This is a genomic window from Flavobacterium suaedae (assembly GCF_014642915.1).
GTDB lineage: Bacteria > Bacteroidota > Bacteroidia > Flavobacteriales > Flavobacteriaceae > Flavobacterium > Flavobacterium suaedae.
The window spans coordinates 1-211,446 of sequence record NZ_BMJE01000007.1; the positions used below are offsets into that span (position 1 = coordinate 1).

Sequence of the window (211,446 nt, forward strand, 5' to 3'; positions counted from 1 at the left end):
TACGTTCATGTTGTACATGTACTGGGTGTAGTGTGGGTCTTGCTGGGCAGTCATGTCCGTGAACCCTAACAACGCCAGTAAACTGGCTAAGTATAGTTTTTTCATGCGGTGTGGTTATTTCTTTTTAATAATTTAAAGGCATACTCCTGCGTATTTATGCAAGAGTATGCCTTTTACTATTTTATATTATTGTTCTCTGTTGATGTAAACCCATCCTGTTTTACTTTCTCCGTTTGCTCTCTTAATAGAGTAGAAGTAAGTACCTGTAGGTAGTTCATCACCCTCACTGCTTTGACCGTGCCACTGATCTGTATAAGCTCCGTAACTGAATACTTCTTTACCGTAACGGTTAAAGATGCTTATTTGTGTTACACCTAGCGATGTAAGATCAAAGGTATCGTTCATATCATCATTGTTTGGTGATATACCTCTAGGAATGGAACAACTTGTGTCTATAACATTTACTACAGTACTGCCTATACAACCATCTTCTGTAGTTACTGTTACAGTATAGTCACCTGCTTCCGGTATAACAACTTCCTGAGTGGTTTCAGAGAATCCGTTAGGACCTGTCCAAGTGTAGCTTGCTGTATCAGGGTTAAATGAACCGTCAATATCCATAACATTTACCATGTATATTCCGTCTTCACAACCTTCTTCAAACATTATTGCCACAGCATCAGTATCCTGAGTTAATGCTATACTTTCTGTAGCAGAACAGTTGTTAACTGTTACTGTCACTTCATAAGTACCAAACTCTGTACCCTGGATGCTTGAACCTGTTTCTGCTGAAGCTACTCCGTTAACTGTCCATGCATAGGTTGCATCTGCAGTATTAAAGTTATTAGCGTTTACAGCAATAGTAACATTGCTTGCCACACATGCGGTGTATGGACCGCCAAGGTTAAAGTCCGGATTTGGTGTAATAGTTACAACAAAGCTACTTTCATCTGTACATGCTGAAATTGGATCAGTATCTGCAAGTATATAAATAGTTTGAGTTGTAGTTATTAAATCGCCTGCTGCAAGCATATCTCCTGTTCCGTCAGGACCTGTATAGTAATTATTATCAGGGTCAAGAGCAGGAAGTTCATAGCTGTCACATTCTGTTACATCGGGTAATACCTGAGCTACAGGGCTGTCAATTATTGTTACCTCAAAACTTTCTTCACTGAAACATACAAATGAAGCATCAGTTGAAGCTATATTCTCGCCATACACATAAATTGTTTGTGTAGTAGTTATTTCATCACCTGCATTTAACATAGTACCTGCTCCGTTAGGACCATCTACATCAGTGTAGTATGATAATCCTGCAGATAATGCCGGTAAAGTATAACTATCACATTCTGTTACATCACTCTGCGGAGCAATGTTCGGAGTTCTTACAAGTGTTATTGTAAACTCATTATCTACAGTACAGTTTGGTGTAGTTCCCGATTCAGCATATACATATAGCGTATATGTTGTTTCATTAACACCGTCAGGAATTGTAAATGTATCACCTGCTGCATATGCAGTTCCTGTACCTCCCGGTTCACTAAAGTAGTTACCATTAGTTAAAGCAGGTAGTACATATGGGTTAGCATCATCACTACAAACTAATACATCATCCGGAGCATCAGCATCTGGGGCTTCGTTTATAAACAAGTCAAAAGACTCCGTTACGTAACAAGTGTTATTATTACCTCTTGTTATTCTTATATAAATTGTTTGCTCTGTATCTGTAGTGTAGGTTTCAGGTAAATTATCATCATCGCCTATGTCTGCTGCATCCTGAGAGTCGTAGAACATAAAGTTATATTCACTAAGATCAGGGAACATGCCTACAAGGCTCTCTGTTAAGTCAAACGTTCCTTCATTAGTTCCTTCATCAATACAAGCATTTAAATCTTGTGGCTCTTCAGGAGTTATAGGCTCATTAACATTTATTGTAATATTATTTTCTTTTACAATTTCTTCACCTGTACAAGCTGTATATGTTGCACGTGCAGTTAATGATGTTTGTTCTGTAGCACAAAGCGTAATATCTGAATCACTTGAGTAGAACTCACCATCTTTAAGCCATTCGAATACAACACTTAAGTTATCTCCACTTGGTACAAATCTCCAAGCTTCGTTAGTAGCAGTCCAAGCACCCGTGTTTCTGTCCGCAGGTGTTATACCTTCAGTACCATCAGCGTTTTGTATACCAATTACACCAACACCACCTTGCCAAGTTGTACAAGGAGTTCTTGTTTCTACATAAACTTCAATAATGTTAGATATCTCATATATTACTATCTGGCTTGTTTGTGTTCCCACACCAAGACCACAAGAGAATTGAGGTACATCATAATAGTTAACTACAAGCGCTCTACATGGGTAACTACCTAGTACTTGATAGTTAATATTTACATCACTACCATCAACGTTAGGGTTAACATCTTGGTAAACACCATATATAGCGTTTAGTATAGGGAATGCAGGGTCTGGTACAGACTCGTCGTATGACCATGGGCAGAATCCACCGTTTGTCATATTGTTACCAAGTTGTACAACACCGTTTGAACCTACCTTAGCTTGGTTAAATGTTCCGCCATAGAAGCAGAAATCAAAAGGAAGATCTACAACAGGTGACCAAATATCATCAGTTTCTATATTTAATTCTGTTCCTCCAAGGAAAGGATAAGGAGGGTTGTATGCTATAGATTCAACCTCATAAGAGTCAGTTTCTTTTAACTCATAGTAGTTTGCACTGAAATCAAAACAGTTATCGTCACCAGGACAGATATTTATTTCAGAATCAGGAGCTACAACGTCAAGGTCAGCACCTTCAAATACATCAATTGCAGCACAACCAGGAGGGCTGAATATACTAAATTCGTAAGGACCACTCCAGAAGCTCTCATCACCTTCGCCACATATTGCTCTTACATAGTACTCATAGAATAAGTCAGGGTTAAGACCTGTAACAATGTATGAAGGCTCATCTTCTACAGATATTACAGTTGTTGGGTTTTCTCCGGGGTAACCGTTATCAGCAACCTGAATTACAACTTCCCACTCTGTTTCTGTTCCTCCAGGAGTCCAGGTTAATTCAACACCATCAATACCATAGTTTTCAGAAAGTAAATCTGTTGGCTGCGGACATGTAATAGGGTCACAGTTAGGAATTCCTTCATATAGTAATGAGTTTTGTGCACCTGAACCCGTAGGGTGGTTAAATATTTCTTCATTCTGAGCGTTTTCAATAGATACACCTACTTCACCCGCAGAGAAACCTCCTGAGTTCCAGTAAAGTTCTAATGGTACACCAGGACAAATGTTTACAAACTGAGATACAGGGTTTGTATCATCGGCTGCTGTAGGACCAGTCAATTCAGCAATTGCAATACCACCTTGGTATACTGTCATGGTATTACCATTCCATCCGTCACCCCAAGAGTCAACCATTATAAACTCGTAAACACATTGGTCATCAAGAGGACAGAAAGTAGTATTAAAGCTATAAGGACCAGACCATAAACTCATATCGTCAGTATCACATACAGATCTTACATAGTATTCATAAGACAGACCTGCACCTAAACCATCGTATGTGAAAGGATTAGTATCAGCAGCAGTACCAACAGTAGTGTCATCAGGAGCAGGGTCACCTGCATTTACAACATATACTTCCCATGCTGTAGCAGAACCTGTTTCAGTCCATTCAAGTACAACTGAATCATTACTTACATCACTTACAGCAAGATCTATAGGCTGTGGACAAGTAATTAATGATAGTGCAACGTTATCAATAGCACCTGCAGGCGCAGTACCTACACTACCATCATTTCTCCATTCGAAAATAAGTCTTAATGTTTGACCTGCGAAAGATGAAACATCTACTATTTCGTTAACTGTTTGCCAGTCTGAATTGTTATTGTAGTTACCACCAACTTGTACTCTGTCAGCAGCAGCAGTAATAAGCGTACCAGGAGTTGGGGAATAGGTTACAGGAACCATCCATACTCTTACGTAGTCACAACAGTTTTCTGCTTGGGCTTTCCAGTCAAAAGAAAGGTTAGCTTCTACACCTGTTGCAGGTATAGCAAGGTCTCTGTATGCATGCACTACAGAGCTTACATTATTAGTATAAGTGTTATTTGCACCACCATCGTTAGAGATGTATAAAGATGTATCCGGGCTGCTGCTTGTAGCAGTACCAAAGTACCATTGGTTTGTTTGGTCACCGTTACTAAGCGTCCAGCTTATTGTATCTTCAAAATCATCTTCAAAATCTAATTCAGCAGGAACCTGAGGTGTAGTAAACTGTACAGGACCTACCCAGAAGCTAGTGTCACCAGGACCACAGTTACTTCTTACCCAGAACCAGTATGCAGTTGATGGCGGTAATGAACCAATTGTTACCGTTTCGTCAGCTACGTTATCTGTTGGTACTGTAGTATCATCAGGAGTGTCAGGGCTTGTTGTAAAATAATAATCGAAAGTTGGCGATACAGATGTAGGACCAGTCCATTCGAAAGTAGCTTCTTCATCCTGAAGGTCAGTAATTGCTAAATCAGTAGGAGCAGGACAAGTTATAACTGAAAGGTCTACATTATCTACAGCTGCAGGAGGGTTAGTTCCTGTAAATGCGTTGTTTGTCCACTCAAATATAAGACGAACTATTTGCCCTGAGAAATCAGCTGCTTCAATAACTTCATTTTCAGTTTGCCAATCAGATTGTAAGTTATGGTTACCACCTATTTGTATTCTGTCGGCGGCGGCAGTAATTTGTGTGCCTTCAGCAGGAGAATACGTTACAGGAACCATCCATACTCTTAAAAAGTCACAACAACCTTGTGCATTTGCTTTCCAGTCGTACGATAGTAATAACTGATCTACAGCTGCAGGCATTTGTATATCTCTATATGCGTGTACTATAGATGCAGAGTTGTTAGTGTAAGCATTACTCACACCACCATCGTTAGTAATATATAATGCAGTATCAGGGCTGCTACTTGTTGCTGTACCCACAAACCATTGGTTTGTAGCATCACCATTAACAAGAGTCCAGTTTACGGCACCTTCAAAATCATCCTCATAATCTAACACAGCAGGAACCTGAGGTGTAGTAAATTGTACAGGACCTACCCAGAAACTAGTGTCACCAGGACCACAGTTACTTCTTACCCAAAACCAGTATGGTGTAGATGGAGGAAGAGAACCGATTGTTACAGTTTCGTCAGCTACGTTACCTGTTGGTGTTGTAGCATCATCCGGTGCAGTAGCATCAGTAGCAAAGTAGTAATCGAAAGTTGGTGATACAGATGTAGGACCAGTCCATTCGAAAGTAGCTTCGTCTTCCTGAAGATCAGTAATATCTAAATCAGAAGGAGATGGACAAGTAACTACAGAAAGCCCTATGTTATCAACAGCAGCACCGGGTGGAGTACCTACACTACCATCGTTTCTCCATTCAAAAACAAGTCTTAAAACTTCTCCTGCGTATGCAGAACCGTCAAATATCTCTGTAACAGTTTCCCAGTCAGAGTTGTCGTTATAGTTACCGCCAATTTGTATTCTGTTTGTTCCTGCTCCTATAAGCGTACCTTCAGTTGGTGTGAAAGAACCCGGAACAATCCATACTCTTAAATAGTCACAACAGTTTTCACCGTCTGCAAGCCAGTCAAAATTAAGAGCAAGCTGGTCTACAGCTGCCGGCATTTGTATATCTCTGTATGCGTGTACTACAGAAGTAGAGTTGTTTGTATAGTTTGTAGTAGCACCACCATCGTTAGAGATGTATAGTGCAGTAGTAGGGCTGTTACTTATTGCAGTACCAATTACCCACTGGTTTGTAGCGTCACCGTTACCAAGAGACCAGTTTGCAGTACCTTCAAAGTCCTGAGAGTAGTCCATTGTAGCAGGAACTTGTGTAGTTGAGAAAAGGAAAGGACCCGCCCATACACTAAAGTTACCATCGTTACAATCAGCTCTTACATAAAATTCGTAAGCAGTAGCTTCGTCTAAACCTGTAGCAGGATAATTAGAGTTTGAAGCAACTGTTGTACCTGCACCTGCAGGTAAACCTCCTCCTGCTTCCTGAACTACTATTTCCCATGATGTAGCACCACTTGGGTTACCCCATGATAGCTCAGCAGAATCATTATCAACTCCAGAAGCAGAAAGGTTATCTGGAGCTTCACAGAATACTTGTTGTATTGTTAGTGTATATGGTGCTGTTTGTGGAGAGGCCCACGTAGAAATTACTATGTAGTAGGTTTGTCCTGCTGTAACAGCAAAGTTCTCTATAGAGACAGGGTTTCCTGCGAAACCACCTACACCACCTGCTACACACGCCACGCCTATATCGGCACAGTCCTCATAAACAAACATTCCTGAATAACTACCGTTCTCAGTCATATCAATGTTTATAGTTCCGTCAGCAGCAGCAGTATATTCATATACTACATCGTCTCCGTTAAGGTAGCCAGATGTACTACCACAGCCTGAAGCACCAGGGCTTCCACTGTAATCATCTCCGTAACCATCAGTATTATCTGTAGTGGTATATGGTAAAGATGTAATTTCTATAGCAGCATCACAAGTAGCTCCTAATGCAACTGTGCTAAAATAAAAAGGTCCAGCCCATTCGCTGGTACCACCATCATCGCATATTGTACGAACGTAATACTTGTAGTCAGTACTTTCAGTAAGTCCTGTAGCTTCATACGGTAAAGTACCGCTGTAAACTTCTCCGGAACCTGAAGGTATATCAAGAGCTTCAACTACTTCAATTTCCCACTCACTAGCCCCGTTAGGATCAGTCCAGGTAAGGTTAGCTGTGTCAAGACCAATACTATCAGTATCAAGATCTGTTGGCTCTAAACATTGCTGAAGTACAGACACGTTATCTATTAACCAACGGTCTCCGTTGTCTCCTACTAAAACAAAAGCAAGATACACATCTTGTCCTTCGTATGCCGCAGGAATATCTAAAGCAACTTCAACATAATCATCCTGAACAGGATTAATTTCAAACTCAGTCCATTCCTCTACTTGATCATAACCTGCAAGGTCAGTAGGGTCTCCCGTAGTAACCATTATTCGGTATAATGATCCCTGATCTCCCGGTTGTGTCAATCTTGAGAAGAAGTGAAGTTGTGGGTTTGTTGGTACAGTAAACTGAGGGGTGATTAACCAGTCCTCAGGAATGCCTGAAGCAACATTTTCTTTGTTTACATACGCTGCATAATCGCCCTCGTATGGGGGTTGTAGTGGGTTGCCAAGTTGGCTTTGTGTCCACAATGCAGCCGGTCCTATGCCATTATCATCAATGGTCCACCCGGCAGGCGGCCACGTACCCTCAAAGTCTTCTTCGGCAAGCTGCGCGAAGGAGCAAAGAGGTATTAATGACATGAAAAACAATAAGGTAATTTTTTTCATAGAATATAGGTTTAGCTAATTTTAATCTCCAAATTTAAAAAAATATAACTTATCCATAACATTTTATTGAAATTTAACACTAAAAGTTCGAAATACTTTTTTATAAAACAATCCTGTAAACAGTCTTGTTTTTCTTAAATTTGTTATATACTTACGAAATTATGCTAGAGAAAGAAATAATAAATTTTGAAAAAACAGTTCTTGCAGGTATTATTACCCTTGAACAAGATGAAGATAAGCTGGAGGAATACTTAGATGAACTTGAATTTTTAACGTACACAGCAGGAGGAGAAGTTGTTAAACGATTTTCGCAACGTATGGAACGCCCTAATCCTAAAACTTTTTTAGGTACGGGTAAAATAGAGGAGATACATACTTACATTAAAGAAAATGATGTAAAAACCATAATATTTGATGATGAGTTAAGCCCTGCACAGCAAAAAAACCTGAACAAGATATTAGAGTGTAAAGTTCTTGACAGAACCAACTTGATACTGGATATTTTTGCACAAAGGGCGGAAACTTCCTATGCGCGTACACAGGTAGAGCTGGCGCAGTGTCAGTATTTATTACCGCGACTAAGCGGCATGTGGACTCACCTTGAGCGACAGCGAGGGGGTATTGGTATGCGTGGTCCCGGTGAAACGGAAATTGAAACGGACAGACGTATAGTGCGCGACCGTATAGCGTTGCTTAAAAGTAAAATTAAGACTATTGATAAGCAAATGTCTGTACAACGAAGTAACAGGGGTGCGTTAGTACGCGTTGCACTGGTGGGGTATACCAATGTGGGTAAGTCTACCCTTATGAATGTAATTAGTAAAAGTGAGGTTTTTGTAGAGAATAAACTTTTTGCTACGCTTGATACTACTGTACGCAAAGTGGTTATTAAAAATTTACCGTTTTTATTATCTGATACTGTAGGATTCATCAGGAAGTTGCCAACGCAGCTGGTAGAATCGTTTAAAAGTACGCTTGATGAAGTTAGAGAGGCTGATTTATTATTACATGTTGTAGATATATCGCATCCTGATTTTGAAGACCATATAGAATCGGTAAACGATATATTGCAAGATATTGAAAGTATAGGCAAGCCTACTATTATGGTATTTAATAAAATAGATGCTTATAAGCCTTTAACTATTGATGAAGATGATTTAGTTACTGAAAAAACATCTCGTCATAATACGTTAGAGGAATGGAAAACTACCTGGATGGCGAATGTAGGTGAAGATAATGCTTTGTTTATTTCGGCTATTAACAAGGAAAACATGGAAGAGTTTAGGGAAAAAGTTTATGAAGCGGTTAGAGAAATACACGTAACACGTTTCCCGTATAATAACTTCCTGTACACGGATTATAAAGAAGGAGATTTAGATGAAGAAGAATAAAATAGTAGTGCTACTATTTTTTTAAGCTTTAGTACTATAATAAAAACAAAAAAGCGGAGCAATTGCTCCGCTTTTTTTTATATGGTTTGCTAACTATAATTATTAGTTACCACTCATTACAAAGTTATCTATTTGGAACGCTCCGCTAAGTTCAGGTTCTACATCAGTTCCTGTGTACTTAAACGCGATGTGTATCTGCCCTGTATAACCTGATAGGTCTATAACACCAGAGTTTACAAATTCATACCATGCAGTGCTGCTTGTTGGTAATTCAACCTGACTTGTAATGTCAACTTTAGTAGCGTTAACAATATCAGTACCGTCAAACGCAGTTACAACAAACACTTCAAGTTTGTTTAAGTCTCCATCATTTTCAAGGTGGTGTTGCGCTGTTTCAAAAGTCATAGTAACGTTAGTGTTAGCGTCAAGATCAAAAGCAGGAGTAACTAACCATGCTACGTTATCTACACCAGAGTTATATGCACTAAACTCTACATAACCATTTCCTTGGTATACTTTTTCACTCCATCTCCAGTTACCTTCTTCAGCAATGTTGTACCATCCTTCAAAGTCAAAAGTAGTGTTATGCTCAGCAGCCTGGAAATCTTCAGTAAAGAAAGGAGTTCCCGGGTCTACAGGCTCACCACCTATACGCTCTTCCGTAAGGTTAATATCACTTTCGTAACGTGATACAAACTGGTAAGTACTGCTAAATTTAGTTAACACACCTGTTATGCTACCACTGTTAGAAGGAACTTCAGTTCCTGCATAATCAGCAAAAGAACTTGTTCTGAAAGGTATTAAGTTTGTCTCTTCTTCTGATTGTGTGATGTATGTAAGTGTTTGACCACCACCATCAACGTTATCAGCGTTGTAGAATGTTTGGTTTAAAGACTCGTCAGAGAATTGTACACCTTCAAAACGGATTAATTTACCTATGTAACTATCATTAATTGCACTAAGGTCAGTAACAACATTTACAAGGTTTTCTTCCGGTATAATAGTACAAGATCTCATTATGTGGTCTTGATATTCTGTAGTAGGAATTTGCCCAATGTTACCGTTGTAAAGTGCACCTATTTGTAGAGTGTTGCTTCTTATTTGAGTATAAAGACCGTTTAGGTTAATAAATACTCTTCTACCAACATTATAGTCAGTAAATAAGTCAGCTTGGTTTACCTGTACAGAGAAACCTATATCTCCTGCAGCAAGTTCACCCTCGCCATTAGTAACAATGTTGTTTAAGTATAAAGTTTTGTAGAAGTTACCTCCTTTATCGCTTGATACTACTACTGCCTCTATAATATCTTCACCTTCGTATAAAGTAGCTGCAGGTGTAGCAGCGTCATATATTTCTTGTACAGTTTTAGTAGCAGCAATATTTGGCTCATCGCACTCCAGTTGAGGAACTGAATAATCATCATCATTAACACAGCTGGTTAGCGTACCCGCTGCCATCGCTAAGAATAAAATCGATTTTACAAAATTTGTTTTCATATTAATTTTTATTTATTTTAAAAGTTTACGTAAAGGTTAACGAAGAAGTTTCTCCCGTAACCGTGGAAGTATTTAGTACCGAATGAACGTGTAGGTCCTGCTAAATCCTGAGTTAACTGTCTGTAGTTAGCATTACGAGCCTGTTCAAAACCTCCTGTCTTGTAAGTTACATCAAATACATTATTTACCACAGCAAATAAACCTATTATTTTATCTCCTACTTTCCAAGATTTACCACCTTTAAGTGTGAATAACGTTACAGGATCTAATTTTTCCTGCTTTAATAATGCTCTTGCACCTTCTTCAGTAGCTTCCGGGAATGGGTAACCGTCAGGGTCATCATTGTTAATAAAGAAGTTCTGTGTTCTTAATAACGGAGAGATATCTACGTAAGCATCTGCAAGATAGTTTATGTTAGCACCTATCCACCAGTAATGAGGGTCTCTGTACTCAAGTCCGAATGAATATGCTTGTTGTGGCATACCTGCTTGCTTGTAATCTTTAAGTGTAGCCTCTCCAAAATCAACAGTAGAACGGATGTTGTCTACATTAAGTTTTACATTCGGGTTACTGTCAAAAGTATACTGTCCGTAAGCAGCAGCAGCAGTAGCTGTAATAGTAGAGGTAACTTTATATTCAATACCAAGTTCTCCACCCATATTCAGTTTATCAAGACCTGTTACAGTTTCTGATACGAATGCGTTACCGTTTTCAGATATTTGAGTTCCTTCGGCAGTTAATACTCCAAGACCTTCAGTAAAATAGAATCCTATATCAGTTGCATCAGATATTTTAGAGTAATAAGCTGTTACACGAGCTTTAAGTTTAGGCGCTCTTATAATGTAGCTAATATCACCACCATATATGCTTTCACTTTCTAAGCCTTCGGTAAACTTGTTGTTTAACCTTGCATTAGGGAACGAGTTTCTTAATGTTGGAGCTTTGGTCATGTATAGTGCATTAACATCTATCATATGGCGACCTGTAATTTTGTAAGTAGCACCACCTTTAAAGCCAAAGTTATTAAATTCTTTTTTATCGCCCTTACCAAATGAATTATCAGAGTAGTTACCATTACGGTATAAACCTTCTCTTTGGTATTCTGAACGTGAGTAGTTTACTGCTGCGTAAAAGTCTACTTTATTGTAGCTGAACCTTGATTGTACGAAACCATCAAGAACATCGGCAAATAAATTATAGTTGTATCCAAATTCATCTCCTACACCTACAACTCTGTTAGGGTTATTAAGGTCAGACTGTCTTGCATCTCCAATAAGGAAAGGATCTATATCAAGATAACCGGAACCACCTAGTAAGTCAAGTAAGTTTTGGAAATTATGGGATTTAAGCTTTCTGTATGTTACACCTGCATTAAGTATAACATGGTCAGACAGGCGAGAGTTTAAAATAGAGTTTGCAGTAAACAGTTTATCATCAGTTCTGTCTTCATAAAGTACAGCAAGGCTTTCTCCGTTTTCTATGTTGTCCTCATAAAGGTCATCCCAGTCTATTTGCGGGCTGGCAAGGAACTGCGCTCTTGCTGCTGCTGCATAGTTCAGGTTATCTTCAGAGTCTCCTACATATACATCATTATCATGCATAGTAGTATAGAAGCTAGGTAACTTTCTGTAATAAGTAGGATCAGGGTTTCTTGTATAGTTAAAGTCTAACCTACTGTTACCTATTTTACCAAACTGGTATGATATGTTAGTAGTTAAAGAGTTATTTTCGTTAATAGTCCAATAGTGACTTAACATTAAAATCGGCTCCTCTACATCTTTATCGCGAGAGTTTCTCTTTTTACCATTCTGGTAACCCCAGTATGAGTTATAATCCCAACCTACAAGGTCTATAACCTCTTGTGTGTTAGGAGATGTTTTACCACGCTTGTTTTCAGCATAAATAGACGTGAAGTTAAGGCTGTGGTGGTCGTTTATTTTCTTTTCAACACTTGCAAAGAAAGAGTTAGCATCATAGTCAGTTCCTTCAAAGTGACCTTCTTCCGCCCATCTTCTTGAAGCTGATATTACGTAAGCCCAACCGTTACTGTCCATACCGGAGGCATGCGTACCCATTAATCTCCAGTTATAATTAGTATTAGTTGAAGAAAATGAAATTCTTGTACCCGGTCTGTATAAAGACGCTCTTGTGTTTATTTCCTGAGTACCTAATAAACCTCCGAAAGTATAATCAGAAGCATCAGAACCTATTGTAAATTCCTGATTTCGGGTAGCATCGTTAAGACCACCCCAGTTACTCCATTGTGGTCTTCCGTCATAAAGCTTATCCATAGGTACACCATTTACCATGGTTTTACCATAAGCATTGTCAAGACCTCTTACCCTAAATCTTGCCTGCCCAAAGTTATAAGCGGCAGCCTGCATAAATACATCTCTCGATGCCTGTAGTAAACCTGCAGTACTTTCAGAGTTACCATTGTCATCACCTAAATCATTTTCAGTAATAGTAATAAGGCTAAGTTGCTGTTCTGTAGTTATATCCTGCTCCAGGGTAATAACTCCTAAATCAACATTTTGTCCTTTTTCTACTTCAAGAGAAAAAGACTGTGAAACATAACCTGTGCTGTTAACATCTAACGATTGTTTTCCATCAGCAACATTTTCAAAAACAAATACCCCTTCTGCATTTGTCAAAGCTGTTTGGTTTGTGCCCTGCAACGTTGCTACAACGTTTTGCATTGGCTGCTGCGATTTTGAATCGACTACTTTACCTGTTATCGATGCTGATTGCTGCGCCCATACAGCTACTACCTGCATCATACATAAAAGGCTGAATACTAGTTTTTTCATAAATAAATTTAGAATTTTTCTTACACTTGTTAAGTTAAATATTTCTTAACGGCTGCAAATGTACAGCATTTAAAATAATTAACTACTTTTGGCGTCCATTTTGTTATAAAACTTGATGTTAAATTAATATTGTTAAATAATGATGATGAGAAGAATTCTTTTGGTTGTTGTAATGTTTACTGTACTAGCAGGTTATGCTCAGGAAAAGCAGTACAAGATACATACCGTAGCATTTTATAATTTAGAAAATCTTTTTGACGCTAAAAACGACCCAAAGATTAAAGATGAGGAGTATTTGCCGACAGGTAAACAAAAGTGGACTGATGAAAAGTACCACCAAAAATTGAAAAACCTATCAAGAGTAATTGCTGATATAGGTACAAAAGCAAACCCTAACTCACCTACACTTTTAGGAGTATCGGAAGTTGAAAACAGAGGCGTGCTGGAAGACCTTGTAAAAGAACCAAGCATTGCCGATAAAGATTATGGTATTATTCACTTCGATTCTCCTGACAGAAGGGGTATAGATGTAGGGTTACTGTATCAAAAAAAGTACTTTATACCTACAAGCTACAAAAACATACCGCTTATTATATATGAGAGCGACAGGGAAAAAGAAAAGAAAGAAGAAGAAACTAACGGTGACCAGACCGAAGCGGATGATTCTGGAAGAATTTATACACGTGACCAACTGTTAGTAACAGGATTGCTTGATGGCGAAGAGATAAACGTTATAGTAAACCACTGGCCCTCGCGTTACGGAGGTGAAAAAAGAAGTAGCCCGTTACGTGAAGCAGCAGCAGCACTAAACAAAAAGATAATAGATTCGCTTTACAAAATTAACCCTAACGCTAAAATTATTACAATGGGCGACCTTAACGACGGTCCTTATAATAAAAGTGTAAAAAAAGTACTGGGAGCAAAAGCGAAAAAAGAAGATGTAAAGAAAGAAGGGCTTTATAACCCTATGGAAGAAATGTCAGACAGAGGTATAGGTACACTGGCATATCGTGATGCCTGGGACTTATTTGACCAAATGATTGTTTCTGAGCCATTAATACGTAAAGACGATTACAAAACCTTTACTTTTTGGAAAGCAGGAGTATTTAATAAAGACTACTTAACCCAAAAATCAGGACGTTACAGGGGTTACCCAAAACGTAACTGGAACGGTGTACCGGGGTATAGTGACCACTTCCCTGTTTACCTATACCTTATTAAAGAAATGTAAGGTAAAAAAAGAGTAAAAAACACTAATAATATAAAGGCTGACCTTATGGGTTAGCCTTTATTATTTAGTACCTTTAGTACAAATTTTAAAGCACAAATTTCATGGCTATAATAAAACCTTTTAACCTTAATAAATGGATAGAAGATAACCGTCATTTATTAAAACCACCGGTGGGAAATAAAAACATCTATCCACTGTCAGACGACTATATAGTAATGGTAGTAGCAGGACCTAATGCCCGTAAAGACTACCACTATAATGAAACCGAAGAACTGTTTTACCAACTGGAAGGCAGTATAAAAGTAGTAGTACAGGATGAAGGTGAACGAAAGGAAATGGAATTACATGCAGGCGATATGTACCTTAATCCCGGTAAAGTACCACATTCACCATCAAGAAGTGAAGGCTCAATAGGGCTGGTAGTAGAACGCAAACGTGCCGGCAAGGGCTATAACGATGGCTTACTTTGGTTTTGCGAAAAATGTAACCACAAATTACACGAAGTATATTTTGAACTGCACGATATAGAAAAAGACTTTTTACCTCACTTTGAGCGTTTTTATACTTCGGAGGAATTAAGAACCTGCGATAAATGTGGTACTATTATGGAAACCGACCCGAAGTTTGTGAAGTAATACAAGAATAATATTTTTTGCTTTTTGCGGGTATTACTGCGAAATAATCATTTCCTAACATACTATAGCGCATTAAATTATCAAAAAAGCAAAAAAGGACTATATTTGTAAAATATAACATTAAACAGTATAAAAGTTAAAATATGGCAACACTAACTGACCAATTTGGTATTCAGGAAGCCCTAACGCAACTAGGCATACAAGAAGTAAACAAAGGATCATCTACCGGAAGCGAATTTTTTGCAAACGGAGAGATTATAGAATCATATTCACCGGTTGACGGTTCATTAATAGCTAAAGTACAGGCTTCAACTAAAGAAGATTACGAAAAAGCTATGGAAAAAGCAGGCGAAGCCTTTAAAACATGGAGACTTATGCCGGCACCAAAAAGAGGTGAAATAGTACGCCAAATGGGTGATGAGCTACGTAAGTATAAAGAACCACTGGGGCAACTTGTTTCTTTCGAAATGGGTAAAAGCCTTCAGGAAGGTTTAGGTGAAGTTCAGGAAATGATTGACATTTGTGACTTTGCTGTAGGACTTTCACGTCAGCTTTACGGACTTACAATGCACAGCGAAAGACCACAACACCGTATGTACGAGCAGTACCATCCGGTAGGAATTGTGGGTATTATATCAGCATTTAACTTCCCTGTAGCAGTATGGAGCTGGAATGCTATGATTGCATGGGTATGTGGTGATGTTTGTATTTGGAAACCAAGTGAAAAAGCACCACTTTGCGGTATAGCTTGCCAAAACATTATAAAAACTGTTTTAGAAAGAAACAACGTACCGGAAGGTGTTAGCTGTTTAATAAACGGTAGAGAAAACGGAGAATTATTGAATAACGATAAGCGTATACCATTAGTATCGTTTACAGGTTCTACAAAAGTAGGTCGCCACGTATCTAAAACCGTTGCAGAGCGTTTTGGTAACACTATCCTTGAACTTGGTGGTAACAACGCTATCATTGTATCAGAACACGCTGATATCAACATGGTATTAGTAGGTGCGGTATTTGGTGCAGTAGGTACAGCAGGACAGCGTTGTACTTCTACAAGAAGACTAATTATACACGACAGTATTTACGATAAAACGGTTGAAGTACTTAAAAGTGCATACAGCCAGTTAAAAATTGGTAACCCGTTAGACAGTAACAACCACGTAGGGCCACTTATTGATAAAGACTCTGTAAACAACTACCTTAACGCTATAGAAAGAGCGAAAGCAGAAGGCGGTAAAGTACTTGTTGAAGGTGGTGTACTGGAAGGCGAAGGTTACGAAAGCGGATGCTACGTTAAGCCTTGTATTATAGAAGCTGATAACAGTTTTGAAATTGTACAGCACGAAACATTTGCACCGGTATTGTATGTAATGAAGTACAGCAACCTTGAGGATGCTATTGCAATGCAAAATGATGTACCGCAAGGACTATCATCATCTATCTTCACACAGAATATGAGAGAGATGGAATTATTCCTTTCTCATGCAGGTTCTGATTGTGGTATTGCCAATGTAAACATCGGTACATCGGGTGCTGAAATTGGTGGTGCATTTGGTGGTGAGAAAGAAACAGGCGGAGGTCGCGAAAGTGGATCGGATGCTTGGAAAGCGTACATGAGAAGACAAACGAACACCATTAACTATGGTACAGAGCTACCATTAGCACAAGGTATTAGTTTTGATATATAAGACGCATTATCTTTTTAATTTATAAAGTGTTTAAAAAAAGCAGCCTGTTAAGGCTGCTTTTTTGCTTATATATGTTTTTTATTGCTGAAGTTACTTCACCCAAAGGCTATCGGTAAAATAGTGTTTGCAGTCCATAAAGTTATGCACTACACTAAAGCCTGCTTCTTCGGCTACATTATTTATTTCGTTTAAGCTGTATTTTTTAGAAAGCTCTGTCCAAATCAGTTCATCTTTCTCAAAGTGGAAGGTAGTATTAAGCACCGTACTATGGAAGTGTTGTTTTTTAAGGCTCACTAAGTAGCTGTTTACCTCTCCGTTTTCGGGGTTGTAGTTGCTGTAAAAATCAAACTGGTCTAACGCAATATCAGCATCCAGCTCATTATTTATTCTTTTCAGCAAGTTTATATTAAACGCTTTGGTGATACCATGAGGGTCATCATAAGCAGTTTGTATAACACGCGGATTTTTCCTTAAATCCATACCCATAAGCAGCATATCGCCCTTATTCATACCCTTGTGGAACTTTTTAAGCAGGTCTAAAGCCTCTTCAGGTTTATAGTTACCAATGTTACCCCCTAAAAACAGAAATAGCTTAGGTGTATCACTTTTAGCAAGTTCATCCAGTATTTCAAAATAATCACCTGTTTTGGGTGTCATTTTTATATTGGGTAGTGTAGCGGTTATATTTTCCTGTAAAGCATCAAGTGCTTCCTGAGAAATATCAATAGGCACATAGGTAAAATCTGCCTGATTTCTTAAAAAAGTAGTTAGCAGTTGCTTGGTTTTCACACCATCGCCACTACCAAACTCTACAATATCAAACCTTTCTTCAAAGCATAATTTTTTCAGTATGTCCTGAGATTGTTGCGATAGTATTTCAAATTCACACCCTGTTGGGTAGTATTCCGGCATTTTCATTATTTGCATAAAAATGCGACTGCCGTTATCATCATAAAAATATTTAGAGGATAAATGTTTTTTCTCTCCCGAAAGCCCTTCCACTACATCGTGTGCAAAGGCGGTATTAGGTGCAGTTGTAGTACTCATAATTTTTTAGTTTTATTTTACAAGACGGATGCCGTTAAACTGCCACCGCTCATCAGGATGGAAAAAATTACGGTACGTGGCGCGCCCGTGTTTTGGGCTTGTTGCACACGACTTTCCGCGTAATACCATCTGGTTAATCATAAATTTTCCGTTGTATTCTCCCACTGCACCCTCAGGTTTTGTAAACCCTGGGTAGGGTAGGTAGGCACTGTTTGTCCACTCCCAGCGTTGCCCCCAGTTTAATTTTTGTGCAACAGCTTCCCACTCAAACTCGGTGGGCAGGCGCATGCCTTTCCATTCTGCAAATGCGGCAGCTTCATAAAAATTAATATGGGTTAGTATGGCATCAGGGTTAATTTCCTGCAAACCGGAGAGTGTAAAATGCATCCACTTTCCGTTTATTCTGTGCCAGTATAGCGGAGCTTTAACTTGGTTTTCGGTTACCCACACCCAGCCTTCGTCAAGCCAGTAGTTAAAATCTTCGTAACCGTTACTTTCCATAAACTCCATGTACTCGGCATTAGTAACTAAGGTATTGGCTATTTCGTAATTGTGCAGGTACACTTTGTGCCTGCCATGTTCATTGTCGTAAGAAAAACCTTCGTCGTTAAAACCAATTTCATATACCCCTTCATTTATTGGAGTAAAACCTGCTTCGGTTTTGTTTTCCTGGTTTTCCCATTCAATGTCTTCGTTATATACAGGGAAGGTAGGGTTACAGCCCAGTATATATTTTATATCGGTAAGTAATAGTTCCTGATGTTGTTGTTCGTGGTTAATGCCCAGTTCTGCCAGCTCATGTATTTCATCATCTTTTAGCTGTAGTGCCAGTTCCATGTGCATGTCTACATAACGGCGGTATTCGTATACCTGTTGCACGGTAGGGCGGGTAATAGCACCTCTTTCTGCCCTAAAAGTTCTGTCGCCTACATTGTTGTAATAGCTGTTAAACAGAAAGCAGAAATCTTCGTCAAAAACTTTATAGTCAGGTAAATGCTTGGTTAAAATAAACTGCTCAAAAAACCATGTAGTGTGTGCTAAGTGCCACTTGGGTGGGCTTACAAATGCTACAGGTTGCGGAACGTAATCTTCGGTTTGTAGCAGGCTGCATAGTTCTTCGGAGTATTGTCTGGTAGTATGATAGTGTTCTAAGAGGTTCATTTTTAAAAACTTGTTCCCCTAAATTACAAATAATATAAAGTGACTCTTTTTTTGACTCTTTTTTTAACCAAATTATAACAGTTACAGCTATGCATAAATGTTGCTGAAAATAACTAATTATTAGCAATGTTAAGGTATTGTTACGCTATTGGTTTGATATGTAAATAATTAGACTTATTACAAATTAACGCTTGTTTTTGGTTTATTAAGAATTTACTTTACATTTGCAGCGCAATTATAGCAATAACAAGAAAAATTAAGTAAAAATGCGTTTTATAAAATCTACATATCAGCTACACGATGCAGGAGAAAATATCCTTGCATTGGCGCCGGGTTTTATAGCGCAGTTTAGTTTTAAATAGATAATTTATAACTTAAAATATATAAGCCCGGAACCTAAAAGCTCCGGGCTTTTTTTATGCCATGATTTTAAACAGAGCACAACATACAGTAGTTAACAACATAGGGTGCAACTTACCATTTGGTGAGATGGACATGCTATGCCCTGAACCGGATATTTCCTCTTGAAAGGAAGGAAATGACTTTGCAAACGCAAGCCCGGTTCTGTTACAGAGCCGGGCTTTTTTTATGCTGTACAGTAAATAAAAACAAGTAACAGATTAATAAATATTGAATGAAGAAAATGAACTTAGGCTTCACCTAGAACTTAGAATAAACCTTAGAATGTAAAAGAGGAAAAGAAAGGGAAAGTGCTGCCGCAAAACAAGCACAATTATGGAAACACTAGCACAAACACTGGCTTTACCAACAGCCAAGCAAACAAAATTTGCCGATATGGTAGAAAGGGCTTCTACAAAAGCCCCCGGATTAACAGGTTACAAGGGTACATACGAAAGTGTTATAGAAGCACAGTTTACCCGAATAAGTGCAAGCAATTATACTAAAAGGGAAACCTTAAAGCGGTTGTTACTTCACTTATATAACCAAACTTGTTACACCATAATAAAAACACCTGATTATTTAGATGTATTGGCTAACATGAGTGCTTTTGGAGGCAAAATGGTTAGGGATATAGAAAGCTGGGAGAAAAAAGGCTTTGTTGCCGAAGACCAGTTAACATCGCTAATACAGCATTGCTTTGCAAAGTACCCTGTACCACAGTTTCTTGAACCTGCCTTTGCAGGCGATAAATTACTGTATATGGTTTGGTACGTACAGCTTGGTGCCGGTAAAAGTGTTATGGAGCTTAGTAGTTTTCCTGTAGTGTTTACCAAAAAAATGGCACACTACTTTAGGCTTACCCCTCCCGAATATAAAGTGGAACAAGCCATAAGGAGGGCTCAGGCATTGGGTTATGGTGCAACTATAGAAAATGCCGAAGCCATAGCGTGGTCAGTACTTTCAGCAGGTTTTGAAGATGAAGCGTTTTGGGATAAGGTTATAAAGTTCGTAGCTAAGGTTAAACAGTCAGTACCGCTTGATGAGCTTCAGATAGTATTGTACTTCTTAAAGCAATTAAAGGAAAATCAGCCTGATTTAACCATGAAAGGCAGAACCTGGGATGCTTTATTAAGGCAGGCACAGGAATGGAATATTGAAATGAACCGACGGAGTCATTTTGAAAATTATTTGGAATGGAAACCGGCTGATATAGGCAATTTCACTATAAAAATAAACAATGTAACCTATGCTATAGTACAGCTTGTAAACTCCGAAGAGCTATATGTAGAAGGTTATGAAATGAGCCACTGTGTAGCTGACTATGACCAAGACTGTGCAACCGGAGAGATTGCAATATTCTCTTTAAGGAAATATGCTGAAAAAAAAGCAATGGAAAGAATAGCCACAATTGAGGTTGACATTATAGCTAAAGAAGTTACACAGGCTAAGGGTAAGTATAATGAATATACAACCGATGAAGCTGACAAGTTGATAAAAGAGTGGGCAGACAGAGAAGGTTTGACTATAGAATACAGTCCTGAATATTATAATGAAGCCCCTCTGCCTCAGCAGGCGCAACATCAGGGAATAGCACAAGCAAACCCTCGCCCGGTTGATTTAGATAATTACAGATATGTGCCTCCAAGATACAGGCAGGATACTAAAATTACAGAAAATGAGCTTATGTTAATACTAAGACTCTCATTACTTATACTGTTTGCTTTGGTACGAGCATGTCACTAAAACTAGGATAACAGGGCAGTCATACTGCCCTGTTTATCTAATTGAAAACAAACAAAATGGCAAAATTAAAATTACGAGGCAAAGACCTCATAGCAATAGGATTTCCGCAAAACAAAGCAATAAGCATAGCTATGGAAAGCATGCAAAAACACTACAAGCGGGAAACTAAAGAAAGGGTACTGGTACTTTTAAAAGAAGTACTTAAAGACCCTGAACAATTTTTAAACGATGGGATATTCGGTAAAATAGCCGAAGCCTTATTGAGCGATACAAAAACAGAAAAGCAGAAGCTGAAAACCAATCGTGCGCCGTATACCATTTTTGGTGAAAACGATATTAAAGACGAAGCCAAAAACCAGTTATACACAGCCCTAAAGCTGCCTATTGCAAAAGCAGGCGCGCTTATGCCGGACGGGCATTCGGGTTACGGTTTACCCATAGGTGGGGTACTGGCTACCGAAAATGCTGTAATTCCGTATGGGGTTGGGGTAGATATTGGTTGCCGAATGTGTTTAAGCGTGTATGATATACCGCCATCGTACCTATTGGGTAGTAAGGACAAGTATGTAAACATACTGCAAAAACACACCAAATTTGGTATGAAAGAGGTACACAGTAACCCTGCCGACCACGAAGTTTTAGAACGGGAAGAATTTAAAACCATTCCGTTTGTAAAAAAACTAAAGGACAAAGCCTATGCACAATTAGGTAGTTCGGGTGGGGGTAACCACTTTGTAGAATTTGGTATTGTAGATGTCCCAGCTAACGATGCAGTATTTAACATACCTCCCGGTAAGTATATAGGCGTGCTATCGCACAGTGGTTCTCGCGGATTGGGTGCGAATATTGCCAAACAATATACCTATTTGGCAATGAAGCAAACCCCGTTACCCAAAGAGGCAAAGCACTTAGCATGGTTAGACCTCAACACACACGATGGGCAGGAATATTGGTTAGCCATGAATCTTGCGGGCGATTATGCTTCGGCATGCCACCACGATATTCATAAAAGGATAGCAAAGGCATTAGGTGCAAAACCGCTTACAGTAGTAGAGAACCACCACAACTTTGCATGGAAGGAAATAGTAGATGGCAAGGAGTTAATAGTACACCGCAAAGGAGCAACCCCCGCGCAGGAAAATGTGTTGGGTATTATTCCCGGCAGTATGACGGCTCCCGGATTTATTGTAAAAGGCAAGGGCAGTGAGTTATCGTTGAGTTCTGCGTCGCATGGTGCAGGCAGGCTGTTTTCACGCTCAAAGGCTAAGCAGTCGTTTACACGAAACGAGCTTAATAAAATGTTGACAGATAACGGTGTTACGCTTTTAGGTGCAGGTATAGATGAGGCACCTATGGCATATAAAGACATTAATAAAGTTATGGCACAACAAACAGAGCTTGTAGATGTAGTGGGGACTTTTACCCCGAAAATAGTAAGAATGGACAGAGCATAAACTCTGCAAAACGTAAAAACAAATATTATGGGAATTGATACCTATGAAGTAATGTACATTCAGGCGAGGGATAATTACCCATACGATATACATGAATGTATAGAGAAACTACAATATGTTATTGCTGCCGATGATGAGCATGCGGGAGCCCATTGCCTGTTAGGGCAAATATATGATGAGCAGTTGGAAGACTATAAGCAGGCAGAGTACCATTACAGAATGACACTTTACCTCAACAGGGAGTATACCCCTGTTTACTACCAGTATATTTGGCTGTTAATACGCCATAACCGTTTGGAAGAAGCACTAAAAATAATAGATATAGGGCTTACGGTACAAGGTATAGAGGAAGCAACCATGATGTACTTTAAAGGTGTTTTATACGAAAAGTATGAAATGTATAACACTGCTATAGAGTATTTTAATGAAGCTAAAAAGAAATGCTTTAATAATGGTTTTATGAATGAAATGGATGACCATATAAAAAGGGTTAAGGATAAAAAAGCCCTGATTAAAAAGTTATCTAAAAAAGGAGATTCAAAATCGAAACGTAAAAAAAGTAAAAACAAGAAAAAGAAAGCTTCATAAATAAAAACCACCTCTTAACGGGGTGGTTTTGTTTTTTATCTTAAAGCATTTAATTATAATGCATTTGATTTACTTTCAGTAATGTTATCGTGCCTTTTTCATGTTTAAAGGTATAAAGGTATCGCGCGCCAAAACTTGGAGCTTCCGAATATTTAAGCGAGCGTTTTTTAGTGGTATAAAAAACTTGTGCGAAAAAGAGATTGTCACTTTCTTCTGTAAAGAAAATTTTTACATTCCCCCGTCTTCTTTTATTAAGCCTTAATAATTCTTTGTCTGTTCTTGTTACAAATTCTTCATTATAATTAATTTGCTTAATATATTTCTCCATGTTATGCACTATAGCAAAATCAGCAAAAGGGAGTATTTCTTCGGACACTACATAGTTTTCATCGCTAATATTATAGTCAATTTTATATGATTGATATTCAGTAGACTTTATGATTAAGTTAAGTGCTTCGGAATATTTCTCAACATTAGTATTTGTGTTTAAAGTTAAACAAGTAATAAAAGAGATAATTAAATTCAGGTTTATCATAAATGCTTTATTTACTGTTTACTACTTAATTCCTTCCGCTTTCATTTGGGTACAGTAGATGTACAGGGTCGCTTTGCCAATATTCTTTAGTGTCAGCATCTATTACCGTAAGCGGACCTTTAAAAGCAGCTCCCGTGTCTACATTCCAAATATTAGCTTTATTTATAGGTGTGGTTTCACCAATGCGTGTTACGGGGGTGTGTCCTATGTATATTTCGTTATAAACAGTAAAGCGTTTTGGGTAGTGCGGGTGGTCGGTATCTATATTTTCATCCAGCGCAAGGGCAGTTTCCCAAAGCGTTCTGTCCCAATACAACATTCGGGTATAATGTTCTCTGCTCACTCCGTGGTGACTTGTAAATCCGGCGTGTAAAAACAGTCGGTTACTCTCATCTAAATAATGGTTTTGCAGGTTCTCTAAAAACTGTGTGTGTAATTGTAACTTTCCTTTAGGTATGCTGCTGTATACTTCAGAGGTTAATTTGCCACCGTGGTTTAACCATTCTTGGTTAGGAATACCTTTTTTAAACCATTCCAGTAAAAGTTCATCATGGTTACCCAGTATAAATATACAATTATAGCTGTCTTTAATTTTAATAAGGAAATCAATCACCTCCGGCGATTCACTCCAGCCATCAACATAATCTCCCAGAAATATAATTTTATCGTTGGTTGTAACAGCAGCACGGTCAAAAACCTGCTCCAGTGCTTTATGTGCACCATGTATATCGCCTATTACCAGTGTTCTGCTCATGTTATTTTTTTGGTTAGATAATTAAAAGAAATGAAAAATATGCATTTTTTATGTAAGTTAGTAGTCTGTACAAAAAACTCTTATTAAAAAAAGGTTAAAAATATATCCTCAAACTAAAAAAGTAAATTATGAAAAAGAAATTACTACTGGCATTAGTATGTTTAATCTCACTGGGTAGCCATGCCCAAGAGTATGTTGAAGGCTTTGAAGGCGAGTTCCCTCCTGAAGGCTGGATTGTAACAGATAACGGAATAGGAATGGAGAAAACATGGGAAAAAACAGAATTAGGCGACCCTATTTTACCCCCTTATGAAGGAAATTATGCTGCATATATAGATAAAGAAGATGTAGCAACCGGCACACCGGAAGACTGGTTGATTACCCCTCAGTTTACAGTGACCCAAGATTATTTGTTGAGGTTCTATTCCAGATTAACCCAACCGGGGGATCAAGGGAGTATTTATCGTATTATGCTTACAACAGGAGACGCTACTGATTTAGGAGCGTATGTCCAAATTCAGGAATGGACAGAACTGGAAATTAACCCTGTTCAGGATGATTATATTGAAAAAGTAGTAGCGATACCTAATAATTACGTTGGGTTTGATGTACACCTTGCCTTTATAATGGTAGGTGATAATGGGGACAGGTGGCTTATAGATAATGTATCCTTGGCTACCGGATGTGAGACTCCTACAAATTTAGCTATGGAAGCTTCTGACCCTACAACTTTGGATATAAGCTGGGATAGTGACCCTTCTATAACTGAATTTGAAGTTGCTGTACAGTCTGTAAATGAGCCTTTTACAGGAGCAGGCGCTTATACTGTTCAAGGGAATTATTTTGTTATTGACGGTGTAGATGAAAATGAACAGTATTTGGTATGTGTAAGGAGTTTGTGTCCTGATGGGGGTACTAGCGAGTGGGCTTGTGTAGGCGGTGAGCAAAATACTTTAACAGGGGTGGTTACTTATGATGCTGATAACGATACTAATTGTGATGCTGAAAACATAATGCCTTTTTTACCTATAGAAGTAACTATAAACAATACAGCAGTATATACAACGTATACTAATTTTAGCGGAGCGTATACTATTTATAACGTAAGCAATGGTGATGAGGTAATATTGCAACCAGTATTACCAAGTGCTTTTCCTGAAGTAGACGCAACAAACGTAACTATAAGCCTTGAAACTGGTGAGACAGTTGAAGTAGCAGATATCTGTTTGCCACAACCTGATAATGCTGTTAATGACATAGAAGTTGTGTTGCTACCGGTAAACAATGCCCGCCCCGGGTTTACTGCAAACTATTTATTAATAGTAAAGAACAAGACTGCTAACCAAGCTGAAAACGTAACCGTTACTCTCGATTTTACAGAAGAAAGAGTTGAAGTAAATACATTAGATGCACCATATACTACAACTGATAGTAATACTATATTAATAACAGTAGGAACTATTGCTCCTTTTACTAGTGGTACTGTAAATGCTGTTTTTGATGTATTTGAGCCTCCTGTAAATGAGGGGGGAGATCAGTTGTTTTACACTGCTTATGCAGCAATGGACGCTGAGGATAATGATGTGACAAATAATTATCACTATTTAAATCAAATACTGGTTAACTCTTACGACCCAAATAGTGTTGTTGTTGCTGAGGGAGATATGATACCGTATGATGCTAACCCTCCGGAATTGCCTTATATACACTACACTATAAATTTCCAAAACTTAGGTACAGCAGAAGCTGTAAATATAAGAGTAGAAAATGATTTAGACGGAAACTTTGACTGGTCTACGTTTGAAATGCTTACAGCAAGCCATGAATATAGTTTAACTCGTACAGATGGACATTTAGAATTTCAGTTTGATAATATTAACTTGCCCGATAGCACTACAGACGAACCGGGGAGTCACGGTTATGTAATGTATAGAATTAAACCAAAAGAAGATATTAATGAGGGTGATATTGTGAATAATACAGCAGATATTTATTTTGATTTCAATCCTGCTATTGTTACCAATACAGCTACATCAGAGTTTTATTCTGTTTTATTAAGTACTAACATGTATCAATATAAAGCTATACAACTTTACCCTAACCCTGTAAGCGACATACTTTATATAGATACTAAGCAGGAAATAATAGCTATAAATGTTTACGACATTAACGGCAGGTTATGTGTTATAGGTAAAGAAAGTACCGTAAACGTACAGGACTTAAAGCAAGGATTATACTTCGCAGAAGTTATAACCGATAGCGGAAAACAATTCTATAAAATAGTAAAGGAATAACAAGAATAGTGTAGTATAAAAAAGGCTGCATTTGCAGCCTTTTTGCTTTTATTCATATTTCATTTTGCGCAATACACGCATCGATTCTTTAAAAGAGATGTAGGCACTCTTGTCAGGGTATGCCCTTAGCAAAGGCTTGGCTTCGGCAAGTCTTTTTTTGGCATCATCAAACCCATTGAGGTAACATAACATAAGTGTGTGTGGCAGGTTGCTTAAATCGCGTTCTTCCCTTGCCGATAATGGTACATTATGCTCCAGTTTTTTTATAAGTGCAAGATTGGCGTTATAAATGTGGTGCATCATTTTAGGGTTATACTGCGGCGGTTCAAACAACAGTGTAGACTCCATTTTATAATATCCGTTATCATGAAAACGAATGGTTACTTTTTCTAAGGGATAGTAACTTGTTCTGTCGTTTAACCCTAACGATACATATTCAGTAATCGAAAAAGTATCATCATCATATTCAATACTAACCTCATCTAGGGCAGAATAAAATAGCTTAATCTGTTCATTAATTAATTCTATATCTACACGAGAGTAATATGTTTTGCCTTTTACCGTTTTTTTATTTCCTGCCCAGCACACCACAAATAATTCTTTGAATACTTTATACCCTGATGCCATATCTCTGTGGCGATTGTTCAGGAAATCGATAACCCCTTCCAGCGTATAGCCAATACTATTTCGGGAGTTGTTTTCAATATCAATAACCGTAGCCGTGTTTTGGTAGTTCATTTGCTCGTCGCGGTCTACCGGAACAGAATTACTGCCACGACGCATAAAAACAGCACCATACGGAATATTATGAACAGGTTTTTTAAAGAATGATATTTTGTTATTCGGCTTAATGGTTACCAGTCCCACTACCTTATGTTTTGGCAGTTGCGGGAAGGGTATGTTTTCGTACTGAATTTTTGGCGGATTCTCTAAATAGGCATTTACCAAATTCTGGATTCGGCTGTCATCATAAAAATCAGTACCTCGTATTTCGTTGTCTTTATCTTCAACCCCTACAACAATATAAGAGTTGTTGGAGGGGTTGGAGTTAGACAGCGCACAAATGTGCTTGGCAAACTTGCCTTTACCTTCTTTATTATGCAGGTTTAACTGACGCTTTTTGTCATAAAAACTGCTCTCATCATTGTGAGCCAGTAAGTTTTTTATGAGCAAGCGTTTGTTAATCATAATTTACAGATTCGGATTTTTCGAGTTGCGGGTTATGGGTTGCGGGTTACGAGTTTCGGGTTGTTGTAAATTTACTGCCTTTTATGTCAGATTTATTAAGATAGGATATTAAAGCACCAAGTTTTTTACTCTCCAGTTCTGTTTTCTCAATTAAAGATTTAAATTGTTCCTGAGTTATATGTTTTCTGTCAAAAGCTCTGTACAACTGAGACCTAACCTCGCCACAAGAAGCTTTTGCAATACTTAAAAACTGTATAAATTCTCTGTTACCGTTACGCTCAACTCCTTCTGCAATATTATCCATTATAGAACCCGAAGAACGATTTATTTAGTTTCTTAAAGCAAAATCGTTTCCCAAAGGTGTTTGCTCAATCAATTGCCATACATCTAAAGCAATTTCTCTGGCAAGTTGCCAAGCCTGTATTTCCTCAAATCTCTGAAAACTTGCCATGTGCTTTTATTTTTAACTTACAACGCGAAACTCACAACCTGTAACTCGTAACTCTAAACCCGCAACCCGCAACTACATTTCTTTATTCAAAATAGTAGCACTTGCCTGTGCAGTAGGTAATACTGTTAAATCCGCTATGTTTACATGATAAGGGCGTGTTACTACAAAAGTGATAATATCGGCAATATCATCTGCTTGTAGTGGTTCGTAACCTTTATAAACATTAGCAGCTCTTTCGCTATCACCTTTAAAACGTACTTCACTGAATTCTGTTGCTACCAATCCCGGATTTATTGCCCCTACACGTATACCATATTGGTTTAAGTCCATACGCATACCCTGGTTAATAGCATCCACCGCATGTTTGCTGGCACAATACACATTTCCGTTAGGGTACACCTCTTTACCGGCAATAGAACCTATGTTGATAATATGCCCGTGTTTGCGCTCAATCATGCCCGGTATAACCTCACGAGATATGTAAAGTAATCCTTTCACGTTAATTTCTATCATGGCATCCCAGTCATCAGTGCTACCGCTTTCTATAGGGTCTAAACCATGTGCGTTTCCGGCGTTGTTAACCAGTATATCTATATTCATTAAATCTTCGGGAATTGATTCTATAGATGCTTTTACGGCAGCTTTATCGCGCACATCAAAATTAAGGGTATGTACACGGGTTAGCGGAGCAAACTCATCTTGTAACTGTACCAAGCGGTCATCTCTGCGTCCGCATAATATTAGTCTGAAATGGTTTTTAGCAAAATATTTTGCAGTAGCCCTGCCTATACCACTGGTTGCTCCTGTTATTAATGCTGTTTTCATTTTTTAATTCATTTAAAATTTAAAACTTTCTAACTTTTGACTTTACGATTTTCGACCTTATGACTTTAGGCTTTACAATTATTAAGGCACCTTATTCCCCATGCTCTCTGTCCATATAGCAAACCAGTCTTCCAGTTCCAGTTCTGTTCCTACTGCTTTCATTTGGCTTTTTAACCTGTCCGGGTTGCTCGAACCGGTTACAGGAATAATACCTGAAGGGTGGCGCAATATCCATGCTAACAGAATAACATCGGCAGTTACTTCATATTTCACTACCATTTCCATTAATATGTTTTTCAGACGTTGGGTTTGCTTGGTGTCCTGCTTAAACACGCAGCCTATAGGGCTCCATGCCAAAGGCTTTACATTGTTTAAAGTCATATAGTCCAAAGTACCGTCAAGCATAGGCTCGTAGCAGGTAGCGGAAAATTCTATCTGGTTGCAAAACACTTCGGTACGGGAACGGATAAGTTCTGTTTGGCTGTTGGTAAAGTTAGATACCCCAAAGGTTTTTATTTTACCTTCACTTTTCAGCTTTTCGGCAGCTTCGGCAATTTCATCAGGCTGCATTAACGGACTCGGACGGTGCAGCAACAATACATCCAAATGGTCGGTCTGCAAATTTTTTAGTGAACCCTCAGCAGATGCGATAATATACTCCTTAGAATAATCGTAGTGTTTTATTTTATTAGTACGCTTTTCGCTAAGGTGTTGAATACCGCATTTTGATATCAGCTGTATATGGTCGCGGTGAATGCCACTCTCTTTAAAAGCTTTCCCGAAAGCCTCTTCGGTACTGTAATCGCCATAAATATCGGCATGGTCAAAAGTAGTAATACCATATACCAAACAGGAGTTAATAAGCGAAGCCATTTCGGCAGTGTTGAGGTTTTTACCAAGGTTTCCCCAGTTCATTACTCCTGAAATAATAGGCGATAAGTTAATTTCCATTCGTTTGTGTTAGTTATGTTATTTGTGTTTTTAACAAGAATTTTAGATTTATTTTTACTGACATGGCATAGCAATTGCGGAATGAAATTTTGGCTTTTTTTACCGATATCCATAACGTTCTTTATAAAGCTTTTACCGAAAAATTTCGGCTATAAAAAATATGCTGTAGTTGCAAAAATAACAGGGTATACTTATGTAGTATATGTTATTATTGTTGCGATGCTAAAAATAGCAAAAAATAAGTAATATAAAGGCTTTGTGTGCGTTAGGTTTACGTAATAATTAACAAGTCGTTAACAAGAGTACTATATGAAATTTCAATTTGCACCGTTAATTTAACATTATTAATTTCACGCTACCAAAACACGAAAATTATGGAAGAAAATACTGCTGCTGTAGACATCAGGGCGATTAATGAAAAAATAGAAAGGGAAAGTGCTTTTATAGATCTCCTTATGATGGAGATGAACAAAGTAATAGTAGGGCAAAAATATATGGTAGAGCGCCTGCTTATAGGTTTACTCGGTCAGGGGCACATACTTTTAGAAGGAGTGCCGGGGCTGGCAAAAACCTTAGCTATTAATACACTTTCGCAGGCGGTACACGGTAGCTTTAGCCGTATACAGTTTACGCCCGACCTGCTTCCTGCCGATGTAGTGGGAACTATGATTTACAACATTAAGCAGAATGAATTTTCGATAAAAAAAGGACCTATATTCGCCAACTTTGTACTGGCAGATGAGATAAACCGTGCGCCTGCAAAGGTGCAAAGTGCACTACTGGAAGCCATGCAGGAAAAGCAGGTAACCATAGGCGAAGAAACTTTTAAGCTGGAAAGACCATTCCTTGTAATGGCAACCCAAAACCCTGTAGAGCAAGAAGGTACTTACCCATTACCGGAAGCACAGGTTGACCGTTTTATGCTGAAAGCAGTTATAGACTACCCAAAAATTGAAGACGAACGCATTGTAATGCGTAACAACCTGAAAGGTGCTTTTGAAAAAGTGAATCAGGTAGTGTCGCTAGACCAAATACTAAGAGCGCAACAAGCCGTTCGTGAAGTATATATGGACGAGAAAATTGAGAAATATATACTGGACCTTATTTTCGCTACCCGTTATCCTGAACAGTACAAACTGGAAAGCCTGAAACCGTTAATTAGTTTCGGTTCATCACCAAGGGGTTCTATAAACTTGGCTACGGCTGCAAAATGTTATGCATTTATAAAGCGTAGAGGTTATGTAGTTCCGGAAGATGTACGAGCGGTAGTGTATGATGTATTACGCCACAGAATAGGAGTAACCTATGAAGCCGAGGCAGAAAACATCACATCCATGGACATCATCAACAAAATAGTAAATCAGGTTGAAGTGCCTTAATGGTCATAAAGTCAAATGTCGTAAAGTCGAAAGCAAACCCGTTACCGACTTTAGGACTTTATAAATTTTAGGACTTTAAGACTTAAACTATGGATACAAAAGAGATACTTAAAAAAGTACGTAAAATAGAAATCAAAACCCGAAGGTTAAGCGACCACATTTTTTCGGGGGAGTACCACACGTCGTTTAAAGGGCGGGGTATGACCTTTAGTGAGGTACGCCAGTATCAGTTTGGTGATGATATACGGGCGATAGACTGGAATGTTACCGCACGCTACAACGAACCCTATATAAAGGTTTTTGAAGAAGAACGCGAGCTTACCATGATGCTGATGGTAGATGTGAGCGGTTCGGAGAGTTTTGGTACACAAAATGCCTTTAAAAAAGACATTATTACCGAAGTGGCAGCTACTATGGCATTTTCGGCAACACAAAATAATGACAAAATAGGGTTAATACTTTTTTCTGACCAGATAGAACTTTTTATACCACCAAAAAAAGGGAAGTCCCACGTGTTGCGTATTATTCGTGAGCTTATCGAGTTTAAACCGAAAAGCAATAAAACGGATGTATCGCAGGCATTAAAATTCCTTTCGGGCGTACAAAAAAAGAAAGCAATAATATTCCTTATTTCTGATTTTATAACCGAAGGTTACGAGCATACCCTTAAAATAGCAGCCAAACGCCACGATATTACAGGCGTTAGGGTGTACGACCACAGGGAAGAGCAAATGCCTAATATTGGTATGGTAAACATGACCGATGCCGAAACCGGGCAAACTATGCTGGTAAACACAGGCTCAAAAAGCATACGCAGGGAATACGAAAAATATTACAGGGATAAGGTAAATTACTTTACCCAGACCTTTAGCCGCTGCGGTGCGGGGGCGGTAAGCACACGCACAAATGAGTCGTATGTAACCAAGCTGCTAAGCTATTTTAAAGCAAGAGGCTAAACAAAACAAACAGGAGGTTAATATGCGTTAATAACCATGAAACGAATGAATATTAAAAAACTAGTTACTTTTTTACTGCTTATACTTTCCGCTGCTGTTTTTGCACAACAACCGCAGTTGGAAACCAGTATGGATTCTACCAGTATAAAAATAGGCTCACAGGCAAACCTCATCCTTAAAACTACTGATGTTGATACTGCCGCTACAGTAAATTTCCCCGAAGGGAAAAACTTCGGGCAACTGGAAGTACTGGAGTCTTACCCTGTAGATACTGTAGTAAAAGGAGCTAAATATGACCTGATAAAAAAATACGGACTTACACAATTTGATTCCGGTAGGTATGTACTGCCAAGGCTATCGGTTTTTATTAATGATAAACAATTCCGCACCGATTCTTTAGCGTTAGTGGTTAACCCTGTGCAGGTTGATACCCTTAAGCAAAAAATGTACGACATTAAAGATGTTTCCACAGCCGAAAGTAAAAGCCTGTTATGGCTTTGGATATTGATAGGTGTTGTAGTAGCTGCAGGTATTGCATTTGGTGTATGGTTCTTGATTAAAAAGAACAGAGAAGCCAAAAACAAACCTAAAGAGGAAGAAGTACATTATGAAAGCCCTATAGAAAAGGCGACTACGCATTTAAAATCTTTAGAAGGTAAAGCATTACTGCAAAGAGGAGAAGTTAAAGATTACTATAGCGAACTTACTGATATTGCCCGAACCTATATTGAAGAAGCGATACACATACCGGCAATGGAAAGCACAACGGCAGAGCTCATAGAAGCAATGAAGCAAGCTGTACGTCGTAAAAATATGGGGTTAAATCAGGAGACATTTGAAGAGCTTGAACGCGTATTGCGTAATGCCGATTTGGTGAAGTTTGCCAAAATGCGACCTTTAGAATATGAAATTGCCGAAGACCGTAACCGTATAGAAAAAACTATAGTGGTTATAGACCAAAGCATACCCGAAGAAAAAGAGGAGGACAACGAGCATACCCTTGCATGGCTGGAAGCGCAACGCAAGAAAGAAAAACAAAAACGTAAAAACCGTAATATAATAATAGCAGTTGCTACGGTAGTGGTGGTACTGGGTGTAACTTTCTATTTTGTGGGTAGGAACGTAATGCGCAATTATATAACAGGAATACCTACTCAGGAATTATTAGAGGGCGACTGGGTAAAAAGCTCTTACGGTAATCCGCCTGTAACTATAGAAACACCAAAAGTGTTGAAAAGGAGAGATGCATCTGAAATGATACCTGATGATGTTGCCGCCATGATAAAAGAGATGCAAATTTTTATATACGGGGCTATGTATGATAATTTGTATGTAATGGTATCTACAGCCAATTACAATCAAAAAGTTGATATTGACCTTGATTTAGCTCTTGATGGCGGAATTAAAACAATGGAATCACGAGGAGCTACCAATATAATTGTTAAAAAGGAGGTGTTTGCTACCGAAAGCGGTTTGCAAGGTGTTAGAGGTTATGGTAATTTATCTATGCCTAATCCGGTTACCAAAAGCCCTGTAAGGATGTATTATGAAGCATATATGTTTAAGCATGCAAACGGTTTGCAGCAAATATTTATTATGTACCGTGAAGGCGATGAATATGCTCCTAAAATACTGGATAGGATTAAAGAATCGATTGAAATTACAAAGCTGAATAATTAAGAAATGGGAGACGTTACCTTTTTACATCCAAAGTTTTTCTGGTTGTTTCTGTTACTGCCTGTTGCCATAGGTTGGTATATATGGAAACGCAGGCAGCAAACAGCAACGCTCACCATAAGTACGCTTAATGGGTTTAAAACCTCATCATCAGTACTGGCAAAGCTAAAGCCGTTACTTTTTGTATTGCGCTTGCTGGCATTAAGTGCGCTAATAGTAGCTTTGGCACGACCACGAACGGTAGATGTAAGCAGTAAAACCAAAACTACCCGAGGTATTGATATTGTTATGGCAGTAGACGTTTCGGGGAGTATGTTGGCAAAGGACTTAAAACCAAACCGACTGGAAGCGCTTAAAGAAGTAGCCACCCGATTTGTAGACAATCGCCCGAACGACAGGATAGGTGTTGTGGTGTATGCTGCGGAAAGTTATACCAAAACTCCTGTTACCAGCGATAAAGAACTAACAAAACGCTCTATAGAGTCAATTGAATATGACCCAAGCGTGTTGCAGGACGGTACCGGTATAGGTGTAGGTTTGGCAACAGCCATTAACCGCCTTAAAGAAAGCAAAGCAAAAAGTAAGGTTATTATTCTCCTTACTGATGGTGTAAATAACGCAGGGTTTATAGACCCTCGCATGGCTGCCGATATTGCTAAGGAATATGGAATAAAAGTATATACCATAGGCTTAGGTACTAATGGTAACGCACAGTTCCCCTATGCTAAAACAGGAAACGGGCGTATTTTATACCGCATGATGCCTGTAGAGATAGAGGAGGACTTAATGAAAGAAATAGCAAAAAAAACAGATGGTAAGTACTTTAGAGCTACAAGTAACAGTAAGTTAGAGTCTATTTACGATGAAATAAACCAGCTTGAAACTACCGAGATAAACGAATTGAAGTTTTATAACTACGACGAAAAATACCGTCCGTGGGTATTGGCAGCATTAGGTTTGTTATTGTTGGAGGTACTATTACGTAAAACCATTTACAGAAGTTTCATTTAATTATGTACGAGTTAGACGAATCAAAATATTTATACCTGTTGGGCATATTGCCCGTACTGGTGCTTATATACCTCATTAACCTGTGGTGGCAACGTAAAAAGCAGCGCGAATTTGGTAATGCCGATTTGGTTAAAAAATTGGCACCTACACGTTCGGTATTTAAGCCTGTATTAAAACTGGTAGTGCTTTTACTGGCACTATCGTGTATAGTAATAGCACTGGTAAATCCTAAAATAGGCACTAAAACCGAAACAGTAAAGCGTGAGGGGATTGATATTGTTTTCGCTATAGACGTATCTAAAAGTATGTTGGCGGAAGATGTTGCTCCAAACCGATTGGAGAAAGCAAAACAAATAGTATCGCAAACTATAAACCAACTGGGTAACGACAGGATTGGTATAGTAGGGTATGCCGGCAGTGCTTACCCCGTGCTGCCTATAACATCGGATTATAGCGTGGCAAAAATGTTTCTGCAAAACATGAATACCGATATGGTATCTTCGCAGGGTACAGCTATAAGCGATGCATTAGAACTTGCCGCTACTTTTTTTGATGACCCGCAAACCAGTAAGCTGGTAATATTAATATCAGATGGAGAAGATCATGGTGAGGGGAGTGCCGAGGCAGCTAAAGCAGCCGAAGAAAAAGGAATAAAAATAATTACCGTTGGGGTAGGTACTAAAAAAGGAGGACCTATACCAATAAAACAAAATGGTATTACACAAAGCTTTAAGCGCGATAACCAAGGCGAAGTAGTAGTTACCAAAATGTACCCTGAACAGTTAAAAGAAATTGCTGAGATTACAAAAGGGGGCTATGTGTACGGTAACACCAGCCGAGAGGTCACAGAGTATGTAAAGAATGCTTTGGAAAACATAGAAAAAACAGAATTTGAATCGAAAGAAGTATCGCTGTACGAGTCGCAATTTCAGTGGTTTTTAGGCGGAGCATTTTTATTACTGTTTATAGAACTGTTTATGCTGGAACGCCGTACAGAGTGGATACGAAAATTAAACCTGTTTAACGAAAAAGAAGAACAATAATGAAAGTGAGCGTACTATATACTTGCCTGTTGTTATTGGCTACGGCAACAGCTTTTTCGCAGGAAAAAGATACAGAAACAGAAAAAAAAGACAAATATTTGCCAAGGGGTAACGAAGCCTTTGCAGAGGAACAATATGCCGAAGCCGAAGCCGACTACAGGATATCGCAGTCTAACAATCCTGCTAAGGCAAAGGCTGCTTATAATTTGGGTAATGCTATTTACAGGCAGGGGCAATCGGCAGAGTCTATATTTCCGTATCTGAAAGCTATTGAAAACGCACAGGATAAAAGCGACAAGCACAAGGCATACCATAATTTGGGTAATGCATTAATGAAGATGAAAGACTATCAAAACGCTGTAGAGGCTTATCGTAATGCATTGCGAAATAATCCGTATGATGAAGAAACCCGTTATAACTTTGCATTGGCAAAAGATATGCTGAAAAACAATCCGCCACCGCCTCAGCCTGAAAATCAGGATGACAAGAATAAGGAGAATAAAGACGACAAGAGCCAAAGCCCTAAAGACCAAGGCGACAATAAAAACCAAGGTGACCAGCAAGACAAAAATGATAAGGGTGACGATAAGGAAGATAAGAAAGACGGTCAGGGAGATAAAGATAACAACCAAAATAAAGGCGATAATAAAGACAAGCAGCAAAAAGGCGGAGAGGGTAATGAAGACGAACAGGAAGCCCCAAGCCCCGGCAAGCAGCGTATGGAAAACTTGCTTGATGCCATGAATAACGAAGAGAAAAAAGTTCAGGATAAAATAAATGCCAAAAAGGTAAAAGTACAACCTAAAAGGCAGGAGAAAGACTGGTAGCAAACCGGTAGTTATAATGCGTAACAGTTATACCGTTTGCTATACTAATTATTTTAAAGCGCAGGTAAAAGCGATTAAGTAATTACAAAAAAATGAAGAAATACCTTTTATTATTAGTATTACTTTCCATTCAGGGTTTGTTTGCTCAGGTAGAGTTTACAGCAAAACCCAGTAAAACCACTTTGGGTATAAACGAACGCCTTAGGGTAGAGTTTATAATGACCGAAGACGGCGATAACTTCAACCCGCCTTCCTTTGAAGGTTTTGAGGCAGCAGGACCCAGCCAGATGATAAGCAACTCGTGGGTAAATGGAAAACGTACCTTTAGTAAAACGTATACCTATGTGCTAACACCTACCAAGCGCGGTACATTTACCATTGGGCAGGCAACTATAGAAATAGGAGGAGAAACCTATAAAACCCTGCCGTTTAAGGTAACGGTTACCGCAGCAGTTAAAGGTGCCGATGGTTCAACCGACGGCAGTGGACAAAGCGCAGGCGAAGGCATACATGTAGTTGCCGAAATAAGCAATGCTAACCCATATGTAAATGAGCCTATAAGTGTAGTGTATAAATTGTATGTTAGCCATAACTCCAGTGTGGGGAGTACACGACAGCTTGATGTTCCGCAATTTAATGATTTCTGGAGTCAGAATATAGATTCAGGTAATAAGGGCGTACAAAACGGAACGTATAATGGCGAAAGTTATCGTTATGTTGTTATACAGGAAGTATTACTCTATCCACAAAAAGCAGGAAGGCTGGAAATAGAGCCGCTTTCTATGGAGATGGATGTGGAAGTGCCTACTAACCGCAGGGATTTCTTTGGCAGACCGCTAATGCGTACAAAAAGCATTGTAAAAGCATCGGGCAGAAAATATATAAACGTTAAGCCATTACCGGAAAATGGTCGTCCGGCAGATTTTAGCGGTGCGGTGGGAGATTTTGATTTTAAAGTAACGCCATCTAAAACCACACTAAACAACGGGGAGTCGTTACAGCTTACTGTTGAGGTATTGGGTAAAGGAAATTTAAAGCTGTTTACACTGCCTAAGCCTGTAGTGCCATCAGCACTGGAAATGTACGACCCTGAGCATAAAGAAAAAGTATCTGTACCGCTTTCGGGTATGCGAGGCAGTATTTCCGATATATATACTATCATTCCGCAAAACAAAGGGAAATACCCTATAAAACCGCTTTCGTTCTCGTATTTTGATTTATCGGAGAAGAAATATAAAACCTTTACATCTGATGAAATAATGATAGATGTACAGGGTGGTCCAGTAGCGCAAAGTGATGCTACCGAAATGCAGCAGGGAGCGCAAAAGCAGGCTGTACAAACTACAGAACAGTTTAGGTTTATAGACCTGGATACTACATTAAAACCAATGAATAGTGAGGACTTTTTCGGTTCAGGACGTTTTTACCTGTTCCTGTTCCTGCCATTCTTGCTAATACCTGTAATTGTTTTACTGAAGAAAAAGAAACAAGCACGTGATAACGATGTTGCCGGAAACCGAATAAGGAAAAGCAGTAAACTGGCTAAAAAATACCTTTCGGAAGCGAAAAAGCAACTGGGTAATAAAGAGCTGTTTTATGTAGCATTGGAAAAAGCCCTGCATAACTTTTTGAAAGCAAAACTGAATATTGAAACTTCGGAAATGACAAAGCCGAACATTCAGGAACTACTGTTATCAAAAGGAGCAAAACAGGAAACTGTTAGTGAGTTTATACAGATAATGAACAACTGCGAGTTTGCCCGTTATGCACCGTCATCGGGTACGGCAATGCAACAGGATTACAACCATGCCGTAAGTGTAATAACAGCATTAGAAAAACAAATTTAGAGAAAGCATAGTACTAATAACCATGAAAAAGTTACTGTATATAGTTACTGTTGTATTGCTAAGCCAAGTTACCTGGGGGCAGCAGGCTTTTAAGGAAGCTAACAAGCTGTACCAAGAAGGTAAATATGCTCAGGCTGCCAAAGGTTACGAGGATATACTTAAAGGAGGCGAGGAGTCGGCAGAGTTGTATTTCAACCTGGGTAATGCCTATTACAAAATGGATGAGGTAGCCCCTGCCATATATAATTACGAAAAATCGTTACTGCTAAAACCAAATGATAAAGACACTAAAATAAACCTTGGCTACGCCCAAAAAATGACTATAGACCATATTGAAGCTGTACCACAGGTAGGCTTTAGTAAAATACTGTACAATTTTACAGGAGCATACCATTACAATACGTGGGCATGGGCAGCAATAGCGGGTGCTGTTTTGGTTTTATTGTTTTTTGTAGGGTACTATTTTGCAGGCACTACATTGCTGAAAAGAGTATTTTTCGGCGGAATGGTAGTGGCATTGCTGGGTATTGTAGTATGCGTGCTTTCGGCAATGTTTGTAAAGTCAGAAGGGGAGAAACTACGCCCTGCCATTGTGTTTAGCGAAGTAGTTTCCGTAAAAAGTGAACCGAACGACAATGCTCCTGATGCTTTTATTTTGCATGAGGGTACAAAGGTATTTGTACAGGAAACACTGGGCAATTACAAAAAAATAGAACTGGAAGACGATAGCGAAGGCTGGATTGAGAGAGATGCTATTAAGGAGCTTAAGTAGTCTTAAAGTCTATAAAGTCGAAAGTCATAAAGTTTTAAAGTTGGATGTTGGGTGGTCTGATGTCCTAAGTTGCTAGACCTATACACTTCGTCATTACGAGGAGTCACGACGAAGCAAAATCTTTTTATAGTCGCTTTTCAATTACTAATGCCTATTGGCTAACTCCTAAATTACTTGACTTTAAGATTGCCACGCTCCATTGCACTACACTCGCAATGATATTATGTTAGTTATTTAGAGTATAAGGATAGGTTTTGTCATTACGAGGAGGCACGACGAAGTAATCTTTTTATAGTCGCTTTTCAATTACTAGTACCTATTGGCTAATTCCTAAATTACTTGACTTGAAGATTGCCACGCTCCGTTGCACTGCGCTCGCAATGGCGGACGGAAACTTAAATACTCCTGTTTAACCCTTCAATAAAGTTATTGTTCTCTTCTTCGGGTAAAGTATCCTGTTCTTCCTCGTTGTTTTCAGAAGGATCTTCATCAGGACTGTACTCATCCAAGTTAATATCCGTACCTTCTTTAAGATCACTAAACCACTCTGTAAGTGTTGGGTAAATAGTACTTGAAACTTTTAACATCGGGTAAAAAAAGATAGATTCGTCCAGCGATTTTTTATCGGCAATACTGTAGTTAAAGTTTACTCTTATAAATATATGCAGCAGTATACTAATAATTACTGCCCACTTTAAAAGCCCGAAAACACCGCCCAACAGTTTATTCAGCCAACCCATCATGGCATACTTAGCCAGTTTGGTAAAAAACTTACCTAAAAAAATAACCAGTAAAACCGCTGCTGCAAAAGTGATAATAAAAGCCGTGATTTTTATGGTAGTTTCGTTCCAGTGCAGGTTACGGCTTAGCGTACCACCCACATAGCCCGAAAATTTTATGGCAGCATATAAACCCAGCAGTAGCGACAGCAGTGTCGCCAGTTCGGTAAAAAGCCCTTTTAACACTCCACGAATAAACCCGTAGAGTAAAAACCCGCCAATAATAATGTCCATAACAGCCATAAAGGCAAAGTTAACCCTCCCGTGCAATTATCCAAAAAAATAAAAGCGATGGGGTTTTAAATTTCAACTCATTATCTTTGCGCGATAAATATTAAACATGTCCAGAGACGAACAATTAAAAGAACGGTGGGAGCAGGTGGTAACTATATTGTCGGATAAGTTTGCCGATGGCGATACGCTTGACCTTGATGCTATTATATACCTTATAGGCGTACAGGAATTAGGAAAATTTAAACGCCGATTTAAAAAAGACGATAAAGTAAACTTAATGCATATAGCCATTTGCAGGCTGTTAGAGCCGTACGGCTATTATGAATTTGATTATTTTGATGCAGACGGCTGGCCACATTATAAAGTAAAGGAACAATTACCATCGCTTAAAGCGGGAGAGCAGTCTATATTAATGAAAGGTGCTATAGTAGATTATTTTATAGAAAAAGGTGTTATAGAGTAAACAAAAAGTTACAAAATTATAGCAAATAAATAGGTGGCATACCATTTTTAAAATACCTAAATTTGCACTTCATTACCATTAATTGACAATGATAGAAGATATTAAAGCGCATATTGCGGAGGCAGCAGCTTTTACAACCGAGAGTAAAGACGAACTGGAAGCGTTCAGGATTAAATATTTAGGTAAAAAAGGTATATTAAATGGCTTTTTTGCTGAGTTTAAGAGTGTACCGAAAGAGCAGAAAAAAGATTTTGGGCAGGTAGTAAACCAGCTTAAAAAAACTGCTGAAGAAAAAGTAACGTCTATACAGGAAGCATTAGAAAGTAAAGAGGAATCTAAAGGAGTGTATGGTGACCTTACACGCCCTGGAGAACCGTTTACTTTAGGTTCGCGTCACCCTATATCGCTTGTTAAAAATCAGATAATTGATATATTTTCAAATATTGGTTTTAACGTATCCGAAGGTCCGGAAATTGAGGACGACTGGCATAACTTTACTGCGCTAAACTTACCGGAATACCATCCGGCGCGCGATATGCAGGATACCTTCTTTATTCAAACCAATCCTGATGTGTTATTGCGTACGCATACCTCATCAGTACAGGTGCGTTATATGGAGGAAAACAAACCGCCTATCCGTACGATATCTCCGGGTAGAGTGTTCCGTAACGAGGCTATATCGGCACGTTCGCACTGTATTTTTCACCAAATTGAAGGTTTGTATGTAGATACTGATGTTTCTTTTGCAGATTTAAAACAAACGCTTTTATATTTCACGAAAGAAATGTTCGGTAAAAGTAAAATACGTTTACGCCCGAGTTACTTCCCGTTTACAGAACCAAGTGCAGAGCTTGATATTTACTGGGGACTTAAAACGGAAACCGATTACCGTATTACCAAAGGTACAGGCTGGCTGGAAATAGGTGGTTGTGGTATGGTAGACCCTAACGTACTTAAAAACTGCGGTATAGATGAAACTAAATATACCGGATTTGCTTTTGGTATGGGGGTAGAGCGTATTGCTATGCTGTTACACCAAATTGGCGACATCCGTATGTTCTATGAAAACGATGTTCGTTTCTTAGAACAGTTTAAATCGTCTATTTAATTTATAAAGACATATAAAACAAAAGCCCTGCAATGCAGGGCTTTCTTTATTCTTGCAATTTTTCTTTCTGTAAAAAATATCGTTTATCAGGCTTATCGGTAATACTGCTTTCACCTTCATTTTTTTCTACTCTTTTCAGCATACCCTCCATTACTTTAAAGCGTAATGCAGTGCCATTGGTATCCAGCACAATAGTATCACGCTGTTTATTCCAAACAATATTGCCCTTATATCGTTTAGTTCTTGTCGGTTTATTTTTTACTGGAGCAATAGTCTGACTCAGAGTATAAGTACTGTCTGCTGCCAGGTAAATAGCTGTCCTAATTCCTTCACACCCTTCGCCACAGGGCAGGTTACCTGTATATTTCCCTGTCCAATCAGCAAACTTGGTGCTTTTTTTTATTTCTTCTGCGGTAGGAGCAAGTATATTTTGTGGCGACTGAGGCTCTAAGTCGGTAGTATCAGTTACATCCGTATTAACTTGTTCCGTAGTTATTTCGGTTTCTTCATTATCTGCGTTATTTTTGCATCCGTAACTAAATGCAATAATGGCTAATAGGGTTATTATTTTATGTGGTAACTTCATTTTTATTATTGGGTTGGTTTTATTCTTATTAAAAAACAGTATATAAAAATATGAAAAAAGATATTCATATCCCTCCTGTTGAGGGAGTATATGTAGCAGCCATGAAGGAGTGGAATGATGATTTTATGCAAAATACCTGGTATGCCTACCTTATTAACGATAGTAAAGATGTTTTGGAAACAGCAATAATAGTTTCCAGTGCAAAGGGCGAAATAAACGGAGAGGAAAAGAAAACCTCTATGCTTCGCCATGCTTTTGTAAAGGTAGAACCTGATACTGCCGTACGCATAGAAATGATAGAGGATAGTGTGCTACAGCTTAATAACAGCTTTATGGTAACCTATTTTATAGGCAACACCCTGTACGATAAAAATTATGTATTCCGTGCGAATACTATTAATGACGATAATACAAAGCTATTGCCTGTAATTCATAAAGAAGGTATTTTGCTTAAGTAAGCATTACCACTTGTCATTACAAGGATGCATGACGAAGTAATCTCTATTTAACGATACTTACTTCTGTTTAGTTAGATTGCTTCGTCGTACCTTCTCGCAATGACTTTGTAATATATATTACACAAACTTCCTTATGCCCAGCATACTCCCTAAATGTACCCCTTCGTGGTAGTTGTTAAACTCCATACCTTCTTCTACAGAGTGTAGCGTATAACCAAACTCGGTAGTATATTCTTTAAAATGTTCAAACATACCGTTGTTATAATCTTCCTCAGTTTTATCAATGGTAGTAAATAAAAGCTTTTTAAGTTCTGTTACCTCTTCCGCTGTAACATCGCGCATTGGTCGCGTACCTTTCATATAGCTTTTTACAAGTTCGTCGCTTACCAGCATTTCTTCAGGCTTACCCGAAAGTGCATATACCAGGCGTTGTTGGCTTACCACTACATGGGCAATATTCCAGTATAAATTATTATTAAAGCCTTCCGGTATTTTATTAAGCTGTTCTAAAGAGTAATTATTTAAGTAATTAAGCAGTATTTCTCTGCTTTTTCGGGTAATGCTAAATGTACGTTTCATTGGTAAGTAATTTTATGTAAAAATAAGGTTTTTTGTACAGAGTACGGGTAACGTCCGCCATATAAAAACCTTATCTTTATGCCGATTTTAGGGAAAAACACACAAGAAACACAACACAAAAACATGAAAATTATTTTTTACTTGAAGACTTGCGATACCTGCAAAAGGATATTACGCGAGCTAAAAAACATTGAGGGCTATACCTTACAGGATATTAAAAAAGACCCTGTTACCGAAGAGCAACTTGAAGAAATGAAACGTTTAGCGGGGAGTTACGAGGCGTTATTCAGCCGTAGGGCAACACTATACAAACAACGCGGGCTAAAGGATGTAGCACTTACTGAGGACGACTTTAAAAGCCTTATTTTAGAGCATTACACTTTTTTAAGCCGCCCTGTTATTATAGATGGCGAAACCATTTTTGTAGGCAACAGTAAAGCTACGGTACACGCAGCAATAAAGTATTTAAGCAGTAAGTAACAGGTATATATAAAGTTAAATGCTGTAAATGGTAAAAATTTTTAACTTTGTGCCTTTAAATTTTTTCCATGATACAATCTATGACGGGCTTTGGTAAAGCCTCTATACAATTACCCAATAAAAAAGTTACGGTAGAGATAAAATCGCTTAACAGCAAAGGTTTAGACTTAAACGTACGTATGCCTTCTGCTTTTCGCGAAATGGAATTAAAACTACGTAATCAGATAGCCCAAAAGCTGGAAAGAGGTAAGGTAGACTTTTCTATATATGTAGAGGTTACAGGAGAAGAAACCTCATCTAAAGTAAATGTGCCTATAGTAAAAACTTACATTAGCCAGTTACGTGAGGTGGTAGACGGCGATGAAACCGAACTGCTTAAAATGGCAGTGCGTATGCCGGATGCTCTTAAAACCGAACGCGAGGAAATAGATGAAGAAGACTGGGCACAAATGCAAAAGGTAATAAACGAAGCACTTGAAAATATTGCAGAGTTCAGAGTATCGGAAGGTAAAGCACTGGAAAAAGAGTTTACAACGCGTATAGAAAACATACGCACACTACTTGCCGAAACAGTAGCGTATGAAGAAGAACGTATAGAAAACGTAAAGAAAAGGCTTAGTACCGCTATAGAAGAGCTACAGGTAAATATAGATGAAAATCGCTTTGAGCAGGAGCTTATTTACTATTTGGAAAAAATGGATGTTACCGAAGAAAAAGTACGCTTGGAAAACCACCTGAGCTACTTTACAGAAACGTTAGCAGGTAACCAGGCAAACGGACGTAAGCTGGGTTTTATTACTCAGGAAATGGGGCGCGAAATAAACACTATGGGCTCTAAAGCCAACCATGCCCAAATGCAAAAACTGGTAGTACAAATGAAGGATGAGCTCGAAAAAATAAAAGAGCAGGTACTAAACGTTTTATAAAAACAACAAGCATAACAATATACAGCTAAACCACCCGTTACCCAAGTTTTTAACTATTGGGGCGGGGAACAACAACACAATAATAACAGAATGAAAAAAGGAAAGCTAATAGTATTCTCAGCCCCGTCAGGTTCAGGTAAAACTACCATAGTAAGGCACTTACTGGGTAAGGAAGAACTGGATTTAGAGTTTTCTATCTCGGCAGCAACACGAGAGCCAAGAGGAGAGGAAAAACACGGGAAGGACTACTATTTTATGTCGACAGAAGAATTTAAAAAACATATAAAGGCAGAAGACTTTGTAGAGTGGGAAGAAGTATACCGTGATAACTTTTACGGAACCCTGAAAAGCGAAGTAGAGCGTATTTGGGCAAAAGGCAAAAATGTAATTTTTGATATTGATGTAGCAGGCGGGCTTCGTATAAAAAAGAAGTTCCCCGAAGAAACCCTTGCCGTTTTTGTAAAACCACCAAGTATTGATGAACTTAAAATACGCCTTAAAAAACGCAGTACCGAGAGTGATGATAAAATAAACATGCGTATCGCAAAAGCATCGGTAGAGCTTGCTACTGCACCGCAGTTTGATACCGTTATAAAAAATTATGACCTTGATACGGCTAAAGAAGAAGCCTATAACTTGGTAAAAGATTTTATAAAAAAATAGGCAAACCAAAAAAAGGATATAGTAATTAGTTATGAAAATAGGGCTTTACTTTGGGACATTTAATCCTGTACACATTGGTCACCTTATCATTGCAAACCACATTGCAGAGCATACCGATTTAGATCAGGTTTGGATGGTGGTAACACCACACAACCCGCACAAAAAGAAAAGTTCCCTGCTGGATGACCGCCACCGCCTTGAAATGGTACATTTAGCAACAGAAGAATATGATAATATCCGCCCTTCGGATATTGAGTTTAGCCTGCCGCAGCCTAATTACACTGTAAACACACTGGTACACCTGTATGAAAAGTACCCCATGCACGATTTTGCCCTTATAATGGGCGAGGATAACCTTTGTTCGCTGCACAAATGGAAAAACTACGAAGTACTTTTACAAAACCATGATATTTACGTTTACCCGCGCATAAGCGACAGGAAACCGTCGGAAGAGTTAGCATCGCACCCTAAAGTGCATTATGTTGGCGCACCTGTAATAGAAATATCATCTACTTTTATCAGAGATAATGTTAAAGAAGGTAAAAATATAAAGCCATTACTGCCTTTAAAAGTTTGGGAATATATAGACCACAACCTTTTTTATAAAAAGTAAGAAAATACTATCTTTCGGAAAGAATGTAAAAAGCACTGTTTTAAATTTATAACAGTGTGGTTTGCAGTATTTCTTAACATTATGTTACAACCTGCACAGGTGTATAATTTATACCTTTGCGCAAACTTTACTTTTATGCTTAATTTTGAATATTATAACCCCGTAAACCTTGTTTTTGGTAGGGGGCAAATTGCTAAAATTTCTAAACTAATTCCCGAAGGAGCTAAAGTATTAATGGCTTACGGAGGAGGAAGTATTTTTAAAAATGGTATTTACGAACAGGTAAGTACAGCACTGGAAGGACATGAAGTAACCGAGTTTAAGGGTATAGAACCTAACCCGCGTTACGAAACCCTGATGAAAGCTGTAGAAATTGTACGCGAAAAGAATATCGATTTTATACTGGCTGTTGGTGGCGGTTCCGTTATCGATGGTGTAAAATTTATTTCGGCTGCGGTTAAATTTGAAGGCGATACCAAAGAAATACTTCATAAAAGGCTTCGAATAGAAGAAAACACAGTGCCTTTTGGTACAGTACTAACCTTACCCGCAACTGGTAGCGAAATGAACTCAGGTTCTGTAGTAACTATCGAGGAAACACAGGAAAAGCTGCCTTTTGGCGGCCCTGCTTTATTCCCACAGTTTTCAATATGCGACCCTACGGTAGTGGCAAGCCTTCCTACGCGTCAAGTGCAAAATGGTGTTATAGATGCTTTTACTCACGTAATGGAGCAATACCTAACCTATCCGCATGATGCAATACTGCAAGACAGAATTGCCGAGGGTATACTGCAAACCCTTGTGGAAATAGGACCTAAAGTAGCTAAAGACCCATCAAATTACGAAATGGCAGCCAACCTTATGTGGAGCTGTACAATGGCGCTTAACGGGCTTATACAAAAAGGTGTCCCTACTGACTGGGCTACCCACATGATAGGGCACGAACTTACAGCTCTGTACGAAATAGACCACGCACGTACACTGGCTATTGTAGGACCAAACCTATACCGTGTAATGTTTGATAGTAAAAAAGATAAACTGGCGCAATACGGGCAACGTGTTTGGAATATAAATGCCGATACTATTGAACAAGGAGCACTTGAGGCTATAGAAAAAACGGTTCAGTTTTTCCACACTATGGGTATGGATACTAAGTTGTCTAACTATACGCCTGAGTATGAAAAAACAGCCGATTTTATCGTAAAACGTTTTGAAGAAAGAGGCTGGAAAGCACTTGGCGAAAAACAAAACATAACTCCGGAGAAAGTAAGAGATATTGTAGAACTTAGCTATTAATAATACAGGAAGGATTATTTAATAAAAAGAAAAAAGCATGCCCGGCTGTAACGCCGGGTATGCTCTTTAAAACACCAAAAACAAAAAATTTAACTAACCTTGTAATCATTCTGCACCAGGCAAAATTCTATATGATAACGCCGGTGATATAATGTAAATTGCCGTAGTAGTCTTAATTATATGTTAATCTTTTTAAGTGTGCATCTTTTATAGTAACTTATGGCTGTTAATGAAAACGATTGCTTTTGGCACATCCTGTAAATTTTGAGTATTTTTGGCATTCAAAACGACAAACAAAAAGATGAATGAACATCCTAAGTTCGCTGTAATAGGTGGCGGAAGCTGGGCAACTGCTATTGCAAAAATGCTTTGCGACAATGTAGACGAAATTGCCTGGTACATGCGCAACACCTATGCTATAGAACATATAAAGCTCCAAAAGCACAACCCCAACTATTTAAGTTCGGTAGAATTTGATACCAAACAGTTAAAGCTAACCAACGATATTAACGAAGCGGTGGCTTATGCTGATTATATAATATTTGTTATTCCTTCAGCATTTTTAGCTACAGAGTTAAAAGACCTTACTGAAAGCCTTGAAGGAAAAGTAATATTTTCCGCCATAAAAGGTATAGTTCCCGAAACAAGTCTTATTGTAGGCGAGCACTTCCACCAGAAGTTTAATATTCCTTACGAAAACTTTGGAGTAATTACAGGACCTTGCCATGCGGAGGAAGTAGCACTGGAGCGTCTGTCTTACCTTACCATTGCCTGTGGCGATGATAAGAAGGCTAAAATAATGGGTAAACACCTAAACAGCCACTATATAAATACAAAAATATCTGATGATATTGTAGGTACGGAATATGCCGCAATGCTTAAAAATATTTATGCTATTGCTGCCGGTATAGCACATGGCTTAGGCTATGGTGATAACTTCCAGGCACTGCTTATGAGTAATGCCATACGCGAAATGAAGAAGTTTATCCGTAAAGTGCATAAAATGAAGCGTAATATTAATAACTCGGCATACTTGGGCGACCTTTTGGTAACAGGCTATTCTACTTTTTCGCGTAACCGTATGTTTGGTAACATGATTGGCAAGGGGTACACAGTGAAATCAGCCATGATGGAAATGAGTATGGTTGCCGAAGGCTATTATGCCACTAAAAGTGCTTATACCATTAACCAGGAACATAAAGCCAAAACTCCGATTATAGATGCGGTTTACAGTATACTATATGACGGTAAGGATGCTAAAAATGTATTTAAAAAGCTAACGGAAAAACTTGATTAATACACACATTACATAGAATAGAAATGGATCACTTGATTAACCACCCCGGTTTAATAGCCGGATTTTCGATTGTTGTTATTATAATGTTGTTGCTGGACCTTGGGGTGTTTAATAAAAACAGTCATATAGTTTCCAATAAAGAAGCTTTAATATGGTCTATAGTATGGATATCACTTTCTATGATATTCAGTGGTGTAATCTATTATATGGTAGGCTGGGAGCAGTTTACCCAGTTCCAGAGTGCCTACTGGATAGAAAAAGCCCTTTCAGTAGACAACCTTTTTGTATTTATACTGGTTTTCAAGTTTTTTAAAGTACCCAAAAAACTCCATCATAAAGTACTGTTTTGGGGTATTATAGGTGCGCTTGTTTTCCGGGCTATATTTATATTTACAGGGGTAGAGCTTATAAAAGCTACATACCTGCCGGATATGGAACTTTTCGGTGTAACAGTGAGTATAAATGTAGTACTTACCATATTCGGGCTGTTCCTGTTTATTGCAGGTATAAAATCATGGTCGGCACACGAAGAAAGCGAAGAAGACAAAGATTTTTCCAACAGTCCCGGTGCAAAGCTGATTTATAAGCTGTTTAAAGTAACCAAAGACTTTGAAGGCGATAAGTTTTTCATCATCAGAGAAGGGAAGCGTATAGCTACACCATTACTGGTAGTAGTGGCTGTTATTGAGTTTACCGACCTTATTTTTGCGGTAGATTCTATCCCTGCCATATTTGCCATAGCTCCTGACGATCCTTTTATACTGTATACATCGAATATATTTGCTATTCTGGGGTTAAGGGCTTTATACTTTTTGCTGGCTAACTTTATGTATATGTTCAGCAAATTGCACTATGGGCTGGCTATCATTTTAATTTTTATAGGCACTAAAATGCTTATAGGGCCGTTTTTCCATATCCCTTCTCCTATATCGTTAATGATAGTGGGCGGAATACTCGTTATTTCAGTAATAATTTCGTTTATGTTCCCTGCCGAACATGATGAGCCTAAAGAGGAACTGGAAGAGGAGAAATAGTTTCGTGTTTTGAGTTACGAGCTAGTATTGCCTTTTGCCTAATTAACTATAATTTTTACTCTACTTTTTTGTAGACAGCTAAGTTGTATTTAAACTCATGCTCATTATGAGGTAGATGAGATATAATAATTAATGTATCATTAGTTATTTTATGTATCTCCCAACCGGTTTCCGAATATTCTACTACAAGACCTTGTTCTTTAGCTTTTTTAAGTAATTCAGGAGACATCTTATCTGGGGGAGGGCTGTATTGCGTTTCGTTGTAAATAAAAACTAACACTTTTTCTTTTTCATTATACTTCCATTTACCTTCATCAACACTTTCATCAAGGTTAAAAATTCTGGCGCTCTTAGATTTTTTGAATTCTAATGATGGACGATTTGGTTTTATTCTAGTCTGAACAGAGTTCCCAAGTGTTATTGTTTGTGTATTTATCTCTTCTCCTTCGGGAGTAGTTAGTTTTTCAAATTTCCAGTAACCAATAATGTTTTCTTCAATGAAAGCTTTACCAGCATTGGTTTTAACCTTATCTATGGTTGCTGTATTTGGTTTTGCTGTTTGAGAATAAGTGTTTACTGCTATCAGTATCAGAATAATAAAAGTGTATATTCTTCTCATTTCTTTTTTAGGATTACTTCATTAATGCTTTTGCCTAACTACTAATTTTAAAGATTGCCGCGCTCCGTTGCACTGCGCTCGCAATGACAGTGTGTCAACGATTATAAATATAAGGGTTTCGTCATTTCGAGGAGGTACGACGAAACAATCTTTTTAAGGGCTACAGGGTTCGTGTTGCGGGTTTTTGCCCTCATGCTTAAGTATGTAAACAGTATTCGGTCGCAGTATTGTGGCTGCCTATTGGGACTTTACTACTTTATAAACTTTCAACTTTAAGACTATTCCACTATTATTTCATCAATAAAAATAAATGCTTCACCGCCTTTACCCTGATGCCATTCCGGTAATGTACCATAGTTATAGGCTTTTACTTTTATATAGCGTGCGGTAACCTCATCACTTTCATTTTCCTTGGTGCTTTTTACAGCGGTTTCCAGTGTTTGTATTTGTGAGGTATAGTTTTTAGGGTTAACAGTATTTTCAACCGTGCCAATCAGCGTAAAGTTTTTATTATCGGTAGATGCATAAAACTCCACTTTGGTAGGCATTAAAATCCATGAACGGGTATCTTGTAAAAAGCGAGCACCAATATTTGTAATAGGTTTTTCTTCTTGTAAATCAACCACCGCTTCAAAATCCTGATTTTGGTAACCCTGCCAGTCGCCTTTACGCCAGTTTTCAGTGCCGTATATCCCATCCAGTAATCCTTCAGGACCACCTGCCGTATATTGCGAATTGTACTTTGATTTTATCTCAATAGTATAGTCATTCGGCTTTTTTATAAAGTTAGCTGTAATTACATGGCTCATTATTCTGTCCTTTTCGGCATAAGCACGTATTTCACAGGTTTCGGCAATTTTAAAAGGAGCTGTATACTCCTGAAACATTCGGCTTTCATTTTCGTTAGATGGGGTATTGATAATATAATACATCTTGTCCGCTCCGAAAGGCGCATTCATAGCTACAGTCATACTATCTTTAAACGATTTTCCTCCTGCTTCAATAACAGGTACAACAACTATGTCTTTATATAAGTTTTGTATAGTGTCGCTTACCGTTTTACTGTCTTTTATATAGTTTGTATTTATGGCTGCAAGTGTGCTCTTACTTGTTTTAGGAGTGATAACCTGATTACTACCATTTTCAAGGTGGATAACAGCCTTATCAAAATAGGGTGTCGTGGTACTCCAACCTTGTTTACCCGGTGTGACGGAGTATATACCCATACTGCTCAGTACATACCACGCACTCATTTGCCCGCAATCCTCATTACCAATTAACCCGTCAGGGCTATTTTTATAAAAATTATTGAGAATGTAGTGTACTTTCTCTTTTGTTTTTTCGGGCTTGTCTACATAGTTATATAAGTAAGCCATGTGGTGACTTGGTTCATTACCATGCGCATATTGCCCTATCAACCCCGTAACATCTGCCTGATCGCGTCCTGTGGTTTGGCTTGCGGCATTAAACATCTCGTCCAGTTTGGCTTCAAAGGCTTCCTCACCGTCGTAGGCTTCAATCATTCCCGGAATATCCTGCGGTACAAAAAAGCTATACTGCCAGCTATTGCCTTCGGTAAAGTTGTTGTTTACCTCACGCGGGTCAAAAGGCTTGTCCCATCCGCCATTCTTTTTAGGACGCATATGTTTGGTTTCAGGGTCAAATATGTTTTTCCAGTATTGCGAACGACTCATAAACAATTTGTAATCATTGATTTCGCCCAGTAGTAATGCCATTTGTGCAATACACCAATCGTCATAAGCATATTCCAGTGTTTTCGATACACTTTCGTGCTCATCATCTATACTGATGAATCCCTGAAACTTATAAGCCTCTAGCCCAAAGTGATTAAGCATAGCACTATGTCGGGCAGCTTCAAAGGCTTTTTGGTAGTCGAAACCTTGTATATCTTTTGCCATAGCATCAGCAATTACCGAAACGGAGTGATAGCCTATCATACAGTCGGTTTCATTACTGGCAAGTTCCCAAACAGGCAGTCGTCCGCCCTGTTCATACTGTTTAATGAATGTATTGATGTAATCCGCCGTACGTTTTTTATCGATAAGCGTATACAACGGGTGAGCTGCTCTAAAGGTATCCCAAAGGGAGAATACAGTGTAGTAATCAAAGCCTTCGGCAGTGTGTATTTCGTTATCTCTGCCACGGTATTTACCATCTACATCCATAGCAATATTAGGCTGCATCATGGTGTGGTATAGTGCAGTGTAGAAAATCGCCAGTTTATCCTTATCAGATGAAGTTACTTCTATTTTAGAAAGCTCTTTATTCCAAAGTTTTTCGGCAGCTCGTTTTGTTCTTTTAAAATTCCATCGGCGTAGTTCAGCCTCCATATTTTTGGCTGCACCTTCATAGCCTGTAGGGGACAGGGCTACTTTTATTTTTAGCTTTTCATTCTTTTTAACCTCGGTACTAAAACTGATGGCGAGTAGTGAGCCTGCAAAAAAAGGATCGGTAGTTTTAGCGGGTGCAAAAGCGTTATTGTTAACCCCAGTAACCGTCATGGGCTTGCTGAATTCTATACTGGCATAAACGTACTGGTTGCGTGCCCATGCTTCGCTACGTCGCAGTACTTCTATAGTTTTGCTGTCTATAATGCGAACTTCGCCCATAAGCAAGTCGTCGCGGTGATTAAGGTCGAGAATAATATTTGCCTGTCCTGCTTTGCTAAACGTATATTGATGCATACCCACACGTGGTGTAGTGGTAAGCTCTACTTTAATATTATCATCATCGAGTTGTACAGCGTAATACCCAGCCGAAGCGGTCTCATTATCATGTGAAAAGGTTGATGAGTAGGCTTCTTTATCCAGATTGGGTTCACCCATAGTAGGCATCAGCATAATATCGCCGTAGTCCGATACGCCTGTTCCGTTGAGGTGCGTATGCGAAAAACCGTAAATAACATTGTCCGAATAATGGTAACCACTACACCCGTCCCAACTACCGTCTATACGGGTATCGGGGCTTAGTTGTACCATACCGTAAGGTACGGTAGCACCGGGGAAGGTATGCCCGTGCCCGCCTGTACCAATAAACGGGTTTACATGCTTAGCATATTTTTGTGCAGAAAGGGTAAACGTACTTAATATAACGAGCAGAAATAGTAGCTTTTTCATTGTGTTGCTGTAATTTCAGCTAAGATAATAAAAAGCATTACAGTATATATCAGGCTTTCCGGTTATGGTAGCAGATGGTAAGAATAGCTTTTATTTAATTATAAACTGGTCGTATATATTTTTATGCTTTTTGTTTAGTAACCTTAAAAGGCTTGAAAAGTTTTCGGAAACTCGTATGTCGTTATCAACACCGTGTCTGGTAGATTTTATTTTATTATTACCACAACCAATACTTAATACTAGTTGACCACTATCTGTAAATCGAGGTCTTTTTACTAATAGGCTTTTAGGCTGCAGATCATCACTAACCAGTTTTTTTATTGCAGAAAGTGTTGCCTCTTCTGCTTTAATTTTGCTGTTTTTTTGATTTGTATAAAGGTAAATAGTATCATTATTATCAAATACTACCATTTTTGCAATGCAGTTATAATTGAAATAACCTACTTCATAACTTTTCTCAATTTTATTCTCAAGTTGATTTGAACCTTGCTTACAGCCCGAAAAGAGAAATAAAATGAATAGTATTGATAATGCTGTGTGTACTTTAAATTTCATTGGTTAAAAGGTTTTAACTAACATTTTTTATTCTTTAAATTTCAGAATGCTATTTTTTATTTCAATTGGTAAATCTTCTGTTTTCATCCCTTTGTATGTAATTTCTAACATATCAGCCCCATAATATAAATAAAAAGCTATACTGGACTTGTTGTCTTCTGTATATTGTGTACTATATGCATTATCAAAGTTCATTTGTTTTTTAAAGGCTTTAATAAAGTTGTCAATTTCATTTGGACTCAATTTAAGGTTACTCTTGTCACCTGAAGTATGATTATCATATTTTAAAACAGAAATATCTTTTTGATTACTTTCAATTGAAAAATATTTTATTTCATCATGATCAACAATTCTAATAATATAGTCAAACTCAGTTTCCTCATAATAAGCTTCCATAGAAACCTTATCTTTTTTATGGCATCCACTTAAAAGAATTATAATAGCCAAAGAGAAAATATATAAATATGCTTTTTGTTTCACTTTCATTGTGTTGCTGTAATTTCAGCTAATATAATAAAAATAAAGCCCTGCGTTTTGCAGGGCTTGTATGTGTTACATTAACTTATAAATCATTAAGGCTATAACTACTATTGTGCCGAGGTGGATTAGTAAATTTTCTTTTGGGTATTTTCTTTTAAAACTTTCCTTATCGTTAAAATAGAGAAGTGCTAAATAAGACACCAGCAGTGGTATTACTAACAGCAGGAAAAGGTTAAACAACCCAAATGTATTTATACGTTTCACAACGGCTATGCTATTATCCATGTGAGGAAATAATAATGTAAAAGCTATAACAACAATAAGTAATGCTTTTATAACTTGTAGTATAGTTTTCATAGTTATAAGTTTATAAAGCTTGTTTAACAAGCATTTTTACACCTGTTTAAGGCTCTTACGCAAGTTCTTTGAGCATTGTTATACACCACTGTAGCATATACAGCCGCAGCCGCAGCAATAATAGGATTGAAGAATGACGATACACCGCTTGCACCTATCCCTGCCGCATAATTACTTCTTGCAGATCTGTCGCAGGCAACAGCATCATTAATACATTCAAAAACGCAGTTGTCATAAGGTGTTACAGGAGGGGTATCTATAGGATTAAAAGGACTACCTATTACCCCTATAAGTTGTTCCCTAAAGTCAGGGTTATCAACTGTTTCTTTAAAAAAGTTTTCATTTTCACTAAAAACGGCAAGGTAACTTGTTTCTAATTCGTCAAGTTGTTTTTCTGCATCAGGATAATCAATAAAAGTTGTTGTAGAGATATTTTCTCTTAACCATTTTTTTAATCCTTCCTGATCTTCTAAAGTGTATAAGTCATATTCTTCCGCATGTAGATTATCTACAAAGACCTTCATTTTCAAATCAAAATCCTTATAGCTTTGAGATTCCAGCATTTCATGGTAATAAATTTCTAAATTAGATTGCGGGTTTCCCTTTAACACAATACTTGTTTCTGTCTGACTTTCGCTTGTTTTAGCGTCATCATCGCTACAGGCTACTAATAATAGCGAAGCAATAAAAAAAATGCTTACGTTTCTAAATACATTTTTCATAATAAAAGTAAATTTTTTAGTGAATAAATTTCAACCTGTTTTTTGTGCACAATTAAACAAGTGGTTCTGTAAAAGCCGGCTTATTCGGGAGCAATATTATATAATAATTTAGCAGGTTGTAATTACTTTAAAGACTATTTTAGTTGCTTAGTGACTATTTTAATTTGTGTGTTAAATGACAACTATTTAACATAAATATTAACGCTTTCTATTTACTTTTGAGGTTATCTAACTTAAATTACAATGGAAAAGAAAATTCTCGACATATTATGGAGAGCAAGGGTGAATCAAAAAATATCGCAGGAAAATATTGCAGAGTATTTAAAACTTACTCAAAGTTCCTATGCTAAAATTGAAAGGGGTGAAACGACCTTAACACTAAGTAACTTTTTAAAAATATGTTCCTATCTTAAATTAAAACCTCAGGAAGTTTTTAATATAGCTGAAACAGAGGGTAAGTAACACAGGCAGAAATAAAAAAGTGGAGTATGATTCTATAAAAATCATGCTCCGCTTTTTATGTATTATAGCTATAACTTTACTTATTTTACTTTTAAGTACTCTTCAATATCTTTATAAGAAAGTTTTAGTTTTTTAGGACCATCAGCGTACGATGAAATTTCGTAAGTATTGTAAAATAAGAGTAAACCGTCTTCTTCAAAAAAGATGTTGTTTGGCAATGCAAATTTTTCATCTTCAAACATCAACCCATCATCATTAATAGGTGCCATTTCTGATATTTTAAATTCCTGTCGGAATCTTTTCTCTGCATAATCGGTAAAACCATTTACATCGTTAAAAAGGTCTCTGTATTCAAGAGGCTTCCCGTTATTAGGGTCAAACAGTAAAGAGTAGTCGCCTTGGTTACCATGAGCACCACCAGTATATACATAGCTGCTCAAGGTTATGTTTAAAACCTTATCACTACGGTATGAAACATCACCTTTAACAGTCCCTTCCCATCCCATAGTTTCTTCAGGAAATTCTTTTTTCAGCTCTTCGTACGACTGCATGAACGATTTCATCAACTCACTATAAGTAGTAGCATTATATGGTTTTTCTCCAAAATAAATAAGTTCTTTTACTTTACTAAAAACAGAGTCGTTAATAACTCTTGCTACTTTTTTATTTCCGCCGGCTTCCGGCACTTCAATTTTTACAACAGGGCAATCTTCCTTACATGGTATAGTACTGGTTTCCTGGTAGTACTTTTTCTCAAAAGTAAGTGGGGCAACCTCTTCAGTTTTAGTTATTACAGGCTCTTCATTTTCTTTTTTATCTTTTCCGCAAGCCACAACTAAAAGGGCAGCAAAAACCAATGGTAAAAATCTTTTCATCATAAAATGTTATTGTTTTGTAAAAGGGCGATATCCTTATGCAAGGATAAACAAAATCCAGTACATTTGTTTTTAAAATAAATACAAACGAATTCAAAATTACATGAAATTTAACACAAAAACTATACATGGCGGACAAAAGCCGGACCCGAGTACAGGAGCAGTAATGCCCCCCGTTTATCAAACCTCAACATTTGCACAAAGCAGCCCCGGTATACACCAGGGATATGAGTACAGCCGTGCGGCAAACCCAACGCGTACCGCGCTGGAAGATGCACTGGCAAGTATAGAAAACGGAGCAAAAGGTTTAGCATTTTCATCTGGTTTGGCAGCTATAGACAGCGTTATGAAGCTGTTAAAGCCAAACGATGAGGTTATTGCTATGGATGACCTGTATGGTGGTACATACCGTATGTTTAGTAAAATATATTCGGAGTACGGTATTAAGTTCCATTTTGTAGATATGAACGATTTGGAGAAAGTAGAATCGTTATTTAACGAAAATACTAAGCTGGTTTGGGTAGAAACACCAACAAACCCGTTAATGAAACTGGCTGATATTGCCAGAATAGCCGAGCTTACCAAGGAGAAAAATGTACTTTTTGCAGTAGATAACACTTTTGCTACACCATACCTGCAAAACCCGCTTGATTTGGGTGCTGATATTGTAATGCACTCGGCTACCAAATATTTAGGAGGGCACAGTGATGTGGTTGCGGGAGCATTAGTAGCTAAAACCGAAGAGCTTGGCGAAAAACTACACTTTGCACAGTTTGCAACAGGCGGAACGCTGGGACCAAACGATTCGTATTTAGTACTGCGTGGTATAAAAACATTACACCTGCGCATGCAACGTCACAGCGAAAATGGGCAAAAAGTAGCTGAATATCTTGAAAATCACCCGAAAGTAGAGAGAGTATATTATCCTGGGTTAGAAAGCCACCCATACCACGAAATTGCTAAAAAGCAAATGCATGATGGTTATGGCGGTATGGTAACATTTACATTTAAATCCGGTAAGAAAGAAGACTCTATTAAATTTTTAGAAAAGGTAAAAGTATTTACCCTTGCCGAATCACTTGGAGGAGTAGAATCACTTGCCAACCACCCTGCTATAATGACGCATGCCTCTGTACCGGAAGAAACCCGAAAAGTTTTAGGGATTACAGATGATATGGTGCGCCTGAGTGTAGGGGTAGAAGATGCTGAAGATTTAATTAAAGATTTAGAAAAGGCATTAAGCTAATTAATATAAATTAATCGTGTTTTTGTAGGCGTAAAAGTGCTGAAAAATAAAGGATTATCAATATAATCGAATTAAAATAAAGTATCAATAAAAATATATGGCTGAAATTAAGAAATGCTATATATTTGCTTTGTAATCAACGAAAACGTTTTCTTAAACACAAAATTCTTTAAAATATGAGCGTAAGTGTACAGTCTTTTATGGACGCAGTTGCCCAAAAAAACCAGAATGAACCTGAGTTTTTACAGGCAGTGCATGAAGTTGCAGAAACTATAATACCGTTTATAGAAGAGAACCCAAGATATCAGAACAAAATGCTTTTAGAGCGTATGGCTGAGCCGGAAAGGGTTATAATGTTCCGTGTTACCTGGCTGGATGACCAGGGTAATATACAAGTGAACAGAGGATACAGAATACAAATGAACTCGGCTATAGGCCCATATAAAGGTGGTTTACGTTTCCATCCATCAGTAAACCTTAGTATTTTAAAGTTCCTTGCTTTCGAGCAAACGTTTAAAAACAGCCTTACTACGCTGCCAATGGGTGGTGGTAAAGGAGGTTCGGACTTTGACCCTAAAGGAAAATCAGATAACGAAATAATGCGTTTTTGCCAAAGTTTTATGACAGAGCTTAGCAAACACATAGGCGCTGATACGGATGTTCCTGCCGGAGATATAGGTGTAGGAGGTCGCGAAGTAGGCTACATGTTCGGTCAGTATAAAAGGTTACGTAACGAGTTTACAGGAGTACTTACCGGTAAAGGTTTAAGCTTTGGTGGGTCGTTAATACGTCCTGAAGCTACCGGTTACGGTTGTGTATATTTTGTAAAAAATATGCTTGAAAAACAAGAAAAGAGTCTTGTAGGTAAAAAAGTAGTTATATCAGGTTCCGGTAACGTAGCACAGTATGCAGCAGAAAAAGCAATGCAACTGGGTGGTAAAGTACTTACTATGAGTGACTCTTCAGGTTATATTTATGATGAAGAAGGGCTTAATGATGAAAAGTTAGCTTACATCATGGAAATTAAAAATGAGCGCAGAGGAAGAATTAAAGAGTATTTAGATAAGTACCCTAATGCTAAATATACTGATGGTGGGGAGCCATGGGAAGTAGCTTGTGATATAGCTTTACCATGTGCTACACAAAATGAAATAAGTGAAGAAGAAGCTAAAACACTTGTGGCTAATGGCTGTATATGTGTAGGAGAAGGAGCAAACATGCCTTGTACTCCTGAAGCGGTTGCTGTTTTCCACGAAGCAAAAATACTTTTTGCTCCGGGTAAAGCATCAAATGCAGGTGGTGTAGCTACATCAGGACTGGAAATGTCGCAAAACTCACTGCGTCTTAGCTGGACAAGAGAAGAAGTTGATGAAAAACTTAAAGCTATTATGGCTGATATTCACCATGCATGTGTAGAACACGGTACTGATGCAGATGGTTACGTAGATTATGTGAAAGGTGCTAATATAGCAGGCTTTGTAAAGGTAGCTGAAGCTATGCTTGCACAAGGTGCTGTATAGTATTTTTACAGTACAACATAGTATATAAAAAAAAGCTCACGTTTTGGCGTGGGCTTTTTTTATATCACTTTATACAAAAACGACTATATATTCGTTTTAGCTTATATTTGTTCTTCAAATTAAACTACTTAATGAAACGTTTTTTTCTCCTATATTTTTTTCTTTTAGGTTACATACTTTTTGCCCAAAACAATCAGGGATGGGTGGGGCATTTCTCGTACAATAATATACAGGATATAACGCAGTCATCAAACAGAGTGTATGCTGCTGCCGAAAGTGCTATCTTTTCTAAAAGTACTATTACTTTTGAACTTAAAACCACTACTTCGGTAGATGGGCTTAAACCTGAAACCATAACCGCTATATATTATAGTGAAGTTTACGACCGTACCATTGTGGGGAGTAGTAATGGTTTACTCATAGTGGTAAACGGAGATGACAGTATAGTAAATAAAGTAGATATTATTGAGGAGACTACTGTACCGCCCGGCACTAAAAAAATAAACCATATTTATGAGCATGATGGCAAAGCGTATATTTCCTGTGATTTTGGTATTGCAGTTTTAAACTTGCAAACCCTTGAGTTTGGAGATACCTATTATTTAGGGCCTAATGGTACTGAAATAGCGGTAAACCAAACTACGGTATTAAACGGTTATATATATGCAGCTACAGAGAATAATGGTATAAGTAGAGGATTTTTAAACAACCCTAATCTTAATGATTTTAATCAGTGGACAGAGGTTTATGGCGGTAACTGGAGCGGAATAGTTTCTTTTTCTAATACGTTATTTGCAGCAGATAATTTAGGAACAGTATACAGGCTGGACAATGGTACTGCTATACCTTTTAATACTACAGGAGGAGTCATAACTGATTTAAGAGTAGCAAATAACCATCTGGTAGTAACTAATCCCTTCCGCATTTTGGTATATAACGATTCATTAGTTCAAATACTACAGTTGTTTGAAAATGCTTTTGAAGGAGGGGTTATATTTACAGCGGCAACAGTAGTTTCGGGTCAGTTATTTATAGGAACTAAGGCGCATGGAGTTATAGAAACCTACTTAAATAACAGTATGGTAAAAAATAATATTACCCCAAATGGTCCGCTACGAACTAATATTTTTTCAATAGAAAAGACATCAAACTCACTTTGGGCAGTTTTTGGCTCATACAATTTTTATTTTACTCCTGATGAGCAAGTTAAAGGTATAAGTAAATTAACTCAGGAAGGATGGATTAATATACCTAAAGATGACGTTTTGGGTGCAGCATCAATAGGAGATATTGCCGTAAACCCAAATAATGAAAGCGAGGTGTTCGCATCATCTTACCATAGAGGCTTATTGCGCATAGAAGATGATACTCCTGTACAGCTCTACAACGAAACGAACAGCCCTTTAGAAAGTCAACAATTAGTTGCAAATTATTATAATATAAGGGTTAATAGTTTAGCTTATGATGATTCGGGTGCACTATGGATGACAAATGATATGACAGAAAAACCATTAAAAGTTTTTCGTAATGGGAACTGGTCATCATATGATTTTACAGATGTACTAAATAATGCTATATCGAATAAATACCAAAAAATGATCATCGACAGGAATGGTACAAAATGGATACCTTCCATTAACGAAGGGCTAATAGCTTTTAATGAAACGCTGGGGGATAAGTTTATAGTAATAGGAGCTGATGATATAGGAAACTTGCCATCGGAATATGTTCGTTCTGTAGCTATTGATAACAGCAACAGGCTTTGGATAGGAACTTCGAGAGGGTTAAGAGTAATGCCGGGAATAGACCGTTTTTTAACTGAGAATATACTTACTACAAATGCAATAATTATTGAAGAGGACGGACTTGCACAAGAGCTTTTATATGATCAGGATGTAACGGATATTGAAGTAGACGGTTCTAATAATAAGTGGTTAGGAACTTCGGGTGCGGGTGCGTTTTTAGTATCGCCTGACGGACAAAGAACCCTTTTCCATTTTACCAAACAAAACTCACCGTTACCAAGTAATACTATAAACGATATTGCCATTGATAATGCAACGGGAGATGTATATTTTGCTACTGATAAGGGTATGGTTACTTATAAAGGAACGTCTACCGAGGCAGCAGGCGATTTAAGTAATGTATATGTGTTTCCTAATCCTGTGCGACCTGACTTTAATGGCGATGTTAACATAAGCGGACTTATTGATAATGCTAATATTAAAATAACCGATATATCAGGAAATCTGGTTTACGAAACTACCTCCGAAGGCGGTACAGTACTTTGGGACACCCGTGCTTTTGGTAGTTACAAAGTGGCATCAGGGGTGTATATGATATTTATAGCTTCTGAAGACGGTACTGAAACCAAAGTAAAAAAGGTAATGATTATTAGGTAATTATTTATACAAAAGCAATTAACAGAAAGGAGTTTGTGGCGTGCGGGTTAAAACAAAAGCAATTGTAATCAGTTCATTACGGTATCAGGAAAAAGGGCTTATTGTAAAATGCTTTACACAGTCCGATGGGTTAAAATCATACTTTGTGCGCGATGCTTTTTCGTCTAAAAAAAGTGCCCAAAAAACAGTTTATTTTCGTCCGCTTACTATTTTAGAAATAGAGGCGACCCATAAAAATAAAGGTACGCTGGAATATTTTAAGGAGATAAGGTTGGCACACCCTTACCAAACACTTGCTACTGATATTATTAAAACAACCATAGCTATTTTCCTGTCGGAAGTTTTACATTATTGTATAAAAGAGGAAGAGCAAAACGAAAACCTGTATGCGTATTTAGAAACTTCTTTATTGTGGCTGGATACGCACGATGAGGTAGCAAATTTCCATTTAATATTACTACTTGAAATTACAAAGTTTTTAGGCTTTTATCCTGATACGGGAAACCAACAGCACTCTTATTTTGAAATGACGGAAGGGATATTTATGCCATATCCTTCAGCAAGCTGTCTTTCGGAAGACGAAACCATGTTGTTACGCCGACTGATGACTTTGCGCCAGGGGGATGGAGCGAAGTCTTTTCATGTTTCCGAAAGGCAGGCACTACTAAAGGTTTTAATTGATTATTATTCTTTTCACCTTGATGGTTTTGTAAAACCAAAATCAATAGAGGTTTTAAAAGAGGTATTTAGTTAGCCACTAGTATACCGCCCAAAATACCTACACCAAGCCACACATACCATTTTTTATAAACAGGTGTGGGTACTTCTACCTCCGCAGCTTTAAGCTCAGTTACTTTTATATAAGGGTTGGTACTGGTAACATCGGTAGTAATAGTCTGTTTCCCTAAAAACCATTTACGCTTTACTCCTGTAATAACGGTTACTTCGTTAGGTATGGTTAAACTATCTAAAGTAAAACCATCGTTCATAGATTTATAGCGAAAAGAATACCACTTATTTTTAATCTTGCCTGTGCGTTCAAAATCAGGATAAGGCAGTGTGTCAGTATAGGTTACTTTTATGGTATCTATTACAATACGGTCTTTATATTTAACCACATTTTTTACTGATGCAAATTCTTTTATCAGTTCCTGTAGCTCTTTATCTTTGTCAGTTAATAATACACCCAGTGTTTCTTTATCAGCTAGTAGTGTTTTTATAGTAGCTGTTTGGGAGCCAAGCCTGTTTTTATAATAGCTTATACTATCGTTTAAAGCTTGGTAATTTGTTTTTATTCTGGTTTCGCTATTACAGCGTGGCTGCAGGAGTATTACCAGCAGCACGCTGCATAATAGGTAAGGTATGTATTTCTTATAAGTTAACCCATGTGTATGTTTTTCCATCTACTACTTCTATAAAAGTATCGCCTGAATCGTATTTTCCTTTCAATGCTCTCCAGTTATGGTCAAAAGTCTTTTCAAGATGTGGGTAGTCTTTAAATGAGTTCCAGTCGCCTCCCCATGTCCAGCCAATAGATTTAAAGTAGTCTACTACTTCCATCCAGTCGGCTTTTCTGTCATTATCAAAATCAGCATGTATGTTCCAGCTGGCTGTTTCAAATGTACGGTTGTTATCTCTGTCTAATAAAAGAACAATGTCAAAAGCTAAACCGTAATTGTGAATTGACTGACCTCCTTTTGCATTGGTTACTTTATTTCCGGGAGTTGTTCTTCCCTGTGCATATAAAGCATCTTGCTCTGCAAAGGTTCTAAGGGTATACGCAAAGCGTAGTCGTACCCCTTTACCAAGTAGTTTATTGTTAACGTGCATGTATGCATCGCGTACTTCTTGTCTTACGGCTGGGTGAATTAGTTTAATGCGCTTAAGTGTAATGCTGTCTGCTGCCATTGTATGTAGTTTTTAGTTGAAAACTTGTAATTTTTTAGTTGTATTATATGTTGTTTAGTAATGAAAAAATGGATGTAATATTTTGTATATCAAAAGTATAAAACATGAAAGCATTGCAACGGTATGCAATTTATTAATTTTTTGCCTTTATTTTTTTCGAATACCTGTTTTTTTACACCCACTTTTGTAGCTATTGCTTTTTGTTGTCTTTTATTTTATCTAAATCAAGATCTTGATTAAAAGTTTTAATTTTCTGAATCCAGCCTATTGGAGGAAATACACCATTGGTTAGTGCGCTCATATTCATAAATGCCGAGCCGGCAGGGTAGAGTATAACCATTAATCGGGTGAGCGATTTTAAATAATCATATATAAAAGTTGTTTCTTTTACGGTATGCTGTATTATTTCGAACAATATAGCGGCTCCTGCACAAAAGGTTAGTTTGGTTATAAGCCCTATAAGGTTTTTTTTAATAGTAAAGTCTTTTAATTTAAAAGCGTGATAAGCGCTGCCTATAACGTGGTCTATAGCTATGCAGGTAAGTACTCCGGCAATAAAATCTCCATTTGATATAGTCCATTGGGAAATTGTTGTAAAAAACCATGTAACAAAGCTAAAAGGCAGGCTTAATGCTATAACTGATTTTATTTTAAGCACCAAGCTGCTACTGTGAAGTAGCAGCAGGTGTTTAATGGTAAACGTCAGTAAATAGTTCATTTTTTGCCGAGTAGGGAAATATAAGTTTTATGCTATTTGAGGTAGGTTTATTTTTTCTAAATAGTTGTTGTATAAAGTTCTAAATATTTGTGTTTCAGCATATGATAGTGATTTTCCTGCAAAAAAGCAGCATATCCCTGCATCTCCATAGCTATCCAATCTTCTTAACAGTTTTTGGGTGTCGTTCCATCCATAATATATATTACTTTCTACTTGCCTTTGCTGTAAGTTGTCTCTGTTGATGTATGAGCAGTCAAATTCTCCATATCTAATCATACTTTTTAAACCAACACCAGAAAAGTCTACACTGGTATCAGGATAATATCCTGTATTTATTCTGTGCGATAAGTTGTCAGCATTTCCTATCCAGTTGTTTGAATTTATTGTAAGTCCAGTCAAGTTTGTTCTTCCCGGTATTGTATATTCTTTATGAACAACAAGGCTTATAGAAGCATCGTTTAGTTGATACTTATTAGTATTTATATGGCTGGGGTTAAATTGTGTATCTATATATCCATCATTTCCATCGCCTTCCCATCCTATAGAAGTATAACTACACCCTCCATAAACTGTAGCAAGTTCTGATTCAGGTTTTTTCCAGTTTATTTTACTAAACTCATACATGTCATATTTAAAACCTGTAGGCATATCTCCTGATTCAATTTTAGCTCCCCATATATACCAAATATCATTACCTAATGGTTCTGGATCAGTTCGTCCGTTATATAGCCAAATATGGTCTCCTTCTGAAGCAGTAAAAGTAAAACTTAACCTATACCAGCCATCTCCAATATACTCTACAGTCCATTCATTACCGCTTGATGTAAAGATTTCTCCTGTTGTATAATCAAGTCTTACTATTGGAAGAGCTTGCCCTAATGTGTGATTTCTTAACCTGAACCTTCTTTGTGAGGTTCCTGTTCCTGCTTTTGTATATATTGAAAATACATTATTGTTTGAAGGAGCTTTGTTATTTATTTTAACTATGTTAGCAGGCTCTTCTCCTACTGCATTTGTGTCATCAAATTTACAAGCACTATATGTTCCGTCAGGAGCAGTTGTCTCAATAGTGTTGGGAGTTTTTGTTGCATTTCCTGAAGGCCAGCTATTACTTGCAAAATTAGAGCTGTCAGGTATATAGTTGTTTTCATTATTATATGAATACTGAAAAAAATCATCCAATTTATTCCAAATCCCATTTTTAATCTGTTCTCTTATTAATACATTTATTCCTGCTATAGTATTATCAGAAGGTAAGGCAAATCCTTCTGATTTTGCTCGATCTAAAATTTTCTGAGTTTCTTTTAATAAAGGGTATTTATTACTATACCCTTTATTTTGATGACTTATTTGATACTTGCTCGATATGTGATTGTTCATAGTTATATTGCTTTATGAATTCTACTTACACTCCAACTAATATCATATATATTACAGCTTCCATTACATCTTGCATATAATGTGCCTCCGTTCACATCCCAATCACTCGAAAGAATAGCAGCTATAGAAAGATTTATATGTCTTACTTCGCCCATACCTTTTGGAAATGTAAACATGTGTTTGTTTTCCTGTCCTGAACCATCATTAAACCATAGCTCTATATAACTTGCAGAGGCATCTGTAGGAATTGATTTTAGGTTAATGTCAATTGAAAGATTATCATTTTCGCCACCTAGTATTTTGCTGTAGTCATAACTCAATCCCGATGCTACACTATCTATAAGTTCAGTAAATGTAGCGACGTCAGTAGGGAGTTGATTTTCATTTACTAAGTTACTATTATTAGGAACTATTGTGTCAGTATCTGCTGTAATAGAAAAAGGAGTTCCTGAAGTATATTGAGAATCAGAATATTTACCCCAGCCGGTTTCGCTAACCCCTTCTTTTAAATATAATGTTCCTGAATTCTCTGAAGTTAAAGCCTCATATTCAGCAAGAGTACCAACCCATACTTTATTTATAGTTTGAGGTGAGGTTTCATCTAATTCAATAAATGGAATATCGTCTATATATTTTTTTTGTACGTAGTCTAATGCAGTAATGTTTGCAGTAAAGTCTTGATTACCTGATAACCCTTTTGAATTTGGTATACTACTTGATATTGTTACTGAGCTATTATAAAGCCCTTCTCCATTAGCTATTCCTACAGACGTTGAGTTTCCAAAAGAATTAATTGCAGAAAAATTAATATCATTAGGAGTAAATTCTAATTTTACTTCAGTTCCTGAATTATTATCTTTATTAGATAGTACAAAGTTATCTTCATCTAAAAACTCTATAGATTTTATTAAGTTATTATAATAACCATCTTCATATTTCGCAATTATTTTTTTAGTACCATTCAAAGTATTTTCAAACTCTATGTCTCCAGTAATAGGTTTTCCTGCTTCTGTACCGCTAAGTAATAAAACATTACTTGCAGTTCCGTCATTAACAGTTATACCCTTTACTTCAATGTTGTTTGTAGTAATATTACCATTATCAGTTATTTGTTGTAAGGTAGTATCAGGGATTAAATTACTATTAGTACTACTCACAAGGTCACTTTCAGCTAAATCACCATTATAGATTGATGGAGTACCAACAAATTGCACAAAATAAAGTACTTCGTTTTGAGTATAACTAAAGTAATAAGAAATTACATTTCCTTCCTCATCAAGCTGACCTGATAAAGTAAAATCACGTTGAGTGCTATTAGCTGCGTTTAAATAATCACCATCAGTTAATTCTCCTAAATCAATAATTGAAGTGCCTGGTGTATTTTCAACATCTTCGCTGGTATATGTTTCGTAGTTTATAAATCTTAATTGGTCATAGTCTACACTTGTATAAGTACCCTTACCACTTAAGAAGAAATAGGAATACAGTCGAGGTGTATCATTAACAGTAATAACTGCATATACTATAACAGGGGTTTCAGTGGCGGTAATAGTAAATGGATTTTCACTCATTTTTTGAGCTACTGAATACCTGTAGTTAGTAGAGTCTGCTGTGGTATCAACCCCTGCAATTTCTGTATGTCCTACAGAGATAACTCTCGCTCTATTATTATGGTCAAAAACGCCTCCTTCACCAAGAGTAGTTCTATCATAACAAATACTCATTATTGCTGATTGAAGTTCCTCGATACTGTTGTAGCTTGTGCCGTTTACTGTGAATTGTGAATACTCTGTAAAAGGGATTAAAACGTCTTTGTTATCATATACGTTATAAATTATAAGCTTATTCCCTGCTATTCGGGTAATATAATTCCTAAAATACTCAACTCCGTTTAGTATAAACCTTTTGTCGGTGAAACTATTTACTGTAATCATTTTTATTATATAATTTTACTAAATCTCATACTGCGGTTTGTGTTTTTGCCACAGTATTTTTTGTATTCGCTATTTCCAGTTCTTATAAGCCAAAGCGCTACGTTTTCCCATATTTTAAAAGCAGATTCTCTGTTTAGCTGGTATATTGTTTTTTTGGTAGTACCCTCTACCGGTCTACTGGTATCGTTATTTATTTTTTCGACTACTGAAAAAGGAGTATCAGTAACCAATGAAAACATCATGTATCGGGCATAGGTAAAATAGGCTATAGCCATTTTTAGCCCATAGTTGGTATAAGTAGTACCTTCATACTCGTAAGAGCTTCCATCCAGTAAATCCGGGTAACTTTCGGGAGATGCTATAACAGCATTGAATAGTTTTTCACCCAAAAGCGGCTGAATATCCAGTAACTGCGCATCCAAAATCATTTCATTGAGTTTACTGTCGTTTGGGGTTTTTGATATTTGCCTGTATTTAGCAATATCATTCCTCGTAATTAATGCCTGCATCGTCTGTAAGTTTTATAGGTTCTACTTTTATACCTGATAAGTCCTGAGACCATTCCAGCAACTGATTAATAACCGAAGTAAGCATGTTACGCTCTTTGGTAGTGTTCTCCCAATACGTGCGTTTCATTTCGCGAATTGCCTCGCCTGAATTACCAAATAAAGATGCTTCATTGGTTTTGATAAGCCCCGCCGGTAAGTTGTTGAAAGCGACTAAAATATTTTCCCGAACACTGCTTTCAGTATACTCGAAAAGCTCATCGTCAATTTTGCTTTCAATCTGTTTGATTAATATGGCGTCATCCAGTTTTTCGCCTGCAAAATCCATTTCAAGGCAAAGTACACCACCAGTATTCTCTGCACCTAAGCTGTCTTTAATGGCTTGTTGAAACCTGTCGCGCTCGCTTTCAGCATCTATTAATGCTTTGCTTCCGGGTTCTAAACCTTCTTCAACCAATGGGCGTGTTACAACTAAGGTGTTACCAAAAAAGCCTTTGCGTAGCAGACGGTTTTTGTAAACGGCTGCTTGTGCCTCGCTGTCGCAATCATCAGCAACACTGTCAATACGCGATAGGGGATAGCGCAGCTTGGTATCCATATTTACAAACAGTACCTGCCCTTTGTAATGTTCCCAACCTCCTGCTTTATTTACCTGTGCATCAATTACTTTTTTACGAGGATTAAAAACATCAATAAGCTGGATGTCGGAACGTTTTGGGTTGAGCCATTCTTTACTTACGGCTATTTTGCCTGCATAGTCGTTACTATCTGCTTTACCTATTCTGCACCATTCATAAGGAATTACGCTGAAGTCGGATATTTGATAAAGTGCATTCCAGTTAACGTGGATAAATACCCCGCGCTGTTTTACAAGGTCATCGGCTATATCATCAGCAAAATCAATTAATGTTAAGTCTTTCTCTTTGTTTACAATAAGGCTGTCATTTTCCTCTCCGTACCCTTTACCGATGAGATATTGCAGCATTATACTGGCTGCCGATTTTGCTGTTACGCTGTTATTAATAAGCCTGTCCATACGTTCGGGGTAGGCATTATCAGTATCATTAGCATAAACGTCGGCGCTTTTATTCCAGGGGGTTAGTCTTTTCCAAACATCTATTAAAAGTGTTCTCATTGTTGTTCTGCATTAGGCAAACCTTCTTCTTGTGCTTGTTGTGCTTTAGGTTCTGCCTGCTGCTGTGCTGCCTCATCAACAGTTGTTTTTTTCTTTGCCTGTGATCTTTTTTTTCGTTGAGGTTTCTCCTCTTTTGGTTCTTGTATGGTTGGTTCAGGCAATTGTGAGAAAAAGCGTTCGCCGTTAGGACGGGCTAAGAGTTCTTTGGCATATTCTTCGGTAATATTACTGTTGTTGACTAAAACTGATGAACCGAACCGTAAAGGGATATTCTCGTACTTTGGTTTTAGTTTGTATTGTGTTTCGCTTGCCATTTCGTTAAAGTATTTTTTGTACTTGTTTACACAAGTAGTTAAACATATAGGACAACCGGGGTTGACTTTTTCATTAAAAATTGAGGTATACTCCTGCCAGAATAACTGGAGATACCGGACACCATCGCTACGCTTTCCGGTAACGATGGTGTTGATATCCATTTTTGTGAAATCAAGCATTGTTATTAGGCTTCAACAAATGCAGCATCAAATACTGTTTTGGTAGTAGCGTAATCTGTTTCAAGAAGTGTTTTAGGCATTGTAGGCTCTTCAAAACCATCTACCGATGCAAGCTCAAAAACAATCATGTTGTCGTTTTCTTTAGAGCTGTTTGTCATGGTACTGATTTCTAAACCGGATTTAAGTCCTAAAATTTCAAAAGCATCTGCATTTCCTGCACCTTTCCAAAGTTGTTCTACCACTATTACGTATTTAGCACCTTGAGAAAGGCTATCTGCCTGCGTTTTATTATCCAAACTTGGGTTAAAAATTACGCCGCTAAATGTATGTTTAAATTTATCAGGAGCGTTTTCTTTCTTTACAAGTTCCCAAGCTTTACCATTAGCTTGTTTAACACCGGTTAATTTGTAACCTGTTTTCCCTGATTTCAGTTGAAGGTTAGTTACTAATAAACGGTTACTTGCATCATAAGTAGTAGCTGTTGTATCAATATCATCCTTGTTGATTAATACAATGTTTTGTTCTATACCACCTATTGGTGCGTTAGCACAATCAAAAGTTATATCGGCTGTTAAAAGCCCTGTGCAATCTACTGCCATTGTTGTTTTGTTTTAAAAAGTTGAAGTATTGTGTTTAGATAAAAGTTGAAAACCCGAAAGTTGAAAAAGAGATCAGCCAAAAGCCATTAGGCAATAGTTTTTTATTTAGTCGAAAGTCATGCGTCGAAAGTCAAAAAGTTGATGTTTTTAGTTTGTGAGGCAATTGCCTACTGTGACTGAGTACTGCGACTTTTTACTATGGAATATTGCCTATTGCCTAATTACTATTGCCTCAAAATTAATAAGCTGCTACCGTCATATACGGTTCAAGGTGTTTAGCATCAATAGTATAGGATGCGTCCATGATGTTGGTTTTTAGCGTTCTGTCATAGAAAGCATCCAGCTTTACAAGGTCTTCCTCGCTAAGTGTACCAATTGGGATATTTGATTTTGTAGTGAATACCGCCCTATGTGGTAAGTTCCAGGTAGTACCGTTGTCCTGATAGGTTTTTATATACCTGTCCCAGTCATAACGTACTTTTACCTCAATACCGTCAAAGTACAGTTTTGGTCTGCCTTCTTCTACTACTTCAAGGAAACCGGAACCTAGGTTTTTGTTTCTTAAGGTAGCACGGTAGTTATCAGCAAGAGTACGTGTAGTTAATATAAAGCTGTCTTCGCTGTCTACCAGTCTTTCATCAGCAGCGGTAACCATTTTTTCAAAGATGTCTATAGCGGCATCTTCTGCTAATGCTTGTGCGGAGTATGATGCTCCTTCGTTTGCAGTTATAGCAACATAGTTACCTTCACCTGAAGGAACTTCCGCCATAATTTGTTTAAACAAGCCGTCGAAAGAGTTAAAGTACCCTAAATCAGTATTGTTTGTAAACACTCCTGAATTATCTACAGTAGCGGCAGCGGTATCATTAAACCATACTTTACGGTGGATGTTTTCTAACAATGCCGATTCTACAGCAGAGATGATAACGCCAAACTCCTGAGAGCCTACTACATCGTAAAAATCAGGGTTAATGCGTTTTGATTTTTTAAACAGTTTTAATAAACCGTTCATATCTGCCTGGCAGTGCGATAACCTGAAATCCTCTAACGCAGGAGTCCAGTATTTTTCAGTAAGTACAAAACCTTCGGCTTCGTTTGGTGTACATCCACTGGTTTTTTTACCTAAAAGCCCCAGTCTTTCGGCAAATGCAATTTGAGTTTCAACATCAATACCCGTTTCAATTTCGTGGTATTCAGCAAGGTCACTGTCGTTAAAAACCCTTTCAAATATTACCGCGCTTACCGTTTCGGCTTCACGTGGGTTTAGTGTTAGTCCGTCAGCTTTAATTAGTGCCATTACTTACTGCTTTTATTTTGCAAATATTGTTTCATACCGGCTAGCCTGTCGCGTTCGCTTGGTTTGCGTTTTGCTACTTTTTTGCCGTCCAGGCTGTAGCTGCTGCCTACTTGTCTTTTTAGTGCCATTACTTCGCCTTTTATGGTGCTAAGCTGGCGTTTCAGCATTTTGTTTTCGGCACGTAAGGCTGCGGTAGCTTCTGTGCCTGCATCTTCGGCTTCTATAATTTCGGTTAACTCTCCTGCTTCAAATACATAAGCAGTACCGTCAGGCATCAGGTATTCACCTTCTGCGGGAACGCCGTCTACTGTTGCTATCGCGCCAAGTTCAATAATAGCGTCGTTGGCAAGTTCAGTAAAGTCAAGCTCCACACCGGTGGCATCTTGTACTACTTTGTTCAGGATTGTGTTGTGCTTGAATTTGGCAAGCACTCGCTCAAACAGACCTTCCATCCAGTGTCTGTCTTTTTCGCTAAATGTTCCTCTCATAGTTAAATTTGGATTAATAAATGCTTTTGCTACGGCTTTTACCTGCCGTGAAGTTGTAAAGCCCAATGCGTTAAGCTGGCTGGGCGTGAGCCATGTTTCGTTTTTTAGCAGTGGCAGTATTGCCTGTTCCTGCACGTTTAGCTCTTTTTTGTAGAAGCTCACCAGCTTTTTTTCTATGGCACGGAGCTGGTCTGCAAATTCTTCCAGTTCATCGGCGGTACCCATAGAGCCTCCCCAGGGCAGGTGAATCATAAAAGAGGTATTCTCTTTTAGTATTCTTTTTTTACCTGCCATAAATATTACGGTGGCTATACTGGCTACGGTTCCGCTGCCTATGGTGGTAATGGGTTTGCCTAATGAACGCAGGTAGTGGTAAATATCGAACCCTACATCTACCAGTCCGCCTTCGGAGTTTATATGCACGTTGTATGCGGTGGCGTGGGGTTGTTTTTTTACCTGACTGACTACATCGACCAGCGATACGCCTGTTACCCCGCTAAATGTGCCTATTTGCCCGGAGATATATATGTTTCCTGTCATTCGGTAGGGAATGAGTGAAATATTTGGGGGGAAGTATTTTAGTTAATAGGGAATAGGCAATAGCAGTTAACCATTAGTTTGCCTTGTTAACTATTTGCGTGTTGCCTTATGGCTTTTGGCTAAACAAACAGCGCTGTTGTTTTTTGTTGATACAAAGATACGGCGGTAAATAAGGTTTTTGCTGAAATGGGGTTTTCAGTGGATGTTATAGGAATAAATATTAGTTGTTCCCAACCTTTTCTCATCTAAGGTTATCCATAATAGTATAACCTTAAATTATAATTAGATGAAAATTTATTTACAATTATTAATTGTTTTTATAGGAGTGTCGCTTTATGCGCAACAACAAACTACACTAAACCAGCCCTATATTGAAACGATTGTCGAAGCTGACAGCCTAGTAGTTCCTGATAGAATACATATATCTGTTTTATTGAATGAGGCAGATTTTCGGGGTAGAAAATCAGTTGAGGAACAGGAACAGTTACTCAAACAAGCTCTTATTAAAGTAGGGGTTGATGTTGAAAAAGATGTAACCCTCTTAGATTTTGGCAGCAACTATAAAGGATACTTTCTGAAAGGAAAAGATGTTATAAAGAATAAATTATTTAATGTTTTAGTGCGAGATGCGTGTACGGCAGGAAAAGTATTGGTTAGACTGGAGGAGGTAGGTATATCTAATGTTATGATAACAAAAACGGAATATTCGGGAGCAAAAAATTTAGTACTTCAGTTAAAAGGTCTTGCTGTTAAAAGAGCAAAGCAACAAGCAGAAGCCTTAGCAGTACCCCTTAATCAAAAAGTAGGGAAAGCACTTCTTATAAAGTGTATGGATAGACCTAATTACACTTCTTCCTATAATGCTCCGGGAACTGTTGTGTTGAGGGGCGTAGGTACTATTAACAATGACACTACTTTAAATTCTTTTGATGTTGATTTTGACAAAATTAAATTCGTGTCAACTGTACAAGTTGTTTTTGTGTTGGAGTAACTACTAACTCCCCTCCATAAAAGCAATAATATTAAACATAGTGCGCTCGGTAATTTTGTATTGCTCGGCTACACAGCCGGCAGCATGGGTTTTGCGGGGTTTTTTAAAGTGTTTTTTCTGGTATTCCATTTCTTTCAGGTAGGCTTCATAATACACCTTCCAGTCCAGTATATGTACAGGTATAAGGCTCTTGCCCATTAGCTTCATAAAGTTATCGCCAAGGCTTACAATAGTTTCATAACGGTTCATTTACCATTTTTTTTCGGGGCAAATATCATTTGAGCGTATTTTGGCACTAAGCGGGCAACCGCATTTATTGCAATAGTAGCCTTCTACTTCTTTCAGTTCATCTTTTACAAACGTTAATAGCATGCCTTTTTTAGCATGGGGGCAGGCAGCGCATATTGTTGCACGTTGTTTTGCAACGGCTTCGGTTACTTCGTTTTTATCGAGGTAATTTTTCCAACCGTATAGTATATTTCTCACATCCATAACTATTTATTAAAGTTTAAAAAGGGTTAATAGTTTTATTTTGGGGCACCCAAACAATAATTGAATAAAAAATTATTTCCTTATGAAGACAGTTGCCACCATTACCATGCTATTTGTAATGTTAACTGCATTTGCGCAGTTTCCCAGAAAAGACCCTGTGCTGCTAAAAGGACATCAGTTAGAGGTAAAAGTATTATCAGAAAACGTATTGAAATATGACTCGGGGTATGAGCATTTTTTTTTCAGACCTGAATTGCACAAAAACATATATGGATAACGGTGACAGGCGTACTAAGCCTGATGCTTTAGGCGGGAAGGTGTTTACTGTTGTTGATGTTACCTCTGAAGAGCCATACCCCGGCAGTGGGACGCATTATACTTTAAAACTTGAAGGTAATGGTGAAACTATCTACTATTCTTATAAAAAAGGGAATGCTGTATATGTAAACCCAATTAACTTTACGTTGCCTGATGACTATTACTGTAGTTACATAACTGAAAATAAAGACAGTAGCGGTAATAAACGTTTTATTGGTGAAAAACGATTTCTGTATAGAGTATATAAGGTTTATTTAACGGACAGTTATGGTTACGGTATAGAGCTTATGACAGCAAAAGACAGTAAAGAAACAGGTAAAGGTGTAACCATACTACTGGATAATGGTGAAAAAATTGTAAAGCCTGATGCAGCGATAAAGATGGATGACTCGCGAAGTACATCCAGATTTAATGCTATTTTTACGCTTACTGATGAAGATGTACATTTACTTGCCAACAATAAAGTTTTAAGTTATACACTTTACAAACATGAGCAAGCGGTATATAACCCAGAGGTTTTACAAGGAATGTTTAAGTGCCTTTTAACTAAAGAGTAATATAGTTTTCTCTAGAAGTTAGCACCTTCTCTTACCTGTACATAGCTGTCGCCTTCGGTAACAATGTCTTCTACCGCTACCCTTGGTGCAGGCAGGTTTTGATTGGCTTCGGCTATTTTAGCGGCAAGCTCGTCAGTATTCATTCCCGGTGTGGCTATAGCGCGTGATACAATACCACCGCTTTCAAAATAATTAGCAGATGAAGCTGAGCCACCTCCGGCAGGGAAAGCATTATTAAATGCCATAAAGTGTTGTGCTGCGTTACGATTCATTACCCCGATAAGTTCGCCCTGTTCCGCTTCAAATCGGGTACCGTCTTCTCCTGTAAAGGTGGTTCCGCCCTGGCTGTGTCTTTTACCGCCTATATCGAATAAAGCACCTTTTTCGGCTTTTGGGGCTTTTGCAGCTTTTGTCCCGGCTATTTTTTTTACATTTTTAGTCCCGGCTACAACTGCAGCAGCAGCAGCGGTGGCTCCTAATGCAGGGCCTACTATAGGAATAGTGGCCATAGATCCATAAGCAGAAACAGCACTTTTAAATGTATCTATAGTGGCTTGTGCTATTGCCATAGCTTTACCGGCCTCACTTTCTTTACCTAATATGGTTGCCATATTAGTATAAGTACTTTTCGCTAACTCCAGTTTATTGTTAAAAGCTGCTTTTTTAATCTCAGAGTTTGCTTTTTCATGCCTTTGTGTTTCAGCTTCGTATAGTTGATTATATTCCTGCTCTGTAATTAAACCTTCGTCTTTTTGTTGTTTTAATTTTTCAACTTCTTGTATATGACGATCATCTTCAATAATTTGTTGCTTTTCATATTCTGTATTAGCCTTTGCAAGTTTTTCCTGTAGCTCTTGCTCATGTTTTGCAGCTTCTTGTACTTTCTTTTGTTCCTCAAGGGCTTTATTGTTTTCTTCTGTTTGTGCTTTGTATTCATCTTCAATAGCTTTTTTCTGTTCCAGATATTCAATATCAGCTTCGCTTAAGGCTACGTTTCGGGCTTTTTTATCTTCAATAATCTGGTCACTGGTGTTTTTTTCTATAGCCAGAGTTTCCAGTTGTTTATTTTTAATACCTTCAAGCCTTTTATTTTCTTCGGCAATAATTTCATTAGTTAACTCTGTTTCTGCCGTAATTTTACTTTTATGGTTTTCTATATAGTTGGCTAGCTCTCTGTTTGCATTTTCTATGGCAACATCTGCCTGCTCTTTAGCATTATTCATTGTTATTTCGCCAACTTCCAGTTCAAGAGCCAGTTTATCATTTGTTGTTTTTTCCGAGGCTTCATATTCAGCCTTGGCAACAGCAATTTTTCTGTTTTTAACTTCTTCCAGATAGTTAAGTTCTTCTTCGGCAGACATTTCTTTTTGGCTTTGCACCTGCATAAACTTTTGCAACTCTAAGTCCAGTTGTTTGGCATATTCTGCCTGTCGTTCTTTTTGTTTATCCCGCCATTCCTGTGCTTTTGCTGCTGCATCAGCTTCTTTTTGTTCTCTTTCTTGTCTTGCTTCGTCACGTATACGGGCTTCTTCATCAACTGTTTGCCGGGTAAGGGCTATTTCTTCGCTGCTTAATCGCATACGTTCCAGTTGTGCTGCTTTTAGTGCATCAATTTCTTCTTGGGTAAAGCCTTTTACTTTTCGTAGTTTTTCCGCATAGGCAACCCCGCCTTCCTGCAATTGCTTTAATTCTTCATCTGAAAGGTACTTGCCTTGTGCTGCTTGCCTTACCGCAATATTATACGTTTCATCAGCATTTTTTTTACGCTGATTTAAATTGTCCTGTTCTACTTTACTTCTTTTTTTAAGGACTTTTATTCGCTCTTCCTCAGTAAGTGTTTGGTCGTTTATTTTTTTATTGAGTTCATCTATTTGCTGTTTGGCTTTTTCGTTAGCTATTTCCTGAATGGAACTTTGTGCGGCAAGGTCTTCCTGAGCGTTTTTCAGGTTTTGGGTTTCTTCGGCATTTTTCTTTACCTGCTCTGTAAATTCTTTTACATCTTCGGCAGCATCGCCAAAGCCTAAAAAGCTAAGCCCATCACTAATCCAGCCTATAGCAGCTTCGGCAGCTTTACCAGCCAGCTCAAAACCTGCTGCTATACCATCTATAAGGAACTCGCCTAAAGGTTCTAGTAGTTGCATTAACCCATCGGTTATAGCAGAGAAGGTGTCGAATATTTTGGTGATTTTTTGGGCGGATGCCGTGCTCCTGTCCATAGCGTTTTTTACAAGCCCTATAACTAAGGCTATAGCTGCAATTACAGCGCCTATAGGTGTAGCGATAAAGCTAAGCGAGGCATTGGTCATGCCCATTATCCCGCTGGACATGCCTTCGAAAGCACCTTTTACCATTGGTCCTGTACCACCGGCTTCTTCGGCACGGGTTATAAAACCACCCAGTCCGCCATTGAAAATATTTATCTGGTCGAACGATTCTTTAAATAACTCTTTTGATTCTTTGAAGTTGCTTTTTAGCTTCTCTGTAGCAGAACTACTACTCTCCGAAGCCTTTTTGTTTTTCTCTATTACTCCTGTAAGTGTACTTAATGATTTTGCGGTGTCTTTTGCCCCATCTTTTACATCTTCCAGCTCATCAGTAACGTCTTCCAGTTCGTCCTCCAGCTTGTCTATTCCTTTTGCGGCTGTTTTAGCACTTTTTTCCAGTTTTTCTAAGTCTTTACCAGTGCTTTTTGCCTGCTTGGCGGTTTTGTCAAGTTGTTTATTTAGTTTTTTAGTGCTTTTTTCAGCATCTTCCTGACTTTTCGCCAGGTTTTTGTTTTTTGCTTCCAGTTGTGCTATTGCTTGCTGCTGCGCAGCATATACTTGCGTGAGTGCTGTGAGTTGGGTTTCTAAACTTTTAAAGCCTTCGGAAGCAGAAAGCCCTGCTTTTTTTAAGCTGCTTAGTGCAGCTTTTATTTTGTCTATTTCTGTTTTTGATGTTGCTGCTGCTTTAATTAACCCCTGCATGTCTAAGTCAAGCGAAGCAAGCGTTATTTTCTCATTTGCCATTTTATACTACTGTTAGTGTTAAAATATTACTGGTCAAATCTTTTTGGTTTGCTGTTGCTTTAAGTACAGCCGAAATGGTATAACTACCCGGAGTTATATAGGTTAGCTTGTGCTGATAGTTAGAAAGACTTTGTTTTGTACTACAGCCTTCGGCTACTAAATTGTAGGTGTAATTTTGCTCGTTATACTGCCCTGATAGCCATACGGTAACACTGGTGTTTGCAGTAACTGTTTTTTTAGTTTTGCCGAATCCGAAACTGAGTTTTGGAGGGTTGTTTTTTATTGCTGCTATCATAACGTAAAGACATTTGAGGTAATCTCTGAAATATTGTTCTTGATTCTTATATAATTTGCACCGTTAAAGTCAGAAAGGTTTACGGGAGTAGTTCCGTTATGAGACATGGTGGCATTATCACTATCATACCAAGTGTACCCGTTAAAGGAAACCTCTATTCGGTATGCTGTAGTTACAGGACTTGGGGTATAGTTGGAGTTGTATGTTATTTGGTAAAGGTTATTACTTGTGTTTTGTACATCGGTTATTGTTATTTTCCTGAAGTTATAACTGTTGGATGTTACCCCGTTGCTTATATCTATCATTCTTAAATAGCCACCATCATAAGCATTTAGATTTTCCAGCACTAAAGGGCCACTATAGTCGGAGGTTTGTGATACTATTCCGAAGTCAGTTTCTGACCAGTTTACGCCGTCTGTTGATATCTGGAAGTTTATCACATCAGGATATTGTGGTGCATAGCTTAAATCATAGTCTATTAAGTAATCATTGTCTTGTTGTGTGGCGTTGGTAATGGTTATGTCTTTTATTTTGTAAGGCTCAGAGTATACGGAGGAAACGTTATCTTTTATTCGTATATAAGCAGAACTTTGTCCGCTAAGGTTAATGGTAACAGGACCATTATAGTTTAGTGTGGCACTATCATCTGCCTCTTCCCAGTTTATGGTGTTTGATGATGATTCGAATTTTAAAGAGCTGCCATATTGTGGGGTATAGCTTAACTCATACTCTACTTCGTAATTGTTGTTTTCCAATATGTTTACATTGGTAATTTTTATTTCCTTATAATCAGAAATTAAGTTAGGAGCTTCGCCATATATTACTTTTATGAGCTCTACTTTAGTAGATTTACCCGGCACATAGTTGGTAATTTTATTTACTATAAAGTAGCTGCCCAGTTGTTCTATATAATATAGCTTTATGAAATCAAAATTAGCTATATCCGTTTCGGTTAACCACAGTTTGGCATTTACTATAACTGAATGGCTTAAAATTCTGCTTAACGGGCTGTAATAATCTTGTATAATTTCTCCGAAGCTAAGCCTGTAAAAGCTTTCTTTATATATGCTGCTTACGGTTGTACTTTCAGTAAGTTTATCCGAATAAATACTAAAGGGCGCATTAAAGCCTAAATCTCCGTAACTTGCAGTATTGGCGCGTAAAAAATAAAAGCGTTTATCCAGCGATTTATAGCTAACCTGGTCATCGTCATCAATTTCTTTTTCCCATAAATTGTACCTGTGAGAAAACTCATTTAAGTACACCACATTGTTTTGCTGCGGGCTGTATATTTTAGATTTTATTACGTCGCGCTTAGGGGTAATGTTTACATTATCAATACCTATATAGCTGTCATTATAATCACTTTCCTTATCGTTATACTGGTACCTGAAGAAGTTTTGTTGTGCATACTGCCCGTATATATAGTTTTCGTTTTCGATGCTTATGTATTTATCACTCCAGTCTGCAGTGGGGGCGTTTTGCAGCTGCTCTTCCAGTGTTATAAAGTTATATACACCTGTGTAGCTGTTTTTTACCATGGTAAGCGCAAAGCGGTGTACAATTTCTTTAATAAAATCTTTTATGCTGAATTCACTTAACCCGTTACTAAAATCTATATTAGTATCATTTAGCTTTGTAATGCTTACAGTAACAGCAGAGTTATTATCAATATGGAAATTACTTGTAGGGTTTACACGCTGTATTAGCAGTGCCAGAGTATCATTAGCATTTAAGTTTACCAAAAAGGGCGGAATTGTAAAATCACTATTGGGTGCAATATTGTTTTGAATAGTACTGTAGTTGTAAACAGGCACATTTCCTGCCGGTGTTCCCTGTACATTTTTAGCATAAAATATTTTAAAAGGATAGGGCGTTACAGATGTGCCGGTATAACTATATGCATTTATATTTCCGCTAATATCTATACGGTATAAGCCTGTTTCTTCAATTTGTAAGTGAAACTGCTCTTCATCGGCAAATTCAAGTTCATTTGTTACGGCGCTGTTACATTTTATATAATGGTTTGCACCATTCCTTGCAAAGCTGTTATCATCACATTCATATAGTACAGGCGAGTTGTCCTCTATACTTACACCTTTAGGGAAAGTCATCCACAGGTTTTTAAAATATTCGGTTTCAAAAACGCTGCCTGTAAAGGTTAGCCCAAACTGTTCCTGTATTTTATCCCATAAATACGAAACGCTTACTGAAGGAACCAAGTAATCTATATTCACTTCACCTAAATAGGTTTTACCCGTTTTACCGCCATAATCGGCTAAAATATAACGGTAAGGAGCATCAGTTCCTACCCAGCTTTGGGTAACTGTAGCTACATTTTTGGTATGATTTAGCTCACTAAGGTCTATATCAGAAAATTTTTTGTTCTCAATTATTTTTTGCAGGTCTATAATACCATCATATATAACTACATCAAAATTATCGCCTGCATCAGTAATTTTAGCCCAGCCTTTATACACAAAGCATTCGCCTGATTCGCTGTACAGGAAGCATTCATTTTTTTGATAGGGTGTAGTAGTATTACTGCCGGGCAGGGATAAAAACCCCATTATTTTTATGTTGTTAGCGGTTTTAGGCAACTTAAACCTGTTGGTGTAATTAGACTGCCTGTTACTAATGCTGTTAAGGTCGTTTATCTGTTTGGTTTGGGCAATGTGTTGCTTAGAGTCTAAGTCTGTCAACTGCCCGTTAATGTACAGTAATAAAGACATTTATAGGTTAAAATTTAGACAAATATTGGATTAGTCTTGAAGTTTGTAAAGTCATAAAGTTTGAAAGTCACAAACCTGTAGAGTTTAAAGAAATAGTAATGCTTTAAGACTTTGTACATTTGACTTTGTACTTTAAGACTTTATAGCTTTCGGCTTAAAGGGTTTGTGTATAACGTTCCGGTAACTCCAACTCAAAAGAAAAGTTAGTTAATTTATTACGCGGATTTTTAATTGTTGCACTACTGGTTTTAAGCGAAACTTCTATCCAGTTGTTATACCCGTTTTGGGCAAAAGGCTGACCTGTAAACAAGTATACCTTAGGGCTGTCCAGAATGCCTTCTATAACCGATCTTTCATCTTCAGTAAGCAGTTCTGCAACAACCTTAATACTGTCCTGGCTCTCTTTACCGGTGCTTACACTTCTTGAGAAGGTTTTATTTATATTTTCGAAGTCATTATCTATAGTACCCAAATGTTTCGTTTTTCGGGTTATACTGTAGGTGTCTTCAAATAACCAGTAGTTAAAGCCCCCCATTACATTAAACCATTTTAAGTAAACGCCACAAGTATAGGGTACTTTTTCTAATGTCAGCATTTTTTCATTTCCTGAAAAAGTTGGAGAACCGGGAAGCATTCCTGATGTTCTTTGTGTAAAAGTAAGTTGGTTAACTCCATTCGCCAAAGGGAGTAAATCCTCCAATGTTATATTAGTACGCCCATCAGAAACTACCAGTCTTGTACAATAACTGGAGCTATACCCAGAGGTATCGAACTCTTGAGACAATAAATTAGTGTTATTAGTTACCAACACCCCATTTGTATTATTAAAATAAGGAATATCAAAAGGGTAACCCTCCCAATATTTCATATAATAGTTATTGGCTGTACCTGGCTTAAACGGAGATAATATTAAAAAATCAGTTAAAGAAAACTCCTTAAAATCCCCTGGTTGCTGTACCCCGGCCAGCCATGATAGTACATAACTGTCAGTATCTGTAGTACCGTCAGAAAATTTAATACTAAAAGCAATATTACGTTGTGTAAACCTGCCATTACTGGCAAAGTAAGTAAAACTTGATGGCGAACCTGAATCTATATCAGGCTGCATGGTATCTTCAAAGTTTTTGGTGTTAACAAGTGTACTTATATAAGGCTTAAAATTAAAATAAAACCTACTCTGAGGGTTAGGGTAGATAGTGGCATATACTGACCCAAAGGAATCGGTAATGGTACACGACTCTACCTCTGCCTCAATATTCAGGTTGCTGTAAAAGCGCACAATATCGTTATTATATGCCATACGCAATGCATGTGCATTTATAGATGGAGAAAAAACAATCATGCTGCAATTTGTTTTAAGAAATTAATAATATCATTGCAAAACTCGTTAACCAGTGGGGTGCTCACACGGTCTATAACCTGCTGAATGCGTTGAGGAGTTACCACTTCGGCTACTATATCGCTGCCCGTTTTTTCGGGTTGCCACCCTTCACGAGCTATCTTTCGGGCAATTAAAAAAGCAAGGCTGGTAATACTGATTTCGTTTTCTAATTGCGTAGCAATGCCTTTGGCTTCAATCCAGGTTATAATCGCTTCACTTGGCGGTTGCTTACCCGGTGGGCGACCTTCTAAGTAGCCTGCCCCCAAAAGGCTTGCGCTTGTTTCGGTAGCAGTAACCTCCAGTGTTGTAGCCCAGTTGCCCGAAACGCTTAATCCCGACTCTTGGTATCGGGTAATTACATCAGCTTTTATAGCTTCAAACTCGGCAGCGAGTAGCGCTCTTATATTAGTTGTAGCCATACGGAATTACAATTTTGTAGGAGCATAACAGCCCGTCCATATTAGCATCCAGCGCATCGGTAACATCAACATTATCCCACTGGGTAATGGCAAGCCCCATGCAGGCAAGGCTGTTGCCCATTTGGTTGAAAACCCCCAGCAACGGCTCTATATTGGTTACATATTTACTGGTTGCCTGTGTGCCACGCTCTTGGAAATACTGTTGGTCGAAATCGCTGTGTTTTACAAGGAAGAATTTTCCCTCGTACTCGGTTGAGTTAATTTGCGTACCACTGTCGTTATACACGCTTTTACGCTTGGTATATTCGTGCAGTAAGTAGGTTGTGCCTGCCTCGGTAGTGCCATCCAGCAGGTTTAGGGCAGCTTGTTTGCCATAGTGGTATTCCAGGCCTTTATCAGTAGCAAGGTCTTCCAGTATGCGTACAATGTCTTTCATTAAAGGTTGTTTTGTGGAAATCTTTTTTCAGTCGCAGTTATCGGTCACAGTTTTCAGTTTTATATAGTAGGTTTTACTGCTCACTGCGACTGTAAACTGTGAACTTAAAACTGTAAACTACTTACTCTGCTGCGAAGCCAGTTTTCGGTATTCTGCTTCTACCTCGTTTTGCAGTTTAGTTTGTACTAACAGGTTAAAAATTTCATTATAAGGCTTTCTGCCTAAGTCAAACGGATATTGCCCTAACAGTTTACCCAACTGCATAAGCGGTAGCGTATCGTTATACGGATTTAACTTTTCCGCGCCTGCCATTTTCCATAAATGCCCATCGGTACTAACAGATGATAACAGTTTGTTCTCCGTTTCAATGACCTGCTTTAGTTCTTCGATTATAAACTTTCGGGCAGCGAAATATTCCGTTACGGTGCCACGCCAAAAAGCCTTTTCGGTTACCTCAAAACAAATGGAAAACAGCCTGTAAATATCCTGCCAGTCCTTTATTTTACTTAACAGCCTGATGCAATACTTTACATTGGCATAGGGCATATTACCGATGTTTGCCTGCTTTTTAGCGAAGCTGTTTTTAGGTTGTAGATGCTCCAGTACGGCATCATAAACGATGCTTTGGGCTATGGGTAACTGTATATATTTTTTTAGTGTGATGTTTCTCATATTACTGTTTTTTAGTTTCGGGTTTTTAGTTTCGGGTTTTGAGTTTCGAGTTGAGAACTGTGACTGCCCATTGCGACTGAGAACTGTTACTGCGACTGAAAACTTAGAGATTAAGGGGCTGCCACCCGAACCCGAGCGCGATAATCCTTACGCAGGGCAAACCAGTAGCGCATCATAATACTGTCCCATTCATCAGGGCTGCGACCGATTAGTTCCTTAACCCGTTCTTTGGGTACAATGCTTTGCTTGCCGTCTTTATCAATATCCCGAAGTTTTACCTGTTCCATTTCCTCCATAGTTGCCTGTAGCACCTCGTCGTTATCGCACAGTTCACCAGCCAGTCGGGCGGAAATCATTTCTGCCATTTTAATACTGCATTGGCTTTTAAGGTTTTCGAAATTGGGTTTTATATATACCCCGTTCTCTTTCATTTCCAAGGGTGAACTGTTATTTACGAAGCCCTTACATTTCAGGAAGTCGACCACACCGCCACCCACGCCATCCTCATCGGCTATGGTGTTGCTGAGGGCTATGTTGTACTTTTCCTGTAGCTTGCGGGCGTGGGTTACCACTTCGTCCAGTCCGCTGCGGGCTATGGCGCTACGGTGAACGCACAGCCAGCCATGCCATACCCTGAAAATAGTTTTGTCCTTACCCTTACGGGCAACATCAATAGTGAGGTATTTTAAGCCTTCGGGCTGTATGTGTGCGGGGCTGAAATAATCCGCAATAGCGTCGTGGTCTATCAGCGCAGCAGGGTCATCGTCATACTCCCAATTGCCGAAATACAGCCTTTCCCTGCTGTTTTTATCCAGCCGCAACAAACTTTTCAGGTAGCTGGGGTGCAGGTGAGGGTTATCAGTAGGGAGGCTTTGCACAAACCTGCGGTAGTGTGGCAAGTTATTTTCCCGATAGGGTTTGTAAAACTCTTTATACGTCCAGTTTTTAGATGGGTTGCAACTGCCCAGTATTTTAGGGATGAGCCCGTGCTGGCTTAACTTATAGCGGATTCGGCTTTTAACGATTTGCCAGGCGTAGTAATTTACCTGATTGCATTCGTCTATAAACGCACCTGTTATTTCAAGCGAACCCAAACTGTCAAAATTCGGGTCGGAAGGGTAGTGGAATAAGTCTTTAAGCAGGATTTCGCTGCCATTGTTCCACTTTATAGTATTTTCCTGTGCTTTATACTGAAATTGCTTGTGTAACTGTAGTTTACCCGAAAGCTCGAAAAAGGTGTTAAGGGTGGTTTCCTTTAAGTTTTTGAGTTTACTTCGCCCCAACAACCAGCGTGTGCCGGGATATTTTTGGCACATTTCCATTAACCAAAGGCAACCGAGGGCACTTTTACCACCGCCCGCAGCCCCTCCGTAAAGGACTTCTTCGGTAACGGTATCTTTCAGGTAATAAATAGCGTGTTCCTGCTTTAGCAGCAGCTTCATGGTGTTTCGGGGTTGTGGCCATTGCCCAAATCTAGTATTATGTCCTGTTGCGGTTCGGCGGAGTCATCGCCTTTGTCGTTCCACTGGTTGGGGTTGCGGTTTTTAAGCCAAAATTGCTGACTCCTGAAATCGGCTGGGATGTGTTTTTCTACTGCTACAACTTCTACGCGTTCTTTTTCTACCCGTTTGCCGTTATCGTCGTAATACACCTCTTTGCATTTTATGGGTTGCTTGGTGGTCACAATTCGGTCGATACTGGCTTGGTACAGCGACAGGGCGACTTCCATATCGGCGGCTTTTTTGCCTTTGGTTATTTGCCTGCTAAATGCTTCGTGGTTTTTCTTCCAGCGGGTGAGTACCTCCGGCGTTACATCGAAAAACTTAGCGAGTTCGCTATCGGTTGCGCCAAGCAAACAGAGTTTGTATGCCTGTTGGGTGTATTCTTTTTTAAAACGGGGTTTGCGTAGTTTGGTTGCAGAAGCAACGGTTTGTGCTTCTTTCATTTAGTTGAATTTGGGAAATATTTGGTTATTTGTTGAATTCCTCTAATTTTTGTGCAATAACCTCTACAGTAGGTTTGTTTTGAACTTTTGCAAATAAATGAATATAATGGTCGCCTTGATTGACGTCTTTAATTATTATTTTTTCATTGATATACTTCTCCTGATTTTGCTTTTCGAACATTTTGGTAAAAAGCATACTTCTAAATTGTTGATTGCTAATATGCTCTTTTCCTTTGCGCTTTTGTATAACTCCTTTATCGCAATAACAGTACAATATTACTTCTTTGTCATCTGCAAAACGATTTATTTCAGATGCTATTTGAAGCAGGGTTCTTATATTATTAATTTCGACAACTTCGTTAACAAGTTCAATGGTAATGTTTATTACAGGAACAGTTATATCTTCCGGTAGTATATTGGGCTGAAATGACTCTAACTTTATAAGATATTGATGACCTTCTTTGGTGCTAAGCGGAATAATCTTATCAACCATTTATTTATTTTTTCTCAGGGAAAAATAAATGTGCCTGCTTGCGTAACTCTTCTTTTGTAGCCTCTTTGTCGGCTTGCAGCTTACGAGCAATTTTTAATAAACCCTCAGAAGGTTTTTTTATATGTAGTGTATTGGTTTTCATTACAGTGCAAATATAAAGTATTTTTTATAAATGAAATGTTATTTAACAATGCAGCTAGTGCTTTTTATTTAGTTGAGGTTAGGAAATATCAATTATAAGAGTGAATGCTTATCTGTCAAATTTTTCTCAATATCAAATATCAAATGAAAAACATAATCATAATATGATAACGCATTTTCTTTAGAAAACATAAAAACTTCTAGTGCTTGATTTTCAGAACTTTTTCTTAATAAAGTTCGTATATCATTTGGTTTATGAGGTGATTCGAAATCTTTTAAAATTAATCTTCTTGAACTGTGAGAGAATCCATTTCTGTATTTTTCTTTAAAGTTAAGCAGTTGTTTTTTCTGTTCTTTCGAAATTAATGACCTAGCACAACAAGCATTTATTGTTTTTTCTAATGCCCAAGAAGTATATTTATCATCTAATTTTTCAAGATTCTCACCCCAAGGAGCTTCAATAGGTAAAATTTTTTGTTCATCTTTCATTAAAGCTATTTTGAGTAAATTTTCTAACAGATAATTGGTTAAAGTAATGGTAGCCATATTGGCTCCTACTAATAAACACCGATTAATTTCAAACGTAAGAAGAATTAATTCTTCTAAGATAATAGGTTTCTTTTTGTAGTAAGGAGCAATACTTTCATAATTTTTATTAAGATGATTTTTTAAACCATCAGCTAATCTTTGTTTTTCCATATTATGAAAGCATTATATAAAGAGGAACTACTTCCCTCTCCCCTTAAAAATATCGTTGAGTACGATTATCATTAACCCCAATACGTTAAGGGTGGTGGTGCCTAACAGCGTTACCATAACCGTATCCGAAAGTTCCAGCAGTGGCATTCCTGTTGCTATGAGGATTAAAATAACGCATGCGAGCCAAATGTTTATTAGTATGGTTGCCCACTTTACCAGATTTTTGCGGTGGCGGGAATCATCCTGATAGCGTTGCAGTTCAGCTTCCTGTTGCTTTTCTTCCAAGGTTTTTTCCTGAAATTCGGCTTTGGTTAAGTCGTCTTCGTCAAAGGGTTTTTCCGTACTGTTTTTTTGGGAAATTTTCTGAAACTTTTCAAGACCTTGTTGTATAGCGTCGTTATTATTGCTCATCTGTCAAAAACATTTCGTGAATATTACTGCTATACTCTAGGAAGCGTTGTCCAGCACTTCTTCGTTCATTTTAGCTTCGTAATGCTTTTGTATAAGGTCTTTAGGTATTTTAAGGTTGTGCCCTTTCGGGTAAGTATCTTCCCAAGGGGAACCTTTAGTGTGTGTAATGGCGCTTAGCTCTATACCTGAATAGTCGCCGTACTTATCCCAAATCATATCCAGGAATTTAGCGTCTATATCGGTAATCATATCAGCGTTTGCCCTAGTGTAACTTATAGGTTCTATAACTTTATTGCCGCCATATTTTTTTAGCGTGTGGTATAGCGTAGGCATAACAGGACCTAAATCCCAAGCCTCCGGTTCTTCGCTTACTAATGCGTCGCCTTTGCTTATAGCCAGGTACCACCCGTATGCAATGTAAGTTAGTTTTATTAACTTCATTGGGGTTAGCTTTTCATCTTCCTGATGCTTTTTAATAAAGTAGTTTGCTATGGTTACCGGATTATACATAGGGCTTTGCATTTAACTAGCTGTTTTTTAGTTGGTACCACAAAAATACCAAATTTTTAATTAAAAATACTATTTATAAATTTACAATAATTATACCATGTATATGGTTTTATGTTTTTGATTATCAGTTGTTGTGTTTCAATATTTCAAAGAGCTTTTTGTGGTGTTTTACCACTAACTTTTAGTGCTTTTGCCCTGCCATATTCGCTTTAGGTTTTGGGAGTAGTTAAACTCCTCGTTACTGCTAAAGTCGGCATGGTGGCGATGGCTTTCTTCTTCTGCGATTTCGCAGCGTTCTTCAAAATAACTGCGGAAGAACGAGAGTACTTTGGCTATGGTTAGGCTTTCGTAAAACTCGCCGTATTGCCCTGATATTATTTTTTTGAACAAATAGGTAAGGTCGCTCATTTTAAGGCTGTAGTACGTATTGTTAATTTCCTGTGCGCACAGTTCAATCTGGTCTTCCGTCATGGGTTTGTTCAGGTTTAGTATATCGTTCAGGTATACCAGCCACCCCATAGTTAGCGCATGTGCAAAGGCATAGTTTTTATCCCGCTGAATGGTGCCCAGTGTGGGGGCGGGGGCATTCATTGCCTGTGTAACGGTAGCCAGTTTGTTGGCATGCTTCATGCAGTTAACCGGACTGTAAACCTTCAGCAATTTTTCGCCTGAAATTGTCGCTATACTGTGCTCTGCTTTTTGAATTTGGGTGTTTTTTCCCGTCATTGTTTTTCAGTTCAAAAAATCCTTTCCAGCCATTGCTCATACTCTGGCGGATGATGTTTGCGGCTGTGGCCTGGTCGCCTTCGGCTAAATTGTTTAGCTGGGTAAGTGCTGCCTGTTCGCTTTGTTCGGAACGGTAGCTGAAACTGTGTTTAGTATGGCGATAGTCTTTCCAAGCCTGCCACAAAGCAGAAAACTCAGGGTTAGGGTAGGGCAGCGTTATTTGTGCTGCCGTGCTTTGGTTGGTAGTAGCTGTATTTTCATTTTTAGTTATATTTCTATTTTTAATTTCATCTGCATTTACATTTTCTAAATGCTTAAGCAATGCTGCAAGCATTGTTTTAGGGCAGGTATATTGTGTTATCCAGTTTTGGTAAAGTTCCTGATTGTTAATGGATAGGCTGCTTATGGTGGCTTTTAGTTTTTTAAGCTCCCGGACGGTTAATTTTTTGGCTGCGGCTTTAAAAAACTGCCCCACCTTTCCGTTTACCGATTGTTTCTGGCTAAAGCTGGCACGCTCTTCCATTACCTGTTGTAACTTTTGGTTGTACCAACCCTTGTCGCTTAGCTTAAACTTAGCTTTAAGGGTGGTGGTAAGGGTATCCATGCTTATGCCGGAACAGTACATGAGTACCCTTTTTAAGTCATTTGGTATATACCCGCCGTTTTGGTGCTGGTAAATCATGAGGTCTACGTAACACGCGCGTTCTTCGGGGAGCATGGTACGGGTTGCCTCATAAAAATCTTTGGCATAAAACAGGAATGCGGGGTCTTTCATAAAATGGTTATACCCTTACAAGGTTGTCTATAATTACGTTGTTATACGTGCCTTTAGAGCCTGATATGTGGAACTCCAGTTCTGCTACATCTCCCGGTAGTAAATCGCCCAGTAGGTCTATTTTAGTGCCTAGTGCGCTTGGGTATATTACCCTGCCGGTTTCTTGTTCAAAATGTAATTGTTGTACTGCTGTGCCCAGTTTGGTTGTTTTTACTTCTCCTACTGCGGTTACGATTCCTTTAATTTTAAATTGCATGTTAATAATTTTAGGTTGAAATATTGATGGGTTTACAATAGTATTGGAGGGATATTATTGTATAAGGGTTGGTTTGTGTTTAGTTGTACTTAGCTGGTTGTTAGTCAGTTTTTAACTTAGCATTCTGGAAGCACAGCCTGTTGGCTATTTGGTTAAAGTCCAAACTGCCCACGCTTTTTTGCGTTAGTTTGTTATACACTACAGCAGGAGCAAGATTTGCCAACGCATGAAAAAAATCAGAAGCGTTGCTGTTATCCTGTAGCTCTTTTAAATCGATGCCGTTTTCGGTTTCTTCTTCAAAAAGGTTTTGCAGTTGGCCCAGTATTTTCTCGGTATATTCTTGTTGCTTGTTTTCAGCGTTATCTACTGCGTTTTTTACTTCTCTGTTTTCTGTTTTAGTTTCCATTTTAATGTGTTTTTTTAGTTGGCGTATTGGTTTTTTAATTCAAGGGACTGGGCTACAAGATTGTTATACTGTATGCCGCTGTTTTTAGATATTTTACCTTCCAGCGTAACGGTTACTTCAATTTCGTCGTTTTCTTTAAGGTTATCAAGCTCAGCCATACGTTTGCCTCTAAATTCAACAAATGCTTTTTGCCTGTATCCCGGTAAAATGGTTACTACTTTTTTTTCGTGTCCTGCAGTGTTGCGGTACTCAATGCTTTCAATGTTTCCTGTAATTTTCATGATAAGGAAGGTTTAAAGATTTAATAAATTGAATAATTGAAGTATTGATGTGGCGCTTTGTTTAATAGTGCCTAACTGTGCTGCAATTGTGCAGTAATTGATAACTGTTCGTTATTAGCGTAAAGTTTTAAAGCTTCGAGTGTTTCCAGCTTTTGCTGCAACAGGTTGTTGAGCAGGTCGTGTAGTGTAGCGAGGTCCTTTTGTTGTTGTGCCTCCTGATGAAATATAGTGTAAAAGGGTAATTGCTTTACCTCCTTTATCTCTTTTTTGCAAGCATTTATACGCTCATTTATTTCGTGTAATTTTTCATATGCTTTGTTCATTTATTTAGTTGATATGGAAAACTTATTCAGTTATATAAAATCGTTTATCATTATTAAAGTGTAATATTGCACTAACTTCATAGCTGTTACTGTAATGCTTCAGTTTTTTAGGTGTTTTATTAAACTTTAAAGCATTATCTGTACTATCCTCATAAAGATTACTATATAATCTTTGTAATATTTTTTTTATAATTTTCTTATTTTCTTCAGCCCATGTGGTATTTTCAACACATCTTTGGGTGTCTAAATCATTAATAAAACGAGTATATGTGAATTTTATTTCCTCTAACTCTGTAATTTTCTGTTTTATTTGTTGTTTATTACACATTTATTAGTACCTTTGTTCTGAATACGAAGCAAAATTAAGTGTAATATTCAACATTTCAAAATTAAAATGCGTTAAATTTTCAACACTGGTTGTTTTTTGGCGTTCTACAGTTAATTAAATATAACGTTATGAATGGTTTAGCTATAAAGCAAGGTCGCGAAAAGTTAGGGCTGACTCAGAAGCAGCTTGCAGATTTGATAGGTGCGAGTAGGGAAACAATAATAAACTACGAGAAAGGAAGACCTATACCTAAGTCTAAAAGTGAAATATTACATAAAGTGTTAGAATCAAAAAACATTTTTAACCAAAGAGTATCTCATGAGGTGGTAAAACCTTATCCTGATGCTTTTGAAAATAAAAATGGTAACCAGTTTATAGAATTACCAAATGGTGAGTATTATATGCTGATGCCTTTGGCTGAATTTAAAGTTCAGGCAGGTTTTTTAGGTAATTACCAAGATGCGGATTATTTAATGGATATGAGTCAGCATGGTATACTTGTAGATAAACCTTTGCAAGGACGTTATGTTGCCTTTCGTGTAAATGGCGATAGTATGGACGACGGTACCAGCCAGGCAATAACCCGTAACAGTATTGTAAGTACACGCGAGTTGCAGCGACACCATTGGGTAGATAAATTACGTTACAGGGATTTTCCGTATTGGGTAATATATACTACAGAAAGTAAAATGCCTTTAATAAAAGAAATAATAGAGCATAATACTGAAGAAGGGTATATACTGTGTCATTCTTTAAATGACAGCCCGGAATTTACTGATTTTAAACTGCACCTTAATGATGTGCAGGCACTTTTTTATGTTATAGATGTAAACCGCCCGGTAAGTAAAAAAATTAGTTATTAAAAAGCAATCGCTTAACTATTGTCCTATGGAGTTTTACTATTTCAATTGGCATAAAATATGCTGTTTAAAACTGTTTAGGAATATATTTCGTATATGTTTTGGTTTTATAATTGTAGAATTATAACCATGGCTTTTATATAAAATTATATGGAGCCCTCAAGTATATAAGAATTTAAAAGGTGTTATGCTTTAAGTAAAATATGTGAAATAAAGTATATTCTTACATTTAAAACGTTGTGTGAATAACTTTACTAATTTTACGTTAAATTTTATAAAATTAGTTCTTTCATATTTCATTTATTTTGCTTCCTACTAATACTAAAAATATACTATAGAGTTATTTTATGATGATGGGGTACGATAAGTTTGAACAAGATCTCGAAAAAGCATGCGGAAGAGTACAGCAGGAGTTTTTGAAGCGTTTTAAAGATGGTGTTTACCTTTCTGCCGGGGGGTCAAACCTGGAAACATTCATCAACGATTTGCAAAAAGAGTATGAAGCACTTGCCGCAAATTTTATTAAAACAAATCAATTGGAAAGTGATTCCGCTGCCCGAAAAAGGGTGTTAACGGTTGCTAAACAATACGCCAAAAAGTGTACTGAAGAGTTTAGTAAAATAAAATAACCTTAACTTTTATTTTACACTACTTTTCCTATAATTGTAGCTCACAATTATAAACCCAAAACATCCTAAAACTAAAATGAAAAAAATTACTCTGATTTTTGCAATGTTATTTGCAACAATTGTTAGTGCACAAAATTTTGAAGAAAAGCTTTGTGAAGGAAAAGTAACCTACTTTAAAAAAGCAAACGGAGAAATACGTTATATTGCTTTTATTGATAATATTGCTTTTATAGTAGGAACCACTGTAGGTAGTGATAAAATGAATTATTACGCATCGTTAAAATATACCGGAGGTGATACACCGATGGTAAAAAAGAAGGGTGCTAAAATTATTATGGAAAACGGAGAGGTTATTAATAAGCCGGATGTAGAAATAAAAATTGAAGTTAATAAAAAAGCACAGTATGAATATAAAGCTTTTGTACCGCTAACGGAAGATGAAATAAAAATGTTGCTGGATAATAAAACATCTAAAATTCAACTTTATGTAATGGAGAGTAATGTTGTTAACCCGGAAGAAGTGCAAAGTATTTTTAGCTGTATATATAACCACGCTACAAAATAGCACATATTATATAAATATAAAAAGCCACCTAACAGGTGGCTTTTATTTTATGCATTAAACACTTTATAAAACGTTTAAATAAATTTTACAAGGTTGATTTTTGTAGTATATTTGCTATAATCTTTATTTAGAATACATTTAAATAATACTCAAAAACACTTTACATGCCCGTTTCAATTGTTTGGTTTAAAACAGATTTGAGGCTGCACGATAACGAAGCGCTTATAAAAGCAATACAACATAGCAGCAGTGTAATACCGGTATACTGCATAAACCCAAATGAGTTTACAGAAACAAAATTCGGGTTTAAAAAAACAGGAAAATACAGAGCAAAATTTCTGTTAGAATCGTTAAAAGACCTCGATACCCAACTAAGGGAATATCGCTCCGGCTTGGTAGTAGTACAAGGAAAACCCGAAGAAGAACTACCCCGTGTGGCACGCCTGTATAATGCCAAAAATGTATACGCAAAAAAAGAAGTAACTACCGACGAGAAGAAGGAAGAAGAAAGAGTAGTTGCTGCACTATGGAAGCAAGGCTGCCTGGTAGAAACCTTTAGTACCAGCACCCTATACCATGCCGAAGACTTACCATTCCCGCTAAGAGGAATACCAGATGTATTTACCACCTTTCGCAAAAAAATAGAAAAAGAAGCAGGCATACGCCCTGTATTTAATAAGCCCGAAACCATACCATCGCCCATAATTCCTGATATGGAATTACCTACCCTTGAAGCACTGGGGCTGGAAAACCCTGAACCCGACAGCAGAGCGGTAATGGATTTTAAAGGCGGAGAAACCGAAGGCTTAAAAAGACTGAAAGAATATATTTTTGAAACCCGAGCCATAGAAAACTACAAAGAAACCCGTAATGGAATGGTGGGTAAAAATTACTCCTCAAAATTTTCCGCATGGCTGGCAATGGGCTGCCTTTCGCCAAGAGAAGTATACCACGAAATAAAAAAATATGAAGCCGAATACGGTGCAAACAAAAGCACCTACTGGATGATATTTGAACTACTTTGGCGCGATTACTTCCGTTTTATGATGAAAAAGCACCGCGAAAAGCTATTTTTAAAACAAGGCATAAAAAAACAAGCACCCGAAGACCAAACCCATAACGCCGAAGCACTCCAAAAATGGGTAAATGGCAAAACCGGTCAGAATTTTATAGACGCCAACATGCGCGAACTAAAATTAACCGGATTTATGAGTAACCGGGGCAGGCAAAACGTAGCCAGCTACCTGTGCCACGACCTGCATGTAGACTGGCGTTACGGAGCTGCCTATTTTGAAGAAACGCTTATAGATTATGATGCTTCCAGCAACTGGGGCAACTGGGCGTATGTAGCAGGGGTAGGGAACGACCCGCGCGAAAACAGGCACTTTAACCCACAGAAGCAAGCTGATGATTATGACCCGAAAAATGAATACAGAGATTTATGGTTGAAGGAGGAAGTAAAACAGTAACAGAAAACAGAGTAATCCCTGAAAAGGAACACGAAACATTTACCGAAAGGGAACTTGACAGAATAATTGAAATGGCGTGGGAAGACCGCACTCCGTTTGATGCTATTACCTATCAGTTCGGGCTTACCGAAGATAAAGTAAAAGCCTTAATGAAGCGCGAACTAAAGCCGCGCAGCTACAGGCTTTGGCGCAAACGCGTGGAGAACTGCAAAACCAAACACGCTAAAAAACGTAACGAAAACATCGGGCGTTTTAAATGCAGCAGGCAACGCGCTATTTCCAACAATAAAATATCTAAAAGGGCTTAGTTTTATAGTCATAAAGTTTTTAAAGTCATAAAGTTTATAAAGTTACGGGTTACGAGTTGCGTGTTACCAAAAACTGTGACTGCGACTGAAAACTATAGGGTTACCCACAACCCGAAACTTGCAACCCACAACCAGTACCCGTTTAATAACTAATTTTTAAGAATCGTTCAGTGGTTTAACCTTATTATAAGTAGTAAATTTATAGTAACCAAATACTTATATAATTATGGCTACTTATATATTTGCAGGAGCATCGTCGGCTATGGCGGTGCAGGCTGCCAAAATACTACAGGAACAAGGGCACAGCGTAATAGGACTATCTACAAAAGAGGATAACGGTAACTATACCGAATGGCATACTATAGAGAGCTACACCTCGGGCAACTTCCCTGAAATTGAAACTACTATAGACGGCTTGGTGTACTTTCCCGGGACTATAAACCTAAAGCCGTTTAACAGAATAAAAGAAGAAGATTTTACAAAAGACTATCAGGTAAATGCACTGGGTGCAGCAAGCTTTGCGCAAGCCTACCTAAATAACCTAAAACAAGCCGAAAACCCTGCTATAGTGTTTATAAGTACGGTTGCGGTAACAACAGGAATGCCTTTTCATGCATCAATAGCTATGGCGAAAGCTGCGGTAGAGGGGTTAACCCGTTCGCTTGCTGCGGAGCTTGCGCCTAAAGTAAGAGTGAATTGTGTAGCACCATCGCTTACTGATACGCCATTGGCAGGGCGTTTACTGGGCTCAGATGATAAAGCTGAAGCAGCCAAAACCCGAAACCCTATGAAGAAAATTGGTACACCTGATGACTTAGCGCAGTCCATAACATTTTTACTGAGTGATAAGGCAAGCTGGGTAACAGGTCAGGTACTGGCGGTAGATGGCGGAATGAATGTATTAAAGCCGCTGTAATACGACTGAAAACAGTATACTTTAACCTAATTGGTATATTGGTAATCTGAGGGTTTTACAGGTTTATCGCTGTCCTGAAAACTGATAGGTTTTATTAGGTGTTACACATAAATCCAGTTGAATATCCGTAGGGTCGTTAGGGATAGTTTTTGGTTCGGCATCAAAAAAGCTAAGCCCTATTTTAATAACATCTTTTCGGCATTTGGCTAAAAATCGGTCGTAAAAACCCTTACCATACCCCGTTCGGTTGCCGTAAATATCAAAAGCCAGCATGGGTACAAAAACCACATCCAGCTTTTCGGTAGGTACTTCCAGTCCGTCAATAGGTTCGGGAATACCGTATTGGTTTTTCATAATGCGCGTGTTATCCGTAAGCAGGTAATGCGTCATGCTGTACGTCTCAAAATCTGACCTTGCTATCACCGTTTCCTTATCCTTACCCGCTAATATTTGTAGAATAAAATCGGTATGCACTTCTTTTTGTTCTTCTATACTTAAAAATAAATGGTAGTAGGTTTTATCCCAAATAGGCAGCTTAAGCAGGTTATTGGCAATAATAAGGCTTTTCTCCTCTACCTCCTCAATACTCATGTCTTGGCGTAGTTTACGGTACTTAGTGCGCAATTCTTTTTTAGTCATGCTGCAAAGGTAGTGTTTAGTTTATAGTTTAGGTAGTTTTCAGTCTCAGTCTCAGTTTTCAGTTGTACTGCATGTTGAAACTGAAAACTGTTTACTTTAACTATTTACAGTGACTGTTAACTGCGACTAAATTTTATTCCGCCAACTTTTGCGAGATATGGAAAATAGCATCGCCCTGGTACACTATAGAAGCATCGTTACTGTTAATAATATACCCCGCGTTAGGTGCTTTAACCAAGTGTTCAAACTTACCGAAAGGGTCGGTTATTGTGGCGATAGGCTCGCCTTTTTCTACCAGTTTGCCTACGGGAGTATGATTCTGAAACAGCCCTGAGTAATTCGCCCTAACCCAACCCGAGCGTTCTATATAAACGCTTGGTTTATCGGCAGGTTTTACTTCTTTTTTCGGGTTAAGCATATCTAAATGTTCTAAAAAGCGTTTTGTGCCGCGTACCCCTTCCTGAGTGATGTCTTTATCAATATCCATTGATTTTCCACCTTCAAATAAAAGTATTTTAACGCCAAGTTTACCACAAGCATTACGGAAAGACCCTGCAATGTTTTTAGAGTACAGCGTAAACGGTGCGTTAAACACATCCGAAAGTTCTTTAAGTTCGGGATTGTTGGGTACTATGCGGATTTGTGCTGCATTAAATCGGCTTGCACCCCCAGCGTGGAAGTCAATACAATAGTCAACACTTGGCATTACCTCTTTAATTAAGTGCCATGCAAAACGCGAAGCAAGCGAACCCCTTGCACTACCAGGGAACATCCTGTTGAGGTCACGCCCATCGGGGAACTCTCGGCTTTTATTTACAAACCCGAAAATGTTTATAACGGGTATACAAATGATAGTACCGCGCTTCGGTTTATTTATTTTACGCACTATAATTTGGCGTACAATCTCGGTTCCGTTTATTTCATCGCCGTGCAAACCGGCTGTGAGTAATACTACAGGACCATCGTATTTAGAGCGTTCTATAATAATTGGCACTTTAAGCCTTGTCATGGTGTGCAGGCGTGCAATTTCCATATTTAGGGTTATGCTCTCGCCGGGATAAATGGTTTCGCCCAGTACGGTTACCTTTTTGTACGACATAAATTTACAGTTGCGTTAACTGTGTAAAGATAGGGTATTTCGTGTTTTTTAGTTCTCAGTCGCAGTATATAGTTTACAGTTTAGTGTTGCGGGTTTTAAGTTTTGTGTTACGGGTTAAAAGTTACGTGTTTCAGTAAACTGTGACTGCAACTGGAAACTTTATATAGTTTCGTGTTACGAGTTACGCGTCATTGCGAGCGCAGTGCAACGGAGCGTGGCAATCTTTTGCAGTTTTATGTATATTTACAGGAATATTGTAATACTATGGAAGATATTCTTAAAGCAAGGCAATTAAAGGAAGAGTTAGATGCATTACGTCCGATTGATAAGATTCAGGAAGATAGAATAATGCAAAAATTCCGACTGGATTGGAATTACCATTCTAATAACCTTGAAGGAAATTCGCTTACCTATGGCGAAACCAAAGCATTGCTTTTGCATGGTGTTACAGCACAGGGTAAACCATTAAAAGACCATTTTGAAGTTACAGGGCATAACGAAGCTATTAACTGGGTGCTGGACATGGTTAAGGGAGACAGACCGCTTACAGAAAATTTTATAAGGGAATTACATACTTTATTGCTTAAAGAGCCTTATGAGGTAGATGCCATTACCCCTGATGGAAAACCCACGAAGAAAAAAATAAATGTGGGGAGCTATAAAAGCAGCCCAAACCATGTGGAAACTAAAACAGGTGAAATATTTTATTTTGCTACGCCGGAGGACACTCCTGCAAAAATGAGTGACCTTATGCAGTGGTATAACGATAAAATTGCTCAGGATGAGGTAACTTCTATACTTTTAGCAGCAGAATTTCATTACAGGTTTATATTAATACACCCTTTTGATGACGGTAACGGGCGTACAGCACGTATACTGATGAACTTTATTTTAATGAAGTTTGGTTACCCACCAGTAATTGTAAAAACGGAAGATAAAGAAAACTACTATAGAGTTTTACGACTTGCAGACACGGGTAATTTACAGGCTTTTGTTGATTATATAGCACAAAACCTTGTGCATTCTTTGGAAATAATGATTGCTGGAGCTAAAGGCGAAAGCATTGAAGAGCCTGATGATATTGATAAGCAGATAGCATTATTAGAGAAACGATTGGCAGGTTATGGAGATCAAATTGAAAAGGAGAAATCACTTGAAACAATAAACGATATTTATCAAAATACTATTCTAAAATTAGCAGAGAGGCTTCAACTTAAATTACAGCCTTTTGAAAAGCACTATTTAGAGAAAAATATTTTTTTCATTATAGATGATGTTTCTTACTCCTATTATTTAAATCAATGCCCTCTCTTTTTTACAGAGCAAAAAAGAGAAATAAGATTACATGTTAGTTATCGTTCAATAAATAAACAAAAGTTACACGGTTTTAGTTTTTTTTCTGATATTGTTTTTGATTTTAAGCAATATAATTACTCTGTTCACTTACATGATAACCGAGAGTTTTATACCAAATTTTATGAAAACTTAAATGATAGTGAGATTGATGAGATAATTAAATTTGTGATTAATCAACATAATAAATCTTTAGAAGAAACTCTAAGTAGAAAAAACTAAAAAAGATTGCCACGTCGTACCTCCTCGCAATGACGTAACCCTTAACCCTATAAAGTTTGCAGTCGCAGTCACAGTTTGTAGAAACCCGCAACCCTTAACCTGTAACCTTTAACCCGCAACCAATACCTTTTGCCTAACAACTAACAAAAACTTTATAAACTTTCAACTTTAGGACTTTACAAACTTTAGGACTTTAATACTAACTTTGCACTATGCAAACGCCGTTGGAACTTCAGGTACAAACCCTGCCGGACAGCCCGGGGGTATATCAGTATTTCGATAAAGATGATAAACTGCTCTATGTAGGGAAAGCCAAGAACCTTAAAAAGAGGGTGGCATCGTATTTTAATAAGGTGAATGACTCAGGGCGCATACGGGTAATGGTACGTAAAATAGCCCGTATAAAACACATTGTCGTGCCTACCGAAAGCGAAGCCCTGCTACTGGAAAACAATCTGATTAAAAACCTGCAACCCCGCTACAACGTACTGCTTAAGGACGACAAAAGTTACCCTTGGATTTGCATTAAAAGAGAACCTTTTTCGCGTGTGTTTGCTACCCGAAATGTAATAAAAGACGGTTCGGAGTATTTTGGTCCTTATACCTCGTTTAAAACCGTAAATACCCTGCTCGACCTTATAAAAGAGCTATACCCGCTACGTACCTGTAATTACGACCTTAGCCCCGGTAATATCCGTTCAGGGAAGTATAAGGTATGTTTGGAGTATCATATTGGCAATTGCAAAGGACCTTGCGAGGGGCACGAACCTTTATCCGAATACCAACGCCATGTAGATGCTATTCGTGAGATATTAAAAGGGAACTTTAAAGACAGTTTAAAAGACTTCCGTACCCACATGCAGCAACTGGCTGCCGATATGAAATTTGAGGAAGCTCAGCAGATAAAAGAAAAAATTGAGGTGCTGGAAAATTATCAGTCGCGCAGTACGGTGTTTAACCCTCGCATTAATAACCTAGATGTGTTTAGTGTTATTAGCGACGAGAGTATGGCGTATGTCAACTTTATACAAGTGTCGCATGGTGCCATTGTGCGCTCGCACACTATGGAAATTAAAAAGAAACTGGACGAGCCCGATGATGAACTGTTGCAAATTGCTGCGGTGGAACTCAGGGAGCGTTTCAATTTACAGGCAAAGCAAATACTGGCGAATCACCCGATTGACTTAGGCGAAAAAATACAAGTTACCGTGCCCAAGCTGGGCGATAAAAAACAAATACTTGACCTGAGTGTGCGCAATGCCCGTTTTTACAGGATGGATCAGCTAAAACAAATAAAAATAGTTGACCCCGAAAGGCACACTAAGCGCATTATGGCGCAAATGAAAAAAGACTTGCGCCTGCCCGAAGAACCCCGCCATATAGAGTGTTTTGATAACAGTAATATTCAGGGTACAAACCCTGTTGCGGCATGTGTAGTGTTTAAAGATGGTAAGCCGAGTAAGAAAGATTACCGCCACTTCAATATAAAAACAGTAGAAGGTCCTAACGATTTTGCCAGTATGGAAGAGGTAGTTTTCCGCCGTTATCGCAGGCTATTGCAGGAAGGCGAGCCATTGCCGCAACTTATTATTATTGACGGTGGTAAGGGGCAATTATCTTCTGCGTTAAAAAGTCTTGAGGTTTTGGGGTTGCGTGGTAAAATTACTATTTTAGGCATTGCAAAAAGGCTGGAAGAAATATTCTATCCGGGGGACTCTGTTCCGCTGTATTTAGATAAGAAATCCGAGACGCTGAAGGTCATCCAACACCTGCGTAACGAGGCACACCGTTTTGGTATTACACACCATCGCGATAAGCGCAGCAAAAGTGCTTTAAAAACATCGGTAGAAGAAATACCCGGTATTGGCGAAAAAACAATGGTGTCGTTATTAAAACAGTTTAAATCGGTTAAACGATTAAAAGAAGCCACCGAAGAAGATATTGCCAAAGTAATAGGCCCTGCCAAAGCAAAAAAAATTACAGACTACTATAAAAAACAGTCCAACTGATGAAAACTAAAATCCTCCTGTTATTATGCTTACTATTTTTTGCTACAATAACGGCTCAGGCGCAGGAGGAGGATGAGGACAGACCTAAAATAGGTTTGGTACTTAGTGGCGGTGGCGCCAAAGGGTTAGCCCATATAGGCGTACTTAAAGTACTGGAAGAAGCAGGTATAGAAGTAGACTATATAGGCGGTACCAGTATGGGTGCTATAGTGGGCGGTTTGTATGCCGCAGGACATTCGGCACAGGAGTTAGACTCTATTTTTAACTCGCTGGATGCCGATGCCTTAATACAGGATTTTACTCCAAGAGGTTCCAAGAGTTTTTTCGAAAAACGTAACGATGAGCTATATGCGCTTACACTCCCGTTTAAGGGGTTTAAGCTGGGTATCCCTACGGCTATATCCAAAGGGTTGTATAACTATACTACCGTAAACCGCCTTACGGATAATGTGCGTCATATAAGGGATTTCAGTTGCCTGCCTATACCTTTTGTGTGTATTGCTACTGATGTGGAGACAGGGGAGGAAATAGTGCTTAATCATGGGGTGCTTGCCGATGCTATACTTGCCAGTGGGGCATTCCCGTCATTATACTACCCTGTAGAAATTGAGGGCAGGTTGCTTATAGATGGCGGTGTAACCAACAATTACCCTGTAGAAGAGGTAAGAAAAATGGGTGCCGACATTATTATTGGGGTAGATGTACAAGATGGACTTAAAGACCGTGACCATATAAAAGGAGCTACGGGCATACTGGTACAGATTAATAACTACCAGATGATTAAAAAAATGGAAGCCAAGCGTAAGGCAACCGATATTTATATAAAACCTGATATTTCAGGATATACGGTTATTTCATTTGATGAAGGAAGGGAAATAATAGATGAAGGAGAGAAGTCCGCACGAATGATTTTAGAACAACTTAAAACACTGGGCACAGGAGAGCCTTTAAACAAAAAAGCTATTCAGGTTGCTGATTCTATTACGGTTGAAGCTATAAATATTGATGGTATTAATAATTATACAAGGGCTTATGTAATAGGTAAGCTAAATTTTAAGCCGGGTACTAAAATATCGTACACTAAGTTTAACAAGGGGATAAGCAACCTTAATGCTACCCAAAACTTTACTACCATAAGTTATAATTTTACCGAAGGCGATTATGAAGATGAGGGTGATGTTTTAAACCTCAATTTAAAGGAAAACCCTATAAACCGCTACCTGAAATTCGGTATGCATTACGATGGGCTTTACAAAAGCGGGGTGCTGGTAAACGTTACCCAAAAAAACCTGCTTTGGCGAAATGATGTAGCCTCGGCAGATGTTATACTGGGCGATAACTTCCGTTATATATTTAACTATTATATGGATAACGGTTTTTATATCAGCTATGGGCTTCGTTCCTCCTTATATGGTTTTAATCGTAATATAAATGCCGATTTTATAGATGAAAGCTTGGCAATTAATGCGGTAAATGTTGATTTTACAGATATAACGCATCAAGCATATGTGCAAACCATATTTGCTCAAAAGTTTATGCTGGGTGGCGGTGCCGAGTTTAAACGCCTTAAAATAAAATCGGAAACTGTAGGTACTGCCAATGTTTTTGATGACAGTGATTACTTGTCTGCTTACGGTTATATTAAGTTCGATTCATATGATAATCGCTATTACCCTAACGAAGGTTGGTACTTTGCAGGGGAAGCAAAATGGTATTTGTACTCAAGTGATTATACCGGTATGTTTGACCGCTTTAGTATTTTAAAAGCACAAACGGGTAAGGCTGTAAGCTTAGGCTATAACTTAACGGTAGAGCTTGAGGCAGAAACAGGACTTTCTATAGGAGAGGAAACGGTAGGTTTCTTTGATTTTATACTGGGGGGTTACGGCTACCAACCTGTAGATAATATACGTCCGTTTTTCGGTTACGATTTTTTAAGCGTATCGGGGAACAGTTACCTGAAAGGTGCTGCTACTTTAGACTGGGAGTTTTACAAAAAAAACCACATTAATTTTGCTGCAAATTATGCCAATTTAGGTAATAATTTGTTTGAAGAGGGGGAAATACTATCGATACCGCAATTTAGCGGATATGCTGTTGGGTATGGCATGGAAACCATTATTGGTCCTATTGAGATTAAGCATACATGGTCTCCTGAAACAGACAAGCACTATACCTGGTTTAGCGTTGGCTACAGGTTCTAGTGCTTGCGGATATAAATGGTTTTGATTGGTGTTCTTATGTTGCTTTATTTTCTTCTTTTACTTTAATTCTAAAGAAGAAAGTAAATGTATATCATTACCGATTATTTAGCGACGTGTATAACGCAGTAATTAATCGTTATGCTGTCTTTCCTTTTCCTCATCATTTTCAGAATAAGAATCCGGCTCCGGTTTTGGCTTTGTGTTTAAAACCTTATAAAAAAAGTATATCATGGCGCCTGTTACAATACCCTGTGCCAGTACCATTGTTATTATAGCTTCTGTTTTCATGAGTGTATCCTCCCTTCTTTTCTTCGTTTGTTATAAGCAGCATATACTACTCCGCATATAAATAAAAATAGTCCTACCAACAGTAAACGCCCTAAGGTTTTATACATTACTTTGTTTGTAAACTTACCTTCGGCAATTTTATCATTAGGCTTTATAACATCGCCTACGGCTACAGTGGTTTTTTGTCCTTCTTCAAAATTATATACTATATAGTCGGTAAAACTCTCTGTTTCTACTTTATCACTTTGTTTGTTAAACTTCTGGCGTTCGTTAGTAAAGGACAGTTTTATAGAGCTGTCATCTACCGCTTCAACTACGCCGCTTTTTTTACCTTCACTATCAAAGTTTTCGGCATAATAAGCATCAGCAAACCATTCTTTATTATTAGTATCTTTATTAGTAACCTTATTAAACATATCCGGTATGCTGGCAAAAAGTACCCATCCCAGTAATAGCGGTGTAACGGTTACTATCATATATTTAAATATAATCGGCACTTTAATGTCGGCACCCATATTAATTTCAGCCCATCCCTTTTTAATACCAAATATCCAGGCAAAGAGTACGGTTTCTAAAAATGCGAATACTACAAGGCTTACAGTTCCTGCCCAGTAATCATATTCATCAAAAACACCCTGATTGTAAAAGAAAACTGTTGGCAATCCTACAATAAGTGCAATAAGCCCAAAAGACCATGCGCCTTTTTTACCGCTCCAGTTAAACTCATCGCGCATAAAGCCCATCCACGGTGTACCCATGGCCAGTGATGAGGTTATACCGGCAAAGAACAGCAGCCCGAACCAGAATACTCCTGCCAGTGTTGCGAGTACTCCGCCCCATTGCTGGAACAGGTACGGCATGGTTTGGAACGCCATACCAAAGCTGGCATTTTGTAAAATCCAGTCTAAACCAAGGTAACCGGCAGCAATTGGTATTACGATAAGGCTGCCCAGTACTACCTCCACAAACTCGTTCATAAAGCCTGCCGAAACAGCATTAAGCGCAATATCGTCTTTCGATTTCAGGTAGGCAGCGTAACAGTGTACGGTACCCATACCTACGGATATGGTAAAGAATATTTGCCCTGCGGCGGCGAGCCATACTTTCGGGTTGGTGAGGGAGTCATACTGTGGCGTCCAGAGGAAGTTAAGCCCGTCCCAGGCGTTAGCGTTCGGGAACATTTCCGAGGCTCCGTCTGTACCCAGTGTTAAACCTCTTACGGCAAGTATGCCACCAAACAATAATAATAGTGGTACGCCTATTTTTGCTACCTTTTCTATACCGCCAAGCCCTTTAGATAGTATGTAGGTGTTTAGTAATAAACACACTACGTAAAATATTACCGACTCATAAGGTATACCTGTAGTGTTTTTACCTATTGTGGTATATCGGTTAAAGAAATCGGTTATTTGTGTCTGGTCAAGTTCGTTAAATGTACCTACTATAGAGTGGTACACGTAGCTCATTGTCCACGATTCTATATAACAGTAGTACGATGCTACGGCAATATTGGTAAAGATACCAAATACGCCTATGTACTTCCATATACGGCCTTTTGCCATGGTATCCAGTATATAAGGTGTACTGTGATTACCATACCTACCGCCATAACGCCCTGTAGACCATTCTATGAAAAGTAATGGAATACCCATTACCAAAAAGCAAACAAGATAAGGAATTATAAAAGCTCCTCCGCCATTTTGTACTGCCTGTACCGGAAACCTTAAAAAGTTACCTAAACCTACTGCATTACCGGCCATAGCGAGAATTAGACCTACCCTGGAACCCCAGGACTCTCCTTTTGCTGACATAAAAATTTGTGTTTTTGTGTGTTATGGTCACCAAAGATAGAAAAACATCTATAATTTCAAACAAAACGGAGGGTATATCAACTTAAAAATAAAAAAGCGTAAAGTGTTTTAACGAAATAGATGAGGATTTGGTAATTGAGCCGGTTGAGGGTTAAGGGTTTTTAGAGTACAGTAAAGGTTTTGTGTTGCGGGTTGCATGGCAATCTTTATTTAGTTTGCAGTTCTCAGTCTCAGTTTTCAGTTTAGTGTTGCGCGTTGTGGGTTATGCGTCATTGCAAGCGGAGTACAATGGAGTGTGGCAATCTTTTTAGTTTATTTAGATTGCCACGTCGTACCTCCTCGCAATGACATCCCGCAACTAGCCACACAAAACCTGTAACTTGTAACCCGCAACCCGCAACTTTACGACTTTATAACTAACAATATTACCAAATATTAAATTTTCCATATAAAATATGGGCTAAAATTTAATTTTTCCGATATTTGTTACATGAATATGCAATGGCAAGGCTTATTAAGCTATTTAAAATTCCTGATTAAGCGCAACCCCGAGTGAGGCGGGTTAACATTTTGTCTGCAATAAAATGTTTAACTATTAAAATTCAATTATGCCTATATATCACAAACTTGGAAAATTTCCGCAAAAACGTCATACACAGTTTGAAAAACCGGACGGCGGTATATATTATGAGCAACTTTTCGGTACAGAGGGCTTTAACGGGCACTCGTCGTTACTGTATCAGGTGCACAGGCCAACACAGATAAAAGAGATTGTAAAATCGTACTCTGTAGAGCCTGAAATTGCTGAAGGAAAAAATATAAAATCATTATTGTTAAAAGGTTTTGAAGTACAGCCTACAGATGATTTTCTGGAAAGCCGTACCGACCTTTTGGTTAATAACGATTGTATTATAGGGGTAGCAGCCCCGAAAAAATCATTTCGTGAGTATTTTTACAAAAATGCTGATGCTGATGAAATGATTTTTATTCACAGAGGTACAGGAACACTACGTACCTTTATGGGTAACATTCCGTTTGAATATGGTGACTACCTTATTATACCACGTGGTATGATATATCAAATAGATTTTGATACGGAGGATAACCGCCTTTTCTACACCGAATCTATTGCGCCAATATACACACCAAAGCGTTACAAAAACGCCAGCGGTCAGTTGCTGGAACATTCGCCATTCTGCGAGCGTGATTTTAAACTTCCGCAAGAGCTGGAAACGTACGACGAAAAAGGTGATTTCCTTATAAAAGTTAAAAAAGAGGGAATGATGCACGAGATTATATATGCCACGCACCCGTTTGATGTAATAGGGTGGGACGGTTATAATTTCCCGTATGCATTTAGTATTCATAACTTTGAGCCTATAACCGGTAGGGTACACTTACCGCCACCAATACACCAAACGTTTGAAACAACTTCGTTTGTAGTGTGTTCATTTTGCCCAAGGTTATACGATTATCACCCGAAATCAATACCGGCACCATACAACCACAGTAATATAGACAGTGATGAGGTGTTGTATTATGTAGATGGCGACTTTATGAGCCGTAACAATATAGAGCAAGGACATATTACCCTGCACCCTAAAGGAATTCCGCACGGACCTGCACCGGGTGCAACCGAGCGCAGTATCGGCAAGACAGAAACAGAAGAACTTGCCGTAATGGTAGATACCTTCCGCCCGCTTAAGGTAACTAAAGCCGCTATGGGTATAGACGATGGTAAGTATTACAAGAGCTGGGTAGAGTAACCTCACCCAAACCCTCTTAAAAACGGAGGGCTTACTTATTTTCAAATAAACAATTAACAGATAATCAAATAACCATTATACAGGTTTACAAAATATAACGATTATGAGCAGAGAAGTAAAAAGCGTAGACTACGGTCTCGAAAAAATATTTGAAGGAGCACAGGATTTCCTTCCCCTTTTAGGAACTGATTATGTAGAATTTATAGTAGGTAATGCCAAACAGGCAGCCCACTTCTACAAAACCGCTTTCGGATTCCAGTCGCTTGCCTATGCAGGGCTGGAAACAGGCGTTAAGGACAGGGCCAGTTACGTACTGGTTCAGGATAAAATCCGTTTAGTGCTTACCACCCCGCTTACGGCAGAATCGGAACTTAACAACCACATCGTTCAGCATGGCGACGGCGTTAAAGTAGTAGCCCTTTGGGTTGAAGATGCCCGCAGCGCATTTGAAGAAACCACTAAGCGCGGTGCAAAACCATATATGGAGCCAACTGTTGAAAAAGACGAGCATGGTGAAGTAGTGCGCGCAGGTATCTATACCTATGGTGAAACAGTACACATGTTCGTAGAGCGTAAAAACTACAACGGCGTGTTTATGCCTGGGTTTAAAGAGTGGAAAAGCGACTACAACCCGGAGCCTGTTGGTTTAAAATATGTAGACCACATGGTAGGTAACGTGGGTTGGAACGAAATGAATACTTGGGTTAAGTGGTATGAAGATGTAATGGGCTTTGTAAACTTCCTTTCGTTTGATGACAAGCAAATCCATACGGAGTACTCTGCTTTAATGAGTAAAGTAATGAGTAACGGTAACGGACGTATTAAATTCCCGATTAACGAACCTGCCGAAGGTGCTAAGCGTTCACAAATTGAGGAGTATTTAGATTTTTATAATGGTCCGGGTGTGCAGCACATTGCTGTAGCTACTGATGATATTATTAAAACCGTATCGGCTATGAAAGCAAGAGGTGTTGAGTTCCTAAGCAGCCCGCCTCATACTTATTATGAAGATGTGCCAAACCGCCTTGGTGAACACATGGAAATAATGAAAGAAGATATATCTGTACTGGAAAGTTTAGGTATTATGGTAGATGCCGATGAAGAAGGGTATTTACTACAAATATTCACCAAGCCGGTAGAGGACAGACCAACACTTTTCTACGAAATAATTCAGAGAATGGGTGCTCGTGGCTTTGGTGCAGGTAACTTTAAAGCCTTGTTTGAGAGTATAGAACGTGAACAAGAGTTGCGAGGAACGCTATAAATTTGCTCTATTTTTACGAATAATAAAATTTTAAGCTTTTCAAAAGACTATTTTTTGAGGATAATGTGTTAAAGTTGATTTTTCATAAAAAAATCTTCAATAATGTAAATACATTTGCACTCGCAAAAAAGAGGTGGTCTCATCACTTACAATTTGTGATAAATTTTTCATAATTTATAGTTTTTTGGTTGGTTAATAGCATAAAAACCCCGTCATTAGTTTGACAGGGTTTTTTTGTTTTCATACATTTGGAACAGAAATTGCTTTTATTAGGGTAAAACACCAAAAAATAATAAATTTTACTATGAAAAAGATATTAGCAATGCTTGTACTCTTTGTAGCAGGCAGCACGTTTTCGCAGGAAAGCGCATTTGATACAGGGGAGTACTTTAAATTTCGTATTCATTACGGAATTGTAAACGCGGGGTATGCCACACTTGAGGTAAAAGAAGCCGTGCGCGAAGGGAAAAAGGTACACCATGTAGTAGGAAAAGGCTACACCACCGGAATGACAAAATTCTTTTTTAAAGTAGAAGACCTTTATGAAAGTTATTTTGATAAAAAAACAGGAAAACCCTATCAATTTGTAAGAAAAATTGATGAAGGCGGTTATGAGAAAAACCAGGAAGGTTTTTTCAACCAGTCAAACAATACCGTTTTAGTTAAAGACTATAAGCATAACAAAAAGAAACTGTTTAAAGTGCCTGATAATGTACAAGATATAGTTTCTACATTTTACTACCTGAGAAATCACCCGGAGGTAGATAATATGCAGGTAGGAGAATCTATTACGGTAGATATGTTTTTTGATGATGAAACCACACAGTTTAAACTGAAACTTATAGGAACAGAAACGATAGATACAGAATTTGGTGATATTAAAGCTAAAGTATTTCGCCCGTATGTACAGGCAGGACGAGTATTTAAAGAAGAAGAAAGTTTAACTGTATGGATATCGGATGATAAAAATAAGATACCTTTGCGAATAAAAGCAAGCTTAGCCGTAGGGTCGCTTAAAGCAGACCTTAAAGAATACAGAGGGCTAAGCCACCCTTTAGTAGCTAAATAATAATTACATAATGGAGTTAACAAGCTCATTACAAGATAAACTGGAAGCGCTTGATGAGAAATTCAACGCTATAAATCAAAAAACAGAAACCCATCTTGAAGGGTTATTATGGTCTAAACCCATAACCTATTGGGATTATATTCAAACCGACGCATTACTCAACCTGCAAACACAGCGTACTACCTTGCCGGACGAAATGGTATTTATTATGTACCACCAGGTAAACGAGCTGTTGTTTAAAATGATACTTTGGGAAGCGGAACAGCTTTGTGCTAACGAAGCGCCTTCGGTAGATTACTTCAGAGAAAAATTAATGCGAATCAGCCGTTACTTTGATATGCTTACACAGTCGTTCACCATTATGGGCGACGGTATGGAAGTAGAGCAGTATATGAAGTTCCGTAATACACTTACTCCGGCAAGTGGTTTCCAAAGTGCACAATACAGGCTAATAGAGTTTATAAGTACCGATTTAATCAACCTTATTGATTACCGTTTCCGTGCTACTATAGACCGTAATACGCCATACGAACACGCTTTTGAGCACCTTTACTGGCAGGCAGCAGGTAAAGACCATAAAACAGGCGAAAAAAGTTACTTAATTAAAGAGTTTGAAAGAAAATATAAAGCAGAGTTTCTCCGTTATATGGAAAAATATAACACCATTAACATATGGAGAAAATTCAAGCAATTACCGGAGGAAGCACAGCAAGACGCTATGCTGGTAAAAGCGATGCGCCATTATGATTATACGGTGAATGTTACCTGGGTAATGGGACACTATAATACTGCTAAAAAGTATATAGAAAGCCAGTCAGGACCACAAGAGGCAACAGGGGGAAGCGATTGGAAAAAATATATGCACCCTAAATACCAACGCAGAATATTTTTCCCTGAATTATGGACAGAGGAAGAATTACGTACATGGGGTGAAAATGTATAACAGGCTATAATTAACTTAAATTGAGATATTTTACTTTACTTTTAGTTGCAACACTGGCAACACTTGCGTCATGCGGGAACGATAAAAATAACGATGAAAAAGAAACTGCTAAGCCTATAGCGCAAAAGCAAAAAGTAGTAAAAGAGTTTGGTTTTGTGCTGGACGATTATGTTGTAGTGCGCGATACTATAAAAGGTGGAGACACCTTTGGCGGACTGCTGCAAAAAGAAGGTTATAATGCCGGCGATGTTTACAATATAACTCAAGCAATAAAAGACAGTTTTAACCTGAGAAACATTCGTATAGGTAAACCGTATACATTACTTAAAAATAAAGATAATCCTGATAGTTTAGAGGTGTTTGTATATCAGCCGGACAGGCTGAGTTATTATGTTATAGATCTTCGTGACTCTATAGCCAAAGCATACAAACAAAAACTGCCTATAACTATAAGGAGAAGAACCATTGCAGCTAATATAGAAGGCTCATTGGCACAAACAGTACAGGAAGCAGGAGCAAGCCCTGCCCTTACACACACACTTTCGGAAATTTATGCATGGTCAGTAGACTTTTTTAAAATACAAAAGGATGATAGCTTTGCTGTAACTATAAACGAACGTTACATAAGCGACAGTATTTATGCAGGAATAGAAAGTATAGAAGCTGCCGTTTTTGAAACCAGAGGCGTAAAAAAATATGCCTTTCCTTTTAAACAGGACGAAAAGGCTACACGACCAAGTTTTTATGATGAAGAGGGTAATGCGCTAAAAAGTATGTTCCTTAAAGCGCCATTAAAATTCAGCAGGATAACATCACGCTATTCTCCAAGACGTTTTCACCCGGTGCAAAAACGCTGGAAAGCCCATAAAGGTACAGACTATGCTGCTCCAAAAGGTACACCTATTATGACGACGGCTTCCGGTACAGTAATAGCAGCAGGTTACACAGCAGGTAACGGTAATTATGTAAAAGTGCGTCATAACGGTACTTATACTACCCAATATTTACACATGAGTAAGATAAAAGTGCGCAAAGGGCAGTATGTAAGTCAGGGCGATGTTATAGGGCTTGTAGGTAGTACAGGGTTGGCTACCGGCCCGCACGTATGTTACCGTTTTTGGGTAAATGGTAAGCAGGTAGACCCGCTTAGGCAAAAAATGCCAACCTCTAAGCCTATGGAGGAAAAGTATAAGCCTAAGTATATGGAGTACATGAAACCGCTTAAAAAAGAACTAGACAGCATCTCTAAAATCAAAATTAATAAGTAACTGATTATGGCACTCGAAAACATCAATCCTTCAGGCACTGTAGCCTGGCAAAAGTTAAGAGAACATTTTGCAGAAATGCAAATGGCATCTATGCCCGATATGTTTGCTGCTGATAATGGCAGAGCAGAAAAATTCCACATTACGTGGAATAATTTTTTAGTAGACTATTCTAAAAACCTTATTACCGACGAAACGCTGGCTTTACTGCAAGACCTTGCAAAAGAGGTTAACCTTAGCGGAGCTATAGAAAGTTATTTTGGTGGTGAGGCTATAAACCGTACCGAAGACAGAGCAGTATTGCACACCGCTTTACGCGCACCGAAAGACGCCGATATTAAAGTGGATGGTAAAAATGTAATGCCGGAGGTATATTCGGTTAAAGAAAAAATAAAACAATTTACGGATGAGGTTATCAGCGGTAAGCGCACAGGTTACACCGGTAAAGCATTTACCCATGTAGTAAACATAGGTATTGGCGGTAGCGACTTAGGTCCTGCTATGGTAACTGAGGCACTGGAATATTATAAAAATCAGCTTGAGGTAAGATTTGTATCAAATGTTGATGGCGACCATATTGCTGAAAAACTTAAAGGGCTAGATCCTGAAACTACCCTGTTTGTAATAGTATCTAAAACTTTTACAACACAGGAAACACTAAGCAATGCTACTACAGCAAGAGACTGGTTTTTACAATTAGGCTCTCAGGATGATGTAGCCAAGCACTTTGTTGCGGTAAGTACCAACATACAAAAGGTAACAGAGTTTGGTATTGCCGAAAGTAATATATTCCCAATGTGGGACTGGGTTGGCGGTCGCTTCTCATTATGGAGCGCCGTTGGGCTGTCTATAGCATTGGCAATAGGGTATGATAATTTTGATAAGCTATTAAAAGGTGCTCACGATATGGATGAGCATTTCCGCACGGCACCGCATAGTGAGAATATACCTGTAGTACTGGCATTATTAAGCGTTTGGTATAACAATTTTTACGGGGCAGAGAGTGAGGCACTAATACCTTATACACAATACCTGCAAAAGTTAGCCCCATATCTGCAACAGGGTATTATGGAGAGTAACGGTAAAAGCGTAGGGCGCGACGGTAACCCTGTAAACTACCAAACCGGTACTATTATATGGGGAGAGCCGGGTACCAACTCGCAACATGCATTTTTCCAGTTAATACACCAGGGTACTAAATTAATTCCTACCGATTTTATTGGTTTTGCTAAGTCGTTACACGGCAACCAGGACCATCATGATAAATTGATGTCTAACTTTTTTGCACAAACTGAAGCGTTGCTAAACGGTAAAAGCAAAGCACAGGTTAAAAAAGAGTTTGCAGAGAAAGGTGTTGAAGGCGAGCAGGCAGCATTTTTAGTTCCGTTTAAGGAGTTTAAAGGTAACAAGCCTACAAACACCCTTTTAATTGATAAACTAACACCGGAGGCGCTTGGTTCGCTTGTAGCGCTATATGAGCATAAAATATTTGTTCAGGGTGTTATTTGGAATATATTTAGTTATGACCAGTGGGGTGTAGAGCTTGGTAAGCAACTGGCTAACTCTATTTTAGGCGAAATACAAAGCGGAGAGGTTAAGGAACACGACCCTTCTACCAGCTTTTTATTAAAAACTTTTTTAGAAAAAAGATAGTTTAACTGCTGCATAAGTAAAGTAGTAGTATAGCATAATAAAACGTTTAAAACCCTTATCAGCATTAAGCTGGTGAGGGTTTTTTCTTATAAATAATTTTGTTTTTGTTTTTAAAATTGTAGGTTATTTCTTTAAAAATTTATTTTTCGAAATTGGGTGCAATTTCAATTTTAGAAAAAGGTTAAATAAAAGTGTTTCTACGGTTTACAAAAAGTGCTTTTTCGGTCTTAATTTTAAGTAAAAACGGCTAAAAGGTCAACTTTTCGTAACCTGTAGTGTTCTTAATATTCACTTAACTTTTTTCAGTGTTTGTTGGGGGAATTTTGCATCACTCTAATAAAAACACACAAAGCACAATGAGAAAAACTACACAACTTTTGTTATTTGTTTCTATGCTGTTTGTAAGCGCGTTTACAATGGCACAGGAAAGAATTACAGGTAAGGTTACCGATGGGCAGGCGCCCCTAACTGCTGCAAGTATTACAGTAAAAGGTACTGCAGACAGTGTTACGGCTAATACTGATGGTATGTTTACAGTTACTACTGATAAAACATCTGGTGAATTAGTTGTATCGTTTATAGGGTTTGACAGTAAAGTAATTCCTTTTACTATTACTCCCGGGCAAACACTTGATGTAGGTACTATTGCACTTACAGAAAACGCTGAAGAGCTTGAAGCTATTGTAATTGTAGGTAGAGGTGTAATTGACCTTGAGCAGGACAGAAGAACGCCTGTTGCAGTATCTAACATCAGCCAGAGAGAAATAAAATTAAAGTCAGGACAAAACGACTTTACTGAGGTAATGAAAAATACGCCTTCAATATACGTTGCAAGCCAAGCAGGAGGTTTTGGAGATACGCAAATGTATGTTCGTGGTTTCGACCAGACAAACACAGCTTTCTTACTTAACGGTCAGCCAATAAACGGTATGGAAGACGGTAACATGTACTGGTCTAACTGGAGCGGTATGACAGATGTTGCAAACTCTGTACAGGTACAAAGAGGTCTTGGTTCATCAAAACTGGCTATATCATCAGTAGGTGGTACAGTAAACATTGTTACTAAAGCTACAGAGATGCGTAGAGGTGGTTTTGCACAGTCTATGATTGGTAATGATGATTACCAAAAAACTACTGTAGGGTACAGCACCGGTTTAATGGAAAACGGCTTTGGTGTTAGTACCATGCTTACTAAGTGGAGTGGTGACGGTTACAACCGTGGTACTTTTGGTGAAGGTTATAACTACTTTATATCACTAGGTTATAAAGCAAACGAGAAACATCTTTTTAACTTCTTACTATTTGGAGCACCACAGTGGCATGACCAAAACTTTACTAAGTCAATATCAGACTACTTAAAGTATGGCAGAAAGTATAACAACAACTACGGTTTCTTAGATGGTGATTACCTTACTGAAAGAAGAAACTATTACCACAAGCCGGTACTTAACTTAAACTGGGATTTTGATATAAATGAAGCTATGGAGCTTTCTACAGTACTTTACGCATCATTTGGTCGCGGTGGTGGTACAGGTAACTGGGGTAATGGTAGAGTTCGTACAGATGACGATCATATAGATTTTAATGCTATAAGAGATAATAACATGATGTTGCCTGGAAGAATAGGTACAGTTAGTAGAAATGACGGAGAAAAAGCTTATGCTATTCGTAACTCAGTAAACAACCACGCATGGTATGGAGTTATATCTAATTTTAATCATGAAATAAACGATGAGTTTAGTTATAACGTAGGTCTTGATGTAAGAAACTACAAAGGAACGCACTACAGAGAGATATCTAACCTTTTAGGTTTAAGTGGTTTTGAAGTTACGGATAACGTACAATACCCTAACGGTTACGTAGTAACGGAAACGTATAGCCCAAACCCTTGGAGCGCATTTACTAATGATCCTGCTGCTAACCAAAAAGTAAACTACGATTACGAAGAAAGAATTACTTATGGTGGTGTGTTCGGTCAGGCAGAATATGCTACAGATGATTTCTCTGTTTTCGTTCAGGGAGCTGTTTCTACCCAATCACACATCCGTTGGGATTACTTCCAATACACTGCTGCAGAAGAAGAGTCTGAAACAGTAAATAACGAAGGGTTTAACATTAAAGGTGGTGCAAGCTATAACATTGCAGAAGGACACACTGTTTTTGCAAATGCAGGGTACTACTCAAGACAGCCATATCACGATAATATTTACCTAAACTATGGTAACGATGTTAACCCACTTACTGAAAACGAAAAAATTACAGGTTTAGAGGCGGGTTATAGATTTAGAAGTGCATATTTTAATGCAGACCTTAATGCATACAGAACAAGCTGGAAAGACCGTGTCACTACAAACACTAACGTAGCTGACGATGGTACAGAGCTTTTCTATAACAATACAGGGGTAAGCCAGTTACACCAAGGTATAGAACTTGAATTTATGGCTAAGCCACTATCGGTACTTGATGTAAAAGGTTTCCTTTCGTTAGGTAACTGGGAATACGATGATAACGTATACAAAAGAGTATTTGACGAAAACCAAAACCTTGTTGCAGATGGCGAATACCAACTTAACGGTAACGACGTAATAGGTGAGGTAGTTGAAGAAGTTGACGGTGGTAAAGTAGGTGGTGGTGCCCAAACTACTTTTGGTCTTGGTGCTGTATACAGAGTTGCCAAAGGACTATCTATAGATGCTGACTGGAGAAACTACGATAACTTATACTCTACGGCTGTAGTTAAAGATAATGTAGAGCTGCCTTCTTACGACTTAGTTGATGCAGGTGTTACGTATACAATGAATTTTGTAAAATCATCATTAACATTCCGTGTAAACATTTACAACGTGTTTGATGAGGTTTACCTTTCTCAGTTATCTACTGCTGATGCTGTAGAAGAAGGAAGCGTTACTTACAAAGGTGTAAACGTAAGCAACAGAGGTTACTTTGGTAACGGTAGAACTTGGAACTTTAGCATGAGATACAACTTTTAATTAATTGAAACATATATAATAGGTTTCATCTCATACTTATTTTATTTTGTGTTGAAAGCCCCGATTTATTCGGGGCTTTTGTTTTTATATTCAATAACAGTTTGTTTATAGCCTATGTTATTACAAATTGTTTATTTTTGTAGGAAACACAAAGCTGAAAACTTATGTACGAATCTATCTTAGCCCTGCACTCATACTGGGCATTTGCAACACTGGGAATATTACTAATAGCAATACTTAATTCACTTTCGGGTATTAGCGGTAAAAAACCATTTATAAAAAGAGACAGACAAATTGCACTAATAGCATTGGCATTTGCACACACACAGGTTGTATTAGGTTTTATTTTATACTTTACATCGCCATTACTTTCTACAGCTAAACAAGAAGGTATGAGTGAAGTAATGGGGAATTCGTATATGAGACAAATGCTTGTAGAGCACCCTTTAACCAATATAATAGCGATTATTTTAATTACAATAGGTTGGTCTAAACATAAAAAAGCAACAGAAGCAGGAGCTAAGTTTAAAAAAATATTTTTCTTATACTTAATAGGTTTAATACTGTTACTGTCAAGAATACCATACGACCAGTGGTTAAACTAACAGAAAAAATTATACAGCCCTTACAAAAAGGGCTTTTTTATTTTAACAGCTATATAAAAAATTCGCTCTATGTATAAGCGTATATTACTGTTTATAGTAACATCATTACTACTTGTTGCTTGTTCCTCTTCAAACAAAGCATCAGGTTCCTATAAAGTGTATAATAAAAGGGCAGTAGCCAGTTATTATGCCAATAAATTTAACGGCAGGAAAACAGCCAGTGGCGAAAGGTTCAGTAACCGCAAGTACACCGCAGCGCACAAAAAGCTTCCTTTTGGCACAAAGGTAAGAGTGACTAATAAAGTTAACGGAAAATCAGTAATAGTAACTATAAATGACAGAGGACCATTTGTAAGAGGCAGGCATATAGACCTTTCTAAAAAAGCCTTTATGGATATTACTGATAACAAAAACAAAGGACTTCTAAATGTAGTAATTGAAGTAATGAAATAATACTGATTTTAAACAGTCTGCACAATAATTACTACTATAATAAATTACTTTACACACACTTCACGAAAACATTTTAGTTAGTAAACAGATATATTTCAGCTGTTTATAGCTAAACTTCGGCTTTATTCTTATTAACAAAACCTTAACATAAATTTTAGTTCGGTTTTTACCGAACTAACCGAACTAATATATATCTTTGCATCAAATTTTACGGAATTATGGATGATGTGCAGAAAGAAAAAGGGGAATTGATAGAAATGTTTGGGGTTCATTTTGAATCGCAATACAACCTTCCTCCACTGGCAGCAAGGATACTGGGAATGCTAATAATTGACAGTTGTAAGCAAGGGTTAACCTTTGAGGATTTATTAGAACGTACAGGGGCAAGTAAAAGCTCGGTATCTACAAACCTTAACCTTTTGCTTAAACTGGGCAAAATAAAATATTACACAGTTCCGTGTGACAGAAAAAAATATTACAGACCGGCACCACTAAGCGAAAGACTGGCCAATTACCTGAAAATAATAGATTTTGAAAAAGAAATTATAGAACGAATGCTTTGCTATCGCGAAAAAACAGCATCGTGTGGCGCAGAACTTTGCAATTTAGAAAACACCAAAGCCTATAAAGAACACGTGCTGGAAGTAGAAGAGCTATTAAAACGTACTATAGAAAAGTTTAAAGTAATAGAGAACAATAACCAAGTATAAATAAATCACAAAAATTTAAGAATAGTTAAATAATGAAAAGGATATCCGTACTAGGCGCAATGCTCGCCTTATTATTAGTTTCTGCCTGTGGTAAAAAAGAGCAACAAGCTCCGCAGGCGCAAGGGCCAATGCCGTTCCCTGTAGAAACTGTAAAAAGGCAGGATGCCACCATCTACCAAGAATATACAGCAAACCTGGAAGGTCAGCAAAACGTAGAAATACGACCAAAAGTAACAGGTTTTATAGAAAAAATATATGTAGATGAAGGGCAAAATGTAAAAAAAGGGCAACTTTTATTTAGGCTGGAAACCCAAACCATTTCTCAGGATGCAGCAGCTGCAAAAGCAGCAGTGAACGCCGCACAGGTTGAGGTAGACAGGCTAAAACCCCTTGTAGAACGTAACATAATAAGTAACGTACAACTGGAAACAGCAAAAGCTAAACTTGCACAGGCAAAAGCAAGCTATAGCAGTATAGCTGCAAATGTAGGTTATGGTACTATAAAATCGCCTGTAAATGGTGTTGTAGGTTCACTGCCATATCGCGAAGGTAGTTTAGTAAGTACCACAAGCCAACAGCCGTTAACTACGGTTTCAGACAGTAAAATAATGCGTGCTTACTTTACTATGAACGAGAAGCAGTTACTTGATTTTACAAGAAACTTTGAAGGGCAAACACTTCACGAAAAGCTAAAAAACACTCCGGAGGTTACGTTGCTTTTAGTTGACGGTAGTGAGTATGAAATAAAAGGAAAACTAACTGCCGTAAGCGGACTTGTAGACCCAAAAACAGGTACTACAGAGTTTAGAGCAGAGTTTCCTAACCCTGATGGTGTTTTAAGAAGCGGAAGCAGTGGTGTAGTGCGCTTGCCAATACAAAAGCAGGAAGCCATACTGGTACCGCAAAACGCAGTTATGGATATGCAGGGTAAAAAACTTATTTACGTAGTAGATAAAGAAAACAAAGTTGCTACCCGCGTAATAGAAACCAGCAACAATACCCAAAAAGAATATATTGTAAAAAGCGGTTTAGAGCCGGGTGAAGTTATAGTAACAGCCGGAGCAACCAAGCTAAAAGATGGTCAGCAGATAGCACCGCAAGAAGGTGGAGATGATGCACCACAACAAGTCCAGCAGGAAGCAAAAGGCGAAGCAGCACCAAAAGCAACAGATGAAGCTAAAGGAGCTGAAACAGGCGAAGCACAACCGGAAAACAATACACAGCAAGAAAAATAATGCAAGAAAAATAATAAACAGAAAAGATGCTAAAAACATTTATAGAAAGACCGGTACTATCTACCGTAATTTCGATAATAATAACCATATTGGGTGTTTTGGGGCTAATGTCCCTGCCCGTGGAGCAGTATCCTGAAATTGCTCCGCCTACCGTGCAGGTATCGGCAACCTATACCGGTGCCAATGCCGAAACGGTACTGAATAGTGTGGTAACACCACTGGAAGAAGAGATAAACGGGGTAGAGGGTATGACGTATATGACCTCTACTGCGGCAAACGATGGTTCTGCAAGTATAAACGTATACTTCGAGCTTGGTGTAAACCCTGATATTGCTGCGGTAAACGTACAAAACCGTGTGGCGCGTGCAAACAGTAAACTACCTTCGGAGGTAGTGCAGACAGGGGTTACTACTGTAAAAAGCCAGAACAGTGCCTTAATGTTCCTTTCGTTATACTCTGATAACCCTGAGTTTGACGGGACGTTTGTACAGAACTATGCTAAAATAAACCTTGTACCTAAATTACAAAGGGTAAACGGGGTAGGGCAGGTAAACGTATTTGGTGGTATGGACTACTCGATGCGTATTTGGATTGACCCTGAGAAAATGGCGGCATACGGTATTGTACCGAGTGATGTACAGGCAGCACTCCGTGAGCAAAACGTAGAAGCAGCACCGGGTAAATTTGGTGAAAATGCCGAAGGTGTATATGAATATGTAATTAAATACCAAGGTAGACTTGGCGAAGCAGAACAATATGAAAATATTGTAATTAAAGCAACGGGCGACGGTAACTTCCTTCGCTTAAAAGATGTAGCAAAAATAGAACTTGGCGCACTTAGCTATACCTCTAAAAACTTTGGTATGGGTAACCCGGGTGTGGCAATGGGTATTTTCCAAACATCAGGCTCTAATGCAAATGATATTATTGAAGAAGTACAGAGTATACTGGATGAAGCAAAACCAAACTTCCCTAAAGGTATAGACTATGTAATACCGTTTAACACTAAGGCTTTCCTTGATGCTTCTATAGATAAAGTGGTACACACCCTTGTAGAAGCCTTTATACTGGTATTTATTGTAGTATTCCTTTTCCTTCAGGATTTGCGTTCTACCTTAATACCGGCTATTGCAGTACCGGTAGCTATTGTAGGTACATTCTTCTTCCTTAACCTGTTTGGCTTCTCTATAAACCTGCTAACACTGTTTGCAGTAGTCCTCGCCATTGGTATTGTGGTGGATGATGCCATTGTGGTAGTAGAGGCGGTACACGCCAAGCTGGACGAAGGCGAAAAATCAGCTAAGAAAGCAACCCTTTCTGCCATGAGCGAAATTACAGGGGCTATTGTATCTATAACCTTAGTAATGTCTGCCGTATTTATCCCCGTATCGTTCCTTCAGGGACCATCAGGAGTATTCTATCAGCAGTTTGCCATTACTCTTGCGGTAGCAATTCTTATATCGGCAGTAAACGCATTAACACTAAGTCCTGCATTATGTGCTTTATTACTTAAACCGCATGATGATGAACACCATGGTAAAAAGAAAAACATTAAAGACCGTTTCTTTAATGCCTTTAATGCCGGGTTCGATAGTATGAACCGTAAATATACCCGTTCATTAGGCTTTTTAGCACGTAAAAAATGGATTTCTGTAATAGCATTACTTGCCTTTACAGGTGGGGCTTATTATTTAATGACCACTACACCTTCAGGGTTTATACCAAATGAGGATAGAGGTATTATTATGAGTGACCTTACTATGCCTCCGGGTACAACGCTTGAGCAAACTCAGGAAGCAGTAAACCAACTGGATAGTATTATTACCAGTATTCCTGAAGTAGATGCACGTATGAGTGTGGTAGGTTTCAGTTTATTAAACAGAGTAAACGGTGGTTCGTATGCGTTTACCGTTATTAAACTAAAAGACTGGTCGGAGCGTGAAGGCGAAGGACAATCAGTTGATGCTATTGTAGGGCAATTATTTGCCCGTACAGCAGGATTTAAAGATGCCCGCCTGTTATTCTTTACCCCGCCAAGTGTACAAGGTTTTGGTACAGCAGATGGTTTTGAACTGAAACTGCAATCTACAGGCGATGATGACTGGGCAACGATAAGTAAAACAGCCAATGAATTTTTAGGAGCGTTAAGCCAACGACCTGAAATACAATATGCCATAACCAACTTTAACCCTAACTACCCACAGTACCAAATGGATGTGAATATAGAAAGGGCTATGGATGCAGGGGTGTCGTTAAGTACTATATTCAACACTATGCAGGGTTATTATGGTGGATTATATACTACAGACTTTAACCGTTTTGGTAAACAATTCCGTGTAATGATTCAGGCAGAACCAAGCGAAAGAGCTGACCAGAAGTCTATAAATGATATTTACGTTCGTAATGCCGACGGGCAAATGGTTGCTATTAACCAGTTTATCGACTTTAAGAGAATATACGGTCCTGAGGCAGTAGCAAGGTTTAACATGCTAAAAGCAGTTAACGTAAACGGTAAGGCAACCCCGGGTTACAGTTCGGGTGATGCTATTAAAGCCATACAGGAAGTTGCTGCACAGCATTTACCACGAAACTACACCTACGAATTCTCGGGTATGACACGTGAAGAAATTATAGCAGGCGACCAAACCATATTGGTATTCCTGTTAAGTTTAGTGTTTGTTTACTTCCTGTTAAGTGCACAATACGAGAGTTATATATTACCGCTATCAATTTTGCTTTCTCTCCCTGTTGGTATAGCCGGCGCCATTGGTTTTGTAAACCTTGCCGGGCTGGAAAATAACATTTATTTCCAGGTAGCGCTTATAATGCTTATTGGTCTTTTGGCTAAGAATGCCATACTTATTGTAGAGTTTGCGCTACAGCGCAGGCGACACGGTATGGGCTTGGTAGATGCTGCTATTGAAGGTGCAAGAGCCCGTTTACGACCAATATTAATGACCTCGTTTGCCTTTATATTCGGTCTGCTTCCGCTGGCATTAGCCAATGGTGTAGGGGCTGTAGGTAACCGTTCTATAGGTATGGGTGCCGTAGGCGGTATGCTTGTAGGTACCGTATTCGGGGTATTTGTAATACCAATACTGTTTGTAATCTTCCAGTCGTTACAGGAAAGAATTTCAGGAAAACCAAAGGAAGACGAAACTGAAAATACTGTAGCATAAAAAAGTATGAAAATGAAATTAAAAGGAATATATAAAATACCTGTTGTTGTAATAGCCGGGCTGCTTATGCAGTCTTGCTTTACAGCAAAAACATACAAGCGCCCCAACGTACAGGCAGAAGACCTGTACCGTACAGAGGTGGTAGCGCAGGACAGTGCCTCTATGGCAGATATTTCCTGGAGAAATATGTTTACCGATCCTGTTTTGCAACAGCATATAGAAAAGGGGCTTGCTAATAACTTTGATGCCCGAACAGCTATACAAAATATAGCTGCTGCCAATGCTTACTTAAAGCAGGCTAAAGCGGGCTATGCTCCGGCGCTTAATGCTAATGCAAACTGGACGCACCAGGAATTTTCAAAAAACAGCCAGTTCGGGTCATTCTTTAGTAGTTTAGACCAGTACCAGCTAAGCGGAGAACTTTCGTGGGAGGCTGATATATGGGGGAAAATACGCAGTAATAAGCGTGCAGCAAATGCTACCTACCTGCAAACCATTGCTGCCAATCAAGCAGTTAAAACGCAGGTAATAACCAGTATTGCCGACACCTATTACCAACTGCTTTCGCTTGATGCAAGTTTAGAAATAGCCGAAAAAACACTTGAAAACCGAAATGAAAGCGTAGAAACAATACTGGCACTAAAAGAAGCCGGTAGTGTTAATGAAGTAGGTGTAAAACAAACCGAAGCACAAAAATACAGCACGCAGCTTATTATAGAAGACCTTAAAAACAATATTGTTTTAATGGAAAACTATATGAGTCTGCTACTGGGCGAAGCGCCGCATGAAATTGAGCGTACTACACTGGAAGAGCAGCAGCTTAACCCTGAAATAAAACTGGGGTATTCAGCATCGTTACTACGTAACCGACCTGATGTTGTAGCTGCCGAGTATGGTTTGGTAAATGCTTTTGAGCTTACTAATGTAGCTCGTAGCAATTTCTACCCATCACTTACACTTACTGCTTCGGGAGGTTTCCAGGCATTAGAGCTTAAAGACTGGTTTAGTACCAACTCATTATTCGCTAATGTAGTTACAGGGCTTGCACAGCCAATATTTAACAGAAGACAGATACGCACGCAATATGAAGTGCAGAAAACTGAGCAGGAAAAGGCGTATATAGAGTTTGAACGCTCTTTAATAACAGCCAGTCGCGAGGTAAGTGATGCACTTGCTAATTATAACAACGAAACCCGTAAACTGGATATAAGAGAAAAGCAGGTAGACGCTTTAGGTAAAGCTGCCGATTATTCTGATGAGTTATTGGATTATGGTATGGTAAACTACCTAGAGGTGCTTACTGCGAAAGACAATGCGCTTAATAGCCAATTAGAACTTGTAAATAATAAATACCTGCAATATCAAGCTATTATAAACCTATATAAGGCGCTTGGTGGCGGATGGAAATAAAAGCATTTTTCCAATAGGATTAATAATTGTTAGTTTAGTTGAATTATCCCCGATGCATTTTGTGTCGGGGATTTTTTGTTATTTCTCTTCCTGTTTTTAGTAATTGTATTATTCTAGCTGTAGTTATCTGAATTTTGTATCTTTTTACCGCCTAATTTGCAGTATACATGAATGATAATGATAACGGAATGAATCCTGTACAATTGCCGCAACATAACAAGCCTCTGTTAATTGAGCCTTTAGACTATACTAACCCCTATAACTACCACAAACCGCACAGGCACGATTATTTTGAAGTAATACTGGTAAAAAATGGTGAGGGCAGGCAGTATATCGATTTTCAGGAATATAAGATGTCAGGCGGGCAACTATATGCCATATATCCCGGGCAAATACACCTTATGCAGCGCAATTCGGCAAACGGCTTATTAATACAATTCAGGAAAGATGTTTTTAAATACCTGCAACCCTTAAAACACTATCAACTTTATTTTCCCGAACAGGTTTTTAACTTAGACGATGAAAATTTTAATCACTTGTATGAAGTAGCCGAACGCATGATGCGCCTGCTGGAAAATAAGGAACTAACAACTTTTGCGCATCATAAACTGTACAGTTATTTGCAAATAATACTAATATCGTTACCGGAACTGCACGATGCGAAATCAACTATGCTTACTACCAATCTGGCAACCGAGTTCCTTTCACTATTGCCCCAGCACATTACTACACTTAAAAAAGTATCAGATTATTGCAGCCTTATGAGTTGCAGTACCGATAAACTTAACGAAGCCTGTAAAACAGCTTTGGGCAAAACACCACTTAAGTTAATACATGAAGAGTTGATGCTGGAAATAAGAAGGCTTATGCTACTGGATAAACTGTCATTAAAAGAAATAGCTTTTGAACTTAATTTCGACAGTCAGGCGAATTTTAGCAATTTTATAAAAACACAAAGCGGTCTTACGCCATCCGGTTTGCAAGCCGCTACACTTCAAATTTATAAGTAATTCAGGTTTTTTCATAAATAGCTGGTAATGTGTAGGTGTTATCTTTACATTATTGCTAATTATAAAAATACATGCTATGAAAAAAATTATTTTAATACTCAGTTTATTTTTGTTGTTTAATTACAATGCAGTTGCGCAATGCAGTGAGCCTACTGCGCTGCCTTATGTAGAAAATGCAGAATCTGCTACTGTGCCGGAACTTCCGGAATGTATGTATAGCGCTAATAGTACTTTTGCTTCTGACGAAAATTTTGAAACAGTACAATCGGTAAACGGATTTGATGGAAATGTGTTTGCTTATAGCAGCGCTATTGCTGAAGGAATGCCCGAAGATATAGAAACCGGAGTTATTTTAGGGCTTACTCCTGTAACATTTAATTCTGCCAACTCGTATACCATTTCGTATAAATACGCGATGAGTACTGCCGAAGGTACTATTAAGGCGATTAATGTTTTGATACGCATGGGAGAAGAAAGTTTCTACCTTCCTGCACATGAAAATGTAGAGGCGGGATTAACCCCCTCTGTCTATACTTCAGCGCCCTTTACAGTAAATGAAAGTGGAATATATACCATTGCATTACAAATACAAATGGCCGGCGACCAGGGCTACCTTTATATGGATGATATAATAGTAGAGGAAGCACCTGCCGCATCAGCTAATCAAAATGTTTCGGAAAGTTTAAAGGTATATCCTAACCCGGTGCAAAATGAAATATATATTAATAACGCTGATGGTATTAATACACTGGAATTGTATACCGTTACAGGGCAAAAAGTACTTTCGCAACAGGTTGTCGGCAGTACTGCAAAAGTAAATACTGATGGTTTGAGTGCAGGCATTTATTTATTAAAAGCTCTATCAGGCGAAGCCCATAAAACCATAAAAGTTATAAAGAAATAGAGATTTAAATAGTTTATTTATTAAAAGCTCCGCAATACTCTTGTTGCAGAGTTTTTTTGCTTTAGCGTTAAAAAACCCAAAGTATAAGCTGCATAATAAGTACCATTATAAAAATACCTACAACCATGTGGATAGTTGATTCTCCCTCAACATGCTCATCTATAAGCTGTCCGTTTTTACGGAGTTGTATTTTTACGCCAATGGTTTTCCAGAACACAAAAGAGGTTAAAACTTCGTAATTATCCTCTTCTAAACTAAACTCGTGGCGTGTACCGAATAATGAATACTTTTCCGATACTGTTTTACCGTTTACAGTAATAGTTTCTTTACCTGTATTACTATTATAAACAGTAATATTGGTTTGGTCTATAGTAAAATCAGTAGCCGTCATAGTTCAGTTAATTGTTATTCAAAGTTAGTAATTTTAGGCTAAAAATTAATCTTAACATAAAATATCTCTGAATGTTTTAGCAGATAGTATAAGGTCTTCGAATTTAGATAAAAACATATTGCTTTTTCGGTGTTTAATAAATAAAGCTTGTAGTTCCTGTATAGTTAGCTTTTTGCCTGTATACTCAAAAACCAATTGATAACTACAAGCAAAAGGGTTTACACGTTGCCAAAAACCTCTTTTCCTCACGCTTTTTGCTATAAATACATATCCCAGTTTATCAACAAATTCATGGTTAAAATAAAATACTTCAAAATACTTTACTTTAGTTATATATGGAACATCAATGTAAGGTTCGTTACTTTTAGACCAAGTTTTGAAAGTAATATCAAGCGCAGGGTAGGTAATTTCTTGTTTTAGCATACTATGTTTAAATCGCTCTAAAAATAATAATTATATTTTCCCCGTTGTATAATAAAACCAACCTTTATGAGAAACCTGCTTACATTGCTACTGTTTTGCTTTACACTGTTTTGCACTGCCCAAACAAAGGGGGAGTTAATAAAGGAAATTTCCAAAACAAATTCCTTTCACGATAAGCAAATAGGTGGAGCTTCAGGTATTATAAGCCCTCAATACAGCAACTTTAAAAAATTAAGAGGGATGATTACCGATGAAGAGTTGGAAGCGCTTACCCATCATGAAAATGCAGTAGTAAGGCTATATGCAAAACAATGGATGATTAATGAAGGCAAAGGAGACTCTGCACAATTTTTTTTGGAGGAGATAGAAAAAGATGAATTTGTAGAAACTTTTAGTGGGTGTATTTTGAGTGATGATAAAACCTATTCAATAGTGTATCATAAATATTGGGGTAAAATCAGGATGGAAGCTTTAGAACCCTTTGATTATGACTCCCAACAAGGAAAAGCAGCAGTAACAGAAGTTTTTAAAGAAGATAAAAAAATGCAGGAGTTGGACAGTATAGTCCTATATACTGATAAGCCTTTGTTTTGGTTATTGTACATTAGGGCTTTCGAGAATAGAAAGTTTAATGAAAAGCACTTACCCCAAATAAAGAAACTGGCTTTTGAAAAGCATAATGGTTATGCATTTAAATATTTATTCAACTACTATATGCCTGAGCTAAAAAGTGAAATGGATGATTATTTTAATGGTGAATTTCTTAAACATACATTTGAAAGTAATGATGAGGTTTTTTACCTGAATGAAATATTAGTTTTATTGTTAGAAACAAAAGATAAACACTACAGGGAAATAGCTGTTGCCAAGTTAAAATCAGATAAGTCTTGGGAGCAAAGGAGCGCTTGGTTTCATAACAATATAATCAGTTATTATAATATTGAATTATAATTAGCTTACTATTTTCAAATAATTATAAGAAAATAATCTTATAAATTATTATCTTGCACCTGTAAACAAGGAGGGCAGGATTATGAAAAAGGAAACTATAAAAGGGCAGGGTGCAGTAAACAATGTACACAATCACTTTAACAAAAACCGCTATGAGCAAAGCATTTACCAAGATGATTTCGAGGAAGACATAGCCAAAACACAGGTTATAGAAGTGTACCCCAAAAGCATAGTAAACAAGGTAAAAAGTCCTGATCTTTCCATGGCATATTCCATGAATCCCTACCAAGGGTGTGAGCATGGGTGTGCCTACTGCTATGCCCGCCCCACTCACGAATATTGGGGGTACAGCGCAGGAGTAGAGTTTGAACGTGTAATACTCGCCAAGAAAAATGCTCCCGAACTATTGGAACAATTCTTTAAAAAACGAGGTTATGTGCCTGAACCGATTATGCTGTCGGGCAATACCGATTGTTACCAGCCTGTAGAACGTAAACTACAAATTACCCGTAAGCTACTCGAAGTGTTTTTGGAATACAGACATCCTGTGCATATACTTACTAAAAATGCGTTGGTAATTCGGGATATTGATATTCTAAAACCCTTAGCCGAGAAAAACTTAGTAACCGTATCACTCAGCATACCCACTATAAACGAAGATTTAAGGAGAAAGCTGGAACCAAGAACGTCATCGGCTAATAACAAACTCAAAGCGATAGAAACCCTTACCCAAAACGGCATACCGGTACATATTATGGTTGCCCCAATGATACCGGGTTTAAACACTATGGAAATACTACCCATTACCAAAGCCATAGCCGAAAGGGGGGCGTTGGCTTTCGGGTACACGCTGGTGCGCCTTAACGATACGGTAGAGCCTGTTTTTAAAGATTGGGTAACGGAGCATTATCCCGACAGGGCAAGTAAGGTATTAAACCAAATAGCATCGATGTATGGTGGTAAACTGGGCGAAAAACAGGTTATTAAACGCCAAAGGGGAGAGGGTAATATTGCCAACATGATACACACTACGTTTAAAATAGCCCGACAAAAGTATTTCGCTAACAGGGCGTTACCAAAAACCACCACAGCACTTTTTGACGGTACAAAAGGAGAGCAGTTGAGGTTGTTTTAGTTACTGTAAACTGTATATTTGGAAGCAGAAATAAAAATTCCATCTTTATGGACAAGAAAAAATCATCAAAAGTAGCCCTATACTTAATTGCTTTATCATTAATTCTTTTTGTTGTCAGGTTAATCCTAATGGCTACTCCTTCAAAATCAACAACAATTGAAGACGACTTACACAGATTAAGAAACTTTACTCAACAAAATAGTGTCAATGATGATATTTATAATTCAGACAATCTTTTATCACAAATTCCTGACCAATTACCAACAGACTCTTTGTCAAGAAATACATTTATTAAGTTGCCCATTTGTGAAAGTTTGGAAGGCTTTGATGTTAAAGGACCTATAAAAGAGCTTATGATTTATAGTCTGGGGAGTTGGGGCGATAATGCTGATAGTGTAAGAGATAAACAAGGAAATGTTTTCTATTTATCAAACAGAGTTATGTTTCATCATACGGGTCGGGTTATGAGCGAGTCAAAATATGGATATAAATATTTTTTTGACGCTAATGATAACATGCTAATGGCTGATTTAAATGGAGATGTAAGGAGGTATTATTATAACAAAGACCATTTGCCTCTTTATTGTGTTATTTATGATAAAAATTGGGAAGATCTTCATTTTGAAGAAGTCCATTTTTTTGAAAATAATTATGCCACTGACAGGACAGAAGTAAAGACTAAGATGTTTTTTTATGAAGATGCAGAAGTATACAGTGATTATGCTATATATAATTTCAACGGAGATGTTGTATACCAACGATTCTCTTCATTAATAGATAACAATGACTTAGAGTCCTTATACGAATACCAAAAAATTAATCGAAAGCAGTTTTTAAAAAAAGAAATTCAAAAAGCAAGAGAAGGTCGGGCAAAGCTTAATGAACTTTATGAATATGATAGTAAGGGCAATGTACTTAAGAGTTATATAAATATGGGGCCTGCTGAAGGAAACCTAACCGAAATAACCTATTTAAATGACAATGAATATAAACAAACATTGTATAGACTGAAGGGTTCTTCCATTACTGACCCTTTTGTTTATCCTTATAGAATTTATTTATCAGAAACAAAAGTGACCCTCGATAATAAAGGAAATATACTTACAAGAGAATATAAAGACAGTGATTCGCATTCCTTTGATGAGTTTGAAAGTGAATATGACCAGTATGGCAATAAAACATTTTTAAAGCACTACCAAAGTAACATTAGTTCAAATGATACCGTAAAAGCTGAACGTACTCTAAAGTCATCTTATATTTATAAAATAAAGTACTATAAAAAGGGAGAAAAAGCCAAGCCTTATATTCCTAACTTAAATAACAAGCGTGAAATGTATAATAAACGAATTATTGACAGTATTCAAAAAGTAATATTATAACGGTGTTTTTATCTTTGAGGACTGCTACTGTAAACTGTTTATTTAGAGATAATATCCTCAACAATCATATCCGCATGTACACGGCTGTTTTCTATAAACCATTTGTGCGTTTCCAGCCCGCCGCAAACCACACCAGCAAGGTAGAGCCCTTTTACGTTGGTTTCCATAGTGTCGGGGTTATATTCAGGCGTGCAGTTAATACCCGATGAAATATTTACACCTGCCAGTCGTAAAAAGTCAAGGTCAGGGCGGTAGCCCGTTAAGGCAAGAACAAAATCATTCACAACACTAATAGCACCTTCAGGGGTTTTAATGTCTACTGAATTTTCATGTATTGCTGTTACTTCCGAATAGAAATAAGCTTTAATACTGCCTTCCGCTATACGGTTTTCAACATCGGGTTTAATCCAATACTTTACGCGGTCGTTAATCTCGCCTTTGCGGATAACCATAGTAACATCCGCCCCTTTTTGCCAGCATTCCAGCGCAGCATCAACTGATGAGTTATTAGCACCAATAACCAATACTTTTTTAAAAGCATATTCATGTGCTTCGCGGTAGTAGTGGCTTACTTTGGGTAAATCTTCACCCGGCACATCAATATAAATGGGTATATCATAAAAACCTGTTGCAATTACAACATTTTTGGCGGTATAGTCCCGATTTTGAGATGCTATAGTAAACGTACCATTTTCCTGTTTTTTAACACTGTTTACCCTTTCGTATAAATGGATGTTGAGATTAAAATGACGTTGTATGTTACGGTAATACTCCAACGCCTCCTGCCTGCCCGGTTTGGGGGCAATACAGCTAAACGGAATATCGCCTATTTCCAGCTTTTGGGCGGTGGAGAAAAATGTCATGTACAATGGGTAATTGTACAGGCTGTTAACCAGTGCGCCTTTTTCCAGTATCAGGTAGTTGAGTCCTTTTTGTTGTGCTGCTATGGCACATGCCATGCCTATAGGTCCTCCGCCTATTATAATTAAATCGTATATCGTAGTGGGATTTATTTGTTTTTCCATGTGTAATATGGGGTATGGCTAAGGGAAGCGTTATAATAGCGTTCATCGCCTGTTACTTCCTTACCCAGCCATTGGGGTTTTGTGTACATTTCGCCTTCTGTTTCCAGCTCTATTTCGGCAATAACCAGTCCTTCGTTATCACCAAAAAACTCATCTACTTCAAAGGTGTGTTTACCCTCTTTTACCTCATACCGAATTTTATCAATAACACCTTTCTCGCACAGGGTGAGGAGTTGTTTTGCTTCGGCTACGGGTATTTCGGTTTCCCATTCCATGCGGGTAGTACCGCTTTCGTTGCTTTTGCCTTTTATGGTAAGGTAACCTTTATAGCCTTTTATGCGTACACGCACAGCACGCTCCGGGTGCGAGTTAAGATACCCTTGGCTTATTCGACTCTGACTAAAAGCTTCTTGCTTATAGCTGTCGTTTAGTACTAAAAATTTGCGTTCTATTTCGTTCATAAAACAGGGTGTAGAAAAGTAACTGCAAGTTACGGATTTTAGCTTATTTGATTAGATGTTTGTACGCTAAAATTGTAATAAATTTATTACGCTTTTCCAAGCTTTTGTATTACATCACTGGTTATTATAGTATCCAGGTATTTGTTGTTGGCAAGCCATAGCATAGCTTTGGCTATAGTGGTATCAGTAATACTTCTATACTTTTTAGCGCTACCAAAAAGTAAAGGGTTGATAAACTTCATAACAGCAGTACCAATTTTTTCCATAATGCGGGTTTCTTTCCGCTCCGCCACTATTAACGATGGTTGCAGTATATAAGTATGATGTATTCCTTCATCCAGAACCTCATGTTGCATTTCACCTTTAATACGGTTGTAAAAAATAAGGCTGTTTTCATCTGCCCCCATTGCCGAAATTACAATGAAATTGTTTATACCGTTAGCTTTTGCCAGTTTGGCTGCTGTTACAGGTATACCGTAGTCTATTTTCCTGTATTTTTTCTTTTGTGGTGTTTTTGACTTTGTAGTGCCTATACAGCAAAAAACGTCATCTCCGGTAAATATATCGGCATAATTTTCCAGTTCAAAAAGGTCTATTAAGTGCTCCTCTATTTTGTTGTGGTGTATGTCACACCCGCTTCTGGAAAACAATTTAACTTTACTGTACCTTTCGTCTTTTAAAAGGAGTCGTACCAGTTTACTTCCGGTAGCTCCTGTACCCCCTAACACAATTGCTTCCTTTGCCATCCGCTATTTCATTTAATATATAAATATACAGTATTTTTGTAATATGGAAACCCAAATGCCTCAGCGTAAAATAATTCATGTTGATATGGATGCATTCTATGCCTCTGTAGAACAGCTGGATAACCCGTCGCTTAGGGGTAAACCCCTAGCTGTGGGCGGGGGTGAAAAGCGGGGGGTAGTCTCGGCAGCCAGTTACGAAGCCCGTAAGTATGGCGTGCGCAGTGCTATGAGTGGTTACCTTGCTAAAAAGAGGTGTCCGCACCTTATTTTTGTAAAACCGCGCTTTGACCGTTACCGTGAAATTTCGCAACGCATCCGTAAGATATTTTTTGAGTATACTGACCTTGTGGAACCGCTTTCGCTGGATGAGGCGTACCTTGATGTTACCCAAAACAAAAAGGGAAACCCAAGCGCAACTATGATAGCGCAGGAAATACGTAATCGTATTTTTGAGGAAACAGGGCTAAGGGCATCGGCAGGGATTTCTATTAATAAGTTTATTGCTAAGGTGGCGAGTGATTTTAACAAGCCTAACGGGCAGAAAACAGTAACGCCTGATGAGGTTCCTGCTTTTTTGGAGGAATTGGCTATTAATAAATTTCATGGGGTAGGAAAGGTTACTACGGAGAAGATGTATAAACTGGCAATTTTTACGGGTGCTGATTTAAAAGCGAAAACGGAGGAGTTTTTAGTGCAGCATTTTGGTAAAGCGGGTTCGCATTACTACAATGTGGTGCGGGGTATACATAACAGTCCTGTAAAACCTGACAGAATTGCCAAGAGCGTAGGGGCAGAACACACCTATGGTGAAAACCTTGTTTCAGAGGTTTTTATGGAGGAAAAGTTACAGCAAATTGCTGCGGAACTGGAACGCCGACTGAAGAAGAAAAAAGTATCAGGGAAAACAGTTACGCTAAAAATTAAATACAGTGATTTTACGGTGCAAACCCGAAGCAAAACATTGTTATATTTTATTAACGACAGCAGCCTGATTATGGAAGCTGTAAAAGAATTATTGTATCAGGAAAAGCTAAAAGAGTCGGTGCGTTTACTGGGTATATCACTCTCTAACCTGAATACTGATGTGCGGGAAAAAGGTAACGATAAAAATAAAAAAACAGTAGCAGTGCAGTTACAGTTTGAGTTTTAAAGCATAAAAAAAGCTGCCAAACAGGCAGCTTTTTACTATATATGTTTTTTGTTTTAGTCTCTTAGTTTAGAAAGCAGTCTTAAAAACTCAACGTACAGCCATACAAGCGTAATCATTAACGCCATTCCGCTAAACCACTCCATGTATTTAGGCAGCCTTTGTTTTGCACCTTGCTCCATTAAATCAAAATCAAGAAACAGGTTTAATGCTGCAATTACTATTACCAGTATACTAAAGCCGATACTTACTAATGATGTATTATAAATAAATGCCTGAATACCAAAGAAAGACATTATCCATGAAAGCATATAAATAGTAAATATAGCAAATGTAGCTGCTATTACTACTGACCTGAATTGTTGTGTTACCTTAACTACTTTAAAGCGATATAGTAAGAAACATACGGCTGCCGTAACAAAAGTACCTGAAACTGCCTGCATTACAATACCCTCATATCGCGTTTCCATAAATGCAGATATTCCGCCTATAAATACACCTTCCATAACTGCATAAGCAGGAGCAAGGTAAGGGGAGTAGTTAGGTTTAAAAGATGCTATTAGGACTGTTATAAAACCGGTAATAGCACCACCTATCATATACGGAAAGATTTGCGGAGATAGTTCTCCTACGGCATTAAACGCCATTTGCCATATAAAAAAGGTACTACCTACAAGCAATAACAAAAGTATAAGGCTTTTGTTTATTGCCCCGTTAATAGTCATTGTATTGTTGAAATCAATTATCTCTACAGGGCGACCGTCAGCATCAAATACTGTGGTAGCTTCTGCTTTTGAAAATGATTTACTTTTAAAAAAAGGATTGTTGGATTTTAAATTCATAGTTCTTTAAATAGAAATAAATAATACGTCAAATATAATATAAAATTATCCAAATAGGTAGTAAGCAAAAAGTGTGCCTGATGTTTGTTGGTTCGGTTTTTTGGAAATTTTTATATTTACCACAAATTTCTAACTAAAAAATATACTTATGAGTAAGTTCTTGACAGGAAAAGAGCTGGAAGAAGCTATTTATGACATTATTTGGGATGCTAAGCAAAAACTTTTAATTGTTTCCCCTTATATAAAGCTTGATGACTACTTTAAAAAATTATTCGATAAGCATGAAAATAATCCGAATATTCACTTAATGCTAGTGTTTGGTAAAAATGAAACAGAGGTTAGAAAAAGCATGAATAAAGAAGATTTTGAATATTTTCAAAAATTTCCAAATGTTACTATTATTCATGTACCTCATTTACATGCTAAATATTATGGTAATGAGTATAGTGGGATGATAACTTCTATAAATTTATATGACTATTCTTTTTTAAATAATATAGAGTTTGGAGTATATAATTCATCTTCAGAAAAATCATTTTTTAGTATATCTTCCTCTACAGCAGATGATGCTGCATGGGACAGGTGTATTGATATAGCAAAAGAAAGTAATGTAGTTTTTATTAAAAGACCTGTTTATGATGTTAAAAGAGGGATTTTAAAAACTTCTAAAAACTATATAACATCTAAGGTTTTACATGACTCTACAGAGTATTATTAAAGAAAGGATAAAAATTTTGTAGAGAAACGGGTTGATGATTTTCCAGACGAGTTGGATATAAATGCAGATATTGAAAGACCAAAAAGAGAAGAGGTTAGGGTTGAAGAAAAATCTAAACATGGTTATTGTATAAGGACAGGTCAGCAAATTCCTTTTAATCCTCAACAGCCTTTAAGTCGAGATGCTTGGCGTGTTTGGAATGAGTTTGGAAATGTTGATTTTCCTGAAAAATTTTGTCACAAAACTGGAGAAAAATCTAACGGAAAAACTTCAATGCGAAACCCTATTCTTAAATAGCTATAACAACTTACTATCCTCTTGCTCGTAATACTCATCTACGTGCAGGTTGGGCTGGGTTGCTGCCATAACAGCAAGCTGGTCGCAACGTTCGTTTTGCGGGTGGTTGTTATGCCCTTTTACCCATTTAAAGTCTACTTTGTGCTGACGGTATATTTTAAGGAAACGTTTCCACAAGTCAGGGTTTTTTTTGTCTTTAAAACCCTTCTTTTCCCAGTTAAATACCCAGCCTTTGGTAACAGCATCTACCACATATTTAGAATCAGATGTTACTAAAACAGTTGTGCCGGGGTTTTTAAGTTTTTCCAGCCCTACTATTACTGCCAGTAGCTCCATACGGTTATTGGTGGTTCTGCGGAAGCCTTCGTAAAACTCTTTGCGGTAGTTAGAGCCTGTAAGTTCCATAACTACGCCATACCCACCGGGACCGGGGTTACCTTTGGCTGCGCCATCTGTATATATTTGTACTGTGTGTTGCAATTTTTTGATTTGTTAGGTCGATTTATCGTTAATTTCAACAAGTAGCCATTTGCCTTCTTCCTGATGGAAAATAAAATCAGTATTTATTCCACTTTCCATACCTGTAATGTTATAGTGAACAGAGTCGTTGTTTTTTCTTACTTCTATTTCAATATCATTGAAAAGTCTATTAGCCTTATTAATATTTTCCTTAAAATTGAAAAACATATAATTTTCTATAGTTAGGTCTTTTCGTATTATGTGATTTAGGTTATTGTCTATCTGCGTTCTTTTAACAGGGAATTTAAATCTCGATTTTTGAAAAGTACTGTCGGAAGCGAACTTTATAAAAAATGCTTCAAACTCCTTATCGTTAAAAAAATTACTTATAATGTTTAAATGTATTTCTTCGCTAGGGGCGACTTTAGTAACATTATCACTTTTAATTGTTGAGGTTTTTTCAACTTTTTTCTTGCAAGCAATAAGCGTTGTTAATGTTATTATTAGTATAAAATACTTTTTCATAAACGCTTTAATAGTTACTTATCTTCGACTGGTTAAAAGGGTTTGGCGCATAGGTATGGTCATCAACTATTGCAAATAAATGCCAACAGTTGTCTTTATACATAAACCTGTAGTTTATGTTACGTATGCCGGAGTTATAAATACAGTTCATAGTATCTTCAACTCTTTCAATGGTTTTTGTAATCTCATTAGAGTAGTATTTAACCCCCTCTTTTTCAACTTTTTTCTGCTCATCCCTTTTCATATTTAGAAAGTGGCGGAAGTTCCTCTCACTAACATATTCCATAACCTCACTGGTTGTGCCATTCATTTCGTTTTCTATGTAATAGAGTTTTAGCGGGAATGTCACATGATTTTTTTGATACAGGCTGTCGTTAGCAAACTTTTCAAAGAACACATCAAACTCAGGGTTACAAAAAAGCTCTTCCTGTTCTTTTTGGCTGTTGCCTTTACAACTTATAAATACTACTACGCAGGATACTAAAAATAATAAAATATGATTTTTCATAATAATGCAGCTTATTTGTTAAGTAACTGTGTAATCACTTTCGGGAAGTGCTCATGCTCTAAAGCTAGTACTTTTTGTGCTACTTCTTCGGGCGACTGGCAGTTTTCTACATTCACTACCTGCTGAAATATAATATTCCCCTCATCGTAATTATTGTTTACATAGTGTATGGTAATACCGCTTTCTTTTTCCTTATTGGTGTGCACAGCACGGTGCACATTCATGCCATACATGCCTTTTCCGCCATAGTTTGGCAGTAGTGCAGGGTGTATATTAACCACTTTGTTAGGATAATTCGTAATAATATCGGCAGGAAACTTCCATAAAAAGCCTGCTAAAACAATTAAATCAGGTTTTATTTCATTTACCCTTTTTAATAACGCGCCGTCTTCCATTTCCTCTCGGGTAAAAACAACTGCAGGAACATTATATTGGGCTGCTTTTTGCAAAACTCCGGCTTGCGGTTTGTTAGTAAAAACCCCCGCAACCGTATAGTTTCCGCTCAATTCAGCATATTTAATTATCTGCTCGGCGTTAGAGCCGCCCCCCGAAGCAAAAAGTATTATCTTTTTCATTAAAACAGGTATTTTATACTGCAAAAAAAAGAATAATAATCCTCAAAAACAGGGCTTATTTCAATATTTCTAAAATTTATTTTATATTTTAGTGGTCAAAATTTTTTAGAAGACGCGGTTTTATAAATAAGTTTTTTATTTTTGCCATTCAATTTAAATTCTAAAATTAAAGATTATGTCAGACATTGCATCAAGAGTAAAAGCGATTATCGTAGACAAATTAGGCGTTGACGAAAACGAAGTTGTGGCTGAAGCTAGCTTCACTAATGATTTAGGGGCAGATTCACTAGACACTGTTGAGCTTATTATGGAATTTGAGAAAGAATTTGATATCCAGATTCCGGACGATCAGGCTGAGAACATCTCTACTGTTGGTCAGGCTATTTCTTATATAGAAGAAGCAAAAAAGTAATAAACGTATAACATCCATGTATAATAGTTACATGGATGTTACGTTTTTATTGAAACTTTTAAGCCATGTTGCTTAAAGGTAAACGGCTTTTACACATAAGTACAGTCTTAATAATAATATTAATGCCCATGTTTCTTAACATATATAAAGAAATGCATGGGTATTTTTCTATAAACTGAAACTATAAAATTGACTTTATGAAATTGAGAAGAGTAGTAGTTACAGGCCTTGGAGCCCTTACCCCTATAGGTAATACCGTTGAAGAGTATTGGAATGGTCTTATAAACGGTAAGAGCGGTGCAGCTCCTATTACTTATTTTGATACCACTAACTTCAAAACTAAGTTTGCCTGCGAAGTAAAAGGTTTCAACGTTCAGGATTTTATAGACAGAAAAGAGGCAAGAAAAATGGATCGCTACGCGCAGTATGCCGTAGTAGCCAGCGATGAAGCCGTTAAGGATGCAGGATTAGATCTTGAAAAAATAGACCATGACCGTGTAGGTGTTATATGGGGGTCCGGTATTGGAGGGCTTGAAACTTTCCAGGAAGAAGTAATGAATTTTGCTGCCGGTAACGGTACACCAAAGTTTAACCCTTTCTTTATACCTAAAATGATTGCTGATATTGCCGGAGGACTTATCTCTATGCGATACAACTTCAGAGGACCAAACTTTACTACAGTATCTGCCTGTGCATCATCTACCAACTCGTTAATAGACGCTTTTAACTATATACGCCTTGGGCATGCCGATGCTATGGTAACAGGTGGTAGTGAAGCTGCGGTAACCATTGCTGGTATGGGTGGCTTTAATGCTATGCACGCACTATCTACCCGTAATGATGATCCTACAACGGCATCCCGACCAATGGATAAAGACCGTGATGGCTTTGTACTTGGTGAAGGTGCAGGAGCATTAGTACTGGAAGAATATGAACACGCTGTAGCCAGAGGTGCAAAAATATATTGCGAAATAGGCGGTGGCGGTATGAGTGCAGATGCGCACCATATAACAGCACCACACCCGGAAGGGCTTGGCGCGAAAAATGTAATGCTAAATTGCCTTCGCGATGCGGGGCTTACACCACAGGATGTAGATGGTGTTAATATGCACGGAACATCTACACCGCTTGGCGATATTGCAGAATCTAAAGCAATACTTGAAGTGTTTGGTGAGCATGCTTATAATTTAAATGTAAACTCAACTAAGAGTATGACGGGGCACTTACTGGGAGCTGCGGGAGCCATAGAAGCTATAGCCTCTATACTCTCTATAAAGCATGGTATAGTACCACCTACAATTAACCACTTTACGGATGATGAAAATATTGATTCTAAGATCAATTTCACATTTAACAAAGCTCAAAAAAGAGACATGAAGGTGGTTATGAGCAATACATTCGGTTTTGGCGGACATAATGCTTGTGTGCTGGTTAAAAAACTGGAAATGTAATAGGGATGCTATGGGCATAGTCAAAAAAATATTTAAAAAATCCCGTCACACTGAAGAAGACGGGATTTTTTTTGATGAAATGAAAAAACTCTTAGGTTTTAAGCCCGTAAACCTAAGTCACTACCGGAGAGCATTTACCCACCGCTCTTCCAATAAAACAGACGCAAACGGAAACCCTATAAACTACGAAAGATTGGAGTTTCTTGGCGATGCTATGCTGGGAGCTGTTATAGCAGCACACCTTTTTACCGAAGCACCTACCGGTAACGAAGGGTACCTTACTAAAATGCGCTCTAAAATAGTGAGTCGTGAGCACCTTAATGAGTTGGGGCGCGACCTTAGCTTAATACAGTGGGTAGAAAGTAAAGTTTCCGAACAGCATTTTGGTGAAAACATACACGGTAACCTTTTTGAAGCCTTTATAGGCGCTATTTACTTAGACAGAGGATTTAATTACTGCGAAAAATTTATCTATAAAAAAGTAATAATACCCTATGTTGATATTCAAAAACTGGAAGGCAAAGTAATAAGCTATAAAAGCCTGCTTATAGAATGGTGCCAAAAAGAAAAGAAGCGCTTTTTTTATGAGGTTTATGAAGACAACGGTGCAGAAGGGCAAAAATATTTTGCAGTTAAACTTCAAATAGGTGATAAAGTAGTGGCAAAAGCCCGTGCAACATCTAAAAAAAAGGCAGAAGAAAAAGCCTCCCAAAGAGCATATTTTGCATTTCAGGAAAAAATTAACAGAAAATAAATCAATAATACAGTTTTCTCAAACGTTTTCGTGATTAATTTATTGTAAACTTACTTTTACGGCTGTATTTTGTGCGTTATAAATGCTATATTTACGGCTCATATTTACAGATGGGTATGGCAGTTCACAAACTTCAAATTGATGATTTTGTTACAATTGATTATGAATTAATTGCCATACATTCTTCTCTGGAAGATTACAGGCTGGCCTATTTTTTAAATAAAAATTTACGCCTGCTTTTAGAAAAATGTCCTAATGATATTGAGGTAACACAGCGTGGAGCGGAAGGAAGTTTTTCAAGGTTTATTTATGAAGACCCTGAAAACGAGATTGTGTGGAATTTAATGCACAATAAAAGCGTTGTGGTAACCACACAGCAAAACGAATCTTCCTTATTTGGCGAAACAGGTATAGATGTAGCAACAGGAGTGTACCTGCTGCCTGAATTTAAAAAGGTAGATTATATACTTAAAGTAGAAAACACATCATCTTTTTTTAATACTAAAGAAGTTGTTGAAAATTTACTGAAAGTAAGCCACATAACAACAGCCTACACAATTAACCATAATAAACTAAAGTCTAAAAACAACTTAATTTTTTAATAGAATGCCGACAAGAAAAAAAACCAAAATTGTAGCAACACTAGGTCCGGCCTGTAGCAGCAGGGAGGTTATCAAAAATATGATAGATGCCGGTGTTAATGTATTCAGGATTAACTTTTCGCATGCTGAATATACTGACGTAAAAGAGCGCATATCAATAATAAGGTCGCTAAATGACGAGTTTGGTTATAACACATCTATACTAGCCGATTTACAAGGACCTAAACTACGTGTTGGGGTAATGAAGGAGGATGTAGTAGTAGCTCCCGGAGATATTGTTACTTTCCAAACAGCTGAAGATGTACCGGGTACTGCAGATAAGGTTTACATGAACTACAAAGAATTCCCGAGAGATGTAAACCCGGGAGAAAGAGTACTTCTTGATGATGGTAAACTAATATTTGAAGTTAAGGAAACCAATAAAGAAACAGAGGTTAAAGCAGTAGTAATACAAGGAGGTCCTTTAAAATCTAAAAAAGGAGTAAACCTGCCAAATACCAACGTATCGTTACCTGCACTTACCGAGAAAGATGTTAAAGACGCTATTTTTGCCGCTCAGGAAAAAGTAGACTGGATAGCACTTTCGTTTGTAAGAACACCAAAAGACTTACAAGAACTACAAGACTTATTAAAAGAACATACAGACCATAAAATTCCAATTATTGCCAAAATAGAAAAGCCGGAAGCAGTAGAAAACATCGACAAGATAGTTGCGTATTGTGACGGGCTTATGGTAGCGCGTGGCGACCTTGGGGTAGAAGTTCCTGCACAGGAAGTACCACTAATACAAAAGAAGCTTGTACACACTGCCAAAGCAGCACGTATACCTGTAATTATTGCTACCCAAATGATGGAGACAATGATTACAAGCCTTACGCCTACAAGAGCAGAGGTTAACGACGTAGCCAACTCGGTTATGGATGGAGCTGATGCCGTAATGCTTTCAGGAGAAACATCAGTAGGTAACTACCCTGTACAGGTTATCGAGAAAATGACCAGTATTATTGAAGCGGTGGAAGATTCTCCACTGATACAAGTACCGCAAGATGTACCGCAAATACGTACTAAACGTTACATAACAAAATCAGTATGTTTCCACGCGGCACAAATGGCAAACGATATTAAGGCAAAAGCAATTAGTACATTAACCAACAGTGGTTATACAGCTTTCCAAATATCAGCATGGCGACCAAAAGCACATATATTAGTATATACATCAAACAAAACAGTACTAACACAACTTAGCCTGCTTTGGGGTGTAAATGCTTTTTACTATGATAAAATGCTAAGTACTGATGAAACAGTAGATGATGTAAACGCAATGGCAAAAAACCATAAATATGTTGCCAAAGGTGATATGCTTGTTAACCTTGTAGCAATGCCGGTATTTGAAAAAGGTATGGTAAACACGCTTAGAATTAGCGAAATAGAATAGTTTTTAATTTATTATACAAGTGTAAAAAGCAGCCACTATTTAGTGGCTGCTTTTTTTGTTGAGATAATTAGTTATATTTACCATAATCCAAACTTTAAAATTATTATGGCTGTTAAAAACAGACTATTAGTACTTTTATTCACGGTATTTGTTTTTCAAATTTCTGAAGCGCAGACAATTGTTTTAGATGAAAATGATTCTATAGAGAATGCAGACTGTGCAGCCAAAATAAAAAAAGCAAAAGAAATGTATGCTGAAGTATTTAAATCAGAATCTTCGGTTGCTTATCGAAAAATTAAAAATGATTTTTACTCTAAGCTATACAAAGGAACAGATTTAAATAATGCCGAAGGTGCAACTTGTATTGAAAGAACACTGAATTGGATTGAGAATAGCATTGAGCAGACAGCCTTTCAAAACTTTGAAGAAGCAAAAAATATTTGGCAAAAGAAAACGGAAGCTCGAGAATTATTTGAGAAAGAAAGTGCTGAATTACATAAGTACTTGAAAGAATTAAATAAAACCTGCCCCAAGCAAGATTGTCAACAGCTTTATTTGGATTTAATGGAGGAATATGGTAACGAGTTTTTCTTGTAACGGTTAGATAAAAATATTCTTAAAAAAAGCAGTCACTATTTAGTGGCTGCTTTTTTATATAGAAAGTTTTCAACAGTCTTAAAACACACTATTTATATAGAGATTTCCCTAATGATGGGTCAAGTCTCAATCTTGAAAGTGTTAATAACTCAAAAAAAGAGTGCATTTAAAATTGTCGTATATTTGTATAAAATAAAAAAGCCATGAGTTGCAGCTCTGGCTTTTCTTACATTTTAATTATAAAATGGATAGTATTGTATTATCCCTCTTACTAATCTATTTAATTCTACGAAAAGTAGATTAGTGAGTTAAATATCGGTAAAGTATAGTAGCCGATATTTGTAATTCATTTAACCGTCTGTTAGTAGCAGGCGGTTTTTTATTTTAATATAGATACAAAAGTAATAACAAAAACAATAATAAGCAAAACAATTTATAAATCATTCATAAACAAAAAGAAGTTTATAAATTTTTCATAAACAATATAAACCCTTATCAATACAGGCTTTTCTTGTTTGTTTTTAAGTGAGTTTATGAATTTATGAAATTTTATCTAATTCTGTTGGGTAGGTTTTTTTTGTGTTTATTCACTTATTCTAAACATATTGCATCGCTCCATTTTAAGCGTTATCTTTGCCGTTTAATTTTTAACCCACATTATGAATAAATTACTGATTGTAGGCACGGTAGCTTTTGATGCAATAGAAACTCCTTTTGGAAAAACAGATAAAATACTGGGCGGTGCAGGAACCTATATAGGGCTTTCGGCATCATTCTTTAAACTTAATCAGGCAATCGTTTCGGTTGTGGGCGAAGACTTCCCTCAGGAATATATAGACTTGTTAACCGACAGAGGTATTAACATAGACGGTCTTGAGGTGGTAGAAGGCGGTAAAACTTTCTTTTGGAGCGGACGTTACCATAACGACCTAAACTCTCGCGATACACTTGATACACAACTTAATGTACTGGCTGATTTTAAACCCGTAGTACCACAGGATTATAAAAATGCTGATGTAGTACTTTTAGGTAACCTACACCCAATGGTACAAATAAGCGTGTTAGACCAAATGGAAGAAAAACCAAAACTGGTAGTACTTGATACTATGAACTTTTGGATGGATTGCGCTTTACCGGAACTTAAAGAGGTTATAAAACGTGTAGACGTTATTACAATAAACGATGAAGAAGCACGCCAGCTATCAGGAGAATATTCATTGGTAAAAGCAGCAGCTAAAATACGCGAAATGGGTCCTGAGTATGTAGTGATTAAAAAAGGGGAGCACGGTGCTTTACTTTTCCACGACAGGCAGGTATTCTTTGCGCCTGCACTTCCGCTGGAAGAGGTATTTGACCCAACAGGGGCAGGTGATACTTTTGCAGGAGGTTTTGCAGGATACATTACCCAAAGCGAAAACATCTCTTTCGAGAATATGAAAAACGCCATTATATATGGTTCAAACATGGCATCATTCTGTGTAGAGAAATTTGGTACAGAGCGAATGTTGCAACTAACAAAAGAAGAAGTGCTGGAACGCCTGCAACAATTTAAAGCGCTCACACAGTTCGATATATCATTGGATGACGAAGAATAAAAATTAAGGCCTCATTGTGGGGCTTTTTTTAATACATAAACAACAACACAACAAACGAATACAGGAGGAATTTTTATGAGCGACGCTATTAAACACGAATGCGGTATCGCAATGCTTAGGCTTTTAAAGCCATTAGAGTATTATCAAGAAAAATACGGTTCAGCTTTTTACGGTATACAAAAAATGTACCTGCTTATGGAAAAGCAACACAACCGTGGGCAGGATGGTGCCGGTTTTGCCAGCATTAAAATGGATGTTGAGCCCGGGCAACGCTACATAAGCCGTATACGCTCTAATCAGCAGCAGCCCATTCAGGATATTTTTACCCAAATAAACGGCAGGATAAGCGAGGAGATTAAGGCACACCCTGAGTATAATGATGATATGAACCTGATGAAAAGCCAGGTGCCTTATGTAGGTGAGGTATATTTGGGTCATGTACGTTATGGTACATTTGGTAAAAACAGTATAGAGAGCGTTCACCCTTTTTTAAGACAAAATAACTGGATGCACCGTAACCTTATTGTGGCGGGTAACTTTAACATGACGAATGTTAAGGAGCTTTTTGACAGTTTGGTAGAGTTAGGGCAGCACCCTAAAGAACTTGCCGATACGGTAACGGTAATGGAGAAAATAGGTCACTTTTTAGATGATGAGGTGGCTGAACTGTATAAGGACAGTAAAAACGAAGGCTATACCAAGCAAGAGGCTTCAAGAATTATATCGGACAGGCTTAATGTAGCCCGTATATTAAAACGAGCGTCTAAAAACTGGGATGGCGGTTATGCTATGGCAGGACTTTTTGGTCATGGTGACAGCTTTGTGTTTAGAGATCCTGCGGGAATACGCCCTGCATACTATTATAAAGATGATGAAATTGTAGTAGTAGCTTCAGAGCGCCCTGTAATACAAACAGCATTTAATGTACCTTTTGAAGAAGTAAAAGAGCTTGAACCGGGTAATGCTATTATTGTAAAACGCAGCGGAGATGTTTCAGTTAACGAAATTATCCCGTCTACAGGTAAAAAAGCATGTTCTTTTGAGCGTATTTACTTTTCTCGCGGTAGTGATGCCGAAATATACCAGGAGCGTAAAAACTTAGGTAAACTGGTATGGCCGCAGGTGCTTGATGCTATTGATAAGGATACCGATAACAGTGTATTCTCCTATATACCGAATACTGCTGAAACATCGTTTTACGGAATGGTAGAGGCAGCACAGGATTTCCTTAATGAAAGGAAGAACAATGCCATACTGGAAAACAGGCATACATTAACTGAAGAATCTTTAAAAGAGTTACTTTCGGTTAAAATACGTACGGATAAAATTGCTATTAAAGATGCAAAGCTGCGTACGTTTATTACGGAGGACAGTAGCCGTGACGACCTTGTTGCACACGTGTATGACGTTACCTATGGCGTTATTAAGACGGAGGACAACCTTGTTATTATAGACGACAGTATCGTGCGCGGAACAACGCTTAAAAAGAGTATTATTAAAATGATGGACAGGTTAGGACCAAAACGTATAGTAGTAGTGTCATCGGCACCACAAATACGTTACCCTGACTGTTACGGTATAGATATGGCTAAGCTGGAAGGTTTAGTGGCATTCCAAGCAGCTTTAGCGTTACTTAAAGAGCGCGGAATGGAAAATGTTATTGAAGAGGTTTATCAAAAGTCTAAAGCGCAGGAGAACCTTGCGGATAATGATGTGGTTAACTATGTAAAAGAAATATATGCGCCGTTTACCGATGAGGAGATTTCGGATAAAATATCGCAATTATTAAAAACGGAAGAGATTAATGCTGAGGTTAAAGTTATATTCCAGAGTGTTAGTAATTTACATAAAGCGTGCCCTAAAAACCTTGGTGACTGGTACTTTACCGGTAATTACCCCACACCGGGCGGTAATAGGGTTGTAAATCGTTCATTTATAAACTTTTACGAGGGTAATGATGCAAGAGCATACTAATTTGTGTATTTCACCGATTATTTTGTGCTTTTTGTCTATAGCGTTTGTAGAGTAATATATGTTGCTATACATTTGCTTCAAATAGCATTAGTAAAAGTAATTTTACGGTATTTTTTGGGGGCAAGAAAGCGAAAACTATCCGGTTTTCGCTTTCTTCATTTTTAGGCGGTTCTGTTCCGTTATATCCTTTATATATTAAAACTTCCGATTTCTGCGCATTTTAACGGTTTTATCAGTTTATTTATCGATTAAATATTACATATAAATAATGCATAATTATATTTACTGTGAATAGCAAGTAAAATTAATTTTTTACGATATTTTAGGGATAATAAAAGCGGGAACAGAGTTTCCGCTTTTTTTTATTTAAGGCGTCTTCAATACTTATCTTTATAGTAAATTCACGTTTTATCGTTTTTTATAAACAACTTATCTAAAATAATTGTAGCGCCTTAATCAGAGTTATATTTTTAAATTGGTTTAAGTATAGAGGCAAGCTATAATAATAAGTAGTGAGTTAAATTTTTACATTATTTTTGAAAATAAAAAGGGCATAATTTGGTGAAACAAATTTTGTCCTTTTTTATTGTTATTATATTTTACAGTAAATTATAAGTTTTTATAACCGTTCGTCTACAGTAAAACACATCTTATCGACAGTTAACCGTCATTCGTCTATACTTGGCAAGTACTTTAACGTGTATTTGTGTAGTTCATCTAAAAGAATTGTGTGCAGTATTATCAGCATCTATATTTGTCCTGAATAAATAGCACTAGTAAATTAATTTTTACGGTATTTATAAGGGGGATAATAAAAAGCGGAACCATGCTAAATGCGTTCCGCTTTTTTATTGTTAGCCTGATTATATAACTACTAAACGGACGGTAAATACCAGTCATCCCTTTATTATGGTTAATAGTCTATAGGATTTGTGTACTTTAACGATTTTTACAAGCTGTTAGTCTAAAAAAATTGTGTACAGCATTATCAGCATCTATATTTGTCTTGAATAAATAGCACTAGTAAATTAATTTTTACGGTATTTATAAGGGGGATAATAAAAAAGCGGAGCCATGTAAAATGAGCTCCGCTTTTTTGTTGTTTACTGTTTTATATTTCTTCAAAAGAGTTTACCAATTCAAAAGTACAACTTCTCTATAGTAAACGCCTGTTTAACTGTACTTTTTACGTGCTTTAACGTGTATTTGTGTAGTTCATCTAAAAGAGTTGTGTACAGTATTATCAGCATCTATATTTGTCCTGAATAAATAGCACTAGTAAATTAATTTTTACGGTATTTATAAGGGGGATAATAAAAAAGCGAAACCATTTAATATGAGTTTCGCTTTTTTATTGGTCTATTTTCTGACAGAAAATTCATTACTAAAATAAATAAATATTTGTAAGTTAAATACTTTTAATCTACTTTTGCAAGTAATAGTATTGGTAAAATTTATTTTTTACGGTATTTTATTGGGGGAGAAAGCGGAGACATTTGTTTCCGCTTTTATTTAAAAAATAAATGTTTATATATCTGCATAAAAAAGGGAGCCTTATAAGGCTCCCTTTTTATTTATAAGTATAAGGTTTATTACTTCTCGTTAGCATATCTTCTTGCTACTTCTTCCCAGTTAATTACATTAAAAAATGCTTCAATGTAATCAGGTCTTTTGTTTTGGTAGTTTAAGTAGTAAGCATGTTCCCATACATCAAGACCAAGTATTGGTGTACCACCGCAACCAATTTCCGGCATTAAGGGGTTATCCTGGTTAGGAGTAGAGCATACTTCAAGTTCACCACCTTTGTGTACACAAAGCCACGCCCAGCCCGAGCCGAATTGTGTAGCGGCAGCTTTAGCAAACGTAGCTTTAAATTCTTCAAAAGAACCGAAAGCTTTATCAATAGCAGCTTCAAGGTCACCTGTTGGTTTACCGCCGCCGTTTGGCGACATTACCTGCCAAAATAAGTTATGATTGTAAAAACCACCACCGTTATTTCTAACAGCACTGTTAGAAGGGTCAAGGTTTATAAGTATGTTTTCAATAGTCTTTCCTTCAAGATCAGTACCTTCAACAGCATCATTAAGTTTAGTAGTATATCCGTTGTGGTGTTTAGTATGGTGTATTTCCATAGTACGTGCATCTATATGAGGCTCAAGGGCATCATAGGCGTAAGGAAGTTTTGGTAATTCAAAAGCCATAATATTAGGTGTTTTTAAAAGATTAATATTAATTTTAATCCAAATTTAGAGATTTAACTTGTAAAAAAGGATAAGATTTTGTTATAATTTCTCTTACTAATATTAAAAATAAACCTTCAATTTGAGTAAGTCTGCATTTTCCGTTTATAATGCCTCAGCAGGTTCCGGTAAGACCTTTATGCTGGTAAAAGAGTATTTAAAAATACTACTGCAAAGCCCGGCAAATGACACCTACAGGAAGATACTGGCTATAACCTTTACCAACAAAGCCGTAGAGGAAATGAAAGGGCGTATTATAGCAAACCTGTCCGATTTTGCAAAAGAGAACCCTGCCGAGCGGAATGAAGGCTTGATGAAAGCCATTTCGCGTGAAACAGGTTTATCACTGGCAACCATTCAGGAAAAATCAAAAGCCATAATAAAGCATATTATTCATAATTATGCCTCGTTTGATATTTCTACAATAGACCGTTTTACCCATAAGGTAATACGTGCCTTTGCGCACGATTTAAACCTGTCCGTTTCCTTTGATGTTTCGCTGGAAACCGAGAATCTTTTAAAAGAAGCGGTAGATGCTATTATAGCCAAAGCAGGCGATAATGAAGAGTTAACCAACCTGCTGGTTGAATTTTCGTTAGATAAAACGGATAATGATAAAAGTTGGGATGTAACCTATGAGCTTTTTGAGACAGGTAAACTACTGGTAAACGAAAATAACCGTAGCGAACTGGAACAGTTTCATGAAAAAACCATAGGCGAATTTTTAATTATAAAAGATAAGCTCAACCAAGCGGTAAATAAACTGGAAGAGGAAAGTAAAACACTGGGGCATCAGCTTACTACTATGCTGGAGCAGGAGGGTATAGACCCTGCATCGTTCTCCCGTCAGGATTTCCCAAAGCATATAGGTTACATTATAGCAGGCGAGCTAAAACCTACCCATAAAAAGTACTACGAACCCGACGATATAAAAATAAAAAAAGGCGCGAAAGATACTGCCGCTATAGAAAGCCTTACGCCACAATTACTGGCAACCTTGCAAAAGGTGTATAAAAACTACGAGAAAAAGAATTTTTACGAAGCCTTCCTTAAAAATATTACACCGCTATCATTGCTTAACTCTATAAGTCAGGAATTAAACCGCATACAGGAGGAGCAAAACGTACTATCCATATCCGAGTTTAATGCCATCATCCATAAAGAAATTCAAAACCAGCCCGCCCCTTTTATATACGAAAGACTGGGCGAGCGGTACAAACACTTTTTTATAGATGAGTTTCAGGATACCAGCCAAATGCAATGGCAAAACCTTATTCCGCTTATAGATAACGCCTTGGCAGGACAGGATTTAGAGGGTGTAAAAGGCTCACTTATGTTAGTGGGCGACCCTAAACAATCCATTTACCGTTGGCGTGGGGGTAAAGCCGAGCAGTTTATCGATTTAAGTAAGGAGGCTTTCAACCCCTTTTCTAACCCTGATAAAGAAGTTATTAATCTCGGCATGAACTACAGGAGTTACAACAATGTAATTCAGTTTAATAATGAGCTGTTTAGTTTCCTTTCTACCGAGTTTGATAATGAAGATTACGAAAGCCTGTACCGAAACAGCGAACAGGGCTATGTAAATAAAGAAGGCGGTTATGTAAACATCTCTTTTATCCCTGAATTGGAAGGTAAAGAAGTAAAATCGGGTGATATTAGCGAGAAAGACGAACTGTATTTGGAGGCTACGCTGCAAACCATACAGGCGTTAAAAGCAAAAGGCTTTCAGTACAGGGATATAGCCTTGCTTACCCGTAAACGCCGACCGGGAGTACTGCTGGCAAACTACCTTACCGAAAAGGGGGTGCCAATACTATCATCAGAAACCTTATTGATAGAAAATGCTGCTGAGGTAAAGCTGATAATCAACCTGCTGCGCTATTTAAAAAGTAACGAGAACAAAGAAGCAAAAGCGCAGTTCCTGTACTTTGTAGCCGACACCCAACAAATGGGTACAGGCAAACATGCTTTTATTGCCGAAGGTATGGAACAACCCAACGAGCAGGAACTTGAAAAATGGCTTTCGGGCTATGGCATACACATATCGTTTAAAGATTGCAGAAAGAAATCGCTTTATGAAGCGGTTGAAAGTATAATAGATGCTTTTATAAAAGATAAAAGTAACCAGAGTTATGTGCAGTACTTTTTAGATTTGGTACTGGAACGCGATATCAGGTTACAATCAGGTATATCTGATTTTTTGGAGTATTGGGACAACAACGGTTCTAAATTCAGCATACCCTCACCCGAAGGGAACGATGCCGTGCGTATTCTTACCATACATAAATCTAAAGGGTTGGAATTCCCTGTGGTAATTTTCCCATTTGCCGAGGAAGATTACTCCCGTTCACCACAAAGTAAAATGTGGCTGGAACTGGAAGATGAAACCATTGAAGTGCAAAAAGCCTTAATAGATAGTAATAAAGGTGTAGCCGAATACGGCGAACGCGGCGCGGAACTGTACGGTATAAAAGAACAGGAAGAACTGCTGGACAACATTAATATACTATATGTAGCCCTTACCCGTGCCGAAGAACAACTGTATATTATTACGGGCAGGAACGTAACTTCACGCGGAGCGTTAACTAATAATATGTCGTCTTTCTTTATACGGTATTTAGAGTTTAAAGGCCTTTATGATGAAGGTAAAAATGTATATGAGTTTGGCGAGGCACAACGCCTTTCAGAACCTGATGAGGGCAGTGCACAACAACCCACCATACAAGTAGTACAGGAACGGTTTAACCCGCGAGCGGTAAAAATTGCACAGCGCGAAGCCTTAATGTGGGGCAGTACCCAACTGGAAGCCATCGAGTTTGGTAACATTATTCACGAAATACTATCGTTTGTAAAAACAACTGATGATATTCCGTTGGCAGTAATAAAGGCTATAGAATCAGGGTTAATAACCCAAAGCCAGAAAGAGGAAGTGAGTGCCATGTTGTTTAAAGTGGTAACCCACCCCGAACTGGCAGTATTTTTCGTCGAAGCCACAACTATATTTAATGAGCAAAGTATAATTGCACCCGGTATGCAAACCATTAAACCCGACAGGGTAGTGGTAAAAGGTACTAAAGCCTACCTGCTGGACTATAAAACCGGAGTGCACCTAAAGAAATATGAAAACCAATTACAAAATTATCAACTGGCATTAACCGAAATGGGTTTACAAGTAGCTAAAAAAGTGTTAGTATACATTGGAGAGGAAATAAATGTGGTAAATTTGCCGGTGTAAAAGTTATGGTGAAGTCACAGTTCACAGTTGCAGTTGGCAGTCACAGTTGGCAGTAGCAGGAGGCACACAGTTATCAGTTTAATTAACTATATATGGATTTTAGGCAGTTAACAGGGTATAAAAAAGCGTTTGAAATATCGATGGAAGTATTTCATCTTTCTAAATCGTTCCCTACTGAAGAAAAATACTCTCTTACTGACCAGATAAGACGTTCTTCACGAAGTGTATGTGCTAACTTTGCTGAGGCTTACAGAAAAAGAAGATATGTTAACCATTTTATTAGTAAGCTAACAGATTGCGATGCTGAAAATTCAGAAACAAACGTTTGGCTGGAATTTGCCCTAAAATGTAACTATATAACAGAAGAACAATATATAAGTTTGATACAAAAAAATAATGAAGTTGGAAAAATCATCAACTTTATGATAAACAACCCCGAGAAATTTGGGTGTAAAATTTAATTTAAAGATTTTTAAAGAGAATTACAGCAACTGAACACTGAAAACCGAGACTTAATTATTGAGGTAGTAACTGAAAACTGAGACTGAACACTGCGACTGAACACTGAGTACCGCGACTGAAAACTGAAAACTAGATAAAACAACAACAAACAAACTATACTATGTACGGAAAGATTAAAGATTACCTTGCTGAAGAGCTGGAATCCATAAAAGAAAACGGACTGTTTAAAAAGGAGCGTATTATAGCATCGCCACAAGATGCTGAAATAACCCTGACTGACGGGAGTAAAGTATTAAACTTTTGTGCTAACAACTACTTAGGTTTATCATCGCACCCTGAGGTAATTCAGGCAGCTAAAGATACTATGGATACTCATGGCTTCGGTATGTCATCAGTACGTTTTATTTGCGGTACGCAGGATATTCATAAAGAATTAGAGCAAAAAGTAGCTGATTTCTACGGAACAGAAGACACTATATTATATGCAGCCGCTTTTGATGCTAACGGTGGAGTTTTTGAACCATTATTAAGTGCCGAAGATGCTATTATATCAGATAGCCTTAACCATGCCTCTATAATTGATGGTGTTCGCCTTTGTAAAGCGGCACGTTACCGTTATGAAAATAACAACATGGAGGATTTGGAGCAGCAGCTTATAAAAGCCAATGAGGAAAACAGAAGGTTTAAAATTATTGTAACCGATGGGGTTTTCTCTATGGACGGGCTTTTAGCGCCGCTGGATAAAATATGTGACCTTGCCGATAAATATGATGCGCTTGTAATGGTAGATGAATGCCACGCAGCAGGTTTTATAGGTGCAACCGGTAAAGGAACACTGGAAGCTAAAAATGTAATGGGCAGAGTAGATATTATTACAGGAACACTTGGTAAAGCCCTTGGTGGTGCAATGGGTGGTTATACAACAGGTAAAAAAGAAATTATTGAAATGTTAAGACAACGTTCAAGACCGTACCTGTTCTCTAACTCGCTGGCTCCTGCTATAGTAGGTGCATCTATAAAAGTGTTTGAGCTTTTAGAAAAAGATACCTCATTAAGAGATAAACTGGAATGGAATACCAACTACTTTAAAAAAGGTATGAAAGAAGCCGGTTTTGATATTATAGATGGTGATTCGGCTATTGTACCGGTAATGCTGTATGATGCTAAATTATCTCAGGAAATGGCAGATAAATTATTAGAAAAAGGTATTTATGTAATAGGGTTCTTTTTCCCTGTTGTACCTAAAGATAAAGCACGTATAAGAGTACAACTTTCTGCAGCCCATACTAAAGAGCATTTAGACAAGGCAATAGCTTCTTTTACAGAAGTTGGGAAAGCATTAACTATTATTTAACGGGATTTTATGGGCATAAGTAAGATAATTTTTAATAAATCGTTTTGCCATTAGCTTTTAACAGAGTAAATTTGCTCTTGATATAACCTATTTGTAATTAAAATAAAAAAGTATGAAACATCTTAACAAACTGTTCGTTGCTGCCCTTATGGCATTGGGTCTTAATGCCCATGCGCAGGACGAAAACAACCCTTGGGCCGTTTCCTTCGGTGCCAATGCAGTAAGTACACGTTTTGGCGCTGCATCTGATTTCGGAGGTCAATTTGGCGACTTCTTTAAAATGGATGAGCAATGGAATATAATTCCTTCTGTATCTTACCTTAATGTATCTAGAAATATAGGAGATAATTTTTCTTTCGGGCTTACAGGGTCTGTAAACAAAATTGATAAAGTAACTACTCGTGTAATGGGAACTGATGACGAGTATATGGTAACTGATCCGGGAGACCTTACTTACTACGGTGCAGATGCTATCATTAAATATAGCTTTATGAATGCTATAGGTACTTCATGGTTCGACCCATACTTACATATAGGTGGTGGTTACACTTGGATTGACGAGAAAGGTAACGGTACTGTAAACGGTGGTCTTGGTTTTAACTTCTGGTTAACTGAGCAAATGGCACTTTCAGTACAATCTACTTACAAGCACACTTTCGAAGACCAGGCAGAAGCAAACGTACCAAGACACATACAACACTTTGCAGGTCTTACTTTCAAATTTGGAGGTAAAGATACTGATGGTGACGGTATATATGACAAGGATGATTTATGTCCTGAAACACCGGGTCTTGAGAAATTCCAAGGATGTCCTGACAGTGATTCAGATGGTATCCAAGATAGCGAAGATGACTGTCCTAACGAAGCTGGTTTAGCTGAATTAAACGGTTGTCCTGATAGAGACGGTGACGGTATTGCTGATAAAGATGATATGTGTCCGGATGTTGCAGGTCTTGCAAATATGATGGGATGTCCTGACAGCGATGGTGACGGTATAAAAGACAGTGAAGATGAGTGCCCTAACCAAGCTGGTCCTAAAGCTAACAACGGTTGCCCATGGCCAGATACTGACGGTGACGGTGTTCTTGACAAAGATGATCTTTGCCCGGAAGTAAAAGGTACTAAGTCTAACCGTGGTTGCCCTGAAGTAACTGAAGAGGTTATGAAGCAACTTAACGACTATGCAAGAACTATCCTGTTCAACAGTGGTAAATCAAGCTTTAAAGATGGTACTGTTCCTGTACTAGAGAACATGAGAGATATCCTTAAAGAGTACCCTCAGGCTAGATTCTCTATCGAAGGTCACACAGATAGCGATGGTAGTAACCAACTTAACCAGGAGCTTTCTGAAAACAGAGCTGCTGCTGTACTTAACTTCTTAGTAGAAAACGGAATCTCTAAAGACAGATTAATGTCTACTGGTTTCGGTGAAACTAAGCCAATCGCTTCTAACAAAACTGCTGCTGGTAAAGCACAAAACAGAAGAGTTGAAGTTAAGCTTATTAAAGAGTAATTAATACTTTTAAATATATTTAGAAAAGCCTCCGCAATGCGGAGGCTTTTTTTATAAAAAAAAATGTAAACTTGTGTAGTAGTATCTTGCTTTAAATCAACTATAAAACTAAATTATTATGAAAAAAACTATCCTAATTTTAGTAATGCTGTTTCTGCTTGTTTCATGTGCCCGCCACACCTCCTGCGACTTCCCTACTGAAGAACAATACGGGTTTTGGAGTGGATTATTGCATGGTATTATATCTCCTATAGGTTTGGTAGGTATGTTGATATATGATGATGTAGCTGTTTTCGCCCCTAATAACAATGGAGCATGGTATGCTTTCGGATTCTTATTAGGTTCAGGAGGTTGGGGTTTTTTAGCTTCCAGAGGTTCTAAAAAGTGAGTTGATTATATAAGGGTTGACAAGGGTTTTATTATTTTTACATTATGCCAAACGAAACCTTTTTAGATAAGCTCGCTATACAACTCACAACCGATTATGGTAATTCCCTCGCAGGGGTAACGGTGATACTGCCCAACAAACGGGCAAAAATATTCTTGTTAGAAGCGCTGAAAAGGCAAATCAGCGGGACGATATTCGCTCCTGAAATAATCAGTATAGAAGATTTTATACAAGACGTAGCCGGCATACGCAGCGTAGATGCTATAGAGCTACTCTTTGAGTTCTACAACATATACATAAGCCTTACCCCGAAAGACAAACAACAACCTTTTGAAAACTTCGCTAACTGGGCAAAAACCCTGTTGCAGGATTTCAATGAAATAGATAGGTACCTGCTATCGCCCAATCATATACTTTCGTACCTGAAAGATATTGAAGATATAAAGCACTGGTCGGTAGATGTAGACAGCCATACAGAGATGATTAAAAATTATCTTGAGTTTTGGGAGTTGTTGCCTACCTATTATCATACGCTATACAAGCATTTACAGGAAAAAGGAGTAGGCTACCAGGGGCTTATTTATAGGGAAGCGGTAGATAACATCACTCACTTTTCCAACGCTTTTGAAGGGAAGCAACTCATATTTGCAGGCTTTAATGCCCTTAATGCTGCCGAGGAGCGAATAATTCAGCACCTTACTTCCAGCGGTCAGGCAAAAGTATATTGGGATATCGACTATACTTTTTTAAATGACCCTTACCATGATGCAGGGCTCTTTATCCGCCGTTTTAAGGAAAGTTGGGGAAAGTATACCTCGCAGCCGTTTGAGTGGATTAGCCACAGTTTTAGCGAGGCAAAAAACATAAATATTATAGGTACGCCCAAAACAGTAGGTCAGGCAAAAATAGCCGGGCAAATTATAGAGCAAATACAGCAATCGGGGCAAAGTTTAGATAAAACGGCTTTGGTACTGGGAGAAGAAAACCTTTTGATACCCATGCTTTACAGCTTACCGAAAAGTGTGGGCAGCCTCAATATTACTATGGGGTACAGCAGCCGAAACAACCCTGCCCAAATATTGGTGCAGAAGTTATTCAAAATGCACACCAACGCCCTAAACCGCAGCGAAAAAAGCTATACGTTATATTATAGGGAGGTGTTGGATATACTTACGCACCCGTTAGTAGAACCGTATGCCAAAGCCGATAAACTGGTAGAGGTCATCAACAGGAATAATATTACGTTTCTGTCGCATGCCAAACTGTTGGAGATAAATAAAAACCCTACGCCGTTTTTTAACTTATTGTTCGAGCGTTGGGACGAGAATACAGGCGAGGTACTGCAACGCCTTTCCCGTATATTGGTACAACTAAAATCGTTTATGAGCAACGATGAAGAAGAAGATAAAATTACCAAAGCCTTTTTATACTCCATTTTTAAAGTAATCAACAAACTGATTAATTATTACGAAGAGCATCCGCAAATGCAAAACCTTGCCGTATTGCAGTCGGTGTACAAACAGGTAATAGACTTAGCCGAAGTATCATTTGAAGGGGAACCGCTTTCGGGCTTACAGGTAATGGGAGTGTTGGAAAGCCGTGTGCTGGATTTTGAGAATGTGATCATAACATCAATGAACGAAGGGAAATTCCCAGCAGGGAAAACACAAAATTCGTTTATTCCGTATGATGTAAAAAAGGAAAACAACCTGCCGACGTATAAAGAGAAAGATGCTATTTACAGTTACCACTTTTATCACCTGCTGATGCGGGCTAAAAATGTGTACCTGCTTTATAATACCGAAAGTGAGGGGCTTGATGCCGGAGAGCGCAGCCGTTTCCTTACCCAGCTTGAAATTGAAAAGCAACCTGCCCACAACCTGAAAACAATGGTATATAATGCCTACCTGCCCGAAAAAGCATACAGCCCTATGGTAGTACCAAAATCGGAGAAAGTGGCGGAGCGTTTAAAAGAAATAGCTACTAATAAGGGGTTTTCGCCATCGGCGTTAACGGGGTACATTCGTAACCCGATGCAGTTCTATTTCCAGAGAGTATTACGCATCCGTGAAGTAGATGAGGTGGAGGAAAGCATCGCGCTAAACACGCTGGGAACTATTATTCACGGTGCTTTAGAGGAACTGTACACCCCATATATAGATAAGTTCCTTTCGGTTGAAGATGTAGCGACCATGCAGGCAAAGGCTGATGATGAGGTAATGAATCAGTTTAAACAGGTCTACAAGGAAGGGGAAATACGTAAAGGGCGTAACCTACTAGCATTTGAGGTGGCAAAACGCAACGTGCAAAACCTTTTAAAGCAGGAAAAGCAAAACCTTGAAGATGGTGATGCCGTAAAGGTACTTGCCTTAGAAAGAAACTACGAACGTTGGCTGCAAGACGACCAGTTGCCGTATGCCGTGAAAATATCAGGGAATATAGACCGTATAGAGCAGCGCAACGGGAAAATCAGGATTATAGACTACAAAACGGGTAAAGTAGATAAGTATAACCTTGTTTTAAAAAGCTGGGAGGGGCTTACCGCCGAAATTAAAAACGATAAGATAATTCAGTTACTAACGTATGTATTTATGTATGAACAGCACGCTAACGGACTGGGAATTGAAGCGGGAATTATATCTTTTAAAAACATGAAAAGCGGGTTTATGAATTTCAGTTTTAAGGAGGGTGACGGCAGAGGTACACCCGCTCACGATATTGTTACCCCCGAACTTTTAGAGGAATACAAAACACAATTGGTCACGCTAATTAACGAAATACTAAATACCGAAGTGCCTTTTGAGGAGGTTGTTTAGTTTTCTGAAAAACGATAAAATAAAAAGACTATTTTGATAGAGCTAAAAAATTAAAACCATCCAAAAAAATGAAAAAAATACTATTCTTATTCTTTTTCTTTATCACTTTTTTTCTGTCATGTGCAGATAAACAAAATAAAAAAGGTTTTTTAGCAGAGCAAGAAAGTTGCCCTGAATGTAAGGTTGAGTATATGAAATGTAGTGAAGCTATATTTACAACTTATGGAGAAATAATAGTTAAAGCATCTGATAGATTTAAAGCTGATTCTATTACCAAAAAAGAATACCAAAAAGTAAAAGATGAAGCAAAGTCAATTAGAGATAAAGAGCTTAAAGTATGCGATACTGATTATATTAAATGTTGCAAAAAAGAAACGCTTGATAATTTAAACAATCAAAAAAAACCTAAAGTAGCCGACCCTGAAACAATAATGTAATTACATTTATATCAGATTATTACTCTTGTAGTGTGCCATCCTAACACTGCTTAATAAACTCCAATAACTGCTGTAGGTAGTCGTCGCGGTCTTCAATATGGCTCATGTGCCCGTCGGGGTAAGTAACCAGTTTTACATTGGTACCCTCTACCTGGTCGGCATGGTTTTCGTATACCAAGCTTAAATCTTTTCTACCTAAAACCAGTAAAATAGGGTAGGGTGCAAAGTGCAATATTACTTCACGGTCTTTACGGACTTTCATGCCCTCCAGTGCGGCAATAATACCCTGTACAGGGGTTTTTAGGGCTTCGGTACGTAAGGCTTCTATTTCTTCTTTAAACTTATCTCTGTTTTCTTCGCTAAACAGGTTGCTTATAGAAAGCCGAACGTAATTGGTGTGTTCTTTTTTCAGAGTTTTTATGGCGCGCTCGCGGTTCTTTTTCTTCTCGTCGTTATCCGGTCGGGAAGTGGAGTTTTGTAACACAATGCCTTTTACCATGTCGGGGTACAGCTCTGCAAACGCAAGCGATACATAACCACCCATAGAATGCCCTACTAATATTACTTTACGAATGCGTAACTCCTGCAGCACGGCGTGTACAGCATCAGCCATATCTTCCATAGTGTGTATGTAGCCGAGGCAGCCTGTTTCACCATGACCAAGCTGGTCTATGGTAATAACACGGTATTTTTTAGTGAGTTCGGGCAGGAAGCTGTTCCACATGGTTTGGTTTTCCAAAAAACCGTGTAGCAGCACTATGGCTGTGCCTTTGCCCGTATCGGTATAATTAATGCTGATGTTTTTGTAGCTTAAAAGCAAGTCGTAAAGTTTTGCTGCAAAATTACATCATCTTCCTAACAGGGGCAAAGGGGTTAGATTAAATAATTTATATTTTGTTTTAAAACAGGATTAGTGCCTTTAATTTATTTTTAAATGAACAATATATCCATCTTCTATTTCGAAATGATATTTCAATTCTATGGGGCTTCCGGGAAAAGTCCCTGAAACAGCAACTGATAAAGTCATGTTATCAGCATCATTATATAGATCAAGAACCTTGATATGCATGTTGTACTTATTATTAGTTTCTTCATTCCATTGTCTGATTTCTTCCCTGCCTTTATAGGTTTTTCCTTCATCTTGTACTATTGCATTTGTTGAAAAACAGTTAGCATAAGCCTCGCTGTCGAAGTTTTTTTGTGCATGTAATAAATGTGATATGATATCTGGTAATTTCATTTTTGAAAATTTTTATAATTAAATAGTAGGTATAGTTCCGCCATCTATAATATATTCCGTTCCTGTTAGGTAGGCTGCTCTTGGCGATACCAAAAAGCCTACTAATTCAGCAATTTCCTTAGGTTCTGCCGGTCTTCCCATTGGTATTCCTCCTAATGCATTCATAATGCTTTCTTTTGCTTTTTCGGTACCGCTTCCGGAACTTTTAGCAATTCTTTCCACCATCTGCGTGGAACTATCTGTCATAATCCAGCCCGGTGAAACCGTTAAAACACGTATTCCTTTAGGTGATACTTCATTAGAAAGTGCTTTACTATAATTGATTAGCCCGGCTTTGGCTGCGGCATAAGGTAAAGTAGAATCATATAACGGTAATTTACCTTGTATGGAAGCGATATGAATAATTACCCCGGATTTTCTTTTTATCATATCGGGCAGTAATTCTCTGTCAAGCCGTACTGGCGCTAATAAGTTTAATTCAATTGTTTTTACCCAGTCTTCCTCTGTTAGAGCTTCATACCCTCCGCCCGGAGTTTCCGATCCGCCAAGATTATTAACAATAATATCGACAGTTTTAAATTTTTCTCTTACCTCATTTACCAGTGTTTTTGTTCCCTTTGGTGTGGTAAGGTCAGCCGCTATAAAATGTATATTACTATTTTCTTCGGGTATGTTCCTTGCTGTTGCTATTACGGTTGCCCCTGCGTTAAGCAACCTTTCAGCAATAGCTTTTCCTGTGCCTTTTGTGCCTCCTGTTACTAAAGCGATTTTACCTGAGAGTTCGTTATTAAAACTAAATTGTTGTTCCATATTGCTTATTTTTAGTACAAAATTGGGTACTATAAGCGTTTTATACAAGTACGGAAAATCGAATTGCATAGGGATAAATTTATCCCTATTGTAACTGATGTTATATTAAGTTAACTTTGTTGTATGTATGAAAGAAAGATTCCTTTAAACCTTAATTGCGGGCTTGACCTTATAGCCGAAGTGCTTTATGGGAAATGGAAAATAAGGCTTTTATGGTTTATTAATGAAGGGTATAAACGCCCCAGTGAATTACAACGGAAAATTCCTGAGGCTTCCAGAAGAGTTTTAAATATTCAGTTGAAAGAACTTGAGGCACATGAACTGGTTTCAAAAACTATCTATGCACAAGTTCCCCCTAAAGTTGAATATAACTTAACAGAATTCGGGGAAACATTACTGCCAATTATTAGTATGCTTGGTAAATGGGGCGATGAAAATGAAGAAAGGCTCCGTGCAGTTATAGTAAAACAGACAACCTCTCCTTAACAGGTACAGGTTACTCTTGCTCTTCTTCCATGCGCTTAAGCATCGCTTTCATTTGGGCTATTTCTTCTTTTTGGGTTTCTATAATATCGGTAGCCAATTGTCGGGCTTCCGGGTCGCTTATGTTGGCTCTTGTACTGGTAAGTATAGCAGAGGAGTGGTGCGGAATCATGGCTTTCATCCACTGTTCGTCTTCTACAGGTATTTGTTGGCGTAACCCGAAAAGGCATAGTATAAATATAAATGCCGCTCCGCCCATAATACCGTAATTTACTTTTTTGTTAGGATACATTTTCCACATAAAAAGCATCATGGATATTGCCATGGGGCATATCATAAGGAAAGTCATATACGTTCGGGTGGTGCTCAGGTAAATATGGTCGGTTTGGAAAACGTTTAAAAACATAACAGCATACATTAACACAAATGATACTGCCATCATCAGGAAAAACTTTATGTATGCACCGGTTTTTGAATTGTGTTTGTTATTTGTTTCCATTGTAAAATTTTTAGGTTAAGTATAAGGTGTTTACCTAAAATTACTTTTTTCGGTATGCCTTTACAAATAAGGGTTTGTTTTTTGTAATAATATTAAGAAATAAAAAATGCCTACCCAGTGGGCAAGCATTTTTTAACTATAGATTGCTTCGTCATGCTTCCTCGCAATGACCTAGCTATTTGAGAGAATTTTGTCATTACAAGTGTAGTGTGGTAATCTGGAAATTTTTAGGTTGTTTTTTAACCACCCCGTCCTTCGGACACCCCTCCAGAGGAGGGGAATATAAGCAGTGTTACAACTTTCGACTTTTTAACTTTATAAACTTTACGACTGAATTATTGATTCATCAACGCTTCAATCTCGTCAGCTTCAATCGGTATGTTGCGCATCAGGTTGAATGGCTCACCGCTTTCCTGTATTACTACATCATCTTCCAAACGGATTCCGAAACCTTCGGCAGGGATGTAAATACCGGGCTCTACGGTAAATACCATATTGGCTTGCATTGGTTCGTGCAGTAATCCGTAATCATGCGTATCAAGCCCCATGTGGTGCGATGTACCGTGCATAAAGTACTTTTTATAGGCAGGCCAGTCAGGGTTTTCGTTTTGTACATCAGCCTTGTCAAGTAAACCAAGACCTAATAGTTCCGATGTCATTAATTTACCTACCTCTACGTGGTACTGCTTCCAAAGTGTACCCGGAACAAGCATTTTTGTAGCTTCGTTTTTAACACGAAGTACAGCGTTGTATACCTCTTTTTGTCTGTCGGTAAACTTACCTGATACGGGTATACTACGGCTCATATCACTGGAATAGTTCGCATACTCTGCACCTACGTCAAATAAAATAAGGTCGCCGTCATTACATTGCTGGTTGTTTTCTATATAGTGTAATACATTCGCGTTGTTACCCGATGCTACAATTGGCGTATAGGCAAACCCTTTAGAGCGGTTACGTAGAAATTCGTGCATAAATTCTGCTTCAATTTCATACTCCATAACACCCGGTTTCACAAAGTTTAATATTCTGCGGAAACCTTTCTCGGTAATATCACAGGCTTTTTGTATTAAGTCCAGCTCTTCGCTTTCTTTTACAGAACGAAGGCGTTGCAGTATTGGGTTACTTTTCGCTACCTGATGTGCAGGGTATTTTTCTTTCCACCATTTTACAAAGCGTGCTTCACGGGTTTCGGTTTCCACATTGGCGCGGTAATGCTCATTTGTATTGATGTACATAGTATCGCAATACGTCATAATTTCGGCAAGTACCTTTTCGAAATCCTGTAGCCAGTGTACATTTTTTATGCCTGATACTTCAAGCGCGCGTTCTTTAGTTAGTTTTTCACCTTCCCAAACGGCAATATGGTCGTTGGTTTCTTTAAGGAAAAGTATTTCACGCAGGTGCTCATAAGGAGCGTCAGGGCATAGTAATAGTATGCTTTCTTCCTGGTCAGCACCGGTCAGGTAAAAAAGATCACGATTTTGCTGAAAAGGCATGGTACTGTCGGCACCAATTGGATAAATATCGTTAGAATTAAATACCGCCACGCTTTTCGGTTTCATTGCATCCATAAATTTTTTACGGTTTTTAATGAACAGGTTGCGGTCTATTTGATGGTATTTCATGATGTTGTTTTTTTATTGTCCCTCAAAATTAGTGAGAATATTATGAACTTATGGTATTTTCGCCGAAAGGATTTTTTTAAAACTAAATATATTAAGTGTACCATGAAAGATTTGGTAAAAAGATTCAATTTTTTAGGCGGTTATCAAGTTATTGGGGCAGGGTTAAGTTTACCAATCCTTCTTTATCATATTCTGAATAATTTATCCATAGGCTCTATTATAGTAGTCTTTATAATTCTGGGAATTTGTGCATTCTCTTTTTATTGCGGATATCTCCTTTTAAAGGGGAATTATGATAAGGGCTTACGATTATCTGTTATAAGTCAGTTCCTGCAAATATTCAGTATAGCTATAGGTGGATATTCGTATTCTTATGCAGCAGGTATAGGGGTGTATACTTTGTTGGATATTACAAACGATGTCCAGTTTGTTATGGATATAGATTTCTTTAATTTCGATTTCTCCTTAGCAGGAGGGGAGAATACAGCTATAGTTGGAGTTAATATTGTGGCTATAATTTTGATGAATAAAATTTTTAAATGGCAAAAAAAGCTGGAAGAAATTAAAAAACGAATAGCAGATTTATGATACTTGCATTTGATACCTACTACTATAACGAAAAGGCAAAAACAGTTTGCTTGCTTTTTGATAAATGGGATGCAGCAGAGCCCAAACAAGTATTTACCGAAATACGTGATAACGCAAATGAATACATACCCGGAGAGTTTTATAAAAAAGAACTGCCGTGTATAACCGCCTTACTGGAAAAAATAGACTTAACGAACATTAAATATATAGTAGTTGACGGTTATGCTATACTGGATGATGAGGGTAAATATGGTTTGGGCGGACATTTGTATAATTATTTGGAGGAGAAAATTCCCGTAATTGGTGTTGGTAAAACTAACTTCCAAACGGTAGAAGAAAGAAAAAGAGAAGTTTTACGAGGAGAGAGTAAGAACCCTTTATATGTGACCGCTGTAGGAATAGATGTTGATACCGCAGCGGAGTATATTAAACAAATGTATGGCAAATACCGTATGCCTACTTTACTTAAAAAATTAGATACACTAACAAAAGAAATATAGTATATTAGCTACATGCTAAATTGCTGATTATGTCTAAGAAAACTCTATTACTTTGTTTAGTGGTACTTGTGCAGAGTTGTGCTTTGATGCCCAAAGAGGACAGACAGGCTCGTAATGATGATTTCTTCAACAGATTTTCTAAACATACCATTACTGCAAAACATACGGGTAAATTTGGAGATGATTACCTTGTATTGCGCAAAAACGGAACGTTTATCTACCGAAATAATGTTTTCGGGGTATTTGTTAACTACTACTGCGGAACGTATAGCCTTGAGGGCAATACCTTACAACTTAATTTTGATTATGACCGGATTTCCCCGGAAACAGGAAATACTTTAACAGTAGCTACCGATAGTGATGGTGATGCTTGCTTTAAAGCGGGCTACTATACCTTTAGTATTACTGATAAAAACATGTACAGAGTTATTGCGGGGCTATAACCTACTTCACCCATTTATAATATCGTGCTCCTATAAGGTTAGGGGCTTCCTTTTCAATACGCTCTAAAACCCACTCGTTTTCAGGTTGTTGTATACTGGTACGTTGTTCCTTTTTATGTAGTTTTTGGTAGGTTTCAAAATCTATTTCACGGCTTTGTTCCAGTGTTTCAAAAAGATGTGCTTTTTGTGCAGCTTCTGCCCAGCCTTTCTGTACTGTACCTTCAAATACTTTTGATTTTGAACCGCTACCATAAGCAAGGAAACCAATTTTTTTATCGGTTACATCCGTTCCGTTTTTAGCATGCTGCGCTAAAGCACTTAGTAATCCCATAAATATAGAACCGGTATATAAATTACCAATTAATGACGAAGCCGGTTCAGCAGCTTGCAGTTTGTCAGCAACAAAAGTTCTGTACGCATCGCTTTTGCTTACCTCTTTTACTTTTGCAGTATACTCTTCCGCAGATTCTTCTCCTGTCAGTAAAGGCTGTTCGGCATCGAGAGCAAAAATCTCGGCAAACATTCGACGCCCCTGGTAGGCATAGGGTAGGTGCATAATAATGTTCTCCCAACTTTCGTAAAGTGAGCCTTTGGTCTGCATAAGCTCTTTAAAGCGGAAGTAGGCTTCGCGGGTACGGTCGGTATAGCATTGGTTGCTATACTGTCCGTCAAAAACAGGTTGATCTTTGTGAATTTCAATTACATTCTCTAAATGCCCGAACCAAGGGTCGTTAAACTCAGTGCCCATAACCTGCCATTTGGTAACGGTACGTGTAGGTTTAAAAAAATCGAAAACGCCTTGTGTGCTCACTGCCCACTGGTTGCTAATGGCTATAATGCGAGGGTTAGCGGTAATAAGCATAGCCAGTGCGCCTGCGCCTTGGGTATATTCCCCTGTCGATTCTAAATCGTACTTGGCAATATCAGTAGTTACTACTATTGCTTTTTTATCAGGGTTCAACCTGACGAAATCAAGGCAGTTTTGCATAGCATCTACCCCACCAATACAGGCAAAGGTCATATCTACAGCATCGCAATGGCTAAAACTGCCTTCGCCATGCAACTGCTCCATTAACCCTACAAGGTAAGAGCCTATAGGTTTAGCGTTATCCACTCCGCTTTCGGTACCCACATATATACGGGCAATTTCGGCAGGGTTAAAGTTGTTTTGCTGTATTAGTTTTGTAAGGGCATTTGCACCAAACACTACCGCATCCTGATGTGTATCGGGCAAGGTCATTTTTAGTAAGCCCAATCCTTTTTCCAGTTTATCAGGCTCTATATTTCGGGCTTTGGCAAGTGTTCTTATCGGTAGGTGTAGTTTAGCCACATCAAAGGCTATGGCATCTATTCCGGTCTTCATTCAGAGTGCTTTTAAAGTATAAAAGTAGTTACATAAGGCGTTCGGGGCATAACAAAAATCACTTTACGCTGCATTTTTGCCAATGTGAAAAAAATAAGGCTTTAATTTTTTTATATCAGCAATGTTGTCTCCTTGTTTATGGTTATTTTAGCAGACAATAATTATTACTCTACCACAATGAAATTATACTATATACTTACTGCTTTTTTAGTTGTTACTATTGTTAACGCTCAGGATAAACTGCCGTACCAACTGTACAACCCAAAAGGTAAAAAAACGACGTATAAAAAATTATTGAAAGCTGCCGAAGGTGCCGATGTTGTACTTTTCGGGGAACATCATGATAACTCTATTAACCACTGGCTGGAATTGGAGCTTACTAAAGATTTAAGCGAAAAGAAAGAGTTAATAATGGGGGCTGAAATGGTAGAAGCAGACAACCAAGATGAGCTTGACCAATACCTAAAAGGCGAAATAGACCAAAAAGCATTTGATACTGTTGCCCGCCTTTGGAATAATCACAAAACCGACTACAAACCTTTGGTTGATTTTGCCAAGGATAATAATATCCCGTTTATAGCAACCAACATTCCGCGTCGTTATGCCAGCATGGTGTATCGCAAGGGATTCGGCGTATTGGATACGCTTTCTGTACAGGAAAAAGAATGGATAGCTCCGCTACCAATAGCGTATGATGCTACTTTACCGGGTTATGTAAAAATGCTGGAAATGATGGGTGGTCACGGTGGCGAAAACCTGCCGAAAGCACAGGCAGTTAAAGATGCTACTATGGGCTACTTTATTGCGCAAAACTTACAAGAGGGTAAAGTATTTGTACATTATAACGGTACCTACCACAGCGATAATTTTGAAGGTATTAACTGGTACTTAAAGCGTGAAAAACCAGGAGTTAAAATTATAACTATTGCAGCCGTATCTCAGGCAAATGTTAGTAAACTGGAAGAAGAACATCTACAAAAAGCCGATTTTATTTTAGTGATTGATGAGGATATGACCAAGACATATTAATCATTTTTTAATACCTGTATGAAAGAGCTTTTTGAAGAAATAGCTGAAAAATATAATGGCTCACTTAAAGTAAGTGAAGACAACTCGCATAAATAATTACAATCACTTACCTCGGCATGTGTATGGTGTGAATTTCTTTTGTAAGGGATGGTGTTTTGAAGTTAGGAAAGAACTTCGCTCTATGGGAACTTCAATGCCTCATATTCCCTCTGCCGAACCCTTTTCTGACAGAAGTGTCTTTAAAATAACAGCTACAACAACAAATGCTACGTTTTCAAATTTTGAGGTTGTTTCGCTTTTTCTTCTGTATAAATGGATAACAAAAAATAATAAAGGCTTTAAAGTAAAAACCAAGAATAAGAAATTAAAGCAACAGCTTGAACATATGCCGGAGCTTAAAGCCGTTTATAAGTTTACCGAAATTGACGGCGAGTTTACTCCTGAACTTTACGGAGTTAATAAAAACGGAGTTTATACACTTACCATGAACTATGTTACAAAGCAAGAGCGAGTAGGGCTGCTAAGAAATGTAGTAGACTTTATTACTAAAATTCCCGAAATTAAAACCTGATTAATATCATTACTTTATACTGATTATAAATTACGCCGAAATGGTTGTAGCTATTCGGTTTTAGCTTTATTTTTGTTTAAATTTTTAAAGAACTCTTTATTTTAAACAAATACTATGGCAAAATCTGCACTATTAAAGTCCTCTCTGGCAAAAAAATACTGGATGGCTTTAACAGGTTTATTTTTGTGTCTGTTCTTAGTAGGACACTTATTAGGTAACCTTCAGTTACTGGCAAGCGGTGACGAAGCAGCACTTCATTTTAATGAATATGCTTTTTTCATGACAACCAACCCGGGCGTAAAAATACTATCATACGTAACGTATTTTTCAATTCTTTTCCACGCTATTGACGGGATAGTGCTTACCATACAAAACCGTAAGGCAAGACCAAAAGGTTATGTAAAAAACAACGCAGCTGCCAATACTATATGGGCATCGCGAAATATGGCAGTTTTAGGAACACTTATATTAGTATTTATTGTTACGCACATGGTTAACTTTTGGTCACGTATGCATTTTGATGAAAACATACCACTGCAAACAGTAAGTATTGATGCAGGAGATGGCATACAACAGGAGTTTTATATAACTACTGATGGTTCATACGTGCCTAAAAAGCAGGTAGAAGACGGAACTCTTGAAATAAGAAACAGAACTGATTTTTATGATGCAAGAGCAGGAGTAAAGTATAAAGAAGGGTATAAAGACCTTTATAAAATTACGGTAGATTTCTTTAAAAACCCTGATTACGGGCTAATAGCTACAATACTATATGCATTAGCAATGCTGGTACTGGCATTTCACCTTTATCACGGTTTTGGTAGTGCATTCCAGTCTATGGGTTTAAATAACCCTAGCTACAACGGTTTAATTAAAAACTTCGGAAAAGCGTTTGCAATTGTTGTACCGCTTATGTTTGCTTTAATTCCGTTATATATTCATTTCATACTATAAAAAGTATTAAAACATGGCTTTAGATTCTAAAATACCAAACGGTCCTATTTCAGAGAAATGGACTAATCATAAAAATCATATAAATCTGGTAAACCCAGCCAACAAACGTAATATTGATGTTATAGTTGTAGGTACAGGTCTTGCCGGAGGTTCGGCAGCAGCAACGCTTGCAGAACTTGGTTACAACGTAAAAGCATTTTGCTTTCAGGATTCCCCTCGTCGTGCGCACTCTATTGCAGCACAAGGAGGTATTAACGCAGCGAAAAACTATCAGGGAGACGGTGACTCTGATTACAGATTATTTTATGATACTGTAAAAGGAGGTGACTACCGTGCACGTGAGGCAAACGTTTATCGCCTTGCGGAACTTTCTGCAAATATTATAGACCAGTGTGTGGCACAAGGTGTACCATTAGCAAGAGAATACGGCGGACTTTTAGATAACCGTTCTTTTGGTGGGGTACTTGTATCACGTACATTCTACGCAAAAGGGCAAACAGGGCAGCAGTTACTTTTAGGAGCATACTCAGCCATGAACCGCCAAATAGGTCGTGGTAAAATAAAAATGTACAACCGTCATGAAATGTTAGACCTTGTAAAGGTAGACGGTAAAGCAAGAGGTATTATAGCACGTAACCTTATAACAGGAGAGCTTGAGCGTCACTCGGCACACGCTGTAGTAATCGCATCAGGTGGTTACGGTAACGTATTCTTCCTTTCTACCAATGCAATGGGTAGTAACGCTACCGCAGCATGGAAAGTGCATAAAAAAGGAGCTTACTTTGCTAACCCTTGTTATACACAAATTCACCCGACTTGTATCCCTGTATCAGGCGACCACCAGTCGAAACTAACCCTAATGTCTGAGTCATTACGTAATGACGGACGTATTTGGGTTCCTAAAAAGATAGAAGATGCGCAGGCAATTCGTGAAGGAAGATTAAAGCCGACACAACTTGCTGAGGAAGATAGAGATTACTACTTAGAAAGAAGATATCCATCATTCGGTAACCTTGTACCGCGTGACGTTGCATCTCGTGCAGCAAAAGAAAGATGTGATGCCGGTTACGGTGTAAACAAAACAGGCGAAGCAGTCTACCTTGACTTTGCTTCGGCTATAAACCGTTACGGTAAAGAGCAGGCAAGAATAAAAGGTCTTGATGATAATGATGCTGCTTTAGTGAAAAAACTGGGTACAGAAGTTATCGAAAACAAGTACGGTAACCTGTTCCAGATGTATGAGAAAATTGTAGACGAAAACCCATACGAAACCCCAATGATGATATACCCTGCGGTACACTATACTATGGGTGGTATATGGGTAGATTATAACTTAATGACTACTGTAGAGGGGTGTTACGCTATTGGTGAAGCAAACTTCTCAGACCATGGTGCTAACCGTCTTGGTGCTTCGGCACTTATGCAAGGTCTTGCCGATGGTTATTTTGTACTACCATACACTATTGGCGATTACTTAGCTAAAGATATTCGTACCGGTGAGATTTCAACTGACCTTCCTGAATTTGCAGAGGCAGAGAAAAACATCAGAGAGCAACTGGAGCGTTTAATAAACAATAACGGTAAGCACAGTGTAGACCACTTCCACAAAAAATTAGGTAAAATTATGTGGAACAAAGTAGGTATGGCACGTAATACACAAGGTCTTACCGAGGCAATACAAGAAATTGCAGCGCTTCGTGAAGAGTTTTACAGAGATGTAAAAGTACCGGGTAAAATGGACGAGTTCAATCAGGAACTTGAAAAAGCGATGCGTGTAGCAGACTTCCTTGAATTAGGAGAGCTGTTTGCTAAAGACGCACTACACAGAAATGAGTCTTGTGGTGGTCACTTCAGAGAAGAGTACCAAACCGAAGAAGGAGAAGCACAGCGTGATGATGAAAACTTTGCTTATGTAGCAGCATGGGAGTACAAAGGAAAACCAAGCGACGCAGTGTTACACAAAGAAGACTTAGTGTTCGAAAATATTAAACTGGTACAACGTAGTTATAAATAAGATTTTAGTACAGAGAATTGAGATATAAGATATTAGGTCTCATTACTCACTACTCATTACTTAATACTAAAAAAGATGAATCTTAAACTTAAAATATGGCGTCAGAAAGACGCAAGAGATCAAGGGAGAATGGTTGATTATAATATCAGCGATGTTTCTCCGGATATGTCTTTCCTTGAAATGCTAGACGTTTTAAACGAAGATCTTAACAATAAAGGAGAAGACCCTGTAGCTTTTGACCATGACTGTCGTGAAGGTATTTGTGGTATGTGTTCACTATACATTAACGGTGAAGCACACGGTCCCGACAGAGGTGTTACTACCTGCCAGCTTCACATGAGGAAGTTTAAAGATGGCGATACTATATATATTGAACCTTTCCGCGCAAAGGCATTCCCTGTAATTAAAGATTTGGTTGTAGACCGTACGTCTTTTGACAGAATACAGCAAGCAGGAGGTTTCATATCAGTAAACACATCAGGTAATACACAGGATGCTAACGCAATTCCAATTAAAAAGCACAATGCAGACCTTTCTTTTGATGCCGCAACGTGTATTGGTTGTGGTGCTTGTGTAGCAAGCTGTAAAAATGCATCGGCTATGCTTTTCGTTTCGGCAAAAGTATCGCAATTTGCATTACTGCCACAAGGTAGGGTAGAAGCTACCGAACGTGTACTTAACATGGTTAAGAAAATGGACGAAGAAGGTTTTGGCGCTTGTACCAATACCGGTGCTTGTGAGGTGGAATGCCCTAAAGGTATTTCGCTTGAAAATATTGCTCGTATGAACAGAGAGTATTTAGTAGCAAGCATGAAATAAAATAGGAAATTGATATTTCTATATATTTAAAAAGCGTATCTCAACGAGGTGCGCTTTTTTGTTATATTGCAAGAGGTAAATTTGTAGTACTAATAGTATAAATTTCATATATTGTTTATTCGTTGAGACAAAAAAACATATGAGATGAGAATAAAACGTTATACAGTAGTTTATTGTCGCTTAGAGCTTTTGTTGCGGCACTAATATTATCTGTAATTATTATTTTAATGATTTTGAAAGGTTATGATTTACTATGAATAAAATTCTTTACATATCTGCCAAAGGGTTCACATATTTAAAATCAATAAAGTGCTTAATTGTTGTGTCAATAGTACTTTCATTAACCGGTTGTCGTACACAGGAAGAGAAAATGATTGATGTAGCTTATAGTGCTTTTGAATACCATAGGAATGACTTACTACTTGATAATATTGACTTTCAAGGTCCTATTTTAAAAAATAATATTGAGTGTTTTAAACCTGATACTAACGTTGTAGTATATGCATGGTATTATACCCATGAGAACGATACATTTTGGATTTATACAGAAATAGATAAACAAATTAAAAAAGATGTTTCTGTCCATTTTTCAAAAAATATTGATGTGCTAGTAGAGAATCGAAAAAAATGGGTATTAGAGCAGGCTAAATACTGATTTTTAACTTTAAATTATTAATCACTAGAGATATAATGAAACAAGTTGTATTCTTGTCATTAGATTTTATTTTAGCTAAATTTATAAAATAAATTCCACGCATGACTACAATGAGAATCTCCCTTATACAAACACCACTTAGTTGGGAAGACCCAAGAACAAACCGAGAAAACTTTACCGAAAAAATAAACAGTATTGAAGAAACCGACCTTATACTGCTACCCGAAATGTTTGCTACAGGTTTTACCATGCAACCCGAAAATGTAGCGGAAACTATGGAAGGGGAATCGGTAACGTGGATGCGTGAAACAGCACAGGCAAAAAACTGCGCTATTGTGGGGAGTTTAGTTATACACGAGCATGGAGATTACTATAACCGTCTTGTTTTTGCTTTTCCTGACGGGCATTATAAAACTTACGATAAACGACACCTGTTTACGCTGGCAGGGGAGGAGAAGCATTACACTGCAGGCAGCAACAGACTTATTGTAGAGTACCGAGGCTGGAAGATTTGTCCGCTAGTGTGTTATGACCTTCGTTTTCCTGTTTTCTCTCGTAATACCGAAGACTTTGACCTTTTACTGTATGTTGCCAACTGGCCACAAAAAAGAACGCAGGCGTGGGATGTACTGCTACGTGCCCGTGCGGTGGAAAATATGTGTTATGTAGCCGGCTTAAATAGAATAGGGCAGGACAGTAACAAGCATAACTATTCAGGGCATTCTCAGGTGTTAGATAGTCTGGGTAACTATTTGCTGGAGCCTTTTTCGTATGAAGATGTTATTACCGTGACTTTAGATAAAGCGCACCTGGAAAAAATGCGTAATAAACTGGGCTTTTTAAACGATAGGGATAGCTTTAAACTGCTATAGCATTTTTATACACCATACTATCCGCCAAGATTAAAAGGCTGCTCTACATCCCAAAGTGCTCTTACATCAATTGGTTTAGGGAAGTAAATAACCTGTTCGGGCTGGCGTTTTTCCAGTACATCCCCTGTGTCCCATTCGCCGTTTCCATTGTCATCATAAATAACCCGAAGTATATAACTGTCAGGCAACATAGACTCGAAAGTTATATAAGTTTCCCCTTCTGAGTAGTATTCGGCTTTTATATCTTCCTGAGTATTTAATACTTGTAGTATTAAAGGGAAACGATTTACATTTTCCAGTTGTACGCGCAGGTTACCATAATCGTTAAAGCTGCGGGTGCTAAGGCTGTAAGATAATGTGTCGTTTTGCTTTTCATAAAAGTCTTCTAAAGCACCGGGTAGTAATGTAAAGGTGTATTTCTGCTCTTCTTCTTTTTCAAAATTAAATACTACTTTTTGTTTAAAAGCGTCATATTTGGTAGAAAAAGGTACATTGGTAGAGTCCTTACGGATAAGGCTTATTTTAGTACTGTCTATCTTTACAATAGGGGTAGTAGTGTTTAGCGTAAACTTCTCTCTAAAGTGAATACCTCCTTTTTGCTCTGCTGTTACAGAAAGCGAGTCGGCAGCTTTCATTTCCTTAAAGCGTATGGTATAATCCTTTACAGAATCTTTGTAGGCTATATTTACATTAAGCGAATCAACTTCCAGCTTGCGGGGTAGCCATACCTGTACGGAGTCTTTATCTTTTATATTGGTGGTTATGCTTTCTATAGCCTCGTTGGTAACAGGGTTGGTAACTTTAACAGCTATATCTTCGGCTTTAGCATAGCCTTCATAGCCTGCTATAAGTCTGTTTGAGTTCTCCTGTTTAGGTCTTTTAGTATTAAAAGCTAGTTTTTCCTTAAATAATTCCAGTTGATAAATAGTATCGTTAGGTACGGTTATAGGGTCTTTTAAAAAGGCTATTTTATCTGATTTAGGGTCGTATTTAAAGTTGTTGTTTTCGTCTTTTACAGCAAAAAGGCGATAGCGTCCCGCTTTCAGGTTTTGTAGGGAATAATACTCCATAGTATCCAATGTGTTGGTTACATAACGCGGACGTTTGTTAAACACAGTAGAGTCGTTATAGGTTTCGTTATCCTCATACAACATAACTGTTACAAAATTGTCTGCTTCACGGCTCAGGGCATCCTTAATACGTCCGTTTAGCATAAGCGAATCTATATAAGTACCTGTAGAGAAAACAAATTTAAACTGCGAGTAGGGGTTACCCTCGTTATTATCGGTAATACTTTGCCCGAAGTTAAAACTGTAAGTAGTATCAGGTGCTAAGGTATCTTTAATTTTTATCTCAATGTACTTGCTTGCGCTACCCATAGGGGTAATAATGGGTCGTGTTTCCATAGGTGGCGAAATAATAAGCTGCTTGTTTACATCTTTAATTTTAATGTACTCATCAAAATCAATACGAATTACATCTCCGTTAAAGCTGGTAGCCATATTACGGGGTGAACTGCTTACCAGTACAGGCGGAATAGTATCTTTAGGACCACCTGTAATAGTTCCTCTTTTAGCACAACTTGTTGCCAGTAAAGAAACTGAAACTATAAAGAAAAACAGAAATGTAAGCTTTAATATATACTTAGGCATGGCTTATTATTTAACTCCACAAAATAACAATTATATTCAGTGTAATTAAAATTTTTTTGAATTTTAAGAGTGTGTGTATGCAATAGTAACAATACTCACCTGAGTATTGGGTATTTTAAGTAATGCTCGCCCGCACGATTCCAGTGTTGCGCCCGTAGTAATTACATCATCAACCAACAGGAAATGATTATTGCCATCATTTTCAGTAAACTGCACATCGAATGATTGCCCTATTATAGCGGCCCTGTTTTCGAGGTTCTTTTTGGTTTGCGATTTGTTGTAAACTGTACGTACCAAAATATCATCTCTGTACGGGACGTCAAGCCCTTCGGCAATTGCTTTGCCAAATTCCGCTACCTGATTGTACCCACGTGTTCGTAGTTTTTTTGGGTGGAGTGGTACGGGTATTACGGCGGTAACATTTTGCAATGCAGTTACTTTTTTCAGTTTTGGGGCGTACCATTGCCCCATTAGTTTACCGATGTCCTGTTGCCCTTTGTATTTCAGTTTATGAATGAGCTGCTGCACAATACCTTCTTTATTAAAATACAGTAGTGCCGAGATATGCGTTACGGGCAGCCTGCCGTAAAAGCGTTTAAAAATTTCGTTTTCGGGTATTTCGTGGTGTTGGGTGTACGGCATGTTATGATTGCATGCGGTACAAACTACCTGTTCACTTTGCAGTAAAACCGAATTACACCCCGGGCAGGTTTCGGGGAAAAGTATAGCAGCGAGGCTTTTTAGCATTAATAGTTGGATAATTAGGGGGTAAAAATATAAAAATTACCCATCCCGAAGGGAAACTTAATGTAATGTACGGGTTAAACAAAAGAAAACATACTTTTATTTGTAACACACTGTTATTATATACAATCGCTTTTTATATTTTTGCATTATGGCAAAACAAGAAGACATTTTTAAGAACGTAATTTCGCATGCAAAGGAGTATGGGTATATATTCCCTTCCAGCGAAATATATGATGGGTTAAGCGCTGTGTATGACTATGGGCAGAATGGTGCTGAGTTAAAGAAAAACATCCGTGAATACTGGTGGAAAGCAATGGTACAAATGCACGAGAATATAGTGGGTATAGATGCTGCTATATTTATGCACCCTACCACTTGGAAGGCATCGGGACACATAGATGCGTTTAGCGACCCGCTTATTGATAATAAAGACAGCAAAAAAAGATATAGAGCCGATGTGCTTATTGAGGATTATGCCGAAAAGCTAAACCAAAAAGCACAAAAGGAAATAGCAAAAGCTAAAAAACGTTTTGGCGATGCTTTTAACGAGGAAGAATTTGTTACTACTAATGCCAGAGTAATAGGTTACCTTTCTAAAAAAGAAGAAATACTAAAGCGCATGGCGCATTCGCTGGAAACAGAGAACCTTGCCGATGTAAAAGCACTTATTGAAGAGCTTGAAATTGCCGATCCTGATACCGGTAGTAAAAACTGGACAGAGGTACGCCAGTTTAACCTTATGTTTGGTACTAAACTGGGTGCAGAAGCTGCCAATGCTATGGATTTATACCTGCGTCCTGAAACGGCACAGGGTATTTTTGCCAACTTTTCTAATGTGCAAAAAACAGGAAGAATGAAAATACCGTTTGGTATTGCCCAAACCGGTAAAGCTTTCCGTAACGAAATTGTAGCACGTCAGTTTATATTCCGTATGCGTGAATTTGAACAGATGGAAATGCAGTTTTTTGTTCGCCCGGGAGAAGAAATGAAATGGTATGAGTATTGGAAAGAGGCACGCCTTAAATGGCATATGTCCTTAGGGCTTGGCGAAGAAAACTATCGCTTCCATGACCATGATAAATTAGCCTTTTATGCTAATGCTGCTACAGATATTGAGTTTAACTTCCCATTCGGATTTAAAGAGCTTGAAGGAATACATAGCCGTACCGATCATGACTTAGGTAGTCACGAGAAATTTAGCGGTAAAAAGCTACAGTATTTTGATACTGAGCTGAACAAAAACTATGTGCCTTATGTAATAGAAACCTCTATAGGTCTTGACAGAATGTTCCTTGCGGTGTTCTCTAACTCATTAAAAGAGGAAACGCTGGAAGATGGTTCTACACGTACCGTATTGAGCCTTCCTGTGGTGCTTGCGCCAACAAAAGCTGCGGTATTACCGTTAGTTAAAAAAGATGGACTGCCGGACATAGCACATGAAATTATTGAAGACCTTAAATGGGACTTCAATGTTGCGTATGACGAGAAGGATGCTGTAGGGCGCCGTTACAGAAGACAGGATGCACTGGGTACACCTTTCTGTATTACGGTTGACCACCAAACACTGGAGGATAAAACAGTAACCATTCGCCACCGCGATACTATGAAACAAGACAGGGTTGCTATAGTTGACCTGAGAAAAATAATTAACGATGAGGTTTCGGTAAGGAACTGGTTGTTAAAAACGAAATAGAAATTAAAAGCTCCCAATTGGGAGCTTTTTATATAATAATATAATAATGAGAAAATATTTTATTCTTTTAATTTCTTTTTCCTTATTTGGCTGCTTATCAAAAAAAGAGAAGGAAGAAGGTTTTGTTTGTGAACAGGAAAACAGAGTGGTAAAACTGCAGTTTAAAAACGGGCAAGAATATTTAAAATTAAATCAGCCTACTGAGTTAAGAACTTCTTTTAAGAATATAAAACGTGCAGAATCTAGTATATATGGTATAGGCATTAGAATGTTAGGTAAGAAATGCGGAGATAATTGTTTTTTGTGTTCTGTAACCGTTAATGAAAAATCTGTAGTTGACGGTAAATATGAAATAGTAGTTAACTATAAAATAGATGATGACAAGGAATTAAAGAAATGTAAATTTCTTATTCCTGTAGAAGAATAAGTAAGATTGCCGCGCTCCGCTCGCAATGACTAACCTGTGTCATTACGAGGAGGTACGACGAAGTAACCACATAATTTATAGGACTAAAAAAGCGTTATATAATAACCAAACAGTTATATATGAAGTCATTCCTATTGTCTATTCTTTTATTTTTATTACTGTCGTGTAATCAGCAAACAAAAGCACAAACAGAAAAAGCCATAATTAAATCATCAGAAATAAACTCACTGAAAAATGAACAGGAGGTAGAACACTTCATTAGAAAATCGGATAGTTTATATAGGAAATTTACGCTTAAAAAGGTGCAGGATTTAACTTGTATAGGTTGCGATAGCTCGCTTGTAAGCCTTGCCAACAGGTTGAATGTAGACTATACTTATATAAAAGCAGATTTTGATAATAACGGATATATGGATATTCTTGCCACAGGGGAGAACAAAACATATACCAGTGAAAATTTTAATCCTGATTTGGATGTTGCATATTCAAAGAGTTTTAATGCTTTTGTAATAATGGATTTTGGAGAAGGCAAAACAAAGCTGTATGACCTTACCGAAGAAATTTATCGTGGTATAGTACCGATGGTGGAATATCAAGATGATAAGGCTTTACTAATAGTGTATACTCCTAAATACGAAACTAAAGTAGTACGCAATAAAAGGAAAGGGGTCAAGTCTGAACTTATATTTAAATTTAGTGATTTTGTAGAATATAATCCTTTGCCTAAAGCATATAGTATTGAAAAAATTGAATACAATACAGAGGGCTGCTTTGGACAATGCCCTATATTTTCAATGGAAATTAATAAAAATGGTACTTCTGTTTTTATAGCTAAAGAATATAATTATACTAAACCTTGGCAAAAAGGAGAGTTGCTGGAGGGTGTTTATAGCGCAACTATTAAAAAAGAAAATTTAAGCGAATTAACAGAGGTGTTAAATTATATTGATTTTCCAAGTTTACAGGACCACTACAATGTTATATGGACAGACGACCAAACAGCTGTTTTAAAAGTAACGTATAATAACGGAAAGGTAAAAACCATAAAAGACTATGGGTTACAGGGAACATACGGAATGAGAAAACTTCATGAAATGTTTTTTAATTTAAGAACTAATCAAAATTGGGAATAAAAAAAGCCTGCTATAAGCAGGCTTTTTTATTATTTACTCTTCGTCGGTATCGTTTTCATTCATGCCATCCCAGCCACGCGCTTTTAACGGAATTTTAGTCGCTGCTCGGGTAATCAGGTGAGTGCCTTCGCTTTCCTGCGTCATGTGACCGATAACCGTAAAATTCGGGTTTCCTTTTATCTTATCGAAGTCCTCCATTTTTATGGTGAAAAGTAATTCGTAATCCTCACCGCCGTTTATGGCTACTGTGGTAATATCAATATCAAACTCCTCGCATGAGCTTATCAGTTGCGGGTCGGCAGGAATTTTCTCCTCATACAGGTTACAACCCACGCCACTACTTTTGCAAAGGTGCAGTATCTCCGACGACAATCCATCGGATATATCAATCATGGACGTTGGCTTTATTTCCAGTCCTTTCAGTATTTCTTTTATATCCTTTCTGGCTTCCGGCTTTAACTGACGTTCTATAAGGTAGGTGTACGCTTCAAGGTCAGGTTGGTTATCAGGGTTCACCTGAAACACCTGCTTTTCGCGCTCTAATACTTGTAAGCCCATATAGGCTGCACCAACATCACCAGTTACTACCAGTAAGTCGCTTTCGCCTGCACCGTTGCGGTACACAATATCCTCTTCTTCCGCTTCGCCAATAGCGGTAATGGAAATTATCATTCCTTTTTGCGATGAGGTGGTATCGCCACCCACAATGTCAACATCGTACACTTGTGCCGCCAAACGGATACCTTGATACAATTCCTCTAACGCTTCCAGCGGAAAACGGTTGGACACCGCAATAGATACTGTTATTTGCGTAGGCTTGGCGTTCATGGCGCAAATGTCGCTTACGTTTACTACTACGGCTTTGTAGCCCAAATGCTTTAACGGCATGTACGACAAATCGAAATGTACGCCTTCCACCAACATATCGGTAGAAATTACAGTTTTCTTGTTTTTAAAATCGAGTACGGCAGCATCGTCGCCCACACCGGTAAGGGTTGAGGGTTGTTTTACTTTTATATCTTTTGTTAAGTGGTCTATCAGTGCGAATTCGCCCAAGCTGGAAAGGCTGGTACGTTCTTGGTTTTTGTCTTCTAACATAGTCGTCCGAAAGTCATAAAGTTCTTAAAGTCCTAAAGGGCAAAGGTACAACTTAGTTAGAAAGTCTTAAAGTTATGTAGTCATAAAGTCTAAAGTCGTAACGTTTGAAAGTTGAAAGTTTGTAAAGTTATGTGAGATTGCTTCGTCGTGTCTCCTCGCAATGACGTGGTGTGTGGGCTTTGTAGTTGCAAGTTTTAGGTTTCGTGTTATGAGCAACCGCACACTGTTACTGAACTTTTTATACGTTACGAGTCATTACGAGCGTAGTGCAACGGAGCGTGGTAATCTTTTTAACCACCCCGTCTTTCAGACACCCCTCCGGTGGAGGGGAATGTTATGCTTTAAACTTACGGAACGCTTGTATCATTTCATAAATACCAAAGGCGATTACTATTTTACCTAGAATAAATATTAACCAGCTTAAAGGCTCAGTTAAAAATTCTCGTTCTTTTATTAAAGGATTATAAAAGTCAGTTATTAATAGAAATCTAAAATAACCGGAGAAGAATTCTTTTCCTTTATAAACCTCAAAAGAATTTAAATAGTCCTCAGAAATTAAGAATAAGCAATAAAACAGTAAACCGGATAATAATGTAAAAACCATTGCTCTTATCCAGCTATGGTCAAACCCCGTTGAAAACCAGGTTGCGCTTAGAATGAATTTGTCTTTAAAGTTGTCTTTCCATTCTATTTCTTGATAATATGTTTCTAATTCATAACTTTTAAAGCGGTTATAGTCAATTTTATTATCTGTTTTTTGGAGAGCATATTTAATTTGTCGGATAGTTTTTCTTTTACACTTATTTATATTCTTAATTAAAACTTGATCAAAATAAGTGTTGCTAATAAAGTTTGTGTCTTGAAAATCTATGGATGAAAATACTACTTCCTCAAATGTGAGATAATTTCTAAACTCAGTACTCTGAATATGGAACTTTACGAAAGAGGAATTTTCAAAGTATAATTTTCCTTTAAAATCACAAGAATTAATTTTAAACAATGAATTTTCGTCAAAATGTACTGATTTAAATTTCAGTGTATTTTTAAACCTCGACATGTTTAGATAAAAATTTGTTTTCAACATATTCTCTGAAAAGAAAAATTCATTAATACTACAATTTAAATATCCACAATCTATTGAAGATATAAAAGTACTTTTATAAATGTTAACCTTAGAAAAGTGAGAGGTTAAGTTCCAGAAAGTAGAGCAGTATGACTTGCTAAACTCAAAAAGATGGTTTTGTAGTTTTTCAAAGAATATCCCTTCAAAAAATTTAGAGTTTGAAAGTAGAATTTCATTAATATTTCCTTTGGAATTAAAAAGTTTATTTAATATAGTCTCTTCTATTTCAAGCGTATTGATGTCTAATCCTATAATATTTATAGGGCTATCAGAACTTACTTCACTAAATATTAATTGTTCAATAGCGATATTGTTAAAAACTGTATTGTTATTAGAAAAATGAGTATTCAGAAAAATAATATAACTTTTATCCATTCTCTTGTTACTATTAGAAAAGAAAGTGATTTTTTCGCCTTTAAAAAAGACTCTCTGGAATACCAATTCACTAGATGCTAAATTTAGATCAACAGTTATAGGATTTTCAATTCTGATATCATACCCTTCAAATTCTTTCTGATTTTGATATAATAGTCTCAAAAACGTATTTTCATCAATTACAATCATATAAATAAATTTAACTACCTAAAGCTAAAAAAAACCCGACACATTATCTGCATCGGGTTTTGTTATCTAAAAATCTGTTATCTCAATTCTCAATACTAAAATTTAGTCATTTAGCTTGAGCACCGCCATAAATGCCTCTTGTGGTATTTCTACGTTACCAACTTGGCGCATACGCTTTTTACCTTTTTTCTGTTTTTCCAGTAGTTTACGTTTACGCGATATATCACCACCATAACATTTTGCGGTAACGTCCTTACGTAGTGCTTTAATGGTTTCACGGCTAATAACTTTAACCCCGATAGCTGCCTGAATAGGGATATCAAACTGCTGACGTGGTATAAGCTCTTTTAGCTTTTCGCACATTTTTTTACCAATATTATAGGCGTTATCAGCGTGTACCAGTGCCGACAGGGCATCTACCTGCTGGGCGTTAAGCAGTATATCCACTTTTACCAGATTAGAGGTACGCATCCCGATAGGATGGTAGTCAAACGAAGCATATCCTTTCGATACGGTTTTAAGCCTGTCGTAAAAGTCAAATACAATTTCGGCAAGCGGCATATCAAAAATAAGCTCTACACGTTCCGGTGTTAAATACGTTTGGTTTACTATTTGCCCACGCTTTTCAATACAAAGGCTCATTACCGGACCAACAAAGTCAGCCTTGGTAATTATAGTAGCTTTTATGTACGGCTCCTCTACATGATCCATTTTACTTGGTTCGGGCAGGTCGCTTGGGTTGTTTACCGTAATAGGCACTTCCGGCTCCTTTTTGCTGTAGGCAAGGTACGATACGTTGGGTACGGTAGTAATAACCGTCATATCAAACTCACGCTCCAAACGCTCCTGAATAATTTCCATGTGTAGCATCCCTAAAAATCCGCAACGGAAACCAAAACCAAGTGCAGCGGAACTTTCGGGTGTGAAAACCAACGAGGCATCGTTAAGTTGTAATTTCTCCATAGAGTTACGAAGCTCTTCATAATCCTCTGTGTCTACAGGGTAAATACCTGCAAACACCATTGGTTTTACGTTTTCGAAACCGCCAATCATGTTTTTGGTAGGCTCTTTGGCATCGGTAATGGTATCACCCACTTTTACTTCGCGGGCTTCTTTAATACCTGATATCAGGTAACCAACATCGCCTGTTTTTATTTCCTCTTTAGGAACCTGATTAAGTTTTAGCGTACCAATTTCATCGGCATAATACTCTTTGCCGGTTGCCATAAACTTAATTTTCTGGTTTTTCTTGATAGAACCATTTATTACACGGAATATTACTTCGATACCTCTAAACGGGTTATAAACCGAGTCGAATATAAGTGCCTGTAGCGGTTCATCTTCCACACCTTTTGGTGCAGGAACACGCTCTATAATTGCTTCAAGTATTTTATCCACTCCTAAACCGGTTTTACCACTGGCAGGAATAATATCTTCGTAATCACAACCTAATAGCTCAACAATATCATCGCTTACTTCTTCAGGGTTAGCACTTGGTAAGTCTATTTTATTTAGTACGGGAATAATTTCAAGGTCGTTTTCCAGTGCTAAGTATAGGTTACTAATGGTTTGTGCCTGTATGCTTTGTGCAGCATCTACAATTAGTAAAGCACCTTCGCATGCTGCAATAGAACGTGATACCTCATACGAGAAATCTACGTGTCCCGGAGTGTCAATAAGGTTCAGGGTATATTTCTCACCATTATGGATGTAGTCCATTTGTATGGCGTGACTTTTTATAGTAATACCACGCTCACGCTCCAGATCCATGTTATCTAAAAGCTGGTTTTGCTGCTCGCGTGCTGTTACGGTTTGGGTAGCGTCCAGCAGGCGGTCTGCCAGTGTACTTTTACCATGGTCTATATGTGCAATAATGCAAAAGTTTCTAATGTGCTTCATCGTCAATCGTATGTCTTTAATCAGGCTAACCCGTTGCGTTTTGGTAAAGTTACCAATTAACCGGCAAATATAATTAAAGTTAGTGAGTTACAAAGTAGTTATATAGGCAATAAATGCTATATAATAAAGGTATAAAAAATAAAAAGCGCATGAATAGGGATTTTCATGCGCTTAATTTTACTGTAGCAAGTAAAACAATAGTTGTAATATTATTTTTTAAAGCAGGGCAAGATATTAATAATGGAGTAATAAAACATTGTTGTTTAATTATTTAACAATTGTTTTATATAAAAAAACACTTGTTCGAGGGGGCTGCGACAAGTGTTGTGAAATAATAGCAATGGTAATTTGAATTATTCTTGGGGGTCGAGTAATTCTCTTTATTTATAGTACAAATGTAGGCGCAAAAAGTAGGGTTTTTATAGTTTGTTAATTGTATTAATTTATGCTGATATAGAAAAATAGTATTAACTATTACAGAGGCTAAATACTACTATTAGAAATTGTTGTAATTTTGCAGCAAATGAAGAAGATGGTTACGATAGGAAATATAGAATTGCCGGAATTTCCGTTATTACTGGCTCCTATGGAGGATGTAAGCGACCCTCCATTCCGCAGGCTTTGTAAAGAACATGGCGCCGACCTGATGTATAGTGAATTTATATCATCGGAAGGGTTAATACGCGATGCTATGAAGAGTCGCCAAAAACTGGATATTTTTGATTACGAACGCCCTGTGGGGATTCAAATATTTGGTGGTGATGAGGAAGCAATGGCAATGTCGGCAAAAATTGTAGAAACTGTAAACCCTGATATTGTAGATATTAACTTTGGCTGCCCTGTTAAAAAAGTGGTATGCAAAGGTGCTGGTGCCGGTGTGCTTAAAGATGTAGACCTTATGGTGAGGCTTACCGAAGCGGTGGTAAAAAGTACATCGTTACCCGTAACGGTAAAAACCCGTTTGGGCTGGGATGAAAACTCTATTAATATATACGAAGTAGCCGAAAGGTTACAGGATGTAGGTATACAGGCATTAACCATACACGGGCGTACCCGCTCGCAAATGTATAAAGGTGAAGCCGACTGGGAGCCTATTGCCAAAGTAAAAAACAATCCGCGTATTCATATTCCTATTTTTGGGAATGGCGATATAGACAGCCCTGAAAAAGCATTGGAATACAGAGATAAATACGGTCTTGACGGTATGATGATAGGGCGCGCCGCTATTGGCTACCCCTGGATATTTAACGAGATAAAACACTTTTTTAAAACGGGAGAAGTACTACCTGCACCAACTGTTGAAGACAGGGTAGAAGCAGCCCGAAATCACCTGAAATGGTCTATAGACTGGAAAGGGGAGCGCGTAGGGGTATTTGAAACCCGCAGGCATTACACCAATTACTTTAAAGGTATACCGCATTTTAAAGAATACAGGCAGCGTATGGTTACACATGATAACCCTAACGATGTATATGCTGTTATGGATGAGGTGCTGGAAAAATTTGCCGATTATAAACCAGCGTAACGGTGGCAGCAGCTTCATTAAAAAACAAACGGAAAGTTGTAAAAGCCAAGCAGGAATTAAAAAATATTGTTTCGCTAAACGATAAACCCTGGCGTTGGCGTGTAGGTATAGAAGCTGCTTTTGCTATGGGTATTCCGTTACTAACTGTATACTTTTTAGGCAACCAAACCATGGGGTTTATTGCCGGCTTGGGTGCGTTAACCGCATTACATTGCCCGCAACTCAGCCGAAAAGAACGTTTGGTTGTACTCCCTTTAATTTTATTGTGTATTACAGCTTCGGCTGCACTGGGTGCTTACATGGCAGGAGCTGTTTGGCTTAAAATGCTGTGTGTATTACTGGTTACTGTACTGAGTAGTATATTTATGTTGGGGTACAGGCTGGGACCTCCGGGACCGTTAATGATGGTTTTGGTAGCTGCCGTAGTAGGTAAAATAGCATCGACCCCAATTCCTGATACTGAAGGTATACCAACCATAATGTATCCTGCGCTTGTAGGATTTGGTTCCGTTGTAGCCTATTTGGTAGTGGTTATTTCTACATTGTTATTTAAAGAAAAAAAGCAAAGTGATACTGCTGATAAACCCTTTTCTGAATTGTTTTCAGGATTAAAGTTTGATGAAACCTCAAAAGGAATTACCGTTCGTACGGTAGCGGGGGTAACACTGGCCGTTTTACTGGCATGGGTGTTTAAAGAAGAACGTATTTACTGGATAGTACTTCCAGTAATAGCTATATTGCAGGTAAGTTACTCGGTAAGGCTTACAGTAGTAAAGGCAATCCACAGAATGGGAGGCTCCTTACTGGGAGTAGTACTTTATGGGTTTATACTTATGGTTAATCCGCAAGGGTTAGGGCTTATATTTACAGTACTGTTATTACAATTTGCTATTGAGGTTGTAGTAATGCGCCATTATGCTTTGGCACTTATGTTTATTACACCCCTTGCGTTAAGTATAGCTTCTATAGGGCATAAAGGCGATATGATGGCAACTGTAAATACCCGAATTATAGATACACTTATTGGTGTCGGCATATCATTATTAGTCTTTTTTGTTTTTGAAAGAACTAAGTTTAAAACAAAATAAAAGCCTGATGTTTAATCAGGCCTTTATTATTATATTTGGATTACCAACTAAAAAAACACTTAAAATGTTTATCCGATTTCTTGTTTCTACAATCTTTTTATTAGTAGGCTTGTTTAATTCTGCTGATGTTGTTTTTAAATCAACATTAATAGCAATTTATGTAATAAGTTTAGTTTACTTTGCCTATAAAAAATTATCAGTTAAGAAGGAAAAACAAGTATAGATAGCTACACTTTAGTTTCTTTCCATTTTCCTCTGCGGAAAAGTATAATACTGGTTACCGTTATTGTTGTTTCCGAAACCGGTATAGCTATAAACACCCCCAGTGGTCCTAAGTCTAAAACTTTTGCCAGTATATAGGCTAGCGGTATCTGGAAAAGCCAGAAGCAAACAAAGTTAACGCGGGTAGGGGTTTTAGTATCGCCTGCCCCGTTAAAAGCATTAATAAGTACCATTCCTACACCATAGAATACAAAAGCAACACTTAATACTTTAATAGCTTGTACCGCTATATCATGTACATTGGCATTGTTGGTAAAAAACCACATAACAGGCTCGGCAGCAAGAAAGGTAACAACGGTAATAACAGCCATGTATATAACATTATACTTTGCCGTTACAAATACCGAACGCTCTGCACGCCCTACTTGGTTTGCACCTAAGTTTTGCCCTACCAGGGTAGCGGCAGCATTACTTAGCCCCCATGCGGGTAGTAAAAAGAACATCATAATACGCAGTGCGCTTTGGTACCCTGCCGAACCTTCATCGCCACCTGTAGTAGCTACCAGTTGCGCCAAAAATATCCAACTGCACGATGCTATTACAAACTGCATTACCCCAGGGGTTGCAATTTTTATCAAGTCTTTAATCAGTTTAAAGTCAGGTTTAAAATAGGATAAAGCAACTTTTAAAACACCCTTACCGTTAAACAAGTTGTACAGTTGGTAGGCAACGCCAATGCTTCTTCCTACAGTGGTAGCTATTGCAGCACCGGTAAGCCCATACCCTAATACATTAATAAAAACAGGGCACAGTATAATGTTGCAAATATTAGCTATCCAAAGGCTTTTCATGGCTATGGCGGCATTACCCGCTCCCCTGAAGATACCGTTAAACAGAAACAACAGCATAATTATAAGGCTGCTACCCATCATAATACGAACGAAGCTAGTACCAAACTCAGCCGATGCCTGAGAGGAACCCATTATAAGTAGTATTTCGGTGGCGTATATAAAACCCAGTGTAGCAATAACAAGGGTAACGGCTACGGCTACTATTATAGCCTGCATACCTGCACGCGATGCTGCTTCGGGGTTTTTCTCACCAACCCTTCGGGCTACTACTGCGGTGGCTGCCATGCTCATACCTATGGCTATGGAATATATTACGGTAAGTACCGACTCGGTAAGTCCTACGGTTTGTACCGCAAAGCTGCTGTTTTCCAAGTGTCCTACAAAATAAAGGTCTACCAGTGCAAACACCGATTCCATCATCATTTCGAGCATCATGGGTATGGCAAGTAAAAGTACCGCCCTGCGTATGCTGCCCTGTGTAAAGTCTATATTACCGCCTTTAAGCGATTGTTGTAATAATATAAAAAAACGGGAGATTTTGCCTTTCCCCTGAATGGTTTGTGACATTGTATAATTGTTGAAATAAATTAATAATAGTATACAGGACAAGTAAAGTACAGTTGCCCTAAAATGTGTTTTGCGAAAAGTGGTTGTCCCTTAATTGTGTGGTAACAAAGCACTCAATTACTTTGTGCGGACGGCAAATACTATCATAATTCGTAAGCGTATGGCGCAAATATAAAACAAAATGTTTTAGTTCAGTATGAACTTATTATGAATTTTCAAGCAGTTTTTTATTAACTCTGGCAGCAGCCAGCCAAGATGCCAGCACACCCAATACGTATATAGTAGCAATTACTATAAAAATATTCATAAAATTAAACTGTATAGGGTAGGGCAGTGTAGGCGTAAGCATAATAAGGCTGAAGTGTTGCTGAGCCAGTACTACCCCGATGCTTATTATTAAACCGATTACAACACCTATAGTAGTAATAAATATACCTTGGTATAAAAATATATTACGAAGTTCTTTAACCGTAGTACCTAAACTAAACAGGGTTTTAATGTTTTCTTTTTTATCCAGTATAAGCATAATAAGCGCACCGGCAAGGCAAAAAAGCGTCATTATAACTACCAGCGAACAAAACAGGTACGTAACAAGGTTTTCCGCATTTAGCATTTTGTATAACGATGCGTTTAGCTGCGCCCTGTTTTTAAGGGTTATTTCACCGTTAAAAATAGTGCTTAGCTTTTCTCTTATTTCGTTTTCATTTGCGGTTTCGGTTAAAGAGAATTCTATTGCGCTAATTTGGTTTTTCTTGAATTGCAGCAGCTCCTGAGCCAAGCCTAAATCCATAAAAACATATTTACTGTCAATATCATCGTTAACCGAGTAGAAGCCTATAGGTGTAAGCGCTGCTTTTTTAAATCCGTCTTCCGCAGAGTTTATAAGTCCTTTGCCCGGTTTTGGTACGTAAATTTCCAGTGGGTTATTAAAATCGAGTAAACCAATAGACAGTTTTGATGCTGTACCGTAGCCTACTACCGCCTGAGAGGTTTCGGGCTCCATCCAGTTGCCGGCAATAAGGTGTTTTTTTATCGGGGTTACATTAGGGTAAACGCTGTCTACCCCTTTCATAAAGGCTACGTGTTCTTTTCCTTTAAAAAAGAAAAGTACACGTTGTTCGGCTGTTTTGCTGTAGCCTGTAATGCCTTCTATGTTTTTAATTTTGCTTTCCTGTTCGGGTGTAATAGTAAACGATTTACCCATTGTGGCTGTAGCCCTCAATGAAGGGTCTATAGCGTTGGTAAACGACACTGTAAACTCCCGCAACCCGCTAAACGCCGACATAATAATAAACAGTGCGGCAGTACTTGCCACAATACCTATTGCTGCAATTATGGTGATAATATTTACAGCAGAACTTTTGCTTTTGCTTATAGTATATCGTTTAGCTATGTAAAGAGGAAAACTCAAATTATACGGCTCTTATTATAGTTTTTTACGACGTTCCAGTAGGTCCGGGTTGGTAATTGGGTTGTTCTCTCCCTTAAGCTCCTTGTCTATCTTTTCTATTTTATCCAGAGAGTCGTCTACATAAAATATTAGATTTGGTACTTTACGCAGTTGCGATTTTACGCGTTGCGATAAATCGTGTTTTATAAGTGGCGCGTTAGAGCGTATTCCTTCCAGTATATCTGCACTTTTCTCAGAAGGGAAAATACTAAGATAAACCTTAGCGATAGAAAGGTCGGTTGTTACACTAACTTTTGATATTGATATGATTAGGTTGCTTATGCCGTTTTTACGTACTTCACCTTGTAGTATATCTACAAGGTCTTTTTGTAAAAGGTTGCCTATTTTTCTTTGCCTGTTCGTTTCCATACTGCAAAAGTACTCATTTTATAGTTGTACCGTGTTTTTTTAAAACGGCGAAGTATGTTTTTAGTATATTTTTTACGCTATTTCCTGGCAAAGCTCTACCAATACGCCATTTGTGCCTTTTGGGTGCAGAAATGCTACCAGTTTGTTATCGGCGCCTTTTTTAGGTGTTTCGTTAAGTACGGTAAAACCTTCTTCCTTCAGGCGTTTTATTTCTGCTTCTATATTTTCAACATCAAAAGCTATATGGTGTATGCCTTCGCCTTTCTTTTCTAAAAATTTAGCTATAGGGCTATCAGGGTTAGTAGCTTCCAGTAATTCTATTTTGTTAGGACCATTCATAAAAAATGATGTTTTAACCCCTTCGCTGGCTACTTCTTCTGTTTTATATGCAGGTGCTCCAAATAGTTTTTCAAATAACTGATTAGATGTTTCAAGATCTTTTACGGCAATGCCTATATGTTCTATTTTTCTCATTGTGGTTGTTTTGTTTGCTGGTTTGTAAAAATAGTAATTTTAGCAGGCATACTGTTTATAAAACCTTATATTTGAGAATTCATGGTTAACGACAGTCGTTAAACTTCTACTAAACCTTTAGCAAATATTCTGTAAGTTATTTATAAAATAATAACTTTATAAAAATTGCTATAACTAACATTTAATCTTTTAATGGATTTTACAAACCCTTTAGTGTATGGAGTTCCATGCTTTTTAGGCTTAATATTACTTGAGCTAAGCTACAGTAAACTTACAACCAAAAAAGACCTTTACAACTGGAAAGACCTTGGTTCCAGCCTTAGTATAGGTTTAGGTTCGGCTATACTTGCTGCGTTGCTTAAAACAGTAACGGCAATTGTGGTTTTTACTTTTGTATATGAGCTTTTTAACCCTGTTGTAGATGGTGTTCGTACCAATATTTTCGGATGGGAGTCTTTTGGGTATGCATGGTATGTGTGGTTATTGTGTCAACTGGCAGACGATTTTAGTTACTACTGGTTCCACAGGCAAAACCACATGGTTCGCTTTTTTTGGGCAGCACATATAGTACACCATTCCTCGCATAATTTTAATTTGGGTACTGCGGTGCGTAACGGTTGGTTTACACTGTTTTACAAACCGTTATTTTATATGTGGATTCCCGCTATAGGGTTTCCGCCGGAAATGCTTGTAGTATGTTTAGGTATAGAGTCGTTATGGCAATTTCAGTTACACTCGGTATATGTGCCTAAACTGGGCTTTATAGAGAAGGTATTTAATACCCACCGTATGCACCAAGTGCACCACTCTAAAAACCTTGAGTATATGGATAAAAATCATGGGGGGTTCCTTAACATTTTTGATAAAATGTTTGGTACATGGAAAGATTATGACGAGAATATAGATATTGAGTTTGGGGTAACTACTCCACCTGAGTCCTATAATCCTTATGTGATATTAACGCACGAATATGCTAACATTTGGCAGGACATGAAAAAGTCTAAAAACTGGAGGCATAAGTTTATGTATGTTTTCGGACCACCGGGATGGAGCCACGATGGCAGTACCAAAACGGTTAAGCAAATGAGGGAAGAATTAAAACAACTTCATTATACTGCAAAGAAAACTAACGAACAATCTAAAGTTAAATTAAAAACCAGAACAGAAACGGTTGAGGTATAGCTTAGACAAGCCAAGAAAATTATTGTTGTGTATTGAAAACAAGCCCGGAGGTTCTGGCTGCATAAACCAATTCCCCTTGTTTTTTCTTTTTGTCTTGTGGTGTTTTCCAGTCTATACTGTTGATAGCAGTACTGTTTTTGTTGTAAAAAGATTTAGTTATACTTTCTTTTTCTGATCTGCTTAATAGTTTTGAGTTGAGCACAAGCGAATAAAACTCATTAATAGCAAATAGGTTGTTTTCAACGCTTAGTTGCTCATTAATAAAAAACAGTTTTTGTTCTTCCGTACCTTCCTTAAACAGTTTGTCTTTTAGGATAGCAAACCACATGTTTTTAAGGTTGGTCATGTATCCTTGTTCTGCTGTGCTAATGTCTTTTTTGTATAAATTAATCAGATTTTCCAGTGATTCAGTTTCAATTTTAGAAAAAGTATTGTAAACTATTCTGTCACGTGGAACTTCACTTTTTACTGTTTCAGTAGCGATAGCTTTTCCTGTTGTATTAATATTTCCTTCATCGTCTTCCGAGCAACTAATTAATAATACTATATATATGAGGATATAAAAATTTTTTCTCATGCTTAGCAGGTTTACTTATTGAATACCAGAAATTTATTGTTCTTTTATTCAAAGAATTAATCTTTTATTAAAACTGATAATATCTTATCAAAAATATTAATATTTAAATCTAAAATAGACTTTAATGCAAATATTTTTGTGATTTTTATGCTATATATAAATCAGTTAGCTATATAATCCGGGTTTCAATAATTAAACCTAATAATTAAAGGTTTAGCAATATAAGAAGCACTTTTAGATAGGTATAAAAACAAAAAAGCCTTTACAGCAATGTAAAGGCTTTTTTTTCTGTGGTGGTCCCACCTGGGCTCGAACCAGGGACCACCTGATTATGAGTCAGGTGCTCTAACCAACTGAGCTATAGGACCGCTTTTGAGGTTGCAATATTACTACTATTTTTTATATGGTGCAAATATTTTTTGAGGATAATTTTATAGTAATTTAAAATAATTGATAAGCTGTTGACATACAGTGTAAAAAAAATAGAACTCATAGTCGGGTAATTTACTCAGGTAATAGTTTTTCAGCAATAGGTAGCCATTGCTTGCCATTGTGTTGTAATAAATACTGTTAACAGGAAATTTGTTGGTGTAATCTTTATTTTTGAATTCTTTCCATGCCTTTTCAAACTGTGTGTAGTCTAAATCACGATAGGCAATTGTAATGTGGGGGCTAAAGTTTTGTTCAGTATAGGATATTTTTAAGTCGTTATACTGTTCTTTAAAAGCAAGAATTATATCCTTTTGAAGTAAAGATAGAGAGTTGTTTAGCAAAGGCTTTATATAAATAACAGGATTCTTTTCATTAATAAAAGCCCCGAAACCTTTTAAAGACACTGTAAAAGGTTCAGGGCTTATAGTTGTGTTTTTAAACCACGTTAAAACATTTTTATGCTCCGTTACGGGCAAAGTAAACGGCGCTTTTAGTGTTATATGTGGCATAACGCGCAACGCCCTTTTGCTGTTATAGTGTTGTGCTATGTAGTGCTTAAAAATATTAATTTCTTCAGCCACAGCAAAGGGCGGTAGCAACGCTATAAAATAAAGGTTGTTGTCCATATAAATACTTTTTAAAGGTAAATATACTTAAACAACCTGAGGGGTGGGCGGCGGTGTACCGCCCGAAAAGGGGGCTATATTGGTTTTTTTCTAATTCCTTACTTTAATTTCTTCCTCCAATTCTTCTATAAAAGCAGCTAAATCATCTGTTTCTACATGATCCATCACTACTATTTTATACCATTTGTTAGTAACATCGTGCTTTTGCGGAACAAGGTTAAACTTCTCTGCAATATTTTCAGGGATATATTCAGCATGAATGGTTACAATATTCATGTTTGGTTCTCTGAAATATTCAATATTCATTTCATCAAGCTTTTTACAAAGCCAGTTCGTGCGCATCAGTAAGGTATTTACTTTTTCTGCCCAGCCATGTGGTCCGTAGGTGGTAAGTATTACCCAAACGGCAACAGCATTTGCACCCGAGCGACTTCCGCAGAGTGTTAAGTCCATACCCTCTACATATTCAGCTTCTTTAGTTAACACATTTTCAATGAGCCCTTTCTTACAAACAAAAATTCCTGTTCCGTAGGGTGCCTGCAACATTTTATGAGCATCTATAGTAATAGAACTTACAGCATCATTTTCAAAGTTCATACTGTTTTCTTCATTACTAAAAGGGTATATAAACCCTCCGTAAGCTCCATCAACGTGAAGTTTATAATTAAGGTTATACTTCTCCATTACATCAGTATAATCTTTAATTTCATCAACTGAACCAAACATAGTAGTAGCCATGTTAGCTACTATTATAAAATATTTTTTACCTTCTGTTTGCGCTTTCGCAACTAAACCATCTAAAGCTATTGTGTCAATGCAACGGGTTTTAAAATCAACCGGTGCTTTAAGCCACTCTGTCATTAAAAGGTTAGATCCTTTAGGGATAGAGTAGTGCGTGTCTTCAGAGGCCAGTATTGCTATTTCATCAGCCTTAGCATTATACTTGTTTATAAAGTAGTTACGATAAATCCAAAGGGCTTGTATATTAGCTTCCGTTCCCCCCGGAGAAATATACCCATCAAAATTATCGGCCCCCGCCTTAAATATATCTACTGCTATCATTGACAGTACTTCGCGCTCAATTTCCTGAGTACCTTTAAATGCTTTTTCTGATGTACCGAAAGTGTGACAACCTATATGATTAGGATTTGCTACAAAGGTTTGTAATACAGGAGCATCTGCTAAAAAGGGTGCGTCTTCATTAAAAACCTTTCCGTCTAGTTTTGAAGCAGGGTACCCTAAAGACACATCTGTAGAGAAGTTTACATTCTCGCTTAGTGCCTTTTGTATATGTTCAAGCCTTTTTTGTCTCGTTAATCTTTTCCAGTATTTCATTGCTCTTTGTTTTAATTTGCATGCAAATTAAAGAGTATAAAGGTTTTAAATAAATGATTTATATCATATTTGCCTCTATTGCTGAAATAGTTACTGTTTTATGCTTTTATTTTTGTGTGACTAAAAAGCTTTTTATCACTTCTGTTTTTAGCGGGAATGCAAACACCCGGTATGTATACTTTATTATTTTTTACTATTACAGTATATATTTTTTGAGTGAAAAAACCTTTTACTGTTATTGTTACTATACTTTCTCCTTTTTCGGGTTTATAAATCGCAAACCGCTCTTTAGTTGTTCTTTTCCCATTAATTTCGTACCACAAAGCATTATCAAAATTATACCTGATAATTAAGGTATCTTTACTCTCAACATCTTGCAGATATGTAAAACGGTTTAGCTTAATTGTCCGTTCCATTCTTAACAATATACACATACTCCGCTTTAAAACTTCAGTACGAAACAAAAGAGACATTAGTTTAGTAATATTAAAATTGTAATTTTCGGGAGGGAGTATTTATAGTTGCAATTTAAGCAAGATTAGCTGATTTTTGTTATGAAATGTTGTGTGTCTATACTTTGTCTATAATTATTAACTGAATTTTTATTAATATTTTAACTGTATAGTTTTGATTAGTATATACTTGAACTTCCTTTAAAATAAAAAATCCCTGCTAACAAATTGCAGGGATTTTTTAATGGATTACGCAGTTAAGTGCTATTCTCTTATGAGTTTTATAGTTTTATGACTGCCTGAACTGCTCTGTAGGGTAAGTAAGTACCAACCTGAAGGCAAATTACTCATGTTGATTGCAGTTTGTTTTTCGGTGGTAGTACCGCCTAATATTTTATTTCCTAAAACAGTATGTATAGTATAATTTATTTCCTCTTCGGCTGTAATTATAAAAATATCGGTAACCGGATTTGGGTATATTTCTATACTTTTTTTAGAAAACGAATCATGTAAAAGGGTGGGTTCAACATCTGTACAGTATTGTTCACTTCCGCAACTATTGGTTACAGTAACACAAACATTATAAGTACCACCTTCGCTATAGGTGTAACTCGGGCTTTCTTCAGTTGAAGTATCTCCGTTGCCAAAGTTCCATGAAATACTCTCATAACCGGTAGAGCCTGTATAGGTAAAGTTAACCATTCCGCTGTTTTCATCTTGTGGTGCATACCCGAAAGATGGGGTAGGTAATTCACAATCGCAATTATTACTGCCGTATTTTGCTAAGAAAAAGTCCCAGCCCTGCGCATTTTCTGTTAAGGTATCGTCACCTACATATAACTCAGCATCAAACCTGCCTCCTAAATAATAATTTCCATAACTATCAGCGGTTAGGGTAGTAGCATAGTCAAAAGCACCGAAAGCACCGGTAATTTTATGCATGTCAATCACTTCTCCGTTTTCTTTATTAAAACTGGCAAAGTAAGCATCACTACCGCGATTTTCTTCTGTCTCGTAAGTATACTCGCCCCATTGTACTCCGTTTTCATAACCGGCTACTGCTACTTCGTTTCCGTTTATGGTAATAGCAGTTGCAGGGTACCCTGCACTATTCTGAGTATTTTTAACCCATTGTATGTCGCCACTGCTATTAAATTTTATTAAAACAGGATATTGTCCGTTACTATTATTGTCAGGACCAATAAATTCGCCTGCCATAGTATCTCCGCTATTTGTTTTTCCTGTAACATATATGTTTCCTGAATTATCAAGGCATATATCGTTTATTTGTCCCACTTCATTATTATTGTTTTCGTGTTTCCAGATAAAATTTCCCATATTATCAAACCCTGCTATAAACATGGTGTTTTCTACAGGTATTCCGTTTATAGTAGGTGCTGTAACACTAAAAGGTAAAGAACCTGCTATGTAATAATTACCAAGGGTTTGGCTATACACCATTTTTAAATAAGGGTAACTGCCCGATGTATTAAAATCTATAGGATGAGCACCCGTAAAATTTCCTTCGGAATCATATTTAAAAATAAGCATATTATTTCCTTCTGTTTCATTGTTGTATTCTCCTCCGTATAGTCCGGGAGGGACAAGGCAAAGCCAGTAGCTGTTGCCGTCAGGGTCTGCCTGAAAATCCATAGAGTGACTGTTTGCTAAAGCGTCAATAAAACTTATGTTTTCCGGTTGAGGGAAACGCACCCAAAGTAATGTGCCTTCAGGACTGTATTTAACTAAGAACAAGTTTTGCTTTTCTGTATCTTGTGTAGAAGGTGTACTGGGCAGTACCAAGTCAAAACCCGTTTCTCCTCCAAAATAAGCCTCAGATGTTCTGCTTATTTTACCAACAGCATATATATTTCCATCAGCATCTGTTTGCAGGCGTTGTATTTCGTCATTACCCTCACCACCTATTATTTTAGACCACCTGTAAGTTCCGTTGCAGGAAAAACTGGCTATGGCAAAGTCTTTACCACCATACGCTTCTTTATTTATACCATCTATCTGCAACCCGTTAACACCTACCGGAGCAAGTAAATAGTTGTTCCCTTCACTGTCAGTAACTACTGATGTGGTTTCTTCATTGTTCTGAACATCTTCAAAACTGCCACCACTTTTACCCCACTGCCATGATTGTGCCTGAGTGTTTAAAGAAAAAAGTAAACCTGCTACTAAGCAATAAAAAGCTGTATGCCTTTTATTTAGGTTAAAGTAATTTTTTGTCATAGTTAAAAGTTAATAAGCCGGAGCACTAATGTGCCCCGGCTGGATTAATTATATTACAGAATTTGTTTTTACTCCACAATTAATGCTTGCTGGGTAAGAACGCTTCCGTTAAGTTTCATAATTACAATATACTGTCCGGCAGGGAATCTGCTTAATTCGGCAGACCATGAACCTTTAACATTTTTAAGTTCCTGGCTGTTCATAAGTACACCCATAAGGCTGTATATTTCTATTGTACGGCTATCGCCATCCAAGCTGCTTGCAAAGTCATAATGAACATCAACTTTACCTTGTGCAGGGTTTGGAGATAGTAGTAAGTTTACTTCTTTACCACCTTCTTCTACAGCAAGACGTTTACCACGGTTAGGGCAGTCAGGGAAGTCATATTTTCTCATAAGGAAGCAATACTTGCCCTCTATTGTTGTTTCGAATAATATTTCTACACTTCCTCCTGCAGAACCTGTAGGAATCATTATTACAGAATATACGTTTCCTCCTGGTGCTGCCGTTATTGATGATGGTATAAATATACCGTCTCCGTTAGGTGCTGTTATTGTGATTTGGATAGGGAACGGGAATGGGTTATCTATAAAGAAGTCTACCGCATAGTAACAATATCCTTTCTTATCATCGTAAATAGGTTTAATGTCTTTTACTTCAACCTTGAATCTACATTCACGACATCTTTCGCTGATTTCTATATTAACATCACCACTTTCCTTATCACAATAACCGTTATCTAATACTAAGCTATAAGTACCTGAACCGTATGTGCCAAGATTTACAGGAGCAACAAGACTATTACTTCCAGACATTATATCGTTTCCGTTTCTGTACCACACCCATTTCTCATATGGTGTGTTCGGACCTGAAAGTATAGAAGCATCCTGAAGGAACTGCTCACAAATACTGTAACAACCTGTTGGTACAGTCCAGAAGTGAATAGCAGGATCATAAGGTACATCTATATTACGGGTAGATGAACATCCTGATTCGTTGGTGTACCTTACTTGGTACGGACCTCCTTGGTTTACATATATAATATTTCCATCCATACCGTTACTCCATGTAAATGTACCGGGAGCGGAAGCTGTAGCTTCAAGCTTAAACACGTATGGATCACAACTTATAAGTGTTCTGGTTATACTTGGTGGTAATGGTAATGGGTTAATAGTTACAGTATGCGTATCGCTATTTGTACAGTAACCACCATTTCCGTCAGGTATTTGTGCAACAACCTCGTAAGTATATGTTCCTGTAACAGACTGTGTTTCTGTTATACTAACTTGGTTGTTATACCCAGGCTGAAGTGTACCGTTTCTATACCAACGGTATTCTGTAGTTGGGTCACCCTGGTCTGTAGTAAGTGTATACTCTTCATATAAACATACTTCATCAGGACCATCAATATTAGCAGCCGGCGGCTTAATAAATGTTACTGTTTCTCGGTCAGTTTCATAAGTACAGCCGTTAGCACTTTCTACTTTAACCCAATAACTACCTCCTGCGGTTGCAGTATAAGTAACAGATGGGAAAGTTGTAGTTGCTACTAAAGTACTACCCCTCATCCACTTAAGTGTTTGCGGAGTAATAGACCCTGTATTTGTATAGGTAAGCGTAATTGTAGAACCTTCACATGCTGATGTTCCTCCGCTTAGTACACCTTGTAAATTGTTAGGTGTTACAGTTATATTCTGAGTAACTGTAGAGGAACAACCGTACTGATTAGTAACTGTAAGTGTAACAGGGTAAGTGCTATCTGGGTTATATACTCTTTCAGGTTCTACCTGTAAGTTAGGTACTCCGGGTTCAAGCTCCCATGCGTAAGTATAATCAGGATTTATAGTAGTAGGGTGGAAACTTATAACTGCATCTTCACATCGTGGTGCATCATGTGTAAAGTTAGCATCAGGCATATTTGGTAAAACTAAACTAACAGATGGTGTACTGCAAGCAGGGTAACCACTACCTTGTATAGTTAAATCAAGTGTATATGTACCAGGTGCAAGTGTTACTGTTTCAGAATTTGAAGTACCTGAGCCTTGTTGGTTCCCGTTTACATAGAAATCCCATGATGTAATTGGTGTAGATGGGAAATAGTTAGAGTTATCAAGCAGAGTAACATCATATGTGCCCGGTGTGCTGCCACAAGTAACACTATATCTCAGTTCCGGTATATAGGGTACTGTTACTGTTGTGCTACGGGTTGTAGTACAACTACCGTAAGTTGCTCTGTAATAAATAGTATATTGTCCTGCTTCGCTGTATACAAATGTACCTGTAGTATTATTTGTAGTTTGAGAGTCAGGAATTGATGGAGTAATCCATGTAATATCATCCGGTGTTGGAGATGCACTACCTGTTGCTGTAATTGTACCACAGTTATTAACTGCCGATACTGATACAGTAGGGGTCGGGGTTATTGTACAAGGGTTACCGCCACAATTTCCTTCATATCTTACAGTGTTTGTAGTAGTTGTACAATAGTCAGGTGCCGGTCCTGTAACTACAGCGTAATATGAACCGTAGCTTGTAACTACAATGTCCGGATCCATATTTGGTCCCTGTATTGATGTGCCGTTTCTAAACCATTCAATACTTGTAATACCACTTAACCCGCCTTGAATGTTTACCGTTACAGTTTCGTTTAGTGAAGATTCAGGGCATATTTTATATCTTCCTGCCGGAGTAATACTTGCTACAGGAGCAGGAATTACATTTATAGTATGGTTTAAAACCAAAGGAGTAAGACAGCCGTTTGGTCCGTCAATAGTAGCAGTTACAGTATGGCTTACTGAAGGGCCTCCTGTATTGCTGTAGTTATGGCTTACACTTAACCCGCCCGGAGCATAAGTTGTCACTTCAGGAGAACCATCTCCGAAATTCCATGTTATAGTACCACTTGTAAGTCCTGAACTAAGCTGGAAGTTAGCAGTGTTACCGGCACATATTTGTGCAGGTGCACTAACAAAACTAACGCTAGGTGTAGTTAACACATCTACTAAAAACTCCTGTGTATACGTTTGTCCGCATTTTTCAACCGCTACAATAACCTTAGCGCCAGGATAGTTAAACTGGTTCCAAAGTATTTCAGCTTGTGTAGTTCCTTGTCCGCTACTAACACTACCTACTGTAGCAGGGTCAACACTCCATGTATAAGTGTCGCCATCAGTAAAGTCTACTTCATAGTTTTCATAGCTACTGGCACATACTACATTAGAACCATCTATATTTAATGTTATGTTTGGAGCAGTAACTGTTTTTGAAATTTTATTTGAAGGACAATTCGGCTCTTTTTTACTTTCTCTCCATGCTCTTACAATATAAGGTCCCGGACCGGTAAATGTAACTGAAATCGCATCTCCGTAAGAGCTACCGTTAATAGTTCCGTTTACAACTTCCCAGCCGATTACAGTACCGGGAACGGTATTTAAAACGAAATAATCTATAGGAGTTCCTGCGCATGCCTCATCAGGACCTATTATCGCATCAGGAGCAGGTTCTTTATCAACTACGGTAATTTTATATGCTTCCGGTTCACAGAAAGTACTTCCTGTTACAGAAAGGCTGTACTGCCCTAAGGTATTAAATGTATTACTGAATGAGTTACCCGAACCTGTAACAGTACCGCCCGGTCCTGTTAATACCCAGTTACCGCTATAACCGGCAGGAAGGTTGTATACTTCGTTACTGTTTAAGCATACAGCATCCGGTCCTGAAATTTCAACACGAGGTCTAATGCTTATAGTTAATGTTGCTGTACCACCACAGTTTAATAATGTGTTAGTATATGTAGCATTTAATACTACAGTACCCGCATTACTATCTGTTTGTAAAACAATTTCATTTCTGTTCTGGTTCTCTATAATGGTAGCACCTGTGCTTCCGCTTGCAAGCGTCCAGTTAAAGTCAGTAGAAGGCCATTGTGGTAACTTGTATACGTACTGACCGTTAGTACAAACTACTGTTTCACCATCAATAAATCCGTTGTTTTTAACCACAGGAACTTTAATAGTAAATGGTCCTTTACAAGGTATCTCACAGTCAGAGCCATCAAATATTATATACCCAAAGCCGCTGTCGTCTACATTATCCCATACTACATCAATAGTAGGTCCGTTTGGATTAGACGAAGGAGAAAAGTTTCCTCCTATAATATGCCAATTAAAGGCATGGCATTTTTCGGCAATGTAGTCAGGTACAGAATAAGTAGCAACTTCGCCTTCACAAACTACACTGGGACACTCAATTTCAAAGCCCCCTTCTACAACTTCTACCTTCATGGAGTAAGTAGAAGTACAGTTACAAAGGTTTGTTACTGTAAGTGTTACTTCATACCCTCCGGTGTTCATATACTGGTGTGAAGGCTCAAATTCCGATGATGTTGTACCGTCACCAAAATCCCAATAGTAGGACATTAATGCAGTACCACCGTTAGTGTTAGAAAGGTTAACGAATTCGTGTACGTCTTCAAGACATACCTCCACAATTTGTTTGCTGGTATCCGGCATTAAACCAAATAACGCCTCAGGCGAGGTAATGATTTCAATACAAACCTCTTCTTCATACACTTGGGTGCCGTCAGTAACAGTTGCACTTACAGAGCCCCATCCGGCACTGCCCCAGTCTACTACACATTGTGTAATATTAGAGCTTACTACAGTACCGCCGGATACATTCCATGTAGTGTTGGTCCAGGTACTGCTGTTACCCGTTAAGGTATAGGTAACGGTACTGCCTTCGCATACGCGAACACAGTCACCATCTACAATTTCTTCTTCGACAAATTTTTCTCTTTTGTCATCATAAACGAGACATCCTGTCTCTGAATCCCATGTAATTGTGATTGCTTGCTGAGCGTAGGTTTTGCCCGCAAAGGTCATTAGCCCAAAGAGGGCGCACAAAAACAGCATACACTGCCGTTTTCGTGAAATAACGTCATGTTTTTTCATGAAAATAATAATTTAGTTGGACAATTATTTTATGTGTAATCGTTTATAAAAATAAATATTATGATATAAAGTAAAAAACACAAAATTGTGAATATTCTTCATAAATTTTATTAAAAATGCTTTTTCTTTAAGCTTAGTAGGGGTTAAGCTTAGTTATAACATTTTAATGTTATATTGTTATATTTTTATAAAACAAAATGTTTTTTGTTTTTTATTGAAGTTTTATTTTTCGGTTTTTAATATTTAAACGTCTGATATTCAGTAAGTATTATTGTTTCGAATTTAATTTTCACCTTCTTTTTCGTTAAGGTATTTCCAATATCGTTTTGGTACGTGTTGTAAATGCAGTTTTGTGTTTTTTCGTTCGGGAATGTTGGTGCTCTTAAAGTAATCTTTCCATAAAGTAGATGAAAGTAGCTCTGTCTCATCTATTACCTCTTCAGGTAATTTTATTTTAGATGTATTTATTCCTGCTATAAATTCGTAATTAATTTGGGTTACGGTTTTTAAATTATAATATAAGCCGTACTCTCGTTTTATGTCGTAAATTACCCAGTGTTGGTCTGCATATCTTTCTTTAAAAAAAGTAGCTATTAACGGGAGTACATTAAAATCGGGCTCAATAGGAGCGTAATAAACATTATCCGCTGTTTTCTGAAAGCGTATAAAAGCTTTCATTCGATGCTTTTCCCGGTCTACTTTTCGGGTTGCATTAGCAATAGCTAAAACATAAGGGTTCCCAAAGTTATGTTCTGCACCTTTAGGGTTGTCAAAAATATAACGGGCAAAGTCAAATAGTTTTTGTAAAACCTCAGGCTGTTCAGATAGGTATGCTTTATAAAACATTTCTAAACCTTGTTTAGATAATTTTTTTTCAAGTCCCTTCCATACCCGTTCCGCTTTAGTATCATCAGTATATACTAGAGTGCTTTCATCTAAAAGTGCCGGTTGGTGATATTTTTGCCATACCAGTTTTACTGTTTTTGGTTTACGCTCGTAAAACTCGAAAACAGCAGATAGTAAACCATTAAATGAACCATCGAAAACAAAAATTATCATTCCTAAAAAAGACTGAGTTGGTTTTGTGCTATTTTTAAATATTTGCTATTACTTTCGGCTAAAATTTGATTCTTTATAATTAACGGGTCAGGCTCGTTAAGTGAGTATGGGGAATCAGCACATTTTATAAAGTGTTTGGCTCGGTTATAAGCAATTCCAAGTTTTTGAAGTTGGTAGCTGCGTAGCCTGCCAAACTTTCGTGCCTGAACTATTTTTTTTGCTGAGGTTACACCAATGCCGGGAATTCGGAGTATTAAATTATAGTCAGCTTTATTAATATCAACAGGAAAATGCTCCATATTTCGTAATGCCCAGCTTAATTTTGGGTCTATATCGGTGTCCAGGTGTGGGTTGTTAGGGTTAAGCAATTCCCTTACATCATAACCGTAAAAACGCATTAACCAGTCTGTTTGGTATAATCTGTTTTCACGTAATAAAGGAGGTTGGCTGCCTATGGCGGGCATACGGTTATCGTGGCTTATGGGTATGTAGCCGGAATAGTATACCCGCTTAAGACTGAAGTTTTTGTAGTAAGTAGCAGCACTATACATGATTTCCATATCTGTTTCAGGTGTTGCGCCTATAACCATTTGGGTGCTTTGCCCTGCGGGTACAAATTTTGGAGTACTTTTAATAATACCTGTTTTCTTTTCGTTTTTATATTGTGTTATAGTGTTTTGAATGTAGCCTAACGGTTTTTTTACATCTTCATGCGATTTATCCGGAGCTAAAAGCTTAAGCCCTGTTTCTGTTGGCATTTCCAGATTAATACTCATTCGGTCTGCATACAAACCAGCTTCTTTAAGCAGTTCTTCGCTGGCACCTGGTATAGTTTTAAGGTGTATATAGCCGTTAAAGCGTTCTTCGGTACGTAGTTTTTTTACTATTCTAACTAAGCGTTCCATAGTAAAATCGGCATTTTTAAATATACCTGAACTTAAAAATAAACCTTCAATATAGTTACGGCGATAAAAATTCATAGTAAGTTCTACTACTTCCTGAACGGTAAATGCAGCTCTTTTTACATCATTACTTTTTCGCGAAACGCAAAAAGCACAATCATATATACAATGGTTGGTAAGTAGTATTTTTAATAAAGACACACATCTGCCATCTTCTGTATAGGTATGGCAAATACCATTACTACTGTTACCTATGCCTTTGTTAGTGTTTTTTCGGTTGCCTCCGCTGCTTGAACATGAAACATCATATTTTGCTGCATCGGCTAAAATACTTAGCTTTTCTCTTATTCTGTCAAACATAATAGTATTATTTTCTTCAAAAATAAGAAAATAATCTTAGTTAATCTATAGTTAACGATTTAATAAATCACTAAGGTTAGGGAATTTTGTTATTTAGCTGTTATAATTGTGTATTGTCGATTTTACTGGGTGTTAAATGGTGTAATGGCTAGCTTTGCGCTTTAACAAAGCGCTTTAGTATTTAAATGGTGAATTTTTGTTATTGGCACAGAGTTGTTAATTTTTTCAGAAAAAACATTAACTTAGGTTACAATTGTAAGGTTAATACAACTATTTCGCCGAAATTTAGCCAAAACTCACTGGGAAAGGCAGTTATAGTATTTAGTTATATATTTGCCGCTCGTAAAATCTCAGGTAGACAATAAAAACATTATGTTAGGGGGGTAGGGTGCTAAAGCCCTACCTAATATATAAATTAGGTGTATAAATAAATTATGAAAAGAAGTTTACTCTTTTTAGCAGTTTTAGTTTGTTCTTTAAACGTTTTTTCACAGGGTATATCGGTTACGCCGCACCCTCAGAATAACGCTGCGGCAAACAATCAATTAGTTAACAATACCTTGCTGAATTATTCTTGTTTGGCTCAGGTTTCTAATGTTACTAAAAGTACAGGAACTGATTTTGGTTACTCACAAGGTAATGGTATTGGTACGTTTAACAACACTAATGGTGCTTTTCCTTATGGCTCCGGTGCATTATTAACTTCCGGTAACGCGGTTGGGGCACAAGGCCCTAATACTAATACATCCAGTTTTAGTTCACCTGCATGGGTTGGAGATGCAGATATAAGTACAATTCTTGGTATAAACTCTAAAAATGCCACCGTACTTGAGTTTGATTTTATCCCGGCAAATTCTACTTTTTCTATAGAATACATTTTTGCTTCAGAGGAATATGGTCAGTACCAATGTGAGTCTAACGACGGTGTGATTATATTGCTTACTAATACAACAGCAGGTACACCAACACAAAACGTAGCTGTTTTACCAAACGGAGATCCTGTTTCTGTAGGTAATATAAGAGACATGATAAACAACTCTGATTGTACTTCAGTTAATCCTGAGTATTTCGGAACTTTTTACGGGGGTGGAGCAGGAGCAACGGCACCAATAAATTATGAGGGACGTACAGTTGAACTTACAGCTAATGCGACTTTAGTGCCGGGTGATACTTATCATCTAAAAATAGTAGTAGCTGATGATGGTGATACTGACGGAACTGATGGGGAGTATGACTCTGCAGTATTTTTCCCTCAGGGAGGTTTTAATTTAGGGCAGGTAGTATTAGGTTTAGATTTAACATCTAATAATAATACAGCATTATGTGAAGGAGATACCTTTACACTTGATACAGGACTTAGTGATAATGAATCAGACTATACATTTGCTTGGACAAGAAATAATAACCCTATACCGGGCGGTGCTGTTATAACAGGTGACGAACCGGGTACTTATGCCGTTGAGGTAACTTTAAACGGAACAAGTTGTACTACATCCCAAGATATAGTAATAGAATATGTTTCCCAATTAACTCCGGGAGCACCAAATGATTTATACGCATGTAATGATGGAAGTGCCTCGTATACCTATGATTTATCACAAAATACACCTGTTGTAAAACAAGGGCTGCCACCAGCAACTATAGTAACCTATCACGCTACTGAAACAGAGGCAAATGATGGTACAGGAGGGCTTGGTACAACTTATAATAGCCCGGCAGGTGAAACAGTGTGGGTGAGGGTAAAAAGCCATAACAGTAGTTGTTATGTTATTATGCCTTTTGACTTATTAACAGTTGAAGCGCCTACTGCAAATCAACCTACTGATTTAATGAATTGTGAAGAAACTCAAGGTTCGGGAGAAGCAATTTTTGATCTTTCAATATTAAACGGAACAATATTAGGGTTGCAACCTGTAAATGAAAATACAATACTATATTATACATCTCAGCAAGATGCTGATGACGCTGTAGATCATATAGAGAATCCGAGTGGTTATGTGGGTACAACCCAAACAATATATGCACGTGTACAAAGAAACTCTAATGAAGACTGTTATAGTGTTACTTCATTTGAACTTACGGTAGTGCCACTACCTGATTTAGAACAACCTGATGATGTTTTTGCTTGTAACAGTTATATATTACCTGCCCTTACCACAGGGAGTTATTATACAGGAACAGGAGGAACAGGAAGTATGATTGCTGAGGGAGAGGAAATAATAGCTTCACAAACTATATATATATATGCTGAAAACCAGCAGGGAAGTACTACATGTGCCAGCCAGGTAGAGTTTGATATTGAGATAGTCTCGGTAACTTCAACTCCTGAAGATGTTTCAGTTTGTGGTAGTTATACTCTGCCCGATCTTCCTTCAGGACAGTTTTATTATAACGGTCCTGATGGTACAGGAGGAGAAATTCCCGAAGGAACTGAAATAACTGCTACACAAGTTGTTTATTTCTATATACCTACAGCAGCAGAATGTACAGGAGACAGTAGTTTTACTGTAACAATAACAGAAGAGCCGGTTATTAGTAATCCTGGAGATATTGAAGAATGTGGTTCTTATATATTACCTGTGTTACCTGCAGACCAAAACTACTATACTGAAGCAAACGGAGGTGGGACACAACTTACAGGAGGGACTGAGGTAACTACCAGTCAAACAATTTATATATATGCTGAAAATACAAATAACCCTGCCTGTAATGCAGAGGAAAGTTTTGAAGTAGTAATAAACGATTTCCAAATAGATGAAATTTTAGATGTTACCCGATGCGGTACTTATGTACTACCTGAGCTTACAGTAGGTAGTTATTATACAGGAGCTGGTGGTACCGGTACACAGCTTGCAGAAGGGACTGTTCTAACATCTTCACAAACTATATATGTATATGCGTCAAGTTCAGATGGAGCTTGTTCTGATGAGGAAAGTTTTGAGTTGACAATAAATCCTTTACCTGTTATAGATTTTATTCCGAACGTTACTACATGTACGAGTTATATTTTGCCTGATAACTTACCTTCCGGAGCTAATTATTACACTCAGTCAGGAGGGCAGGGGAATATAATTCCTCCGGGCACCGAAATAACAGCTTCACAAACAATATATGCTTGGGCTACTAATTCTTTTGGCTGTGCAAGGCAACGTATTTTTCAGGTTGTTATAATAGAAGCCGATGATTATAACCCGGGTTATATAGAGGTGTGTGAAAATGACGGATATGAATTAGCAGCAATTCCTGCAGGGGGGTATTATACTCAGTCAGGAGGGGAAGGTACACAGCTTTCTCCGGGTACGGTCATTACAACTTCACAAACAATATTTATATATATAGAATCTACACAAGCACCATTTTGTAGTGACGAATCCAGTTTTGAAGTAGTAGTGTATCCTTCACCGAATTTAGATTTTATTCCTGATGTTGTTGCTTGTGGTAGTTATACTTTACCGCCATTAAATGCAGAAAGTAATTATTATACTGATCCTTTAGGGACAGGTACTTTATTGCCGGAGGGAACAGAATTAACTGAAAGTGATTTTATATATGTTTACTCAGAAGCAGGAGGTACATTAAACTGTACGGCTCAGCAGAGTGTAAATATAACAATCATAAATGGTTCTCTTGCTCCTGAAGATGTTGATGCTTGTGATAGTTATGAATTGCCTGAATTGGATTTAGGGGATTATTATACACAACCTGGGGGAGGGGGAACACAGCTTGCACCGGGAACAGAAATTACTACTACCCAAATAATATATGTGTATGTAGAAGTGACTTCTGGAGCTAACTGTACCAATAATGATAACTTTACAGTAACAATAACCAACACTCCTAGTGTCGATGGTCCTGAAGATGTATTTTCATGTGTGGAATATACCTTGCCGCCATTATCAAATGGAAACTATTATACAGGAGCAGATGGTACAGGTACAATGCTTAACGCAGGAGACATAATTACGGAAGATACAACTTTATATGTGTATTCTGTTAATTCTGATAATCCTAACTGTTTTGCAAATAACAGTTTTGATATAGTAATTAGTGACTTTGAACTTGAAGAGTTTGAAGATGTTGAGGTTTGTGAGTCAGGTTACGTATTACCGGCTTTAACTATAGGGAACTATTATACAGAACCAGGTGGAACAGGAACGCAGCTTTTTGCAGGAGATGTAATAGATACAGACCAGACAATTTATGTTTACGCAACTACCAATACAACTCCCGTATGTACAGATGAGGAAAGTTTTACAGTAACGATTAAACCTTCTCCTGATATTGATACTCCGGGTAATGTAGGTTCTTGTGGCACATATACACTGCCTGCGCTTTCTGTAGGAGAATATTATACAGGACCTGGCGGTACCGGTACTCAACTTGCAGAAGGACAAGTAATAAGTGGAACTACAGATGTTTATGTATATGCAGAAACAGGGGGAGATCCTAATTGTGCTGCAGAACATATGTTTACAGTGTTTATTAACCCTCAGGCACCTGTTGATGTAACAACCTGTGATAGCTATGAGTTACCGGAGTTACCTGTAGGAAATTATTATACAGGTCCTGCAGGAACAGGCACACAGCTTTTTGCAGGAGATAATATAACAACAACACAGGATATTTATGTTTATATAGAAATGAATTCCCCTGTAAACTGTACAGATAATAACTTTTTTACAGTAACTATAAACAATACGCCTGTACTTGCACCTGTACCTGTTTTGGATGCAATGTGTGATTCTTATGAGTTACCTGAAATCTTAGTAGGAAATTATTATACTGAGCCGAATGGTCAAGGAACATTATTAAATGCAGGTGAATTAATTACATCAACTCAAACAGTATATGTATATGCAGAAACAGGAACGACTCCAAACTGTGCAATAGAAGATAGTTTTGATGTAGTAATATATGATACTCCTATTGTAGATGCCCGTTCTACTGTAGAAAGATGTGATGAATATATACTAGATGCATTAGTGGTAGGTGATTATTACTTACTTTCAGGAGGACCTAATGTTGCAGGGCAACAGCAGTTCTTTGAAGGAGATGTGATAACCGATTCTATGACAATGTATATTTATGCAGAATCGGGAACTACACCAAACTGTTTTAGTGAAAATAGTTTTGATATAGATATATACAGTATTACCGCTGATAATCCTGAGGATGGTGCAGTATCCGCATGTGATAGTTATACGCTGCCCGAATTAGAAATAGGAGATTACTATGAATTGCCGGGAGGTCCTGATGAGCCTGGTCAGGTACTGCTTGAAGCAGGTGATATAATAACAGCTTCACAAACTCTTTACGTATATGCTGAATTAGGAGGAAGAGTAAACTGTAATGATGAGAATGAATTTGTAATAACAATATTCGAAACCCCTCAGGTAGATACTTCAATACAGGATGTTACAGAATGTTTTGAATATGAGCTTCCGCCACTTGCAGTAGGTAATTATTACACGGGTACAGGGGGTACAGGAACAATGCTTAACGCAGGCGATATAATTACATCATCACAAATAGTATATGTATATGCAGCTACAGGAGATGATGAGGTAACCTGTGCAACAGAGCATAGTTTCGGAATAACTATAAATTCAATATATGTTGACGAGATAGCAGATTTCCCTTCATGTGATAACTATGTATTAGAGCCACTTGCAGTAGGTAATTATTACACAGGTCAGGGAGGTACAGGCACAATGTTACCAGCCGGAACAGTAATAACAGAAACATCTCTTATATATATATACGGAGAAACAAATACAAACCCTGTTTGTACAAGCGAAAGTGATTTCGTAGTAACCATAGTAAATACACCAACCTTTAATCAACCTGCACCATTATATGTTTGTGGTATTGATGATTTAGGACATGGAATATTCGATCTAGACCCTGCAGTACAGGAGGCGTTAGCAGGTCAGCCAAATGTATCAGCATCAGTACATGAAACAATGATTGATGCAGACTTTAATAATGATCCTATACAAAATACATCAGCCTATGCCAATGTGCAAGCTAATGTTCAAACAGTGTATATAAGAATACAATCAGATATATTAAATACTTGTTATACAGTAGTAGAGCTACAGTTAAATGTAAATCCTCGTCCGCAAGCTTCAACACCCACCGACTACGAGCTGTGCGACAACGGCAGTGACGACACCGACGGAGAGGCAATCTTTGACCTAACCATCAAAGACGGAGAAGTACTCGGCACCGATTTAGACCCTGGT

191 protein-coding genes, 1 tRNA gene and 1 pseudogene are annotated in these 211,446 nt (G+C 37.8%); 97 read left to right on the plus strand and 96 right to left on the minus strand.

Translation table 11 applies throughout. From position 1 onward, the window contains the following. Window positions 1-105, minus strand: a pseudogene (locus tag IEW45_RS14835) (PorP/SprF family type IX secretion system membrane protein); the annotation flags it as partial. A gap of 81 nt (window positions 106-186) precedes the next feature. After that, window positions 187-7,413: a fibronectin type III domain-containing protein gene (locus IEW45_RS12450; RefSeq protein ID WP_188621590.1), complete on the minus strand. Its 7,227-nt coding sequence runs from the start codon at window positions 7,411-7,413 to the stop codon at window positions 187-189. Window positions 7,414-7,574: 161 nt separating this feature from the next. On the opposite strand from IEW45_RS12450, the gene hflX reads away from it, so the two are divergent. Then, window positions 7,575-8,804, plus strand: coding sequence for a GTPase HflX (hflX, locus tag IEW45_RS12455; protein ID WP_188621591.1), 1,230 nt, complete (start codon window positions 7,575-7,577; stop codon window positions 8,802-8,804). 102 nt (window positions 8,805-8,906) lie between these two features. Here the strand turns inward: hflX and IEW45_RS12460 are convergent, their stop codons facing one another. Both IEW45_RS12460 and IEW45_RS12465 read right to left on the minus strand, forming a co-directional pair. Beyond that, complete coding sequence (locus tag IEW45_RS12460) at window positions 8,907-10,301, minus strand: DUF5689 domain-containing protein (protein ID WP_188621592.1); 1,395 nt, start codon at window positions 10,299-10,301, stop codon at window positions 8,907-8,909. 17 nt (window positions 10,302-10,318) lie between these two features. After that, window positions 10,319-13,111 carry a carboxypeptidase regulatory-like domain-containing protein gene (locus IEW45_RS12465; RefSeq protein WP_188621593.1) on the minus strand — a complete coding sequence of 931 codons (2,793 nt, stop codon included), beginning with the start codon at window positions 13,109-13,111 and terminating at the stop codon, window positions 10,319-10,321. A 139-nt stretch (window positions 13,112-13,250) separates the two neighbouring features. Here IEW45_RS12465 and IEW45_RS12470 point away from each other — a divergent pair, with 139 nt between their 5' ends. The 3 genes from IEW45_RS12470 to amaB all read left to right on the plus strand — a co-directional run bounded on the left by IEW45_RS12470 (window position 13,251) and on the right by amaB (window position 16,668). Beyond that, window positions 13,251-14,342, plus strand: a complete 1,092-nt coding sequence (locus tag IEW45_RS12470; protein ID WP_188621594.1) for an endonuclease/exonuclease/phosphatase family protein — start codon at window positions 13,251-13,253, stop codon at window positions 14,340-14,342. Between the two features lie 101 nt (window positions 14,343-14,443). Beyond that, window positions 14,444-14,977, plus strand: coding sequence for a 3-hydroxyanthranilate 3,4-dioxygenase (locus IEW45_RS12475; protein WP_188621595.1), 534 nt, complete (start codon window positions 14,444-14,446; stop codon window positions 14,975-14,977). A gap of 143 nt (window positions 14,978-15,120) precedes the next feature. Continuing rightward, window positions 15,121-16,668, plus strand: a complete 1,548-nt coding sequence (amaB, locus tag IEW45_RS12480) for an L-piperidine-6-carboxylate dehydrogenase (protein ID WP_188621596.1) — start codon at window positions 15,121-15,123, stop codon at window positions 16,666-16,668. 90 nt (window positions 16,669-16,758) lie between these two features. Here amaB and egtD read toward each other — a convergent pair whose 3' ends face one another. Both egtD and egtB read right to left on the minus strand, forming a co-directional pair. Beyond that, window positions 16,759-17,715, minus strand: a complete 957-nt coding sequence (egtD, locus tag IEW45_RS12485) for an L-histidine N(alpha)-methyltransferase (RefSeq protein ID WP_188621597.1) — start codon at window positions 17,713-17,715, stop codon at window positions 16,759-16,761. A 12-nt stretch (window positions 17,716-17,727) separates the two neighbouring features. Continuing rightward, the gene (gene egtB, locus IEW45_RS12490) at window positions 17,728-18,876 is read right to left on the minus strand and encodes an ergothioneine biosynthesis protein EgtB (RefSeq protein ID WP_188621598.1); all 1,149 of its coding nucleotides are present in this window, start codon (window positions 18,874-18,876) and stop codon (window positions 17,728-17,730) included. 735 nt (window positions 18,877-19,611) lie between these two features. Between egtB and IEW45_RS12495 the strand changes: the two genes are divergently transcribed. The 3 genes from IEW45_RS12495 to IEW45_RS12505 are packed head-to-tail and all read left to right on the plus strand — an operon-like array spanning window position 19,612 to window position 23,063. Next, entirely contained in the window at window positions 19,612-21,021 is a 1,410-nt protein-coding gene (locus tag IEW45_RS12495) for a PcfJ domain-containing protein (RefSeq protein WP_188621599.1), read from the plus strand. A 56-nt stretch (window positions 21,022-21,077) separates the two neighbouring features. Beyond that, entirely contained in the window at window positions 21,078-22,475 is a 1,398-nt protein-coding gene (locus tag IEW45_RS12500; protein WP_188621600.1) for an RtcB family protein, read from the plus strand. Window positions 22,476-22,502: 27 nt separating this feature from the next. Next, on the plus strand, window positions 22,503-23,063 hold the full coding sequence (locus IEW45_RS12505) for a hypothetical protein (RefSeq protein ID WP_188621601.1): 561 nt from the start codon (window positions 22,503-22,505) through the stop codon (window positions 23,061-23,063). 49 nt (window positions 23,064-23,112) lie between these two features. Here the strand turns inward: IEW45_RS12505 and IEW45_RS12510 are convergent, their stop codons facing one another. Together IEW45_RS12510 and IEW45_RS12515 are read right to left on the minus strand one after the other, a co-directional pair. Next, on the minus strand, window positions 23,113-23,598 hold the full coding sequence (locus IEW45_RS12510) for a hypothetical protein (protein ID WP_188621602.1): 486 nt from the start codon (window positions 23,596-23,598) through the stop codon (window positions 23,113-23,115). Between the two features lie 25 nt (window positions 23,599-23,623). Further along, window positions 23,624-24,352 carry a metallophosphoesterase family protein gene (locus IEW45_RS12515; RefSeq protein WP_188621603.1) on the minus strand — a complete coding sequence of 243 codons (729 nt, stop codon included), beginning with the start codon at window positions 24,350-24,352 and terminating at the stop codon, window positions 23,624-23,626. 128 nt (window positions 24,353-24,480) lie between these two features. On the opposite strand from IEW45_RS12515, the gene IEW45_RS12520 reads away from it, so the two are divergent. Further along, window positions 24,481-26,646 (plus strand): T9SS-dependent choice-of-anchor J family protein, encoded by a 2,166-nt coding sequence (locus tag IEW45_RS12520; protein ID WP_188621604.1) that lies wholly within the window; start codon window positions 24,481-24,483, stop codon window positions 26,644-26,646. A 48-nt stretch (window positions 26,647-26,694) separates the two neighbouring features. Here the strand turns inward: IEW45_RS12520 and IEW45_RS12525 are convergent, their stop codons facing one another. The 5 genes from IEW45_RS12525 to IEW45_RS12540 form a co-directional block, all read right to left on the minus strand. Then, on the minus strand, window positions 26,695-27,834 hold the full coding sequence (locus tag IEW45_RS12525; RefSeq protein WP_188621605.1) for an ATP-binding protein: 1,140 nt from the start codon (window positions 27,832-27,834) through the stop codon (window positions 26,695-26,697). A gap of 46 nt (window positions 27,835-27,880) precedes the next feature. Next, window positions 27,881-28,162: a four helix bundle protein gene (locus tag IEW45_RS12530; RefSeq protein WP_308421059.1), complete on the minus strand. Its 282-nt coding sequence runs from the start codon at window positions 28,160-28,162 to the stop codon at window positions 27,881-27,883. Then, complete coding sequence (locus IEW45_RS14870) at window positions 28,163-28,285, minus strand: hypothetical protein (protein ID WP_308421054.1); 123 nt, start codon at window positions 28,283-28,285, stop codon at window positions 28,163-28,165. A gap of 72 nt (window positions 28,286-28,357) precedes the next feature. After that, window positions 28,358-29,110 (minus strand): SDR family NAD(P)-dependent oxidoreductase, encoded by a 753-nt coding sequence (locus tag IEW45_RS12535; RefSeq protein ID WP_188621606.1) that lies wholly within the window; start codon window positions 29,108-29,110, stop codon window positions 28,358-28,360. Window positions 29,111-29,191: 81 nt separating this feature from the next. Next, window positions 29,192-30,061, minus strand: coding sequence for an aldo/keto reductase (locus IEW45_RS12540; RefSeq protein WP_188621607.1), 870 nt, complete (start codon window positions 30,059-30,061; stop codon window positions 29,192-29,194). A gap of 374 nt (window positions 30,062-30,435) precedes the next feature. Here IEW45_RS12540 and IEW45_RS12545 point away from each other — a divergent pair, with 374 nt between their 5' ends. The 8 genes from IEW45_RS12545 (at window position 30,436) to IEW45_RS12580 (ending at window position 39,573) form a co-directional block, all read left to right on the plus strand. Then, window positions 30,436-31,440 carry an AAA family ATPase gene (locus IEW45_RS12545; RefSeq protein WP_188621608.1) on the plus strand — a complete coding sequence of 335 codons (1,005 nt, stop codon included), beginning with the start codon at window positions 30,436-30,438 and terminating at the stop codon, window positions 31,438-31,440. Window positions 31,441-31,529: 89 nt separating this feature from the next. Next, on the plus strand, window positions 31,530-32,396 hold the full coding sequence (locus IEW45_RS12550) for a DUF58 domain-containing protein (RefSeq protein ID WP_188621609.1): 867 nt from the start codon (window positions 31,530-31,532) through the stop codon (window positions 32,394-32,396). 51 nt (window positions 32,397-32,447) lie between these two features. Further along, a complete protein-coding gene (locus tag IEW45_RS12555; RefSeq protein ID WP_373283197.1) occupies window positions 32,448-34,076 on the plus strand; it encodes a hypothetical protein in 1,629 nt (542 codons plus the stop codon). A gap of 3 nt (window positions 34,077-34,079) precedes the next feature. After that, window positions 34,080-35,084 carry a vWA domain-containing protein gene (locus IEW45_RS12560; RefSeq protein WP_188621611.1) on the plus strand — a complete coding sequence of 335 codons (1,005 nt, stop codon included), beginning with the start codon at window positions 34,080-34,082 and terminating at the stop codon, window positions 35,082-35,084. 2 nt (window positions 35,085-35,086) lie between these two features. Next, window positions 35,087-36,127, plus strand: coding sequence for a vWA domain-containing protein (locus tag IEW45_RS12565; RefSeq protein WP_188621612.1), 1,041 nt, complete (start codon window positions 35,087-35,089; stop codon window positions 36,125-36,127). Beyond that, on the plus strand, window positions 36,127-36,954 hold the full coding sequence (locus IEW45_RS12570) for a tetratricopeptide repeat protein (RefSeq protein WP_188621613.1): 828 nt from the start codon (window positions 36,127-36,129) through the stop codon (window positions 36,952-36,954). The genes IEW45_RS12565 and IEW45_RS12570 overlap by 1 nt, the downstream gene beginning before the upstream one ends. 92 nt (window positions 36,955-37,046) lie before the next feature. Continuing rightward, window positions 37,047-38,801 carry a BatD family protein gene (locus IEW45_RS12575; protein WP_188621614.1) on the plus strand — a complete coding sequence of 585 codons (1,755 nt, stop codon included), beginning with the start codon at window positions 37,047-37,049 and terminating at the stop codon, window positions 38,799-38,801. A gap of 22 nt (window positions 38,802-38,823) precedes the next feature. After that, the gene (locus IEW45_RS12580; protein ID WP_188621615.1) at window positions 38,824-39,573 is read left to right on the plus strand and encodes a tetratricopeptide repeat protein; all 750 of its coding nucleotides are present in this window, start codon (window positions 38,824-38,826) and stop codon (window positions 39,571-39,573) included. Window positions 39,574-39,968: 395 nt separating this feature from the next. Here the strand turns inward: IEW45_RS12580 and IEW45_RS12585 are convergent, their stop codons facing one another. Beyond that, on the minus strand, window positions 39,969-40,595 hold the full coding sequence (locus IEW45_RS12585) for a CvpA family protein (RefSeq protein ID WP_188621616.1): 627 nt from the start codon (window positions 40,593-40,595) through the stop codon (window positions 39,969-39,971). A gap of 97 nt (window positions 40,596-40,692) precedes the next feature. On the opposite strand from IEW45_RS12585, the gene IEW45_RS12590 reads away from it, so the two are divergent. Together IEW45_RS12590 and pheS are read left to right on the plus strand one after the other, a co-directional pair. Next, window positions 40,693-41,049 carry a hypothetical protein gene (locus tag IEW45_RS12590; RefSeq protein ID WP_188621617.1) on the plus strand — a complete coding sequence of 119 codons (357 nt, stop codon included), beginning with the start codon at window positions 40,693-40,695 and terminating at the stop codon, window positions 41,047-41,049. Window positions 41,050-41,137: 88 nt separating this feature from the next. Continuing rightward, complete coding sequence (gene pheS / locus IEW45_RS12595) at window positions 41,138-42,157, plus strand: phenylalanine--tRNA ligase subunit alpha (protein ID WP_188621618.1); 1,020 nt, start codon at window positions 41,138-41,140, stop codon at window positions 42,155-42,157. Window positions 42,158-42,203: 46 nt separating this feature from the next. Here pheS and IEW45_RS12600 read toward each other — a convergent pair whose 3' ends face one another. After that, window positions 42,204-42,743 (minus strand): copper resistance protein NlpE N-terminal domain-containing protein, encoded by a 540-nt coding sequence (locus tag IEW45_RS12600; protein WP_188621619.1) that lies wholly within the window; start codon window positions 42,741-42,743, stop codon window positions 42,204-42,206. A gap of 50 nt (window positions 42,744-42,793) precedes the next feature. Here IEW45_RS12600 and IEW45_RS12605 point away from each other — a divergent pair, with 50 nt between their 5' ends. Continuing rightward, the gene (locus IEW45_RS12605; RefSeq protein ID WP_188621620.1) at window positions 42,794-43,201 is read left to right on the plus strand and encodes a hypothetical protein; all 408 of its coding nucleotides are present in this window, start codon (window positions 42,794-42,796) and stop codon (window positions 43,199-43,201) included. Window positions 43,202-43,318: 117 nt separating this feature from the next. Here the strand turns inward: IEW45_RS12605 and IEW45_RS12610 are convergent, their stop codons facing one another. Beyond that, window positions 43,319-43,780, minus strand: a complete 462-nt coding sequence (locus IEW45_RS12610; RefSeq protein ID WP_188621621.1) for a DinB family protein — start codon at window positions 43,778-43,780, stop codon at window positions 43,319-43,321. 123 nt (window positions 43,781-43,903) lie between these two features. Here IEW45_RS12610 and IEW45_RS12615 point away from each other — a divergent pair, with 123 nt between their 5' ends. The 7 genes from IEW45_RS12615 (at window position 43,904) to IEW45_RS12645 (ending at window position 50,089) form a co-directional block, all read left to right on the plus strand. Beyond that, window positions 43,904-44,260, plus strand: coding sequence for an arsenate reductase family protein (locus IEW45_RS12615; RefSeq protein ID WP_188621622.1), 357 nt, complete (start codon window positions 43,904-43,906; stop codon window positions 44,258-44,260). 68 nt (window positions 44,261-44,328) lie between these two features. Next, on the plus strand, window positions 44,329-45,186 hold the full coding sequence (locus IEW45_RS12620; RefSeq protein WP_188621623.1) for a YicC/YloC family endoribonuclease: 858 nt from the start codon (window positions 44,329-44,331) through the stop codon (window positions 45,184-45,186). 90 nt (window positions 45,187-45,276) lie between these two features. After that, window positions 45,277-45,849 carry a guanylate kinase gene (gmk, locus tag IEW45_RS12625; protein ID WP_188621624.1) on the plus strand — a complete coding sequence of 191 codons (573 nt, stop codon included), beginning with the start codon at window positions 45,277-45,279 and terminating at the stop codon, window positions 45,847-45,849. Window positions 45,850-45,880: 31 nt separating this feature from the next. After that, complete coding sequence (gene nadD / locus IEW45_RS12630; protein WP_188621625.1) at window positions 45,881-46,462, plus strand: nicotinate (nicotinamide) nucleotide adenylyltransferase; 582 nt, start codon at window positions 45,881-45,883, stop codon at window positions 46,460-46,462. A 135-nt stretch (window positions 46,463-46,597) separates the two neighbouring features. Then, window positions 46,598-47,758 carry an iron-containing alcohol dehydrogenase gene (locus IEW45_RS12635; protein ID WP_188621626.1) on the plus strand — a complete coding sequence of 387 codons (1,161 nt, stop codon included), beginning with the start codon at window positions 46,598-46,600 and terminating at the stop codon, window positions 47,756-47,758. A 301-nt stretch (window positions 47,759-48,059) separates the two neighbouring features. Beyond that, window positions 48,060-49,055, plus strand: a complete 996-nt coding sequence (locus IEW45_RS12640) for an NAD(P)H-dependent glycerol-3-phosphate dehydrogenase (protein WP_188621627.1) — start codon at window positions 48,060-48,062, stop codon at window positions 49,053-49,055. Between the two features lie 23 nt (window positions 49,056-49,078). Continuing rightward, on the plus strand, window positions 49,079-50,089 hold the full coding sequence (locus tag IEW45_RS12645; RefSeq protein WP_188621628.1) for a TerC/Alx family metal homeostasis membrane protein: 1,011 nt from the start codon (window positions 49,079-49,081) through the stop codon (window positions 50,087-50,089). Window positions 50,090-50,144: 55 nt separating this feature from the next. Here the strand turns inward: IEW45_RS12645 and IEW45_RS12650 are convergent, their stop codons facing one another. The 6 genes from IEW45_RS12650 to IEW45_RS12675 all read right to left on the minus strand — a co-directional run bounded on the left by IEW45_RS12650 (window position 50,145) and on the right by IEW45_RS12675 (window position 55,959). Next, window positions 50,145-50,708 carry a hypothetical protein gene (locus IEW45_RS12650; protein WP_188621629.1) on the minus strand — a complete coding sequence of 188 codons (564 nt, stop codon included), beginning with the start codon at window positions 50,706-50,708 and terminating at the stop codon, window positions 50,145-50,147. Between the two features lie 278 nt (window positions 50,709-50,986). After that, window positions 50,987-53,845 carry a GH92 family glycosyl hydrolase gene (locus tag IEW45_RS12655; RefSeq protein ID WP_188621630.1) on the minus strand — a complete coding sequence of 953 codons (2,859 nt, stop codon included), beginning with the start codon at window positions 53,843-53,845 and terminating at the stop codon, window positions 50,987-50,989. Window positions 53,846-53,935: 90 nt separating this feature from the next. Further along, the gene (locus IEW45_RS12660) at window positions 53,936-54,400 is read right to left on the minus strand and encodes a hypothetical protein (protein ID WP_188621631.1); all 465 of its coding nucleotides are present in this window, start codon (window positions 54,398-54,400) and stop codon (window positions 53,936-53,938) included. Window positions 54,401-54,427: 27 nt separating this feature from the next. Beyond that, window positions 54,428-54,886, minus strand: coding sequence for a hypothetical protein (locus tag IEW45_RS12665; RefSeq protein ID WP_188621632.1), 459 nt, complete (start codon window positions 54,884-54,886; stop codon window positions 54,428-54,430). A 66-nt stretch (window positions 54,887-54,952) separates the two neighbouring features. Then, a complete protein-coding gene (locus IEW45_RS12670; protein ID WP_188621633.1) occupies window positions 54,953-55,237 on the minus strand; it encodes a hypothetical protein in 285 nt (94 codons plus the stop codon). A gap of 23 nt (window positions 55,238-55,260) precedes the next feature. Beyond that, window positions 55,261-55,959 carry a hypothetical protein gene (locus IEW45_RS12675; protein ID WP_188621634.1) on the minus strand — a complete coding sequence of 233 codons (699 nt, stop codon included), beginning with the start codon at window positions 55,957-55,959 and terminating at the stop codon, window positions 55,261-55,263. A 243-nt stretch (window positions 55,960-56,202) separates the two neighbouring features. On the opposite strand from IEW45_RS12675, the gene IEW45_RS12680 reads away from it, so the two are divergent. Next, window positions 56,203-56,421: a helix-turn-helix transcriptional regulator gene (locus tag IEW45_RS12680; protein ID WP_188621635.1), complete on the plus strand. Its 219-nt coding sequence runs from the start codon at window positions 56,203-56,205 to the stop codon at window positions 56,419-56,421. Between the two features lie 80 nt (window positions 56,422-56,501). Here the strand turns inward: IEW45_RS12680 and IEW45_RS12685 are convergent, their stop codons facing one another. Next, window positions 56,502-57,299, minus strand: a complete 798-nt coding sequence (locus tag IEW45_RS12685; RefSeq protein WP_229665949.1) for a DUF3298 and DUF4163 domain-containing protein — start codon at window positions 57,297-57,299, stop codon at window positions 56,502-56,504. An 88-nt stretch (window positions 57,300-57,387) separates the two neighbouring features. On the opposite strand from IEW45_RS12685, the gene IEW45_RS12690 reads away from it, so the two are divergent. The 4 genes from IEW45_RS12690 (at window position 57,388) to recO (ending at window position 63,218) form a co-directional block, all read left to right on the plus strand. Next, on the plus strand, window positions 57,388-58,542 hold the full coding sequence (locus IEW45_RS12690; RefSeq protein ID WP_308421060.1) for a cystathionine gamma-synthase: 1,155 nt from the start codon (window positions 57,388-57,390) through the stop codon (window positions 58,540-58,542). A 176-nt stretch (window positions 58,543-58,718) separates the two neighbouring features. Beyond that, window positions 58,719-60,062: an NADP-specific glutamate dehydrogenase gene (gene gdhA, locus IEW45_RS12695; RefSeq protein ID WP_188621637.1), complete on the plus strand. Its 1,344-nt coding sequence runs from the start codon at window positions 58,719-58,721 to the stop codon at window positions 60,060-60,062. 131 nt (window positions 60,063-60,193) lie between these two features. Beyond that, window positions 60,194-62,464, plus strand: coding sequence for a type IX secretion system anionic LPS delivery protein PorZ (porZ, locus tag IEW45_RS12700; protein ID WP_188621638.1), 2,271 nt, complete (start codon window positions 60,194-60,196; stop codon window positions 62,462-62,464). Between the two features lie 40 nt (window positions 62,465-62,504). After that, complete coding sequence (gene recO / locus IEW45_RS12705; protein WP_188621639.1) at window positions 62,505-63,218, plus strand: DNA repair protein RecO; 714 nt, start codon at window positions 62,505-62,507, stop codon at window positions 63,216-63,218. On the opposite strand, the gene IEW45_RS12710 is transcribed toward recO, so the two are convergent. From IEW45_RS12710 to IEW45_RS12760, 11 genes are all read right to left on the minus strand, one after another. Further along, the gene (locus tag IEW45_RS12710; protein ID WP_188621640.1) at window positions 63,211-63,867 is read right to left on the minus strand and encodes a DUF6549 family protein; all 657 of its coding nucleotides are present in this window, start codon (window positions 63,865-63,867) and stop codon (window positions 63,211-63,213) included. The genes recO and IEW45_RS12710 overlap by 8 nt on opposite strands. Continuing rightward, on the minus strand, window positions 63,836-64,372 hold the full coding sequence (locus IEW45_RS12715; RefSeq protein ID WP_188621641.1) for a M15 family metallopeptidase: 537 nt from the start codon (window positions 64,370-64,372) through the stop codon (window positions 63,836-63,838). The genes IEW45_RS12710 and IEW45_RS12715 overlap by 32 nt, the downstream gene beginning before the upstream one ends. A gap of 190 nt (window positions 64,373-64,562) precedes the next feature. Then, window positions 64,563-65,090 carry a hypothetical protein gene (locus tag IEW45_RS12720; protein WP_188621642.1) on the minus strand — a complete coding sequence of 176 codons (528 nt, stop codon included), beginning with the start codon at window positions 65,088-65,090 and terminating at the stop codon, window positions 64,563-64,565. Between the two features lie 27 nt (window positions 65,091-65,117). Further along, entirely contained in the window at window positions 65,118-66,470 is a 1,353-nt protein-coding gene (locus IEW45_RS12725) for a phage head spike fiber domain-containing protein (protein WP_188621643.1), read from the minus strand. A gap of 2 nt (window positions 66,471-66,472) precedes the next feature. After that, window positions 66,473-68,404 (minus strand): hypothetical protein, encoded by a 1,932-nt coding sequence (locus tag IEW45_RS12730; RefSeq protein WP_188621644.1) that lies wholly within the window; start codon window positions 68,402-68,404, stop codon window positions 66,473-66,475. A gap of 5 nt (window positions 68,405-68,409) precedes the next feature. Next, a complete protein-coding gene (locus tag IEW45_RS12735) occupies window positions 68,410-68,913 on the minus strand; it encodes a DUF6712 family protein (protein WP_188621645.1) in 504 nt (167 codons plus the stop codon). Then, window positions 68,888-70,045, minus strand: a complete 1,158-nt coding sequence (locus tag IEW45_RS12740; protein ID WP_188621646.1) for a hypothetical protein — start codon at window positions 70,043-70,045, stop codon at window positions 68,888-68,890. The genes IEW45_RS12735 and IEW45_RS12740 overlap by 26 nt, the downstream gene beginning before the upstream one ends. After that, on the minus strand, window positions 70,042-70,539 hold the full coding sequence (locus IEW45_RS12745; RefSeq protein WP_188621647.1) for a cell envelope integrity protein TolA: 498 nt from the start codon (window positions 70,537-70,539) through the stop codon (window positions 70,042-70,044). The genes IEW45_RS12740 and IEW45_RS12745 overlap by 4 nt, the downstream gene beginning before the upstream one ends. A gap of 5 nt (window positions 70,540-70,544) precedes the next feature. Next, entirely contained in the window at window positions 70,545-71,138 is a 594-nt protein-coding gene (locus IEW45_RS12750) for a hypothetical protein (RefSeq protein ID WP_188621648.1), read from the minus strand. A gap of 238 nt (window positions 71,139-71,376) precedes the next feature. Beyond that, on the minus strand, window positions 71,377-72,435 hold the full coding sequence (locus tag IEW45_RS12755; protein WP_188621649.1) for a hypothetical protein: 1,059 nt from the start codon (window positions 72,433-72,435) through the stop codon (window positions 71,377-71,379). Then, a complete protein-coding gene (locus IEW45_RS12760) occupies window positions 72,435-73,463 on the minus strand; it encodes a Clp protease ClpP (RefSeq protein WP_188621650.1) in 1,029 nt (342 codons plus the stop codon). The genes IEW45_RS12755 and IEW45_RS12760 overlap by 1 nt, the downstream gene beginning before the upstream one ends. Window positions 73,464-73,749: 286 nt before the next feature. Between IEW45_RS12760 and IEW45_RS12765 the strand changes: the two genes are divergently transcribed. After that, window positions 73,750-74,454, plus strand: coding sequence for an SIMPL domain-containing protein (locus tag IEW45_RS12765; protein ID WP_188621651.1), 705 nt, complete (start codon window positions 73,750-73,752; stop codon window positions 74,452-74,454). Window positions 74,455-74,457: 3 nt separating this feature from the next. Here the strand turns inward: IEW45_RS12765 and IEW45_RS12770 are convergent, their stop codons facing one another. Continuing rightward, the gene (locus IEW45_RS12770; RefSeq protein WP_188621652.1) at window positions 74,458-74,703 is read right to left on the minus strand and encodes a hypothetical protein; all 246 of its coding nucleotides are present in this window, start codon (window positions 74,701-74,703) and stop codon (window positions 74,458-74,460) included. Then, complete coding sequence (locus IEW45_RS12775; protein WP_188621653.1) at window positions 74,704-74,946, minus strand: hypothetical protein; 243 nt, start codon at window positions 74,944-74,946, stop codon at window positions 74,704-74,706. Window positions 74,947-75,028: 82 nt separating this feature from the next. Here IEW45_RS12775 and IEW45_RS12780 point away from each other — a divergent pair, with 82 nt between their 5' ends. Then, window positions 75,029-75,223: a hypothetical protein gene (locus IEW45_RS12780; RefSeq protein ID WP_188621654.1), complete on the plus strand. Its 195-nt coding sequence runs from the start codon at window positions 75,029-75,031 to the stop codon at window positions 75,221-75,223. Next, window positions 75,216-75,821, plus strand: a complete 606-nt coding sequence (locus IEW45_RS12785) for a hypothetical protein (RefSeq protein ID WP_188621655.1) — start codon at window positions 75,216-75,218, stop codon at window positions 75,819-75,821. The genes IEW45_RS12780 and IEW45_RS12785 overlap by 8 nt, the downstream gene beginning before the upstream one ends. Window positions 75,822-75,832: 11 nt before the next feature. Here IEW45_RS12785 and IEW45_RS12790 read toward each other — a convergent pair whose 3' ends face one another. The 21 genes from IEW45_RS12790 to IEW45_RS12890 all read right to left on the minus strand — a co-directional run bounded on the left by IEW45_RS12790 (window position 75,833) and on the right by IEW45_RS12890 (window position 92,058). Then, the gene (locus tag IEW45_RS12790; protein WP_188621656.1) at window positions 75,833-78,829 is read right to left on the minus strand and encodes a hypothetical protein; all 2,997 of its coding nucleotides are present in this window, start codon (window positions 78,827-78,829) and stop codon (window positions 75,833-75,835) included. A 1-nt stretch (window position 78,830) separates the two neighbouring features. Next, window positions 78,831-79,124 (minus strand): hypothetical protein, encoded by a 294-nt coding sequence (locus IEW45_RS12795; protein WP_188621657.1) that lies wholly within the window; start codon window positions 79,122-79,124, stop codon window positions 78,831-78,833. Further along, window positions 79,121-81,856, minus strand: a complete 2,736-nt coding sequence (locus IEW45_RS12800; RefSeq protein WP_188621658.1) for a hypothetical protein — start codon at window positions 81,854-81,856, stop codon at window positions 79,121-79,123. Before IEW45_RS12800 ends, IEW45_RS12795 begins: the two co-directional genes overlap by 4 nt. Before the next feature lie 154 nt (window positions 81,857-82,010). Beyond that, window positions 82,011-83,198, minus strand: a complete 1,188-nt coding sequence (locus IEW45_RS12805; RefSeq protein ID WP_188621659.1) for a hypothetical protein — start codon at window positions 83,196-83,198, stop codon at window positions 82,011-82,013. Beyond that, entirely contained in the window at window positions 83,195-83,656 is a 462-nt protein-coding gene (locus tag IEW45_RS12810) for a hypothetical protein (protein ID WP_188621660.1), read from the minus strand. Before IEW45_RS12810 ends, IEW45_RS12805 begins: the two co-directional genes overlap by 4 nt. Beyond that, entirely contained in the window at window positions 83,643-84,092 is a 450-nt protein-coding gene (locus IEW45_RS12815) for a hypothetical protein (protein ID WP_188621661.1), read from the minus strand. The genes IEW45_RS12810 and IEW45_RS12815 overlap by 14 nt, the downstream gene beginning before the upstream one ends. A gap of 117 nt (window positions 84,093-84,209) precedes the next feature. Beyond that, a complete protein-coding gene (locus IEW45_RS12820) occupies window positions 84,210-84,764 on the minus strand; it encodes a hypothetical protein (RefSeq protein ID WP_188621662.1) in 555 nt (184 codons plus the stop codon). A 110-nt stretch (window positions 84,765-84,874) separates the two neighbouring features. Then, window positions 84,875-86,206, minus strand: coding sequence for a phage terminase large subunit (locus IEW45_RS12825; protein ID WP_188621663.1), 1,332 nt, complete (start codon window positions 86,204-86,206; stop codon window positions 84,875-84,877). Further along, window positions 86,203-86,709 carry a hypothetical protein gene (locus tag IEW45_RS12830; RefSeq protein WP_188621664.1) on the minus strand — a complete coding sequence of 169 codons (507 nt, stop codon included), beginning with the start codon at window positions 86,707-86,709 and terminating at the stop codon, window positions 86,203-86,205. The genes IEW45_RS12825 and IEW45_RS12830 overlap by 4 nt, the downstream gene beginning before the upstream one ends. Before the next feature lie 25 nt (window positions 86,710-86,734). Next, complete coding sequence (locus IEW45_RS12835) at window positions 86,735-87,202, minus strand: hypothetical protein (RefSeq protein ID WP_188621665.1); 468 nt, start codon at window positions 87,200-87,202, stop codon at window positions 86,735-86,737. A 4-nt stretch (window positions 87,203-87,206) separates the two neighbouring features. Next, a complete protein-coding gene (locus IEW45_RS12840; protein WP_188621666.1) occupies window positions 87,207-87,344 on the minus strand; it encodes a hypothetical protein in 138 nt (45 codons plus the stop codon). A gap of 92 nt (window positions 87,345-87,436) precedes the next feature. After that, window positions 87,437-88,042 (minus strand): hypothetical protein, encoded by a 606-nt coding sequence (locus IEW45_RS12845; RefSeq protein WP_188621667.1) that lies wholly within the window; start codon window positions 88,040-88,042, stop codon window positions 87,437-87,439. A gap of 27 nt (window positions 88,043-88,069) precedes the next feature. Beyond that, entirely contained in the window at window positions 88,070-88,453 is a 384-nt protein-coding gene (locus tag IEW45_RS12850) for a hypothetical protein (RefSeq protein WP_188621668.1), read from the minus strand. 36 nt (window positions 88,454-88,489) lie between these two features. After that, the gene (locus IEW45_RS12855; RefSeq protein WP_188621669.1) at window positions 88,490-88,975 is read right to left on the minus strand and encodes a Panacea domain-containing protein; all 486 of its coding nucleotides are present in this window, start codon (window positions 88,973-88,975) and stop codon (window positions 88,490-88,492) included. A gap of 162 nt (window positions 88,976-89,137) precedes the next feature. Further along, complete coding sequence (locus tag IEW45_RS12860; protein WP_188621670.1) at window positions 89,138-89,593, minus strand: hypothetical protein; 456 nt, start codon at window positions 89,591-89,593, stop codon at window positions 89,138-89,140. Between the two features lie 4 nt (window positions 89,594-89,597). Further along, window positions 89,598-90,464 (minus strand): phage replication initiator YdaU family protein, encoded by an 867-nt coding sequence (locus IEW45_RS12865; protein WP_188621671.1) that lies wholly within the window; start codon window positions 90,462-90,464, stop codon window positions 89,598-89,600. A 7-nt stretch (window positions 90,465-90,471) separates the two neighbouring features. Next, window positions 90,472-90,720: a hypothetical protein gene (locus IEW45_RS12870; RefSeq protein WP_188621672.1), complete on the minus strand. Its 249-nt coding sequence runs from the start codon at window positions 90,718-90,720 to the stop codon at window positions 90,472-90,474. Window positions 90,721-90,820: 100 nt separating this feature from the next. Next, the gene (locus IEW45_RS12875; RefSeq protein WP_188621673.1) at window positions 90,821-91,126 is read right to left on the minus strand and encodes a hypothetical protein; all 306 of its coding nucleotides are present in this window, start codon (window positions 91,124-91,126) and stop codon (window positions 90,821-90,823) included. 14 nt (window positions 91,127-91,140) lie between these two features. Continuing rightward, window positions 91,141-91,407: a DUF3127 domain-containing protein gene (locus IEW45_RS12880; protein WP_188621674.1), complete on the minus strand. Its 267-nt coding sequence runs from the start codon at window positions 91,405-91,407 to the stop codon at window positions 91,141-91,143. Between the two features lie 71 nt (window positions 91,408-91,478). After that, entirely contained in the window at window positions 91,479-91,730 is a 252-nt protein-coding gene (locus IEW45_RS12885; protein WP_188621675.1) for a hypothetical protein, read from the minus strand. Between the two features lie 22 nt (window positions 91,731-91,752). Then, window positions 91,753-92,058, minus strand: coding sequence for a hypothetical protein (locus IEW45_RS12890; protein ID WP_188621676.1), 306 nt, complete (start codon window positions 92,056-92,058; stop codon window positions 91,753-91,755). Between the two features lie 128 nt (window positions 92,059-92,186). Between IEW45_RS12890 and IEW45_RS12895 the strand changes: the two genes are divergently transcribed. From IEW45_RS12895 to IEW45_RS12920, 6 genes are all read left to right on the plus strand, one after another. Then, window positions 92,187-92,921 (plus strand): helix-turn-helix domain-containing protein, encoded by a 735-nt coding sequence (locus IEW45_RS12895; protein ID WP_188621677.1) that lies wholly within the window; start codon window positions 92,187-92,189, stop codon window positions 92,919-92,921. Between the two features lie 344 nt (window positions 92,922-93,265). Then, window positions 93,266-93,547, plus strand: a complete 282-nt coding sequence (locus IEW45_RS12900) for a hypothetical protein (RefSeq protein ID WP_188621678.1) — start codon at window positions 93,266-93,268, stop codon at window positions 93,545-93,547. Between the two features lie 76 nt (window positions 93,548-93,623). Beyond that, entirely contained in the window at window positions 93,624-94,112 is a 489-nt protein-coding gene (locus IEW45_RS12905) for a hypothetical protein (RefSeq protein WP_188621679.1), read from the plus strand. A 164-nt stretch (window positions 94,113-94,276) separates the two neighbouring features. Then, a complete protein-coding gene (locus IEW45_RS12910; protein WP_188621680.1) occupies window positions 94,277-95,581 on the plus strand; it encodes a DASH family cryptochrome in 1,305 nt (434 codons plus the stop codon). Next, on the plus strand, window positions 95,554-95,889 hold the full coding sequence (locus tag IEW45_RS12915) for a TIGR03643 family protein (protein WP_188621681.1): 336 nt from the start codon (window positions 95,554-95,556) through the stop codon (window positions 95,887-95,889). The genes IEW45_RS12910 and IEW45_RS12915 overlap by 28 nt, the downstream gene beginning before the upstream one ends. A gap of 226 nt (window positions 95,890-96,115) precedes the next feature. Next, window positions 96,116-96,805, plus strand: a complete 690-nt coding sequence (locus IEW45_RS12920; RefSeq protein ID WP_188621682.1) for an SDR family NAD(P)-dependent oxidoreductase — start codon at window positions 96,116-96,118, stop codon at window positions 96,803-96,805. A 63-nt stretch (window positions 96,806-96,868) separates the two neighbouring features. Here IEW45_RS12920 and IEW45_RS12925 read toward each other — a convergent pair whose 3' ends face one another. Both IEW45_RS12925 and IEW45_RS12930 read right to left on the minus strand, forming a co-directional pair. Continuing rightward, complete coding sequence (locus IEW45_RS12925) at window positions 96,869-97,444, minus strand: 5-formyltetrahydrofolate cyclo-ligase (RefSeq protein WP_188621683.1); 576 nt, start codon at window positions 97,442-97,444, stop codon at window positions 96,869-96,871. 133 nt (window positions 97,445-97,577) lie between these two features. Then, the gene (locus IEW45_RS12930) at window positions 97,578-98,543 is read right to left on the minus strand and encodes a succinylglutamate desuccinylase/aspartoacylase family protein (RefSeq protein WP_229665950.1); all 966 of its coding nucleotides are present in this window, start codon (window positions 98,541-98,543) and stop codon (window positions 97,578-97,580) included. 171 nt (window positions 98,544-98,714) lie between these two features. On the opposite strand from IEW45_RS12930, the gene IEW45_RS12935 reads away from it, so the two are divergent. From IEW45_RS12935 to IEW45_RS12945, 3 genes are all read left to right on the plus strand, one after another. Continuing rightward, entirely contained in the window at window positions 98,715-100,118 is a 1,404-nt protein-coding gene (locus IEW45_RS12935; protein ID WP_188621684.1) for a Fic family protein, read from the plus strand. Window positions 100,119-100,330: 212 nt separating this feature from the next. Further along, window positions 100,331-102,127: an excinuclease ABC subunit UvrC gene (gene uvrC, locus IEW45_RS12940; protein ID WP_188621685.1), complete on the plus strand. Its 1,797-nt coding sequence runs from the start codon at window positions 100,331-100,333 to the stop codon at window positions 102,125-102,127. Next, a complete protein-coding gene (locus IEW45_RS12945) occupies window positions 102,127-104,331 on the plus strand; it encodes a patatin-like phospholipase family protein (RefSeq protein WP_188621686.1) in 2,205 nt (734 codons plus the stop codon). The genes uvrC and IEW45_RS12945 overlap by 1 nt, the downstream gene beginning before the upstream one ends. A gap of 129 nt (window positions 104,332-104,460) precedes the next feature. Here IEW45_RS12945 and IEW45_RS12950 read toward each other — a convergent pair whose 3' ends face one another. After that, the gene (locus IEW45_RS12950; RefSeq protein ID WP_188621687.1) at window positions 104,461-104,619 is read right to left on the minus strand and encodes a hypothetical protein; all 159 of its coding nucleotides are present in this window, start codon (window positions 104,617-104,619) and stop codon (window positions 104,461-104,463) included. Then, window positions 104,616-106,430, minus strand: a complete 1,815-nt coding sequence (locus IEW45_RS12955; RefSeq protein WP_188621688.1) for an SLC5/6 family protein — start codon at window positions 106,428-106,430, stop codon at window positions 104,616-104,618. The genes IEW45_RS12950 and IEW45_RS12955 overlap by 4 nt, the downstream gene beginning before the upstream one ends. A gap of 608 nt (window positions 106,431-107,038) precedes the next feature. Between IEW45_RS12955 and IEW45_RS12960 the strand changes: the two genes are divergently transcribed. From IEW45_RS12960 to IEW45_RS13030, 15 genes are all read left to right on the plus strand, one after another. Beyond that, a complete protein-coding gene (locus IEW45_RS12960) occupies window positions 107,039-108,196 on the plus strand; it encodes a homogentisate 1,2-dioxygenase (protein WP_188621689.1) in 1,158 nt (385 codons plus the stop codon). Between the two features lie 103 nt (window positions 108,197-108,299). Next, window positions 108,300-109,460, plus strand: a complete 1,161-nt coding sequence (gene hppD / locus IEW45_RS12965) for a 4-hydroxyphenylpyruvate dioxygenase (protein WP_188621690.1) — start codon at window positions 108,300-108,302, stop codon at window positions 109,458-109,460. Between the two features lie 304 nt (window positions 109,461-109,764). Then, the gene (locus tag IEW45_RS12970; RefSeq protein WP_188621691.1) at window positions 109,765-110,529 is read left to right on the plus strand and encodes a DUF3108 domain-containing protein; all 765 of its coding nucleotides are present in this window, start codon (window positions 109,765-109,767) and stop codon (window positions 110,527-110,529) included. A 10-nt stretch (window positions 110,530-110,539) separates the two neighbouring features. Continuing rightward, a complete protein-coding gene (locus tag IEW45_RS12975) occupies window positions 110,540-111,472 on the plus strand; it encodes a tryptophan 2,3-dioxygenase family protein (RefSeq protein WP_188621692.1) in 933 nt (310 codons plus the stop codon). A 20-nt stretch (window positions 111,473-111,492) separates the two neighbouring features. Then, window positions 111,493-112,740, plus strand: coding sequence for a M23 family metallopeptidase (locus IEW45_RS12980; protein ID WP_188621693.1), 1,248 nt, complete (start codon window positions 111,493-111,495; stop codon window positions 112,738-112,740). 6 nt (window positions 112,741-112,746) lie between these two features. Further along, on the plus strand, window positions 112,747-114,390 hold the full coding sequence (gene pgi, locus IEW45_RS12985; RefSeq protein WP_188621694.1) for a glucose-6-phosphate isomerase: 1,644 nt from the start codon (window positions 112,747-112,749) through the stop codon (window positions 114,388-114,390). Window positions 114,391-114,746: 356 nt separating this feature from the next. Further along, entirely contained in the window at window positions 114,747-117,380 is a 2,634-nt protein-coding gene (locus IEW45_RS12990; RefSeq protein WP_188621695.1) for a TonB-dependent receptor, read from the plus strand. A gap of 164 nt (window positions 117,381-117,544) precedes the next feature. Further along, a complete protein-coding gene (locus tag IEW45_RS12995; RefSeq protein WP_188621696.1) occupies window positions 117,545-117,985 on the plus strand; it encodes a hypothetical protein in 441 nt (146 codons plus the stop codon). Between the two features lie 69 nt (window positions 117,986-118,054). Then, window positions 118,055-118,438 (plus strand): septal ring lytic transglycosylase RlpA family protein, encoded by a 384-nt coding sequence (locus IEW45_RS13000; RefSeq protein ID WP_188621697.1) that lies wholly within the window; start codon window positions 118,055-118,057, stop codon window positions 118,436-118,438. Between the two features lie 218 nt (window positions 118,439-118,656). Beyond that, complete coding sequence (locus tag IEW45_RS13005; RefSeq protein WP_188621698.1) at window positions 118,657-119,148, plus strand: GbsR/MarR family transcriptional regulator; 492 nt, start codon at window positions 118,657-118,659, stop codon at window positions 119,146-119,148. 32 nt (window positions 119,149-119,180) lie between these two features. After that, complete coding sequence (locus IEW45_RS13010) at window positions 119,181-120,383, plus strand: efflux RND transporter periplasmic adaptor subunit (protein WP_188621699.1); 1,203 nt, start codon at window positions 119,181-119,183, stop codon at window positions 120,381-120,383. A gap of 26 nt (window positions 120,384-120,409) precedes the next feature. Next, window positions 120,410-123,562, plus strand: coding sequence for an efflux RND transporter permease subunit (locus IEW45_RS13015; protein WP_188621700.1), 3,153 nt, complete (start codon window positions 120,410-120,412; stop codon window positions 123,560-123,562). 12 nt (window positions 123,563-123,574) lie between these two features. Further along, on the plus strand, window positions 123,575-124,972 hold the full coding sequence (locus IEW45_RS13020; RefSeq protein WP_188621701.1) for an efflux transporter outer membrane subunit: 1,398 nt from the start codon (window positions 123,575-123,577) through the stop codon (window positions 124,970-124,972). Window positions 124,973-125,139: 167 nt separating this feature from the next. Further along, a complete protein-coding gene (locus tag IEW45_RS13025; protein WP_188621702.1) occupies window positions 125,140-125,982 on the plus strand; it encodes a helix-turn-helix domain-containing protein in 843 nt (280 codons plus the stop codon). Between the two features lie 76 nt (window positions 125,983-126,058). Beyond that, window positions 126,059-126,886, plus strand: coding sequence for a T9SS type A sorting domain-containing protein (locus tag IEW45_RS13030; RefSeq protein WP_188621703.1), 828 nt, complete (start codon window positions 126,059-126,061; stop codon window positions 126,884-126,886). Window positions 126,887-126,953: 67 nt separating this feature from the next. On the opposite strand, the gene IEW45_RS13035 is transcribed toward IEW45_RS13030, so the two are convergent. Together IEW45_RS13035 and IEW45_RS13040 are read right to left on the minus strand one after the other, a co-directional pair. Then, entirely contained in the window at window positions 126,954-127,277 is a 324-nt protein-coding gene (locus IEW45_RS13035) for a hypothetical protein (protein ID WP_188621704.1), read from the minus strand. Window positions 127,278-127,328: 51 nt separating this feature from the next. Continuing rightward, window positions 127,329-127,700: a hypothetical protein gene (locus IEW45_RS13040; RefSeq protein WP_188621705.1), complete on the minus strand. Its 372-nt coding sequence runs from the start codon at window positions 127,698-127,700 to the stop codon at window positions 127,329-127,331. 66 nt (window positions 127,701-127,766) lie between these two features. On the opposite strand from IEW45_RS13040, the gene IEW45_RS13045 reads away from it, so the two are divergent. The 3 genes from IEW45_RS13045 (at window position 127,767) to IEW45_RS13055 (ending at window position 131,165) form a co-directional block, all read left to right on the plus strand. Next, complete coding sequence (locus IEW45_RS13045; RefSeq protein ID WP_188621706.1) at window positions 127,767-128,651, plus strand: hypothetical protein; 885 nt, start codon at window positions 127,767-127,769, stop codon at window positions 128,649-128,651. Between the two features lie 82 nt (window positions 128,652-128,733). Next, a complete protein-coding gene (locus IEW45_RS13050; RefSeq protein WP_188621707.1) occupies window positions 128,734-129,786 on the plus strand; it encodes a PA0069 family radical SAM protein in 1,053 nt (350 codons plus the stop codon). A 47-nt stretch (window positions 129,787-129,833) separates the two neighbouring features. Next, on the plus strand, window positions 129,834-131,165 hold the full coding sequence (locus tag IEW45_RS13055; protein ID WP_188621708.1) for a hypothetical protein: 1,332 nt from the start codon (window positions 129,834-129,836) through the stop codon (window positions 131,163-131,165). Window positions 131,166-131,203: 38 nt separating this feature from the next. Here IEW45_RS13055 and IEW45_RS13060 read toward each other — a convergent pair whose 3' ends face one another. The 3 genes from IEW45_RS13060 to IEW45_RS13070 all read right to left on the minus strand — a co-directional run bounded on the left by IEW45_RS13060 (window position 131,204) and on the right by IEW45_RS13070 (window position 133,397). Continuing rightward, window positions 131,204-132,190 (minus strand): YpdA family putative bacillithiol disulfide reductase, encoded by a 987-nt coding sequence (locus IEW45_RS13060; protein ID WP_188621709.1) that lies wholly within the window; start codon window positions 132,188-132,190, stop codon window positions 131,204-131,206. After that, window positions 132,175-132,651, minus strand: coding sequence for a CYTH domain-containing protein (locus IEW45_RS13065; RefSeq protein WP_188621710.1), 477 nt, complete (start codon window positions 132,649-132,651; stop codon window positions 132,175-132,177). The genes IEW45_RS13060 and IEW45_RS13065 overlap by 16 nt, the downstream gene beginning before the upstream one ends. Before the next feature lie 86 nt (window positions 132,652-132,737). After that, window positions 132,738-133,397, minus strand: a complete 660-nt coding sequence (locus tag IEW45_RS13070; protein WP_188621711.1) for an NAD(P)H-binding protein — start codon at window positions 133,395-133,397, stop codon at window positions 132,738-132,740. Between the two features lie 43 nt (window positions 133,398-133,440). Here IEW45_RS13070 and dinB point away from each other — a divergent pair, with 43 nt between their 5' ends. Beyond that, complete coding sequence (gene dinB / locus IEW45_RS13075) at window positions 133,441-134,547, plus strand: DNA polymerase IV (protein ID WP_188621712.1); 1,107 nt, start codon at window positions 133,441-133,443, stop codon at window positions 134,545-134,547. 53 nt (window positions 134,548-134,600) lie between these two features. Here dinB and IEW45_RS13080 read toward each other — a convergent pair whose 3' ends face one another. Then, window positions 134,601-135,386, minus strand: coding sequence for a Bax inhibitor-1/YccA family protein (locus tag IEW45_RS13080; protein ID WP_188621713.1), 786 nt, complete (start codon window positions 135,384-135,386; stop codon window positions 134,601-134,603). A gap of 148 nt (window positions 135,387-135,534) precedes the next feature. On the opposite strand from IEW45_RS13080, the gene IEW45_RS13085 reads away from it, so the two are divergent. Together IEW45_RS13085 and IEW45_RS14840 are read left to right on the plus strand one after the other, a co-directional pair. Further along, complete coding sequence (locus IEW45_RS13085; protein WP_229665951.1) at window positions 135,535-136,104, plus strand: phospholipase D-like domain-containing protein; 570 nt, start codon at window positions 135,535-135,537, stop codon at window positions 136,102-136,104. A 51-nt stretch (window positions 136,105-136,155) separates the two neighbouring features. Continuing rightward, window positions 136,156-136,401 (plus strand): hypothetical protein, encoded by a 246-nt coding sequence (locus tag IEW45_RS14840; RefSeq protein ID WP_229665952.1) that lies wholly within the window; start codon window positions 136,156-136,158, stop codon window positions 136,399-136,401. Here the strand turns inward: IEW45_RS14840 and rnhA are convergent, their stop codons facing one another. From rnhA to purN, 4 genes are read right to left on the minus strand one after another with little or no spacing between them, the layout of a single operon-like run. Further along, on the minus strand, window positions 136,402-136,881 hold the full coding sequence (gene rnhA, locus IEW45_RS13090) for a ribonuclease HI (protein WP_188621714.1): 480 nt from the start codon (window positions 136,879-136,881) through the stop codon (window positions 136,402-136,404). It abuts the gene before it with no gap. Window positions 136,882-136,893: 12 nt separating this feature from the next. After that, window positions 136,894-137,385 carry a DUF4348 domain-containing protein gene (locus tag IEW45_RS13095; RefSeq protein ID WP_188621715.1) on the minus strand — a complete coding sequence of 164 codons (492 nt, stop codon included), beginning with the start codon at window positions 137,383-137,385 and terminating at the stop codon, window positions 136,894-136,896. A gap of 7 nt (window positions 137,386-137,392) precedes the next feature. Next, window positions 137,393-137,893, minus strand: a complete 501-nt coding sequence (locus IEW45_RS13100) for a hypothetical protein (protein ID WP_188621716.1) — start codon at window positions 137,891-137,893, stop codon at window positions 137,393-137,395. An 11-nt stretch (window positions 137,894-137,904) separates the two neighbouring features. Then, entirely contained in the window at window positions 137,905-138,468 is a 564-nt protein-coding gene (purN, locus tag IEW45_RS13105) for a phosphoribosylglycinamide formyltransferase (RefSeq protein ID WP_188621717.1), read from the minus strand. 175 nt (window positions 138,469-138,643) lie between these two features. Here purN and IEW45_RS13110 point away from each other — a divergent pair, with 175 nt between their 5' ends. The 8 genes from IEW45_RS13110 to IEW45_RS13145 all read left to right on the plus strand — a co-directional run bounded on the left by IEW45_RS13110 (window position 138,644) and on the right by IEW45_RS13145 (window position 147,288). After that, on the plus strand, window positions 138,644-138,880 hold the full coding sequence (locus IEW45_RS13110) for an acyl carrier protein (protein WP_188621718.1): 237 nt from the start codon (window positions 138,644-138,646) through the stop codon (window positions 138,878-138,880). Between the two features lie 197 nt (window positions 138,881-139,077). Continuing rightward, window positions 139,078-140,331, plus strand: a complete 1,254-nt coding sequence (fabF, locus tag IEW45_RS13115) for a beta-ketoacyl-ACP synthase II (RefSeq protein ID WP_188621719.1) — start codon at window positions 139,078-139,080, stop codon at window positions 140,329-140,331. A 10-nt stretch (window positions 140,332-140,341) separates the two neighbouring features. Beyond that, window positions 140,342-141,085 carry a ribonuclease III gene (gene rnc / locus IEW45_RS13120; protein ID WP_188621720.1) on the plus strand — a complete coding sequence of 248 codons (744 nt, stop codon included), beginning with the start codon at window positions 140,342-140,344 and terminating at the stop codon, window positions 141,083-141,085. Window positions 141,086-141,201: 116 nt separating this feature from the next. Next, entirely contained in the window at window positions 141,202-141,687 is a 486-nt protein-coding gene (locus IEW45_RS13125; RefSeq protein WP_188621721.1) for an IPExxxVDY family protein, read from the plus strand. A 4-nt stretch (window positions 141,688-141,691) separates the two neighbouring features. Then, entirely contained in the window at window positions 141,692-143,122 is a 1,431-nt protein-coding gene (gene pyk / locus IEW45_RS13130) for a pyruvate kinase (protein ID WP_188621722.1), read from the plus strand. Window positions 143,123-143,227: 105 nt separating this feature from the next. Further along, window positions 143,228-143,719 carry a hypothetical protein gene (locus tag IEW45_RS13135; RefSeq protein ID WP_188621723.1) on the plus strand — a complete coding sequence of 164 codons (492 nt, stop codon included), beginning with the start codon at window positions 143,228-143,230 and terminating at the stop codon, window positions 143,717-143,719. Between the two features lie 659 nt (window positions 143,720-144,378). Continuing rightward, window positions 144,379-145,314 (plus strand): PfkB family carbohydrate kinase, encoded by a 936-nt coding sequence (locus tag IEW45_RS13140; RefSeq protein WP_188621724.1) that lies wholly within the window; start codon window positions 144,379-144,381, stop codon window positions 145,312-145,314. 75 nt (window positions 145,315-145,389) lie between these two features. Beyond that, window positions 145,390-147,288, plus strand: coding sequence for an amidophosphoribosyltransferase (locus tag IEW45_RS13145; protein ID WP_188621725.1), 1,899 nt, complete (start codon window positions 145,390-145,392; stop codon window positions 147,286-147,288). Window positions 147,289-148,880: 1,592 nt separating this feature from the next. On the opposite strand, the gene IEW45_RS13150 is transcribed toward IEW45_RS13145, so the two are convergent. Beyond that, on the minus strand, window positions 148,881-149,489 hold the full coding sequence (locus IEW45_RS13150) for a superoxide dismutase (protein ID WP_188621726.1): 609 nt from the start codon (window positions 149,487-149,489) through the stop codon (window positions 148,881-148,883). 121 nt (window positions 149,490-149,610) lie between these two features. On the opposite strand from IEW45_RS13150, the gene IEW45_RS13155 reads away from it, so the two are divergent. The 7 genes from IEW45_RS13155 to IEW45_RS13185 all read left to right on the plus strand — a co-directional run bounded on the left by IEW45_RS13155 (window position 149,611) and on the right by IEW45_RS13185 (window position 159,736). Then, complete coding sequence (locus tag IEW45_RS13155) at window positions 149,611-152,766, plus strand: UvrD-helicase domain-containing protein (protein WP_188621727.1); 3,156 nt, start codon at window positions 149,611-149,613, stop codon at window positions 152,764-152,766. A 92-nt stretch (window positions 152,767-152,858) separates the two neighbouring features. Continuing rightward, a complete protein-coding gene (locus IEW45_RS13160) occupies window positions 152,859-153,227 on the plus strand; it encodes a four helix bundle protein (RefSeq protein WP_188621728.1) in 369 nt (122 codons plus the stop codon). Window positions 153,228-153,388: 161 nt separating this feature from the next. Further along, the gene (gene kbl, locus IEW45_RS13165; protein WP_188621729.1) at window positions 153,389-154,582 is read left to right on the plus strand and encodes a glycine C-acetyltransferase; all 1,194 of its coding nucleotides are present in this window, start codon (window positions 153,389-153,391) and stop codon (window positions 154,580-154,582) included. 112 nt (window positions 154,583-154,694) lie between these two features. Beyond that, window positions 154,695-156,095, plus strand: coding sequence for an OmpA family protein (locus IEW45_RS13170; protein WP_188621730.1), 1,401 nt, complete (start codon window positions 154,695-154,697; stop codon window positions 156,093-156,095). Window positions 156,096-156,213: 118 nt separating this feature from the next. Next, complete coding sequence (locus tag IEW45_RS13175; protein ID WP_188621731.1) at window positions 156,214-156,483, plus strand: hypothetical protein; 270 nt, start codon at window positions 156,214-156,216, stop codon at window positions 156,481-156,483. Between the two features lie 44 nt (window positions 156,484-156,527). Beyond that, window positions 156,528-159,299 carry a PD-(D/E)XK nuclease family protein gene (locus IEW45_RS13180; protein ID WP_188621732.1) on the plus strand — a complete coding sequence of 924 codons (2,772 nt, stop codon included), beginning with the start codon at window positions 156,528-156,530 and terminating at the stop codon, window positions 159,297-159,299. Window positions 159,300-159,367: 68 nt separating this feature from the next. After that, window positions 159,368-159,736: a hypothetical protein gene (locus IEW45_RS13185; protein WP_188621733.1), complete on the plus strand. Its 369-nt coding sequence runs from the start codon at window positions 159,368-159,370 to the stop codon at window positions 159,734-159,736. A gap of 40 nt (window positions 159,737-159,776) precedes the next feature. Here IEW45_RS13185 and IEW45_RS13190 read toward each other — a convergent pair whose 3' ends face one another. The 3 genes from IEW45_RS13190 to IEW45_RS13200 form a co-directional block, all read right to left on the minus strand. After that, window positions 159,777-160,556, minus strand: a complete 780-nt coding sequence (locus IEW45_RS13190) for an alpha/beta fold hydrolase (RefSeq protein WP_188621734.1) — start codon at window positions 160,554-160,556, stop codon at window positions 159,777-159,779. A gap of 99 nt (window positions 160,557-160,655) precedes the next feature. Further along, window positions 160,656-160,976, minus strand: a complete 321-nt coding sequence (locus IEW45_RS13195; RefSeq protein WP_188621735.1) for a nuclear transport factor 2 family protein — start codon at window positions 160,974-160,976, stop codon at window positions 160,656-160,658. An 18-nt stretch (window positions 160,977-160,994) separates the two neighbouring features. Then, window positions 160,995-161,786, minus strand: a complete 792-nt coding sequence (locus IEW45_RS13200) for an SDR family oxidoreductase (RefSeq protein WP_188621736.1) — start codon at window positions 161,784-161,786, stop codon at window positions 160,995-160,997. Window positions 161,787-161,909: 123 nt separating this feature from the next. Here IEW45_RS13200 and IEW45_RS13205 point away from each other — a divergent pair, with 123 nt between their 5' ends. Beyond that, entirely contained in the window at window positions 161,910-162,272 is a 363-nt protein-coding gene (locus IEW45_RS13205; RefSeq protein ID WP_188621737.1) for a winged helix-turn-helix transcriptional regulator, read from the plus strand. A gap of 10 nt (window positions 162,273-162,282) precedes the next feature. On the opposite strand, the gene IEW45_RS13210 is transcribed toward IEW45_RS13205, so the two are convergent. Continuing rightward, window positions 162,283-162,768 carry a DUF305 domain-containing protein gene (locus IEW45_RS13210; protein ID WP_188621738.1) on the minus strand — a complete coding sequence of 162 codons (486 nt, stop codon included), beginning with the start codon at window positions 162,766-162,768 and terminating at the stop codon, window positions 162,283-162,285. A gap of 335 nt (window positions 162,769-163,103) precedes the next feature. Continuing rightward, complete coding sequence (locus IEW45_RS13215; RefSeq protein ID WP_188621739.1) at window positions 163,104-164,396, minus strand: aminopeptidase P family protein; 1,293 nt, start codon at window positions 164,394-164,396, stop codon at window positions 163,104-163,106. Window positions 164,397-164,498: 102 nt separating this feature from the next. On the opposite strand from IEW45_RS13215, the gene IEW45_RS13220 reads away from it, so the two are divergent. From IEW45_RS13220 to IEW45_RS13230, 3 genes are read left to right on the plus strand one after another with little or no spacing between them, the layout of a single operon-like run. Further along, window positions 164,499-164,984, plus strand: coding sequence for a hypothetical protein (locus IEW45_RS13220; protein WP_188621740.1), 486 nt, complete (start codon window positions 164,499-164,501; stop codon window positions 164,982-164,984). Beyond that, complete coding sequence (locus tag IEW45_RS13225; RefSeq protein WP_188621741.1) at window positions 164,981-165,484, plus strand: endonuclease V; 504 nt, start codon at window positions 164,981-164,983, stop codon at window positions 165,482-165,484. The genes IEW45_RS13220 and IEW45_RS13225 overlap by 4 nt, the downstream gene beginning before the upstream one ends. A gap of 29 nt (window positions 165,485-165,513) precedes the next feature. Next, a complete protein-coding gene (locus tag IEW45_RS13230; protein ID WP_188621742.1) occupies window positions 165,514-165,927 on the plus strand; it encodes a hypothetical protein in 414 nt (137 codons plus the stop codon). 1 nt (window position 165,928) lies between these two features. Here the strand turns inward: IEW45_RS13230 and IEW45_RS13235 are convergent, their stop codons facing one another. Next, entirely contained in the window at window positions 165,929-167,290 is a 1,362-nt protein-coding gene (locus IEW45_RS13235) for a hydroxymethylglutaryl-CoA synthase family protein (RefSeq protein ID WP_188621743.1), read from the minus strand. A 177-nt stretch (window positions 167,291-167,467) separates the two neighbouring features. Here IEW45_RS13235 and IEW45_RS13240 point away from each other — a divergent pair, with 177 nt between their 5' ends. The 7 genes from IEW45_RS13240 (at window position 167,468) to IEW45_RS13270 (ending at window position 174,204) form a co-directional block, all read left to right on the plus strand. Next, window positions 167,468-168,319, plus strand: a complete 852-nt coding sequence (locus IEW45_RS13240; protein ID WP_188621744.1) for a ChaN family lipoprotein — start codon at window positions 167,468-167,470, stop codon at window positions 168,317-168,319. A gap of 73 nt (window positions 168,320-168,392) precedes the next feature. Continuing rightward, window positions 168,393-168,890, plus strand: coding sequence for a hypothetical protein (locus tag IEW45_RS13245; RefSeq protein WP_188621745.1), 498 nt, complete (start codon window positions 168,393-168,395; stop codon window positions 168,888-168,890). A gap of 114 nt (window positions 168,891-169,004) precedes the next feature. After that, window positions 169,005-169,844, plus strand: coding sequence for a succinate dehydrogenase cytochrome b subunit (locus tag IEW45_RS13250; protein WP_188621746.1), 840 nt, complete (start codon window positions 169,005-169,007; stop codon window positions 169,842-169,844). 13 nt (window positions 169,845-169,857) lie between these two features. After that, window positions 169,858-171,858, plus strand: coding sequence for a fumarate reductase/succinate dehydrogenase flavoprotein subunit (locus IEW45_RS13255; protein ID WP_188621747.1), 2,001 nt, complete (start codon window positions 169,858-169,860; stop codon window positions 171,856-171,858). Window positions 171,859-171,933: 75 nt separating this feature from the next. Then, window positions 171,934-172,677 carry a succinate dehydrogenase/fumarate reductase iron-sulfur subunit gene (locus tag IEW45_RS13260; RefSeq protein WP_188621748.1) on the plus strand — a complete coding sequence of 248 codons (744 nt, stop codon included), beginning with the start codon at window positions 171,934-171,936 and terminating at the stop codon, window positions 172,675-172,677. Window positions 172,678-172,999: 322 nt separating this feature from the next. After that, window positions 173,000-173,332 carry a hypothetical protein gene (locus IEW45_RS13265; RefSeq protein WP_188621749.1) on the plus strand — a complete coding sequence of 111 codons (333 nt, stop codon included), beginning with the start codon at window positions 173,000-173,002 and terminating at the stop codon, window positions 173,330-173,332. A 101-nt stretch (window positions 173,333-173,433) separates the two neighbouring features. After that, window positions 173,434-174,204 carry an amidohydrolase gene (locus tag IEW45_RS13270; protein WP_308421058.1) on the plus strand — a complete coding sequence of 257 codons (771 nt, stop codon included), beginning with the start codon at window positions 173,434-173,436 and terminating at the stop codon, window positions 174,202-174,204. Between the two features lie 17 nt (window positions 174,205-174,221). Here the strand turns inward: IEW45_RS13270 and IEW45_RS13275 are convergent, their stop codons facing one another. Both IEW45_RS13275 and IEW45_RS13280 read right to left on the minus strand, forming a co-directional pair. Further along, complete coding sequence (locus IEW45_RS13275) at window positions 174,222-175,856, minus strand: Ig-like domain-containing domain (RefSeq protein ID WP_188621750.1); 1,635 nt, start codon at window positions 175,854-175,856, stop codon at window positions 174,222-174,224. A gap of 63 nt (window positions 175,857-175,919) precedes the next feature. Continuing rightward, window positions 175,920-176,603, minus strand: a complete 684-nt coding sequence (locus IEW45_RS13280) for a ComF family protein (RefSeq protein WP_188621751.1) — start codon at window positions 176,601-176,603, stop codon at window positions 175,920-175,922. A gap of 148 nt (window positions 176,604-176,751) precedes the next feature. On the opposite strand from IEW45_RS13280, the gene IEW45_RS13285 reads away from it, so the two are divergent. The 3 genes from IEW45_RS13285 to IEW45_RS13295 all read left to right on the plus strand — a co-directional run bounded on the left by IEW45_RS13285 (window position 176,752) and on the right by IEW45_RS13295 (window position 179,856). Next, window positions 176,752-178,296 (plus strand): glycine--tRNA ligase, encoded by a 1,545-nt coding sequence (locus IEW45_RS13285; protein WP_188621752.1) that lies wholly within the window; start codon window positions 176,752-176,754, stop codon window positions 178,294-178,296. A gap of 46 nt (window positions 178,297-178,342) precedes the next feature. Beyond that, on the plus strand, window positions 178,343-178,723 hold the full coding sequence (locus IEW45_RS13290) for a hypothetical protein (protein WP_188621753.1): 381 nt from the start codon (window positions 178,343-178,345) through the stop codon (window positions 178,721-178,723). 119 nt (window positions 178,724-178,842) lie between these two features. Beyond that, complete coding sequence (locus IEW45_RS13295; RefSeq protein WP_188621754.1) at window positions 178,843-179,856, plus strand: DUF6438 domain-containing protein; 1,014 nt, start codon at window positions 178,843-178,845, stop codon at window positions 179,854-179,856. Window positions 179,857-179,889: 33 nt separating this feature from the next. On the opposite strand, the gene thiL is transcribed toward IEW45_RS13295, so the two are convergent. The 3 genes from thiL to lepA all read right to left on the minus strand — a co-directional run bounded on the left by thiL (window position 179,890) and on the right by lepA (window position 184,540). After that, complete coding sequence (gene thiL / locus IEW45_RS13300) at window positions 179,890-180,954, minus strand: thiamine-phosphate kinase (RefSeq protein WP_188621755.1); 1,065 nt, start codon at window positions 180,952-180,954, stop codon at window positions 179,890-179,892. A 334-nt stretch (window positions 180,955-181,288) separates the two neighbouring features. Further along, window positions 181,289-182,641 (minus strand): hypothetical protein, encoded by a 1,353-nt coding sequence (locus IEW45_RS13305; RefSeq protein WP_188621756.1) that lies wholly within the window; start codon window positions 182,639-182,641, stop codon window positions 181,289-181,291. Between the two features lie 102 nt (window positions 182,642-182,743). Next, on the minus strand, window positions 182,744-184,540 hold the full coding sequence (gene lepA / locus IEW45_RS13310) for a translation elongation factor 4 (protein WP_188621757.1): 1,797 nt from the start codon (window positions 184,538-184,540) through the stop codon (window positions 182,744-182,746). Between the two features lie 532 nt (window positions 184,541-185,072). Here lepA and dusB point away from each other — a divergent pair. Both dusB and IEW45_RS13320 read left to right on the plus strand, forming a co-directional pair. Further along, entirely contained in the window at window positions 185,073-186,065 is a 993-nt protein-coding gene (dusB, locus tag IEW45_RS13315) for a tRNA dihydrouridine synthase DusB (protein ID WP_188621776.1), read from the plus strand. Between the two features lie 2 nt (window positions 186,066-186,067). Beyond that, on the plus strand, window positions 186,068-187,153 hold the full coding sequence (locus tag IEW45_RS13320) for an FUSC family protein (RefSeq protein WP_188621758.1): 1,086 nt from the start codon (window positions 186,068-186,070) through the stop codon (window positions 187,151-187,153). Window positions 187,154-187,380: 227 nt separating this feature from the next. Here the strand turns inward: IEW45_RS13320 and IEW45_RS13325 are convergent, their stop codons facing one another. The 4 genes from IEW45_RS13325 to mce all read right to left on the minus strand — a co-directional run bounded on the left by IEW45_RS13325 (window position 187,381) and on the right by mce (window position 191,086). Next, window positions 187,381-188,793 carry an MATE family efflux transporter gene (locus IEW45_RS13325; protein WP_188621759.1) on the minus strand — a complete coding sequence of 471 codons (1,413 nt, stop codon included), beginning with the start codon at window positions 188,791-188,793 and terminating at the stop codon, window positions 187,381-187,383. Between the two features lie 205 nt (window positions 188,794-188,998). After that, window positions 188,999-190,204, minus strand: a complete 1,206-nt coding sequence (locus IEW45_RS13330; protein ID WP_188621760.1) for an ABC transporter permease — start codon at window positions 190,202-190,204, stop codon at window positions 188,999-189,001. Between the two features lie 15 nt (window positions 190,205-190,219). Then, a complete protein-coding gene (rbfA, locus tag IEW45_RS13335; RefSeq protein ID WP_188621761.1) occupies window positions 190,220-190,612 on the minus strand; it encodes a 30S ribosome-binding factor RbfA in 393 nt (130 codons plus the stop codon). Window positions 190,613-190,684: 72 nt separating this feature from the next. Continuing rightward, window positions 190,685-191,086 carry a methylmalonyl-CoA epimerase gene (mce, locus tag IEW45_RS13340; RefSeq protein WP_188621762.1) on the minus strand — a complete coding sequence of 134 codons (402 nt, stop codon included), beginning with the start codon at window positions 191,084-191,086 and terminating at the stop codon, window positions 190,685-190,687. 192 nt (window positions 191,087-191,278) lie between these two features. Here mce and IEW45_RS13345 point away from each other — a divergent pair, with 192 nt between their 5' ends. Then, window positions 191,279-192,268, plus strand: coding sequence for a sterol desaturase family protein (locus tag IEW45_RS13345; protein ID WP_188621763.1), 990 nt, complete (start codon window positions 191,279-191,281; stop codon window positions 192,266-192,268). A 19-nt stretch (window positions 192,269-192,287) separates the two neighbouring features. On the opposite strand, the gene IEW45_RS13350 is transcribed toward IEW45_RS13345, so the two are convergent. From IEW45_RS13350 to IEW45_RS13390, 9 genes are all read right to left on the minus strand, one after another. Continuing rightward, a complete protein-coding gene (locus IEW45_RS13350) occupies window positions 192,288-192,845 on the minus strand; it encodes a hypothetical protein (protein ID WP_188621764.1) in 558 nt (185 codons plus the stop codon). A 291-nt stretch (window positions 192,846-193,136) separates the two neighbouring features. Then, a tRNA-Ile gene (locus IEW45_RS13355) sits at window positions 193,137-193,213 on the minus strand. A gap of 63 nt (window positions 193,214-193,276) precedes the next feature. Next, entirely contained in the window at window positions 193,277-193,903 is a 627-nt protein-coding gene (locus tag IEW45_RS13360; protein ID WP_188621765.1) for a 2'-5' RNA ligase family protein, read from the minus strand. Window positions 193,904-193,993: 90 nt separating this feature from the next. Beyond that, the gene (locus IEW45_RS13365) at window positions 193,994-195,238 is read right to left on the minus strand and encodes a pyridoxal phosphate-dependent decarboxylase family protein (RefSeq protein WP_188621766.1); all 1,245 of its coding nucleotides are present in this window, start codon (window positions 195,236-195,238) and stop codon (window positions 193,994-193,996) included. 98 nt (window positions 195,239-195,336) lie between these two features. Continuing rightward, window positions 195,337-195,654, minus strand: a complete 318-nt coding sequence (locus IEW45_RS13370; protein ID WP_188621767.1) for a hypothetical protein — start codon at window positions 195,652-195,654, stop codon at window positions 195,337-195,339. Window positions 195,655-195,954: 300 nt separating this feature from the next. Further along, entirely contained in the window at window positions 195,955-197,928 is a 1,974-nt protein-coding gene (locus tag IEW45_RS13375; RefSeq protein WP_188621768.1) for a T9SS type A sorting domain-containing protein, read from the minus strand. 68 nt (window positions 197,929-197,996) lie between these two features. Further along, window positions 197,997-202,880 (minus strand): PKD domain-containing protein, encoded by a 4,884-nt coding sequence (locus tag IEW45_RS13380; protein WP_188621769.1) that lies wholly within the window; start codon window positions 202,878-202,880, stop codon window positions 197,997-197,999. A 282-nt stretch (window positions 202,881-203,162) separates the two neighbouring features. Continuing rightward, window positions 203,163-203,939: a TIGR03915 family putative DNA repair protein gene (locus IEW45_RS13385; RefSeq protein ID WP_188621770.1), complete on the minus strand. Its 777-nt coding sequence runs from the start codon at window positions 203,937-203,939 to the stop codon at window positions 203,163-203,165. Window positions 203,940-203,941: 2 nt separating this feature from the next. Further along, a complete protein-coding gene (locus IEW45_RS13390) occupies window positions 203,942-205,204 on the minus strand; it encodes a putative DNA modification/repair radical SAM protein (RefSeq protein WP_229665955.1) in 1,263 nt (420 codons plus the stop codon). Between the two features lie 431 nt (window positions 205,205-205,635). On the opposite strand from IEW45_RS13390, the gene IEW45_RS13395 reads away from it, so the two are divergent. Next, window positions 205,636-211,446: FIDD domain-containing protein (locus IEW45_RS13395; protein WP_188621772.1), on the plus strand; the 5,811-nt coding region annotated here is incomplete at its 3' end.

What these genes read in the sequence shown, in the direction of transcription:
- IEW45_RS13195 (WP_188621735.1), bottom strand. Translation starts at nt 160,976, where the DNA reads ATGAAATTACCAGATATCATATCACATTTATTACATGCACAAAAAAAC.
- mce (WP_188621762.1), bottom strand. Translation starts at nt 191,086, where the DNA reads ATGAGAAAAATAGAACATATAGGCATTGCCGTAAAAGATCTTGAAACA.
- IEW45_RS12865 (WP_188621671.1), bottom strand. Translation starts at nt 90,464, where the DNA reads ATGAAAGACCCCGCATTCCTGTTTTATGCCAAAGATTTTTATGAGGCA.
- IEW45_RS12710 (WP_188621640.1), bottom strand. Translation starts at nt 63,867, where the DNA reads ATGGAAAAACATACACATGGGTTAACTTATAAGAAATACATACCTTAC.
- IEW45_RS13205 (WP_188621737.1), top strand. Translation starts at nt 161,910, where the DNA reads ATGTATGAAAGAAAGATTCCTTTAAACCTTAATTGCGGGCTTGACCTT.
- pyk (WP_188621722.1), top strand. Translation starts at nt 141,692, where the DNA reads ATGCCGACAAGAAAAAAAACCAAAATTGTAGCAACACTAGGTCCGGCC.
- IEW45_RS12450 (WP_188621590.1), bottom strand. Translation starts at nt 7,413, where the DNA reads ATGAAAAAAATTACCTTATTGTTTTTCATGTCATTAATACCTCTTTGC.
- hppD (WP_188621690.1), top strand. Translation starts at nt 108,300, where the DNA reads ATGAGCAGAGAAGTAAAAAGCGTAGACTACGGTCTCGAAAAAATATTT.
- IEW45_RS13140 (WP_188621724.1), top strand. Translation starts at nt 144,379, where the DNA reads ATGAATAAATTACTGATTGTAGGCACGGTAGCTTTTGATGCAATAGAA.
- IEW45_RS12995 (WP_188621696.1), top strand. Translation starts at nt 117,545, where the DNA reads ATGTACGAATCTATCTTAGCCCTGCACTCATACTGGGCATTTGCAACA.
- IEW45_RS13095 (WP_188621715.1), bottom strand. Translation starts at nt 137,385, where the DNA reads ATGAAAAAGTATTTTATACTAATAATAACATTAACAACGCTTATTGCT.
- dinB (WP_188621712.1), top strand. Translation starts at nt 133,441, where the DNA reads ATGGAAACCCAAATGCCTCAGCGTAAAATAATTCATGTTGATATGGAT.
- IEW45_RS12920 (WP_188621682.1), top strand. Translation starts at nt 96,116, where the DNA reads ATGGCTACTTATATATTTGCAGGAGCATCGTCGGCTATGGCGGTGCAG.
- IEW45_RS12610 (WP_188621621.1), bottom strand. Translation starts at nt 43,780, where the DNA reads ATGAAACGTACATTTAGCATTACCCGAAAAAGCAGAGAAATACTGCTT.
- IEW45_RS12525 (WP_188621605.1), bottom strand. Translation starts at nt 27,834, where the DNA reads ATGATTAACAAACGCTTGCTCATAAAAAACTTACTGGCTCACAATGAT.
- IEW45_RS12900 (WP_188621678.1), top strand. Translation starts at nt 93,266, where the DNA reads ATGATGATGGGGTACGATAAGTTTGAACAAGATCTCGAAAAAGCATGC.
- IEW45_RS13045 (WP_188621706.1), top strand. Translation starts at nt 127,767, where the DNA reads ATGAGAAACCTGCTTACATTGCTACTGTTTTGCTTTACACTGTTTTGC.
- IEW45_RS12835 (WP_188621665.1), bottom strand. Translation starts at nt 87,202, where the DNA reads ATGGTTGATAAGATTATTCCGCTTAGCACCAAAGAAGGTCATCAATAT.
- IEW45_RS13380 (WP_188621769.1), bottom strand. Translation starts at nt 202,880, where the DNA reads ATGAAAAAACATGACGTTATTTCACGAAAACGGCAGTGTATGCTGTTT.
- IEW45_RS12665 (WP_188621632.1), bottom strand. Translation starts at nt 54,886, where the DNA reads ATGAAAGTGAAACAAAAAGCATATTTATATATTTTCTCTTTGGCTATT.
- IEW45_RS13125 (WP_188621721.1), top strand. Translation starts at nt 141,202, where the DNA reads ATGGCAGTTCACAAACTTCAAATTGATGATTTTGTTACAATTGATTAT.
- purN (WP_188621717.1), bottom strand. Translation starts at nt 138,468, where the DNA reads ATGAAAAAGATAATACTTTTTGCTTCGGGGGGCGGCTCTAACGCCGAG.
- IEW45_RS13055 (WP_188621708.1), top strand. Translation starts at nt 129,834, where the DNA reads ATGGACAAGAAAAAATCATCAAAAGTAGCCCTATACTTAATTGCTTTA.
- IEW45_RS13085 (WP_229665951.1), top strand. Translation starts at nt 135,535, where the DNA reads ATGAGTAAGTTCTTGACAGGAAAAGAGCTGGAAGAAGCTATTTATGAC.
- IEW45_RS12475 (WP_188621595.1), top strand. Translation starts at nt 14,444, where the DNA reads ATGGCTATAATAAAACCTTTTAACCTTAATAAATGGATAGAAGATAAC.
- IEW45_RS12680 (WP_188621635.1), top strand. Translation starts at nt 56,203, where the DNA reads ATGGAAAAGAAAATTCTCGACATATTATGGAGAGCAAGGGTGAATCAA.
- IEW45_RS12815 (WP_188621661.1), bottom strand. Translation starts at nt 84,092, where the DNA reads ATGAAAGACATTGTACGCATACTGGAAGACCTTGCTACTGATAAAGGC.
- IEW45_RS13365 (WP_188621766.1), bottom strand. Translation starts at nt 195,238, where the DNA reads ATGAAATACTGGAAAAGATTAACGAGACAAAAAAGGCTTGAACATATA.
- IEW45_RS13285 (WP_188621752.1), top strand. Translation starts at nt 176,752, where the DNA reads ATGGCAAAACAAGAAGACATTTTTAAGAACGTAATTTCGCATGCAAAG.
- IEW45_RS12925 (WP_188621683.1), bottom strand. Translation starts at nt 97,444, where the DNA reads ATGACTAAAAAAGAATTGCGCACTAAGTACCGTAAACTACGCCAAGAC.
- egtB (WP_188621598.1), bottom strand. Translation starts at nt 18,876, where the DNA reads ATGAACCTCTTAGAACACTATCATACTACCAGACAATACTCCGAAGAA.
- IEW45_RS12675 (WP_188621634.1), bottom strand. Translation starts at nt 55,959, where the DNA reads ATGAAAAATGTATTTAGAAACGTAAGCATTTTTTTTATTGCTTCGCTA.
- IEW45_RS12850 (WP_188621668.1), bottom strand. Translation starts at nt 88,453, where the DNA reads ATGAGCAATAATAACGACGCTATACAACAAGGTCTTGAAAAGTTTCAG.
- gdhA (WP_188621637.1), top strand. Translation starts at nt 58,719, where the DNA reads ATGAGCGTAAGTGTACAGTCTTTTATGGACGCAGTTGCCCAAAAAAAC.
- IEW45_RS12905 (WP_188621679.1), top strand. Translation starts at nt 93,624, where the DNA reads ATGAAAAAAATTACTCTGATTTTTGCAATGTTATTTGCAACAATTGTT.
- IEW45_RS12785 (WP_188621655.1), top strand. Translation starts at nt 75,216, where the DNA reads ATGGATAACGGTGACAGGCGTACTAAGCCTGATGCTTTAGGCGGGAAG.
- IEW45_RS12510 (WP_188621602.1), bottom strand. Translation starts at nt 23,598, where the DNA reads ATGATAAACCTGAATTTAATTATCTCTTTTATTACTTGTTTAACTTTA.
- IEW45_RS12930 (WP_229665950.1), bottom strand. Translation starts at nt 98,543, where the DNA reads ATGTCGTACAAAAAGGTAACCGTACTGGGCGAAACCATTTATCCCGGC.
- IEW45_RS12970 (WP_188621691.1), top strand. Translation starts at nt 109,765, where the DNA reads ATGAAAAAGATATTAGCAATGCTTGTACTCTTTGTAGCAGGCAGCACG.
- IEW45_RS12565 (WP_188621612.1), top strand. Translation starts at nt 35,087, where the DNA reads ATGTACGAGTTAGACGAATCAAAATATTTATACCTGTTGGGCATATTG.
- IEW45_RS12950 (WP_188621687.1), bottom strand. Translation starts at nt 104,619, where the DNA reads ATGAAAACAGAAGCTATAATAACAATGGTACTGGCACAGGGTATTGTA.
- IEW45_RS12885 (WP_188621675.1), bottom strand. Translation starts at nt 91,730, where the DNA reads ATGAACAAAGCATATGAAAAATTACACGAAATAAATGAGCGTATAAAT.
- IEW45_RS13295 (WP_188621754.1), top strand. Translation starts at nt 178,843, where the DNA reads ATGAAGTCATTCCTATTGTCTATTCTTTTATTTTTATTACTGTCGTGT.
- IEW45_RS12990 (WP_188621695.1), top strand. Translation starts at nt 114,747, where the DNA reads ATGAGAAAAACTACACAACTTTTGTTATTTGTTTCTATGCTGTTTGTA.
- IEW45_RS13015 (WP_188621700.1), top strand. Translation starts at nt 120,410, where the DNA reads ATGCTAAAAACATTTATAGAAAGACCGGTACTATCTACCGTAATTTCG.
- IEW45_RS13325 (WP_188621759.1), bottom strand. Translation starts at nt 188,793, where the DNA reads ATGTCACAAACCATTCAGGGGAAAGGCAAAATCTCCCGTTTTTTTATA.
- IEW45_RS12615 (WP_188621622.1), top strand. Translation starts at nt 43,904, where the DNA reads ATGAAAATTATTTTTTACTTGAAGACTTGCGATACCTGCAAAAGGATA.
- IEW45_RS13100 (WP_188621716.1), bottom strand. Translation starts at nt 137,893, where the DNA reads ATGAAAAATCATATTTTATTATTTTTAGTATCCTGCGTAGTAGTATTT.
- IEW45_RS13375 (WP_188621768.1), bottom strand. Translation starts at nt 197,928, where the DNA reads ATGACAAAAAATTACTTTAACCTAAATAAAAGGCATACAGCTTTTTAT.
- IEW45_RS12660 (WP_188621631.1), bottom strand. Translation starts at nt 54,400, where the DNA reads ATGAAATTTAAAGTACACACAGCATTATCAATACTATTCATTTTATTT.
- IEW45_RS13160 (WP_188621728.1), top strand. Translation starts at nt 152,859, where the DNA reads ATGGATTTTAGGCAGTTAACAGGGTATAAAAAAGCGTTTGAAATATCG.
- IEW45_RS13040 (WP_188621705.1), bottom strand. Translation starts at nt 127,700, where the DNA reads ATGCTAAAACAAGAAATTACCTACCCTGCGCTTGATATTACTTTCAAA.
- IEW45_RS12535 (WP_188621606.1), bottom strand. Translation starts at nt 29,110, where the DNA reads ATGAAAACAGCATTAATAACAGGAGCAACCAGTGGTATAGGCAGGGCT.
- IEW45_RS13005 (WP_188621698.1), top strand. Translation starts at nt 118,657, where the DNA reads ATGGATGATGTGCAGAAAGAAAAAGGGGAATTGATAGAAATGTTTGGG.
- IEW45_RS13020 (WP_188621701.1), top strand. Translation starts at nt 123,575, where the DNA reads ATGAAATTAAAAGGAATATATAAAATACCTGTTGTTGTAATAGCCGGG.
- IEW45_RS12840 (WP_188621666.1), bottom strand. Translation starts at nt 87,344, where the DNA reads ATGAAAACCAATACACTACATATAAAAAAACCTTCTGAGGGTTTATTA.
- IEW45_RS13065 (WP_188621710.1), bottom strand. Translation starts at nt 132,651, where the DNA reads ATGAACGAAATAGAACGCAAATTTTTAGTACTAAACGACAGCTATAAG.
- IEW45_RS12460 (WP_188621592.1), bottom strand. Translation starts at nt 10,301, where the DNA reads ATGAAAACAAATTTTGTAAAATCGATTTTATTCTTAGCGATGGCAGCG.
- IEW45_RS13210 (WP_188621738.1), bottom strand. Translation starts at nt 162,768, where the DNA reads ATGGAAACAAATAACAAACACAATTCAAAAACCGGTGCATACATAAAG.
- egtD (WP_188621597.1), bottom strand. Translation starts at nt 17,715, where the DNA reads ATGAGTACTACAACTGCACCTAATACCGCCTTTGCACACGATGTAGTG.
- dusB (WP_188621776.1), top strand. Translation starts at nt 185,073, where the DNA reads ATGGTTACGATAGGAAATATAGAATTGCCGGAATTTCCGTTATTACTG.
- pheS (WP_188621618.1), top strand. Translation starts at nt 41,138, where the DNA reads ATGATAGAAGATATTAAAGCGCATATTGCGGAGGCAGCAGCTTTTACA.
- IEW45_RS13385 (WP_188621770.1), bottom strand. Translation starts at nt 203,939, where the DNA reads ATGATAATTTTTGTTTTCGATGGTTCATTTAATGGTTTACTATCTGCT.
- IEW45_RS12795 (WP_188621657.1), bottom strand. Translation starts at nt 79,124, where the DNA reads ATGATAGCAGCAATAAAAAACAACCCTCCAAAACTCAGTTTCGGATTC.
- IEW45_RS12745 (WP_188621647.1), bottom strand. Translation starts at nt 70,539, where the DNA reads ATGCTTGATTTCACAAAAATGGATATCAACACCATCGTTACCGGAAAG.
- IEW45_RS13080 (WP_188621713.1), bottom strand. Translation starts at nt 135,386, where the DNA reads ATGAATTTAAAATCCAACAATCCTTTTTTTAAAAGTAAATCATTTTCA.
- IEW45_RS12520 (WP_188621604.1), top strand. Translation starts at nt 24,481, where the DNA reads ATGAAAAAGAAATTACTACTGGCATTAGTATGTTTAATCTCACTGGGT.
- IEW45_RS13185 (WP_188621733.1), top strand. Translation starts at nt 159,368, where the DNA reads ATGAAAAAAATACTATTCTTATTCTTTTTCTTTATCACTTTTTTTCTG.
- nadD (WP_188621625.1), top strand. Translation starts at nt 45,881, where the DNA reads ATGAAAATAGGGCTTTACTTTGGGACATTTAATCCTGTACACATTGGT.
- thiL (WP_188621755.1), bottom strand. Translation starts at nt 180,954, where the DNA reads ATGTTAGAAGACAAAAACCAAGAACGTACCAGCCTTTCCAGCTTGGGC.
- IEW45_RS12685 (WP_229665949.1), bottom strand. Translation starts at nt 57,299, where the DNA reads ATGATGAAAAGATTTTTACCATTGGTTTTTGCTGCCCTTTTAGTTGTG.
- IEW45_RS12495 (WP_188621599.1), top strand. Translation starts at nt 19,612, where the DNA reads ATGGAAACACTAGCACAAACACTGGCTTTACCAACAGCCAAGCAAACA.
- IEW45_RS13070 (WP_188621711.1), bottom strand. Translation starts at nt 133,397, where the DNA reads ATGGCAAAGGAAGCAATTGTGTTAGGGGGTACAGGAGCTACCGGAAGT.
- IEW45_RS13035 (WP_188621704.1), bottom strand. Translation starts at nt 127,277, where the DNA reads ATGACGGCTACTGATTTTACTATAGACCAAACCAATATTACTGTTTAT.
- IEW45_RS13370 (WP_188621767.1), bottom strand. Translation starts at nt 195,654, where the DNA reads ATGGAACGGACAATTAAGCTAAACCGTTTTACATATCTGCAAGATGTT.
- IEW45_RS12775 (WP_188621653.1), bottom strand. Translation starts at nt 74,946, where the DNA reads ATGGATGTGAGAAATATACTATACGGTTGGAAAAATTACCTCGATAAA.
- IEW45_RS12500 (WP_188621600.1), top strand. Translation starts at nt 21,078, where the DNA reads ATGGCAAAATTAAAATTACGAGGCAAAGACCTCATAGCAATAGGATTT.
- IEW45_RS13270 (WP_308421058.1), top strand. Translation starts at nt 173,434, where the DNA reads ATGACTACAATGAGAATCTCCCTTATACAAACACCACTTAGTTGGGAA.
- IEW45_RS12845 (WP_188621667.1), bottom strand. Translation starts at nt 88,042, where the DNA reads ATGGAAAAACAAAGATTAGCTGATGGTTTAAAAAATCATCTTAATAAA.
- rnc (WP_188621720.1), top strand. Translation starts at nt 140,342, where the DNA reads ATGGGCATAGTCAAAAAAATATTTAAAAAATCCCGTCACACTGAAGAA.
- IEW45_RS13150 (WP_188621726.1), bottom strand. Translation starts at nt 149,489, where the DNA reads ATGGCTTTTGAATTACCAAAACTTCCTTACGCCTATGATGCCCTTGAG.
- IEW45_RS13290 (WP_188621753.1), top strand. Translation starts at nt 178,343, where the DNA reads ATGAGAAAATATTTTATTCTTTTAATTTCTTTTTCCTTATTTGGCTGC.
- IEW45_RS12590 (WP_188621617.1), top strand. Translation starts at nt 40,693, where the DNA reads ATGTCCAGAGACGAACAATTAAAAGAACGGTGGGAGCAGGTGGTAACT.
- IEW45_RS12640 (WP_188621627.1), top strand. Translation starts at nt 48,060, where the DNA reads ATGAATGAACATCCTAAGTTCGCTGTAATAGGTGGCGGAAGCTGGGCA.
- IEW45_RS12830 (WP_188621664.1), bottom strand. Translation starts at nt 86,709, where the DNA reads ATGAAAGAAGCACAAACCGTTGCTTCTGCAACCAAACTACGCAAACCC.
- IEW45_RS12800 (WP_188621658.1), bottom strand. Translation starts at nt 81,856, where the DNA reads ATGTCTTTATTACTGTACATTAACGGGCAGTTGACAGACTTAGACTCT.
- IEW45_RS12880 (WP_188621674.1), bottom strand. Translation starts at nt 91,407, where the DNA reads ATGAAAATTACAGGAAACATTGAAAGCATTGAGTACCGCAACACTGCA.
- IEW45_RS13135 (WP_188621723.1), top strand. Translation starts at nt 143,228, where the DNA reads ATGGCTGTTAAAAACAGACTATTAGTACTTTTATTCACGGTATTTGTT.
- IEW45_RS12760 (WP_188621650.1), bottom strand. Translation starts at nt 73,463, where the DNA reads ATGACAGGAAACATATATATCTCCGGGCAAATAGGCACATTTAGCGGG.
- IEW45_RS12585 (WP_188621616.1), bottom strand. Translation starts at nt 40,595, where the DNA reads ATGGCTGTTATGGACATTATTATTGGCGGGTTTTTACTCTACGGGTTT.
- IEW45_RS12730 (WP_188621644.1), bottom strand. Translation starts at nt 68,404, where the DNA reads ATGATTACAGTAAATAGTTTCACCGACAAAAGGTTTATACTAAACGGA.
- IEW45_RS12915 (WP_188621681.1), top strand. Translation starts at nt 95,554, where the DNA reads ATGGTTGAAGGAGGAAGTAAAACAGTAACAGAAAACAGAGTAATCCCT.
- IEW45_RS13175 (WP_188621731.1), top strand. Translation starts at nt 156,214, where the DNA reads ATGAAAAAAACTATCCTAATTTTAGTAATGCTGTTTCTGCTTGTTTCA.
- IEW45_RS12620 (WP_188621623.1), top strand. Translation starts at nt 44,329, where the DNA reads ATGATACAATCTATGACGGGCTTTGGTAAAGCCTCTATACAATTACCC.
- IEW45_RS12895 (WP_188621677.1), top strand. Translation starts at nt 92,187, where the DNA reads ATGAATGGTTTAGCTATAAAGCAAGGTCGCGAAAAGTTAGGGCTGACT.
- IEW45_RS12465 (WP_188621593.1), bottom strand. Translation starts at nt 13,111, where the DNA reads ATGAAAAAACTAGTATTCAGCCTTTTATGTATGATGCAGGTAGTAGCT.
- IEW45_RS13350 (WP_188621764.1), bottom strand. Translation starts at nt 192,845, where the DNA reads ATGAGAAAAAATTTTTATATCCTCATATATATAGTATTATTAATTAGT.
- IEW45_RS14870 (WP_308421054.1), bottom strand. Translation starts at nt 28,285, where the DNA reads ATGGCAAGTTTTCAGAGATTTGAGGAAATACAGGCTTGGCAACTTGCC.
- porZ (WP_188621638.1), top strand. Translation starts at nt 60,194, where the DNA reads ATGAAACGTTTTTTTCTCCTATATTTTTTTCTTTTAGGTTACATACTT.
- IEW45_RS12870 (WP_188621672.1), bottom strand. Translation starts at nt 90,720, where the DNA reads ATGCAATTTAAAATTAAAGGAATCGTAACCGCAGTAGGAGAAGTAAAA.
- IEW45_RS13235 (WP_188621743.1), bottom strand. Translation starts at nt 167,290, where the DNA reads ATGAAGACCGGAATAGATGCCATAGCCTTTGATGTGGCTAAACTACAC.
- IEW45_RS12755 (WP_188621649.1), bottom strand. Translation starts at nt 72,435, where the DNA reads ATGGCACTAATTAAAGCTGACGGACTAACACTAAACCCACGTGAAGCC.
- IEW45_RS12540 (WP_188621607.1), bottom strand. Translation starts at nt 30,061, where the DNA reads ATGGAAATTAACTTATCGCCTATTATTTCAGGAGTAATGAACTGGGGA.
- IEW45_RS13305 (WP_188621756.1), bottom strand. Translation starts at nt 182,641, where the DNA reads ATGATTGTAATTGATGAAAATACGTTTTTGAGACTATTATATCAAAAT.
- IEW45_RS13145 (WP_188621725.1), top strand. Translation starts at nt 145,390, where the DNA reads ATGAGCGACGCTATTAAACACGAATGCGGTATCGCAATGCTTAGGCTT.
- IEW45_RS13025 (WP_188621702.1), top strand. Translation starts at nt 125,140, where the DNA reads ATGAATGATAATGATAACGGAATGAATCCTGTACAATTGCCGCAACAT.
- IEW45_RS12600 (WP_188621619.1), bottom strand. Translation starts at nt 42,743, where the DNA reads ATGAAGTTACCACATAAAATAATAACCCTATTAGCCATTATTGCATTT.
- hflX (WP_188621591.1), top strand. Translation starts at nt 7,575, where the DNA reads ATGCTAGAGAAAGAAATAATAAATTTTGAAAAAACAGTTCTTGCAGGT.
- IEW45_RS13240 (WP_188621744.1), top strand. Translation starts at nt 167,468, where the DNA reads ATGAAATTATACTATATACTTACTGCTTTTTTAGTTGTTACTATTGTT.
- IEW45_RS12545 (WP_188621608.1), top strand. Translation starts at nt 30,436, where the DNA reads ATGGAAGAAAATACTGCTGCTGTAGACATCAGGGCGATTAATGAAAAA.
- IEW45_RS13345 (WP_188621763.1), top strand. Translation starts at nt 191,279, where the DNA reads ATGGATTTTACAAACCCTTTAGTGTATGGAGTTCCATGCTTTTTAGGC.
- IEW45_RS12580 (WP_188621615.1), top strand. Translation starts at nt 38,824, where the DNA reads ATGAAAAAGTTACTGTATATAGTTACTGTTGTATTGCTAAGCCAAGTT.
- IEW45_RS12720 (WP_188621642.1), bottom strand. Translation starts at nt 65,090, where the DNA reads ATGAACTATTTACTGACGTTTACCATTAAACACCTGCTGCTACTTCAC.
- IEW45_RS12825 (WP_188621663.1), bottom strand. Translation starts at nt 86,206, where the DNA reads ATGAAGCTGCTGCTAAAGCAGGAACACGCTATTTATTACCTGAAAGAT.
- IEW45_RS12780 (WP_188621654.1), top strand. Translation starts at nt 75,029, where the DNA reads ATGAAGACAGTTGCCACCATTACCATGCTATTTGTAATGTTAACTGCA.
- IEW45_RS12945 (WP_188621686.1), top strand. Translation starts at nt 102,127, where the DNA reads ATGAAAACTAAAATCCTCCTGTTATTATGCTTACTATTTTTTGCTACA.
- IEW45_RS12515 (WP_188621603.1), bottom strand. Translation starts at nt 24,352, where the DNA reads ATGAGCAGAACACTGGTAATAGGCGATATACATGGTGCACATAAAGCA.
- IEW45_RS12820 (WP_188621662.1), bottom strand. Translation starts at nt 84,764, where the DNA reads ATGAGAAACATCACACTAAAAAAATATATACAGTTACCCATAGCCCAA.
- IEW45_RS12750 (WP_188621648.1), bottom strand. Translation starts at nt 71,138, where the DNA reads ATGGCAGTAGATTGCACAGGGCTTTTAACAGCCGATATAACTTTTGAT.
- IEW45_RS12670 (WP_188621633.1), bottom strand. Translation starts at nt 55,237, where the DNA reads ATGAAAACTATACTACAAGTTATAAAAGCATTACTTATTGTTGTTATA.
- pgi (WP_188621694.1), top strand. Translation starts at nt 112,747, where the DNA reads ATGGCACTCGAAAACATCAATCCTTCAGGCACTGTAGCCTGGCAAAAG.
- IEW45_RS12570 (WP_188621613.1), top strand. Translation starts at nt 36,127, where the DNA reads ATGAAAGTGAGCGTACTATATACTTGCCTGTTGTTATTGGCTACGGCA.
- IEW45_RS12650 (WP_188621629.1), bottom strand. Translation starts at nt 50,708, where the DNA reads ATGAGAAGAATATACACTTTTATTATTCTGATACTGATAGCAGTAAAC.
- IEW45_RS12645 (WP_188621628.1), top strand. Translation starts at nt 49,079, where the DNA reads ATGGATCACTTGATTAACCACCCCGGTTTAATAGCCGGATTTTCGATT.
- IEW45_RS12765 (WP_188621651.1), top strand. Translation starts at nt 73,750, where the DNA reads ATGAAAATTTATTTACAATTATTAATTGTTTTTATAGGAGTGTCGCTT.
- IEW45_RS12470 (WP_188621594.1), top strand. Translation starts at nt 13,251, where the DNA reads ATGATGATGAGAAGAATTCTTTTGGTTGTTGTAATGTTTACTGTACTA.
- IEW45_RS12725 (WP_188621643.1), bottom strand. Translation starts at nt 66,470, where the DNA reads ATGAACAATCACATATCGAGCAAGTATCAAATAAGTCATCAAAATAAA.
- IEW45_RS12550 (WP_188621609.1), top strand. Translation starts at nt 31,530, where the DNA reads ATGGATACAAAAGAGATACTTAAAAAAGTACGTAAAATAGAAATCAAA.
- gmk (WP_188621624.1), top strand. Translation starts at nt 45,277, where the DNA reads ATGAAAAAAGGAAAGCTAATAGTATTCTCAGCCCCGTCAGGTTCAGGT.
- IEW45_RS12655 (WP_188621630.1), bottom strand. Translation starts at nt 53,845, where the DNA reads ATGAAAAAGCTACTATTTCTGCTCGTTATATTAAGTACGTTTACCCTT.
- IEW45_RS12715 (WP_188621641.1), bottom strand. Translation starts at nt 64,372, where the DNA reads ATGGCAGCAGACAGCATTACACTTAAGCGCATTAAACTAATTCACCCA.
- amaB (WP_188621596.1), top strand. Translation starts at nt 15,121, where the DNA reads ATGGCAACACTAACTGACCAATTTGGTATTCAGGAAGCCCTAACGCAA.
- IEW45_RS12790 (WP_188621656.1), bottom strand. Translation starts at nt 78,829, where the DNA reads ATGGCAAATGAGAAAATAACGCTTGCTTCGCTTGACTTAGACATGCAG.
- IEW45_RS12560 (WP_188621611.1), top strand. Translation starts at nt 34,080, where the DNA reads ATGGGAGACGTTACCTTTTTACATCCAAAGTTTTTCTGGTTGTTTCTG.
- IEW45_RS12910 (WP_188621680.1), top strand. Translation starts at nt 94,277, where the DNA reads ATGCCCGTTTCAATTGTTTGGTTTAAAACAGATTTGAGGCTGCACGAT.
- IEW45_RS13230 (WP_188621742.1), top strand. Translation starts at nt 165,514, where the DNA reads ATGTCTAAGAAAACTCTATTACTTTGTTTAGTGGTACTTGTGCAGAGT.
- IEW45_RS13060 (WP_188621709.1), bottom strand. Translation starts at nt 132,190, where the DNA reads ATGGAAAAACAAATAAATCCCACTACGATATACGATTTAATTATAATA.
- fabF (WP_188621719.1), top strand. Translation starts at nt 139,078, where the DNA reads ATGAAATTGAGAAGAGTAGTAGTTACAGGCCTTGGAGCCCTTACCCCT.
- IEW45_RS12805 (WP_188621659.1), bottom strand. Translation starts at nt 83,198, where the DNA reads ATGATTGTTTTTTCTCCATCTATAAATGCACATGCATTGCGTATGGCA.
- IEW45_RS12635 (WP_188621626.1), top strand. Translation starts at nt 46,598, where the DNA reads ATGCTTAATTTTGAATATTATAACCCCGTAAACCTTGTTTTTGGTAGG.
- kbl (WP_188621729.1), top strand. Translation starts at nt 153,389, where the DNA reads ATGTACGGAAAGATTAAAGATTACCTTGCTGAAGAGCTGGAATCCATA.
- IEW45_RS13170 (WP_188621730.1), top strand. Translation starts at nt 154,695, where the DNA reads ATGAAACATCTTAACAAACTGTTCGTTGCTGCCCTTATGGCATTGGGT.
- uvrC (WP_188621685.1), top strand. Translation starts at nt 100,331, where the DNA reads ATGCAAACGCCGTTGGAACTTCAGGTACAAACCCTGCCGGACAGCCCG.
- IEW45_RS13220 (WP_188621740.1), top strand. Translation starts at nt 164,499, where the DNA reads ATGAAAGATTTGGTAAAAAGATTCAATTTTTTAGGCGGTTATCAAGTT.
- lepA (WP_188621757.1), bottom strand. Translation starts at nt 184,540, where the DNA reads ATGAAGCACATTAGAAACTTTTGCATTATTGCACATATAGACCATGGT.
- IEW45_RS12740 (WP_188621646.1), bottom strand. Translation starts at nt 70,045, where the DNA reads ATGAGAACACTTTTAATAGATGTTTGGAAAAGACTAACCCCCTGGAAT.
- IEW45_RS13260 (WP_188621748.1), top strand. Translation starts at nt 171,934, where the DNA reads ATGAATCTTAAACTTAAAATATGGCGTCAGAAAGACGCAAGAGATCAA.
- IEW45_RS13180 (WP_188621732.1), top strand. Translation starts at nt 156,528, where the DNA reads ATGCCAAACGAAACCTTTTTAGATAAGCTCGCTATACAACTCACAACC.
- IEW45_RS12955 (WP_188621688.1), bottom strand. Translation starts at nt 106,430, where the DNA reads ATGTCAGCAAAAGGAGAGTCCTGGGGTTCCAGGGTAGGTCTAATTCTC.
- IEW45_RS12770 (WP_188621652.1), bottom strand. Translation starts at nt 74,703, where the DNA reads ATGAACCGTTATGAAACTATTGTAAGCCTTGGCGATAACTTTATGAAG.
- IEW45_RS12975 (WP_188621692.1), top strand. Translation starts at nt 110,540, where the DNA reads ATGGAGTTAACAAGCTCATTACAAGATAAACTGGAAGCGCTTGATGAG.
- IEW45_RS13110 (WP_188621718.1), top strand. Translation starts at nt 138,644, where the DNA reads ATGTCAGACATTGCATCAAGAGTAAAAGCGATTATCGTAGACAAATTA.
- IEW45_RS12855 (WP_188621669.1), bottom strand. Translation starts at nt 88,975, where the DNA reads ATGCAAAGCCCTATGTATAATCCGGTAACCATAGCAAACTACTTTATT.
- IEW45_RS12605 (WP_188621620.1), top strand. Translation starts at nt 42,794, where the DNA reads ATGAAAAAAGATATTCATATCCCTCCTGTTGAGGGAGTATATGTAGCA.
- IEW45_RS13255 (WP_188621747.1), top strand. Translation starts at nt 169,858, where the DNA reads ATGGCTTTAGATTCTAAAATACCAAACGGTCCTATTTCAGAGAAATGG.
- IEW45_RS13030 (WP_188621703.1), top strand. Translation starts at nt 126,059, where the DNA reads ATGAAAAAAATTATTTTAATACTCAGTTTATTTTTGTTGTTTAATTAC.
- rbfA (WP_188621761.1), bottom strand. Translation starts at nt 190,612, where the DNA reads ATGGAAACGAACAGGCAAAGAAAAATAGGCAACCTTTTACAAAAAGAC.
- IEW45_RS12505 (WP_188621601.1), top strand. Translation starts at nt 22,503, where the DNA reads ATGGGAATTGATACCTATGAAGTAATGTACATTCAGGCGAGGGATAAT.
- IEW45_RS13000 (WP_188621697.1), top strand. Translation starts at nt 118,055, where the DNA reads ATGTATAAGCGTATATTACTGTTTATAGTAACATCATTACTACTTGTT.
- IEW45_RS12960 (WP_188621689.1), top strand. Translation starts at nt 107,039, where the DNA reads ATGCCTATATATCACAAACTTGGAAAATTTCCGCAAAAACGTCATACA.
- IEW45_RS13215 (WP_188621739.1), bottom strand. Translation starts at nt 164,396, where the DNA reads ATGAAATACCATCAAATAGACCGCAACCTGTTCATTAAAAACCGTAAA.
- IEW45_RS12575 (WP_188621614.1), top strand. Translation starts at nt 37,047, where the DNA reads ATGAAGAAATACCTTTTATTATTAGTATTACTTTCCATTCAGGGTTTG.
- IEW45_RS13225 (WP_188621741.1), top strand. Translation starts at nt 164,981, where the DNA reads ATGATACTTGCATTTGATACCTACTACTATAACGAAAAGGCAAAAACA.
- IEW45_RS13200 (WP_188621736.1), bottom strand. Translation starts at nt 161,786, where the DNA reads ATGGAACAACAATTTAGTTTTAATAACGAACTCTCAGGTAAAATCGCT.
- IEW45_RS12875 (WP_188621673.1), bottom strand. Translation starts at nt 91,126, where the DNA reads ATGGAAACTAAAACAGAAAACAGAGAAGTAAAAAACGCAGTAGATAAC.
- IEW45_RS13280 (WP_188621751.1), bottom strand. Translation starts at nt 176,603, where the DNA reads ATGCTAAAAAGCCTCGCTGCTATACTTTTCCCCGAAACCTGCCCGGGG.
- IEW45_RS12860 (WP_188621670.1), bottom strand. Translation starts at nt 89,593, where the DNA reads ATGAAGCATGCCAACAAACTGGCTACCGTTACACAGGCAATGAATGCC.
- IEW45_RS13360 (WP_188621765.1), bottom strand. Translation starts at nt 193,903, where the DNA reads ATGGACAACAACCTTTATTTTATAGCGTTGCTACCGCCCTTTGCTGTG.
- IEW45_RS13010 (WP_188621699.1), top strand. Translation starts at nt 119,181, where the DNA reads ATGAAAAGGATATCCGTACTAGGCGCAATGCTCGCCTTATTATTAGTT.
- IEW45_RS13050 (WP_188621707.1), top strand. Translation starts at nt 128,734, where the DNA reads ATGAAAAAGGAAACTATAAAAGGGCAGGGTGCAGTAAACAATGTACAC.
- IEW45_RS13250 (WP_188621746.1), top strand. Translation starts at nt 169,005, where the DNA reads ATGGCAAAATCTGCACTATTAAAGTCCTCTCTGGCAAAAAAATACTGG.
- IEW45_RS13275 (WP_188621750.1), bottom strand. Translation starts at nt 175,856, where the DNA reads ATGCCTAAGTATATATTAAAGCTTACATTTCTGTTTTTCTTTATAGTT.
- IEW45_RS12735 (WP_188621645.1), bottom strand. Translation starts at nt 68,913, where the DNA reads ATGCAGGCATTAATTACGAGGAATGATATTGCTAAATACAGGCAAATA.
- IEW45_RS12890 (WP_188621676.1), bottom strand. Translation starts at nt 92,058, where the DNA reads ATGTGTAATAAACAACAAATAAAACAGAAAATTACAGAGTTAGAGGAA.
- IEW45_RS12810 (WP_188621660.1), bottom strand. Translation starts at nt 83,656, where the DNA reads ATGGCTACAACTAATATAAGAGCGCTACTCGCTGCCGAGTTTGAAGCT.